The sequence below is a fragment of the Vibrio sp. TAP-3B genome (genome assembly GCF_057784735.1).
The window spans coordinates 1,614,804-1,845,489 of sequence record NZ_CM173495.1; the positions used below are offsets into that span (position 1 = coordinate 1,614,804).

The 230,686-nt window shown below is 45.2% G+C and carries 185 protein-coding genes, 13 tRNA genes and 7 pseudogenes (2 of these 205 only partly in view); 76 read left to right on the forward strand and 129 right to left on the reverse strand.

Annotation, left to right across the window (positions count from 1 at the left end; all coding sequences use genetic code 11):
- Positions 1–436, reverse strand: the 5' portion of a protein-coding gene (locus AC3D28_RS07605; RefSeq protein WP_488534420.1) for a TDT family transporter. 539 nt of this gene lie to the left of the window's left edge; only the first 436 of its 975 coding nucleotides appear in the window; its start codon is at positions 434–436; the stop codon falls past the left edge of the window.
- 109 nt (positions 437–545) lie between these two features.
- Between AC3D28_RS07605 and AC3D28_RS07610 the strand changes: the two genes are divergently transcribed.
- Both AC3D28_RS07610 and AC3D28_RS07615 read left to right on the forward strand, forming a co-directional pair.
- Entirely contained in the window at positions 546–1,433 is an 888-nt protein-coding gene (locus tag AC3D28_RS07610) for a LysR family transcriptional regulator (protein WP_098414970.1), read from the forward strand.
- Between the two features lie 165 nt (positions 1,434–1,598).
- The gene (locus AC3D28_RS07615) at positions 1,599–1,895 is read left to right on the forward strand and encodes a YebG family protein (protein WP_098414969.1); all 297 of its coding nucleotides are present in this window, start codon (positions 1,599–1,601) and stop codon (positions 1,893–1,895) included.
- A 149-nt stretch (positions 1,896–2,044) separates the two neighbouring features.
- Here AC3D28_RS07615 and AC3D28_RS07620 read toward each other — a convergent pair whose 3' ends face one another.
- Positions 2,045–2,515: a zinc ribbon-containing protein gene (locus tag AC3D28_RS07620; RefSeq protein ID WP_488534421.1), complete on the reverse strand. Its 471-nt coding sequence runs from the start codon at positions 2,513–2,515 to the stop codon at positions 2,045–2,047.
- Between the two features lie 154 nt (positions 2,516–2,669).
- Here AC3D28_RS07620 and leuS point away from each other — a divergent pair, with 154 nt between their 5' ends.
- The 12 genes and pseudogenes from leuS (at position 2,670) to lipA (ending at position 15,211) form a co-directional block, all read left to right on the forward strand.
- Positions 2,670–5,243: a leucine--tRNA ligase gene (gene leuS, locus AC3D28_RS07625; RefSeq protein ID WP_488534422.1), complete on the forward strand. Its 2,574-nt coding sequence runs from the start codon at positions 2,670–2,672 to the stop codon at positions 5,241–5,243.
- Between the two features lie 152 nt (positions 5,244–5,395).
- On the forward strand, positions 5,396–5,935 hold the full coding sequence (locus AC3D28_RS07630) for an LPS-assembly lipoprotein LptE (protein ID WP_098414966.1): 540 nt from the start codon (positions 5,396–5,398) through the stop codon (positions 5,933–5,935).
- A gap of 5 nt (positions 5,936–5,940) precedes the next feature.
- A pseudogene (gene holA, locus AC3D28_RS07635) lies at positions 5,941–6,960 on the forward strand (DNA polymerase III subunit delta).
- A gap of 88 nt (positions 6,961–7,048) precedes the next feature.
- On the forward strand, positions 7,049–7,366 hold the full coding sequence (gene rsfS / locus AC3D28_RS07640; RefSeq protein WP_098414964.1) for a ribosome silencing factor: 318 nt from the start codon (positions 7,049–7,051) through the stop codon (positions 7,364–7,366).
- 4 nt (positions 7,367–7,370) lie between these two features.
- A complete protein-coding gene (rlmH, locus tag AC3D28_RS07645) occupies positions 7,371–7,841 on the forward strand; it encodes a 23S rRNA (pseudouridine(1915)-N(3))-methyltransferase RlmH (RefSeq protein WP_098414963.1) in 471 nt (156 codons plus the stop codon).
- A gap of 29 nt (positions 7,842–7,870) precedes the next feature.
- On the forward strand, positions 7,871–9,790 hold the full coding sequence (mrdA, locus tag AC3D28_RS07650) for a penicillin-binding protein 2 (protein ID WP_488534423.1): 1,920 nt from the start codon (positions 7,871–7,873) through the stop codon (positions 9,788–9,790).
- Positions 9,790–10,911, forward strand: a complete 1,122-nt coding sequence (gene rodA, locus AC3D28_RS07655) for a rod shape-determining protein RodA (RefSeq protein ID WP_488534424.1) — start codon at positions 9,790–9,792, stop codon at positions 10,909–10,911. Before mrdA ends, rodA begins: the two co-directional genes overlap by 1 nt.
- A 2-nt stretch (positions 10,912–10,913) precedes the next feature.
- Positions 10,914–11,717, forward strand: coding sequence for a septal ring lytic transglycosylase RlpA family protein (locus tag AC3D28_RS07660; RefSeq protein ID WP_488534425.1), 804 nt, complete (start codon positions 10,914–10,916; stop codon positions 11,715–11,717).
- Positions 11,718–11,808: 91 nt separating this feature from the next.
- Positions 11,809–12,990 carry a serine hydrolase gene (locus tag AC3D28_RS07665; RefSeq protein ID WP_098414959.1) on the forward strand — a complete coding sequence of 394 codons (1,182 nt, stop codon included), beginning with the start codon at positions 11,809–11,811 and terminating at the stop codon, positions 12,988–12,990.
- 139 nt (positions 12,991–13,129) lie between these two features.
- Positions 13,130–13,408, forward strand: coding sequence for a DUF493 family protein YbeD (ybeD, locus tag AC3D28_RS07670; RefSeq protein WP_488534426.1), 279 nt, complete (start codon positions 13,130–13,132; stop codon positions 13,406–13,408).
- Between the two features lie 178 nt (positions 13,409–13,586).
- The gene (gene lipB / locus AC3D28_RS07675; RefSeq protein ID WP_098414957.1) at positions 13,587–14,249 is read left to right on the forward strand and encodes a lipoyl(octanoyl) transferase LipB; all 663 of its coding nucleotides are present in this window, start codon (positions 13,587–13,589) and stop codon (positions 14,247–14,249) included.
- Positions 14,246–15,211 (forward strand): lipoyl synthase, encoded by a 966-nt coding sequence (gene lipA / locus AC3D28_RS07680; protein ID WP_098414956.1) that lies wholly within the window; start codon positions 14,246–14,248, stop codon positions 15,209–15,211. Before lipB ends, lipA begins: the two co-directional genes overlap by 4 nt.
- A 374-nt stretch (positions 15,212–15,585) precedes the next feature.
- Here the strand turns inward: lipA and glyA are convergent, their stop codons facing one another.
- A complete protein-coding gene (glyA, locus tag AC3D28_RS07685; protein WP_488534427.1) occupies positions 15,586–16,836 on the reverse strand; it encodes a serine hydroxymethyltransferase in 1,251 nt (416 codons plus the stop codon).
- A gap of 346 nt (positions 16,837–17,182) precedes the next feature.
- Between glyA and AC3D28_RS07690 the strand changes: the two genes are divergently transcribed.
- Positions 17,183–17,785 (forward strand): YitT family protein, encoded by a 603-nt coding sequence (locus tag AC3D28_RS07690; protein WP_098414954.1) that lies wholly within the window; start codon positions 17,183–17,185, stop codon positions 17,783–17,785.
- A gap of 73 nt (positions 17,786–17,858) precedes the next feature.
- Here the strand turns inward: AC3D28_RS07690 and treC are convergent, their stop codons facing one another.
- From treC to gmhB, 4 genes are all read right to left on the reverse strand, one after another.
- Complete coding sequence (treC, locus tag AC3D28_RS07695; RefSeq protein WP_488534428.1) at positions 17,859–19,544, reverse strand: alpha,alpha-phosphotrehalase; 1,686 nt, start codon at positions 19,542–19,544, stop codon at positions 17,859–17,861.
- Positions 19,545–19,635: 91 nt separating this feature from the next.
- Positions 19,636–21,060, reverse strand: coding sequence for a PTS trehalose transporter subunit IIBC (treB, locus tag AC3D28_RS07700; RefSeq protein ID WP_488534429.1), 1,425 nt, complete (start codon positions 21,058–21,060; stop codon positions 19,636–19,638).
- A 180-nt stretch (positions 21,061–21,240) separates the two neighbouring features.
- Positions 21,241–22,185, reverse strand: coding sequence for a trehalose operon repressor TreR (treR, locus tag AC3D28_RS07705; protein WP_098414951.1), 945 nt, complete (start codon positions 22,183–22,185; stop codon positions 21,241–21,243).
- 104 nt (positions 22,186–22,289) lie between these two features.
- Entirely contained in the window at positions 22,290–22,841 is a 552-nt protein-coding gene (gene gmhB, locus AC3D28_RS07710) for a D-glycero-beta-D-manno-heptose 1,7-bisphosphate 7-phosphatase (RefSeq protein WP_488534430.1), read from the reverse strand.
- A gap of 340 nt (positions 22,842–23,181) precedes the next feature.
- On the opposite strand from gmhB, the gene metN reads away from it, so the two are divergent.
- The 3 genes from metN to AC3D28_RS07725 are packed head-to-tail and all read left to right on the forward strand — an operon-like array spanning position 23,182 to position 25,725.
- A complete protein-coding gene (gene metN / locus AC3D28_RS07715) occupies positions 23,182–24,216 on the forward strand; it encodes a methionine ABC transporter ATP-binding protein MetN (protein WP_488534431.1) in 1,035 nt (344 codons plus the stop codon).
- Complete coding sequence (locus AC3D28_RS07720) at positions 24,206–24,883, forward strand: methionine ABC transporter permease (protein WP_488534432.1); 678 nt, start codon at positions 24,206–24,208, stop codon at positions 24,881–24,883. The genes metN and AC3D28_RS07720 overlap by 11 nt, the downstream gene beginning before the upstream one ends.
- Positions 24,884–24,915: 32 nt before the next feature.
- The gene (locus tag AC3D28_RS07725) at positions 24,916–25,725 is read left to right on the forward strand and encodes a MetQ/NlpA family lipoprotein (RefSeq protein WP_098414947.1); all 810 of its coding nucleotides are present in this window, start codon (positions 24,916–24,918) and stop codon (positions 25,723–25,725) included.
- Between the two features lie 123 nt (positions 25,726–25,848).
- Here AC3D28_RS07725 and AC3D28_RS07730 read toward each other — a convergent pair whose 3' ends face one another.
- Positions 25,849–26,625, reverse strand: coding sequence for a Zn-ribbon-containing protein (locus AC3D28_RS07730; RefSeq protein WP_098414946.1), 777 nt, complete (start codon positions 26,623–26,625; stop codon positions 25,849–25,851).
- A 2-nt stretch (positions 26,626–26,627) separates the two neighbouring features.
- Entirely contained in the window at positions 26,628–27,173 is a 546-nt protein-coding gene (gene syd, locus AC3D28_RS07735; RefSeq protein WP_488534433.1) for a SecY-interacting protein, read from the reverse strand.
- A 108-nt stretch (positions 27,174–27,281) separates the two neighbouring features.
- On the opposite strand from syd, the gene queF reads away from it, so the two are divergent.
- The 5 genes from queF (at position 27,282) to xni (ending at position 34,789) form a co-directional block, all read left to right on the forward strand.
- Positions 27,282–28,127: an NADPH-dependent 7-cyano-7-deazaguanine reductase QueF gene (gene queF, locus AC3D28_RS07740; RefSeq protein WP_488534434.1), complete on the forward strand. Its 846-nt coding sequence runs from the start codon at positions 27,282–27,284 to the stop codon at positions 28,125–28,127.
- Positions 28,128–28,348: 221 nt separating this feature from the next.
- Entirely contained in the window at positions 28,349–30,628 is a 2,280-nt protein-coding gene (locus tag AC3D28_RS07745) for a tetratricopeptide repeat protein (protein WP_488536073.1), read from the forward strand.
- Between the two features lie 98 nt (positions 30,629–30,726).
- Positions 30,727–32,292: a GGDEF domain-containing protein gene (locus tag AC3D28_RS07750; protein ID WP_488534435.1), complete on the forward strand. Its 1,566-nt coding sequence runs from the start codon at positions 30,727–30,729 to the stop codon at positions 32,290–32,292.
- Positions 32,293–32,571: 279 nt separating this feature from the next.
- On the forward strand, positions 32,572–33,948 hold the full coding sequence (gene ppnN / locus AC3D28_RS07755; RefSeq protein WP_488534436.1) for a nucleotide 5'-monophosphate nucleosidase PpnN: 1,377 nt from the start codon (positions 32,572–32,574) through the stop codon (positions 33,946–33,948).
- Between the two features lie 58 nt (positions 33,949–34,006).
- Complete coding sequence (gene xni, locus AC3D28_RS07760) at positions 34,007–34,789, forward strand: flap endonuclease Xni (protein WP_488534437.1); 783 nt, start codon at positions 34,007–34,009, stop codon at positions 34,787–34,789.
- 88 nt (positions 34,790–34,877) lie between these two features.
- Here xni and AC3D28_RS07765 read toward each other — a convergent pair whose 3' ends face one another.
- The 11 genes from AC3D28_RS07765 to galE form a co-directional block, all read right to left on the reverse strand.
- Positions 34,878–35,720 (reverse strand): IS3 family transposase, encoded by an 843-nt coding sequence (locus AC3D28_RS07765; RefSeq protein ID WP_488536032.1) that lies wholly within the window; start codon positions 35,718–35,720, stop codon positions 34,878–34,880.
- Positions 35,717–36,223 (reverse strand): helix-turn-helix domain-containing protein, encoded by a 507-nt coding sequence (locus tag AC3D28_RS07770; RefSeq protein ID WP_098414183.1) that lies wholly within the window; start codon positions 36,221–36,223, stop codon positions 35,717–35,719. The genes AC3D28_RS07765 and AC3D28_RS07770 overlap by 4 nt, the downstream gene beginning before the upstream one ends.
- Positions 36,224–36,306: 83 nt before the next feature.
- Entirely contained in the window at positions 36,307–37,398 is a 1,092-nt protein-coding gene (gene rlmM, locus AC3D28_RS07775; protein WP_098414939.1) for a 23S rRNA (cytidine(2498)-2'-O)-methyltransferase RlmM, read from the reverse strand.
- Complete coding sequence (locus tag AC3D28_RS07780) at positions 37,395–37,793, reverse strand: DUF423 domain-containing protein (RefSeq protein ID WP_488534438.1); 399 nt, start codon at positions 37,791–37,793, stop codon at positions 37,395–37,397. The genes rlmM and AC3D28_RS07780 overlap by 4 nt, the downstream gene beginning before the upstream one ends.
- Positions 37,783–38,406, reverse strand: coding sequence for an alpha/beta family hydrolase (locus AC3D28_RS07785; protein ID WP_488534439.1), 624 nt, complete (start codon positions 38,404–38,406; stop codon positions 37,783–37,785). The genes AC3D28_RS07780 and AC3D28_RS07785 overlap by 11 nt, the downstream gene beginning before the upstream one ends.
- The gene (locus AC3D28_RS07790; RefSeq protein WP_098414936.1) at positions 38,387–39,307 is read right to left on the reverse strand and encodes a transcriptional regulator GcvA; all 921 of its coding nucleotides are present in this window, start codon (positions 39,305–39,307) and stop codon (positions 38,387–38,389) included. The genes AC3D28_RS07785 and AC3D28_RS07790 overlap by 20 nt, the downstream gene beginning before the upstream one ends.
- A gap of 508 nt (positions 39,308–39,815) precedes the next feature.
- Positions 39,816–41,264 carry a tRNA uracil 4-sulfurtransferase ThiI gene (thiI, locus tag AC3D28_RS07795; protein WP_098414935.1) on the reverse strand — a complete coding sequence of 483 codons (1,449 nt, stop codon included), beginning with the start codon at positions 41,262–41,264 and terminating at the stop codon, positions 39,816–39,818.
- A 316-nt stretch (positions 41,265–41,580) separates the two neighbouring features.
- On the reverse strand, positions 41,581–42,645 hold the full coding sequence (gene galM, locus AC3D28_RS07800; RefSeq protein WP_488534440.1) for a galactose-1-epimerase: 1,065 nt from the start codon (positions 42,643–42,645) through the stop codon (positions 41,581–41,583).
- A gap of 9 nt (positions 42,646–42,654) precedes the next feature.
- A complete protein-coding gene (galK, locus tag AC3D28_RS07805) occupies positions 42,655–43,815 on the reverse strand; it encodes a galactokinase (RefSeq protein WP_488534441.1) in 1,161 nt (386 codons plus the stop codon).
- Between the two features lie 187 nt (positions 43,816–44,002).
- On the reverse strand, positions 44,003–45,055 hold the full coding sequence (locus AC3D28_RS07810; RefSeq protein WP_488534442.1) for a UDP-glucose--hexose-1-phosphate uridylyltransferase: 1,053 nt from the start codon (positions 45,053–45,055) through the stop codon (positions 44,003–44,005).
- A gap of 88 nt (positions 45,056–45,143) precedes the next feature.
- Complete coding sequence (galE, locus tag AC3D28_RS07815) at positions 45,144–46,163, reverse strand: UDP-glucose 4-epimerase GalE (protein ID WP_488534443.1); 1,020 nt, start codon at positions 46,161–46,163, stop codon at positions 45,144–45,146.
- 380 nt (positions 46,164–46,543) lie between these two features.
- Between galE and ebgR the strand changes: the two genes are divergently transcribed.
- Positions 46,544–47,530, forward strand: coding sequence for a transcriptional regulator EbgR (ebgR, locus tag AC3D28_RS07820; RefSeq protein WP_488534444.1), 987 nt, complete (start codon positions 46,544–46,546; stop codon positions 47,528–47,530).
- A 280-nt stretch (positions 47,531–47,810) separates the two neighbouring features.
- On the opposite strand, the gene AC3D28_RS07825 is transcribed toward ebgR, so the two are convergent.
- Positions 47,811–48,749: a LysR family transcriptional regulator gene (locus AC3D28_RS07825; protein WP_488534445.1), complete on the reverse strand. Its 939-nt coding sequence runs from the start codon at positions 48,747–48,749 to the stop codon at positions 47,811–47,813.
- Positions 48,750–48,860: 111 nt separating this feature from the next.
- Here AC3D28_RS07825 and chrA point away from each other — a divergent pair, with 111 nt between their 5' ends.
- Positions 48,861–49,997 (forward strand): chromate efflux transporter, encoded by a 1,137-nt coding sequence (gene chrA / locus AC3D28_RS07830; protein ID WP_488534446.1) that lies wholly within the window; start codon positions 48,861–48,863, stop codon positions 49,995–49,997.
- A 214-nt stretch (positions 49,998–50,211) separates the two neighbouring features.
- Here chrA and AC3D28_RS07835 read toward each other — a convergent pair whose 3' ends face one another.
- Positions 50,212–50,856, reverse strand: coding sequence for a helix-turn-helix transcriptional regulator (locus AC3D28_RS07835; protein ID WP_488534447.1), 645 nt, complete (start codon positions 50,854–50,856; stop codon positions 50,212–50,214).
- Between the two features lie 572 nt (positions 50,857–51,428).
- Here AC3D28_RS07835 and AC3D28_RS07840 point away from each other — a divergent pair.
- The 4 genes from AC3D28_RS07840 to AC3D28_RS07855 are packed head-to-tail and all read left to right on the forward strand — an operon-like array spanning position 51,429 to position 54,057.
- Positions 51,429–52,424, forward strand: a complete 996-nt coding sequence (locus tag AC3D28_RS07840; RefSeq protein ID WP_488534448.1) for a dentin sialophosphoprotein — start codon at positions 51,429–51,431, stop codon at positions 52,422–52,424.
- Between the two features lie 20 nt (positions 52,425–52,444).
- Positions 52,445–52,768, forward strand: a complete 324-nt coding sequence (locus AC3D28_RS07845) for a carbon storage regulator (RefSeq protein ID WP_098414925.1) — start codon at positions 52,445–52,447, stop codon at positions 52,766–52,768.
- Positions 52,769–52,773: 5 nt separating this feature from the next.
- A complete protein-coding gene (locus AC3D28_RS07850; protein ID WP_098414924.1) occupies positions 52,774–53,451 on the forward strand; it encodes a C39 family peptidase in 678 nt (225 codons plus the stop codon).
- Between the two features lie 39 nt (positions 53,452–53,490).
- Positions 53,491–54,057: a hypothetical protein gene (locus AC3D28_RS07855; RefSeq protein WP_488534449.1), complete on the forward strand. Its 567-nt coding sequence runs from the start codon at positions 53,491–53,493 to the stop codon at positions 54,055–54,057.
- 225 nt (positions 54,058–54,282) lie between these two features.
- On the opposite strand, the gene AC3D28_RS07860 is transcribed toward AC3D28_RS07855, so the two are convergent.
- Positions 54,283–55,278 carry a transporter gene (locus tag AC3D28_RS07860; RefSeq protein ID WP_488534450.1) on the reverse strand — a complete coding sequence of 332 codons (996 nt, stop codon included), beginning with the start codon at positions 55,276–55,278 and terminating at the stop codon, positions 54,283–54,285.
- Between the two features lie 475 nt (positions 55,279–55,753).
- On the opposite strand from AC3D28_RS07860, the gene AC3D28_RS07865 reads away from it, so the two are divergent.
- Positions 55,754–57,445 (forward strand): AMP-binding protein, encoded by a 1,692-nt coding sequence (locus AC3D28_RS07865; protein WP_488534451.1) that lies wholly within the window; start codon positions 55,754–55,756, stop codon positions 57,443–57,445.
- A 187-nt stretch (positions 57,446–57,632) separates the two neighbouring features.
- On the opposite strand, the gene fusA is transcribed toward AC3D28_RS07865, so the two are convergent.
- Complete coding sequence (gene fusA / locus AC3D28_RS07870) at positions 57,633–59,723, reverse strand: elongation factor G (protein ID WP_488534452.1); 2,091 nt, start codon at positions 59,721–59,723, stop codon at positions 57,633–57,635.
- A gap of 205 nt (positions 59,724–59,928) precedes the next feature.
- Positions 59,929–61,308: a DNA repair protein RadA gene (radA, locus tag AC3D28_RS07875; RefSeq protein WP_488534453.1), complete on the reverse strand. Its 1,380-nt coding sequence runs from the start codon at positions 61,306–61,308 to the stop codon at positions 59,929–59,931.
- A 136-nt stretch (positions 61,309–61,444) separates the two neighbouring features.
- Between radA and AC3D28_RS07880 the strand changes: the two genes are divergently transcribed.
- Positions 61,445–63,793, forward strand: a complete 2,349-nt coding sequence (locus tag AC3D28_RS07880) for a PilZ domain-containing protein (RefSeq protein WP_488534454.1) — start codon at positions 61,445–61,447, stop codon at positions 63,791–63,793.
- A gap of 62 nt (positions 63,794–63,855) precedes the next feature.
- Here the strand turns inward: AC3D28_RS07880 and serB are convergent, their stop codons facing one another.
- Positions 63,856–64,836, reverse strand: a complete 981-nt coding sequence (gene serB, locus AC3D28_RS07885) for a phosphoserine phosphatase (protein ID WP_488534455.1) — start codon at positions 64,834–64,836, stop codon at positions 63,856–63,858.
- A gap of 91 nt (positions 64,837–64,927) precedes the next feature.
- On the opposite strand from serB, the gene AC3D28_RS07890 reads away from it, so the two are divergent.
- Positions 64,928–65,533, forward strand: a complete 606-nt coding sequence (locus AC3D28_RS07890; RefSeq protein WP_098414916.1) for a YtjB family periplasmic protein — start codon at positions 64,928–64,930, stop codon at positions 65,531–65,533.
- A 73-nt stretch (positions 65,534–65,606) separates the two neighbouring features.
- Here the strand turns inward: AC3D28_RS07890 and deoD are convergent, their stop codons facing one another.
- From deoD to ubiT, 12 genes are all read right to left on the reverse strand, one after another.
- A complete protein-coding gene (gene deoD, locus AC3D28_RS07895; protein ID WP_098414915.1) occupies positions 65,607–66,326 on the reverse strand; it encodes a purine-nucleoside phosphorylase in 720 nt (239 codons plus the stop codon).
- A gap of 142 nt (positions 66,327–66,468) precedes the next feature.
- Positions 66,469–67,689 carry a phosphopentomutase gene (locus AC3D28_RS07900; RefSeq protein ID WP_488534456.1) on the reverse strand — a complete coding sequence of 407 codons (1,221 nt, stop codon included), beginning with the start codon at positions 67,687–67,689 and terminating at the stop codon, positions 66,469–66,471.
- 68 nt (positions 67,690–67,757) lie between these two features.
- The gene (deoA, locus tag AC3D28_RS07905; RefSeq protein ID WP_488534457.1) at positions 67,758–69,086 is read right to left on the reverse strand and encodes a thymidine phosphorylase; all 1,329 of its coding nucleotides are present in this window, start codon (positions 69,084–69,086) and stop codon (positions 67,758–67,760) included.
- A 96-nt stretch (positions 69,087–69,182) separates the two neighbouring features.
- Positions 69,183–69,959, reverse strand: a complete 777-nt coding sequence (gene deoC / locus AC3D28_RS07910; RefSeq protein WP_488534458.1) for a deoxyribose-phosphate aldolase — start codon at positions 69,957–69,959, stop codon at positions 69,183–69,185.
- A gap of 579 nt (positions 69,960–70,538) precedes the next feature.
- A complete protein-coding gene (locus AC3D28_RS07915; protein ID WP_488534459.1) occupies positions 70,539–71,822 on the reverse strand; it encodes a NupC/NupG family nucleoside CNT transporter in 1,284 nt (427 codons plus the stop codon).
- Positions 71,823–72,029: 207 nt separating this feature from the next.
- Entirely contained in the window at positions 72,030–72,800 is a 771-nt protein-coding gene (locus tag AC3D28_RS07920) for a TatD family hydrolase (RefSeq protein ID WP_488534460.1), read from the reverse strand.
- A complete protein-coding gene (locus tag AC3D28_RS07925) occupies positions 72,787–72,984 on the reverse strand; it encodes a DUF5363 family protein (protein ID WP_098414910.1) in 198 nt (65 codons plus the stop codon). The genes AC3D28_RS07920 and AC3D28_RS07925 overlap by 14 nt, the downstream gene beginning before the upstream one ends.
- Before the next feature lie 96 nt (positions 72,985–73,080).
- Positions 73,081–74,670, reverse strand: a complete 1,590-nt coding sequence (prfC, locus tag AC3D28_RS07930) for a peptide chain release factor 3 (RefSeq protein WP_488534461.1) — start codon at positions 74,668–74,670, stop codon at positions 73,081–73,083.
- A gap of 120 nt (positions 74,671–74,790) precedes the next feature.
- Positions 74,791–75,246 carry a ribosomal protein S18-alanine N-acetyltransferase gene (gene rimI / locus AC3D28_RS07935; protein ID WP_488534462.1) on the reverse strand — a complete coding sequence of 152 codons (456 nt, stop codon included), beginning with the start codon at positions 75,244–75,246 and terminating at the stop codon, positions 74,791–74,793.
- 55 nt (positions 75,247–75,301) lie between these two features.
- Positions 75,302–75,712: a DNA polymerase III subunit psi gene (locus tag AC3D28_RS07940; RefSeq protein WP_488534463.1), complete on the reverse strand. Its 411-nt coding sequence runs from the start codon at positions 75,710–75,712 to the stop codon at positions 75,302–75,304.
- A gap of 330 nt (positions 75,713–76,042) precedes the next feature.
- On the reverse strand, positions 76,043–76,546 hold the full coding sequence (locus AC3D28_RS07945; protein ID WP_098414906.1) for a GNAT family N-acetyltransferase: 504 nt from the start codon (positions 76,544–76,546) through the stop codon (positions 76,043–76,045).
- Positions 76,530–77,057: a ubiquinone anaerobic biosynthesis accessory factor UbiT gene (gene ubiT, locus AC3D28_RS07950; protein WP_488534464.1), complete on the reverse strand. Its 528-nt coding sequence runs from the start codon at positions 77,055–77,057 to the stop codon at positions 76,530–76,532. Before ubiT ends, AC3D28_RS07945 begins: the two co-directional genes overlap by 17 nt.
- A 363-nt stretch (positions 77,058–77,420) precedes the next feature.
- Here ubiT and AC3D28_RS07955 point away from each other — a divergent pair.
- From AC3D28_RS07955 to AC3D28_RS07965, 3 genes and pseudogenes are all read left to right on the forward strand, one after another.
- Positions 77,421–79,461: pseudogene (locus tag AC3D28_RS07955) on the forward strand (sensor domain-containing protein).
- 133 nt (positions 79,462–79,594) lie between these two features.
- On the forward strand, positions 79,595–80,608 hold the full coding sequence (gene ubiU / locus AC3D28_RS07960) for a ubiquinone anaerobic biosynthesis protein UbiU (RefSeq protein ID WP_488534465.1): 1,014 nt from the start codon (positions 79,595–79,597) through the stop codon (positions 80,606–80,608).
- Positions 80,609–80,628: 20 nt separating this feature from the next.
- Positions 80,629–81,507, forward strand: a complete 879-nt coding sequence (locus tag AC3D28_RS07965) for a U32 family peptidase (protein WP_488536074.1) — start codon at positions 80,629–80,631, stop codon at positions 81,505–81,507.
- Positions 81,508–81,558: 51 nt separating this feature from the next.
- Here AC3D28_RS07965 and AC3D28_RS07970 read toward each other — a convergent pair whose 3' ends face one another.
- The 17 genes and pseudogenes from AC3D28_RS07970 to rlmE all read right to left on the reverse strand — a co-directional run bounded on the left by AC3D28_RS07970 (position 81,559) and on the right by rlmE (position 99,663).
- Entirely contained in the window at positions 81,559–82,905 is a 1,347-nt protein-coding gene (locus AC3D28_RS07970) for an MATE family efflux transporter (protein ID WP_488534466.1), read from the reverse strand.
- A 123-nt stretch (positions 82,906–83,028) separates the two neighbouring features.
- On the reverse strand, positions 83,029–83,451 hold the full coding sequence (locus tag AC3D28_RS07975; RefSeq protein WP_488534467.1) for a MarR family winged helix-turn-helix transcriptional regulator: 423 nt from the start codon (positions 83,449–83,451) through the stop codon (positions 83,029–83,031).
- A gap of 98 nt (positions 83,452–83,549) precedes the next feature.
- Positions 83,550–84,470: a lipoprotein NlpI gene (nlpI, locus tag AC3D28_RS07980; RefSeq protein WP_488534468.1), complete on the reverse strand. Its 921-nt coding sequence runs from the start codon at positions 84,468–84,470 to the stop codon at positions 83,550–83,552.
- 180 nt (positions 84,471–84,650) lie between these two features.
- Positions 84,651–86,786, reverse strand: coding sequence for a polyribonucleotide nucleotidyltransferase (gene pnp, locus AC3D28_RS07985; protein ID WP_098414899.1), 2,136 nt, complete (start codon positions 86,784–86,786; stop codon positions 84,651–84,653).
- 292 nt (positions 86,787–87,078) lie between these two features.
- A complete protein-coding gene (gene rpsO, locus AC3D28_RS07990) occupies positions 87,079–87,348 on the reverse strand; it encodes a 30S ribosomal protein S15 (protein ID WP_098414898.1) in 270 nt (89 codons plus the stop codon).
- Positions 87,349–87,489: 141 nt separating this feature from the next.
- Positions 87,490–88,443, reverse strand: coding sequence for a tRNA pseudouridine(55) synthase TruB (gene truB, locus AC3D28_RS07995; RefSeq protein ID WP_488534469.1), 954 nt, complete (start codon positions 88,441–88,443; stop codon positions 87,490–87,492).
- A complete protein-coding gene (gene rbfA, locus AC3D28_RS08000) occupies positions 88,443–88,859 on the reverse strand; it encodes a 30S ribosome-binding factor RbfA (RefSeq protein ID WP_488534470.1) in 417 nt (138 codons plus the stop codon). The genes truB and rbfA overlap by 1 nt, the downstream gene beginning before the upstream one ends.
- Before the next feature lie 110 nt (positions 88,860–88,969).
- Entirely contained in the window at positions 88,970–91,675 is a 2,706-nt protein-coding gene (infB, locus tag AC3D28_RS08005; protein WP_488534471.1) for a translation initiation factor IF-2, read from the reverse strand.
- 22 nt (positions 91,676–91,697) lie between these two features.
- Positions 91,698–93,185, reverse strand: a complete 1,488-nt coding sequence (nusA, locus tag AC3D28_RS08010) for a transcription termination factor NusA (protein WP_098414894.1) — start codon at positions 93,183–93,185, stop codon at positions 91,698–91,700.
- A 36-nt stretch (positions 93,186–93,221) separates the two neighbouring features.
- On the reverse strand, positions 93,222–93,677 hold the full coding sequence (gene rimP / locus AC3D28_RS08015) for a ribosome maturation factor RimP (protein ID WP_488534472.1): 456 nt from the start codon (positions 93,675–93,677) through the stop codon (positions 93,222–93,224).
- A 222-nt stretch (positions 93,678–93,899) separates the two neighbouring features.
- Positions 93,900–93,976: transfer RNA gene (locus AC3D28_RS08020), tRNA-Met, on the reverse strand.
- A 56-nt stretch (positions 93,977–94,032) separates the two neighbouring features.
- Positions 94,033–94,116: transfer RNA gene (locus AC3D28_RS08025), tRNA-Leu, on the reverse strand.
- A 16-nt stretch (positions 94,117–94,132) separates the two neighbouring features.
- The gene (secG, locus tag AC3D28_RS08030) at positions 94,133–94,471 is read right to left on the reverse strand and encodes a preprotein translocase subunit SecG (protein ID WP_098415877.1); all 339 of its coding nucleotides are present in this window, start codon (positions 94,469–94,471) and stop codon (positions 94,133–94,135) included.
- Positions 94,472–94,693: 222 nt separating this feature from the next.
- Positions 94,694–96,034, reverse strand: coding sequence for a phosphoglucosamine mutase (glmM, locus tag AC3D28_RS08035; RefSeq protein ID WP_488534473.1), 1,341 nt, complete (start codon positions 96,032–96,034; stop codon positions 94,694–94,696).
- Between the two features lie 19 nt (positions 96,035–96,053).
- Positions 96,054–96,884, reverse strand: a complete 831-nt coding sequence (folP, locus tag AC3D28_RS08040) for a dihydropteroate synthase (RefSeq protein ID WP_488534474.1) — start codon at positions 96,882–96,884, stop codon at positions 96,054–96,056.
- 68 nt (positions 96,885–96,952) lie between these two features.
- A pseudogene (ftsH, locus tag AC3D28_RS08045) lies at positions 96,953–98,988 on the reverse strand (ATP-dependent zinc metalloprotease FtsH).
- A 45-nt stretch (positions 98,989–99,033) separates the two neighbouring features.
- The gene (gene rlmE / locus AC3D28_RS08050) at positions 99,034–99,663 is read right to left on the reverse strand and encodes a 23S rRNA (uridine(2552)-2'-O)-methyltransferase RlmE (protein ID WP_098414890.1); all 630 of its coding nucleotides are present in this window, start codon (positions 99,661–99,663) and stop codon (positions 99,034–99,036) included.
- Positions 99,664–99,801: 138 nt separating this feature from the next.
- Here rlmE and yhbY point away from each other — a divergent pair, with 138 nt between their 5' ends.
- Positions 99,802–100,098: a ribosome assembly RNA-binding protein YhbY gene (gene yhbY / locus AC3D28_RS08055; protein ID WP_005380066.1), complete on the forward strand. Its 297-nt coding sequence runs from the start codon at positions 99,802–99,804 to the stop codon at positions 100,096–100,098.
- 82 nt (positions 100,099–100,180) lie between these two features.
- On the opposite strand, the pseudogene greA reads toward yhbY, so the two are convergent.
- Positions 100,181–100,655: pseudogene (gene greA / locus AC3D28_RS08060) on the reverse strand (transcription elongation factor GreA).
- Between the two features lie 536 nt (positions 100,656–101,191).
- On the opposite strand from greA, the gene AC3D28_RS08065 reads away from it, so the two are divergent.
- The gene (locus AC3D28_RS08065; protein ID WP_488534475.1) at positions 101,192–102,202 is read left to right on the forward strand and encodes a porin; all 1,011 of its coding nucleotides are present in this window, start codon (positions 101,192–101,194) and stop codon (positions 102,200–102,202) included.
- 185 nt (positions 102,203–102,387) lie between these two features.
- Positions 102,388–103,809, forward strand: a complete 1,422-nt coding sequence (gene dacB, locus AC3D28_RS08070; RefSeq protein WP_488534476.1) for a serine-type D-Ala-D-Ala carboxypeptidase — start codon at positions 102,388–102,390, stop codon at positions 103,807–103,809.
- Here dacB and AC3D28_RS08075 read toward each other — a convergent pair.
- Both AC3D28_RS08075 and tyrS read right to left on the reverse strand, forming a co-directional pair.
- Positions 103,788–104,633, reverse strand: coding sequence for a magnesium transporter (locus tag AC3D28_RS08075; protein WP_488534477.1), 846 nt, complete (start codon positions 104,631–104,633; stop codon positions 103,788–103,790). The genes dacB and AC3D28_RS08075 overlap by 22 nt on opposite strands.
- Before the next feature lie 424 nt (positions 104,634–105,057).
- On the reverse strand, positions 105,058–106,245 hold the full coding sequence (gene tyrS, locus AC3D28_RS08080) for a tyrosine--tRNA ligase (RefSeq protein ID WP_488534478.1): 1,188 nt from the start codon (positions 106,243–106,245) through the stop codon (positions 105,058–105,060).
- A gap of 130 nt (positions 106,246–106,375) precedes the next feature.
- Here tyrS and shyC point away from each other — a divergent pair, with 130 nt between their 5' ends.
- Entirely contained in the window at positions 106,376–107,665 is a 1,290-nt protein-coding gene (shyC, locus tag AC3D28_RS08085) for a peptidoglycan DD-endopeptidase ShyC (protein ID WP_488534479.1), read from the forward strand.
- Positions 107,666–107,730: 65 nt separating this feature from the next.
- On the opposite strand, the gene AC3D28_RS08090 is transcribed toward shyC, so the two are convergent.
- The 3 genes from AC3D28_RS08090 to erpA all read right to left on the reverse strand — a co-directional run bounded on the left by AC3D28_RS08090 (position 107,731) and on the right by erpA (position 112,408).
- Complete coding sequence (locus tag AC3D28_RS08090) at positions 107,731–110,835, reverse strand: efflux RND transporter permease subunit (protein ID WP_488534480.1); 3,105 nt, start codon at positions 110,833–110,835, stop codon at positions 107,731–107,733.
- Positions 110,836–110,844: 9 nt separating this feature from the next.
- Positions 110,845–111,957, reverse strand: a complete 1,113-nt coding sequence (locus tag AC3D28_RS08095) for an efflux RND transporter periplasmic adaptor subunit (RefSeq protein WP_488534481.1) — start codon at positions 111,955–111,957, stop codon at positions 110,845–110,847.
- A gap of 109 nt (positions 111,958–112,066) precedes the next feature.
- Positions 112,067–112,408: an iron-sulfur cluster insertion protein ErpA gene (gene erpA / locus AC3D28_RS08100; protein ID WP_098414882.1), complete on the reverse strand. Its 342-nt coding sequence runs from the start codon at positions 112,406–112,408 to the stop codon at positions 112,067–112,069.
- A gap of 246 nt (positions 112,409–112,654) precedes the next feature.
- On the opposite strand from erpA, the gene hemL reads away from it, so the two are divergent.
- The 14 genes and pseudogenes from hemL (at position 112,655) to AC3D28_RS08170 (ending at position 135,454) form a co-directional block, all read left to right on the forward strand.
- Positions 112,655–113,950, forward strand: a complete 1,296-nt coding sequence (gene hemL / locus AC3D28_RS08105; protein ID WP_098414881.1) for a glutamate-1-semialdehyde 2,1-aminomutase — start codon at positions 112,655–112,657, stop codon at positions 113,948–113,950.
- Positions 113,951–114,298: 348 nt separating this feature from the next.
- The gene (locus tag AC3D28_RS08110) at positions 114,299–115,384 is read left to right on the forward strand and encodes an AI-2E family transporter (protein ID WP_488534482.1); all 1,086 of its coding nucleotides are present in this window, start codon (positions 114,299–114,301) and stop codon (positions 115,382–115,384) included.
- Positions 115,385–115,460: 76 nt separating this feature from the next.
- On the forward strand, positions 115,461–116,486 hold the full coding sequence (gene rsmC / locus AC3D28_RS08115) for a 16S rRNA (guanine(1207)-N(2))-methyltransferase RsmC (RefSeq protein ID WP_488534483.1): 1,026 nt from the start codon (positions 115,461–115,463) through the stop codon (positions 116,484–116,486).
- A 229-nt stretch (positions 116,487–116,715) separates the two neighbouring features.
- A complete protein-coding gene (locus tag AC3D28_RS08120; RefSeq protein WP_098414878.1) occupies positions 116,716–120,102 on the forward strand; it encodes a response regulator in 3,387 nt (1,128 codons plus the stop codon).
- Positions 120,103–120,915: 813 nt separating this feature from the next.
- Complete coding sequence (locus AC3D28_RS08125; protein ID WP_098414877.1) at positions 120,916–122,598, forward strand: ABC transporter substrate-binding protein; 1,683 nt, start codon at positions 120,916–120,918, stop codon at positions 122,596–122,598.
- Between the two features lie 166 nt (positions 122,599–122,764).
- Positions 122,765–123,751, forward strand: coding sequence for an ABC transporter permease (locus AC3D28_RS08130; protein ID WP_098414876.1), 987 nt, complete (start codon positions 122,765–122,767; stop codon positions 123,749–123,751).
- 2 nt (positions 123,752–123,753) lie between these two features.
- Positions 123,754–124,779, forward strand: coding sequence for an ABC transporter permease (locus AC3D28_RS08135; protein ID WP_488534484.1), 1,026 nt, complete (start codon positions 123,754–123,756; stop codon positions 124,777–124,779).
- A 2-nt stretch (positions 124,780–124,781) separates the two neighbouring features.
- Complete coding sequence (locus AC3D28_RS08140) at positions 124,782–125,765, forward strand: ABC transporter ATP-binding protein (protein WP_098414874.1); 984 nt, start codon at positions 124,782–124,784, stop codon at positions 125,763–125,765.
- Between the two features lie 47 nt (positions 125,766–125,812).
- Entirely contained in the window at positions 125,813–126,808 is a 996-nt protein-coding gene (locus tag AC3D28_RS08145; protein WP_098414873.1) for an ABC transporter ATP-binding protein, read from the forward strand.
- A 58-nt stretch (positions 126,809–126,866) separates the two neighbouring features.
- The gene (locus tag AC3D28_RS08150; RefSeq protein ID WP_488534485.1) at positions 126,867–128,606 is read left to right on the forward strand and encodes a glycoside hydrolase family 9 protein; all 1,740 of its coding nucleotides are present in this window, start codon (positions 126,867–126,869) and stop codon (positions 128,604–128,606) included.
- Between the two features lie 2 nt (positions 128,607–128,608).
- A pseudogene (locus tag AC3D28_RS08155) lies at positions 128,609–129,500 on the forward strand (glucosamine kinase nucleotide-binding domain-containing protein).
- Between the two features lie 8 nt (positions 129,501–129,508).
- Positions 129,509–131,425, forward strand: coding sequence for a beta-N-acetylhexosaminidase (locus tag AC3D28_RS08160; protein WP_488534486.1), 1,917 nt, complete (start codon positions 129,509–129,511; stop codon positions 131,423–131,425).
- Positions 131,426–131,509: 84 nt separating this feature from the next.
- Positions 131,510–133,918, forward strand: a complete 2,409-nt coding sequence (locus AC3D28_RS08165) for a glycoside hydrolase family 94 protein (RefSeq protein ID WP_488534487.1) — start codon at positions 131,510–131,512, stop codon at positions 133,916–133,918.
- Between the two features lie 123 nt (positions 133,919–134,041).
- A complete protein-coding gene (locus tag AC3D28_RS08170) occupies positions 134,042–135,454 on the forward strand; it encodes a phosphoglucomutase/phosphomannomutase family protein (protein WP_488534488.1) in 1,413 nt (470 codons plus the stop codon).
- Positions 135,455–135,585: 131 nt separating this feature from the next.
- On the opposite strand, the gene AC3D28_RS08175 is transcribed toward AC3D28_RS08170, so the two are convergent.
- The 10 genes from AC3D28_RS08175 to hrpB all read right to left on the reverse strand — a co-directional run bounded on the left by AC3D28_RS08175 (position 135,586) and on the right by hrpB (position 151,898).
- A complete protein-coding gene (locus AC3D28_RS08175) occupies positions 135,586–136,617 on the reverse strand; it encodes an ABC transporter ATP-binding protein (protein ID WP_488534489.1) in 1,032 nt (343 codons plus the stop codon).
- On the reverse strand, positions 136,617–138,242 hold the full coding sequence (locus tag AC3D28_RS08180; RefSeq protein WP_488534490.1) for an ABC transporter permease: 1,626 nt from the start codon (positions 138,240–138,242) through the stop codon (positions 136,617–136,619). The genes AC3D28_RS08175 and AC3D28_RS08180 overlap by 1 nt, the downstream gene beginning before the upstream one ends.
- 99 nt (positions 138,243–138,341) lie before the next feature.
- The gene (locus AC3D28_RS08185) at positions 138,342–139,355 is read right to left on the reverse strand and encodes a Fe(3+) ABC transporter substrate-binding protein (RefSeq protein WP_488534491.1); all 1,014 of its coding nucleotides are present in this window, start codon (positions 139,353–139,355) and stop codon (positions 138,342–138,344) included.
- A 139-nt stretch (positions 139,356–139,494) separates the two neighbouring features.
- Entirely contained in the window at positions 139,495–140,724 is a 1,230-nt protein-coding gene (locus AC3D28_RS08190) for an ammonium transporter (RefSeq protein ID WP_488534492.1), read from the reverse strand.
- Positions 140,725–140,751: 27 nt separating this feature from the next.
- Positions 140,752–141,090, reverse strand: a complete 339-nt coding sequence (locus AC3D28_RS08195) for a P-II family nitrogen regulator (RefSeq protein WP_025507068.1) — start codon at positions 141,088–141,090, stop codon at positions 140,752–140,754.
- Positions 141,091–141,279: 189 nt separating this feature from the next.
- The gene (locus AC3D28_RS08200) at positions 141,280–141,648 is read right to left on the reverse strand and encodes a YacL family protein (protein WP_488534493.1); all 369 of its coding nucleotides are present in this window, start codon (positions 141,646–141,648) and stop codon (positions 141,280–141,282) included.
- A gap of 99 nt (positions 141,649–141,747) precedes the next feature.
- On the reverse strand, positions 141,748–144,345 hold the full coding sequence (gene acnB / locus AC3D28_RS08205) for a bifunctional aconitate hydratase 2/2-methylisocitrate dehydratase (RefSeq protein ID WP_488534494.1): 2,598 nt from the start codon (positions 144,343–144,345) through the stop codon (positions 141,748–141,750).
- Between the two features lie 269 nt (positions 144,346–144,614).
- The gene (locus AC3D28_RS08210; RefSeq protein WP_488534495.1) at positions 144,615–146,933 is read right to left on the reverse strand and encodes a patatin-like phospholipase family protein; all 2,319 of its coding nucleotides are present in this window, start codon (positions 146,931–146,933) and stop codon (positions 144,615–144,617) included.
- A gap of 131 nt (positions 146,934–147,064) precedes the next feature.
- The gene (gene mrcB, locus AC3D28_RS08215) at positions 147,065–149,437 is read right to left on the reverse strand and encodes a penicillin-binding protein 1B (RefSeq protein WP_488534496.1); all 2,373 of its coding nucleotides are present in this window, start codon (positions 149,435–149,437) and stop codon (positions 147,065–147,067) included.
- Entirely contained in the window at positions 149,430–151,898 is a 2,469-nt protein-coding gene (hrpB, locus tag AC3D28_RS08220; protein ID WP_488534497.1) for an ATP-dependent helicase HrpB, read from the reverse strand. Before hrpB ends, mrcB begins: the two co-directional genes overlap by 8 nt.
- Before the next feature lie 69 nt (positions 151,899–151,967).
- On the opposite strand from hrpB, the gene sfsA reads away from it, so the two are divergent.
- The 7 genes from sfsA (at position 151,968) to panC (ending at position 158,014) form a co-directional block, all read left to right on the forward strand.
- Positions 151,968–152,684: a DNA/RNA nuclease SfsA gene (sfsA, locus tag AC3D28_RS08225; protein WP_098414859.1), complete on the forward strand. Its 717-nt coding sequence runs from the start codon at positions 151,968–151,970 to the stop codon at positions 152,682–152,684.
- Between the two features lie 136 nt (positions 152,685–152,820).
- Positions 152,821–153,267 (forward strand): RNA polymerase-binding protein DksA, encoded by a 447-nt coding sequence (dksA, locus tag AC3D28_RS08230; protein WP_098414858.1) that lies wholly within the window; start codon positions 152,821–152,823, stop codon positions 153,265–153,267.
- A gap of 187 nt (positions 153,268–153,454) precedes the next feature.
- A complete protein-coding gene (gluQRS, locus tag AC3D28_RS08235) occupies positions 153,455–154,318 on the forward strand; it encodes a tRNA glutamyl-Q(34) synthetase GluQRS (protein WP_488534498.1) in 864 nt (287 codons plus the stop codon).
- A gap of 101 nt (positions 154,319–154,419) precedes the next feature.
- Positions 154,420–155,787: a polynucleotide adenylyltransferase PcnB gene (pcnB, locus tag AC3D28_RS08240; RefSeq protein WP_488534499.1), complete on the forward strand. Its 1,368-nt coding sequence runs from the start codon at positions 154,420–154,422 to the stop codon at positions 155,785–155,787.
- A complete protein-coding gene (folK, locus tag AC3D28_RS08245) occupies positions 155,784–156,269 on the forward strand; it encodes a 2-amino-4-hydroxy-6-hydroxymethyldihydropteridine diphosphokinase (RefSeq protein ID WP_488534500.1) in 486 nt (161 codons plus the stop codon). Before pcnB ends, folK begins: the two co-directional genes overlap by 4 nt.
- Before the next feature lie 24 nt (positions 156,270–156,293).
- Complete coding sequence (panB, locus tag AC3D28_RS08250; protein ID WP_488534501.1) at positions 156,294–157,088, forward strand: 3-methyl-2-oxobutanoate hydroxymethyltransferase; 795 nt, start codon at positions 156,294–156,296, stop codon at positions 157,086–157,088.
- Between the two features lie 11 nt (positions 157,089–157,099).
- Positions 157,100–158,014: a pantoate--beta-alanine ligase gene (panC, locus tag AC3D28_RS08255; protein WP_488534502.1), complete on the forward strand. Its 915-nt coding sequence runs from the start codon at positions 157,100–157,102 to the stop codon at positions 158,012–158,014.
- A 78-nt stretch (positions 158,015–158,092) separates the two neighbouring features.
- On the opposite strand, the gene AC3D28_RS08260 is transcribed toward panC, so the two are convergent.
- The 3 genes from AC3D28_RS08260 to AC3D28_RS08270 form a co-directional block, all read right to left on the reverse strand.
- Complete coding sequence (locus tag AC3D28_RS08260; RefSeq protein WP_098414853.1) at positions 158,093–158,863, reverse strand: ABC transporter permease; 771 nt, start codon at positions 158,861–158,863, stop codon at positions 158,093–158,095.
- Positions 158,864–159,781 carry an ABC transporter ATP-binding protein gene (locus tag AC3D28_RS08265; RefSeq protein WP_098414852.1) on the reverse strand — a complete coding sequence of 306 codons (918 nt, stop codon included), beginning with the start codon at positions 159,779–159,781 and terminating at the stop codon, positions 158,864–158,866.
- Between the two features lie 259 nt (positions 159,782–160,040).
- Positions 160,041–161,711 (reverse strand): SulP family inorganic anion transporter, encoded by a 1,671-nt coding sequence (locus AC3D28_RS08270; protein ID WP_488534503.1) that lies wholly within the window; start codon positions 161,709–161,711, stop codon positions 160,041–160,043.
- Between the two features lie 276 nt (positions 161,712–161,987).
- On the opposite strand from AC3D28_RS08270, the gene can reads away from it, so the two are divergent.
- The gene (can, locus tag AC3D28_RS08275) at positions 161,988–162,656 is read left to right on the forward strand and encodes a carbonate dehydratase (protein WP_098414850.1); all 669 of its coding nucleotides are present in this window, start codon (positions 161,988–161,990) and stop codon (positions 162,654–162,656) included.
- A gap of 76 nt (positions 162,657–162,732) precedes the next feature.
- Here the strand turns inward: can and hpt are convergent, their stop codons facing one another.
- The gene (gene hpt / locus AC3D28_RS08280; protein ID WP_098414849.1) at positions 162,733–163,263 is read right to left on the reverse strand and encodes a hypoxanthine phosphoribosyltransferase; all 531 of its coding nucleotides are present in this window, start codon (positions 163,261–163,263) and stop codon (positions 162,733–162,735) included.
- Between the two features lie 319 nt (positions 163,264–163,582).
- On the opposite strand from hpt, the gene AC3D28_RS08285 reads away from it, so the two are divergent.
- Positions 163,583–164,197, forward strand: a complete 615-nt coding sequence (locus tag AC3D28_RS08285; RefSeq protein ID WP_488534504.1) for a LuxR/HapR/OpaR family quorum-sensing transcriptional regulator — start codon at positions 163,583–163,585, stop codon at positions 164,195–164,197.
- Positions 164,198–164,338: 141 nt separating this feature from the next.
- On the opposite strand, the gene lpdA is transcribed toward AC3D28_RS08285, so the two are convergent.
- The 5 genes from lpdA to ampD form a co-directional block, all read right to left on the reverse strand.
- On the reverse strand, positions 164,339–165,766 hold the full coding sequence (gene lpdA, locus AC3D28_RS08290; protein ID WP_098414847.1) for a dihydrolipoyl dehydrogenase: 1,428 nt from the start codon (positions 165,764–165,766) through the stop codon (positions 164,339–164,341).
- Positions 165,767–166,032: 266 nt separating this feature from the next.
- Positions 166,033–167,922: a pyruvate dehydrogenase complex dihydrolipoyllysine-residue acetyltransferase gene (aceF, locus tag AC3D28_RS08295; RefSeq protein ID WP_488534505.1), complete on the reverse strand. Its 1,890-nt coding sequence runs from the start codon at positions 167,920–167,922 to the stop codon at positions 166,033–166,035.
- A 19-nt stretch (positions 167,923–167,941) separates the two neighbouring features.
- Positions 167,942–170,605 carry a pyruvate dehydrogenase (acetyl-transferring), homodimeric type gene (aceE, locus tag AC3D28_RS08300; protein WP_488534506.1) on the reverse strand — a complete coding sequence of 888 codons (2,664 nt, stop codon included), beginning with the start codon at positions 170,603–170,605 and terminating at the stop codon, positions 167,942–167,944.
- A gap of 47 nt (positions 170,606–170,652) precedes the next feature.
- Positions 170,653–171,420, reverse strand: coding sequence for a pyruvate dehydrogenase complex transcriptional repressor PdhR (gene pdhR, locus AC3D28_RS08305; RefSeq protein ID WP_098414844.1), 768 nt, complete (start codon positions 171,418–171,420; stop codon positions 170,653–170,655).
- A 404-nt stretch (positions 171,421–171,824) separates the two neighbouring features.
- Positions 171,825–172,376 (reverse strand): 1,6-anhydro-N-acetylmuramyl-L-alanine amidase AmpD, encoded by a 552-nt coding sequence (gene ampD, locus AC3D28_RS08310; protein ID WP_488534507.1) that lies wholly within the window; start codon positions 172,374–172,376, stop codon positions 171,825–171,827.
- A 348-nt stretch (positions 172,377–172,724) separates the two neighbouring features.
- Here ampD and nadC point away from each other — a divergent pair, with 348 nt between their 5' ends.
- The 8 genes from nadC (at position 172,725) to yacG (ending at position 179,847) form a co-directional block, all read left to right on the forward strand.
- Positions 172,725–173,612 (forward strand): carboxylating nicotinate-nucleotide diphosphorylase, encoded by an 888-nt coding sequence (gene nadC, locus AC3D28_RS08315; RefSeq protein WP_488534508.1) that lies wholly within the window; start codon positions 172,725–172,727, stop codon positions 173,610–173,612.
- 264 nt (positions 173,613–173,876) lie between these two features.
- Positions 173,877–174,317 (forward strand): pilin, encoded by a 441-nt coding sequence (locus tag AC3D28_RS08320; RefSeq protein WP_488534509.1) that lies wholly within the window; start codon positions 173,877–173,879, stop codon positions 174,315–174,317.
- On the forward strand, positions 174,317–176,002 hold the full coding sequence (gene pilB, locus AC3D28_RS08325) for a type IV-A pilus assembly ATPase PilB (protein ID WP_488534510.1): 1,686 nt from the start codon (positions 174,317–174,319) through the stop codon (positions 176,000–176,002). Before AC3D28_RS08320 ends, pilB begins: the two co-directional genes overlap by 1 nt.
- A gap of 29 nt (positions 176,003–176,031) precedes the next feature.
- Positions 176,032–177,255, forward strand: a complete 1,224-nt coding sequence (locus AC3D28_RS08330) for a type II secretion system F family protein (RefSeq protein ID WP_488534511.1) — start codon at positions 176,032–176,034, stop codon at positions 177,253–177,255.
- Positions 177,256–177,319: 64 nt separating this feature from the next.
- Positions 177,320–178,189 (forward strand): prepilin peptidase, encoded by an 870-nt coding sequence (locus AC3D28_RS08335; protein ID WP_488534512.1) that lies wholly within the window; start codon positions 177,320–177,322, stop codon positions 178,187–178,189.
- Complete coding sequence (coaE, locus tag AC3D28_RS08340) at positions 178,190–178,804, forward strand: dephospho-CoA kinase (RefSeq protein WP_098414838.1); 615 nt, start codon at positions 178,190–178,192, stop codon at positions 178,802–178,804.
- A gap of 27 nt (positions 178,805–178,831) precedes the next feature.
- Positions 178,832–179,572 (forward strand): cell division protein ZapD, encoded by a 741-nt coding sequence (gene zapD, locus AC3D28_RS08345; protein ID WP_098414837.1) that lies wholly within the window; start codon positions 178,832–178,834, stop codon positions 179,570–179,572.
- Positions 179,573–179,652: 80 nt separating this feature from the next.
- Entirely contained in the window at positions 179,653–179,847 is a 195-nt protein-coding gene (gene yacG / locus AC3D28_RS08350; RefSeq protein WP_098414836.1) for a DNA gyrase inhibitor YacG, read from the forward strand.
- Between the two features lie 223 nt (positions 179,848–180,070).
- Here yacG and rplS read toward each other — a convergent pair whose 3' ends face one another.
- From rplS to ffh, 5 genes are all read right to left on the reverse strand, one after another.
- Positions 180,071–180,424 carry a 50S ribosomal protein L19 gene (rplS, locus tag AC3D28_RS08355; protein WP_098414835.1) on the reverse strand — a complete coding sequence of 118 codons (354 nt, stop codon included), beginning with the start codon at positions 180,422–180,424 and terminating at the stop codon, positions 180,071–180,073.
- Between the two features lie 40 nt (positions 180,425–180,464).
- Positions 180,465–181,208, reverse strand: a complete 744-nt coding sequence (trmD, locus tag AC3D28_RS08360) for a tRNA (guanosine(37)-N1)-methyltransferase TrmD (protein WP_098414834.1) — start codon at positions 181,206–181,208, stop codon at positions 180,465–180,467.
- Between the two features lie 28 nt (positions 181,209–181,236).
- Positions 181,237–181,785, reverse strand: coding sequence for a ribosome maturation factor RimM (gene rimM, locus AC3D28_RS08365; RefSeq protein WP_488534513.1), 549 nt, complete (start codon positions 181,783–181,785; stop codon positions 181,237–181,239).
- 29 nt (positions 181,786–181,814) lie between these two features.
- Positions 181,815–182,063 (reverse strand): 30S ribosomal protein S16, encoded by a 249-nt coding sequence (gene rpsP, locus AC3D28_RS08370; protein WP_098414832.1) that lies wholly within the window; start codon positions 182,061–182,063, stop codon positions 181,815–181,817.
- Between the two features lie 209 nt (positions 182,064–182,272).
- On the reverse strand, positions 182,273–183,646 hold the full coding sequence (gene ffh / locus AC3D28_RS08375; protein WP_488534514.1) for a signal recognition particle protein: 1,374 nt from the start codon (positions 183,644–183,646) through the stop codon (positions 182,273–182,275).
- Between the two features lie 213 nt (positions 183,647–183,859).
- On the opposite strand from ffh, the gene AC3D28_RS08380 reads away from it, so the two are divergent.
- From AC3D28_RS08380 to AC3D28_RS08395, 4 genes are all read left to right on the forward strand, one after another.
- Positions 183,860–184,654: a cytochrome C assembly family protein gene (locus AC3D28_RS08380; protein ID WP_098414830.1), complete on the forward strand. Its 795-nt coding sequence runs from the start codon at positions 183,860–183,862 to the stop codon at positions 184,652–184,654.
- A gap of 121 nt (positions 184,655–184,775) precedes the next feature.
- On the forward strand, positions 184,776–186,047 hold the full coding sequence (locus AC3D28_RS08385) for an HlyC/CorC family transporter (protein WP_488534515.1): 1,272 nt from the start codon (positions 184,776–184,778) through the stop codon (positions 186,045–186,047).
- A 66-nt stretch (positions 186,048–186,113) separates the two neighbouring features.
- Positions 186,114–186,620, forward strand: a complete 507-nt coding sequence (locus AC3D28_RS08390; protein WP_098414183.1) for a helix-turn-helix domain-containing protein — start codon at positions 186,114–186,116, stop codon at positions 186,618–186,620.
- The gene (locus tag AC3D28_RS08395) at positions 186,617–187,459 is read left to right on the forward strand and encodes an IS3 family transposase (RefSeq protein WP_488536032.1); all 843 of its coding nucleotides are present in this window, start codon (positions 186,617–186,619) and stop codon (positions 187,457–187,459) included. Before AC3D28_RS08390 ends, AC3D28_RS08395 begins: the two co-directional genes overlap by 4 nt.
- 84 nt (positions 187,460–187,543) lie before the next feature.
- Here the strand turns inward: AC3D28_RS08395 and luxS are convergent, their stop codons facing one another.
- The 26 genes and pseudogenes from luxS to pncC form a co-directional block, all read right to left on the reverse strand.
- Positions 187,544–188,062, reverse strand: a complete 519-nt coding sequence (luxS, locus tag AC3D28_RS08400) for an S-ribosylhomocysteine lyase (RefSeq protein ID WP_098414828.1) — start codon at positions 188,060–188,062, stop codon at positions 187,544–187,546.
- Positions 188,063–188,147: 85 nt separating this feature from the next.
- Positions 188,148–188,774: a transglycosylase SLT domain-containing protein gene (locus AC3D28_RS08405; RefSeq protein WP_257145727.1), complete on the reverse strand. Its 627-nt coding sequence runs from the start codon at positions 188,772–188,774 to the stop codon at positions 188,148–188,150.
- A gap of 3 nt (positions 188,775–188,777) precedes the next feature.
- Positions 188,778–190,346 (reverse strand): glutamate--cysteine ligase, encoded by a 1,569-nt coding sequence (gshA, locus tag AC3D28_RS08410; RefSeq protein WP_488534516.1) that lies wholly within the window; start codon positions 190,344–190,346, stop codon positions 188,778–188,780.
- A gap of 209 nt (positions 190,347–190,555) precedes the next feature.
- On the reverse strand, positions 190,556–193,399 hold the full coding sequence (locus tag AC3D28_RS08415) for a M16 family metallopeptidase (RefSeq protein WP_488534517.1): 2,844 nt from the start codon (positions 193,397–193,399) through the stop codon (positions 190,556–190,558).
- A 9-nt stretch (positions 193,400–193,408) separates the two neighbouring features.
- Complete coding sequence (locus AC3D28_RS08420) at positions 193,409–193,870, reverse strand: YqaA family protein (RefSeq protein ID WP_098414825.1); 462 nt, start codon at positions 193,868–193,870, stop codon at positions 193,409–193,411.
- On the reverse strand, positions 193,864–194,814 hold the full coding sequence (locus AC3D28_RS08425; protein WP_488534518.1) for an NADP-dependent oxidoreductase: 951 nt from the start codon (positions 194,812–194,814) through the stop codon (positions 193,864–193,866). The genes AC3D28_RS08420 and AC3D28_RS08425 overlap by 7 nt, the downstream gene beginning before the upstream one ends.
- Before the next feature lie 142 nt (positions 194,815–194,956).
- Entirely contained in the window at positions 194,957–196,087 is a 1,131-nt protein-coding gene (locus AC3D28_RS08430; protein ID WP_098414823.1) for a sodium ion-translocating decarboxylase subunit beta, read from the reverse strand.
- Positions 196,088–196,096: 9 nt separating this feature from the next.
- Positions 196,097–197,883: pseudogene (gene oadA, locus AC3D28_RS08435) on the reverse strand (sodium-extruding oxaloacetate decarboxylase subunit alpha).
- Positions 197,884–197,915: 32 nt separating this feature from the next.
- The gene (locus AC3D28_RS08440; protein ID WP_098414821.1) at positions 197,916–198,173 is read right to left on the reverse strand and encodes an oxaloacetate decarboxylase subunit gamma; all 258 of its coding nucleotides are present in this window, start codon (positions 198,171–198,173) and stop codon (positions 197,916–197,918) included.
- A 530-nt stretch (positions 198,174–198,703) separates the two neighbouring features.
- A tRNA-Arg gene (locus AC3D28_RS08445) sits at positions 198,704–198,780 on the reverse strand.
- Between the two features lie 53 nt (positions 198,781–198,833).
- A tRNA-Arg gene (locus AC3D28_RS08450) sits at positions 198,834–198,910 on the reverse strand.
- A 53-nt stretch (positions 198,911–198,963) separates the two neighbouring features.
- Positions 198,964–199,040 (reverse strand) — tRNA-Arg (locus tag AC3D28_RS08455).
- 53 nt (positions 199,041–199,093) lie between these two features.
- Positions 199,094–199,170: transfer RNA gene (locus AC3D28_RS08460), tRNA-Arg, on the reverse strand.
- Between the two features lie 53 nt (positions 199,171–199,223).
- Positions 199,224–199,300: transfer RNA gene (locus AC3D28_RS08465), tRNA-Arg, on the reverse strand.
- 53 nt (positions 199,301–199,353) lie between these two features.
- Positions 199,354–199,430: transfer RNA gene (locus AC3D28_RS08470), tRNA-Arg, on the reverse strand.
- A gap of 53 nt (positions 199,431–199,483) precedes the next feature.
- Positions 199,484–199,560, reverse strand: a tRNA-Arg gene (locus tag AC3D28_RS08475).
- Positions 199,561–199,613: 53 nt separating this feature from the next.
- A tRNA-Arg gene (locus AC3D28_RS08480) sits at positions 199,614–199,690 on the reverse strand.
- Positions 199,691–199,759: 69 nt separating this feature from the next.
- Positions 199,760–199,852, reverse strand: a tRNA-Ser gene (locus AC3D28_RS08485).
- Between the two features lie 24 nt (positions 199,853–199,876).
- Positions 199,877–199,953 (reverse strand) — tRNA-Arg (locus AC3D28_RS08490).
- Between the two features lie 29 nt (positions 199,954–199,982).
- Positions 199,983–200,075, reverse strand: a tRNA-Ser gene (locus AC3D28_RS08495).
- A 400-nt stretch (positions 200,076–200,475) separates the two neighbouring features.
- Positions 200,476–200,679, reverse strand: a complete 204-nt coding sequence (gene csrA / locus AC3D28_RS08500; RefSeq protein WP_098414820.1) for a carbon storage regulator CsrA — start codon at positions 200,677–200,679, stop codon at positions 200,476–200,478.
- Positions 200,680–200,771: 92 nt separating this feature from the next.
- Entirely contained in the window at positions 200,772–201,959 is a 1,188-nt protein-coding gene (locus tag AC3D28_RS08505; protein ID WP_488534519.1) for an aspartate kinase, read from the reverse strand.
- A 209-nt stretch (positions 201,960–202,168) separates the two neighbouring features.
- Positions 202,169–204,751 (reverse strand): alanine--tRNA ligase, encoded by a 2,583-nt coding sequence (alaS, locus tag AC3D28_RS08510; RefSeq protein WP_488534520.1) that lies wholly within the window; start codon positions 204,749–204,751, stop codon positions 202,169–202,171.
- Between the two features lie 141 nt (positions 204,752–204,892).
- Positions 204,893–205,360, reverse strand: a complete 468-nt coding sequence (recX, locus tag AC3D28_RS08515) for a recombination regulator RecX (RefSeq protein WP_098414817.1) — start codon at positions 205,358–205,360, stop codon at positions 204,893–204,895.
- Positions 205,361–205,481: 121 nt separating this feature from the next.
- On the reverse strand, positions 205,482–206,525 hold the full coding sequence (recA, locus tag AC3D28_RS08520; protein ID WP_488534521.1) for a recombinase RecA: 1,044 nt from the start codon (positions 206,523–206,525) through the stop codon (positions 205,482–205,484).
- A gap of 199 nt (positions 206,526–206,724) precedes the next feature.
- Positions 206,725–207,207 carry a nicotinamide-nucleotide amidase gene (gene pncC, locus AC3D28_RS08525; RefSeq protein ID WP_488534522.1) on the reverse strand — a complete coding sequence of 161 codons (483 nt, stop codon included), beginning with the start codon at positions 207,205–207,207 and terminating at the stop codon, positions 206,725–206,727.
- Between the two features lie 84 nt (positions 207,208–207,291).
- On the opposite strand from pncC, the gene mutS reads away from it, so the two are divergent.
- Positions 207,292–209,853 (forward strand): DNA mismatch repair protein MutS, encoded by a 2,562-nt coding sequence (gene mutS / locus AC3D28_RS08530; protein ID WP_488534523.1) that lies wholly within the window; start codon positions 207,292–207,294, stop codon positions 209,851–209,853.
- Positions 209,854–209,964: 111 nt separating this feature from the next.
- Here mutS and rpoS read toward each other — a convergent pair whose 3' ends face one another.
- From rpoS to rlmD, 13 genes and pseudogenes are all read right to left on the reverse strand, one after another.
- On the reverse strand, positions 209,965–210,954 hold the full coding sequence (gene rpoS / locus AC3D28_RS08535; protein ID WP_488534524.1) for an RNA polymerase sigma factor RpoS: 990 nt from the start codon (positions 210,952–210,954) through the stop codon (positions 209,965–209,967).
- Positions 210,955–211,034: 80 nt separating this feature from the next.
- Positions 211,035–211,957, reverse strand: a pseudogene (locus AC3D28_RS08540) (peptidoglycan DD-metalloendopeptidase family protein).
- A 13-nt stretch (positions 211,958–211,970) separates the two neighbouring features.
- Complete coding sequence (locus AC3D28_RS08545; RefSeq protein ID WP_098414812.1) at positions 211,971–212,597, reverse strand: protein-L-isoaspartate(D-aspartate) O-methyltransferase; 627 nt, start codon at positions 212,595–212,597, stop codon at positions 211,971–211,973.
- On the reverse strand, positions 212,597–213,373 hold the full coding sequence (surE, locus tag AC3D28_RS08550; RefSeq protein WP_488534525.1) for a 5'/3'-nucleotidase SurE: 777 nt from the start codon (positions 213,371–213,373) through the stop codon (positions 212,597–212,599). The genes AC3D28_RS08545 and surE overlap by 1 nt, the downstream gene beginning before the upstream one ends.
- Entirely contained in the window at positions 213,373–214,416 is a 1,044-nt protein-coding gene (gene truD / locus AC3D28_RS08555; protein ID WP_488534526.1) for a tRNA pseudouridine(13) synthase TruD, read from the reverse strand. Before truD ends, surE begins: the two co-directional genes overlap by 1 nt.
- Positions 214,417–214,461: 45 nt before the next feature.
- The gene (ispF, locus tag AC3D28_RS08560) at positions 214,462–214,938 is read right to left on the reverse strand and encodes a 2-C-methyl-D-erythritol 2,4-cyclodiphosphate synthase (protein WP_098414809.1); all 477 of its coding nucleotides are present in this window, start codon (positions 214,936–214,938) and stop codon (positions 214,462–214,464) included.
- Positions 214,935–215,660, reverse strand: a complete 726-nt coding sequence (gene ispD, locus AC3D28_RS08565) for a 2-C-methyl-D-erythritol 4-phosphate cytidylyltransferase (RefSeq protein ID WP_488534527.1) — start codon at positions 215,658–215,660, stop codon at positions 214,935–214,937. Before ispD ends, ispF begins: the two co-directional genes overlap by 4 nt.
- Position 215,661: 1 nt before the next feature.
- Positions 215,662–215,943: a cell division protein FtsB gene (gene ftsB / locus AC3D28_RS08570; RefSeq protein WP_488534528.1), complete on the reverse strand. Its 282-nt coding sequence runs from the start codon at positions 215,941–215,943 to the stop codon at positions 215,662–215,664.
- Between the two features lie 226 nt (positions 215,944–216,169).
- Positions 216,170–217,471 carry a phosphopyruvate hydratase gene (eno, locus tag AC3D28_RS08575; protein ID WP_098414806.1) on the reverse strand — a complete coding sequence of 434 codons (1,302 nt, stop codon included), beginning with the start codon at positions 217,469–217,471 and terminating at the stop codon, positions 216,170–216,172.
- Positions 217,472–217,549: 78 nt separating this feature from the next.
- Positions 217,550–219,190, reverse strand: coding sequence for a CTP synthase (gene pyrG, locus AC3D28_RS08580; protein WP_098414805.1), 1,641 nt, complete (start codon positions 219,188–219,190; stop codon positions 217,550–217,552).
- 217 nt (positions 219,191–219,407) lie between these two features.
- Entirely contained in the window at positions 219,408–220,199 is a 792-nt protein-coding gene (gene mazG, locus AC3D28_RS08585; protein WP_488534529.1) for a nucleoside triphosphate pyrophosphohydrolase, read from the reverse strand.
- A 323-nt stretch (positions 220,200–220,522) separates the two neighbouring features.
- Positions 220,523–222,742 carry a GTP diphosphokinase gene (relA, locus tag AC3D28_RS08590; protein ID WP_098414803.1) on the reverse strand — a complete coding sequence of 740 codons (2,220 nt, stop codon included), beginning with the start codon at positions 222,740–222,742 and terminating at the stop codon, positions 220,523–220,525.
- 125 nt (positions 222,743–222,867) lie between these two features.
- Complete coding sequence (gene rlmD / locus AC3D28_RS08595; protein WP_488534530.1) at positions 222,868–224,187, reverse strand: 23S rRNA (uracil(1939)-C(5))-methyltransferase RlmD; 1,320 nt, start codon at positions 224,185–224,187, stop codon at positions 222,868–222,870.
- Positions 224,188–224,379: 192 nt separating this feature from the next.
- Here rlmD and barA point away from each other — a divergent pair, with 192 nt between their 5' ends.
- The gene (barA, locus tag AC3D28_RS08600; RefSeq protein ID WP_488534531.1) at positions 224,380–227,178 is read left to right on the forward strand and encodes a two-component sensor histidine kinase BarA; all 2,799 of its coding nucleotides are present in this window, start codon (positions 224,380–224,382) and stop codon (positions 227,176–227,178) included.
- A 71-nt stretch (positions 227,179–227,249) separates the two neighbouring features.
- Here barA and acpS read toward each other — a convergent pair whose 3' ends face one another.
- The 5 genes from acpS to rnc all read right to left on the reverse strand — a co-directional run.
- A complete protein-coding gene (gene acpS, locus AC3D28_RS08605) occupies positions 227,250–227,630 on the reverse strand; it encodes a holo-ACP synthase (RefSeq protein ID WP_098414800.1) in 381 nt (126 codons plus the stop codon).
- A gap of 16 nt (positions 227,631–227,646) precedes the next feature.
- On the reverse strand, positions 227,647–228,375 hold the full coding sequence (pdxJ, locus tag AC3D28_RS08610; protein WP_488534532.1) for a pyridoxine 5'-phosphate synthase: 729 nt from the start codon (positions 228,373–228,375) through the stop codon (positions 227,647–227,649).
- On the reverse strand, positions 228,372–229,103 hold the full coding sequence (gene recO, locus AC3D28_RS08615; protein ID WP_488534533.1) for a DNA repair protein RecO: 732 nt from the start codon (positions 229,101–229,103) through the stop codon (positions 228,372–228,374). Before recO ends, pdxJ begins: the two co-directional genes overlap by 4 nt.
- 113 nt (positions 229,104–229,216) lie before the next feature.
- On the reverse strand, positions 229,217–230,179 hold the full coding sequence (gene era, locus AC3D28_RS08620) for a GTPase Era (protein ID WP_488534534.1): 963 nt from the start codon (positions 230,177–230,179) through the stop codon (positions 229,217–229,219).
- Positions 230,172–230,686, reverse strand: the 3' portion of a protein-coding gene (gene rnc, locus AC3D28_RS08625) for a ribonuclease III (protein ID WP_098414796.1). It continues 163 nt past the right edge of the window; 515 of the gene's 678 nt are visible here — the last part of the coding sequence; its start codon lies off the right edge, out of view; it ends in the stop codon at positions 230,172–230,174. The genes era and rnc overlap by 8 nt, the downstream gene beginning before the upstream one ends.

Consider the following 230,686-nt stretch of genomic DNA (forward strand, 5'->3'; position numbering starts at 1 on the left):
CCACGATAATACCGACGGGAGGCACAAACCAGCTCGGAACCATGTGGTGTAATTCAAAGTCTTTGGCGCGATGGTAAACAAAACTCACCAAAAAGACGACGTGCAGAACCACTGCAATCAGCCAAAGCACATCACCAGCCATTGGGTAAAAATGGCCAAGAGAGTTCGAGACCACCATAGTCCCCATCGCAAATGTCGGCACCACGCTGCCCACAACCGGATGAGCAAGATCTTCTCTTAATAGGTGGCGATGGAGCAAAAACTTGATTGCCAGTACCACCAACAACATGCTTGCAATACTCGCGCTAATCCACTGTCCGTAACCATGCAATTCGGCGAAGTTTTCCCAACTCCAGCCTAAGCTTGCAATACCAAGAGCCAACCCAGCCATCGGAGTTGGCGCTCCCATTACTTTTGCTTTTGTTTTCTGAATCATGATCACCTCAACCAGACTCACTTTCGATAACACATATAATACGCTTGCACTTCGTTCCGATATATCTAATTATTTAAAACAAACGTTCAAAATTACTAAACGGTGAACCATGGCAAGTCACATTTCGCTTAAACAACTCAAAGTGTTCACGACGATCACCCAACATAAGACCCTGACTGCGGCATCAGAGAGCCTATTTCTCTCTAAAGCAGCGGTGAGCATGGCGCTGTCAGAGTTAGAAAAACAAATTGGTCATCACCTCTTTGATCGCGTGAATAACCGTTTAATCCTCAACCAAGAAGGACAAAAACTGCTGCCTTTAGCAGATGAACTGCTCAATCGTGCTAAGGACATAGAAGGCATTTTTAATGGCGATCAAGCGCTTTCTGGTCAACTTCGCATTGGCGCGAGTGACACCATCGGCAATCAAGTCGCACCCTACTTGCTCAGCGAATTTCGCCAACAAACGAATCACCGCTCGCAAAGCCTGTTCATTTCCAACTCAACACAAATTTGCGACATGCTGACCGACTACGAGCTGGATATCGCACTTATTGAAGGAAAAACGCTCCACCCAGAGTTGCAATCGACACAGTTTAGCGACGATGAAATGTGTGTCATCTGCACACCAAATTACCCAGTCGCGTGCGAAGGAGTGGTGAACTTAGCGGAACTTGAAAACAGCGAGTGGATATTGCGAGAGGCAGGTTCAGGATCGCGTGAGTTTTTCATGCGAGTCGTCGCGCCGCGCTTGGAGCATTGGCAAGAAGCATTTCAACTCAACACAACAGAAGCGCTGATCAATTCCGTCTCTGCTGGATTGGGATTAGGCTGTTTATCACGCCTGTCGGCAGAGCCCGCTATTCGTGACGGGCGTGTAAGGGTTCTCGACATGCCTTTAGACATGAAACGCCGATTTTGGTTACTCGTGCACAAAGAGAAATACCAAAACCCGCTCCTCAAAACTTTTATCGAATTTTGCCAAGATTGGCAGTAACCAAAAATTTTCTTGCAAACATCAATAACCAAAGTGAAAGTAAAATAGTTTAAATGCTGGCCAGTTAGTTGTACCTGCCTCTCATTCTTAGGCTTGTCGCTAGACTTAATTGGTCAAAAACTGTATAAAAAGCCAGTATCAATACACCAAGTTAGGGGACCAACCATGGCTGTAATCGTCAAGTACGTGGTAGAACGCAATGGAGAAGAGAAAATGACTTTTACCTCTAAAGCGGAAGCTGACGCATATGACAAAATGCTAGATATGGCAGACGAGCTATTCACTCTGCTAAACAAAAGTGAACTTCTAGAAGACGAAGGTAAGCAAGAGGATCTTGCTATGTACCTTGCGCAAAACAAAGAAGAAGTACTTTACGCATTAGGTGCAAAACGTAAACCTGCACCAAAGAAAGCAAAAAAGCTTGAATCTGTAGAAGAAGGCAAGCAAGAAGACGCAGCATAAGTCTCCCATGAGTTTGGAAACGCTGCCTTATATTCATATATAAGTATTGAACAGCACGAATTCACAACTGCTCTACGCTTTCTATAAGGCCTAATCACATCGCGATTAGGCCTTTTTCATTCATACCGATAAGTTATGATTTGTCTCGTTCATGGTTTTAATGACTGACGAGTAAAGCCTTTATGACCGCATTTGATGCACGGGATAATGATAGTCGGATGATTGTAAGTGGTCTTACTGCCACATTCATCACAAACCAAGGTACCTAAGCCTATCACCTCTCCTGCTTCATAGAGTCCTTGGTGCTCCAAATCATCAAACAACTCAATCCACTCAACTTTGGTGCGATCCGTGATTTCTAGTAATCCCTGCCATATTGAGTCGGCAACCGTTAAGTAAAACGGCCCACTTTTGCTCTCCTCATAACTCTCAGAAAACTCTTTTAAGTCTGCTTTGAGATACGCTTTAATTAACGCCAATTCATCTTTGGTCAAGTCATTCGCAGCATCCATTACTTTGCCCGACGTCTCAATCGCTTTGTTAACTTCTTCCGGACTTTGCTTCAAGGTTTCAATCACATCCTCGAGCATTTCCTCATAACCTGTTTTACGTTTAGGCATAACTGACCTCCGTCTTTCTCCTACCTGCGTCACTTAAGGGCGCATGGGTACAGATTGGCTATTGTTGTGATCCCTAGCTTTAGGTATTCTATGATGATCTATTTAAGTCTGTTCTAACCGAACTCACAAATTCCAAGATAACCGGATATCATCGATGCAAGAACAATACAATCCACAAGACATTGAACAAAAAGTTCAAAAGCACTGGGATGACAACAAAACCTTTGTTGTAAGTGAAGACCCAAATAAAGAAAAATTCTACTGTCTCTCTATGTTCCCGTACCCAAGCGGTCGACTGCACATGGGTCACGTGCGTAACTACACCATCGGTGACGTAGTATCTCGTTTTCAACGCCTACAAGGCAAAAACGTGATGCAACCAATTGGTTGGGATGCGTTCGGTCTCCCTGCAGAAAACGCAGCGGTCAAAAACAAAACAGCACCTGCGCCATGGACTTATGAAAACATTGAGTACATGAAGAATCAACTTAAGCTGCTAGGTTTTGGCTACGACTGGAGCCGTGAGTTCGCAACCTGTACGCCAGAATACTACCGCTGGGAACAAGCATTTTTCACCAAACTGTATGAGAAAGGTCTCGTTTACAAAAAGACATCGTCTGTGAACTGGTGTCCAAACGATCAAACCGTTCTTGCCAACGAGCAGGTTGAAGACGGCTGCTGTTGGCGTTGTGACACGCCTGTAGAGCAGAAAGAAATTCCACAGTGGTTCATCAAGATCACTGAATACGCACAAGAGCTACTAGACGATCTAGACAAGCTAGAAGATTGGCCTGAAATGGTTAAAACCATGCAGCGCAACTGGATTGGTCGTTCTGAAGGGGTTGAACTTAAGTTTGAAGTTAAGGGTCAACAAGACCTAGAAGTTTACACCACGCGTCCAGATACGCTTATGGGTGTCACTTATGTCGGTATCGCAGCAGGTCACCCTCTTGCCGCACAGGCAGCAGAGAACAATCCTGATCTTGCAACGTTTATCGACGAATGTAAGAACAACAAAGTTGCAGAAGCTGAGCTAGCGACAATGGAAAAGAAAGGCATGGCAACTGGCCTGACTGCTATTCATCCATTGAACGGCCGCGAAGTTCCAATATACGTAGCAAACTTCGTACTGATGGACTATGGCACAGGCGCGGTAATGGCAGTACCGGCACATGACCAACGTGACTACGAGTTCGCGACGAAGTACGGTCTAGACATCGTGCCAGTTATCAAACCGGCTGACGGTAGCGAGCTAGACATCTCTGAAGCGGCATACACCGAAAAAGGGGTTCTGTTTGATTCAGGTGAGTTCGACGGTCTAGAATTCCAAGCGGCATTCGATGTAATCGCAGCCAAGCTAGAAGCAGAAGGCAAAGGTAAGAAGACCGTTAACTTCCGTCTACGTGACTGGGGCGTTTCTCGCCAGCGTTACTGGGGCGCGCCAATCCCAATGGTAACCACTGAAGACGGTGAAGTTCATCCTGTGCCCGCTGACCAACTGCCCGTCATTCTTCCAGAAGACGTGGTCATGGACGGCGTCACCAGCCCAATAAAAGCAGACAAAGAGTGGGCGAAGACAACCTTCAACGGCGAAGCAGCGCTACGTGAGACAGACACGTTCGATACGTTCATGGAGTCTTCTTGGTACTACGCACGTTACTGCTCACCACAAGCGGATGACATTCTCGACCCTGAAAAAGCCAACTATTGGCTGCCAGTAGACCAGTACATCGGTGGTATCGAGCACGCTTGTATGCACCTGTTGTACTCTCGCTTCTTCCACAAATTGCTACGTGACGCTGGCTACGTTACATCTGACGAACCGTTCAAGCAGCTACTGTGTCAAGGCATGGTACTGGCCGATGCGTTCTACCACACAAATGAAAAAGGCACCAAAGAGTGGGTTGCGCCTACTGATGTAACCATCGAACGCGATGGTAAAGGCCGTATCACTTCAGCAATAGACGATCAAGGCCGTAACGTTGAGCACTCAGGCATGATCAAAATGTCTAAGTCTAAGAACAACGGTATCGACCCACAAGAGATGGTCGACAAGTATGGTGCTGATACTGTACGCCTATTCATGATGTTCGCATCTCCAGCAGACATGACGCTTGAGTGGCAAGAATCTGGCGTAGAAGGTGCGAACCGCTTCCTGAAACGTGTTTGGAAACTAGTTAAAGAGCACACAGCGAAAGGCGCAGCAGAAGCAGTCGATGCAGCAGCGCTTTCTGGTGATCAAAAAGCACTGCGTCGTGACGTTCACAAAACTATTGCGAAAGTGACGGACGATATCGCTCGTCGTCAAACGTTTAACACGGCTATCGCAGCGATCATGGAACTGATGAACAAGCTAGCCAAAGCGCCTCAAGACTCGGCGCAAGATCGTGCAATTCTTGACGAAGCGCTAAAAGCGATTGTTGTCATGCTTTACCCTATCACTCCACACATTTCATACGAACTGTGGACGGCGTTAGGTGAGTCAGATATCGACAACGCAGCATGGCCAACGTTTGATGAAAAAGCACTGGTTGAAGATGAAAAAACGATCGTTGTGCAAGTAAACGGCAAGCTACGTGCGAAACTGACGGTTGCTGCTGACGCAAGCAAAGATCAAGTTGAAGCACTTGGTCTAAACGACGAAAACGTAATTAAGTTCACCGATGGCCTAACCGTCCGTAAAGTCATCTACGTTCCAGGTAAATTGCTGAACATCGTCGCAAACTAATCACAGCTTGCAATTTGTCTCTGTTTAGCGAACTTATTTGTTAACCAAGAGCCATTAAACAGGGTAGTTCACTACCCTGTTTATTTACCTCAACCCATTCACACGAGTGGTTTAAGGTAAATAACCCCTTCAATTTAGGATGAATACAATCAATGCGCTTTTTCTCTTTGATTAAACTACCAGTGGTATTGGTATTAGCGGGGCTTCTTTCTGCCTGTGGTTTTCACCTTCGCGGCGAGTATTCCGTACCGGAAGAGCTGCACACTATGTCTTTCTCCAGCTACGATGAATACAGCCCGTTAACACGCTATGTTCGTTCTCAACTCGAACTCAACAAAGTTGAACTTGTTCAGCCAACATCTAGCGTACCGAACCTGCACCTAATTAAAACAACTATCGATGAGCGCACGCTATCGCTTTACCAAAATAGCCGTGCAGCAGAAAAAGAACTGACATACGTCGTAAAATACCGCATCACCATTCCTGGCTACGGTTCGAAGAATTTTACTACCACCGTCAACCGTAACTACCTTGACAACCCGCTAACCGCTCTTGCAAAGTCAGTCGAGCGTGACCTCATTGAAGATGAAATGCGCCTGCAAGCTGCCAAGCAGATGATGCGCCAGCTAGGACGTATCCGTGCAGAGTATGAAGCGGGACAAGTGAACGAACCAACTAAGACGAACTCTTAATCACTATGCGAATTTATGCCGATAAGTTGGTGGATCATTTAACCAAGCACGTCAAACAGGTTTATCTGATCTTTGGTAATGAGCCACTCCTGATTCAAGAAAGTCGCCAAGCTATCCAAAAAACAGCATTTCATCATGGGTTTGAGGAAAAACACCGTTTTGTTGTGGATGCGAGTCTAGATTGGAACCAAGTATACGACTGCTGCCAAGCACTGAGCTTATTCTCAAGCCGCCAGTTGATTGAGCTGGAAATACCAGAAAGTGGTGTCACGGCAGCGGTAAGTAAAGAACTACACATGCTGTGTGACATGCTGCATGAAGATATCATGCTCGTAATTGTGGGCAGCAAGCTGACGAAGGCGCAAGAAAACGCCAAATGGTTTAAAGCACTCAGTGCTAAAGGTGATTGGGTCAGCTGTTTAACCCCTGATCTGCAACGCCTACCTATGTTTATTCAAACGCGCTGTCGTGCTCTTGGCTTAAAGCCAGATCAACAATCACTGCAAATGTTGGCACAGTGGCATGAAGGAAACCTATTTGCTTTATCACAAAGCCTAGAAAAACTTACCTTGCTCTACCCTGATGGTGAGCTCACCATTGTTCGTTTAGAAGAAGCGCTGAGCCGTCATAACCATTTCACCACTTTTAACTGGATTGATGCGTTATTAGCGGGGAAAGCGAATCGTGCTCAACGTATTCTGCGCCAACTAGAAGCTGAAAGTATAGAAACGGTAATTCTTATTCGCAGTGTACAGAAAGAGTTAAGCCAACTTTTAAACATGCATTGAGATTTGACGCAAATGGACATGAGTCAGGTATTTGAAAAATATCGAGTCTGGCAAAACAAACGTCCTTTGTATAACGCAGCATTAACTCGCTTATCAGCCAGTCGAATTTACGCTTTACTCTCGCTATTAGCTCAGGCAGAGATCAAGGCGAAAACCCAATATAACGAATCCGTATGGCCAACTATCCATCAGTTGAGTTTAGAAACCTGCTCTCCTGATATTAAGCTGGCAATTTAAAAATCAAAGCGTGATATAGTGCGCGACCTGTTTTGCAGCCAATAGAGCAAAACGCACCAGAGATACGAGACAAACCGAGGAAAACCGAGTGCTTCGCGAAGAACTGAAAGACTTTTTAGCAAACAAAGCCGACGATATGAAAGCGGAAAACATCATCATCTTGAATGTGGAAGACAAATCGAGCATAACAGATTACATGGTCATCTGTACTGGCACTTCTAAGCGCCACGTTGCCTCCATTGCTGACCATGTTGCGACTGAAGTGAAGAAAGCCGGTCTTGAACCATTAGGGATGGAAGGTGAAATGGAAGGTGAATGGGTGGTCCTCGATATGGGCGATGCCATGCTACACGTGATGCAAGAAGAACACCGCTCTCTGTACCAGCTAGATAAACTCTGGGGTTAATCTTTTGAAAATTCAACTCATTGCCGTTGGAACCAAAATGCCAAAGTGGGTCGAAGAAGGCTTTCAGGAGTACCGTCGTCGTTTCCCACACGATATGCCACTGGAATTGATTGAAGTTCCTGCTGGCAAGCGCGGTAAAAACGCTGATATTGCTCGCATCTTGCAAAAAGAAGGGGAAGCGATGCTGGCAGCGGTGCCAAAAGGCAACCGCATAGTGACGTTGGATATCCCAGGTAAAAAATGGGACACCTCACAGCTAGCAGTGCAGTTAGAAGCTTGGAAATTAGATGGTCGTGATGTTTCAATCTTAATTGGTGGCCCTGAAGGGCTAGCGCCTGCCTGTAAAGCCGCCGCAGACCAAAGCTGGTCACTGTCAGCCTTAACGCTACCGCACCCACTTGTGCGCATTGTCATGGCAGAAAGCTTATACCGAGCGTGGAGCATCACTGCTAACCACCCTTACCACCGCGAATAATCGCTGTTTAAATTCAGAGACAAGCGTTCATGATTCGTAGACGCCGCAGTCAAATCCGAGATTTTCAAGCCGAGGCGCGCCTGTTTGCCAGCCGCGCTATTGTTGCTTTTATCGGCATCATCATTCTAATGGGCTTACTGGTCGCCAATATGTACAATATTCAGGTGAACCAGTTCCAAGATTACCAAACTCGCTCCAACGACAACCGCATCAAAGTCGTACCGATTGCGCCAAATCGAGGGCTTATCTACGATCGTAACGGTGTCTTATTAGCCGAAAATCGACCTGTCTTTAACTTAGAGCTCACGCCGGAAAAAATTAAAGATATTGATAAAACCATCACAGAACTGCAAACCATTCTGGATGTTCCCCAAGAAAAAATTGAACGCTTCCATCATGAGCGCAAACGCACCCGTCGGTTTAAGTCAGTTCCACTGCTTACTCAACTCAACGAAAAGCAGGTCGCCGTTTTTTCCGTGAATCAATACCGTTTTCCTGGTGTTGAAATCAGCGCGACACTGAAACGCTACTACCCGTTTAGCGAAGTCCTGACGCACGTGATTGGTTACGTTTCTCGTATTAATGATCGCGACATACAGCGCCTTGTTCGTGAGGAAAAAGACGCAAACTATCAAGCCACTCGTGATATCGGAAAGTTAGGTATCGAAAAATACTACGAGGACTTATTGCACGGCACTGCCGGGTATCAAGAAGTCGAAGTGAACAATCGTGGCCGCGTTATCCGCACTTTAAAATACGTCCCACCTATTCCCGGTAAAGACATTGTCTTAAACCTCGATATCAACCTACAACTTTACGTACACCAACTGCTTGATGGTCGACGAGGCGGTGCTGTAGTGATTAACCCAAGAGACAACGGCGTACTAGCGATGGTATCAAGCCCAAGTTATGACCCTAATGCGTTTGTCCACGGGATCTCAAGTAAAGAGTATCGTGGCTTATTAACCAATAAAGACCGTCCTTTGGTTAATCGGACCACCCTTGGCATTTATCCGCCCGCCTCTACTATTAAACCATTTATGGCAGTAGCAGCTCTACAAGAAGGCGTGGTTACACCCAATACGATCCGTAACGACCCAGGGTATTGGCGCATTCCCAACTCCAACACTCGTCCATTCCGTGACTGGTTACGTTGGGGCCATGGAAACGTTGATATCATCAAATCAATCGAAGAGTCTGTCGACACGTTTTACTATCAAATCGCATACGACATGGGGATTGACCGTATTTCGAACTGGATGATGATGTTCGGCTTTGGTGACTACACTGGCATCGATATTTACGAAGAAAGTAAAGCCAATATGCCAACTCGCGACTGGAAACGATCGCGTCATAACACCCCTTGGTACAAAGGCGATACTATCCCTGTCGGTATCGGGCAAGGCTACTGGACCTCTACCCCCATGCAAATTGCAAAAGCAACGTCGGTATTGGTCAACGACGGTGTCGTCGCCGCGCCTCATCTACTAAAAGCAACGATAGATAATGGCGGTGAATTTGAACAGCAACAAGCTGCGGAATACGTTACCTACCCACCGATCAAGAACGTGCCACAGAAATACTGGAACATGGCAAAAGAAGGCATGCGCCGTGTAAACCATGGTAAACGTGGCACCGCTCGCCGTTCATTCTATAAAATGAGTTATCAAACCGCAGGAAAATCCGGTACAGCGCAGGTCTTCGGTTTGGGTGAAAACGAAGAGTACAACGCGGATGAAATTGCAGAACACTTACGTGACCATGCCTTGTTCACTGGTTTTGCCCCATTTGACAACCCAAAAGCCGTGGTCACGGTCGTACTAGAAAACGCCGGTGGTGGTTCCAGCAACGGCGCGCCAGTCGTTAGGAAGATTTTCGATCGAGTCGTACTTGGCCCGGCAAAAATAAAATCTGATAAAAGCAATACGAAGAAAGAGGTAACACAGTAATGAAAATGGACCCCTCTACAGGTAAAAACCGCGCCCTGTTTGAGCGCTTCCATATCGACTTACCTCTTCTGCTTGGCATATTGGCTCTCATGGCTTTTGGTTTGGTGGTCATGTATAGCGCCAGCGGACAAAGCTTGCTTATGATGGATCGTCAAGCCATGCGCATGGTGTTGTCCATGGTGGTCATGATTGTTCTGGCTCAACTCTCCCCTCGAACTTATGAAAATTTGGCTCCGTTGATGTTTGTGGGCGGAGTCATACTCCTGTTTGGGGTGCTATTTTTTGGTGAAGCATCCAAAGGCGCACAACGTTGGTTGAACTTAGGTTTTGTTCGATTCCAACCATCAGAACTGCTTAAACTCGCGGTGCCACTGATGGTCGCGCGCTATATAGGCAAACAACCTCTCCCCCCGACGTTAAAGACATTGCTCGTTGCCCTTATCATGGTTTGTTTACCAACCATACTCATTGCGAAACAGCCTGACTTGGGCACCTCGATTCTGATCGCCGCTTCCGGTATTTTTGTCATCTTCTTAGCAGGCATCAGCTGGAAAATCATTGCTGGCGCCGCGATTGCGCTAGGTGGCTTTATTCCAGTGTTGTGGTTTTTCTTGATGCGCGAGTATCAGAAAGTCCGCGTACGTACGCTGTTTAATCCAGAATCCGACCCTCTCGGCGCGGGTTACCACATCATTCAAAGTAAAATAGCGATTGGTTCCGGTGGCATCTCCGGCAAAGGTTGGTTACAAGGCACACAGTCACAACTGGAGTTCCTTCCTGAACGACATACTGACTTTATCTTTGCAGTCATTGCTGAAGAATGGGGTATGATTGGCTTTCTTTGCTTATTAGCCATCTATCTTTTTATCATTGGGCGAGGGTTATATCTCGCCAGTCAAGCGCAGACCGCGTTCGGACGAATGATGGCAGGCAGTGTTGTACTCAGCTTCTTCGTGTATATTTTTGTAAACATCGGCATGGTAAGTGGCATCCTACCAGTAGTAGGGGTACCGTTACCGTTAATTAGTTATGGCGGTACTTCAATGGTGACCTTGATGGCGGGTTTTGGCATTTTGATGTCGATCCATACACACCGAAAAGCATTCTCTAAGGCGACCTAGACATGCAAACACGCGCTTTATATTCCTTCGTTTTTTCTGCTCTTATTTTGGCGGGCTGTTCATCCACCAGTCAAAAGAAACAGGAAGGGCGTTACGAACTTGAATCTGATGTCGCACCTGAAACGCCACTTTCAGTCGAACACATTGAGGATGCGCACCCAAAATACGAACCCTATAGCTTGGGTGGTAACAGCGATTATCACTTACGCGGTAAAGACTACACGATCGTTCGCAACGCAAAAGGCTTTACTGAAAAAGGCCGAGCCTCTTGGTACGGTAATAAATTTCAGGGACATTTAACGTCCAACGGCGAAATCTACGACATGTACTCAATGACCGCCGCCCACAAAACACTGCCGTTACCAAGTTACGTTAAGGTCACAAATAACGACAACGGTAAATCCACCGTTGTACGAGTAAATGACCGTGGGCCATTTCACGACGGCCGAATCATCGATTTAAGTTATGCGGCCGCACATAAGCTAGATGTAATAAAAACAGGGACCGCCAATGTTGAAATTGAAGTTATCAGCGTCGCTCAGCCAACAGACACACAGTCTTTAAAGGCAAATCCGAAATACGTTATTCAGGTCGTTTCATCAAAAAATCCAGATCGAGCGCGAACTTTAGGCGCGGAGCTTGGTCAAAAGCTGGATACAGATACTTTTCTTGAGAACGCGAAAGAATCTTATCGCTTGCTGCTAGGGCCATTTACTGACTATTCCCTGACGCAAGCCACACTAGATAAAGTAAAGTTACTCGGCTATTCGTCCGCCTTTATTAAAAAACACAACACTGCCAAATGACCTTGGTTCATGAATTTCTCCTTGAATCCTCTCTTACATCACTGGGGATTCTGATAAGATATCCGCAGTTAACCTAAAAATTTGAATTACCATGAATAAAAATAAGTTTGTGAAATCTATTCTCGTTTCTTCGGTTGCCCTTTCTGCAACCTTTGCTCAATCTGCTCTTGCATCACCTGTCGTTGTTCCCGATGCTCCGCAAATCGCGGCGAAAGGCTACGTATTGATGGACTACCATTCAGGGAAAGTATTGGCAGAAAAAGAGATGAACACAAAATTGTCTCCTGCTAGCCTGACTAAGATGATGACCAGCTACGTAATTGGCCAAGAGCTAGAGCGTGGTAATATTACAGAAGATGATGACGTAACCATCAGCCAAAATGCATGGGCAAAAAACTTCCCAGAATCTTCAAAGATGTTCATTGAAGTTGGCACCACGGTAAAAGTACGTGACTTAAACCGAGGTATCATCATCCAGTCTGGTAACGATGCGTGCGTGGCAATGGCTGAGCACATTGCGGGCTCAGAAGACGCTTTTGTTGACTTAATGAATGCGTGGACAAAGACGCTAGGCATGACTAACTCGCACTTTGCCAACGTTCATGGTTTAGATAACGCAGAGTTGTACTCTACACCATACGACATGGCGCTGCTTGGTCAGGCTTTAATCCGTGACGTGCCAAACGAATACCGCGTTTACGCTGAGAAAAAGTTCACTTATAACGGCATTACTCAATACAACCGTAACGGTCTGCTTTGGGACAAGAGCATGAACGTTGACGGCATCAAAACAGGCCATACAAGCAACGCAGGTTACAGCCTCGTCAGCTCAGCAACTGAAGGCAAAATGCGTCTGATCGCCGTTGTTATGGGCACAAAAAGTGCGAACGCACGTAAATCAGAAAGCAAAAAACTCCTGAGCTACGGCTTCCGCTTCTTCGAAACGGTGGCACCACACAAAGCAGGTGAAACGTTTGTAGAAGAAAAAGTATGGATGGGTAACAAAGATACAGTGGCACTTGGCCTTGACCAAGACACGTACGTTACGCTGCCTCGGGGTGAAGCAAAAAATCTTAAAGCCAGCTTCGTGCTTGAAAAAGAGCTAGAAGCCCCAATTAATAAAGGTGATGTCGTTGGTAAGCTCTACTATCAAACAGATGATGGTAAAGATATTGCCGAATACCCTCTGATGGCACTAGAAACCGTAGAACAAGGTAGCCTATTCAGCCGCATGTGGGATTACATCGTATTGTTATTCAAGAGTTTCTTCTAAATAGAACCCTAGAGTCGCAAACATACTCGCTAAGCCGCCTCCCATGGCGGCTTTTTAAGTCTGTGATCCTCATCTTGAGTTCCCCTTTATTTGACTGTACTATTTCGCACCGCAACGAATACCAACTGGAGTTACCGATATGCTAACCATCAACTCTGATGCAAAATTAAAAGACCTGCTTGAGTTCCCTTGTTCTTTTACTTACAAGGTAATGGGGCATGCAAAGCCTGAACTTCCAGAACTTATCCTTGAAGTCATTCAGCGCCATGCTCCAGGTGACTACAGCCCAAAAGTAAAACCAAGTGCTAAGGGCAACTACCACTCGGTGTCAATCAATATCACGGCAACCTCTATCGAGCAGGTTGAAACCCTATACAAAGAGTTAGGTGACATTGATATTGTGCGCATGGTTCTATAGTTTTTTTGATGGATTAAATTTTTTTTGAAAGCAGCTTTCGGCTGCTTTCTTTTTATTTATCAGCCAGATACTGTGACCGTTTATTTCTTTTAGCTAAAAATCTGTGACTCAACGGTAGAGCATCTGGTGTATCCAGTTTATAATCCAAAAACTTTATATATTAGCGACAGGAATTCCCATGCCACACCAACTTGTTGTAAAACGACTTGGACGCCAAGACTATGAGCCGGTATGGAAGGCAATGCATGAGTTCACCGATCAACGCTCGGATGAAACCCCTGATGAAGTTTGGCTGGTAGAACATAACCCAGTATTCACTCAAGGTCAGGCTGGCAAAGCTGAGCACCTGATTAATACGGGTGATATTCCTGTTGTACAAAGCGACCGCGGTGGTCAAGTCACTTATCATGGCCCGGGTCAACTTGTGGCTTACTTCTTGATCAACTTACGTCGTAAAAAATTGGGCGTACGAGATCTCGTGACACACATCGAGAACCTCGTGATCAACACATTAAAAGCATACAATATCGACGCAGCCGCACGCCCTGACGCTCCAGGCGTTTATGTCAACGGTAAGAAAATATGCTCTCTCGGTTTACGCATTCGTAAAGGGTGCTCGTTCCATGGCTTAGCCCTGAACGTCAATATGGACTTAACACCATTTCTACGTATTAACCCTTGTGGTTATGAAGGCATGGAAATGGTTCAGGTTAACCAGTTTGGCGGCCCAGACGACGTAGAAACCGTAGAAAAACAATTAATAGAAGAACTCGTTACTTTGCTCGATTACGAGCGAGTAGAATTCAGCACAGAAGCACCTTCTCAAGGTAATAAAGCATGAGCAAACCAATCCAGATGGAAAAAGGCGTTAAATATCGTGACGCCGATAAAATGGCATTGATTCCCGTAAAGAATATGCCTTCAGAGCAGAAAGAAGTGTTACGTAAGCCTGATTGGATGAAAATCAAGCTGCCAGCCGATAGCCAACGAATTCAAGACATCAAAGCGGCAATGCGCAAGAACAAACTTCACTCAGTATGTGAAGAAGCCTCTTGTCCTAATCTGGCGGAATGTTTTAACCACGGTACAGCGACCTTTATGATCTTAGGTGCGATCTGTACCCGTCGTTGTCCTTTCTGTGATGTTGCTCATGGTCGCCCACTGACTCCTGAAGCAGAAGAGCCTCAAAAACTGGCGAAAACCATCGCCGACATGAAGCTGAAATACGTCGTCATCACTTCTGTAGACCGTGACGACCTGCGTGATGGTGGTGCACAGCACTTTGCCGACTGTAACCGCGAGATCCGTGCGTTGAACCCCCACATTAAGATTGAAACACTAGTTCCTGACTTCCGTGGTCGTATGGATGTGGCACTTGATCTAATGAAAGACAACCCGCCAGATGTCTTCAACCACAACCTAGAAACGGCACCGCGTCTTTACCGTAAAGCTCGCCCAGGCGCGAACTACAAATGGTCTCTACAATTACTGAAAAAATTCAAAGAGCAGCACCCAGACATTCCGACTAAATCAGGGTTAATGATGGGGCTTGGTGAGACAAAAGAAGAAATTGTTGAAGTACTCAAGGACCTGCGTGAACACGGCGTCACCATGTTGACTCTCGGTCAATACTTAGCGCCAAGCCGTCACCATCTGCCAGTAGAGCGTTACGTTCCGCCATCAGAGTTTGACGAGCTCAAAGAAATCGCACTGGATCTAGGCTTCACTCACGCTGCCTGTGGCCCATTCGTTCGTTCTTCTTACCATGCCGATATGCAAGCGCAAGGTCTTGAGATCAAATAAACGACTTGCTTTTAATAACAAAAAGGTTGGTCTTTCACCAACCTTTTTGTATCTCAACACAAAAGCCTCCCTACCCCTTCTTATTCGGTGCATGTCATTCCGACCAGCCTAAGTGGAATCAGGAATCTTGTTTCACACACTCTGGTACTCTAAGCCTTTCCCCTAAGCAGACAGCACTCTGAAAACAGATTCTGAATCACGTTCGTTCCTCAACGGTTCAAAATAACAGAACAGGTCACCCCTCCCGCTTGTAGGGAGTATACTGAGGACTTACCCAAACGTTAGAAAACAAAAAGGCCCTCAATTGAGGACCTTAGAATTTCGCGATTTTTCGAAATCGACTCAGCCTATGAGGCTAACGTTTACAAAGAAAATTACGCGTAAACGGGTAGACGCTTACAGATCGCTAGTACTTTCTGTTTTGTCGCTGCGATAACTTCCTCATTGCCGATGTTATCCAAAACGTCACACATCCAGTTCGCTAACTCTTTTGCATCTTCTTCAGTGAAGCCACGGCGAGTGATTGCTGGCGTACCCACTCGGATACCAGACGTCACGAACGGGCTACGTGGATCATTTGGTACTGAGTTTTTGTTTACAGTAATGTTTGCCGCACCTAGTGCTGCGTCCGCATCTTTACCAGTGATATTTTTGTCGATTAAGTCTACGAGGAATAAGTGGTTCTCTGTACTGTTAGATACAATTTTGTAACCGCGCTCTTGGAACTGACCAACCATTGCCTTAGCGTTTTTTACGACGCGAGCTTGGTATTGTTTAAACTCTGGCTCCATCGCTTCTTTAAATGCGACAGCTTTACCAGCGATAACGTGCATTAGAGGGCCACCTTGACCACCAGGGAACACCGCTGAGTTGAGCTTCTTGTACATTTCTTCACCTGCATTAGACAGGATCAGACCGCCACGTGGGCCAGCTAGCGTTTTGTGCGTGGTGGTTGTCACAACATGTGCGTGTGGTACTGGTGTTGGGTATTCACCCGCTGCGATAAGGCCAGCTACGTGTGCCATATCTACGAATAGGTACGCGTTCACTTTATCTGCGATTTCACGCATGCGTTTCCAATCCACGATTTGCGAGTAAGCCGAAAAACCACCGATGATCATCTTAGGATTGTGCTCAAGCGCGAGCTGTTCCATCTCGTCGTAGTTGATTTGACCCGCCTCATCGATACCATAAGGGATAACATTGTAGTGTTTACCAGAGAAATTTACCGGAGAGCCGTGAGTTAGATGACCGCCGTGCGCTAGACTCATGCCTAGCACCGTGTCGCCAGGGTTGAGCAGCGCCATGTATACGGCGCTGTTTGCTTGAGAACCTGAGTGAGGCTGTACGTTCGCGTATTCACACCCAAAAAGCTCACATGCACGATCGATAGCAAGCTGTTCTGCTTTATCAACGTATTCACAACCGCCGTAGTAACGCTTGCCTGGGTAGCCTTCAGCGTATTTGTTCGTTAGCTGAGAACCTTGCGCTTCCATTACACGTGGGCTTGTGTAGTTTTCAGAGGCGATGAGTTCAATGTGTTCTTCCTGACGAAGAGTTTCTTCCTGGATAGCTGCGAACAGTTCCGCATCGTAATCTGCGATGTTCATATCACACTTAAGCATCTGTATCTCCTGACTCAGATTAGTACTGAAAGTTACAAAAAAACTGTTGAATGACCCTACGCAAACGTTTTCGTCACTCTAATGGCGCGCATTCTACATAATTCGATCTGGGTCATAAAGAGAAATTTACACTTTTTCTCATGCAGTTTTTTCATGATGACAAACAATAAATATCATGGCGATGCTGCAAACCTCTACCATGATTTATCGACTGTCAATTTTCGGCTTTACACCCTGTAAAATAGCAATTACATAGGTTTACCGTAAATTTTACCCTTTAACTACCGAAAAGATCATCTTTTTACTACTATGCTCGCCTTGTTTATCACCAACGACTGCAAACTTGATGGAAAAACACTCACTAAAAGAAGACTGGATAGCAATTCTCACTGGGACCTTTTTGGTCGCTCAAGGGGTTTTCTTTCTCCAATCCGCAAACCTTCTTACTGGAGGGACAACCGGATTGGCTCTGCTTATCAGCCAATTTACACCTTTTACGTTTGGTACGCTTTATTTTTTGGCTAACAGTCCTTTTTACTTACTCGCATGGCAACGCTTCGGCCGTCATTTCGCCATTAACAGTGCAATTTCTGGCGCTTTAGTCTCTATCTTTGCCGATCATCTTTATTTGCTGATTTCGCTGGAATCAGTAAACGAAGTTTATTGTGCGCTCATCGGTGGCCTGTTAATGGGCTTGGGTATGCTGATCTTATTCAGACATCGTTCTAGCCTTGGTGGCTTCAACGTGCTTTGTTTGTTCATTCAGGATAAATTCGGTGTTTCAGTCGGTAAAAGCCAAATGGCTATTGATGCGTGTATTCTGTTCGCCTCGTTCTTTTTTGTCTCGCTTGAGGTGGTTGCTCTATCAATTTTCGGCGCATTGGCACTGAATGTCGTACTGGCAATGAACCATAAACCCCACCGCTATTCCGTCTCCTATGGCTCTTAAAGACGCAAAAAAAGGCTTTGGAGAACACCCCAAAGCCTTTTGATTAAGATTGAAATCCTAGAAGGTCAATCACCTAGCCTTCTATCAACAAAATTCGCGTTTCGTACGGTCGTAATATTTGATGATGAGAGGCCACCGCGCAGGCTGAATTTTGATAATTAGAAAGCAAGTTCTTGGCTGTGTTCATTTCAAAATATTCCGGCAAAACACACTCGACCTCTTCGCCATAATAGTTGTTGATACACAGCAGCGTTTGGCGCTCATTTTGACGAACATAAGCAAAAATACGTTGGTGCTCTGGTAGCAAGTCTTCATAACTGCCGTCTGTGATCACTGGTACTTGTTTACGTAGCTCAATCAAACGCTTGTAGAAATAGAAGACGGAATTCAAATCCGCAATCGCGTGTTCTGCGTTAATGTCTGGATAATTACTTGCCACTTCAAGCCATGGTGTCCCTTGAGTAAAACCCGCATGTTTTTGGCTATTCCACTGCATTGGCGTACGCGAATTATCACGTGATTTCTGCGCCAGAATCGCCATCATGTCGTGGTGTGACACGCCACCACGATGCACCATGAGATCGTACATATTGATGCTTTCTACATCGTGATACTGATTGATCTGACTATAGCCTGGATTGGTCATACCAATCTCTTCACCTTGATAAATGTACGGCGTACCTTGCATCATGTGCACTGACGCGGCGAGCATCTTGGCCGATTCCACTCGGTATTGTTTATCGTCGCCCAAACGGCTAACAACACGGGGTTGGTCGTGGTTACACCAAAATAGCGCCCCCCAACCTTGTCCATTCAAACCCGTTTGCCAATGGTTGAAAATTTGTTTTAACTGAATGAAGTCAAACGGTGCTTTGGTCCATTTTTCACCATTGGGATAATCGACCTTCAGATGGTGGAAGTTGAACACCATCGACAGCTCTTTACCGTCTAATGAAGAGTATTGCTGGCAGTGCTCTAGCGTGGTTGACGACATCTCACCGACGGTCACGCTACCGTATTTCTGGAATACCGCGGCACTGATTTCTTGTAGAAACTCATGCACACGTGGCCCATCAGTGTAAAAACGGCGGCCATCACCAATATCATCACTCGGGAAATCTTGCTGTTTAGAAATTAGGTTAATGACGTCGAGGCGGAAACCATCCACGCCTTTCTCTGCCCAAAAACGGATCACCTTTTTGACTTCTTCACGCACTACTGGATTTTCCCAGTTCAAATCCGCCTGCTCTTTAGCGAAAAGGTGTAAGTAATATTGCCCAGTGGCTTCATCCAGCTCCCACGCATTACCACCAAACTTCGATTGCCAATTGTTTGGCTCTGCGCCATCTACCGGATCTTTCCAGATGTAGTAATCACGGTATGGGCTGTTTTTATCACCCAATGCCGATTGAAACCACTGATGCTCAGTCGACGTATGGTTGACGACGATGTCCATGATGATACGAATGCCCAGCAGGTGCGCCTCTGCCAGCAAGTTCTCAAAATCTTGCATCGTGCCGAACTCTGGGTTGATCGCGTAGTAATCGGAAATGTCATACCCGTTGTCGATCATTGGCGACTGATACACCGGCGTCAGCCAAATCGCATCGACACCGAGGTGCTTGAGATAATCCAGTTTAGAAATGATCCCTCTAATATCGCCCGTGCCTTTACTTCCACTGTCACAAAAGCTTTTTGGGTAAATTTGGTAGATGGTTGCGGTTTTCCACCAGCTCTCATCATGCTTGGTCATTGCCATTTCTAACACTCACTTACCAGTCATCGGAAACTTAAAAAATTTGAAAATAGAAAAACAAGAAGAGGCAACGACACCGCTACCTCTGATTGAATTACGCGCTTGCAGTCTCAAGCTCTCCTTTGATTTTGGCTCGCTTATAGAGAACCAAAGTCAATGCCGCAGGAACCACCGTCGCCACTAACATCGCCACCGCAAACACACCCCAGAACTGTGGTTGAATCGATAAAATACCTGGTAAGCCACCCACACCAATACCGTTAGCCATTACGCCAGCACTGCCACAAATGGCGGCAGCACACGCACTACCGATCATCGCGCTTAACATGGGGAATTTATACTTTAGGTTAATACCGTACATCGCAGGCTCAGTAACACCTAAGTACGCTGAGATGGCCGCTGGAACAGAGATATCACGTTCGCCATGTTTTTTGCTGATAATAATGATGCCAACCACTGCAGACGCTTGAGCGATGTTTGAAAGTGCAATCAGAGGCCAAATTGGTGTGCCGCCTAACTCTTGCATCAACTGCAGGTCTACTGCGTTGGTAGTGTGATGAATACCGGTAATCACCAGTGGCGCATACAGAAAGCCAAAAATGGTCGAGCCAATCATTGCAAAGTCACCCGTCATGGCGGCTTTCGCTGCGAATGCCACGCCATCGCCTAACAGACGGCCAAATGGACCAATGATAGAGTGCGCAAGAATCACAGAAATGATGATAGAAACAAACGGCACCACCACTAAGTACAGGTAAGAGGGAATGATGCGTTTTAGATTCGTTTCAATAAACGCCAATGCGATCCCCGCCAACATTGCAGGAATCACTTGCGCTTGATAACCGACTTTTTCGATGACGAACAACCCAAAGTCCCACACTTCTGGGGCTTGTTTACCGATCAGGTAGGCGTTCATCAATTGAGGAGAAACCAGCGTCACACCCAGCGTGATACCAAGAATGGGTGTCCCGCCGAGCTTTTTCACGGTAGACCAGCACACACCAACAGGTAGGAAGAAGAAAATCGCTTCACCAATCAACCACAGGAATGAGTGGACCGTTGCCCAGAATTGGCTGATTTCTGTCAAGGTTTGGCCATCAAACATCTTGATGTCGCCAATGACATTACGGAAACCAAGAATGAGACCGCCGGTAATGATTGCCGGCAATAAAGGAACAAAGATTTCAGCAAGGTGTGAGATACCGCGTTCAATAATGTTCATATTTTGGCGAGCGGAATTTTTTGCTTCGTCTTTGCTCGCTTCACTTTTACCGCTTAGCTCGATCAGTACTTTGTAAACCTCATCGACTTCAGTACCAATCACCACTTGGAACTGGCCTGCGTTGGTAAAACAGCCCTTCACCATCGGTAGTGCTTCTAGCTGTTTCGTGTCTGCTTTGTCCGTATCATTGAGAACAAAACGCAAGCGAGTTAAACAATGGCTTACACTGGCAATATTGTCCGGTCCCCCGACCAGCTCAATAAGACGCTCCACGTCTTTACGCGCAATCTTACTCATAACTTTGTCCACCCTGTATTGGATACATTCGATTCATCATTTTATTTTTTATAAATGGGAACATTCCCATTTCTTGATTTTAATATTGCCACCCAAAGACAAAAAACAAAATGGGAACAATCCCATTAATTGAGAGTGATCACAGTATAATTTTAAAGCAGAATTTCTTAGGAAGGATGCTCAGCAGACTGGCTGTTGAGTAAAGTGAACGACTGAGTCGTCGCCACTTAATTGATTAATCAGCATCTCAGCAGCTTTTTCACCAGCATAGGCATAGCCGGGGTCAACGCTGAATATTTTAGGAAAAAGGAAAGAAAGCAGCTCATTTCCACCTACGCCTGTTACCACTACATCTTCTCGATCTAGCTCTTGTAGACGCTTTATCACACCCAGCGCAATGGTATCACTTGCGCAAACAATCGCTTGCGTATCGGTTTGCAGCACTTGATCGACGAGCTGGTACGCACTCTCATGGTTGAGTTTCCCTGTCTGGAAACAAGGGACAATGTGTTTGCGCTCACACCACGCTCTATAGGCATTCAAACGAGCTAAGCCTGTCGTTCGATCTTCTGGGTCAACGCCAATGTAGGCAACACGAGAAAGTGACCGCTGGGTTATGTACGCCAGTGCCTTTTCAATCACGCCTTGGTTATCGTAATTGATAGACGACACTTCATCGGTATCCATCGCGATAACAACAATACGGCTCCCCCACTCCGCCAACGCTCGCTCATCACACCCTGTAAAACCAAATACGATGATACCATCCACATTGCGACGCTTAAGCACCTCCAAATGTTCGTTGGTCTTATCACGGTCAAACTGACTCTCCATAATCACCACATCATAACCTGCCGAGTACAACCGATTAAGCATGGTACTGACAGCGCGGTTTTCGGACGGAGAGTCGAGACGGGAGATAATCACCCCAATGACTTTTTGACTGCCTCCACGCATCGACTGCGCAGATTTCGACGGCACGTAACCAGACTCACGAATGATTTGCTCAACTTTCTTACGCGTTTGTGGTTTCACTTTTGGGTCGTTGGTTAACACTCGGCTTACCGTCGACTTGCCGACACCAGCCAGTTTCGCGATATCAAGAATGGTGAGTTTTTTGCTCATAAATGACTAAATCAGGATAGGTGAATAGTTAGGTGTTTGAACTTTAACAGCAATAGAATAAAAGGGAAGCAAACGCCTCCCTTAAACACACCACTTTTTGGGGATTACTTCTGTAGATATCCAGGTACGTCAGCCACGCTATCAAGCACCACCGTCGCCAGCGCTTCACCTTGTGAAGTGATCGGTTTGCCAGTGCGAACCAAAATCTTAGTGCCGACACCCGCCGCTTCAGCCGCCATCATATCTTCCGCTTTATCACCAATCATGACCGATTTCGCCATATCGATGTTCAAAAAATCGCGAGCAGAAATGAACATGCCTGGCTTTGGCTTGCGGCAATCACAATCTTGCTTGTAATCGCCGATACCTTGTTCAGGATGGTGCGGGCAGTAATAGATACCATCAAATTCCACACCGTGCTCGACAAAATTCCAATCCATCCATTGGGTCAGTGACAAGAAACGATCCTCACTGAATTTACCGCGCGCGATGCCAGATTGGTTGGTCACAAGCACCAGTAGATAGCCTTGTTGTTTCAGCGCTTTCGTCGCTTCAAACACACCTTCAATGTACTCAAAATCATGTTCGTCATGAACGTAGCCGTGATCAACGTTAATCACGCCATCACGATCGATAAAAACAGCAGGTTTTGCCAAAACGTCTTTCTCTATTAATTCGGTTTCGTCAGATTATACATCCCTTATCACCCTCAACACTACCTCATTGGCAGGCAGCGCTGTTAAAACCGTTGATTTGTTGAACAAGAGTCGGTCACTCTACAGCGACCCTTCTCTCCCTTCCACTCACAGCTTACACCGCGTTATTTATGAAATAAAACATCCATACCTTTAGACGTCTAGACGTAAAAATATCTATTGACTTCATTCTACTTAACCCATAGCATCAACTGAGAATTGAGCTAGAGCTCAACATTAAGTTCTGTCAAAGGCCGTTTTTGACAGCGAAGTTCCCCCGTATCTTTGGGCAGGTTGAAACATGATAGAAATTAAAAACGTCAATAAAGTGTTCTACCAAGGCAGTAAGGAAATTCTTGCCCTGAAAGACATTAACCTACACATCGCCAAGGGCACCATCTTCGGTGTGATCGGTTCATCTGGTGCTGGTAAAAGCACCCTGATCCGCTGTGTAAACATGCTTGAAGCGCCGAGCTCTGGCGCGATCATCGTCGATAATGTTGATCTCACAACACTGAGCAAAAAACAGTTGGTCGAAACCCGCCGCAACATTGGTATGATTTTCCAGCACTTTAACCTACTGTCGTCTCGCACTGTTTTCGATAATGTCGCCTTGCCTTTAGAGCTGGCCGGTAAAAGCAAATCGCAAATCCAAACTAAAGTCACGGAGCTGCTCAAGCTGGTTGGTTTGCAAGACAAACATGAAAGCTATCCCGCGAACCTCAGCGGCGGTCAAAAGCAACGTGTAGCGATTGCTCGCGCATTGGCATCCGATCCTAGCGTGCTGCTTTGTGACGAAGCCACCAGCGCGTTAGACCCGGCAACCACTCAGTCCATTCTTGAATTACTAAAAGAGATCAATCGCAAGTTAAACATCACTATTTTGCTTATCACCCATGAGATGGAAGTGGTGAAAAGTATCTGTCACGAAGTGGCGATCATTGGTGGCGGTGAACTGGTTGAAAAAGGTACCGTCGGCAATATTTTCGCACACCCTAAAACCGAACTGGCGCACCAATTTATTCGCTCAACGTTAGATCTTTCTATCCCAGAGGATTACCAAGCTCGGCTACAACCAACCCGTGTTGAAGGCAGCTACCCTCTGGTGCGTTTGGAGTTTACAGGCACCACAGTAGATGCACCTCTGATGTCGCAGATTTCTCGTAAATACAACATTGATGTGAGCATTTTAAGTTCTGACCTTGATTATGCTGGTGGCGTAAAATTCGGCATGATGGTCGCTGAACTGTTTGGTAATGAAAAAGATGATAACGCAGCTCTTGATTTCCTGCGTGAGCACAACGTGAAAGTAGAGGTACTTGGTTATGTCCTTTGATACGATTTCTGAATGGCTGAGTTTAAACAGCAAGCTACTTTTGGGGGCTACATGGGAAACCCTATACATGGTTGCGGTCGCTGGCCTGGTCGGTTTCGCGGTAGGCATCCCTTTGGGTGTCATTCTGCACATTACTAAAAAAGGCGGCTTATTAGAAAACACCCGTCTTAATAGTATGTTAGGCGCCATTGTTAACGTTGGACGCTCGGTGCCTTTTCTAGTGTTAATGGTTGCGATTATTCCAGTGACAAAAATGTTAGTTGGCACTTTTATTGGCACAACGGCAGCAATCGTACCGCTTACCATTGGTGCAATCCCATTCGTCGCGCGTCTGATTGAAGGTGCTCTGTTAGAAGTTCCTACTGGGCTGGTTGAAGCCGCACAATCTATGGGGGCCGCGCCAACACAAATCATCACAAAAGTGCTGCTACCGGAAGCCATGCCGACGATTATTAACTCAGTCACCATCACACTCGTCACGCTAGTAAGCTACTCTGCCATGGCTGGCACCGTGGGCGGCGGCGGCTTAGGTGATGTCGCTATACGTTACGGTTTCCACCGCTACGATGCGACGATCATGGCCGTTACAGTCGTGATGTTGATTGTTCTCGTGCAAATTATTCAGTCTCTCGGTGACGCAGTGGTGCGTCGTGTAGACCACAGATAAACATTGAAAATATAAATTATAAGGAGATAAAAATGAAATTTAGCCTCAAAAGCCTTTTGACTGTTGTAACTGCCGCTTCTGCACTGACTCTGGTGGGTTGTGGCGAAACAGAAACAGACCTAAACAAGGTCAAAGTGGGCGTTATTGCTGGCTCTGAAGCACAAGTTGCTGAAGTGGCAGCGAAAGTGGCCAAAGAAAAGTACAATTTGGATGTGGAGTTGGTGACTTTTACGGACTACGTGACACCAAACGCAGCGTTAGACGATGGTTCTGTTGATGCTAACGCATTCCAACACAAACCATACCTAGACCAACAAGTGAAAGATCGTGGTTACAAACTGGCTATCGCAGGTAACTCTTTCGTTTACCCCATCGCTGGTTACTCAAAACAAGTAAAATCGGTTGAAGACATCCAAGACGGCGCACGCATCGCCGTCCCTAACGATCCGACTAATCTAGGTCGTTCACTGCTACTTCTTGAGCAACAAGGTTTGATTGAGCTACGCGACGGGGTTGGTCTGCAAGCCACCGTTCGTGACATCGTAGGTAACCCTAAGAACGTCGAAATCATTGAGCTAGAAGCGCCTCAACTGCCACGCTCTTTGGATGACGTAACGCTTTCTATCATCAACACCACTTACGCAAGCTCTATTGACCTATCTCCAGAGCGTGATGGGGTGTTCGTCGAAGATAAAGAGTCACCATACGTGAACTTAATCGTGGCGCGTGAAGAAAACGTCAATGCTCAAAACGTACAAAACTTCGTCAAGGCGTACCAAACTGAAGAAGTGTACGAAGCAGCGAAAGAGCTATTCAAAGGCGGCGTAGTGAAAGGTTGGTAATTCACCATCACTAACTTGAACACAAAAGGGCTGATGTTTGCACATCAGCCCTTTTGTTATTTGCTGCTTCAAGCCTACTACCGAGCTTCAAAGCCAGTGGCAACCATACATAGCGTCCAACAGCTACTTGATATGATCCCAAGAGATATTGGATACAATTCGGCAGTCATCACATTTAAAATAGAAGATGTCGTGTAATGGCTCGTCCAGTAACCACTCTCCGCCACATTTTGGACACGGTCGTGCTTTTTCGCTGTCGAGAGACTGACCGCCTACGCGATACTGGTAATAATACGTTGGAACCTGAGTGATGTATTCAATACGGCCACGTAAGTCCCAACCACGTCGAAACAACACGCTGTCCACATCGCAAATCTCATGTAAGGTCGCATGCTCTGCGCGGCAGCCACCCGCCATCTGAATTTCATCACACGCTTGCCACTCGGTCTGCCATTTGATCACGGCTTTATGGTCGCCATTTAACGTGGGAGTATTGCGGTAAAGAGGAATCGGCAACAAGGTGTCGCCGCTGCGCAGTGGTGAACAAGTGTGCACATAGGTCGTGTAAAGCACTTGCCAACTTGGGGCCTCTGACTCTGCGGCCTCTTCTGAGTTTAAATCTCGTCCAAGCATACGCATTTTCGGCGCGAGTAATGAGGCTTGCGATAAGCGATTCATGCATACTTTGACAAAGTCGGAATGGTAACGTGGGTGTAAACTGTCTTGCTCAGGACAAACCACACGGACCAAAAACTCACCATCGCCCATCACGATTGGAAACTCTCGTCCTAACACTTGGCCGTTATAGCGCAGTGCATCCATCAAACCATTTATGGCTTTATCTACCGCACTGACTGTGGTGTTATCAAAACACTCAAACTGCAACTCTATAACGTACATACTTATACTGTGGCCTCTAGCTTAAGTAGAAACTCGCTTAGGTTGTCAGCGAGCACATCACGCTGAGAAGTCCCTAAACGCTCAAGAATCACATTTCCCGTTAGATTACAGATAGAAATCACATCCAACTCAGCGTCTGTTGTCGCAATGAACACCGTGGGCTTAAGCTTAAGACGGCGTTGAGTGACCAAGTGACCCAAGATGTTCTCTTGCAGTCGCGTGAAATCATCATCACTCCACACTTGCAGCAATGTCAGCGTATTACCTTGCCAAGTTGCCTCCATATCTGCGCTGTATTGAAATCCATAAAAGGCTTTAATGTCTTCTTGCAGTGATAACTCAATCGCATTCTCTACATTAGTGAAATCCGCGGTTGCTTCACGCGGTACTGCTTTCCACAATACTGCCCCACCGCGTTTCTCTTCAACACATGGAGAAACAAGATCGGCGAGCTCTTCACTGCGTGGCAACTCATTGTGTTTCGTTTGCCAAGCTTGTTGATAGCGCAAGCTGAAGTCTTGTAACGCCTGAGTAACGGTTTGGGTCATGAAGGTCTCCTCATTCCTTATTTAGCAGATAGCCGTGTTTGCCAGATAGCAATTGACCAGCGGATTCAGTAAAATTCTCGCTATTCTAATCGAAAACGACCACAAAGTATGAGTAAATATTCAGACGCTAAAGAGCTTGCTGACCTAACCCTAGGCAAAAAGACCGAGTACGCAAACCAATACGACGCGAACTTGCTGCAACCCGTACCTCGCAGCCTAAACCGCGATGATCTCGAGTTAGGCAATAGTCTGCCGTTCATGGGCCATGATCTTTGGACGCTGTATGAACTGTCTTGGTTAAACAGCAAAGGCTTGCCACAAGTGGCCGTTGGCGAGGTATGCATCCCAGCAACCAGCGCAAACCTGATTGAGTCGAAATCATTCAAACTCTACTTAAATAGCTACAATCAAACACGATTTTCGAGCTGGAAAGAGGTCGCAGAACGTTTGACGCAAGATCTGTCAGAGTGCGCAGGTGAGCCAGTATTGGTGCACGTCAACCCTGTCACACATTACACCAACCAACCTATCGTCACCATGAAAGGCGAATGTATTGATGATCAGGACATTGAAATGACCAGTTACGATTTTGATGCTGATCTGCTTGAAGGCGCGGCAGGTCACGAACAAGTTGAAGAAGTTCTACATAGCCACCTACTGAAATCAAACTGCTTGATCACCAACCAGCCTGACTGGGGCAGCGTAGAGATCCGTTACCAAGGCGCGAAAATTGATCGTGAAAAGCTGCTGCGTTACTTGGTGTCATTCCGTGAACATAACGAGTTCCACGAACAATGCGTAGAGCGTATTTTTACCGATCTAATGAAGTACTGCCAACCAAGTAAACTGACCGTATTGGCACGATATACCCGCCGTGGTGGCTTGGATATCAACCCATACCGCTCTACGGACCAAGACAAGCCAGCTCATAACCACCGCATGGCTCGTCAATAATCATCTTAATGACAGAAATAAGTTCGGCAATCTAAAGGATTGCCGAACGTTTTTATTGCCAGCCATGTTATTATCAATGCCACTAAATCTACTCCCATGCTATTTCGTCAACGTCCAGAAACTGTAGAAATGAAAAGCTTGAGTACTCAGCAAGCATTTCGCGACGCAGTGATGGGTAATGAATGAGTAGGATGGAAAAAACAGTTCGAGGGAACGAAAGGATGCTTTGGGACCGTTCGCGTCTATTTATGATTGGCTTTCTCTGCTTGCTATGTGCACTGCCACTTCACGCGACTATTTTATCGTCGGCTTTGCTTAATGAAGCCCAGAAACTGGCTGAGATCGAACCGTTGCGAGCCAAACAAGCCGCGGCCAACTACTTATCGCAACGTGAACTCACCGAACACAAAGAAAGTGGCAACCCTTCATCGATGTCTCGTGAAGAGACCGATCGCAACATCCGTACACCTGGCAGCACTATCGAAGCCCATAAAATCATCGCCCAAGCTGACTATGCCATGGGCAATGTTCGCTCCGCTGTTGAACATCTCGATGAAGCACAACGCCTTGCGCAAGAATACCAGCTGCCTTACATGGACTTGGATGTGCAATTGATTCGCAACCAAATGATTTGGATGGTCGATAAAAATTACCCTGCGGCAGAAGCAACCCTAAAGCAAATCGAACAACAATTAGATAAGGCGAGTGCCGTTTTACAACGTACTGACAGCGTGCACTATCGATTAACCATGCAACGAGCCCTCCTTGCTTCCCACCGTGGCGATACTATCAATGCGGAGCGTTTGTATGCTCAAGCAAAAGTCATGCTGGAGGACAGCCGTTCGGCTCTCACTCTGATCGACTATTATACGGCGGTCGGAGCGTTCTACCTCAACAGTAAAAAATACAACCTTGCCCTATCGGAGTTGCTATATGGTTATTGGCAATCAATCGAAAGTGATAGCGGAGCAAGGTTAGCAAAGGTCAACCGTCTGCTGGCAAGGCTGTTCCAAGAACGCCGTGTTTACGATAAAGCGGTCGAACACTTATCTCAAGCTGCCGATTTCTACGACTCCTACCCTAGCTCGCCAATCCTTGCAGATGTGCTAGAACAGATGGGTGATATTTACTTTTATCAAGACAAATTCAACCTCGCCTTAGTACACTACTTTAACGTGCTCGATCACGAGAGTACCAGCAAGAACATTAACCAAATCATTAAAATTCGTCTAAGCTTGGCAGCTACATATTTAGAACTCTACAACTACGCCCTCGCCGAGCAATACTTGGAACACTCAAAAGAGTTGTTGAAATACTCCAACATTCCCAAACTCGAAGCTAGAGCAGCGCTGCTTCAATCAGGCTTGGCGTATCATCAAAACGACAGTAAACAAGTGATTGAAAACGCGAAAAAAGCCCTGTCTTTTGCAGAGAAGTCGCCTGAAAACAATAATTTCATTAAACAACAATCCTATCGTTTACTGGGGCTTGGTTACGAGCAAGCCGGTGAGTATCAACTTTCTCTCCAAGCCTATAAGCAATACACCAACTCAGTGCTGTTGGAACAAAAACAACTCAACCAAATCAGTGAAGATGCCTTCCGTCAACAAAAAGAGTTCGCCGAGCAAACCATTCACTATATCGGACAATCGGAGCGTCTTGAACAAGTCGAAATAGAGCACCGTAAGTTTCAGAAAATCTCATTTGCCCTCTTTATTACGGTGTTAGTGATGTTCTTATTCATCATGCGCCGTAGCGTGACCATGCAGCGTCAAGCCAGTGAAATAGACAAGCTGCGTAATGACCTGTTTACGCATTCACGCTCTCGTTTACGTAATTTACGCATGTTGAACGTCAAACTGTCTCGATCATTAAAAAAATCAAGCGATACATTCGAACAGTGGCAAATGGGCGAGTTGATTCACGAACCGCTCAATGACCGTCTACGTTTTGTGATGATCGATTTACCATTCCTACGTAGTATGTATGTCCAAAACGGCTACAAAGCCGGCCTTGAGCTAGAACAGGCTTTTGGTGAATACCTTGCGTCAAAAGTTGATAAACCGTCTCGCTTGTACCATTTCTCTGATGCCAATCTGCTCTATATCGTACCGAATGCCGATCGTGATGCCTCAGCCGAAGAGATGTTCAATAAATTCCAAACCTGGATCGATGAATTTGCCGACCAGCATAACGTGAATCGAATTATTCGCATGGGCATCAGTGACTATCCATTCCTACCACGCGCCTACACCGCCATCAATGATGAAGAGCTGCTTGACCTACTGCTTCTTGCTACACACATTGCTCGCGAGGTCAGCTTAAAAGACAAACAAAGTCACTGGGTGTTCCTGAAGGCCATCGATAATGCACCTGCAGCCAGCTTTGCAACTGGTAATATAAGAACAGCCTGTCAACACGCGATTAACCAAGGCCTGATCAAGATCCACTCCTCATATAAGAATGAGGACGACATCAAGAAAATATTAAAAAATGCATAATTAAACGCCGGTTAGGCGTAATAACTAATGACGCTATAAGGTTTTTTGTTATTATCAGATAATTATTAGTCGTACATAGGTTTAACCGTAGCCACTTCATGGGAATTCTGGAATCCGATATTCAGTCGCAACTTCACCAGTTGAGGTGTCAACTTGACCAACTCAGGCTGACACATCGTGATACTTCACTCAAATTCAAACGTGAACAACAAATTCTCAAACGCGTTGTGGCATCACTGTCTTCTGCTTACCAAGGTTCAAACGCTCAAGTTTCCGAGTACCTGTTTGAAATTCAACAAGAACTACAACATCAAAAAGATGTCAGCACTCTTATTCCGCGCTTAGCCGTACTGGAACGAATGCTCCAACAACAGTCTAAAACGGCGGAAAAACAGAACAGTCACCTCGACAAACAAATCAAACACAGCGGTGAAACGCTTCAACGCATCACGGGCTTACCTGCGCAATTAAACCGTGAATTGCGAAACCTAATGAGTGTCTCGCAAGCCCAAACAAGTAAGAAAGTCGACCAAGCCACCAAGCTGCTAAGCATTTACGAACGGGCGCTGAAAATCATCACATCTCACTCGCACTTACACTTAAGTGATCTTGAGAATCCCTCCGATAAGTCTCAGCTTGAGTGCCTTGCTAGTGAATTACAACACACGATTACCGAACTCGACTTTGAGGGAGGATCTGGCGATAAATTGCTCGACATTCGCGCCAAATTGCTTTTAGGCGTTACTGCCGAGTCCCTCATAGAACTGACGCTTTCAACGCTCAAACTGGTTGTTGATGCAACGACGTTCGAACGCAAAGCCTCGAGCCAATTTCTCGACCAACTTAATTCTTCACTTGCAAGTAACTTAAAAACCGTCCATCAGAACGTTGACCAGCACCATACCTACTTTGAGCACCGCCAAGAGCTGAATGCTGAAATGAATGCTCTGATTAAATCAAGTCAACAATCTCTCGATCAAGCGCAAGACTTAGCGGCTCTTAAACAAGAGATGGCACCACTGTTTGCGAACATGACCTCTGTCGCCGAGCGCCTAAAGATGGCGGAAGAGCGCGAACAAGCCCTGCAAGAACGTTTGCACTACAGCAAGAGCCAACTCGAAGCGGTGTTTGAAACCACACAAGATTATCATCGTCGCTTGGATGACCAAGCCCAGCGAATGCTGCGAGACCCACTCACTAAAGTGTATAACCGCACAGCATTTAATGACCGTCTTGAGTTAGAGTACCGCCGCTGGATCCGCTCGCAGAAAAACCTTCGAGTGGTTCTGTTTGACGTCGATAACTTTAAGGCCGTCAACGACAGTTATGGCTATACCGCTGGCGACAAGGCGTTAAAAATCATTGCCCGGACAATTAATAAGCGCGTCTCGGAAACGGAAACCGTTGCACGCTTTGGTGGTGAAGAGTTTATGCTACTTTTGCCAGAGCACTCCGAAGAGTACACGCTGGATCTCATCAAACACATTCAGCGTGATGTCAGCCAGCTGCCGTTCAGGTTCCGCGAACAAAACCTCACCATCACACTGACTGCCGTTTCAACGTCTTTTAAAGACGCTGATGCACCTGAACGTGTGTTAGAACGCCTCAGAAAAATGCTCAGTGATGCCAAAAAACGCGGTACAACTCAGCTCAACTGGAACTAAACCTCGGTCAAAAAAACAGCAGTCGAACCTATTTAAACTCAACTTCCCTGTATAATCGCCGATTTTCAACGAGTTATCACACTTACCCTCTTTCAGTCTGCTAAGCTGTAACAATCCAAGTCACTTCAAGATGATGTATCTATTGGTATCGCATCTTGAGGTTGCTTGGGAGTCATTATTTTAAACCAAATCGATCAACCGACTTTATCGAACCATACGTATAAAACTACAAGGTCAGTTGGTACGTTCCCTCAAATGAATACAACACAAGGAGGCATTATGATTACTCATATAAGCCCCAAAGGTAGCATGGACTTGCTCTCTCAACTGGAGGTGGAACGTTTAAAAAACACCGCCTCGAGTGATCTTTATCAGCTTTACCGTAACTGCACTTTGGCGGTATTGAACTCTGGCAGTCATACCGATAACTCAAAAGAGCTGTTAGATAAACACCAATCGTTTGAGGTCAACGTGGTGCGCCGCGAGCGAGGCATTAAACTCGAACTCACCAACCCACCAGAACATGCTTTTGTCGACGGTGAAATCATCAGGGGAATTCAAGAGCATCTGTTTTCTGTATTGCGTGACATTGTATACGTAAACATGCACTTAGCAGATAGTCAGCGCCTAAACCTCGTCAACCCCATACACATCACTAACCTAGTATTTGGTATTTTACGCAACGCCAAAGCGCTGACACCCGGTATCGCACCAAACTTAGTGGTTTGCTGGGGGGGACACTCGATTAATTTAGCTGAGTACCAATACACCCGCGAAGTTGGAAGCGAACTAGGGCTGCGTGAACTCAATATCTGCACCGGTTGTGGGCCGGGCGCAATGGAAGGCCCAATGAAAGGCGCGGCTATCGGCCATGCAAAGCAGCGTTACAACGAGCGACGCTATCTTGGCTTAACCGAGCCGTCCATCATTGCCGCTGAGCCACCTAACCCAATCGTCAATGAGCTGATCATCATGCCTGACATCGAAAAGCGCTTGGAAGCGTTTGTACGCATGGCGCACGGTGTGGTGATATTCCCGGGCGGCCCCGGAACAGCAGAAGAACTGCTGTATCTTCTTGGCATCATGATGCACCCAGACAATGCCGATCAGCCCATGCCTATCGTACTAACCGGACCCAAAGAGAGCGAAGAGTACTTCCGCTCTATCGATGAGTTTATCCGCGACACACTCGGGGAAGAGGGGCAAAAGCATTATCAAATCGTCATTGATGACCCGGCAGAAGTCGCGCGCATCATGAAACGTTCGATGGATAAAGTGCGTGAACACCGTAAAAAGCGAGACGATGCGTACAGTTTCAACTGGTCATTAAAAATCGAACCTAACTTCCAGCTGCCATTCGAGCCGACTCATGAGTCGATGCAACAATTGGATCTGAGCTTGAATCAAGCGCCTCAAGCACTGGCGGCAAACTTGCGTCAAGCCTTCTCCGGTATCGTGGCAGGTAACGTAAAAGCGGAAGGTATTCGAGAAATCGAACGTCGAGGACCTTTTACTATTCATGGTGATCCGGTATTGATGAAAAAACTCGATAAGTTATTAAAAGACTTCGTCGAACAGCATCGAATGAAACTACCAAGTGGTTCAAGTTATGAGCCTTGCTACCACATTGCCCATTCCGAAATTGATGGTCGATAGTCAGGCTAGCATTCGTTACACTAGGGGCATTACGCCCCTTTTTTATTGCTAAGTCATTATGTCTATTCATCTTGTTATTATTGATGCCCTTAACCTGATCCGCCGCGTGCACTCCGCGCAGCCGGACCCGACCGATATAGCAAGAACGATCACAACCACACAAAGAACGCTGACGCGAATTCTGTCAGAAGCCAACCCGACACACATCATCGCGGTTTTTGATCATCATGAGCAAGATAGAGGCTGGCGAGCAGACATCCTTCCGGACTATAAGCAAAACCGGAAACCAATGCCGGAGCCGTTAATGCAAGGCTTAGATGCGATTCAACAAGCGTGGTGGGAGCAAGGTATCGACTCTCTACTTTCTGATGGCGATGAGGCGGATGACTTAGTCGCCACACTAGCAACCAAAGTCGCGAGCCATGGCGAAAAAGTCACGATTGTTTCCACCGACAAAGGCTACTGTCAGTTGCTCTCCCCCACGCTACAGATCCGCGATTACTTTCAGCATCGTTGGCTGGATGCACCATTTATCGACAAAGAATTTGGTGTAAAACCGAATCAACTTGCTGACTACTGGGGATTAACCGGCATTAGCTCGAGCCAAGTGCCAGGTGTACCGGGGATTGGCCCGAAAGCGGCAAAAGAAATCCTAACTCACTTTGCAGACATTGAAACGGCCTACGTCAGCGATGAGCTCGCGCCTAAATACCGTAAAAAACTGGATGAGCACATAGAGTCTGCTCGATTATGTAAACGCGTCGCGGCTTTGAAGTGCGATATTGAGCTGGGTTTTAACTTGCAAGATATTCGTTTTGATGGGGCAACCCCGTCGGAATAGCCTACGTTCTCAACACACGTCACGGTAGGACCCGGCCCATAAAAAAAGCCCCTGAAATGAAGTGACCCCGTAAAGTTGGACATTTCTGTTAAGCGGCTTTCAAGACCTGAGTTCGATATTCTATCGGAGTCAGGCCTTTTAGTTTCACTTTTATACGCTTGGTATTGTAGTACTCGATGTATTCTTTAATTTGTTCTATCAGAGCATCTGCATCTTCAAAGCTTTGGTTGTGATACATCTCTGTTTTGAGTAAAGCAAAAAAGTTTTCAGCAACAGCATTATCCAAGCAGTTACCTTTTCTCGACATGCTTTGCGTTAACCCATTCTCCGCTACCTTTTTCTGATACTGTCGATGGCGATATTGCCAACCTTGATCGCTATGTATAATTGGTTTTGAGTTGGGTTTAAGCGTTGATATAGCTTCCGTCAGCATATCCGTGACAAGCGGCAAGCAGGCATTTTTGGCCACTCTATAAGCAACCACTTCCTGAGTAAACAAGTCGACAACGGGAGACAAGTATACTTTCTGCTCTTTGATTTTGAACTCCGTGACATCTGTTACCCATTTTTCATCGGGTTGAGTCGCACTAAAATCTCTTTCAAGCACGTTAGGAGCTGCTGTTCCAGATTCTCCTCGGTATGAACGATACTTTTTAACCCTGACCGTCGATTTAAGGTTGAGCTGAGCCATAAGTCTTTGAACCGTTTTGTGATTAAGCATAACCCCCTGATTTTTTAGTTCCAAGTGAATACGGCGGTAGCCGTATCGACCCTTATGTTCATGATAAATTGACTTTATCAAACGCAGCTCACGTTCGTAGCTATTTGGGCGCTTACTCGTTTGAGCCTGATAATAGAAGACACTTTTTGCCAACTGTAGAGTGTGCAGTAAGTGCTTCAACGGGTACTTGCCTTTAAGAGTTAGAGCTATGACCGCTTTTTCTTTGTTCGACGGTTTTTTTCCTGCTCCAACTCTTCCAACTTTTTTAGAACGGCATTCTCAGTTCGTAAGTAGACCAACTCCTCTTTTAGCTCCTCAAGTGTCATTTCATTATCAGGTTTAGTGGTACGTTGAGGTTGCTGTTTCATTGAGGGTCTTCCTTTCTGGCGCATTTTGAGCCCTTTGATACCGAGCTCATTAAATCTTTTGAGCCAGACAGAGAGTATCCCCGGGGATGAGAGGTTTAATACTGCGCTAGTGTGCGTGAGAGACCAATCATTCGTCCACATTAAATTCAATGCTTTTCGTTTTTCCTGAGCAGTAGCATGCTTAGTTGGTAAAAATGAATCAGCACCATGGATGACAAAGACTTGAACCCAATACCGTATCTGTCTTGAAGACATTGAATATTGTTTTGCTAAATAGCGAGATGACGCACCATCTAAGCATTGTTTAGCAATGATACATTTTAGCTCGCGGCTATATTTGGACATAAAAAGACCCCCAATAATTGGTGTCCAACTATTGGGGGTCAGTTCAAAATAGGGGCTTTTTTGCATTGCTCAATCCGATCACATTAATGCGGAGAGATGTTGGATAAGCACTGAATATGAATCGTGATTTCTTCACGGTCATGATACAAATGTTTGGCTTGGAGTCTAAATTTCACCTTGTTCTCAATCAGGAACAGTTTTAGGTTCTCAAGATCTTGCAGCACTTCATCATAACGGCCTTTCATCGGCAGCTTAAGATTAAAGAGCGCTTCTTTCGCCCAACCTTTTAATAACCACTGTCCCATAAGGTGCGCAACGCGTGCTGGTTTTTCCACCATGTCACAAACAATCCAAGTTACGTTCTTGCGGTCTGGCTCGAACTTAAAGCCATCCACCATATGGTGCTTGATTTGGCCCGTTTCCATCAGGCTATCTGCCATCATGCCGTTATCAACACAGTGAACGAACATGGAACGCTTCACCAGTTGGTACGTCCAACCACCCGGACATGCACCTAAATCGACGCCCCACATGCCAGGAGCCAAACGCTCGTCCCATTCTTCACGTGGGATAAAGACGTGGAATGCTTCTTCCAGTTTCAGCGTTGAACGACTTGGCGCGTCCGCAGGGAACTTCAGGCGAGGGATCCCCATGAAGAACTGTGAGTTATTGTCTGTGTACGAGTAACCTACATAACAGTGACCAGGCTCAACAAAGCAAATGTGCAGTACTGGCTTTTTCGCGTTGTCTTTACTCAGCATTAAACCTTTACCGCGCAACGCTTGACGCATTGGAACAGTAAACTTACGGCAAAACTTCAATAGCTCTTTTGCTTCATTCGTATCTGGGGTTTCAATTCTCAAATCTCCGCAACGAGGAAACGCCTCGATGTCCGCCAACTGATTCAAAATTGGGCTAATACGATCATCACTTGGCAGCGATTGAAACTCAGCGACAACCGCAAACATTTGACGAGCAAAAATCAGCGACTTAAAGTCCAAACCTCTCGCCAGTTTGTCTGCATCTCCATCTTGATAACATTCGAAGACAACATAACCGGAGTTTTTTTTCACACGCGGGAAGCCATACACTTCCAACTGTGTCGCTCTGTCCTGAATTTCACCAGCACACTCTTTCTCAAAGCCAGAACGGCAATAGAGCATTAGTTGTTTCACTTGGAGACCTCTTTGATATTGAACGCAGCAAAAAAGAACAGACACCAACCGAGCATGAACATCAATCCTCCCATTGGAGTGACCGGCCCAAACCATTTAATGCCCGTCAGCGCCAGCGCGTAGAGACTGCCGCTAAAACAAAGGATGCCGATGATAAAACAAATCGCTGCAATGAAAAAATACTTTTGTGCTTTTTGTCCCAAATTCAATAACAATAAAACGGCGCAAAACACAATCGCCAACGTGTGAATGAATTGATATAACACTCCAGTCTCAAACACACCAAGTAAATAAGGCGCCAGTGTCGCTTTTAACCCATGCGCTGCAAAGGCACCAAGCGCAACAGAGACTAGACCTGACAAGCCAGAAAACGAGAGTAGCCACTTACTTCTCACGGTATACCTCTTTAATAAACGCCGCTAATTGCTGCACTGCAAGCGCAATGTTCCCTGCTTCTGTATAGCCAGACCTTTTACGCGGTTTAAAACCATGATCCCCATCAGGTAAAAAGCTCACTTTTATTTGCTCAGCAAGCACAAAGTCATCAAATTCTTCACGCTTACCAAAAGTGTCTCGCTCACCTTGGAGAATCAGCGTGGGTTTCTCGATACTGGCTAAATGATCGCCTTTGAATTTTTCTGGTTTTCCTGGCGGATGAAATGGAAAACCTAGACACGCTACGCCTGCCACCAGCTCATTTTCAGCCAATAAACTCGACATACGACCGCCCATGGATTTACCACCAATCACAATAGGTTGAGAGGCAAAGTGAGCAATCACTTCGCTATAAGCTTCAAGCAACTTAGGAGCGCGGTCGGGTGGACGCTTTTTCCCGTCTTCTGCACGTTTGACCATGTAAGGGAAGTTAAATCGCACCACGCGAATTCCTTGCTCAACTAACCCTTTCGCAACCGACGTCATGAAATCGTGATCCATCCCCGCCCCTGCGCCATGGGCAAAAATAAACAGAGGTCCGTTTTCAGGTCCCTCAACTATCCATTGGCTCATCTAATACTTCCTCTTGCTCTTTTCTCGCGGTTGCTAACATCCAATCTCTAAACGTCGCGATTCGTCCCATATCAGCTTGCTGCTCATGACATACCACATAGAATGCATTCTTAGAAATCAATACCTCATCAAATGGCGCGATGAGTCGGCCAGCTTCCATTTCTGGTTTGGCTAATACGTTGTTACCGAGGGCGACCCCTTGGCCATGCACCGCGGCCTGTAGCACCATCGTCGAATGACTAAAGATAGGACCATGGTTCACATTAATACCTTCGATATTGTAGTGACGCGCAAACTGCTTCCAGTCTTTACGTGAAGTATCATGTAACAAAGTATGCAGCTTAAGATCACTTAGAGATTCTAATGGCCTGTTGCCCAAAAGTAACGAAGGTGAACAAAGTGGGATCAGAAACTCTTGATACAATTTATCCGCGCGCAAACCCGGCCAATTCCCACGGCCATAGTAGATCGCCACATCCACATCATCAGTCAGTGAACCTTCGTCCATATCCACAGCTTTAATACGCACATCGATGTCCGGTTCTTGTGCATTAAAATCCGCCAAACGAGGCACTAACCACTGGATAGCAAAACTTGGCGGTAAACTAATGGTCAATGCCCCTTTCTCACTGCGTTCCAATACCTTATCGGTCGCCTCTGCAATGGAAGTAAAGATATCTTTAATATCTAAAAAGTAACTTTGCCCTTCTTCGGTAAGTAACAAAGAGCGGTTACGACGACGAAAAAGCTTGAGGGATAGAAACTCTTCTAGCGCTTTTATTTGGTGACTCACTGCGGCTTGAGTTACAAATAACTCCTCTGCAGCGCGAGTAAAACTGAGATGACGAGCGGCCGCTTCGAAGACCCGAAGCGAGTTTAATGGAGGCAATCTGCGAGACATATGGGACCTCAAATAGGATTAGTTTTTTTAATCTGAAACATTATAAAATGTCCGTTGTCGAACAGCCAGATAAATTCTATATTTCACCCCGCAACACGAGCCTGAACGGCTTGATTTCTTTAGAAATCAATTGGCTTCGTTGTTGCGATGTTGTGTTTGCAAACTCGTATTTCGAGTTAGGTAGATTTCTACCATAATGTATTGTCCACACTCCCTGTGGCAAAACATATACTTCCTGTATTTATTTTGACCTGTCTGTCAAATTTGTTACACCGCCTAAATAGGCGGTGTTTTTTTATCTATCGAAAATCTCATCTTCATATCTGGCACTAATATCACTTTTTGTCCACATTTCGGATTAATTATCGTTATATCAACACGGACGATATGCCTTGTCGATGCGACTCAATATGATGCCAAGTAAAAACTTCAATTTCACTCTCCGAAACAAAAAAGGCGCAAATTGAACATTCAATTTGCGCCTTTAAACGTATTTTTTACCACGCTACTATGGGCGATAAACTTTTACATTTTTGAAACCTTGCTCTTGTAGGTAAAGCGCTTGTAGACGACTCATTACCCCACGGTCACAATACAGTAGATATGTCTTAGATTGGTCTAAGTCACCGAACTGCGTTCCCAGCTTGAAGAATGGGATGTGTTTAACCTCAACGCCATCAATTTCTAGAGGGTTGTCGTCTTCCTCTTCAGGGCTGCGGATATCGAGTACAATCGCGTGATCTTCAACAGCTTGAACTTGCTCTACTTCTGGTGCCGCCTGCTGAGACTCTTTGGCGATATCACGAATGTCCATTACGCGTGCATCTCGAATCACTTGCTCAAGGATACCGAAGTCAAACTTCTCTTCTTCCGCTTCTAACTTAGCTTTCACTGCTTTCACTGTTGGCTTCTTAGAAATCACACCACAGTACTCTGGCATCGTTTTAGCGAAGTCTTCAGTGCCAATTTCACGCGCTAAATTGATGATATTTTCTTTGTCCCAGTTGATAAGCGGACGCAAAATCAGGGTGTCGGTTACGTTATCGATATGACGAAGGTTTGTCAGCGTCTGACTCGATACCTGACCAAGTGCCTCACCAGTGACCAGCGCTTCAATCTTGAACTTCTGCGCGATCATGCCTGCGGCACGCATAAACATACGCTTTAGAACCACCCCCATTTGGCCGTCATCGACTTTTTCTAGAATTTCAGCAACCACTGGTTCAAAATCCACCGAAATGAAGCGTACTTTTGCAGAAGAGCCGTACTTATTCCATAGGTAATGAGAAACCTGTTTAACACCAATTTCGTGGGCAGGGCCACCGAGATTAAAGAAACAGTAATGTACTTTTGAACCGCGTTTGATGTGTAGGTAGCTAGAAACACCAGAGTCAAAACCACCCGAGATCAAGCTCAGTAAATCTTCTTGAGTTCCTAGCGGGAAGCCACCGAGCCCTTTATGGCGAGACAGTACTTGGTTTAGTGTGTCGTTCGTGACTTCAACGTTGATGGTTACATCAGGGTTACGCAGCTTAACGCTCGCGCTCTCAATCGCTTGGTTCAAACCACCGCCAACGTAACGCTCTAGTTCGATAGAGGTAAAGTCGTGCTTACCACGACGCTTAGCGCGCACGACGAAGGTTTTGTTCTCAAGGGAGGCACGGTTTAGCTCTAGCACTTGCTCGAAGATATCGTGCAAATCTGTAAATTCCGTCTGCTTAACTTCGAGGGCATGATGGATACCTGGCGTGTGTGTCAGGATCTCTAAAACTTCAGCGTGGTACTTATCACTCTCAGCGGTCACTTCAATGTGGTCACGACGGTTAAAGACCGCGACCGACTCGGTACGGTTTTTAACGATGTTACGAATGTTGCACTCTAAAATCTTTGTGAAGCGCTTACGCACAGATTCACTTTTAACAAAAATTTCTGGATGGGGCTTTACAATAAATTTCATAGTCTAATTCGCAGGTTAGTTTCGCAATCAACAGTGAGTGAACTCACGTACCCTTTACTCAAATAATAGTTACTCAAATTGAAAAACGCTGAAGGCATGCGCTTATTCAAGACGATGTGATGAGCTCACTTTTAGGGCGCGAGATTATACACCTAAGCGGATTGGAAAAACAAAAAAAGCAAGCAATCTTCTTAATACTGATCCGTTAAACTCAAAAGTGAACGAGTGTCTAAGACGCTATGGTACTGAACTCATCACCCGTTCCGCTTCGACGAAAACAAAAAAGGTGGGCATGTAGCCCACCCAAAAATACTATCTAAAATTCAAACTGATACACGGTCTGATGCTGATAGCAATCCCCAGAGCTCAACATTCCATTGTTGCGTCCCCATTCTGGTTTGTTTGGTCCATCAGGAAAATATTGGGTTTCTAGGGCAAGGCCATCGTAAAGCTCATACGTTTTACTTGCGCCCGGTGTGCCGGCTAAAAAGTTTCCTGAATAGAATTGGATGGCGGGTTTGGTGGTTTTAACCTTCATCACCACATCTTCTTTCGGCGCAATCAGAACGGCGGCGACAGACACCCCATCGCTCACTTCCGGCTTAAACACGAAGGTGTGGTCGTAACCCCCCGCAGTTTTTTGATCCTGATCGGTAAGAAATGCTCGACCAACTGGTTTTGGCTCGGTGAAATCAAAACCACTGCCACACACAGGCTTTTGTTCACCGGTAGGAATTAGCCCCGCATCCGTTGGCAAGTAATGCTCTGCGTTAAGTTGCAAGGTATGATCCAAACTTTTCGCCCTGCTCGCCTCGCCAGCCAAGTTAAAGTAAGCGTGGTTGGTTAAGTTAACCGGAGATGCCTGGTCAGTATTCGCTTTGTAGGCAATAAGCAATTCATTCTCATCGGTGAGTGTGTATATGACTGTAACCTCAAGGTTTCCCGGATAACCTTGGTCACCGTCCGGTGAGTGAAGCGTCAACATGACTTGCTGAGCGCTTTGCTCGACAATTTTCCAGCGGCGTTTATCAAAGCCTTCCACACCACCGTGCAGCGAGTTTTCACCGTTATTGATGTCGAGCTGATAAACCTTTCCATCGACCTCGAACCGACCTTTTGCAATACGGTTAGCAAAACGACCGACAATGGCGCCAAAGTACACATCTTGCTGCATGTGCTCTGCCATGTTTGGCGAACGCAATAATACTTCCCGGTGTTCACCATTTACCGGCAGCGTGCAACTCAACCAAGTCGCACCAATATCCATAAATGATGCCGTCATGCCATTCGCGTTAATAAGATGGATGAGCTTTGCGGTTTGGCCATCAAACGACGCCGTTTGCGCCATCGCTTGATCTAACTGTTCAAAATACGCTTTCATCTCTCGCCCTTACAACGCTGCAACCAGACCCGCGCCATCATGAGCTTGGCAAACATAAATCGACTCTTTTAAGCCGGTCAGCGCATGATATTTGGCTTCTACCACCGCCTTCACCTCGTCAACCAACGCTGGTGGGAAGAGCGCCACAATACAGCCACCAAAGCCGCCACCTGTCATACGTACGCCGCCTTGGTCACCAATCACTTCTTTGACCATTTCAACTAACACATCGATCTCTTTGACCGTGATTTCGAAATCATCACGCATGGATACATGCGACTGAGCCATTAGCTCCCCCATGCGCTTCATATCATGCGTCCGTAACGCTTGCGCTGCCTCAACGGTTCGGTCGTTTTCGGTGATCACGTGACGCGCACGCTTTGCTACCATTTCATCCAGCTCAGAGACTTTTTCGTTGAACTGCTCAATGGTGACATCGCGCAGCGCTTTAACACCAAAGATACGCGCCGCTTCTTCACACTGCTGACGGCGGGTGTTGTATTCGCTGTCCACCAAGCCGCGCTTTTTGTTGGAATTGATGATCACCACGGCCATGTCTTCAGGCATCGACACCGCTTCCGTTGCTAGGCTACGACAATCCAATAACATCGCGTGGTTTTCTCGACCTTCCGCCGAGATCATTTGATCCATAATGCCGCAATTACAGCCAACAAATTCATTTTCAGCTTGCTGACCGTTCAACGCGATTTCAGCTTGGCTGATTTCTAAATTGAACAGCACTTTGAAGGTTTGACCGATCACCACTTCAAGTGCCGCCGACGAGCTTAAACCTGCGCCTTGAGGTACGTTGCCGCTCACCGAAATATCCGCACCAGTGAATTGGTAACCGCGTGCCAACAAGCACTTCACCACTCCACGAATGTAATTCGCCCACATTTTGTTTTGTTGGAAGGTGATCTCTTGCGTGATATCGAACTCATCAACCGCATTGCCATAATCAACCGATATCACGCGAACTAAGTTGTCTTCACGCTTGGCTGCCGCCACAACGGTTTGGTAATTAATCGCACACGGTAGGACAAAGCCGTCATTGTAATCGGTGTGCTCACCAATCAAGTTCACACGACCAGGCGCTTGGATGATATGGCTAGGCGCGTAGCCCAACACTTGCTCAAAAGACGCTTTCACGTTTTGGATTAGATCAGACATAGTAAATTCTCAAACTGTTTAATTCTTTAATAGCAGCTCGAACCTCAAGCCACGATTATTACGCCTCTTAAATAGTTGGAGTTGCAGCTAGGCGACAAACGAATTCAACCTTATGCGCATAGATTCTCTATGTGATTAGGCAGAGTTTGTGCAATCAACAACGCTGCAGCTTCAAATATGACAGAGGTTATTGTTCTTTGTAGTGCACGTCGCTTAAATCTCGCAGACGCTGCGCCGCTTGCTCTGCGGTGAGATCGCGTTGGCTTTCTGCCAGCATTTCATAACCCACCATGAACTTACGAACCGTCGCGCTCCGCAATAGTGGCGGATAAAATAAGGCGTGTAGCTGCCAATGGTCGATATCAGTCCCCTCTTCAAAGAATGGCGCATAATGCCAACCCATTGAATAAGGGAATGAAGATTGGAATAGGTTGTCGTAACGACTCGTGAGTTTTTTGAGCGCGACGGCTAAATCGTCACGTTGCGCATCACTCAACTCGCTCATACGACGGATATGTGTTTTTGGCAGCAGCATGGTTTCGAATGGCCACGCGGCCCAATAAGGCACAACCGCAGCCCAGTGCTCGGTTTCAACTACGATACGAGAGCCATCTTTTACTTCAGCCTGAACATAATCCACCAGCAAGTTGCTGCCGTGTTCTTGGTAGTAAGCTTTTAGATTATGCTCTTTGCGTTCAATTTCATTAGGTAAAAAACTGTTTGCCCAGATCTGACCATGTGGATGAGGCTGAGAACAGCCCATGGTTTCGCCTTTGTTTTCGAAGGCTTGAACCCAAACATAGTCCTTCCCGAGCTCTTCGATTTGCTCGTTCCACGCATCAATCACGCCGCGGATTTTGTCGACGGGTAACTCCGGTAATGTTTTGCTGTGATCAGGCGAGAAGCAAATCACTCGGCTCAAACCGCGCACACCTTGTGTTTTGAATAACGGACTGTCTGATTCTGGCGCATTAGGTGAGTCCACCATTAATGCGGCAAAGTCGTTATTAAATACATACGTTCCTTGATAATCAGGGTTGACATCACCAGAAATACGTTCGTTGCTCGGGCATAGGAAACATTTCTCGTCATAGCTTGGCAGCTCGTCCACCGCAGGCTTTTCATCGGCCCCACTCCAAGGACGTTTTGCACGGTGCGGTGAAACTAAAATCCATTGACCCGTGAGTGGGTTATAACGGCGGTGTGGATGGTCCACTGGGTTAAATTCAACTTTCGACATCTTACTTACTCAACTCTTAAAAAATTCTTCAATCTTCAAATACGCGCCGAAAAAACGATAGGCGTAGTGAACAACACGGCAACTTCAATTACGCAGCGGAATAACCTTTAGGGTTCTTTGACTGCCACTTCCAGGTATCCGCGGTCATTTCTGCCACACTGCGTGTTGCCTTCCAGCCTAGATCTCGCTCTGCTTTTTCCGTGCTTGCCCAACATTCGGCAATATCACCAGGACGGCGAGGGCATAATTCGTAAGGCACAGGTTTCCCGCAAGCCGCGCTAAATGCAGCTATCATTTCTAGGACACTTGAACCTTTACCTGTTCCTAGGTTGTAAATATGTAAGCCTGCTTTCTCACCCACCGCGTTCAGCGCAGCAATATGACCATCAGCTAAGTCCATTACATGTATATAATCACGTACACCGGTGCCATCTGGCGTTGGGTAGTCGCTACCAAAGACCGACAGTTTCTCGCGCTGGCCGACCGCCACTTGCGCGATGAATGGCATTAAGTTGTTAGGAATGCCTTGTGGATCTTCGCCCATGGTGCCCGATGGATGAGCGCCGACTGGATTGAAGTAGCGCAACAAAGTGATGCTCCAGTCATTTTCGGCATGGAATAGGTCACTCAAACACCCTTCCACTATATATTTACTGCGACCGTAAGGGTTCGTCGTTGCGCCTGTTGGCGACTCTTCTGTGATTGGGACAATCTCTGGATCACCGTAAACCGTTGCTGATGAGCTAAATACGATGCTCTTCACACCTGCTTTGCGCATGCTGCGTGCTAACACCAATGACCCGTTGACGTTGTTGTCGTAATATTCCAACGGTTTGGCGACTGACTCGCCAACGGCTTTTAAACCCGCAAAGTGGATCACCGCTTGGATATCATGTTTGGCGAATACTGAATCCAAGAAGGCTTCATCACGAATATCGCCTTCATAGAAGGTCGGGCGCTTTCCAGTTAGCGCTTCCATTCGGCTTAGCACTTCCATTTTGGCATTACATAAGTTGTCGACGATGACTGGTTCCATGCCCGCTTCCATCATCTGAACACATGTGTGACTACCGATGTAACCCATACCGCCTGTGATAAGAACTTTCACTTTTGCTTCTCCACTATTACTGCTTCATGCTCGATATCGTGTCTCGGATTCGGTTGAGCCTGTTTAACCAATGCCAAGTCGATACGCCATTTCTTAACTGGTTAAAAGTCTAACAATGAATCCCTACCCAGTTCCGTGATCAATTTCAAAGAGTGTAAACGTTTCCACAAAATCACACAAACACACAATTTACACTAGAGTGTAATTAAATGAAGCAATGGGAGGATTGAGCCAATCGCACTCATTTGCCTAATATCGGCTTCTCACCTGAGGGGCGCACTGTTTTACTAAAAGTTTGTCTATACCTAAGCAGCTGTTTACAATGGCAGAATGACTGAGTTCTCACTCGGACTGTGAGTAATGCCAACAGGAAGTGTTACATGGCCACATTAAAAGATATCGCCACAGAAGCGAGCGTCTCACTTGCAACCGTATCACGGGTATTAAATGACGATCCGACGTTGAGCGTTAAGCAAGAGACCAAACGCCGTATTTTCGAGATTGCAGAAAAGCTAGAGTACCGCACCAGCAGCGCCAAAAAAGCCACCAAAGAAACGAAGCAAAAACATCACTTTTTGGCCTTGTATAACTACAAGCCAGAAGCAGAAGTGAATGACCCGTACTACTTGTCGATTCGTCATGGGATAGAAATCCAGTGCGACAAACTGGGCATTACTTTAACCAATTGCTACAACAGTGAACTTGATGTTGAAACGCAAAAGATCACCGGTGTTCTTTTAGTCGGAAAAGTCAACCAAACGGTGGTCAATACATTACCTAATCGTTTAGCCGATCGCATGTGCTACATCGACTTTTCTGATCCAACCAGCCGTTGCGATTGTGTTGATATCGATCTAGTTAAGATCAGCAAGCAAGCCATTGATTTCTTTGTAAAGCAAGGCTATGAACGTGTCGGTTTTATTGGTGGTCAAGACGAACCAAATACTGCAGACATTCGTGAAGATGCGTTTGTGGAATACGGTAGCCTAAAAGGGGTCGTCTCTGAAGAGGACATTTACCGTGGCGATTTTTCAAGCTTATCCGGTTACGACTTAGCCAAAGAAATGCTGGCTAAAGGTGATTTTCCTAAAGCAATGTTTATCGCTTCTGACTCAATCGCAATCGGCGTGTTGCGGGCGATCCATGAGTTTGGTTTAAACATCCCCGATGATATTGCTCTGATCAGTGTGAATGATATTCCCACTGCGCGTTTTACCTTCCCCCCTCTCTCCAGCGTTCGCATTCATTCTGAAATGATGGGGATTCAAGCCGTTAACTTATTAGTTGAGAAGTATCGTGACGGGCGCACCCTTCCTTTACAGGTGTATGTACCAAGCAAACTCAAGCTACGCGGTACGACTCGATAATCTTCCAACTACGTCAAGGTAAAACGTTTTCACTTTTTTGTATCAGTAAAATTTTTACTCGTATCTTTCTCAGATTATTCATAAGCATTTTTCACAATACATCGGCGGCAGTTCTGTGATTTATGTTACGCAAGCGGCGAAAACAGCTCGTACTCCAACATAAGTACATTGCTCCGAAGGGAAATGAAAACTTAACCATTGGGGAAAACTTCCTTCACCTCCGTCTAAACTGAATCAATTCGAGCATGCTTGAGAAGCCACACCCGCTTTTCAAACAATATCATTCTCTCAACGACGGATACATTTGGGAGGTGATCGTTCTAGCGACTAACTCTCGCAACCAAATGCCTTTGTCTTCGTTATTTCGGCTAGTATGCCACAGCATGGCAATATCAAAATTCGCCACGGATATCGGTGGCTTAACCGTGACAAGCTCGTCAAAGAAGTCTTCTGCTAAAGCCATTTTCTCCGGCACAATGGCAATCAAGTTACGATGTTTGAGTAAATGTCGAATAGTAAGAAAGTTGCGCGAGGCAACGGTCACCTGACGACTCAAGCCATGCTCTGCAAGCTTTTGGTCTACTTGTGTCTTTAAACTCCCATCAGGACTAACCAAGGCTTGTTCTATGTTGGCGAACGCTTGTAGTGATAACTGCGCTTCCCCTTTCAATACTCGTTTATCACACAAGCACACGTGCTTTTCCGTGTACAAATACAAGCTGGCAAAATTGTCATCCAATACGGGCATACTACCAATGACGACATCCAGTTTTTCGTGCTCGGTTAACGTCACATAGTTACTACGATTGACGTTGATAAAACTGATTTGTGCTTCTGGGGCGTGTTTACGTATTTCGTCATAAAGTCGTGGAGCAAAAATAAACTCGGCATAATCCGTCAGCCCAATGCGACACACACCTGAGTAGTTTTCTGACTGAAAAACAGATTGGGTAAACAGATCCTTAGCCATAGAATCGAGCAAGTGATGCACAGTTGGTGCAATGTGGTGAGCGTGCTCGGTAGGAGCCATCTTGTGCCCTTTGCGCTCAAAAAGTGGGTCATCAAATAACAATCTCAAACGAGACAAGCTATGACTCATGGCTGATTGGCTGACATGGCTTTTTTCCGCTGCCAAGCTGACACTTCGATAGCGGTATAAATAGGAGAACGTCACCAATAAGTTCAAATCAATATTACGCCACTGAATGTCCTCTTTCATAGCCACCCCTTATCCCAGTTTATTCATAGGTGAAATGAAAATTATCAATTTGAATCATTTTAGAGCATTAAATAAATTAGCCACAATGCTTTTTAGATAAACAGGCTCAACATGTTTACCATCTTCAACACTTTTTTCTGGCTGGGTTGGTTCAGTTTTGGCGGCCCAGCAGCTCATATTGGCTATTTCCGTCAAACCTTCGTAGAAAAACTCAAATGGATTGATGACAACGAGTACGCTCAAATTGTCGCATTGAGTCAGTTTTTGCCGGGGCCGGGGTCTAGCCAAGTCGGCTTTGCTTTGGGCTACAAACGTGGGGGGTTAGGTGGCGCATGCGCGGCTTTTATCGGCTTCACGCTTCCTTCTGTGCTGATCATGTTGACTCTAGCAATGGTGAGCAGCCAAATTACCGAAACAGATCTATTCCAAAATATCGTTCACGGCTTAAAGCTGCTCGCCGTCGTCGTGGTGGCGGATGCCACCTGGGGAATGTACAAAAATTTTTGCCAAAGCAAACTAACCGCTGGCTTGTGTGTGGCGACGGCCACGGCTCTCTTAGTTGTCCCAAGCATCATGACGCAAATGCTGGTACTGGTCGTGGCAGGTTTCATTGGAGCGCAATACCTAAAGAAAGAATCCGTACCTGAAAAACCGTTTAAACCATCTATCGCACCATTGGCACTATTTGCATTGCTTTTGCTCGGCTTACCTTTAGTGGCTCACACTTTACCTCTGCTCGGCTTGTTCAGTGATTTCTTCCAAGCAGGCAGTTTAGTGTTTGGGGGCGGTCACGTAGTGCTGCCGTTGCTGCAAAACATCGTGGGCGACCAGCTCAGCCAAGACGTGTTTTTAACTGGTTACGCTGCCGCGCAAGCGGTACCGGGCCCAATGTTTACCTTCGCCACCTTTATTGGTTATGAACTTTCGGCCACGCCGATTCTGGGCGCAATTGTGGCAACGCTTGGGGTATTTTTGCCCGGTTTTCTATTATTACTGGGGGTGCTGAAAAACTGGCAAGCGCTGGCTGGTAAACCTGCAATATCAGGTGCCATCAACGGCGTCAACGCATCGGTGGTTGGTTTGCTACTTGCGGCACTTTATCAGCCTGTATTCACTAGCGCAGTGGTTGCGCCAATCGATATAGCGGTGGTGATCGCTGGTTTTTATCTACACAAAAAGCTTAACCTTTCCGTATTATGGATGATTGTATTTTTTGTTGCTGCGGGTCTTATCACTGGCGCAATCTAAGCGCCAAAAATAAATAAACGCTTAACGGGCGCTTAAATACAAGTGCCCGTTTTCTTAGATAAGTTTAGCAATATTGGAGTATCCCCCCGACTAAGAGAGCATCACGAAGAGAAGATATTATCACGCCATATTTGCAACGTATCCTGACATATACGTAGATAGCCACACAGCCTCAATACACTTGATTCAAGAGCGTATACCATGGGTTAACTATTCAGCTTCTTCCTGTTAAACCATTGTTCATGCGAACTAACTTAACTGCATCATGACGAGAGTGTACGTCGAGTTTTTTATACAATTTATATATATGGCTTTTAACTGTGCTTTCAGATAAAAAAAGTCGCGAAGCAATTTGTTGATTTGAAATGCCGTACACAAGTAGCTCTAGAATCTGCTTTTCTCTGCACGTTAATTCATCATGCTGCTGCTCTTCGGATAAATTTGCATGCCTATAATTGAGAACTAACTTTTCTAGGTACATCCTTGGCAACCACAAGCCGCCTTTCAATACGTATTCCGCTCCATCACATATGTGTGTCACCGATGCGCTTCGGAGCAAGATTCCTTTTAACAACTTCCAATGCAGCAAGTCCGTTTGTACTTTTTCACATGGGACGTTATGGAGCATAAAAGACCACCCAAATAAGTCAAAATCCGGCAGCTTTCCTTGCATTTCAAGTTGACGCATAAAGTCGTAATCAATAAACATCAAGTCAATCTTGAGTGAATGGCTTTTGAAAACCAATTCATTAGGTTCCATTGTCTTAACTTCAACATCATGAATAGAAGATAATTGCTTTTCTATTAAATTACTTTGTAAACTCCTCTCAGCTAGCAATAGCAAGTGCTTCTTTTCCATAATCCCACCACATTAACTTACCTGTGTTTCGCTACACCCTGTTTGTGATTACAAGGAATAGCAAAAAGAATTTATTTTCATTTTAAGTAGAAAATATAGCACTTCAGAATGAAGTCGCATTAGTTTCTGATGCCGAAAAAGGCTTAAAAAGTACGACCACACTACAAACTTCATCCATACTTTTCAGTCATTAACCACATAAATACATGATTTATAATACTAAATAAAAGAACCGATAATTTGGCTAAAATTTCTCATAAACTGAGTGTGACTGATCAGCTCTGTTTCATAAAACTTATTACTTCTTTATATTGGCTTCATTTCATACTTGATGGGTACTTAAAATAAACTTAAAAAATAAACTTATGATTATATTTGTTTTTTCTACAACCTCTTAAAGCATTCCACTCAAATATTACCTTTCTACAGATAACATTCTCAATAATGAGAACAGCTTTCACTGATCCTTTCTTATAATTTCATCGCTTCCACCACAAAACTGAAGGAAGCAGTGATGAGAAGTTAAGTGCAGTCATTTTTAATTAAAAATAACAGGACATGGAGTAATCTTTATGACTCTAAACAAAACAGGGCTTGCTATCGCAATGTCAGCAATTTTATGCAGCGGTTCTCTTATCGCGAATGAAATCGATGATGGTGATGACAACATGCAATGGACTGACAGTGCAAATACCTCTATTGGTTTGTCTGACAGCTTAAATGACAATAGTGATAACAGCGCTTCACTAGGTGTAGGTGATAGCTTTAACGACAACAGTGATAACAGCGCTTCACTAGGTGTAGGTGATAGCTTTAACGACAATAGTGATAACTCAAATTCGAGCATGAACACGGCTCAAAGCCACAACGACAACAGTACATCTAATGCTAATGACAACAGTACTAGCGCTTCACTAGGTGTAGGCGATAGCTTTAACGACAACAGTGATAACTCAAATTCGAGCATGAACACGGCTCAAAGCCACAACGACAACAGTTCATCTAATGCTAATGACAACAGTACTAGCGCTGACCTTGATGTGAGCCTAACTAGTGATAGTAGTGATTCAAGTACTAACACTAACAGAAGCCACAACGACAACAGCGACTCTAGTACTACTGTAAGACGTAGTAACAACGACAACAGTGACTCTAGCATCAACAGTAGCTTTAACGATAACAGCGATAATCGTAATCAAAGCGACAACCGTAATCAGAGTGACAACCGTAGCTACGCTGATTCAAGCACAACAAACTCGAACAGCTTTAATGACAACAGCAACTATCAAAGCGACTCGAGCTCAACAAATGTTGATAGCTTTAATCAAGTCCATATGGATACAGACATGGTTGTTGCTAGCTCAAGCCTAATGGGTGGTGTTACAGGTGCATCTGTTATTTATGCAACTAACGCAGATGATACTCGAGTTCGAGTTGAAAACATGAACAGACTTGGTGGTCTTGGTGGTGCTGCTGGTATTACTACTGTTGGTCAAAATGCCGGCTCAAACTCACTTGTACAACAATCTGTTACAACTAATGCAAGTGTGTTTACTGGAGGTGAATAACCGACTAGTGGGAGAAAGCGATGCGTTTGGCAATCTGTACTTTGAGTATGATAGTTGCCTGCACTGCACTCGCTGATGACATTGCATTATCTGGCGGAGAAGTTAGCTTGGATATCATGAATGAATCAAGAGGCGGACAAAATGTTGAACTCGACTTGGTTTATGCAGAATCAGATATCAATGGTATTTCGTCAGATAATGTCGCGTCAAACACTGTGAGTGGTAACAATATACTATCAAGTGGAGCGTTCGCAGACAGTTCGGGTATATCAAACGTAATCCAGAACAGCGGAAGTAACGTTTTAATCCAGAACTCTACCGTCGTTAACCTGACACTCAAGTAAATAATATGAAAATATTACGTAACTTAACTTGGCTGATGCTCGTGTTCTCAGTATCAGCCAATTCATTAGAACTGCTACCTCATCGAGCACATTACTCAGTACCTGTAAAAAGTTATAAAGAGATAGTGTTTGGAGATGTATTTCGTCAGCAATATGACTTTAGTTGTGGCTCTGCTGCACTGGCGTCATTACTAACCTTTCATTATGCAACAAAATCATCTGAACAAGATATTTTTAAAAGCATGTTCGAGAAAGGTGATAAGAAAAAAATCAAAGAAAAAGGTTTTTCTTTGTTGGATATGAAAATTTATTTGGATTCTATAGGTTTAAGTTCAGATGGATTTCAAGTGGGATTGAAAAAAATTCGAGAAGTTGGCGTTCCTGGTATTACTCTTGTTAATTTTGATGGGTATATGCACTTTGTTGTAATCAGAGGGATAAATAACCATTCGGTGATTATCGGTGATCCTTCAAGAGGAACCATGACTATGAAACTTGATGAGTTTGAAAAATATTATCAAGGTATTGTGTTACTGGTCCGTAACGAAGCAGAAATGGGACGTTCTGGCTTTATTACTGATGACAAGTTTACGGTATATCAAAAATCCCCCTTAGAAACAGGGGTATCTAGAGACTCTTTAGGTGTATTTAGTATTACATTACCTATCTCCGGCGAAAATTAGTATTTGTGATGGGAAAACATTACGTGAAAGGCCAACATTATGAACGGTAATAATTTATTGTTAGTGCTTTGTATACTAATAACTAGTTTTAATGTAAGTGCTAAAAAACTCAGTCTTCAAGAACTTTCCCCTTTACCAGATTCATCTCTGGAAGAATATCGAGGCGGTTTTCAAGTGACGGACGACTATATTATCAATATTGGGTTAAGTATTACTACCACTATAAATGGTGATGATATATTGAACACAAACATTGCCAACCTAGTAATTGAAAATGGTAATTTAAAAAATATCAGCGCAAATAATGACAGTCAAAATGGAGATGTTTTAAACCAAGGTATTGTTAACATCATACAATTCGGTGAAGGGAATATTATTGGAGATGATTCTATAGGTTCACCAAAAATGCCGTCACCTCAAAAACCAAGTATAATAAGTTCAGAGTTTATAAATTCAAGTATTATAAATATTATTCAAAATACGAAAGATAACAGTGTTATTGGCCTAAGTACACTCGTTGACATTGATGCTCAAGTAAATGGTGTAATACAGGAGATCAAAGCAAACCAACAACTAGAAGATGCCTTGTTAAATCACCTTCAATGAGCACATTTCGTTTTCTATTGGAAATAAATAAAATAGTTACAAATAAATAGCACAAGCAATTATCAACATCTATAAATTCCTGATGAAATAAAATTCATAATACCAACCGGTGAGTATATTCCAGAGAATAAATACCTATTTTAATGTAATCAGGTCACTTCATAATACTAATACCAGATATTTAGAGATAAATTAGGCTCAAAACTAAAGGACCTAATATCCACGTTACAAATTAAAAGGGACTCGCACCGTTAATTGAAAGTCGGGCGTATCTTCAGTAAGCCCTGCTTGAGCACTGATATTGATAGATGAGCGTTGACTAAAGGCGTAGTTTATCCCAAAAGTCATCGCATCTAATTGAAGTAACTTTGCATCATCTGCCGATCTACCATTCACTTTACTTTTTAAAATTGTTTTATGGCTAAGCCCCAAAGAAAATGAAAGATCAGGATTCACCGCGAACCCCATCCCCCCAGAAAGAGAAATAGTGTCACCAAGTTCAACATCAGCTTTTGTATCGCCAACTGTAACAGTATCCTCTAAGTTATAAATGTAACTTAAACTAGCGAACAAAACTGCAGGGTCAACAGGGTGAATAAGAGATAAATTAGGCTCAAAACTCCAAAAACCCGAACCAGTAGGGACATCACTAAATGAGTTACTTCCGTCTTCAATAGAAACATCATAAGGCGATCGACCTGTATCTGATTTTATTCTCAGGCCACCTACCCAATATGGCGCAGACTCAAAGTTAAACTGATGCCTAAATGCGAACTCTAAATCACCAAGCCCTCCCCCATCCACTGTGGTGTTTACTACTTCACTGTCTGAACCATCTTGAATAGGGCGTGTGGAAACTTGATCATTACGATACACATATGGTACTCGAACCTCTAACTCTGTGGCATTTGTTAAACCATATCTTGCGGTTAAGCCAACGGTTACCGTTGTTCTATCCGAGTCACTCACTTCAATTCGCCCGACAATCAAAGTTGGTAGCACGGTATAACCAACAACAGATACTTTATTCGAAGAGTTCTGCGTATAACTTAAAGATGAATCAAATGACCATTTTCCCTTAGGTGTGAGAACCCCAGGACGCTCAATGACATCACCAACCGTTTGGGCGCGTTGAGGAATATCATCTCCTTCAGCACCATGTACATTTCCTGCAATAAATAAACTACAAAGATAGGTACCCAGTAAAGTCTTCCGTAACATCACATCTTTCCTTTTTCTGATGATCGTACCCAAGTAATCTCAGGCAGTAGCTTGAGGTGAAGCCCCCAACTTTTCAAAGTAACATCTGATAGTTACTTCAACACCACTACATAAATTCAGGTTTCTCGCTTTGAAGACATTAGGAGACATTTATGCTTATCTTCAACACTAAGCCACTAGTCTATAAACAATTAGAATAGATTCTAAGTTTTCGCAATATTATTAATAAAATAAATTGCTTACCTGTGCTCTTCGTATGAATTTGATATGACAGAGCAACTAAAAACCGTCTTCTCTTGTGTGTAACATCAATCACATTGTTGTTTAGATAGAAGCGCTTCGACTTCAATCATAACTAACGCTATCTTTCCCACATATTTCATCAAAATCCATTCCCGAGTCGGGATTTAACATGCTAGAGTTAACAATGCGTTAACAACTATAAGTACAACGAGAAGACATGGAGTCACATAAAATGAATCAGCCGAACCTAAATAGCGCTGCTGATTGCGCTCTCCCACCACCAAATGAAATGATTCTCAAATGGGCTAAAGAACGCCCAAATGAGGTCTATCTAAAACAAATTATTAACCGACAGTTTGTGGAATACACTTATGCAGAAGTTGCCGATCAAGCACTAAAACTGGTCAGTGCTCTACGCAATCTAGGGGTGCAACCTGGTGATAAAGTTGCTCTAGTCTCAAAGAATTGTGCTGAATGGTTCATCTGTGATTTGGCGATGATGCTCGGAGATTATGTCAGCGTGCCGATCTTTCCAACTGCCGTTGCGGAAACCATTGAATACTGTGTTACCCACAGTGAAAGCAAAGCGATTATTGCGGGTAAGTTAGATGACCCAACCGCAACTCAGCAGGTTATTAATGCCATGCCAGAGCTGATTAGTATCGCTTTACCTTACGATACCGCACCACAATGCCAGTACAACTTCAAAGCCCTACTCGAAGATGCAGTGCCAAGTAAAGAGCGTCCACTTCACCACGATGACAAGTTAATGTCTTTGGTATACACCTCGGGAACATCCGGACTGCCTAAAGGTGCCATGCTTACTTATGGTGCATTCAGTTGGTCCGTTCAACAGCTCATTAACCATATTGGTATTCAAGAGAATGATCGCCTGTTTTCTTACCTGCCTTTGGCCCACATTACTGAACGGGTTTACATTTTTGGCTCGTCGATCATGGGCGGCGTAACCACTGCATTTCCTGAATCTCTCAATACTTTTATTGAAGATGTCAAAATGCATCGGCCAACGTTATTTGTATCTGTGCCACGGTTATGGACATTATTCCAACAACGTATTCAAGATAAGCTGCCACAGAAAAAACTCAACTTCTTGCTGAAAATACCGTTCGTAAATTCATTAATTAAGAAAAAGCTAGCAGATGGATTGGGCTTGGATCAGGCTCGCGTATTAGGCTGTGGCTCTGCTCCCGTCTCACCAGCTCTATTGCAATGGTATCACTCGATCGGTCTGAATATCACTGAGGCTTGGGGGATGACAGAGTCCTTCGCGTATAGCACGCTCAACTACCCATTTAGAGCGGACAAAATTGGGAGCGTAGGTAATGCAGGCCCTGGCATTGAGCTAAAAATCGCGGAGGATGATGAGATCATGGTTCGCGGAAAAGGGCTATTTTCTGGTTACTATAAAAATGACATTGCAACCCAAGAATCATTTGACTCAGACGGTTGGTTACATACTGGTGATATCGGCGCCATTGATGCAGAAGGTTATCTAACCATTCAAGGCCGTAAAAAAGATACCTTTAAAACCGCCAAAGGCAAGTTTGTTGCCCCAGTACCTATCGAGAACAAACTGTTTGAGTACAGTCGTGTAGAAATGATGTGCTTAATAGGACTAGGGTTGCCAGCACCAATTCTTTTGGTTGTGCCACATGATTTCCCAAACTTCAATAGAGAACGTTATGCTCGCACGACACGAAAAGTCATCGCGAGAATGAATCAAGAACTGGCTTCTCACGAGCAAATCAAAGGCGTATTGATGATTAAGGACCCTTGGAGTATCGAGAATGGTGTGCTTACTCCAACCTTAAAAATTAAACGTCATGTACTGGAACAAAAGTATCATGACATTGGCCATAATTGGCCGAAGGGTGAATTAGTCGTGTGGGAAGAAGATTTATAATTTTAGTTGCACTTCTCAACTGGCATTGAGGAGTGTCGACTTCCTATGTTCAGGCCAATTCTCCAAAATGTTTTCATATTTCTTCGCCACTGATATATGCGCGATTAGAGCCGTTGAATTCAAGTTATCGATAATAAAAAGCCCCGCTCTAGGCGGGGCTTTAAAGTCATAGAGTTAACGTAAAGAATTACTTCTTAGCGTTACGCTCTTTAACGTCAGCAATTACTTGCTCAGCAACGTTTGCTGGACATGGTGCGTAGTGTGAGAACTCCATAGAGAACTGACCACGACCAGAAGTCATTGTACGTAGAGTACCGATGTAACCAAACATTTCTGATAGAGGTACATCACCCTTGATACGTACACCAGTAGATGCAGCTTGTTGATCTTTGATCATACCACGACGACGGTTAAGGTCACCGATTACGTCACCAACGTGATCTTCTGGCGTGAACACGTCAACTTTCATGATTGGCTCAAGAAGTTGCGCACCAGCTTTAGGCATCGATTGACGGAATGCACCTTTCGCAGCGATTTCGTATGCGATTGCTGAAGAGTCAACTGCGTGGAAACCACCGTCGAATAGTTCGACTTCTACGTCTAGAGTAGGGAAACCAGCGAGAACACCAGTATCCATCATGCTAGCGAAGCCTTTTTCTACTGCAGGCCAGAATTCTTTCGGTACGTTACCACCAACAACAGATGACTTGAACGAGAAGCCTGAGTTTGGCTCACCTGGTTTGATACGGTAGTCGATTTTCGCGAACTGACCTGAACCACCAGACTGCTTCTTGTGCGTGTAGCTGTCTTCGATTGCTTGAGTGATTGTTTCACGGTAAGCAACCTGAGGAGCACCTACTTCTAGCTCAACGCCGTAAGTACGTTTTAGGATATCAACTTTGATATCTAGGTGAAGTTCACCCATACCTTTAAGGATGGTTTCACCTGAATCTTCGTCAGTCTCAACTTGGAAAGATGGATCTTCTGCAACCATTTTACCGATCGCGATACCCATTTTCTCGCTGCCGCCTTTGTCTTTAGGCTTCACTGCGATAGAGATTACTGGATCTGGGAAGATCATTGGCTCAAGAGTACATTCATGTTTAGGATCACATAGCGTGTGACCAGTTTGAACGTTCTTCATACCAACAACAGCGATGATATCACCAGCTTGTGCTGAATCAATCTCGTTACGCTCGTCTGCGTGCATCTCAACCATACGGCCGATACGCTCTGTTTTACGAGTTGCAGCGTTAAGTATTGTATCACCTTTCTTCATCTTACCTGAGTAAACACGGATAAAGGTTAGCGCACCAAAACGGTCGTCCATGATCTTAAATGCAAGCGCACGTAATGGCTCGTCTGCAGATACTGTTGCAACTTCACCAGTCTGCTCACCAGTATCTGGGTCAGTTAGAGGCTGTGGATCAACTTCTGTTGGTGATGGTAGGTAATCAATTACCGCGTCAAGAATAAGCTGCATACCTTTGTTCTTGTACGCAGAACCACAGTAAGTTGGGAAGAATGCTAGGTCACGTGTACCTTTACGGATACAACGCTTGATGTCTTCTAGAGATGGCTCTGCGCCTTCTTCTAGGTAAGCCATCATTAGATCTTCGTCTTGCTCTAGAGCAGTTTCGATCAGCATTTCACGGTATTCTGCTGCTTTGTCTACCATGTCAGCTGGAATATCTTGAATTTCGTAGTTCTCTGGCTGGCCAGACTCATCCCATACGTAAGCTTGTTGGCTTAGTACGTCTACAACACCGACGAAATCTTCTTCGATACCGATAGGCAGCGTCATAACTAGAGGAGTTGCGCCTAGAACGTTTTGTACTTGATCTACAACTTTGTAGAAATCTGCGCCCATACGGTCTAGTTTGTTAACGAAGATCAGACGAGATACTTTTGATTCGTCAGCGTAACGCCAGTTGGTTTCTGACTGAGGCTCAACACCACCAGAACCACAGAACACACCGATACCACCGTCAAGTACTTTTAGAGAACGGTAAACTTCGATTGTGAAGTCAACGTGCCCAGGAGTATCGATGATGTTTAGACGGTGATCTTTCCAGAAACAAGTTGTTGCTGCAGACTGGATCGTGATACCACGCTCAGCTTCCTGCTCCATGAAGTCGGTAGTAGTTGTACCATCGTGGCTGTCGCCGATCTTATGGATTTTACCAGTTAGCTTTAGGATACGCTCTGTAGAGGTAGTTTTACCCGCGTCTACGTGAGCAAAAATACCAATGTTTCTGTATTTTGATAAATCAGTCATTGTCTTACTCTGTTAATAAGGTATAAAGTGCGCGCAGAGTATATCATATTCTGTCAATACTGATACCCTTGCGTGCGGATGGAAGAAAAAAAATTTAACGTGAAATTTCCGTCCTCAAAGCATAGCCAAACATCATGATTAATGTGTTTTATTCGCGAACGTTTGAAGACAAATTCAACATTTTGTGGACTTTTATTTAAGGGCGTTACAGCTCATCAAATGCTTCAATTGCTTCTGATAATTTCTTAACACCGTGGATCTGCATTCCAGGAATACCTCCTTTCGGCATATTTGCTGCAGGAACAATCGCTTTCTTAAAGCCATGTTTAAACGCTTCATTCAAACGCTCTTGCCCACTTGGCACTGGACGGATTTCACCAGCAAGCCCCACTTCCCCAAATACGACCACATCTTTTGGTAATGGGCGGTCACGAAAGCTCGATAATAGTGCCATCACAAGCGCAAGATCTGCGCTCGTTTCCGTTACCTTAACACCACCAACAACGTTAACAAAAACATCTTGGTCTGCCATTTGTAGGCCACCATGCTTATGTAACACGGCAAGTAGTAAAGAAAGACGGTTCTGCTCCAAACCTACCGCTACGCGGCGAGGATTAGCCAGTTGAGAGTAATCCACCAGCGCTTGGATCTCTACTAATAGAGGACGCGTACCTTCCCAAACAACCATAACTGAAGAGCCCGATGTTGCTTCTTCACCACGAGAAAGGAAAATAGCGGATGGATTACTGACCTCTTTTAACCCTTGCCCTGTCATGGCAAATACGCCAAGTTCATTCACCGCACCAAAACGGTTTTTATGACTGCGTAAAGTGCGGAATCGACTGTCCGTACCACCATCAAGCAGTACTGAACAATCAATGATGTGTTCAAGCACTTTGGGGCCCGCAAGAGTACCATCTTTTGTTACGTGACCAACAATAAATACCGCAACATTATTCTGTTTTGCGTAACGAGTCAGCGCCGTCGCCGATTCACGTACCTGTGCAACACTGCCAGGTGAAGATTGAACATCGGAGACGTGCATTACCTGGATTGAGTCAATCACCATAATACGAGGCTGCTCTTTTTCAGCAACTTGACAGACCTTGTCAACATTAGTTTCAGACAGCATTTTCAAATGCTCTTTTGGCAACCCCAAACGAGAAGCACGCATTGCTACCTGCTGTAAAGATTCCTCGCCTGTAACGTACAACGTTGGCATTTTTGCCGACAGACTGCACATCGTTTGTAAAAGCAGTGTTGACTTACCAGCTCCCGGGCTACCACCAATCAAAATCGCCGCCCCAGGCACTACACCACCACCTAATACACGATCAAGCTCTTTATAGCCACTGGTGAAACGCGGGACTTCTTGCAAGTCAATTTCTGATAGGGTTTGCACTGCCACTTCGGTTGCAGAGCCTGCATAACCTGTCAAACGTTCGTTGCGAGCAACCGTTGGCGATGCAGCGATACGTACTTCCGTAATCGTATTCCACGCGCCACACGCATTACATTGCCCTTGCCAACGTGGAAAGTCTGCCCCGCAATCATTACAAACATAAGCTCGTTTTGCTTTCCCCATGATGCCTCGATTTTTTCAACAAATGTGACTAAGCACAGTCAAGTCAGACTTAATCTGAAGTGAACTATTGATATACTTAAGTTTTACTTCGCTTAGTCGATATAATTTAAAATAACGCCATACTCTAACAGAAATAATGCAGCAATCTGAAATTCTCTCGCTCGCAGAACGACTCATTCCCGTTTATGGATCGAACGACGTTGATTTTGTCCTTGGTCAATTAACCGAGGAAGAGCCGCCTTCGACCAAAATCTTAGTCAAAATGGAACTAAACCGTTTAATGGCACCGTGCAAAAAAAGCATCGACTTGCGTGGCCGCGTTCAAGGCGAATGCCGAGAGTATATTTTGGATAGTATTCCGCACTGGTTGGACGATGTAGCTTTCAACGCTTACCACAAAAACATCAAAAAGTTTGGTCGCTATACCGAAGGCATGTGGGAAGCCTTAGTTAATACACGGAACAATTTCCGAGTAATGAATATACGCCCCACTCAAGAAAAAACGCAATCGTTAACGGATCCCAAAAGCCCTTTTTTGGCAGAGCCTGTTCACCTAGGGAATGACTTGAAGCGCCAAGAAAAACGGCTAAAAGTACAATCTCAGGTAAAAATATGCCGTTCGAAAGGTCAACTCCTTCATGGACTGAGTATCGACCTATCCTGCTCTGGGGCAAAATTCAAAGTGCCGAGTGCGTTTAAGTACAACCTTGGCGAAATCATCCAAGTCACCTTTACAGAACTCGCTAATCAATCTCAAGTCGCCGGAATCGAAAAGCCGCTAAGCTACCGTGTACTTGCCGTCGATGACTGTTACGAGAATGACGCGATTCGATACCTTAGGGCTATCCGCTTAACCGAGACCGACGTCATCACCCACGTTATCGATGAAGCTCTTAACAGCACCGCCAAGCGTACGCGCCACGACAATCAAGATAAAATTATTCGAGCTCGAACTCGTGGTTATGAACACATCGCCTTAAAGCACACTAGCAGCTTGCCTTTGTTCTTTGATGGTCGCGAGCTTAAGTTAGCCATGCTGACCCCGAATAATCAAAAACTATGGCAGTATTGGCACGATGAAAGAAACCAACAAGTGTTCGGCTCTTTATTTAATGAACAACGGGTCACCTCGCTCATCAAGCCCGGTGTAAAGGGAACAACGAATATTCTGTATTCATTTACCCACGAACACGAAAACCGAACGTACTTTTATTCAATGCTCCGGCCGGAAGCGACTCGAGAGCAGCGCCAGCTGTTTTGGCATCTAGGGGCTAAGCGAGAAAGCTGGCGTGTTTTTAGGGTCTCTATATTTGAACTCTCAGAAGAGGAAAAAAGAGACCTAACCACTTTCTCTCCTGAATTGGCCGATACCTCTCGGTCACTGACTCATATTGGTTTTTTGCAGGAAGTCGCGGATGAGAAATCAGCTCAAGACTACCTCTTAACGGAAAAACCTCGCATACCTTCAAATACGTTAAATTCATTCCGCCACACAAGAAAAATTACAGGGCACACGAAAGGCATTTATTTTGATGCAAAATCTCGTCGTAAAGAGCTACGGTATCGTTTTAAAACGCCATTAGAGTTGCATACAGGACAATTCAACACGGTCGGATGTACCGTCGATCTTTCGAAACGCGGACTCGGGATCTGGCTTGATGAGCCAATACGGTTACATTCAGGCCAAGAAGTTCAGATCAACTTTCGTGAGTTACAACTCTACGATAAAAACCTGCCTCTCACTTCAGTACCGTATCGAGTAATTCGAGTCAGCCCTGACGGTTATAGTGTTCAGTTGATGATAGATGAGAACAGTCAAACGATGAAAGTGATTGCATTTTTCAACAGTATTATCGAACACAACCAAAACAAACTCATCCCGCAAAAAGAAAGGTTGCCTAGCAATGCTCTACTTGAAAGACTGCACAGCATGTTGCTTTCAAGAACCGTAAGCACGCCTGTTTTTATTAGCAAGAATGCTTCCTCTTCAATCAAAACTCCCGTTATTGGTGTTAACGTGCCTTTACCGAAACACATTGAGTTGTTTGCCCGCCTTGGTCATGACCAATTGTTGTCTCTTGAACCGATTTTCAAAGGCCGGACAAGTACATTAATAGCAGAGCCGATAAAGCGTGTTGAAGGGGCACAAATGGGACATCAAGATCTCTATATCAGCGCACCCAAAGTAGGTAACCAGATTACAGCGATTGAGTCCAAGCTACATCAAGAGTTCAACAGCGTAACAGAGCGCATTCAATTTATAAAGAAAGCACGCATGATGGGAGAGTTCTACGTAATTCGCTTATCGACCGCGCCAATTTTCGACCCGATGACATCCTTATTACAGCAAGACTTAAGTGACTTAACAAAATTTGGAGTACATCAAGCCAGCAAGCTAGAAAAAGAGCTGACCGCATTAGTTGGCTATAGTGAGTTTGAAGACATTACCGACGAAGTGGTTACTCGGCTAGAGTTGACAGAGTAATCTCAACCAGAGTTGAACCTAAAAAATACCGTCAATCTTGGCGGTATTTTTATGATGAAAGATTATGGTTTTGCCTTCCAACTGACTTTGTGTTGTTTCACTAGTGCGCCAGACAAAATACAAAGCACCCCCCCTAAGCCTGCAAAGCGAATCGCAGATTGCGCTTGAGCTTCCACTTTAGGTTTTGCGTGGTACGCGATACCTAAGCCCGCCACCGACATCATCACAAGATCGTTAGCGCCATCACCGACAGCAACCGTGTTGTGCTGCTCAATTTCGTATTCATCCGCCAACTCCACCAGAATATCAGACTTCATCTGCGCGGTAACCACATCGCCAAGTACGTTCCCCGTGAGCTTACCATTAATGATTTCTAGCTGATTAGAGCGAGCAAAATCTAAATCGACTTTATCTTTGATATAGTCCGAGAAGTAAGTAAAACCACCAGAAGCGATCGCTGTTTTCCAACCTAACGCTTTAAGAGTCGCGATTAATGCTTCAAAATCCGGCATAAATGATAACCGGGACCGCACTTGTTCAAGGGTAGCTTCATCGGCACCTTTCAATTTACCAACGCGTTGGCGCAGGCTCTGCTCAAAATCTAACTCCCCTAGCATCGCACGCTCAGTCACTTCCGCCACCTCTTGCCCTACTCCAGCCAGTTTTGCAATTTCATCAATACATTCGATTTGAATCGCGGTTGAGTCCATATCAAACACAATCAAACCAGTGGTTGATAAGTCGGGTACTTCATTGAGGGAGGCATAATCCAAATTCAGGCTTTGTAAAATGGTTTCATGCTGAGGGGTAAGGTCTCCCGCCATTAAAGCCACTTCGTATTGACCCACTTTCCATGTTTCTAAAATCGGGTTATAAAAACCAGTGAAAAAGTCGATGTCTTCAAAGTGACGTGGAGAAAGGTACTCAGCAAAAACAACCCAGTTGGCTTTCGCTTTATCCAGCTGAGAGGCGAATAAAGTCTCGGGTAGTCGTTTTAAAAGTGTCGTATGTTTTCTGATAGGCAAGCTTTTTGACGCGTCCATGTATATAATCCCTTATGACTTTGCTAAAACGTTACCTCAACAAACTAAAAAGGCAAGTCTTTGTTTTGTTTTAAATGGATGAGTAAAGAGCATGAGTGAATCTTTGTTCTCAGTAAGGAATGCCCTAAGAACTCTGGCACTAATCCTACTGTGTGTGATGTTGTTTATCACGATAAAAAACAGTGTTGTGATCAGTAAGGGCAACGAAAAAATCCAAGCACAACAGCTTGAAACACTCACCAAGGTTCTGATTTCACAGGCGTCTCTTTCTGCCAGTGAAATGATTCTGACCAAAGACCAAGAGCGATTGCTAAAACTGACCAATCAATTGGCCCAAGATCGCTTGGTGTTTGATGCAACGATATATGATGCGCAAGGTGTGCGTTTGGCGTCCAGTGAAGGTGCATTATCAGTACGGGAAGTTTTGGGGTTAGACACTCCACTGGCTACCGCTTCAATTGGTCGCCAGCAATTGGTTGAGCCTGTGTTTGCTGATGATGCCATTATTGGTTTCGTACGTGTCACGTTTGAGACAGGGCGTGTTACCGCGATTTCTGATCATCATTATCGTAAGAGTGACCGTTACATGTATATGATGGTACTGATAAGCTTTGTGTGTGGCATGCTATTTATTATGATTTTACACCGACAACCTATTCGCCGTAAGAAAGGTGAAAACCTACTGCTTACCAAATGATTCGGTCTCGAACTGAATACCTAAAAAAACAGCCCGCTTGGTGCGGGCTGTTTTTATGTGTGTTAACCAACCATTATGCTTCGTCACCCAGTATTACCGAATCTAACGCAATCAGCATCATGTCATTAAATGTGGTTTGACGCTCATCCGAAGTCGTTTGTTCACCGGTCTTAATGTGGTCTGATACGGTACAGATCGTTAGTGCTTTTGCGCCATATTCTGCACATACCCCGTAGATACCCGCCGCTTCCATCTCAACACCAACGATGCCGTACTTGTCCATCACGTCGAACATTTCTGGATCTGGCGTGTAGAAAAGCTCCGCTGAGAATAAGTTACCGACTTTCACATCAATGCCACGTGCTTTTGCTGCGTCTTCTGCCGCGCGAACCATTTTGTAGTCTGCGATAGCTGCAAAGTCATGACCTTTAAAACGGATACGGTTAACTTTAGAATCCGTACACGCGCCCATGCCGATCACAACATCACGTACTTTGATGTCTTCGTTTACTGCGCCACAACTACCTACACGGATGATTTTCTTCACGCCGAAGTCTTTAATTAGCTCCGTCGCGTAAATCGAGCACGATGGGATACCCATGCCGTGCCCCATCACAGAGATTTTTCGTCCTTTGTAGGTGCCTGTGTAACCGAACATATTACGCACGTCACACACTTGAACAACGTCTTCAAGGAAGGTTTCTGCGATGTATTTTGCACGTAGCGGGTCACCTGGCATCAGTACTACGTCTGCGAATGCACCCATTTCAGCATTGATATGTGGAGTTGCCATTTTCTTTTCCTTAACCTTTCTCTAGCGCTCCGCGCTTAAGGCGATGTAAGCCAGAGTATTCTCATTTCCGACAAGCAGTACTTGCATACTGCAAACATAAAACTAGGAGCATTCAGCTCCCAGTTTTTGAATTTCCTATGAATTATAGAAAGTTCTTACCGTAACCCATTGGAGAAGTACCGAAGTAGCTCGCCAATGTTTGGCCGATATCTGCGAATGTTTCGCGGCGGCCAAGAGAGCCTGCTGGCACTTTTTGACCGTAAACCAATACTGGGATGTGCTCACGAGTATGGTCGGTTCCTGGCCATGTAGGGTCACAGCCGTGGTCAGCCGTTAGGATAAGCACATCATCTTCCTCCATTAGCTCTAATACTTCGTTAATTCGACCATCAAAGTACTCAAGCGCCGCTGCGTAACCTGCCACATCGCGGCGGTGGCCGTAAGCTGAGTCGAAGTCGACAAAGTTAGTGAATACGATGGTGTTGTCACCCGCTTCTTTAATCGCTTCTTTCGTTGCTTCAAATAGTGCTGGAATGCCTGTTGCTTTGGTTTTCTTAGTGATCCCGCAACCTGCATAAATATCTGAGATCTTACCGATGGAATGAACCTGACCGCCCTTCTCATCAAGCAGCTTTTGTAAGATAGTCGCTGATGGTGGCTCTACAGATAGGTCACGACGGTTACCCGTACGCTCAAATTGACCTTTACCCGGGCCAATGAATGGGCGCGCGATTACACGACCGATGTTGTAATCTTCTAGTTCTTCACGCGCAATTTGGCAAAGCTCTAGTAGACGATCTAGACCGAAGGTCTCTTCGTGACAGGCGATTTGGAATACAGAGTCCGCAGAGGTGTAGAAGATTGGCTGCCCAGTCTTCATATGCTCTTCACCCAAGTCATCAAGAACTTGAGTACCAGATGCGTGGCAGTTACCTAGGAAACCGTCAAGACCCGCGCGCTCAAGGATGCGATCCGTCAGCTCTTTAGGGAAGCTGTTTGCTTTGTCTGTGAAATAACCCCAGTCAAACAGAACAGGAACACCTGCGATTTCCCAGTGACCGGACGGCGTATCTTTACCAGAAGAAAGCTCTGCTGCGTGACCGTACGCACCAATGATTTCTGCATCTGCGTCTAGGCCAGGTGCGAAGCGACCTGTTGACTCTTTATGTGCCATTGCCAAACCTAACTTAGATAGGTTTGGAAGGCGAAGTGCGCCTTGACGTTGGTCGTTATCTGCTAAGCCTTTTTCGCATTGTTCTGCGATGTGGCCTAGTGTGTCTGAACCTACATCACCAAATTTCTCAGCGTCAGCGGTTGCACCAATACCGAATGAGTCTAGTACTAAAATAAATGCTCTTTTCATTGCTCGTTCCTTAGGCCCACTCGGCTTTTTATTATGGTTGAGTAGGCCTTGTGTAATTACTTGTTCTATTAAATATCTTCTGCACGAATTTGGCGGTAAACCTCTGGAGTTGGTGTGTACTCACCACCTACTTTGATTGCACTGCGCAGGGCTTTTGCCGCTTCTTCCCATTGCTCTTCAGTGCGAGCATGGATAACGGCAAGAGGTTTATCGCTATCTGCAACTTCACCCAAGCGGATGAACTCGTCGAAACCTACGCCATAGTCGATTTCATCAGTAGCAACACGGCGACCGCCACCCATAGCAACGACCGCCATACCAATAGCACGCGTATCCATCGCAGAAACAATGCCTGTTTGTGTCGCGTATACTGGCTTAATGATGTCCGCTTTCTCTAGGTAGTTATCGTAGTTTTCGACGAAGTCTGCTGGGCCGCCAAGACCAGCAACCATCTTGCCAAAACATGCTGCTGCTTTACCATTGTCTAGTGCTTCCATCAATTTCGCACGTGCGTCTTCTGTGTTCTTAGCCAGTTTGCCAAGTACCAGCATTTCTGCACAAGAAGCCATGGTGACTTCAAGTAGGCGTGGGTTACGGTATTCACCAGTTAGGAAACGAACCGCTTCACGCACTTCCACCGCATTACCTGCCGAAGAAGCCAATACTTGGTTCATGTCTGTCAGGATTGCGGTTGTCTTAGTACCCGCACCGTTTGCTACTGCAACGATTGATTTCGCTAGCTCTTCAGACGCTTCATAAGTTGGCATGAATGCACCAGAGCCGACTTTTACGTCCATCACTAGCGATTCCAGACCCGCCGCCAATTTTTTGGAAAGAATCGATGCCGTAATAAGCGAGATGTTGTCTACTGTTGCGGTAATGTCGCGAGTCGCATACACACGCTTATCGGCTGGCGCTAGATCACCCGTTTGACCGATGATCGCCACACCAGCGTCTTTGGTTACTTGACCAAAAATGTCGTTAGTTGGTGTGATGTTATAGCCTGGAATAGACTCCAACTTGTCGAGCGTGCCACCAGTGTGACCAAGGCCACGGCCAGAGATCATAGGCACGAAACCACCGCATGCAGCCACCATAGGACCCAGCATCAGCGAAGTGACGTCACCCACACCACCAGTAGAATGCTTGTCGACAATGGGACCACCGAAGTTCATGTGACTCCAGTCGATAACCATGCCAGAGTCGCGCATTGCACACGTCAGCGCGATACGCTCATCCATGGTCATTTCATTAAAGAAAATCGTCATAGCAAACGCCGCGATCTGACCTTCAGATACCGTGTTATTTGCTACGCCTTGAATAAAGAAGTTGATTTCGTCTGCGGTAAGTTCTTCGCCGTCACGTTTTTTACGAATGATTTCTTGTGGTAAATACATTAGTGCCTCCCACGCCTTAGCAAGCGATGGTTTAAGTAGAATAGAAGAGGTGGGTAGCACCCACTTAGGTGCTACCGCTCAGACGTATAGTTGGAATTAGTACGCTGCTGGATCAGCAGTTTCGTCTGTCACTTCTAATGTATTTAGCAGGTTTGTTAGCAGGCTAGACGCACCAAAGCGGTAATGACGAGCATCAACCCAGTTGTCACCGAGAATTTCGTCAGCCATTGCAAGGTATGCTGCCGCATCTTCAGCAGTACGCACACCACCAGCAGGTTTGAAACCAACCGTTTCAGCAACACCCATGTCACGAATCACTTCAAGCATCATGCGTGCGTATTCTGGCGTGGCGTTGACTGGCACTTTACCAGTTGAAGTTTTGATGAAGTCAGCACCTGCTTCAATACAGATTTGAGATGCTTTCTTGATTAGTGCTTCTTCTTTTAGCTCACCAGTTTCAATGATGACTTTCAGAAGAATATCACCACAAGCCTCTTTACATTGCTTAACCAGTTCGAAGCCGACTTTCTCATCACCCGCCATTAGCGCGCGGTATGGGAACACGACGTCAACTTCGTCCGCACCGTAAGCAATCGCCGCTTTTGTTTCAGCAACAGCGATTTCGATGTCGTCGTTACCGTGTGGGAAGTTGGTAACGGTTGCAATGCGAACCTCTGGCGTTCCTTGCTCACGAAGTGTCTTCTTAGCAATAGGAATAAAGCGAGGGTAAATACAGATTGCAGCGGTGTTGCCTACTGCGGTTTTCGCGTCATGACAGAGTGAGATCACTTTTGTGTCAGTGTCGTCATCATTCAGCGTGGTTAGATCCATAAGTTTAAGTGCACGTAGTGCTGCTGCTTTTAAATCGCTCATTTCTATCTCCGATCAATATTCAAAAAATTCACTATTCAGCCTTACATCACGTCTCTAACTATAATCCACCAGTCGAGACAATGTGAGTAAAGGGCTAAACAGTCTATTAATGAACGGACTTGGTTCCCTGAAGACTCGGCATATACAGCGAAAATATCATATACCAATTGCTATCCTTGTCACCGCACAGTACCTGTTTGGCTTATGGCACTACAATCTATGATTGCGGTGTCTTACATATCACATCACACAGCAAAACGCTTACTAGATCTGATATTGATGGGCAATTCATTCGCCCATCGATTATGTAATATTCATTGCGTGATTAAGCATCAGCCTTAACCACTATTCTGTGATTACTACATTATAGAGTTTCACCGCAAAACTGCAGCACTATATGGAGCGCAAACGGTTTGTATCTCAAAATTTCCAAGCCTCTTTTATATCGACTGATTGACCCCCATTTATCGGACTCAATTATCGAAAAAATTTAGCTTTAAAAACAAAAAATGCCCCGCAGCAATTTCTTGCTACAGGGCATGATGTAAACGGCGTCTATATATTAAGAACCGATTCTAATTAAAATGCTGCAAGGCTTAGGCAGAAGCCTGCAATTGTCGCTGCCATTAAGTTAGACAACGTACCTGCAAGAACGGCTTTAATACCCATACGAGCAATGTCACTACGACGGTTAGGTGCAAGGCTACCTAGACCACCAAGTAGGATCGCGATAGAAGAAAGGTTCGCGAAGCCACATAGTGCAAATGAGATGATAGCGGTCGTCTTCTCAGACATTACTTCACCAGTTGCCGCAACGACTTGAGCATTCTCACCTAAGTATGGTACGAAGTTCAGGTAAGCAACGAACTCGTTTACTACGATTTTCTGACCGATAAATGAACCCGCGGTTACCGCTTCAGCCCATGGAACACCGATTAGGAATGCGAGTGGAGAGAATGCGTAACCTAGGATGAGTTCTAGTGTTAGTTCTGGCATACCGAACCAACCACCGATGCCACCTAGCATACCGTTGATCAATGCGATTAGACCAACGAACGCGATTAGCATTGCACCAACGTTTAGCGCAAGTTGCAGACCAGAAGCCGCTCCTCCCGCTGCTGCGTCAATGACGTTAACCGGTTTGTCGTCGCCACCGTCCATCGCTTCTTCGATGTTTTCATGAGGCTGATCAGTCTCAGGATGAAGAATTTTAGCGAACAGTAGACCACCAGGTGCTGCCATGAATGACGCGGCAACTAGGTACTCGAGAGGTACCCCCATTGATGCGTAACCAGCCAATACACCACCAGCAACAGAAGCCAGACCACCACACATTACCGCAAACAGCTCTGATTGAGTCATTTTTGGAACGAACGGACGAACCACCAGAGGTGCTTCAGTTTGACCGACGAAAATGTTAGCGGCAGCTGACATTGATTCTGCACGAGAAGTGCCCAACGCTTTTTGTAGTGCACCACCAAGAATCTTGATAACCCACTGCATCGCGCCGATATAGTACAGAACTGAAATCAGTGCAGAGAAGAAGATCAGTGTAGGAAGAACACGGAATGCGAAGATGAAGCCACCGCCACCGAATACTTCGAACATCTTGTCAGAAACAAGACCACCGAACAGGAATGATGAACCATCGTTACCATAGTTGATAACGTTAGAAACACCAGAAGAGAAACCGTTTAGTAGATCACGGCCCCAAGGTACATAAAGAACAAATGCACCTAATACGAATTGGATAGCGAATGCGCCAGCCACGGTTCTTAGATTGATAGCTTTTCGGTTATTAGAAAATGCAAATGCAATAGCAATAAGCACTACCATACCGACTAGGCTCATAAACAGGCTCATAGTTTATGACTTCCTTATAAGTTATTTATTGGCGTGTTACAAAATGGAGCTATAAAGCAGGAGCAATTATACTCATGCGGAATCAATTAAAATAATGCTAGCCTCACATTTTCCTATAAGATCTATCATTGATTCAATCGTCTTTGTGAGTCACGTCACAACAAGCAAGTAAGCGTTTTTAATTTCAAACAGGATTTTTAGATTTTATTAACATATAGAGAATGCAACGTTACTATTTTCCCACAGCTGGCAAGCAATCGAATGTCTTTCTCCACTATGCAACTCTACGAGCTCATTAAAAACGTGAACGAGTTGTGCCGGGTGATTCGCCTCCCCTTGATGCCCAAGTATAGGCATATCTGGTGCATCGGTTTCGATTACCATGTGTTCGAGTGGTAATTTTTGAATTGCGTCGCGTGTTTTCTTCGCTCTTGGGTAGGTGATGGTTCCTCCTACACCGATAAAAAAACCTAATTTGACCCACTCCATTGCTTGCTGATAACTCCCAGAGAAAGCATGTAGCACACCGCCTCGAGGGAGCTTCGCCGCTTTAACCATTTGGATAAGGCGATTGTGCGCTTTTCGGCTATGTAAAATAACAGGGAGTTCGAAGCGTCTAGCCAACTCAAATTGAACTTCAAGTGCCTTTTCTTGCAACTGTGGGTCAACATCAATGCCAAAGTCTAGTCCACACTCTCCTATTGCCACGCACTGGGAAGCATTTTGTTTTAGATAATGTTCCAATTCAGCAAAGTGTTGTTCAACGTTATCTTCAAGAAAATACGGATGAAACCCAAGAGCGTAATACAAATTGGCGTGTTGCTCTGCCAAGGTTTGAATGCGAGCCCAGTTTTGAGGTCCCACTGAAGGAATCAGAATTCTTGCCACGCCTTGCGTTTGAGCAATCTGAAGCTGATGCGTAAAGTCTCCTTGGAATACATCAAAGTCAAAGTGACAATGGGTATCAAAGAGCTTCATCTTGAGGCTTTTTATCTGTACTGGCAGGCTGAGAATCAGAAGATGGCAGGGCTTCACTGTTCTCTTCATTTTGATGGGCAGGGTCTTTTCGATACGGAACGCAGCTGCGTTTTTGATCGGGGGTTAGCCCCATCTCCTTGCACCAGTCGTCGTAACGCTTCAATCCTCGTTTAAACCAGTTCATATCTCATCCTCATATAAAAACGCCCTTGGCTAAGTTTATAGCCAAGGGCGTTTTAAAATCTAGTTTGCGTTAAAGCTTACCCAAACCGCTTTTTGATTAGTGCTCACGCGTCGCACGGAAATCAATATCAGGGAAACGCTCTTTCGCCAAGTTTAAGTTCACCATTGTTGGCGCAATATACGTTAGGTTATCGCCCCCATCTAACGCTAGGTTAGCTTGATTTTTACGCTGGAAATCATCCAATTTCTTCGCATCATCACATTCTACCCAGCGAGCAGTAGCCACGTTTACACTTTCGTAAACGCCTTCTACATTGTATTCAGACTTCAGACGCGCAACAACGACATCAAACTGAAGCACACCAACCGCACCAACGATCAGATCGTTGTTTTGTAGTGGACGGAATACCTGTACCGCACCTTCTTCAGATAGCTGAACCAGACCTTTCAGTAGCTGCTTCTGCTTCAATGGATCTTTCAGACGAATACGACGGAACAATTCCGGTGCGAAATTGGGAATGCCAGAGAACTTCAGTGACTCACCTTGCGTGAAGGTATCACCAATCTGGATAGTGCCGTGGTTATGTAAACCGATGATGTCACCTGCATAAGCGTGTTCTGCACGTGAACGGTCACCCGCCATAAAGGTGACTGCATCAGAAATACTCACTTGCTTGCCAAGACGAACGTGGTTCATCTTCATGCCTTGCGTGTAGGTCCCCGAGACAATCCGCATGAATGCGATACGGTCACGGTGTTTCGGATCCATATTCGCTTGGATCTTGAAAACAAAACCAGAGAACTTTTCTTCTGTCGCTTCGACTTCACGCTCAACCGCTTGACGCGTTTTCGGCGCTGGCGCCCACTCCGTCAAGCCATCCAGCATGTGATCCACACCAAAGTTACCTAATGCAGTACCGAAGTAAACCGGCGTTAAGTCACCCGTTAAAAACATTTCCAAATCAAATTCAGGACATGCTCCCATGACGAGTTCTATCTCTTCGCGAACGCTTGCCGCCAGATCCGTACCAACCTGCTCACCCAACTCTGGGTTGTCTAGACCTTTAATGATGCGAACTTCTTGGATCTCATGACCGTGACCAGACTCGTATAGGATCGTTTCATCACGGTGAATGTGATAAACCCCTTTAAATTCCTTACCACAGCCGATTGGCCATGTGATAGGCGCACACATCATGCCCAGTTCGTTTTCGACTTCGTCCAGTACTTCCATTGGATCACGAACGTCACGGTCAAGTTTGTTCATAAAGGTCACAATTGGCGTGTCACGCAGACGGGTCACTTCCATCAGCTTACGGGTACGATCCTCGACACCTTTCGCTGCATCGATAACCATCAAACACGAGTCGACTGCCGTCAGAGTACGGTATGTATCTTCCGAGAAGTCTTCGTGTCCAGGAGTATCCAATAAGTTTACCAGGCAATCATTGTAAGGGAACTGCATCACAGACGTGGTTACCGAGATACCCCGTTCCTTTTCCATTTCCATCCAGTCTGATTTTGCGTGCTGTGCATTACCACGGCCTTTAACCGTACCTGCTTTTTGAATCGCGTTTCCGAATAAAAGGACTTTTTCAGTAATGGTGGTTTTACCCGCATCCGGGTGAGAAATAATAGCGAACGTTCTACGTTTAGACACTTCGCTTAGAAAAGGTGTATTTGACATGAGACTGGTCTTCTTTGATGTCTGAATGCTTGCTCGAAATGCAAACACGCTTTTTAGATTCAATATTGCGCGGTATTCTCGCTTATTATTGCCTCAGGGGCAACTTCCCGAGCCATGCGCCTAGTAAAAGAAAAAGTAACTCATAATGATCGCATCTTCTTTTCCACTTCCCGTTTTCGCTGGGTAATAATTATAGCGTCGGTCCACTTCATTAAATCCGGCTTGCTCATAGATATAGATGGCAGCTTGGTTACTTTCTCTCACTTCCAGCCATATGCTCTCAGCTTTCGCCTGTTCGCATTGGTTTAGAAACGCATCCAACAGCTTTTGACCATAGCCTTTGCCTTGGTGTTGAGGCGCTATCGAAATGTTCAGTAATGTTACTTCACCAACAATATTCTGAGCATAGAAATAGCCCAACACCTCGTCCTTAGCAATCATGACATGATGGCACGCACCACGGCTTGATAAGTCACGAATTAAAGACTCGGCCCACGGGTGAGAATGCGCTTGCTGCTCGATTAGCCAAACTTGATCTAAGTGCTCCGCACGCATTGGCATTATTTCAATTGTCATTATTTACCTAAATATTTATGTGTAATACCAATTGCAGTAAAACGGGGAGCAATGGTTATTTGCTCGGATTATTATAAGAACAAATCTGTTGCCAAAGTGCGCGCTTTTGTGGGTTGTTGCCATCTATCTCTTTCAGTAATGGCGACGTTAGTCGTTTGGCATTGAGAAGAGTGGTTGCTTCGCACCCAGCAAACCACACCCACTCCAACTCATGTTTATCAAGGAGCGAAAGGCGTTCTGGTTCAAGATGCATTGCTTGGTCAAGCGTTAACTTCATACTCTTGAGGATTTTTTCAAACAAGATGACTGTCTCATTCTCAGGGCATACCGGAGAAACCAGCAGAAGCTTGCAAGAACTTGGTAAATCGACATTAGGCGCTTGATAACCAATCAGTCTATCAGGGTGAACCAACTCCCACGTGCTGATCCCCATTTCGTGTAAATATTGTTTCTCGTTAATTGACATTTTCCGTCACCTTTTTGAACAAGGCATCCTATCAAATAATCGCAATTATACCTAAAGGACTATCAAGATAGGGATAAATAGCATTATGACGTTAATGGGCTTGCTCACCAACGCCCTCCCTTAAAAACTTGGCAGCCTCTGGGTTTATAACAAGCAAAACTAAAACGTATTGAGATAACTTACTGTTATGAGGAAAACAAAAAGATCAACATGATAGGAGTAAACAAAGAAGTAAAAATAGGAAGGTAAAAACGACAAATTAGGCTAATTTTTGTATAAACCAAATCAAATAACAGCTCAATAGCCCGCTAAAAAGGCGGGCTATATTATTTACAATTCAGAAAATTCAGGGGCGTATTCAATACGACCAGAACGTCCTGCACATTGACCTTCGACCAACTCAGCGATACGAAATGCACCTTTAGGTGCGTCCCAAGCACATTCGAACCCCATTTCTTCACAAGGTTTAAACCCTTGGCGCGCATAATAGCTCGGACTTCCCAACACCACACACACTGGGTAACCAAAATCACGCAGTGATTCGAAACCTTCTTTGATCAATTCAGCGGCAATACCTTGTCGACGGTAATCTTGATGTACTGCCAATGGTGCTAGTCCTTGCCATGACAAATCTTCACCATTTAAAGTCACGGGGCTGAATAAAGCATGACCGATCACCTCTCCCTCATCGGTACATGCCACCAAAGAAAGTGTGAATTTGCTATTTTCACGCAAACGCATAACTAGATCGGCTTCAGCTTGCGTAGGAAAGGTGTGTTTCAATAAGCGGTCAATGGTAAGAATGTCCGCAGGGGCTTCAGTTCGAATAAGCATTCGCTACTCCGGTTGGTTGTGCAGGCGCTTGGATCCCTTTGTGAACAAGGTCAGCCAGTTGGTTTAAAGCTACTTGCATTGCTTTTGGTAACTGCTCTAAGTCGACACTGTCCATTAAGTTCTTCACTTCTAAGCCAAGCTCAGTATCACCTTCAATAGAAAGGCGACGCTGGAAGAACAGTGTATCAGGGTCTTCTTTACGACCAGCAATCAGTACTAGGTCGTTTAGGTTACCACTAAAACTCACATCTTCCTGAACTGGTTTTGCAGCCACTACCAATTTTTCACTTTGATAGCTGATGTACCATGCTAAGTTCAAGTCTTTAATCGCAACTTTTAACCACTTATCTTCAAGAAATTCAAAGTCACCATCTTCTAAGGCTTCTTTGAACACCATTTTAAGCCCTTCTAATAAGGCCTTTTGTTGAATAGGTCGTGGTAATAACTGGACAGGAGAGCGCAAAATGGTAGCTGCGTTCTTTACTAGTTGACTGCGAATCTTGTTTAACACGTGCATTATCCGTCACTTTATCATTAAATAATCCATAATACGCATTACGCAATATGGGTTCCTGTTATGTATCAATAAACGGTTCATTTTAATGATGATGGATTATTGCCCACTAATGCTGCTTTTTTTGAACTTACGTGTATTATTGATGTGAACAGATAGATAAATACTTTTATAACCGTATTTTCAAAGTTATAGTTATCAAAGCACATCCAAGTGATTGTCAACTGCCAAGTTCAATTAACTAGCCATTAAAAGCAAGAACTGCACAGTCTTGATAATAGGCTAAGGCTAGCTTGACGGGGTGTCGCTTTTTAGTACACGGACGAGTAATCTGGCTCATTGGAGATCGGTCATACCCTAATGCCTTCCCTGCAATTACAATATTGGTTTGCCACGCTAACCTCAAATAGCCCTTTCTTCTTTGCTATTCTTGATAAAAATCACAATTATCGGATGGTGAGTGATCGTTACTGCGATATTGCAGGGTTAAGTAATGAAGAAATGGTGGGGTTAAACGATTGCGAAGTGATGGGAGAGCAGTTTTATAAAAAGCTTGCGCCTTATTATCAACGCGCGTTTAAAGGGACCCATGTCGAAGCAGAAATCACGCTCGATGAAACCGTTCTTGAGACCAGCCTTCACTTTAGCCTATCGCCCGTCTTTGAGGGTAATGATATTCGGTTTGTGGTTTTCCATGCCGTTGATACTTCCGAAAAACAAATCTTAGTCCGTTCTTTAGAAGAAGCCGAAAGCAAGTTTGCTAAATTAACTCAACTATTGCCAGACGGCCTGTTACTGATCGAAGATGACGTCATCATATCAGCAAACCCTGCATCGGCACGCTTGCTAGGATTTCACTCTCCGCACGAATTATTAGGCGAAGAATTGAGCCGTCTATTCATCGATGAAAACACCAAGCAAGCGTTTAGCCATCGGTTAAGCACTCTAATTACAGATAAAACCTTTACCTGCTTAACTGGCGCAAGGTGCGGTTTTGAGCGTAAAGTGCAATTACATGCTGACTCGACAGCGATATTGGGGCGTGCATCCAAAATCATTCTGATCCAAGATGCCGATGAAACACCAAAGCATTTATCTTCCGCGTCTAATGAAGACGCGCACCTTGATTCGCTGACTAAACTATATAACCGTTTTGGCTTTAGTAAACGTCTTGAACTGCTTATTAAAAGTCAAACTCCGCTGCTGGTATTTTATTTAGATATCGATAACTTCAAAAACATCAACGACTCCTTAGGCCACCACATCGGTGACAAAGTGATTCAAGAAGTCTCGGCCCGTCTCAAACGATCGTTACCAAACCAAGCCATTATTGGTCACTTGGGGGGGGATGAGTTTGGCATTATCCTGCCAGAGCCAGAAAATACACGCATGGCCGAGATTCTATCAGAACGTATTATCGCTTTAATCAATCAGCCTTTTGATTTGCATCACTTCAGCAAACGCCTCGCGTGTTCGATTGGTAGCGTACGGTATCCCGAAGATGGACAAGACGCGCGAATATTGCTGCAAAATGCCGATACCGCCATGTATGAAGCAAAAGACCGTGGACGCAACCGTCTGATAAAGTTTAACGATCAGATGAACAAAGAAGCGCGTATGCGTTTGTGGCTCGAGATTGAATTGCAAAAGGCCTTACAGCAAAATGGCTTAGAAGTGTGGTATCAACCAAAAGTCAACGCTCGTGATTTTAGCATCAATGGCGCCGAGGCCTTGGTGCGTTGGAAACACCCAGTTGAAGGCTGATATCAGCCCTGGCTCATTCATCCCCGTTGCCGAGCGAGCTGGGCTCATAGAGCATCTCGGGCGAGTGGTGATGCGTGAAGTGTTCAACACCGTTAAACGTTGGAAGCAGCAAGGCATTTTACCCGGTCGCATTGCCATCAACCTATCTCCAGAACAGTTTGGTAACCCTCAATTGATCGACTTTATGGAGAAGCTACTGCGTACAACCGAACTGGATCCAAGCTGCATCACCTTTGAACTAACGGAAAGTGCGGTAATGAGTGACAGCGAACACACGCTGCAAATGCTCAATGCAATAAAAAAGCTCGGCTTTGCCCTATCCATCGATGATTTTGGTACCGGTTATTCGTCTCTGTCTTATTTGGCTCGTTTTCCGATTGATGAGCTGAAAATCGATCGCGCCTTTATCAATGACATCGACACCTTAGCCAAACAAGTAACGGTAATTGAAAATATCATTAACTTAGGCAAATCTCTTGATTTAACAGTTGTTGCTGAAGGGGTTGAAACCCACCTGCAAGCCACATTGCTTTCCAATCTTCAGTGCAATTCGATTCAGGGCTTCCATTTTTACCGACCACAACCAAAACACGAAATTGAAGAATTGTTTGTCCAAAACCGTCGCCACAAAAACTAACTCCAGCCAAGTCCCCTTACTCTCAAGAGGTAAATCTCTACTTTATTGAACTAAACCTAACTTAGGTCAATTTAGCTATTAATAATTCTTCATAAAATGCGGACACCTTTTTATTCTCAATGATTGTGAACATATGGAACTCTTGTGTCCCGCGGGTAACCTGCCTGCGTTAAAAACCGCAATAGATTGCGGTGCAGATGCCGTTTACATTGGCTTCAAAGACGATACCAACGCTCGTCACTTTGCTGGTCTAAACTTTAACGGCAAAAAGTTAGAAAAAGCGGTACAGTACGTTCACGACCGCAACAAGAAAATTCACGTCGCGTTGAACACCTTTGCCCATCCTAATGGCTTTGAACGCTGGACTAACGCGGTAGATAATGCGGCTGCACTCGGTGTTGATGCGTTGATTGTCGCTGACATTGCAGTACTTGAATACGCCGCTCGAAAATACCCTCAGATTGAACTGCACCTTTCTGTACAAGCTTCCGTAACCAACGTTGCAGCGATCAATTTTTACCAACAAAACTTCAACGTGAAACGCGTGGTTCTGCCCCGCGTACTGTCGATCCATCAGGTAAAACAACTCTCACGCAACGTCACCAGCGGTGTTGAACTTGAAGTTTTTGCGTTTGGTAGTTTATGCATCATGTCGGAAGGTCGTTGCTATCTTTCGTCATACATGACTGGTGAGTCACCAAACACTGTGGGCGCATGCTCTCCTGCCAAGTATGTTCGTTGGCAAGAAACCGAACAAGGGCTTGAATCACGCTTGAACAATATCCTTATAGATCGTTACTGCGCAGGTGAAAACGCTGGTTACCCTACACTGTGTAAAGGACGCTTCGAGGCCGAAATTGAAGGTGAGAAAAAACGCTACCACGCATTAGAAGAGCCAACCAGTTTGAACACCCTTTCCATGTTGCCTGAATTATTCGCGGCAAACGTCGCGTCAGTGAAAATTGAAGGCCGTCAGCGCAGCCCAGCTTATGTAGAACAAGTGACCCGAACATGGCGTGCGGCAATTGACCGCTACCAAACCAATCCAGCGGCTTACCAAGTTGAAGCCGCATGGGATGCGACACTCGCAAATGTATCGGAAGGAACGCAAACCACCTTAGGTGCTTACCACCGTAAATGGCAGTAGAGGTTAAGATGGATAACTCAATGAAATACGCACTTGGCCCACTACTCTATTTTTGGCCAAAACAAGATGTAGAAGCCTTCTACCAACAAGCAAAACACAGTTCTGCGGACATTATTTACTTAGGTGAGTCAGTGTGCTCTAAACGCAGAGAGATGAAACCAGCCCACTGGTTGGAAATCGCCAAAGACTTATCAGCATCAGGTAAGCAAGTCGTGATCTCTACGATGGCGCTACTAGAAGCACCGAGTGAAGTAAACATCATGAAGAAGTACATCGATAACGGTGACTTCGCCATAGAAGCCAATGACGTATCGGCGGTTCAATTGGCATCTGAGCATAAAGTACCTTTCGTCGTTGGACCTGCAATCAATACTTATAATGCACACACGCTAAAATTATTTTTGAAGCAAGGTATGATTCGCTGGTGCATGCCTGTCGAGCTCTCTCGCGAATGGTTAAGCGATACTTTAATTCAGTGTGATGAGCTTGGTATTCGCAACAAATTTGAAGTTGAGGTATTTAGCCACGGTTATTTACCTTTAGCTTATTCCGCTCGCTGTTTCACAGCCCGAGCTGAAAACCGAGCTAAAGACGATTGCGAAACTTGCTGTATCAAATACCCTACGGGTATCCAGGTCAGTAGCCAAGAAGGACAGGAAGTCTTTAATCTTAACGGCATTCAGACACAGTCAGGATATTGTTACAATCTGATCAATGACTTACCAAGTATGAAAGGGCTGGTTGATGTGGTCCGCTTAAGTCCTCTCGGTGTGAGCACGCTTTCTGAGTTAGAGCATTTCCGTTCCAACGAAAATAACGAACATCCAGAAAAACTTGAAAGCCGTCAATGCAACGGTTACTGGCATCAATTGGCTGGGCTGGAAGTGAAAATTATTTAACGGAAAACAAAAAGCGAGGCTATAGCCTCGCTTTCCTACCTCTATACCCATTTAACAAATTGGTGCACTTGGTTCAGCCGAGCTTTCATGCAGTAGTTTCTTCACATCACGCCATAACATACTGACCACCACCAAACTCAATGCAATATTGGATAACGGGAAGGCAAGCCAAATACCTGTCACTCCGAATATTTTTGGCATAATGAATAAGAATGGTAGCTGGACTAACATATTACCAAGTGTCACAAACATCGCTTTACTGCCTTTGTTAACCGACTGGTAGTAAGCCGCTGCCACGACTAAGAATCCATCTAAAAACAGAGCAAACATATGTAAGCGAATCCCCATGACAGTACTTTTAATTAGTTGCTGATCGGCATGATTAAACACTGAAACCAGTTCATACGGGAAGATATTCATAAAAATAACAAATACCACGCCACCAAGTACGGAAGTGCCCATCGCAATTTGCAGTAACTTTCTAATATTTTCTTGATTACGTGCTCCGTGGTTAAAACTCACCAACGGCTGCATACCACTGGCAATACCTTCTGCAATCAGGTAATAAACCGTCACAATATAACCCAATATCGCGTAAGCCCCGATTAACACTGTACTTCCATACTGAGCAAATAACGCGTTATGAAGTGCCACCATAACGGAGCCATAAGCGTACATAAAGAAACTTGAGGTACCAATCGCCAATATCTTTGGAACCACAGCAAGTTTTATTGTTAAGTCCTTGATGCTCAAACGCAACTTAGCTTTTGAAGTAAAGAAATAACCCACACCAAGCACGGTAACCACCAATTGAGCGAGTGCAGTAGCAATGGCCGCTCCAGTTAACTCCCACCCCAACCAAGCAATAAATACGTAGTCTAATACAATATTAATGACGGCACCGATGATCATCAACATCGTTGCTAAGTTCGGGCTGTCGTCATTGCGTAACAGGAACGGAACCGCGATAGAGCCTAGCGTAAATACGCACGCGACAATCAGAACATGCAGATATTGCAGCGCGAGTTCAAACACTCGCCCTTCCGCTCCCTGCCAGCGAATAAATTCATCGGAAAAATAGAACAATATGGTAGCAACAACAGGCATCAATACCGCTAACAACACCAATCCGGTCGTTAAAATACGCTTCGCGCTCTCATGATCGTTTTCTCCTTGCTTAATCGAAGTTAGCGCACCTGTACCAACTCCAATCATCATCCCTATACCGAGGATAGAACCGATGATCGGCCACGCAACATTGATCCCTGCTAATCCGTCAGCACCAACATAACGGCCAATAAAAATGCCATCAACTACCTGATACAAACCATTCACGAGCATTGCAGCGACGGTTGGAATCGTATATTTCCAAAACTGTCTATAAATTGAGTTTTGCATGACTGCCACCAATAGTTAGCCTTGCTAATCATTTAATTAGCAAGGCTAACTAAATGATTAAATTAAATGATGATAAAGTGAAACACCAAAGACTGATTCGTAAAGTTGGGCCTCTGATTTATATTAAAATGACTTATTGCTCAACGCTTTATTCAGTAAAGCTTGTAACTGACCAGCTTCTTGCTGATTTAATTGTTGCATCATTTGTTCAGAGATGTCTTTGTAAACCACCTGCTCTAAAGACATTTTTTCTGCAACGTCCTCTGTAAGCAAAACACGCTTTGAACGAGCATCTTCATTACATGCAATACGTTTGACCAAACCTTTTTTTTCCAAACGGACAACCATCGTCGATGCAGATGGTTTAGTGACTTGTAACTCGTCTGCAAGATCCGTGATTCGCACGCCTTCGGGGTGCACTTGAATCACACGTAAATAATCGAACTCATTAAAGCTTAAGTGTGATAATGGATCTTCTTTGGCATACACACGCCAAGCTTTAGCGCAAAAACGCTCTAGATCTATCAAACTTTCTTCTAATGCCATAAAAGTCACTACCACTTAGTTAGCAAGACTAACTATTTTAATCGTGACCGCCCCTAAGTTCAATCATAAAAAAACCGCTCTCATTAAGCGGCTCTATATCATTCGATTTCTTGCTGACCAGCAGCTTTTAACTGAGCAAGTTTATCTTGCTGTAATTGATCGTAGATTTGCGCCAGTTCCAAGAAGGAATATCGGTGTTCTACGTAGTCGTAAACATTGAAAGAAATCGCGAGCTTATACAGAGAGATTGCGCTTGCGATGTCACCTTCAAGTTGATTACGTTTTCCAAGGTAAAAGTAAGTTTCTGTCAATCTTTCAGCAAGACGATAGTTCTCCCTAGTTCCATCCATGATGGCTTTCAATGCGTCTTCATCTGAGACATCACGCAGCATTATAGCCACGAGAACCCATCCCCACTCTTCACTACGATCGCGCAGGTAACGCTGCTGAAGATTGGCTTTTGCTTGTTCAGGATTTAGCTCGGCTTCGATAATGTATAACCATAAAGAACGAAATGGGTCTGTCGGCATTTCTTGGTAATGCTTGGTCATATCTTCCAAAGCAAGGTCAATTCTGCCGCCGTAATATAATGCGACCGCACGATTACGCTCAGCATAAGTATTATCAGGCGCTAACTCTATCGTCGAGTCAAAGGCTTCATAGGCGGCATCAAACTCACCAACTTGGGTGAAATATATTCCCAATAAATTGAAAATATCCGGCTGAGCCGGGTTCAACTGTAAAGACTGGTTAAAGTCCAAACGAGCAAGATCACGCAAACCAACACTATCGTAGTAGCTTCCACGCTCATAATGCATTTTGGCACGCACTTCATCATTGAGATCAGGGCGCTGTAAAAGCTGTGATAAACGCGCAATTTGTACTTCTTGTTGAACGCTAGGTTGCAGTGGTACCGCCATTGGTGGGTAAAGCCACTTTTGTGCTAATTGCTGAGAAGTATTTACACAACCGGTCAGCGCGATAGCAACACATAAACTTGCGGTTTGAAACCATTTCACTAATTGATACTCCTGTTTGGACCGCTCAAGGTTTGTTTCTTTTAATGCTCTATAGGATTTAACCTCGTGCGAGGTTAAGCACAGAGAAGCAAACTAAAAAAAGGGGAGCGAAAATGCTCCCCTTTTATAACATGCTTTCAGGCTCTTGATCTAATAAAAGGCCGAAAGTCTCACTTTGGATTACTCGTCTTTTGCTGCAGGAGCTTCTGCTACAGCTTCTTCAACAGGCTTCTCTACCGCTTCTTTCATGCTTAGACGAACACGGCCTTGACGGTCAATCTCAAGAACTTTAACTTGAACTTCTTGACCTTCAGCGAGGTAGTCCGACACTTTCTCAACGCGTTTTTCAGCAATTTGAGAGATATGAACGAGACCATCTTTACCAGGAAGAACCGTTACGAATGCACCAAAATCAGCAAGACGTGCCACTTTACCTGTGTAGATACGACCGACTTCAACTTCAGCAGTGATCTCTTCGATACGACGAATCGCTTCTTTCGCAGCTGTACCTTCAGTCGCCGCAATCTTGATCGTACCGTCGTCTTCAATTTCGATAGTTGTCCCTGTCTCTTCTGTTAGAGCTCGGATAACTGCACCACCTTTACCGATAACGTCTTTGATCTTCTCAGAGCTGATCTTCATTGTGTGAATGCGTGGAGCAAACTCAGAGATATCGTCACGAGCACCAGAAATCGCTTCATCCATTACAGATAGGATATGCTTACGTGCACCTTGTGCTTGGTTCAGCGCAATTTGCATGATTTCTTTAGTGATACCTTCGATCTTGATGTCCATTTGAAGTGCAGTGATACCAGTGTTAGTACCTGCTACTTTAAAGTCCATATCACCTAGGTGGTCTTCGTCACCGAGGATGTCAGAAAGAACAACAAAATCGTCGCCTTCTTTAACAAGACCCATTGCAATACCTGCAACAGATGCTTTGATTGGCACACCTGCGTCCATAAGCGCAAGAGAAGTACCACATACAGAAGCCATTGAAGATGAACCGTTAGATTCTGTGATTTCCGATACAACACGTATTGTGTATGGGAATTCATCAACCGATGGCATTACTGCCGCAATACCGCGTTTCGCGAGTTTACCGTGGCCGATTTCACGACGCTTAGGTGAACCTACAAAACCAGTTTCACCTACACAGTATGGAGGGAAGTTGTAGTGTAGTAGGAAATGAGATTTCTTCTCGCCGGTTAGCTCATCAATAATTTGAGCATCACGTTGAGTACCTAAAGTTGCTGTCACTAGAGCCTGAGTTTCACCACGAGTGAATAGAGCGCTGCCGTGGGTACGTGGAAGAACGCCAGTGCGTACGTCTAGCGCACGAACCATGTCTTTCTCACGACCGTCGATACGTGGGTTACCAGCAATGATGCGACCACGTACAACGTTTTTCTCAAGAGAACCAAGCATCTTCTTGATTTCCATCTCGTCTTGCTCTTCGTCTTCAGCAAGAATTGCTGCAATAACGTCAGACTTGATAGCACCTACTTGCTCGTAACGAGCCATTTTTTCAGTGATTTGATACGCTTCTGTCAGACGTGTTTCTGCAAGCTCAGTGATTTTCGCTTTAAGTCCAGTGTTGACTGCTGGCGCCTCCCACTCCCAAGCTGGAGCGGCAACTTCAGCTTTGAACTCGTTGATAGCGTTGATAACAACTTGCTGTTGGTCGTGACCGTAAACCACAGCGGCTAGCATTTGTTCTTCAGTTAAATTATCCGCTTCAGATTCAACCATTAGTACTGCTGATTCTGTACCCGCAACAACTAAGTCAAGAAGAGAGGTTTCTAACTCAGTTTGGCTTGGGTTTAGAACAAGTTGACCGTCAATGTGACCAACACGTGCCGAACCAATAGGACCGTTGAACGGAATACCAGAGATAGCAAGCGCTGCAGATGTACCAATCATTGTTGGGATGTCTGGCTGAACATCTGGATTAACCGATACTACCGTTGCAATTACTTGTACTTCATTCTTGAAACCCTCTGGGAATAGAGGGCGAATTGGACGGTCGATTAAACGAGCCGTTAGCGTTTCACCTTCAGAAGGTCGACCTTCGCGTTTAAAGAAGCCACCAGGAATCTTACCCGCAGCGTAAGTACGCTCTTGGTAATTGACCGTTAGTGGGAAAAAGTCTTGACCTGGAGAAGCTTCTTTCTTGCCTACAACTGAAACGAATACGGCTGTATCGTCCATTGTAACCATTACTGCGGCCGTAGCTTGACGTGCGATAACGCCAGTCTCTAGAGTAACTGTGTGATTACCGTACTGGAACGTTTTAACAACTGGTTTTTCGAACATTATTATTCCTTGTTTCTAATCTTCCCTTAATAAATAAGGGAATCTTAGAGTGTGTTAATTGACACTCAAGCATTACGAATCGCGACTAGTAAAAAGAAACTCGAAAATTCCTTTTGAATAGTCGCGACCTTTTGGTCGACGTGGTTGACTGTAATGCAATGAGCTTTTTGTGGAAATCTCTTACGAGATTTAGCCGCCAGTATTATAACGGCATTAGTCGGATTTGGCTAAATTTAGGCAACAAAAAAGGGGCATAAAGCCCCTTTTTAGACAAACTGCTATGCGGTCGCTATTAGCGACGTAGGCCTAGACGTTTGATTAGGTCTTGGTAGCGAGCTAGATTTTTACCTTTAAGGTAGTCTAGAAGCTTACGACGACGAGAAACCATGCGTAGAAGACCACGACGGCTGTGGTGATCGCCTTTATGCGCTTTGAAGTGACCTTGTAGATGGTTGATAGAAGCGGTAAGTAGAGCTACTTGAACTTCTGGTGAACCAGTGTCGCCTTCGCCTTGTGCGTAGTCTGCAACGATTGCTGCTTTAGTTTCTGCATTCAGAGACATCATTCTCTCCTAATAAGAGTAAGTTAGTATTTGTGTCAGCCAATCTCTGATTCAGCCGACACGAGAATCGCGAATTATAGGGAAGTTTCCTATCTCGTGCAATATAAAAATACCGGCAATTAGGTCGATATTTCCTATCGTTTAGTCGGGTGTCACCTCATCACGAAAAACGACCAGTCGCTTAGGCGCAATCTTACCGTCTTCGCTCATCTCACCAACACCAATAAACACACGCTCTTCTCCCATCGTCAGGCGAAGAGGGCCTTCTGTAGGAGCACCAAAAACTTGAACTGGTTGACCATGCTGAACCATATCAGCAAGATCGGGGACCAAATTCACTTCAGGCAAGTCTTCGACTGCAGTATCCATTGGTAAAAGCAACGGATCTAACAATTCTCGAGGCGTTTTTTCTTCACGGTGCGCCTGATCTAGCAACTCATTCAGTTGTTCAAGCGTCACCATGTTCTCGTAAGGGTATTTGGCCACTCCAGTACGTCGAAGCATGGTGACATGCGCGCCACAACCTAGCATTTCACCAAGGTCGTCAATAATGGTGCGGATGTAGGTGCCTTTTGAGCAATGCACTTCCATCTCAACTTCATCACCCTCAAAACGATGGAGGACGATTTCGTACACCGTGATTTTACGAGCTTCCCGTGGTACTTCAATACCTTGACGCGCATACTCATAAAGAGGTTTGCCTTGATATTTCAACGCCGAAAACATAGAGGGCACTTGATCAGACTCACCACGAAACTTCTCAATGCACACTTTAAGCTTTTCTTGATTGACATCGACAGGGCGAGTTTCAACAACTTCGCCGTCAGAGTCTGAGGTATTTGTGCGCTCACCAAGTTTCGCTATCACACGATAACGCTTGTCAGAATCCAAAAGGAATTGAGAAAACTTCGTCGCTTCCCCCAAGCAGATTGGCAACATGCCCGTCGCTAATGGGTCCAATGCTCCTGTATGACCTGCTTTCTCAGCAAAGTAGATTCGCTTTACTTTCTGCAGAGCATCATTGGAAGAGATACCGGTTGGTTTGTCCAACAGGATAACGCCATTAATTGGACGACCTTTACGACGACGAGCCATTAGTTATCTTCTCCACCCTGCTTTTGATCGTCTTCACGACCAGAATCTTCCTTTCTGCGCTTATCTTCACTGACGACCTCAGAAACAAGATTAGACATACGCATACCTTCAACAAGGGTATTGTCGTAGTAGAAACGGATTTCTGGTGTTAGACGTAAACGGATGCGTTTACCTAGCATCATACGAATATGGACTTCATGCTCACGAAGCGCTGCGAGACATGATTCTGGCGTTTGCTCGCCCACACAGAGGAAAGTAACAAATACTTTTGCGTAAGCAAGATCGCGAGAAACTTCTACGTCCGAGATCGTAACCATGCCTAGGCGTGAATCACGAACTTCACGTTGAAGGATCATCGCTAATTCTTTTTGCAGCTGCTGTGCAACGCGCTGCGTGCGGCTAAATTCTTTTGACATACCTTTACTCTTATATAGAAAGAATGGGGGGTTGGTCAAAGCCAGCCCCCCATGGTGTATTCAGCAACCAATTACTATTTATCTAAGGCGATATTAGTAATTTTAGTCCATTAGTCTAGAGTACGTTTAATCTCAATGATTTCAAACACTTCGATTTGGTCACCAACGCGAACGTCATTGTAGTTCTTAACGCCAATACCACACTCGTAGCCACTCTTAACTTCTTGAACGTCATCTTTAAAGCGACGAAGTGACTCTAGTTCACCTTCATAAATAACAACGTTATCACGTAGTACACGGATTGGGCTGTTACGCTTGATCACGCCTTCAGTAACCATACAACCGGCAATTGCACCCAATTTCGGTGACTTAAATACGTCACGTACTTGAGCAAGACCAATGATCTCTTGCTTGAATTCAGGAGCAAGCATACCGCCCATCGCCTGTTTAACTTCGTCAATCAATTGGTAAATGATTGAATAGTAACGCAGGTCAACCGCTGCCGTTTCAACTGCACGGCGAGCTGATGCGTCAGCACGTACGTTAAAGCCAAGAATAATCGCATTAGATGCTTCTGCAAGCACTACATCTGTCTCAGTAATACCGCCAACACCAGAACCAACAATGTTCACTTTAACTTCGTCAGTTGATAGTTTCACCAACGAGTCTGCAATCGCTTCTACAGAGCCTTGAACGTCTGCTTTCAATACCACGTTAAGCTCAGCAACTTCCCCAGCCGCCATGTTAGAGAACATGTTCTCTAGTTTCGACTTCTGTTGACGAGCAAGTTTCACGTCACGGAACTTACCAGCACGGTAGTTTGCAACTTCACGCGCTTTACGTTCATCACGTACAACCGTCACTTCATCACCTGAAGAAGGCACACCTGAAAGACCCAGGATCTCTACCGGTATTGAAGGGCCAGCTTGTGTGATTTCTTGACCTAATTCATCACGCATTGCACGAACACGACCGTATTCTTGTCCACAAAGAACGATATCGCCTTTGTTCAGCGTGCCTGATTGAACAAGGACTGTTGCAACGGGACCACGACCTTTATCTAGGCGAGACTCAACCACAACACCAGTTGCCATGCCTTCTTCCACAGCTTTAAGTTCAAGAACTTCAGACTGAAGAAGGATTGCTTCTAGAAGACCATCGATGTTTGTGCCCTGCTTCGCAGAGATGTGAACGAATATGTTCTCACCGCCCCACTCTTCAGGGATGACGTTGTATTGAGCAAGCTCATTCTTAACGTTATCTGGGTTCGCACCTTCTTTATCAATCTTGTTTACAGCAACAATCAAAGGAACACCTGCTGCTTTTGCGTGCTGGATGGCTTCAACTGTTTGTGGCATTACACCATCATCTGCTGCAACAACAAGAACAACGATATCTGTCGCTTGAGCACCACGAGCACGCATCGCAGTAAACGCCGCGTGTCCAGGAGTATCAAGGAAAGTAATCATGCCGTTACCAGTTTCAACGTGGTATGCACCTATGTGCTGTGTAATACCACCGGCTTCGCCTGATGCAACGTGTGTACGACGGATATAGTCGAGTGTTGACGTTTTACCATGATCAACGTGACCCATAATAGTCACGACTGGAGCACGAGGAACAGCTTCCGCGTTAACGTCACGATCAGACAACACCGCTTCTTCCAGTTCATTCTCTTTACGAAGAACGGCTTTGTGACCCATTTCTTCAGCCACGAGTTGCGCGGTTTCTTGGTCGATAACTTGGTTGATAGTCGCCATTGCGCCCATCTTCATCATTACTTTGATAACTTCAGTCGCTTTAACCGACATCTTGTTAGCAAGTTCTGATAATACAATTGTCTCGCCAATAACAACGTCTTGTTTAGCAACCGTTGCTGACTTATCAAAGCCATGTTGCATTGAGCTCGGTTTAGCAAGTTTGCCTTTACGACCTCTTCCGCCGCGTTGGTTACGACCACCGCGTGTTTTATCATCTCTACCTGAAGGTTTTTTCTTCTTACGACGACCAGCTTCTACTTTGCGATCTGCTTCATCTTCGGCTTCACGTGCGTATTGTGAAGTCGTTACATGGTAATCTGTATTTTCCATATCACCCTTTTTCTCTTCTGCAGCAGACCAACGCTCTTTATTCTTTTCAGCCAATTCGCGAGCTTCTTCAAGCTTGCGCTGACTTTCCTCTTCAGCCTTACGCTTAGCTTCTTCTTCCTGACGACGTTTAAGATCGTCGGCCTCTTTTCGCGCTGCTTCTTGCTTAATTTTCTCTTCAGCATTACGTTGTGCTTTTTTACCAGCATCACGTTGTGCATTCGTATCTACGTCTCGTTTCGCTTTTTCTGCAGCTTCACGTTTCGCTTTTTCTTCAGCGTCACGTTTTGCTGATTCTTCAGCCGCACGTTTTACAGCTTCTTCAGCTTCACGTTTTGCTGCTTCTTCAGCTGCACGTTTTGCTGCTTCTTCTGCTTCACGTTGTGCTGCTTCTTCAGCTTCACGTTTCGCTTCATCCTCAATTGTGCTGCGCTTTACGTATGTACGTTTTTTGCGCACCTCAACTTGAACATCCTTACTCTTTCCGCCACCCGCATTTACACTGAGTGTGCTGCGAGTTTTACGCTGTAGCGTAAGGCGAGTCGGCTCTGAATCACCAGATTTATCACCGTGTTCTTTCTTGAGATGAGAGAGAAGCTTTTGCTTCTCTTCATCTGTAACATTGTCAGAGCTCGCCTTTTTAATGCCAGCGTCAGCAAGTTGTTCAATCAAGCGGTCGACTGGCGTACCAATCTCATCACTCAGTGCTTTAACTGTTAATTGTGTCATGCCCGCTTCCTCCTTGCCGAAATTATGCTTCTTCGCCGAACCAACAGATGTTACGTGCGGCCATAATTAGCTCACCTGCACGTTCTTCGGTCAGGCCTTCGATACCTTCTAAATCGTCAATACCTTGCTCAGCAAGATCTTCCAGTGTTGCTACACCTTTCGCTGCCAATTTAAATGCCATTTCACGCTCTAGACTTTCAAGAGCAAGTAAGTCTTCAGCAGGCTCTAGACCTTCAAAAGACTCTTCTTGTACTAGGGCGATTGTTGTTAGTGCATTTTTCGCACGACCACGTAGCTCTTCGATAAGTTCTTCAGTCAAACCATCAATCTCTAGCAACTCGTTAACCGGTACGTATGCAATCTCTTCTAGTGTTGAGAAACCTTCTTCAACAAGTAGTTGAGCAAAGTCTTCTTCAATATCTAGGTACTTCATGAAGTTTTCAATAGATGCTTGTGATTCTTCAGCGTGTTTTTTCTGAAGATCTGCAACTGTCATAACATTCAGTTCCCAGCCTGTTAATTGCGAAGCAAGGCGAACGTTTTGACCATTACGGCCAATTGCTTGAGCTAGGTTGTCAGCTTCTACCGCGATGTCCATGGAGTGCGCATCTTCATCAACGATGATAGAGGCAACATCTGCAGGGGCCATTGCATTGATAACAAATTGTGCAGGGTTATCGTCCCAAAGCACGATATCAATACGCTCACCACCCAGTTCACTAGAAACTGCTTGTACACGAGCCCCACGCATACCAACACATGCACCAACAGGGTCAATACGCTTGTCGTTAGTTTTTACTGCGATCTTTGCTCGAGAACCAGGATCTCGGGCTGCACCTTTAAGTTCGATGATATCTTCCGCAATTTCAGGCACTTCAACACGGAACAATTCAGCCAGCATTTCAGGCTTTGAACGAGTGATGAATAGTTGAAAACCACGCGCTTCAGGAGCAACTTTGTATAGAAGACCACGTACACGGTCACCTGGACGGAAGTTTTCACGAGGAAGCTGGTCATCACGTAGGATGACGGCTTCCGCATTATTACCAAGATCAAGAACGACAGTGTCACGGTTCACTTTTTTAACAACACCAGTGATAAGGTCACCTTCATTATCAATGAACTGCTCAACGATCTGCGCACGCTCAGCTTCACGAACTTTTTGTACGATAACCTGTTTCGCAGTTTGAGTCGTAATACGGTCAAACGTCACTGAATCGATTTCGTCTTCTAAGTAGTCACCAAGCTCAATTGAGTCATCGTCATATTGTGCTGCTTCTAGCGAGATTTCTTTCGTTGGGTTTTCAACTTCGTCTACCACTAACCAACGACGGTAGGTTACGAACTCACCCGTTTTACGGTCAATAGCAACACGTACGTCGATTTCGATTTCGTATTTTTTCTTTGTAGAAGTTGCTAAAGCAATCTCAAGAGCCTCAAAAATACGCTCACGAGGTACCGCTTTTTCGTTCGATACCGCTTCTGCTACCGCTAAAATTTCTTTACTCATTATATTTAGCCTCTAAGCTTAAACTTTTTTAGGGAACTAAAATTTAGGGATCAGGTTAGCTTTTGAAATGTTACTTAAAGCAAACTCTTCTTGTTGACCTTCAACAGTAATAGTTACTGCTTCACCATCAACACTGTGGATAACACCGTTCCACTTACGACGGTTTGCTACAGCCATTTTCAATACGATGCTGACCTCGTGACCAATAAATTGCTCGTAATGTGCTGCTTTAAAAAGTGGTCTTTCTAAACCTGGAGAAGACACTTCTAGGCTGTAAGCAACAGAAATTGGATCTTCAACATCTAAAACCGCACTTACTTGGTGGCTAACTTCAGCACAGTCGTCCACATTGATGCCATTTTCATGGTCGATATAGATACGTAACGTTGAATGCGCGCCTGCACGAATGAATTCTAATCCAACCAACTCATAACCTGATGCCGCAACCGGCGCTTCAAGCATTTCAGTAAGTTGTTTTTCTAAACCAGTCATTTAAACCACTCCAGAAACAAAAAAAGGGCTCAGAGCCCAATCAAAAAACCAAGCAGTATCTGAGTATTTTCAAAACTCAGATAACAAAAAACCCCGATAGTCGGGGTTTATGCTGCTGGACCCTGATACGTTAAGAATAGTAGAAATACTTTTCTTAACTCGTAGCGTGGTTAGCACTACGCAAACTTGCCAATCTGCAATTTCTTATTTAAAGAAAGAGATTGGTTGCGGGGGCCGGATTTGAACCGACGACCTTCGGGTTATGAGCCCGACGAGCTACCAAACTGCTCCACCCCGCGTCCGACTTGCTGAGCATTATACTCTCAAACAAGTGATTTACAAGTTTGTAAATAAATGGTGCCGAGAGAGGGACTCGAACCCTCACACCTAAGGCACTAGCACCTCATGCTAGCGTGTCTACCAATTTCACCATCTCGGCATCAAAACCTTACAGCTTATTGAGGAATTTCATCACCCGCTGGGGCTGGAACTTCGCTCGCTGCATCCTTAACTTCTTCTACAACTGGTTGACCTAATGTTGGATCTACCCATTGTGACTCGATCTTGTGTGTTGACATACGACCAAGTAGTAAGCTAACGATAAAAAATACGGTTGCTAAAATAGCAGTTGTTCGGGTTAAAAAATTACTTGAGCCACCAGCACCAAACACTGTGTTTGAGGCACCTGCACCGAACGAGGCTCCCATATCTGCGCCTTTACCTTGTTGAATCAACACAAGGCCAATTACACCAAGCGCTGCCAACAGGTAAACCACAAGTAGAACTGAAAACATTTTTTCCACCTATGTTCCAAATTGTTGAGCCAGCGCCGTTCTAAACTGTAATAGCGTTCACGAACAAAGCTAGCGACCTCCTAACGGGAGGCGGGGGCAATATTAGCGAAAGCCAGTTACGCTGACAAGGAAAAATTAATAAAAAATCAGCACCAATCCGTTAAGCGCTCAAAAAAAGGGCAAAGGGTGCCCTTTCTTTCACTAAACACATTGAAGCAATGATTAGCAACTTGCTTTTACCGCTTCGGCGATTTTCAGTGCAGAGCTCTGAACTAACTCGCCATCTTCACCTTCCACCATAACGCGAATCAAAGGCTCTGTGCCAGATTTACGCAGCAATACACGTCCTTTATCGCCCAGCGTAGCTTCTACTTCGGCGACGGCATTAAGTACCGCTTGAGCTTCAAGAGGATTGCTTTCCCCTGCAAAGCGGACATTTTCTAGAACCTGAGGATACAACGTCATGCCTTGCGATAGTTCATGCAAAGACATATCACTGCCAACCACAGAAGCAAGCACTTGCAGTGCTGCAACGATCGCATCACCCGTGGTGACTTTATCTAATAAGATCACATGGCCTGAGTTTTCAGCACCAATTTTCCAGCCTTTTTCTAACAGTTGTTCCATGACATAACGGTCACCAACAGCGGCACGTACAAACGGAATGCCTAGCTGCTTTAAACCATTTTCCATGCCCAAGTTAGTCATCAACGTACCAACTACACCACCCTTTAGCTCGCCACGACGAAGAGCATCACGAGCAATAATGTAAGCAATTTGGTCACCATCGACTTTGTTGCCAAGGTGGTCGACCATAATAATACGGTCACCATCACCATCAAATGCTAAACCAAGGTGCGCTTGCTCTTCAACAACACGCTTTTGAAGTGCACGAACATCTGTTGCGCCCACTTCTTCATTAATGTTGATGCCGTTAGGCTCTACGCCCATTGCAATAACTTCTGCGCCAAGCTCTTTGAAGACATTTGGAGCAATGTGGTACGTTGCACCATGCGCACAATCTACCACGATTTTAAAGTTAGCAAGACTCAATTCAGATGGAAAAGTACTTTTACAAAATTCGATGTAACGGCCTGCAGCGTCATTTAGACGAGTTGCTTTACCAAGCTCTGCAGACTCAACACATTCAATTTCTTTATCTAGTTCTGCTTCGATCGCCAACTCGATATCATCAGGTAATTTCGTGCCTTCAGAAGAGAAGAACTTGATACCATTATCGTAATACGGGTTGTGTGATGCTGAAATAACAATCCCAGCTTCTGCACGGAAAGTCTGAGTTAAATAGGCCACTGCAGGCGTTGGCATTGGTCCGGTAAAAGTGGCTTTAAGGCCAGCAGCAGCCAAGCCAGCTTCTAGTGCAGATTCAAGCATGTAGCCGGAAATACGCGTATCTTTACCGATAATAACTTTTTTTGTGCCTTGTTTTGCTAGTACACGACCAGCCGCCCAGCCAAGTTTAAGTACAAAGTCTGGCGTGATTGGATATTGTCCAACTTTACCACGCACACCATCAGTACCAAAGTAACGTCTTTTATTCGACATAAACTTTCCTTTGTTATTTTTAAATATTGCTTTTCGTCATTTCAACAATTTTCATCGCTTCAATGGTTTCTTCAAAGTCGTGAACTCGGATAATTTGCGCGCCTTTCATTGCTGCGATAGTGGCACAAACAACACTGGCGTTGATGCACTCCGCTGCAGACTTATCTAGTAGTTTGAACAGCATGGATTTTCGAGACATCCCAGCCAAGACTGGCAAGCCAAACTCATGAAATTTATCAAGGTGAGCAAGCATATGATAATTGTGCTCTATTGTTTTTCCAAAACCAAAACCTGGGTCGAGAATAAGTTGCGCTTTATCAATACCGACAGACTCACACGCTGCAATACGCTCTTTTAGGAATGTCGATACACCTTCCATGAGATCATCGTAATGTGGGTTAGTCTGCATGGTTCTTGGCTGACCTTTCATATGCATTAGGCAAATTGGAAGTTTTGCTTTTGCTGCGACTTCGAGAGCACCAGGCTCTTGCAAAGCTCGAATGTCGTTGATTAAATCCGCACCAGCATCAATTGCTTGGCGCATAACTTCAGCTTTACTCGTGTCTACAGAGATCCATACATCATATTTTTCACGAATGGCTTTGATAACAGGTACCACACGTTGTAACTCTTCTTCTAAGGAAACCTCTGGGGCGCCGGGCCTTGTCGACTCGCCGCCAACATCGATTATGCTTACGCCGGCATTCACCATTCTTTCCACTTGGGTAAGCGCCAACTCTAGCGAATTATATTTACCACCATCAGAGAAGGAATCTGGTGTTATATTGAGGATCGCCATGATATGTGGACGAGAAAGGTCTAAAGATTTGTTATTTGCTGTAATTATCATAAATACAAAAACCCCGAGAATACAAAAACCCCGAGATAACTCGGGGTTTATAATTACTAATACTCTTTTTATTCAGAGTCTTTCTTTTCAGGAGCTTCGCTAGAAGTATCTTCTGGAGAGCTAGACTGTTCTGCATCTTTCGCAGTGTCCGTTGCTTCTTCTTTAACTTCTGGTTTTGCTTGAGGCTTATCGCTGTCTTCTAGTTTGCTAGTTGAGTTATCACTCCAACCCGCCGGCTCACGAATCTCAGCTTTGCGCTCCATCAAGTCATCAATTTGACGAGCATCAATGGTTTCATACTTCATTAACGCATCTTTCATTGCGTGCATGATATCCATATTCGCTTCAAGAATTTTTTTCGCACGGTCATAGTTGCGGTCGATGATTTGGCGAACTTCATCATCAATCAACTTCGCTGTGTCGTCAGACATGTGTTTTGTCTGAGTTACACTACGTCCAAGGAACACCTCACCTTCGTCTTCTGCATACAACAGAGGACCCAGTTTTCAGAGAAGCCCCATTGCGTCACCATTTTACGAGCGATATCAGTGGCGCGCTCAATATCGTTAGAAGCACCTGTTGATACTTTATCCGCACCGTAGATAAGTTCTTCCGCTAGACGACCGCCGTACAAGCTAGAAATCATTGACTCTAGATGCTGACGAGACATACTCACGCGATCTTGCTCTGGCAAGTACATTGTCACACCTAGCGCTCGACCACGTGGGATAATAGATACTTTGTACACCGGATCGTGCTCAGGCACTAAACGACCAACTATCGCGTGACCCGCTTCGTGGTAAGCCGTAGACTCTTTCGTCTCTTCAGACATGACCATAGAACGTCGCTCTGCGCCCATCATGATTTTGTCTTTTGCCAGTTCAAATTCAACCATAGAAACGTTGCGTTTGTTACCACGCGCAGCAAATAGAGCCGCTTCGTTAACTAGGTTTGCCAGATCCGCACCAGAGAAGCCAGGAGTACCACGCGCGATAAGCGATGGTTCTACGTCACCCGCTAAAGGAACCTTACGCATGTGAACTTTCAGGATTTGCTCGCGACCTCGAACGTCTGGAAGTCCAACCACAACTTGGCGATCAAAACGACCTGGGCGTAGCAAGGCTGGGTCAAGTACGTCTGGGCGGTTAGTCGCAGCGATAACGATAATACCTTCATTACCCTCAAAACCATCCATCTCAACAAGCATTTGGTTGAGCGTTTGTTCACGTTCATCGTGACCACCACCAACACCAGCACCACGCTGACGACCGACAGCATCGATTTCATCGATGAAGATGATACATGGTGCCGCTTTCTTCGCTTGTTCGAACATATCACGCACACGAGATGCACCTACACCAACGAACATTTCGACAAAGTCAGAACCAGAGATAGTAAAGAATGGCACTTTAGCTTCACCAGCAATGGCTTTCGCTAGAAGCGTTTTACCAGTACCTGGAGGGCCAACCATTAATACGCCCGTTGGAATCTTACCGCCCAGCTTTTGGAAGCGGCTAGGATCACGCAAGTAGTCAACTAGCTCTTTCACATCTTCTTTTGCTTCGTCACACCCTGCAACGTCAGCAAAACTTGTCTTGATTTGCTCTTCGCTCATCATACGCGCTTTGCTCTTACCAAAAGACATGGCGCCTTTACCACCACCGCCTTGCATTTGACGCATGAAGAAAATCCACACACCAATGAGTAAGATCATTGGGAACCAAGAAATGAAAATCGTTCCTAGTAAGCTCTGCTCTTCCGGCGGCGTACCTTGCACTTTCACGTTTTGATTAATTAGGTCATCCAGAATCTTTTGGTCATACACTGGCATGTAAGTGACCATTTTGGCACCACCGCCACGACGAACGAAGCTAATTTCACCGTCTTTAAAAGTTGCTTCTTGAATCTGGCCTTGACCAACTTCCTGTACAAACGTGGTGTAATCCACGGTTCTGCCATTGCTTTCTCCAGGGCCAAAGCTCTGGAATACCGACATCAATACGACGGCGATAACAAGCCACAGAATTAAATTTTTTGCCATGTCACTCAAGGTGTAAGCCTCTCGATAACTAATTGTAATTAAAGGTAGGGTACTACAGTTCATTCACTGTAGCTATAGTGTTAACACGCTCCCGAGAGAGCAAAATGGTTAACCTTTGTAACCGGAGGCTACAACAAAGACTTCTCGAGAGCGAGCTCGCGATGAGTCTGGTTTTCTGATTTTTACGACTTTAAACATGTCTCGGACTTCTTTCACGTATTGATCAAAGCCTTCGCCCTGAAAAACCTTTACGACAAAACTACCATTAGGCGCTAGAACTTGTCGACACATATCTAAAGCCAATTCAACTAAATACATAGCCCGTGGTTGATCGACTGAGTTATTCCCCGCAATGTTAGGCGCCATATCAGACATTACTACGTCGACCATTGAAGGTTGGATTCTTTCCAGTAAAGCGTCCAATACTGCATCATCACGAAAATCGCCTTGTAAAAAGCTGACGCCAGCTATTGGATCCATTGGTAACAAATCACACGCAATAACTTGACCACGCTCCCCTACTATCTTAGCAGCATATTGAGACCATCCACCTGGAGCAGCCCCCAAATCGACAACTGTCATACCTGGCTTTAACAATTTATCTTTTGTTTGAATCTCATCGATCTTGAAATAAGCACGTGAGCGATAACCTTTTTTACGAGCTTCATTCGCGTATTTATCATCAAAGTGTTCTTTCAACCAACGACCAGAACTAGCCGAATGTTTTTGTTTACTCATTTTAATCCCAACAAGGCGCAAATTGGAGCTATTGTTTTAATAGGCGCTACCTATTACTCAATAAATTATAGTCTTCAGCAATAGATGGCGTTAAAATAGCTTTTTTCAACCCTTATTTTATAGAAAATTGGCCGCGTAATGAACCTAAGCACCAAACAAAAGCAGCACCTTAAAGGCCTAGCTCACAGTTTAAAACCTGTTGTGCTAATGGGCGCAAATGGACTTACCGAAGCCGTGCTAGCAGAAATTGAAATCGCTCTAAACCATCATGAACTGATCAAGGTAAAAGTTGCTTCAGAAGATCGTGAGACAAAACAGCTAATCATCGACGCTATCGTACGTGAGACAGGCGCAGAAAAAGTTCAGACCATTGGTAAAGTGCTTGTACTATACCGCCAGTCTGAAGAGCGTAAAATCGAAATTCCTCGTAAGTAATTCACTTATGTTGTTGAAAAAAGGTCGCTATTGGCGACCTTTTTTTGCATTTGATGAGCAGTAAGAGCGCAACCTCTACCACTTAGATGTATTCAACTCGGTCAATTTCGAAATCTTTAGCGCCGCCCGGAGTCTGGATAGCAACCTCGTCACCTTCCATTTTACCGATAAGGCCACGAGCAATTGGAGAACTGACAGAAATACGTCCAGCTTTAATATCCGCTTCATCATCACCGACAATTTGGTACGTCTTTTCTTCGTCGGTATCAATATCAATCAAAGTCACGGTTGAGCCAAAAATGACTTTACCTGTATTTTCAATCTTGGTCACATCAATAACTTGAGCAACAGACAGTTTGTATTCAATGTCACGAATTTGCGCTTCACAGAATCCCCTGCTCTTCTCGAGCAGCATGATATTCTGCGTTTTCTTTTAAATCACCTAATTCACGAGCTTCAGCAATCGCCTCTGAAATTTGAGGACGCAGCTTAAGAAGACGATCGAGTTCTGTACGTAGTTTTTGCTCACCACGTAGTGTCATTGGAACTTTTTCCATTTTATAACCTCAAGCCCAAATAGGTCTTTGGACAAAAAAAAACCACCCTGTCGTCGGACCGAGTAGTGCGTTTAAACATGAATATTATCTAGTGTAAACAAACTCCCAAATGAAATCATCCTAATTCGAACAGCAGCAACACTATGCTTTTACGGCATAATAATACAAGTGACTTTTAGAATGAAATATCATCGCAATTTGTTGAAAAACAAAACAATTCATTACATGAAAAATATCAATAAAGATAAAACTTAATCAATACCAAACAAAGCTAACTTCAAAAAAAGACAATCAAAAACAAAAACTTAAAACCAAAACAACCTAATAAAACAGCGTTCATCATTGAAATTTATATCATTTTACTAACTCATATGGAAACTTTAGCAGTAAAACATGTCCAGCAAGTTGTTTAATGAAAGGTTTAAACAAGCGCGAATGATATCGCTCATTCAGTCAATTATAGACCAACAGCTTGTGAGAGATTATCTCTCCCCCTATATAACAATGATTATGGACAGCTAACTAGGATAAATAAGATGAAAAAGACATTAATCGCCCTTTCTGTATCTGCAGCAGCGATGGCAACTGGCGTAAACGCCGCTGAGCTTTACAACCAAGATGGCACTTCTCTAGAAATGGGCGGCCGTGCTGAAGCACGTCTATCTATGAAAGATGGCGACGCTCAAGACAACTCTCGTATCCGTCTAAACTTCCTTGGCATTCAAGCAATCAACGACAACCTATACGGTGTGGGTTTCTGGGAAGGTGAATTTGAGACAGCTCAAGACGGTACTGTAGACGGCGACGAGAAGAGCGATCTAGAAACTCGTCTTGCTTACGCTGGTCTTGGCGGTGCTTACGGTGAGTTCGCATACGGTAAAACTGAAGGTGCACTAGGCGTTATCACTGACTTCACAGATATCATGGCTTACCACGGTAACTCTGCAGCAGACAAACTGGCTGTAGCAGACCGTACAGACAACATGATGGCTTACAAAGGTCAATTCGAAAACCTAAGTGTTAAAGCAAGCTACCGCTTCTCTGACCGTGTAGAACAAAACGGTGAATACTCTGATAACAAACAAGACGGCTACTCTCTATCAGCTATCTACGCTGTAGCAGACACTGGTCTTGAGCTTGGTGCTGGTTACGCAGACCAATACGATGCAAACGAGTACATGCTAGCGGCATCTTACACAATGTCTGATCTTTACTTCGCTGGTATCTTCACAGATGGCGAAAAAATGACTGACACATTCAACAACACTGTTGATTACACTGGTTACGAACTAGCGGGTGCTTACACGCTAGGTCAAACCGTGTTCACAACAACGTACAACAATGCAGAAACTGACAACGAAACTTCTGCAAACAACGTCGCTGTTGATGCTTCTTACTACTTCAAACCTAACTTCCGCGGTTACGTTTCTTACAACTTCAACCTAATTGACGCTGGCGATAAGTTCGGCTCAACTAGCGGTAAGACAGTTGCGAACAAGATCGATGCTGAAGACGAGCTAGCGCTAGGTCTACGTTACGACTTCTAATTCCGGTCTTTGACTAGAATATCGAATGCCCGCATCACGCGGGCATTTTTTATACTCCATTTTAAGCCCCACGCCTTTCTCTCATGTCTCATTCCTGATGACATATAAAGCATTTCTTTAGTTACCTAGCATATTGAAAGGACTTGCGTATACTCAATCACATAACTCACCTAGAAAGTATCATTATGCGTTTACGTTGGCCCTTGCTCATATTCTCTTCATTACTTTCTGCTTTTTCACAAGCGTACCCTCATCAAGAAGTGTTGCCGGAAGGCTCTCGCATCAGTTTAGTCGCGGAAAAACTCAGTGAGAATGCTGAACTTGACGGTGTTCATCCTACCGAACAATTATTCCCACCAGCCAGTACATTAAAAATCGTCACAGCATTAGCGGTAAAGTTAGAGCTGGGTGATAACTTCCGCTTTCGAACCAAGCTAGAAGCTGCGAGCTCAGACGCAGTGATTTACTTTGTCGGCGATCCAACGCTCCAAACCAACGACTTAAAATCACTTCTTACCCTAGCCAAGAAAAATGGCTTAAAACGTATTGACGGTGACTTATGGCTCGATAACAGTGCCTTTACCGGCTACAACCGGGCAGTAGGTTGGCCATGGGATATTTTAGGGGTTTGTTATAGCGCGCCAGCCTCAACGATCATACTCAACAAAAACTGTGTGCAAGCCTCTATATATACCCAAAAAATCGGAAAAACTCGGGTTCACGTACCAAAGCACCAACCTATTCAAGTGACCACTTCGGTTGAAACCGTCTCTAAAACGATACAAAAAAGCCGCCATTGTGATTTAGGCTTAATCGCTCATCCAGACAACAATTATCAACTAACTGGCTGCCTCGTTGATAGAGACAAGCCACTACCATTAAACTTTGCAATTCAAGATGCAGAAAGTTATACCAGTCAAGTGCTAACTACTCTTCTTGAGCAACTCAATATTGATTTAACAGGTGAAATAAAAATCGGTTCAGCTCCAGAGAAGCAACGTAAACTTATCGCCATGCATCAATCGGCACCTCTTCCAGAATTACTCGAAGAGATGCTTAAAAACTCGGATAACTTGATTGCAGATACGCTCACTAAAACTCTAGGGGCTAAATTTTTTGTTCAGCCAGGCAGCTTCAATAACGGCACTGAAGCAATCAAACAAATCATTTTTGCTAATACGGGCATTGATATTCGAAACGCTCGCTTGGAAGATGGTTCGGGCCTGTCAAGAAACAACCGAATCTCTGCAACAAAAATGGCCGATATACTACGCTACATCTGGCAACATGAGCATGAACTTCAGCTTATTGCCATCATGCCAAAATCAGGTGAGTCAGGCACATTAAAATACCGTCCAAGTATGCGAAAGTTGCCAATTAAAGGACAATTGATCGCCAAAAGCGGGTCTCTCTACGGAACTTACAACATGGCCGGATATGGTTTGGATAAAAAGGGTCAACCTAATACCGTTTTTGTTCAGTTTGTTTCAGACTACTTCCCAGAAAAAAGGGACGATAACAAACCTGTCATCGCCCCTATTACACATTTTGAGCAGCTTTTTTATAGTGACATTGTGAACTTTAGTCAGGCGATACCCAAGAAATAGTTCACCACATTAAAGTATATCCACATCCCTGAAATATCGACGATAGATGCAAGCACTGGACTCACCAATACAGCTGGGTCCAGCTTACAAGCTCGTGCAATAATTGGTAGCAGCCCACCTAATGTTGTAGAAATCGTTACTTGGATGAATAACGCAACCGCTATTGCCAATGCGATATCTGTAAGTTCAAAGCCCCCTGTTGATTGGCCGGCACTAAATAACATAATGCGTCCAATCATCACGATAGCGATCGCTAACGCAATAAATAGAGCAACGCGGCTCTCTTTCCACAAAACTTCTAACCATTGGCGTATCTTTAGCTCCCCTGTTGCAAGAGCACGAATCACCAAAGTTGCAGCTTGTGTTCCTGTATTACCACCAGCAGCAGCGATCACAGGCATGTACACCGCAAGCAAAACGAGTTGGCTAAGGGTGTCCTCATACTGAGCAATAATCAAACCCGACACTATCCCTAAAAGGGCCAGTGCAATGATCCACCCAATACGCTGCTTCACGTGCCCCAAAACACTAGTCGATAAATAACCATCAGGTGTATCAACTTCAGACATATGCAGACCCAATTGGTAAGCATAATGACGTGCGCGTTTGTCATGGCCTGCTTGCTCAAGTTGAGCAATAAGACTATTCACATTACCGACAGAGCAATGCTGCAAAATACCTACAGCCTCATCAATCGGCATTATCGTAAGCAAATGGACTTGTTGCTCTTGTTCATACTGCAAAAATGCATTGCGAGCGGCACCAATTTCTACTTCAGAAAAGTTTGGTGTTGTTTCAATAAAAGTGTTGTTCATTACCGTCATGGCGAATCTCCCGATTGGCATTGGTAACGACCATCGACAAGGCGCGCAAAGTCAATCTTGCATACTTAAAGTCACACAACAATTAAGATGCACAGAGAAAACCAATGCGGATGCACTGTCTATTCAGAATGTATGAAGGAAATAACGAGAAGAAAATTAGAAAAGATGCCTCACCACTTAGGTAAGGCGGAGATCGCCAATACCGAAGCGGGTTATTTCGCTCCCTTGCTCTTACTCACCCAACGACTGGGAGGATGGTCGGTATTGTTCATGTAAATCTCCGATAACGCTGCCATTATTGGCAGCGCGAGTATAGTAACAAAGTTCAACATGTTTGGAAGTTTTACTTTGCCGTTTTCGCTAAATTTTTATACAAAAAAAGCGCCATTAGGCGCTTTCATTTGCAGTGATTACTGATTACTGATTACTGAATAGTAATACGAGCAAATTTACGCTTCCCCACTTGGAACACGTAAGTACCCACTTCTGGAGCAAATTTGCTGTCCGCGATTTTCTCACCATCAATTTTCACAGCACCTTGCTTAACCATGCGCATCGCATCTGACGATGATGGACATAACCCTGCTTCTTTCAACAGATTGCTCACTGGACGACCTGCGTCAAAATCAAACTCTGGCATTTCATCAGGAATTTGGTTCTTCGCAAAACGGTTCACAAACTCTTGCTCAGCAGCATCAGCCTCAGCTTCGCAATGGAAGCGTGCAATGATTTCTTTCGCAAGCAATACTTTGATGTCACGAGGATTTTTACCAGCTTCAATGTCTGCTTTAAACTGCGCGATTTCTTCCAAAGGACGGAAAGACAATAGCTCGTAGTAGCTCCACATCAGGTCATCGGAAATAGACATGATCTTGCCAAACATTTCACTTGGTGCTTCGCTGATACCAATGTAGTTGTTTGCCGACTTAGACATCTTCTTCTCGCCATCAAGGCCAACAAGAAGCGGCATCATCAATACAACTTGTGGTTTTTGACCATTCGACTTCTGAAGCTCACGACCCATCAATAAGTTAAACTTCTGATCGGTACCACCAAGCTCTACATCAGTCTCCATAGCAACTGAGTCCCAGCCTTGTAAAAGTGGGTACATGAATTCATGAATGGCGATTGGTTGGCCACCTGAGTAACGCTTTTTAAAATCATCACGTTCCAGCATGCGCGCCACGGTTTGATTAGCAGCTAGGCGAATCATACCTTCCGCCCCTAGTTCCGATAACCACTCTGAGTTAAATTGAACCTTAGTCTTAGCAGGGTCTAGAATTTTGAAAACCTGCTCTTTATAAGTCTCGGCATTACGCAATACGTCTTCACGACTGAGGGGGGGACGTGTTGTGTTTTTACCTGTTGGGTCACCAACCATTGCAGTGAAATCGCCGATCAGGAACGTCACTTCGTGGCCTAGTTCTTGGAACAAGCGAAGCTTATTGAAAATAACCGTGTGACCTAGGTGAATATCCGGTGCTGTTGGATCCGCCCCTAATTTAATTCGTAAAGGACGGCCTTCTTTTAATTTTGTGATAAGCTCTTCTTCTGGAATCAGCTCTTCAACACCGCGTTTAATCTCGGCTAATGCAGCTTCAATGCTCGCCATTCTTGTTCACTCCCACAGATTTGGCAAAAATATAATAGCTGAACATATTACTTGAATAGCGATGCATTTTGAAACAGGTTAGACTAGGTAGTTGTCACTTTTTACGTTTAATTTAGCAATCAAGTACCTCATGCATTCGATTTTTATCCGACTTCCACTCTTGCACAAAGTATTGATCGGTTTTTTTAGTGCGCTGATTATCTTCGCGCTACTCTTTTTACCCGATCCGCAAGATCTAGCCCCGCAACAGAGCCGATTAAAAGTTGGTCAACACTATCCTGTGCCTGTTTCTCTCGAATTAACAACGCTTAACGGCTCATTGATGCCATCCTCCGTGCTACGTTGGGAAGCGTACAAAGTTAAAAGTGGCGAAAGCGCTGCTATTTTATTTAGCCGCGTGGGTCTTTCTGCACGCTTGCTGCATAAACTGGTTTCTTCCGATAAAGAGGTTGAGAGGCAATTAACCCGCCTTCGACCAGGCGACCAATTGCAATTCGGCTTTGACGAAAACAATGACTTACTTCAGCTGAGAAGAACGCTGAATGCCTTTGAAACTTTCCGTATTACATTGAAAAATGGGAAATACGTGTCAGAAATAGAGAAGAAAGAAGTCGATTTCCAGTACAATTACGCTGAAGCCACCATCAAGTCAAACTTCTGGAACGCTGGGGTTTCTTCAGGTTTAAATGCTAACCAAATTATGGAACTAGCAGGGATCTTCAGCTGGGATATCGACTTTGCTTTGGACATCCGTAAAAACGATAGCTTCCGTGTCCTCTACCAAGAAGAGGTGGTTGAAGGAGAAATCATTGGCCGCGGCAAAATCATTGCAGCGGTGTTTAAAAACCAAGGTGATACTTTCACTGCCATTTTGGATCAGAAGAACGGTAAATATTACGATGATAATGGACGTGCAACGAAAAAAGCCTTCTTACGAGCACCACTGGACTTTCGCCGTGTAACGTCTAATTTTAACCCTCGTCGTTTACACCCAGTCACGGGGCGAGTTCGCCCCCACCGCGGTACCGACTACTCGGCGCCGGTAGGCACTCCTATTTTGGCGGCGGGCAATGGGATTGTGCAGAAGTCGTCTTACAATAAGTTTAATGGTAATTATGTCTTCATCAAGCACAGTAATACCTACATTACCAAGTACTTACATTTAACCAAACGTAAAGTACGCACCGGCCAGCGCGTTAAACAAGGCCAAACCATTGGTACACTCGGTGGAACAGGGCGAGTTACTGGTCCTCACTTGCACTATGAATTCTTGGTAAATGGCGTGCACAAAAACCCGCGCACCGTGAACTTACCACAGTCTAAGTCCCTAACAGGTAAAGCAAGACAAACCTTTATGGCAAACGCCAAAATTAGCATGGACAAGCTTGAACGCTATAGCAAACTGTTAGCAATGAAGTAAGCTGAGGTATTGAAAAGGGCAGCTCAGCTGCCCTTTTTGTTTCTTCAATATCATTACGATGAAGCTTACTTTTCAAAGTGATGCTCTCTCCCGAGCATCAACAAGCATGGTGTCAGAACCAGCGTTAACAAAGTCGCAAACGCCAACCCACCCGCGACAGCCGTCGCAAGTTGAGACCACCATTGAGTGCTTGGCGCGCCAAACTCCACTTTCTGGTTAACTAAGTCGATGTTCATTTCTAGCACCATTGGCAATAAGCCTAGTATGGTGGTCACCGTCGTGAGTAAAACGGGTCTTAAACGCTGCACACCCGTGCGCAAGATCGCCTCAGATTTCTCTAAGCCACGTTTACGCATCTGATTATAAGTATCGATTAATACGATGTTGTTGTTCACTACAATACCTGCAAGCGCGATCACCCCAATCCCTGACATGATGATGCCAAAAGGTTTTTGGAAAATAAGCAAGCCTGCAAATACCCCAACCGTCGAAAAAAGCACTGCGCTCAAAATTAAAAAAGCTTGATAAAAACTATTAAATTGCGTGATTAAAATCAGTGCCATCACACCAAGCGCGACAAGGAACGCGTTTTGCAAAAACGCTGATGAGTTTTCTTGTTCTTCGTTCTGCCCGCGGATTTTGTATTCAACCCCATCAGGCAAATCGAGCTTATCAATTTCTGTAACTATTTTGGGCAGTTCTAACGCAAGATTATAGCCTTCCACCATATCCGCTTTAATGTTAATCACCCGATGGCCATCAACGCGACGAATGGTATCTTGCTTGTGATCTGGCTTGATTTGAGCAAAGTTCGTGATAGGAACCAAACCAGCGGCGGTCTTCACTCTAAGTTGGTCAAACCGACCGATGTCTCGCTTTTCTTGCGGATACCGGACCAAAATATCAACCTCTTCATCCGCATCGTCTGGTAAGTAGTCACCTATTTTCAAACCGTTTGTCACAAACTGCACAGTATTGCCGACTAATGTTGCATCAGCGGCAAAACGGGAGGCGTCGTCTCTCTGAATATCAATTTGCCAATCGATCCCCGCTTTGTTAGTCGTATCACTCAAATTGGTTAATGCTGGGTTGCCATCCGCCCAATGCCTAACTTGCTTAGCCGCCTTGTCTAGCGCACTGACACTGAGGCTACGTGACGACACTTCTATCACCAAGTCATGCTCAACAGGAGGGCCCGCGTCAGGGAATTTATATTCAAACTCAACACCATAAAATCGGTCTGTGGTTTCTTTAAGATCTTCAATGATGGTTTTTACTTTACGGCGGTACTGCCAGTCCACCGGCGTGATCTGAATCTGACCAATTTCATCCTCATTATCACTGGCCCCCGTTCGCGTGTAGACACTCTCAAACTCATCATGTCCAAGCATGATCTTTTCGATTTCCCGCATAACAATGTCTTTTTCATGGATAGATAAATCACCATAGGATCGAACTTTGACAGTGAAAAATGCCGGGTCTACTTCTGGAAAGAACTCCGCGCCTAAACCTGCCTTGTTGTAAGTAAAGCCGACACCGCCAGCTAATAAAATGGCGCTGAGTAACACTTTCCAAGGATGACGAATCGCAATCGATAAGGTGTGGTAATACAGCTTGGTGATCCCCGTAGCTTTATCAAAATTACCGTTATGCAGTTCGACCATCTGCCGCTGGGCTTTCTGACTTACCGCCTGAGGTTTACCTATTATTCCACCAATCACAGGAACAAACAGCAGTGCCATCATGAGTGATGCAGCCAAGGTAGCAATCAGAGTCAGCGGCAAATACTTCATGAATTCACCCGTGATGTCAGGCCAAAAGAGCAGCGGAGCAAATGCGGCTAATGTCGTCGCCGTTGATGCCGTAATCGGCCATGCCATCCGTTTTGCAGCGTCTCGATACGCTTCTTTGCGCGGCGTGCCTTCCTGCATGCGCCGATCTGCAAATTCAGTAACAACAATGGCACCATCGACCAGCATTCCTACTGCCATAATTAATGCAAACAGCACCACAATATTGACCGTAAGGCCAAATATCGATAACACCAACAAGCCCGTTAAAAATGACCCTGGAATAGAGATACCAACCAATAGTGCCGTTCTTACCCCTAAAATCGCAATAATCACGATCACGACTAAAATAATCGCGGAGAGAATGTTATTTTGTAGGTCGGTGAGCATCAACTTGACATCATCAGACTGATCCCACGTATACTTCACTTGTAGATTGCTTGGCCATTCGTCACGCTTCTGTCCTTGAGCAAGTACTTCTTTTACCAGCTCGACCGTTTCGATGATGTTTTCCCCTGCTCGTTTTTTCACATCCAAAACAATGGCCGACTCACCATCTAAACGAGCAAAACTTTCTGGGTCTCGAAATGCTCGACGTACCGTTGCCACATCCCCAAAGGTGATCACTTCTTTGCCATTGACTTTTATAGGCAGCTCAAGCACATCTTTGAGTGAATCAAATACGGAAGGGACCTTTACGGAGAAGCGACCATAGCCTGTATCAACAAAGCCTGCCGCGACAACTCGGTTATTCAAGGCAATTAAGTTATAGATGTCCGCTTGATCTAAGCCATAACTTTCCATCAAAAGTGGGTCGACAATAATCTCAACAATATCTTCTCGATCCCCCGCAATGTCGACTTCTAATACCTGACGAAAACTTTCTAGACGATCACGTAATGTTCTCGCTATTTGTACGATCGTACGTTCCGGCACCGTGCCATATAGTACGATGGTCAAAACCGGTTGTTCTGAGGCAAACGTGACTTCATTGACCGTCGGCTCATCACTGTCTTCCGGTAATTTAGGCTTAGCTAGGTCGACGGCATCGCGCACGTCGGCCATGGCTTTATCGAGATCCACACCAACACTGAATTCCAATGTCACTGAAGCATGGCCTTCAGAAGCAACCGACGTCATTTCTTTTACGCCTTCGATCGAACGTAATTCTTGCTCGAGCGGACGAACTAATAAGCGCTCAGCATCGATAGGAGAAATGCCTTGATGCCCAACGGAAACATAAATGATAGGAATAGTGATATCTGGGCTAGACTCCTTGGGAATTGTGATATATGTAACTATCCCAGCAATTAAAATCATCACTAATAACGTCAACATAGTTCGAGCGCGCGATATGGCGGCATCAATTAGGGTATACATACCGCCTCCTTACTGCTCGCTGGTCGAGTCAACAACGTCATCCACTTTATTCGCCAGCACCGGATCGCCATCACGAACAAACCCCTGCCCCAACACGATAATATCAGCTCGCTCTCCTAACCCTGAGAGCCAAACGCCATCATCTTCTGCTTTAACAAGCTGAATGGGGATGAATTTAACATGCTCATCACGCAGAGTTTTCACCCCTAAATTGCCTTCTTCATCTAAAGCCAACATCGCGGCGGTAATTTTTATCGCCAATACTTCACTTAATGGCAACTGGACTTCGGCACTCATGCCCGCAGGCATTTGTGCATCCCGATTGTCGACTTCGATTTCGATTGGAAATGTATTGGTCGAAGTAGAAGCAACACGACCAATATATCGTAACGTCCCTTGATGACGTTGTTGATTAAGGGTTCTAACCTCAGCTTGTTGATCTTTTTTGAGGTATTGAATATGCCGCTCACTAACATCAGCCTCAATGACCAACGTCTCTAAATCGATCACCGTAGCAATAGGATCCCCAATGCCCACAAAGTCCCCTATTTCCACAAAGTGGTGATCAACAACTCCATCGAACGGTGCTTTAACTTCGGTATTTTTCAGTGCCGTTTGAACATGACTCACACTGGCTTTTGCATCGACTAATGCCGCTTGCGCTATGGCAAAAGCCACTTCCCCTTGCAGTCCGCGACTTTTTAAAGATTGAGCGGCGTTAAACTCTTTCTCTTTGACCAACAACAACGCCTGAGCTCGCTGGAGTTGGATGTTTAAGTCGCGCTTATCTATAATGGCGATGGTTTGATCTTGCTTTACAGCTTGCCCTTTCTCTACATTGAGAGTGAGTATTTTCCCCGCAATTTCGGCGCCTAAACGAGCTTGACGGTTAGGAGCCGTTCGCCCATACAGTTCAATGGTTTTCATCGTGGATTCGGCAGTAAAGGTATTAAACATCACCTTTGCAATCGGTGTATGGTTGGATAGAGAGGAAGGTAATGCGGGGTTGTCTTGTGTCTTAAGGTTTCCTACTGCAAGCCATACGATAAGTAGTGTGACAAGAGTAAGAGATACTAGCCATGGACGCTCGACTATACGTCGCCCGAAAGAATATCCAGACATAGAAAGTCCTTTTTATTTTTATCTCTGCAACATGTTGCGAGAGTCACTTTACGTGACATCCTTTCTACGTAAAGTTCAGGCAGCCATTGGCTGCCTATCATGAGGTGAATTACACGCTAAACGATGCACCACAACCACACGTGGTTGTTGCATTCGGGTTATTAACGAAGAAGCGCGCTCCTTCTAAACCTTCGGTGTAATCCACAATGCCACCAACAAGGTATTGCAGGCTCATAGGGTCAACCACCAGTGTAACATCGCTGTTTACAATTGTTGTATCGCCGTCGTTTACATTTTCATCAAAAGTAAAGCCGTATTGGAAGCCGCTGCAGCCGCCACCTGTAATGTATACGCGCAATTTCAATGCTGGGTTTTCTTCTTCAGCAATTAATGCTTTGACGCGTGATGCTGCTGCGTCAGAAAAAGATAATGGTACGTTAACTTCGCTCACGAAGACCTCTCTCACTCGTGTAATGCGTCAAGCCTGAAGCAAGACGTCAGGTTGGTGCTAATTAGGAACGATTATCCAATACCTGACCAACTCGTTCAAGTATTCACCGTCGATTCTTTATATTGGATGCGGATATGTAAGATTACATTGCGAAACGACACATAAATTAAGCAAAACGTTTCTAACTTGATTATAGCTAGGTACAATGCGGCCCACTTGGTCCGAGCAATCAAAAGAGGATATCCCATGACCAAATCATCAGAGCTGTATCAAAAAGCTCAGCAAACCATTCCTGGCGGTGTCAATTCACCAGTTCGCGCATTTAACGGCGTTGGCGGCTCTCCGCTATTTATCGAACGAGCAGACGGTCCACTGATTTTTGATGCCGATGGTAAAGCGTACATTGATTACGTCGGCTCTTGGGGTCCTATGATTCTTGGCCATAACCACGCGGTTATCCGCGAAGCCGTGATTGACGCAGCGCAGCGCGGCCTGAGTTTTGGCGCGCCGACTGAGCTAGAAATCGCCATGGCGGAGTTGGTGTCTGAACTCGTGCCATCCATGGAACAAATCCGGATGGTCAGTTCTGGTACGGAAGCTACGATGAGTGCGATTCGTCTTGCGCGTGGCTTCACTGGCCGTGACAAGATCATGAAATTTGAAGGTTGCTATCATGGTCACGCGGATAGCTTGCTAGTAAAAGCTGGCTCTGGTGCGTTGACACTAGGTCAACCAAGCTCTCCTGGTGTTCCGGCAGACTTTGCTAAGCACACGCTAACCGCAACATTTAACGATCTCGATTCTGTACGTGAATTATTCGCCGCAAATCAAGGTGAGATCGCTTGTATTATTGTTGAACCAGTAGCAGGCAACATGAACTGCATCCCACCAGTGGAAGGCTTCCACGAAGGTCTACGTGAAATCTGCGACCAAGAAGGCGCGCTACTGATTTTTGATGAAGTAATGACTGGCTTCCGTGTGGCGCTTGGCGGCGCTCAAGCCTATTACAACATCAAGCCAGACCTCACGACACTCGGTAAAGTTATCGGTGGCGGCATGCCAGTAGGTGCTTTCGGTGGCCGCAAAGAAGTGATGCAATACGTAGCACCAACTGGCCCAGTTTACCAAGCGGGAACTCTGTCTGGTAACCCAGTAGCCATGGCTGCAGGTTTTGCGTGTTTAAGCCTTCTGAAAGAGGAAGGTAACGAGAAGCGGCTTGCATCTAAAACGAAACAATTGGCAGATGGCTTTAAGTCTCTGGCAGACAAACATGGCATCCCTTTGGTGGTTAACCAAGCTGGCGGTATGTTCGGCTTCTTCTTTATCGACCAAGAAAGCGTCACTTGCTACGAAGACGTGGCGAAATGCGATCTTGAACGCTTTAAACGCTTCTTCCACCTAATGCTAAAACACGGTGTTTACTTAGCACCCTCAGCATTCGAAGCAAGCTTTACTTCTTTAGCACATGGTTCTAAAGAAATTGATGCGACGTTAGAAGCGGCAGACCGCTGTTTTGCTACTCTTGCAGAAGAAGCCAAATAAGCATCATGCTCTGTAAATAGACAGAATTAAAAAAAGGACCTGAGTGGTCCTTTTTTTATTGCCAATTTAAAACCACTAAAATAGCAAATACGCCAATAACGATACCAAACCAATGTATTCGCTTGGTTTTCTTTTCCGTGTGGCATTTTTTATCACTGTTACAACAACCCATTTTTCATCTCTTGATTGATAACCAACTGATTTGTAGTCATTATGACCATCATATAATGTTCTACCTTAATTCAGCAATGCCATATAATTGAAAGAATTCAAGGTGCACAGTAATAGGTTCAAAGCCCCGTTAAAGGCATAAAACCGTAAACGTCATCCGTAAGTTGGACTAATCTCATGCCGAATAATGTAAAAATCACGTCGAGTCACCGCGTATTAATGGTCGCTCTACTCGCCGCTGCTTTTGCTTGCTACTTATTGGTGGAGCCTTACATCAATTCGATTGTAATGGCTTTTATCATTTCTTTGCTCATGTTTCCGATACACGAATGGTTTGAGCGAAACATCCCAAAACACCCAAATATAGCGGCGTTACTCTCATGCGTTGTACTGACGTTTATTATTGTCATTCCGCTGCTATTTGTTTTCGCGGCTATCGTTCAACAAGGCTCCGTGTTTTCACAAAACACGTACAACTGGGTAACGAATGGTGGCATTCAAGATATCTTCCAGCATCCATTCGTTATCAAAGGCTTGTCATTAGTTAATGAGTACTTACCTTTTGATAAGATTGAGCCAAACGCCATTGCAGAAAAAATCGGACAATTTGCGACATCATTCGGTTCAAACCTTGTGGCCATCAGCGCCAAAATATTGGGCGATGCTACTAGCTTCTTGATGAGCTTCTTCTTGATGCTGTTTGTCCTTTTCTTCTTGTTGCGCGATCACGAAAAAATCATTTCCGCGATCCGTCATATTTTACCGCTCTCTCGTAGCCAAGAGGATCGCATCCTGACAGAGGTTGAACAAGTATCGAAATCCGCAGTAATGGGCTCATTCCTAACGGCGATTGCGCAAGGTTTTGCCGGCGGTATTGGCATGTGGCTTGCCGGTTTTCCGGGCCTATTTTGGGGCACAATGATGGGGTTTGCATCATTTATTCCTGTTGTAGGAACCGCCTTAATCTGGATACCAGCGGCGGCTTACCTATTTCTAACTGGTGATATGACTTGGGCGATATTCCTAACCGTATGGAGCATTGTTATTGTTGGATCGATTGATAACTTACTCCGCCCTCTACTGATGCAAGGCAGCGCGGGAATGAACACCCTCATGATTTTCTTCTCGTTGCTGGGTGGTTTGCATTTATTTGGTTTGATCGGCCTAATCTACGGTCCGTTGGTTTTTGCCGTCACCATGGTACTGTTCAATATTTATGAAGAAGAATTTAAAGACTTCCTCAACCAACAAGACAAAAGCTAGCCACACCTTAACTGCTTCAAGCTTGGGCCAGAGTATGCGAAAATCTGGCCCTACTTATTTCTGACGAACCTAATTTATGTCTGCTTATATTGCTCCTAGCCAAATAGCTCAGCGCCAACTCGATTATTTCAACGGTAAACACGTGTTAGTTGCTGGCGAAGTAGAAGATCTTTTTCCTCTGGAACTGGCCACTCATTGTAAGTCTGTAGAAGTATTTACCTCTAACTACAGCTACTACCGTCAAATTCAAACTTCTGACAAGATCAAAAGTCACTTTGGCTCAGAGTTCAATATCGACACCCAAGCAGACATGCTGCTGTTGTACTGGCCAAAAGCGAAAGCAGAAGCGGAATACCTACTTGCGATGCTAATGGCGAAGCTCGGCATGAATACAGAAATTGTGGTTGTTGGTGAAAACCGCTCCGGTGTAAAGAGCATTGAGAAAATGTTTACCCCTTATGGTCCGGTAAATAAATACGATTCCGCGCGCCGCTGCTCTTTTTACTGGGGAGCTTGCTTAAACGAACCAAAACCATTCAATCAAGCGGACTGGTTTGCATCATACGCCATCAAGTTAGGTACTCAGTCACTCACAGTAAAGAGCTTACCAGGCGTGTTTAGTCACGGGGAGTTTGACCTAGGTAGCCGTCTGTTACTGGAAACTTTGCCGCCTCTTACCGGTAAAGTGCTCGACTTTGGCTGTGGTGCTGGTGTGCTTGGCGCATTCATGGCAAAAACCAACCCCGAGATTACAATTGAGATGTGTGACATCAATGCCTACGCAATCACATCAAGCCAGGCGACACTACAAGCGAATGGGTTATCTGGTCGTGTATTTGCCTCTGATATCTACTCCGACACTGCAAGCGACTATCGATTTATCATCAGTAACCCCCCCTTCCACAGCGGGTTGGACACCAATTATAACGCAGCAGAAACGTTACTAGGTCAAGCGCCACAACACCTGGTCAACAACGGCGAAATGCTCATCGTGGCGAATAACTTCTTGAAATATCCTTCAATTATTGAGCGTGCCTTTAATAATTGCGAGACACTAAATAAGACCAACAAATTCTCTATCTACTACGCTAAAAAGTGTTAATTCTCCCCTCGCGCAGGGAGCCCTCTGCGCGCTTCTTAGGTAAAAATTCAACATTTTCAAGAAAAACTGCGTGACTCTGCACGCTTTGCAACTAACTTTCTTGTCAAAGAAAAAAAACTCGTTAATTTTGTTAATTCTATTGAATTTAACTTCTTATCCGTTTTTAACGAGAACCTCGGTAGCCAAAGAGTTTTCTCAAACTGCCCCCTTATGAGTTGTAATCTTATCCATGTTTAAATTCTACAAAAAACAGAAGTTTAAGCGCCTTCAAAGTACACTGATGACTGCGTTTCTGGTACTCAGTATCACACCTCTTACCATTACTGCGATTTTTTTCCTGCAGTCACACAGTAAAGATCTGCAAGAGCAGAGTACATCACACCTGCTGTCTGTTCGAGATACAAAACAACAACAGATCATTGATTATTTAGAAGCACAAGAAACCGAAGTGATGGGGTTTGTACGCTCTGAACTCGCTTATGCCAGTGGTGGTCGATTCTATGGCCTCGTCAATGCTTTTAGTCGTTTAGGTAATGATATAGCAGAAGCTCGTAACAATGCTCAGCAGCGCTACATTGAAGGCAGCGGCGACCAAATAAAAACATCAACGTTGCCTGAGTCTTCTAATTATGTAGGAAGTGAACGCTACCGCCTACTACACAAACGTTATCACTGGGCTTATCTGGAGCTACTAAAGCGCTCCGATTTTAACGATATTCTTCTGGTCGATATTAACGGCAATGTCACTTATTCAATTACTAAAGCAGACCATTATGGTACGAATCTTTTATCTGGCTCTTACAAAAACTCCGCCCTTGGAAAAACATTCAAGCGCTTAGCGGACGATGTGAACAAGCGTCGCAAAGTCAATGAAGACTATACGCCTGTGATTGTCTCTGACTTCGAGCTTGAGCGTGGTAAACCAGTCGCATGGCTAGGAGCACCTATTGTTCAACAAGGCTACCTACACAGCTATGCCATGTTTCGTTTACCCAACAATGGCATCACCAAGCTTGTTGCAGATACAAACCGCGAATCATCAATTCATACCCTGCTTGTCGGCCATGACCACCAACCACGCACGATTAATACCAAGCAAGATGACATTCAAAACAGCTTAGAAGTCGTCGATAAAGCCCTCGCGGGAAAATTTGGTGTGGGAACCTATACCAATGGATTAGGCGAGGAAATCATCGCTGCTTATGCGCCAATTAAAACCCGAGGTGTCATTTGGGCATTGGTCGTCCAACTGCCAGAAAATGAAGCTTTTGCTCGCATTCATCAACTTGAGAAACTGTTTGTGATAGCCATGTTGATTGCGATTATTTTGGTTGTGATCGCCTCGCATTACTTATCTAATTTCATCACTTTGCCATTACTAAAACTGACTTGGGCAGCGGAAAAAGTTTCGGCTGGCGACCTTGATGACACCACGTTTAACACCGTTCGCAAAGACGAAATTGGTCGCCTTGCCATTAGTTTTTCGCGCATGCAACGTTCCATTCGAGAAAAAATTCAAACCATCAAAAAACAAAATGAAGAGTTAGAAAGCAACATACAACTCATTCAAAAGCAAAACGATGAATTACAATTGGCCGACAAGTTAAAAGATGAGTTCTTAGCGACTACATCTCACGAACTCCGCACACCACTCCACGGCATGGTTGGAATAGCAGAAACACTGGCATCTGGTGCAAATGGTGCCATACCAGCCAGTCAAAAATATCAACTGGATATCATTATAAAAAGCGGCCAGCGCCTAGCTAACCTTGTGGATGACTTATTGGATTACCACAAAATGCGCTACGGCAGCATGGATATCCAGAAATCAGCAGTGAGTTTAGCGAGCGCGACGCGATTAGTGTTGGAGCTCTCTAGTCACTTACTTGGCAATAAAACGATTCGTATTATCAACCAAGTTCCAGCTGACTTAAAAGCCGTCTCCGCCGACCCACAGCGCCTAGAACAAGTTCTGTATAACCTGATTGGAAACGCAATCAAATACACATCAGAAGGTAAAATCGTGATTTCGGCAACCATGGTGGATGATCACGTACGTGTACAAGTCGTGGATACGGGGCAAGGAATTCCCACAGAGCACCTAGAGCATATTTTTGAACCATTAATTCAAGCCGGACAAGATGCGAATCATTATCGGCAAGGCGCGGGCTTAGGCCTCTCGATTAGCCGTCAATTGATAGAATTGATGGGAGGTTCGCTATACGTGAGTAGCCAACCCATGGTTGGCACCACATTCAGTTTTACTCTACCTTTGGCGAACGAAGAAGAAATTCAGACAACGCAAACCTTGTCTGCTTGCGGTCATTTCCAAATTCCTGAAATTAATCTGGAAAACGCCGAAGACTTATCTCTACCAGAAAACCCAGACGGCCCACTCCTGTACATTGCTGACGACGAGCCCGTGAACTTAAGAGTATTGGAAAGCTTCTTACGCTTAGAAGGCTACCGAGTTCGCACCGTTTCAGACGGCCCTGAGACCCTTAATCTGATCAAGCAAGAAAAACCAGAACTCTTACTCCTTGATATCATGATGCCGGGAATGAGTGGCTATCAAGTCTGTAGTGAGCTTCGTCAAAGCTATGATCACGCCGAGCTACCTATCATCATGCTCACCGCACTAAGTCAAACCGAAGACCGCGTCAAAGGTTTTGAAGCCGGAGCTAATGACTACTTATCAAAACCGTTTAATAAACAAGAGCTGGCAGCACGAATTCAAGCGCACTTAACCGCAAGCAAAGCGGAAATGCGCCATGTGGAAAACAAGTTGCTCGAGTCAGAACTTCGCCAGCGCGCAATCATAGAAGCAAGCCTGCTTGAAACTCAAGGTCGACTGCTAGAACAACTCGAATCCGCACCTGAAGCGATTATTTGCTTACGTGAAGATCAACGTATTCGATTTGCCAATCAAGCCGCTTGCAAACTGTTCAAGCGTAGTTTGGATCAACTCAAACGCTCTTCAGCAGACGAACTGATCGCGCCCAAATACCTCACCGTTAAACAGCCCCATTATTGCGGTAGGATTGATATTTATATTGAAGATATTCGCCAAAACATTGAAGCGGATATTCTTAAACTGCCACAAGGTTCTGGCTTGGATGTGATGTATATCTTTAATGTCGGTGGTGGCACGAATGTAGCTCGAATTCATAACTTAGAAACTGCCGTTGAAGTTCTTTCAAGCTACGCATTTGATGGCGACAAAGATCAGCTGCAAAAGCTGAAAGAGCTTGGTGGTGAATTCACCCGCCTTGCAGACAAAGCCTTGGGGAATAAGAAGGATAAACAAGAGCTGATGCGTGAAGTGCTTGTGGATGTAATGACACATGCGCTCGAATATTGGGAGTCCGCCACTGGTGAAAGTAAGTTCGCTTTCGCTGAACAAAGTCGCTTATGGCGTGTTTACCTTGACCGCAGTACGCTACAAACACGAACTTTAGACAAATACATGCGTATTGAAACTTTACCTAAGACACCACGTTGGAGAACCGTCTTAAGCTCTATTGAATTCATTCTAGATCACTGTAAAGAACAAAGCCCTGAGCGTGCTTATATAGAAGCTCAACGAGATAAATTACAACGGCTACTCACCAGCTAAAAGCAAGCCCTGCAGCCATGTAGGGCTTTTTTCTTGTTTGTCATAAACACCTCATGTTCATTCCCTTTGCCTGCAGAGCTTGCGCATCTCACTGTCACGTTAGTCCATCCAATAAAGGACACCGATTCTCGCAGTGATGCTCTCCGCTAAATAAAGCCTAACAGGTCGCCCTACCAATCGTATGCGCTTTAGGGTGCGCTCGTTCCATCAGCCTTAATCACGGAGCCGAACAAGAAAATTCACCCAAAACACTTCATTTACAAGATAAAAAAAGAACAATAGCTAATAATAATTCGTCCAAAAAAAAGACAGTTTTTTAGATAAGAGGCCAGTTTTTACCAACAATTGACAAAGATTGCGAACTCAATCACAACAGAACGGCAGATTAAATTTTACCTAATTAATTAACACTATTTATGGGTGTGAGCGAGATCTCCGAACCCAAGAAAACATCACAACAACCTTAAAATAAAAGCTCTTGAAGTAAGCAACCACTAACACGCTCTATTAACAAGGGGATTAAGTGCGACACACATCAACGTTTGATTTTTAACCTCGCCTGAACTAAAAGCAAACAAAATGACGTTTATAACGTAGTGGAGAGGGTTTTTAACGTTTTTAACGAGAAACGAGTTTGATTATTTTGTGGATAAGATGTTTTCTTACTCCTGACTAAGGCCTACAGGCCACTCTTGGTGAGACTCACGTTATAACGAGTAACGCATAAGCAAGAGGTAGGTCTTGGGGAGTGTTTATCAATTGATAACACTCAACTCCATTCAGTGAAATGAAAGCAAATCGTAAGGAACAGCTATGCTTGCCAATATTAAAAAAACAGCACTAGCAACAGCAATTATTGCAACGGCTACTACTGGTTTTACGTCAGTAGCTACTGCAGCTGAACGCAGTGAACTGACTATCCACCCTAAAGAGTTTACAACTTTTGTTCGTAACTTTAACCCTTTCTTAGGTGCCACGAACCTACACACAACTACCGACTTCATTTATGAGCCGCTCGTGGTTTTTAACGAAATGCACGGTAACACTCCAGTATTTCGTCTAGCAGAAAACTTCAAAATGGCTGATGACCTAATGAGTGTCACGTTCGATATTCGTAAGGGCGTGAAGTGGTCAGATGGTGAAGCGTTTAACGCTGATGACGTTATTTACTCTTTCAACCTAGTAAAAGAGAGACCTGAGCTTGACCAATCTGGTATTAACTCATGGGTAACTGGTGTTGAAAAAATTAACGATTACAAAGTTAAATTCCGTCTAAGCGAAGCAAACTCAAACGTTCCGTACGAAATTGCGAAAGTACCTGTTGTACCTCAGCACGTATGGAGTGACGTGAAAGATCCTGCAACGTTTACAAATGAAAACCCAGTAGGTAGTGGTCCATTTACCGAGATCGACACATTTACACCACAACTGTACATTCAGTGTGAAAACCCTAATTACTGGGATGCAGACAACCTAAATGTTGACTGTCTACGTGTTCCACAAATCGCGAACAACGATCAGTTCCTAGGCAAAATCGTTAATGGTGAAATGGACTGGACATCTTCATTCGTTCCAGACATTGATCGTACTTACGCTGCAGCAAGTCCTAGTCACCACTACTGGTACCCACCAGCAGGTACTCAAGCCTTCGTAGTGAACTTCAAAAACCCAGATCCTGCGAAGAACGAAGCTCTAAACGACGTTGACTTCCGTCGCGCATTCTCTATGGCGCTTGACCGTCAAACTATCATCGACATCGCATTCTACGGTGGCGGTACAGTGAATGACTTTGCTTCAGGTCTAGGTTACGCATTCGAAGCTTGGTCTGATGAAGAGACTCACAACAAATACAAAAACTACAATACATACAACGCGGAAGGCGCAAAGAAACTTCTGGCGAAAGCTGGCTTTAAAGATGTGGACAAAGATGGTTTCGTTGACACTCCATCAGGAAAGTCTTTCGAGCTTCTGATTCAATCGCCAAACGGTTGGACAGACTTCAACAACACTGTACAACTAGCGGTTGAGCAATTAGCGGAAGTTGGTATTAAAGCACGAGCTCGTACTCCTGACTTCTCGGTATATAACCAAGCAATGCTAGAGGGTACTTACGACGTTGCATACACCAACTATTTCCACGGCGCAGATCCACACTTGTACTGGGATAGCGGTTACAACTCGAAGCTACAATCTGGTGAAGGTATGCCTCGTTTTGCAATGCACTTCTACGAGAACGACAAGTTAGATGGTCTTCTTAACAGCTTCTACAAGACCGCTGATAAGCAAGAGCAGCTAGAAATCGCTCACGGCATCCAGAAGATCATTGCTCAGGACCAGGTAACTATTCCTGTGTTGTCTGGCGCTTACATGTACCAATACAACACAACTCGATTCACTGGTTGGTGGAACGAAGAAAATCCTAAGGGCCGTCCAAACATTTGGGCTGGCATTCCAGAGCGTCTACTTCACGTACTAGACCTAGAGCCAGTTAAATAAGTAGAAGTTCATTTCAAGCGGCACATATCCCTTGTGCCGCCTACAAAATCCCTTGTAACGAAACCAATACATGGCGCTCGTCGTCAGGGGATTTTTCGCTCTAAATTTCGCTAGGAGCGACCTGAAACCAGTAACAGGGAAAATCTGGGTGAGTAAGGTGTGAGTTATGGGTTATTTTTTAAGACGTTTGTCGTTCTATCTTGTCGCGCTCTTAGTTGCAGCGACGTTAAACTTTATTATTCCGCGAGCAATGCCTGGTGACCCAGTTACCATGATGTTTGCTAATGCGTCCGTACAGGTGACGCCAGAACGAATCGCAGCAATGAAAGAACTGCTAGGTTTCGTTGATGGACCAATTTACATCCAGTACTTGTCGTACATAAAAAACATCCTCAGCTGGGAGTTAGGTACTTCTATCCAGTTCTACCCGCTTTCAGTTAATACTCTATTGGGCAGTGCGTTTGGCTGGTCACTATTCCTAGCAGGTACTGCGGTTGTGCTTTCTTTCTCAATCGCGTCAGTACTGGGCATTTTTGCCGCATGGAAACGTGGCAGTAAATATGATGCTTTCGTGACGCCTGGCACGTTAATCATTCAAGCGGTTCCGCAAATGGTTATTGCTATGCTAGCACTTTTTACTTTTTCAATCGGCTTGAAATGGTTCCCATCAGGTTACGCTTACACCCCAGGCACAATTCCAGATTGGACAAACTGGGAGTTCATTAGGAACGTAGGCTACCACGCGGTGCTGCCTCTTTTCTGTGCAACCATTGTTCAAATCGGTGGCTTCCTAGTCAATATGCGTAACAATATGATCAACCTCCTCGCAGAAGACTATATCACGATGGCAAAGGGGAAAGGGCTAAGTGAAAACCGAGTAGTATTCAACTACGCCGCACGTAACGCATTGCTACCAAGCGTCACCGCACTATCTATGTCTTTAGGTATGGCCATCGGTGGTCAGTTAATCATTGAGATGATTTTCAACTACCCAGGTTTAGGTACCGTTCTGTTGAACGCTATCCACGCTCGTGACTACCAAGTACTACAAGGTCAGTTAATTATCATGACAATGTTCATGCTGTGCTTCAACTTGATGGCTGACATGCTGTACATGATTCTAGACCCTCGCCTACGTACGGGAGGCAAATAATCATGAAAGAACTATTCAAACTTATTTTAGGTAACGCGTTCGCTCGAATCGGCCTAGCCATTGTTACCATCTTTATTTTCGTTGCTATTGCAGCTCCTTTAATCACCAAACATGCTCCCGACAAACGAACGGGTAATCCACATGAATACCCTAGTTTTGTTGTAAATCAAGCACAAAACAACCCAGATGGGTGGGTAGCGAATAATCTTGCGGATGATCGTCGTAGTCTTCTTATGTCTAAAAAAGCAGACCACATATTAGGCACTAGTCGTATGGGCCGCGATATCTGGTCACAAGTTGCTTATGGCGCTCGCGTATCGCTCGGTGTTGGCTTTGGCGCAGGTATCATCGTTTGTTTTCTTGCAACGGTTATCGGTATCTCTGCAGGTTACTTCGGTGGTCGTGTCGATGACATCTTAAGTGCCGCAATGAACATTATGCTGGTGATTCCACAATACCCCTTACTGTTCGTTCTGGCTGCGTTTATTGGGGAAGCAGGTCCGCTCACCATTGCATTAATCATCGCAGGTACCTCTTGGGCATGGGGCGCACGGGTTGTCCGCTCTCAAACCATGGCACTGCGCGAGAAAGAGTTCGTAAAGGCCGCAGAGGTACTAGGCGAATCTTCATTCCGCATTATCTTTGTCGAGATTTTGCCGAACTTAATTCCAATCGTCGGAGCAAGTTTCATCGGCTCTGTCATGTTGGCAATCAATACTGAAGCCGTTATCTCATTCTTGGGATTAGGCGATGCCAACACCATCAGTTGGGGCATCATGCTTTACAACGTACAAACCTCATCGGCCATGCTTATTGGCGCATGGTGGGAAGTATTAGCACCTTGTATTGCCTTAACGCTATTGGTGACAGGTCTTGCTCTTCTGAACTTTGCAGTTGACGAGATTGCCAACCCTCAACTTCGCTCTCACAAAGGGATGAAGCGCTGGAAGAAGCTGGCACAAAAAGAAAAGAAAGAGCGTACGCCTGACATGGCACCGCAAAATGCACTATGGAGCGGAGATAAATAATCATGACTGCACCACTAATTTCTATCCGTAACCTATGCGTAGATTACATCACAGATGCGGGTGACGTCCGCGCCTGTAATAACGTTAGCTTTGACATTGCGCCTGGAGAGGTCTTTGGTTTGGCTGGTGAGTCAGGCTGCGGCAAGTCAACCGTTGCGTTCTCGCTCATGCGTCTTCACAAGCCGCCAGCATTTATTACTGGTGGTGAGGTTATCTTCAATGGCGAAGATATCATCAATTACAGTGACGCTCGTATGCAATCATTCCGCTGGAGTGAAATGTCGATGGTATTTCAAAGTGCCATGAACGCACTGAATCCAGTTCTTAATATAGAAGAACAGTTTTGCGACGTCATCATGCGCCACACCAATATGACTCGCGATCAAGCCAAAAGGCGTGCAGAAGGGTTGTTGGAAATTGTTGACATTCACCCTAGCCGCTTGAACGACTACCCTCACCAGTTTTCTGGTGGTATGCGTCAACGTTTGGTGATTGCTATCGCTCTAGCATTGAATCCAAAGATGATCATCATGGATGAGCCAACTACCGCATTAGATGTGGTAGTGCAACGCGAAATTCTACAAAAAATTTATGCACTGAAAGAAGAGTTCGGTTTCTCGATCCTTTTCATTACTCATGACTTATCACTTATGGTCGAGTTCTCAGATCGTATCGGCATCATGTACTCGGGTGAACTGATTGAGGTCGCACCTTCGAAACAAATTTTGGAAAGTCCTTACCACCCTTATACCAAAGGTTTGGGTAGCTCTTTTCCTCCTTTAACAGGTCCAAAAACCAAGTTAACTGGTATCCCAGGCAACCCTTTGAACTTATTAGAAATCCCTCAAGGTTGCCGCTTCCAAGCTCGCTGTGACCGTGTTCACGAAGCTTGTACCAAAATACCAACTCAGCTGCGTCAAATTGAACCTGGTCGTTTTTCAAATTGCCATTTGTACGGCGAAACTATTGCTCAAACTAAGGTTTAACGACAAAAAGTAACCCTAGTAAGAACAAAATTACATTGGAGAGAATTATGAGCAAACAACTCGGCGAACTGCTGATTGAGGGTAAAAATGTCGTTAAAGACTTTCCTTTAAATAGCAATTCGATCAAGCAGTCCAAAATGCGCGCGATCAACGACGTATCATTCAAGATGCACAAAAGCCGCGGTTTAGCGGTAGTCGGTGAGTCGGGCTCAGGAAAGTCTACGACTGCAAAAATGATTGCCAAAATGTATGCACCTACCGACGGCGTGATCGAGTATAAAGGGCGTGATATCCAAGCTATCACCTCTCGGCAGGATTTAATTACGTACCGCGAAGGCGTACAAATGGTATGGCAAGATCCGTTCGGTTCACTAAACCCAACGCACAATATCTTTCACCACATTGCACGCCCACTGCTTATCCACAAAAAGGTAGCCCAGGGCAGCAAGAAAGAATTGGAAGAGCGTGTATACGACCTGCTGGAGCAAGTGGGCCTTATTCCACCAAAAGAAACCGCTCAAAAATTCCCTCACCAGCTTTCCGGTGGTCAACGTCAACGTGTGAACTTAGCACGTAACATCGCAGTCGGCGCAGAAGTTGTTTTAGCGGATGAGCCAACTTCAATGCTTGATGTTTCCATTCGTGCTGGTGTCCTCAACCTGATGGAAGAGATGAAGTTTGAGAAACAGATGTCTCTACTTTACATCACTCACGATATCGCGACAGCACGTTACATCGCCGAAGATCTCGCGGTTATGTATGTAGGGCATATGGTGGAATGGGGTGATACAGAAGAAATCATCCACGCTCCGCAACATCCATACACTCAATTGCTCGTTTCAGCGGTGCCCGATCCATCCAAATCGATCCACGAGAAACTGAAAGGCAATAAAGGAGAAATTCCTCTCTGGACGCCTGATTCCGTCGGTTGTCCTTTTGCTGGCCGCTGCGTGCACGCAACAGACAAGTGTCGAGAGCACTTACCGGGCATTACTCAACTATCAGAGAACCACTTTGTTCGCTGTTACTTGTTTGAAGATTAATCATAACTAGGGTCAGGTTTAGCCTGACCCCCTATTTATAGCTTCCCGGAGACATTGAATGCTGCTACTGACTAACCACATTGGTTATGAACGTCTGGGTCCTAAGACAGCAATTATCCAGACTAACCAGCCACATTTAACTTCTACTACGGCTTTATTGGTCTGCGCTGATAGCCAACAAGTTGTTGCGACACTAGCAGTCGAGGAGCAAGGTAGGGTGGCAAACTGGCATCAAGGCTATTTCTATCTGATCGATTTTTCGTCTTTTACCACTCCAGGCAGTTACTACCTTCGCTTTGACCACGTCTGCTCCTCTCATTTTGAGATCCGTCAACATATTCTACTGGATCGTACCTTGTCAGACGTGATCCACTATTTTAAATCTCAACGTTGTGGCGGCATTTTTGATCAACAAGACCGTCAAGCGCCATTATTAAACTCTAACCAAACCGTGGATGCTCATGGCGGCTGGTATGACGCATCTGGAGATGTCAGCAAATATCTCAGCCATTTATCCTATGCCAATTACTTAAATCCTCAACAAATCCCCATGGTGGTTTGGAATATGTTGAAGGGCCTTTCTTTACTCGAAAATAGTGAAGAAATCGCTGCATTTACGCGAACACGTCTTATCGAAGAAGCCCTTTTCGGCGCTGACTTCCTAGTTCGCATGCAAAACGAGCAAGGTTTCTTTTATATGACCGTTTTTGATAAATGGAGTAAAGATACCACTCAACGTGAAATTTGCGCCTACGAAACTCAACTCGGCCACAAATTCGATGATTATCAAGCCGGCTTTAGGCAAGGTGGCGGCGTCGCTATCGCAGCACTTGCGGCTGCATCACGACTTGATGTGAAAGGTGAATATGATCAACAAAGCTACCGCAATGCTGCAGAGAACGGCTATTGGCATTTAAAAGAACATAATACGCAATATTTAAATGACGGCGAAGAAAATATCATTGATGAATACTGTGCACTACTTGCCAGTGTAGAACTGTTTAAAACCACCAAGGAAACTCGCTACTTAGAAGAGAGTCGTTTATGGGCAACTCGTCTAACGGTTCGTCAAACTAGCGATAAACACATTCAACATTTTTGGTCAGCGAACAATGATGGGAGTCGACCTTACTTCCATGCAGCAGAAGCTGGATTACCAGTGATCGCCTTATGTGAATACCTCGCCATTGAAGATGATTCTTCCTTCGTCGAATCAGTAACACAAGTCGTCACTCAAGCGTGTTCATTCGAAGTGGCGATCACCAATAAAGTCACAAACCCATTTGGTTATCCTCGTCAGTATGTCAAAGGGGTAAATGAAGCAAAACGTGATGCCTTCTTTGTCGCACATAACAACGAGTCCGGTTACTGGTGGCAAGGGGAAAACGCACGTCTAGGTTCATTGGCAACCATGGCTTACATTGCTCAGCCATATCTAACGTCTGATGCGTTAAAACAACAGCTGTCTCAACTGGCTCAAAACGCTATCAACTGGATTGTCGGTTTAAACCCTTATGATATGTGCATGCTCGATGGCCATGGCCGCAACAATTCCGACTACCTTCCTCAATACGGTTTCTACAACGCCAAAGGTGGGGTGTGTAATGGTATTACTGGTGGATTCGAAGATGAAGAAGACATCGCCTTTAATCCACCAGCACAAAAAGATGACATGCTACAGAACTGGCGCTGGGGAGAGCAATGGATCCCGCATGGTGCTTGGTACTTACTGGCCGTCATGAGTCAGGCTCAGCACGTGTCAACTTTAGCGACCTCTGAAGAATTCAAGGAGCAGTAATCATGGGGATGTATTTTGTCGGTATTGATGGTGGGGGGACTTCTTGTCGTGCTCGTATCAAAGACGCGCAAGGCCATTTTATTGGTGAAGCCAAAAGCGGTAGCGCCAATATCATGCTCGGCGCAGAAGTGGCCATGACTTCTATTCGTGATTGTATTGCTTCAGCTGCCAAACAAGGCGGATTGACTGAACAAGACTTTGCCTCAATGCATGTTGGGCTTGCGCTTGCTGGAGCAGAACACAAAGCATCTTGGCATGCATTCATGTCACTTCCTCATCGTTTTGCCAGCATGACATTAAATACTGATGCATACGGTGCATGCATTGGCGCACACAATGGTCAAGATGGTGCAATTATGATAGCCGGAACCGGTTCTTGCGGTATTTACTTAAAAGGATTGAAACAGCACGTTGTCGGCGGTCGAGAGTTTCCAATCTCAGACCAAGGTGGCGGTGCGATCATGGGTCTGCGCCTCATTCAGCAAGTCTTATTGGCGGAAGATGGCATTCGCGAAAAAACACCATTAACAGAGCAGGTGATGACGCACTTTGAAAACGACATCGACAACGTGGTGGCATGGTCCAAACAAGCACTACCTTGCGATTATGGTCAGTTTTCCCCTGCGATTTTCCAAAACGCAGAACAAGGCGATGCATTAGCGATTGCAATGTTAAAGCAAACTGCCAGCAGATATAGAAATGTTTCTTGTGGCATTAAATAAGCGTGGAGCCACGCGTATTTGTTTAATGGGCAGCATTGCAGAGCGCATCGTACGTTGGCTATCGCCTCCCGTTCAGCAATGGATTGTAGAACCACAGTTTGACGCGATTGAAGGAGCTATTATGTTCGCAGGAAAACCTGAGCATAACCTTTACTCGGTAGCTATTAAGTAGGAGTGATTATGGAATATCGTGTTGATCTTGTCGTCTTATCAGAACAAAAGCACAACTGCCGTTTTGGACTGACGTTTCACAACTTAAGCGATCAGGACCTTCATGACTGGAGCCTGACTTTTGCTTTCGACCGTTACATTCTTCCAGACAGTGTATCGAACGGCCAACTGTCTCAGGCCGGTAGCTTGTGTACGCTAAAGCCAGAAGGTATGGTTTTGGCTGAAAACCATCATTTTTACTGTGAGTTTAGCATCGGATCTTACCCATTCCGTTACTACTCAGATGGTTTTAATGAAGCATTGGTCGACTTTATCGCCAACGGTAACCCGAAACGAGCGCAAGTTGATGTCACACCGATTGTCTTAGCCTCACCATACCGTGAGCGTAGTGAAATACCGGCTAGTCTCGCTCATGCACAACCGCTACTCCCCAAACCAAATCATATCGAAACCAGTGACCACAGCTTCCGTTTTAGCGATAAAACAGGGGTTGTTGTTTACTCCGAGTTAGCGAACTCAGCCAAAGAATGGTTATTGGATGAATTACAACGTATTCATCAGTTTAAACCGACTTCTACCAACAATAATCAAATCTTTTTCAAGGGTAACCCAACCTTAGACGAAGGGGCATACAAACTAAAAGTTTCAGAGTCGATCAAGATTGAAGCGGGATCATCATCTGGCTTTATTCATGCTTGTGCGACCTTGCTACAACTGGTTAAGCGTGGTGAACAACCCAACTCAATGGAAGTCGTTTGCTGTTCAATTAAAGACAGACCTCGCTTTCGTTACCGCGGCATGATGCTAGACTGCGCGCGTCATTTTCACTCAGTTGAGCAAGTGAAGCGCCTCATCAACCAGTTGGCTCACTACAAATTTAACACTTTCCACTGGCACTTAACCGATGATGAAGGTTGGCGTATTGAAATCAAATCATTGCCTCAACTTACCGACATTGGTGCGTGGCGTGGCCCAGATGAAACGATACAACCTCAATATACCCATCTATCTGAACGTTATGGTGGTTTTTACACTCAAGAAGAGGTCAAAGAGGTTGTCGCTTTTGCCACTCAGCGCGGGATTACGGTAATACCCGAGATTGATATTCCGGGTCATTGCCGCGCAGCCATCAAATCTCTGCCTCATTTATTGGTAGAAGCCGAAGACACGACAGAATATCGCAGTATCCAGCACTACAACGACAACGTGATTAACCCCGCTCTAGCGGGTAGTTATGAGTTTATCGACAAAGTATTGGAAGAAATCGCGCCCCTCTTCCCTGCTCCTTATGTCCATATTGGCGCAGACGAAGTACCCAACGGGGTTTGGTCGAAAAGCCCAGCTTGCCAAGCCCTAATGGAGCAACAAGGTTACAGCGACTACAAAGAGCTACAGGGACACTTCTTGCGTCACGCAGAAAACAAATTACGCAAGTTAGGTAAACGTATGCTGGGCTGGGAAGAAGCTCAACATGGCGACAAAGTGAGCAAGGATACCGTGATCTATTCATGGCTAAGCGAAGAAGCGGCTTTGAATTGCGCGCGCCAAGGCTTCGATGTGGTGCTGCAACCAGCACAAACCACCTACTTAGACATGACGCAAGACTACGCGCCTGAAGAACCTGGTGTGGATTGGGCTAACCCGTTACCACTAGAAAAAGCTTACAACTACGAACCACTCGCTGAAGTATTAGCCGACGATCCTATCCGAAAACGCATTTGGGGTATTCAGGCCGCGCTGTGGTGCGAAATTATCACCGACCAATCTCGCATGGACTACATGATCTTTCCACGCTTAACCGCCATGGCAGAGGCCTGCTGGACAGACAAACAACAGCGTGATTGGACGGACTATTTATCACGTTTGAAAGGACACCTTCCACTGCTGGATTTGCAGGGAGTGAATTACCGTAAACCGTGGAAATAACACAAAGTCGATACAGATATAACGCGCTTTCAAGAATTTATAAATTTTGGCTGCCCAAGCAGCTTTGTAAAAAGGAAACACATAATGAAATACGGCTATTTCGATAACGAGAATCGTGAATACGTCATTACTCGTCCAGATGTACCTGCTCCTTGGACTAACTACCTAGGTACGGAGAAATTTTGTACCGTGATCTCGCATAACGCAGGTGGCTACTCGTTCTACAACTCTCCAGAATACAACCGTGTTACTAAATTCCGTCCCAACGCGACCTTTGATCGCCCAGGGCATTACGTGTATTTACGTGATGATGAGACGGGCGATTACTGGTCTATCTCATGGCAACCAGTCGCGAAAAGTCTAGATGAAGCTAACTATGAAGTTCGTCATGGTTTGTCGTACTCAACATTCAAATGTGAATACCGCGGTATCACGGCAACCAAAACGTTATTCGTACCAAAGGGCGAAGACGCGGAAATTTGGGATGTGGTCATTAAAAACACCTCAGACAAACCACGTACTATCAGTGCATTCTCATTTGTTGAGTTTTCCTTCAGCCACATTCAATCAGACAATCAAAACCACCAGATGTCTTTGTACTCTGCGGGAACGTCATACAATGAAGGCGTAATCGAGTACGATTTGTACTACAACACTAACGACATTGAAGGCTTCTACTACTTAGCTTCAACGTTCGACCCTGATTCATACGACGGTCAACGTGATAGTTTCTTAGGACTATATCGTGACGAAGCAAACCCACTCGCTGTAGAACAAGGTAAGTGCTTTAACACCGCACAAACCTGTTACAACCACTGTGGTTCGCTGCATAAGCAATTCACTATTCAGCCCGGTGAAGAAGTTCGCTTCGCTTACATCCTAGGGATCGGTAAAAACAATGGCGAGCGCCTGCGTGCTAAATACCAAGATCTTGCAGAAGTGGATAACGCATTCGCGGGGATCAAAGCACACTGGGATGAGCGCTGTGCTAAGTTCCAAGTGACATCACCAAACGAAGGTCTAGACACCATGATCAACACATGGACTCTATACCAAGCGGAAACCTGTGTGGTTTGGTCTCGCTTTGCGTCTTTCATTGAAGTCGGCGGTCGTACGGGCCTTGGTTATCGTGATACTGCGCAAGATGCGATTTCAGTCCCACATGCCAACCCTGCAATGACACGCAAACGTATCGTGGATCTTTTACGTGGTCAGGTGAAAGCGGGTTACGGTTTACACCTCTTCGACCCTGATTGGTTCGACCCAGAAAAGGCTGATGTTAAACCATCTAAGTCACCAACTGTGGTTCCGACTCCGTCTGACGAAGATAAAATCCACGGCATCGAAGATACGTGCTCTGATGACCACCTATGGCTAGTTCCAACCATCTGTAAGTACGTGATGGAAACAGGCGAACACAACTTCTTCGACGAAGTCATTCCTTACGCCGATGGCGGCGAGGCGAGCGTATATGACCACATGAAAGCAGCGCTAGATTTCTCTGCGGAATACGTCGGTCAAACGGGTATCTGTAAAGGGCTGCGCGCGGACTGGAACGACTGCCTGAACCTCGGTGGTGGTGAGTCTTCGATGGTGTCATTTTTGCATTTCTGGGCACTACAAGAGTTCATTGACCTAGCGAAATATTTAGGTAAAGAAGCCGATGTTGAGAAATACACCGAAATGGCTGCGAACGTTCGTGAGGCGTGTGAAGCACACCTTTGGGATGATGAAGGCGGTTGGTACATCCGTGGCCTAACGAAGAATGGTGACAAGATCGGTACGGCACAACAGAAAGAAGGCCGAGTACATCTTGAGTCAAACACTCTCGCGGTTCTATCCGGTGCGGTTTCTCAGGAACGTGGTGAAAAAGCAATGGATGCAGTCGACAAAAACCTGTTTTCTGAATATGGCCTGCACCTAAACTCGCCCTCATTTGCCACCCCAAACGATGACATTGGCTTTGTAACTCGCGTCTACCAAGGCGTGAAAGAGAACGGTGCGATCTTCTCACACCCAAACCCATGGGCATGGGTCGCAGAAGCGAAGCTCGGTCGTGGTGATCGCGCAATGAAGTTCTATGACGCACTCAACCCATACCGCCAAAACGACATCATCGAGAAACGTATTGCAGAACCGTATTCCTACGTTCAATTCGTTATGGGTCGTGACCACCAAGATCATGGTCGCGCAAACCACCCATGGCTAACGGGCACATCTGGCTGGGCATACTTCGCGGTAACTAACTTCATTTTAGGTGTGCGTACGGGCTTCGATGGTCTAACTATCGATCCATGCATCCCAACCAACTGGTCAGGGTTTGAAGTGACTCGCCAATGGTTAAGTGCCACTTACAACATCAAAGTGGTTAACCCTGAGTCCGTCAGTAAAGGGGTGAAGTCAATCACGGTTAACGGTGAAACCATCCATGGTTCTTCTGTACCGATTCAAACAGAAGGATCGGTAAACGAAGTTATCGTGACTTTAGGTTAATCGTCTTTGGGGGAGAGCTCCCCTGTGATTTATTCGATGCACTTATTGCTGACCTAATAAGTGCATCAGTTCGCTAGTAAAAATAAGGTGTGATGACATATCGCCCTTATTGAGGTTCGAATTATGATCAAATTTGGTACCGGCGGCTGGCGTGCATTTATTGGTGAAGAATTCACCAAAGATAATGTACGTTTAGTTGCTCAAGCAGTCGCTAATATTATTAATACAGAGTCAGTAGCCGACCTCGGCTTTGTGATTGGCTATGACCGTCGCTTCCTTTCAGACAAAGCAGGAAGTTGGTTTGCTGAAGTTCTGGCTGCAAACGGCATTGTTGTCAGCTTTATTGATAAGTTTGTTCCTACACCTATCGTGATGTTCAAAGCAAAAGAAATGGGCTGTGCTTACTCTGCTTGCATCACGGCATCACATAACCCAGCCGATTATAACGGGATCAAAGTCTTTATTGAGGGAGGCCGCGATGCCGATGAAATCATCACACAAAAAATTGAATCGCAAATTGCCATACTGACGCTACAAGATGTAAAGAGCGTCGACTTTGGCCAAGCAGTTGAAGACAAACTGATCCAAATCATTAACCCAATGAACGAGTTCGTGGACTCGATCATTAACTTTATTGATATTGAGGCGATAAAAAAAGCCAATCTACGCGTCCTAGTAGACCCAATGTTTGGTGTAGCGAAAAACGCGCTCCAAACGGTACTGATCAATGGCCGTTGTGATGTTGACGTGATCAATGATGGTAAAAACCCCGACTTTGGCGGCTTGATGCCATCACCAAGCGCTGCAACACTTTATCGCCTCATGCACCTCGTTAAGGAGCAAGGCTACGATATCGGTATTGGTACCGATGGTGATGCAGACCGCTTAGGGATCATTGATGAAAAAGGTAACTTTATTCATCCCAATGAAGTCCTGCTTCTTCTGTACTACTACCTATTAGAATACAAAGGCTGGAAAGGCTCTGTCGTTCGTAACATCGCCACCACTCACCTGCTTGATAAAGTGGCCGAAGATCACGGAGAGAAATGCTTTGAAGTTCCTGTAGGCTTTAAACACATTAGCTCTCAAATGGAAGCCGATGACTCACTGATCGGTGGAGAAAGCTCTGGCGGCTTAACTATCCGTGGTCATATCAAAGGTAAAGATGGCGTCTTCGCTTCAAGTCTATTGGTCGAAATGATTTCTGTTTCGGGTAAAAAACTGTCTGAGTTGCTCGATGAAATCTACGATAGATATGGTTATGCCTACATGGCAGAGGGCGATTGCAAATTCAAACCGATGCAAAAGGAAAGGCTGTTTAATAAGATTTATGTCGACAAGCACTTGCCTGAATTCGAATTTGAGATTGATAAAGTTAGCTACGACGACGGCGCAAAAGTGTACTTTAAGAATGGCGGCTGGATCATCGCTCGTTTTTCAGGCACTGAACCTTTACTACGTATTTTTGCAGAAATGCAAGATAAGGACACTGCAGAACGTGTTCTTCAACAGTTTAAGGACTTCTTGTCTCTGTAACTGCCCTTGTGCCCGCTTCGTGCACATTGGCTGCAACTTGGTTTCCAACGTTGTCGCTAAGGGAGAGGAACACTTGCCCGGCATGACTGCCGGGCTTTTTTATTTTAATCTGAAAATACCGTGTGAGCAGATTATGCGAACGCCAGAACGCCTTGGGTTTCAATTTTTACAGCGACAGACTCACCAATATTCAATGCCTGCGATGCCGTTGCTAATAAGCGATCACCATTCGCGTCAATGACATAACGACAATGATCGCCCATAAAATGCTGCTCAAGCACAATGACCGAACTCTCTTCATCTGATTGAATTTGCACATGCTGTGGTCTCAATAGCAAAGAGCACGCTGATTGAACAGGAATCTCTTGCTGTGCCGTAGCCTCAACAACACCAAGATGAGTCTCATATTTACAATCTGATATACGCGTTGCCGCAAGGTAACTACCGCCGCCTAAAAAGTCGGCCACAAACTTACTCGATGGCTGATAGTACAGCTCTGACGCTGTCCCATACTGCTCTATGACACCGTTATTCATCACTGCCATTTTATCAGCAAAAGCAAACGCTTCTTCACGGCTGTGCGTAACAAAAATGGCCGTTACCCCTTGCGCTTTAAAAATCTTACGGATCTCAGCAATCAACTCATGGCGCACTTGTGTGTCGATATTAGAAAACGGTTCATCAAGCAATAGTAAATCGGGGCTATAGGCTAACGAGCGAGCAATCGCGACACGTTGTTGTTGTCCACCAGATAATTGATGCGGATAACGCTCACCAAAGCCTTGTAAATGCACTAATTCGAGCATTTCTTGAACTTTAGCCTGTTTATCTTTTGTCGAATAATGCTTTAAACCAAAAGCGATATTTTGGTTGACGGTGAGGTGAGGAAATAACGCGTAATCTTGAAAAATCATGCCAATATTACGCTCTTCTGGCGGCAACCAATTTTCACTATCATCGATCGTAAGACAATTTAAGCTCATTTGTCCTGAAGTTAACGGCAACAAACCCGCAACCGCTTTCAACAACGTTGTTTTCCCGCAACCACTAGCGCCTAATAGACATACAATTTGACCTTGCTCTACATCAAGCGACAATGACTCTAACACGGTTTGATCATCATATTGGCAAGTCAGGTTTTTAATCGATAGTGCGCAGCTCATCAGTGATTTTGCTCCAGTGAACGGTTAACAACAACAAGCGGGATCAACCCAACAAGAACCAACAATACCGCAGGCAAGGCGGCTAATTCTAAATGCTCATCCGAGGCAAAGTTATATACATAAGTTGCCAGGGTTTCAAAGTTAAATGGACGCAATAACAACGCGGCATTGAGTTCTTTCATCGACTCAATAAACACCAATAATGCCGCTATCAGGGCCCCTCGTTTTACCAATGGAAAGTGGACTCGCCACAGCATCACATTCGGCGTACACCCCATCGTGCGCGACGCCATATCCAAAGACGGTGATATCTTGTTTAAATTACTTTCGATACTACCGATCGCGACCGCAGAAAAACGAACCACCATGGCGAAAATAAGAGCAAACATCGAACCAGAGAAAATCAGCCCAGGTCGTCCCCACTCCATTGCTTTAGCAAAGTCGTTGACTCGATGATCCATAAACAATACTGCAACCATCACACCAATCGCAAGCACGGTACCAGGCACAGCATAACCCATAGACGAAAGACGCATAAACGCCAAGCTTCCTCGTTTGCCATTGACTCGATGAGTAAAATTAACAATAAGCGCCACAGCAACACCAATAATAGCCGCAATGACAGACACCACTAAACTGTTCCAAGCGTATGCACGAAACTCAGGCGTCCAACTCTGGGAAAAATAAGTAATGGCGTAATCGATCAGCTGCAGTAACGGCAAAATAAACGCAACGGCAACCAACCCCCAACACCAAATCAGAGCCGCCCACTTTTTCCACCCCGTCAGCTCATAACGAAAATCTGCATGACTATTAAACTGGCTTTGAAAAAGTTTCTGTTTGCGACGGCTGTAACGCTCTGCACTCAATAAAAGCACCACAATCACTAGCATCATCGCAGAAATTTTTGCCGCTGCATTGAGATTCGAATAACCAAGCCACGTATCGTAAACCGCTGTCGTTAACGTGTTCAGGGCAAAGTAACTTACCGTGCCGAAATCACCGATCGTTTCCATTGCAACCAGTGACAACCCCACCGCAATAGAAGGACGAACTAGCGGCATCGAAATTCGCCAAAAGCTCTCCCATGGCGAGCACTTAAGCAAACGCGCACTTTGCAACAAAGAGACATTTTGTTCCATAAACGCAGCACGGCACAGCAAATATACGTAAGGGTATAACACCAACGACAGAACGAACGTCGCACCTGGCAGCGTACGAATATCTGGGAACCAATACTCTCCTGGTCCCCACCCCGTGATATCACGTAAAAAGATCTGGATAGGCCCAGCAAAATCAAACCAGTCGGTAAAAATGTATCCGATGATGTAACCCGGCATCGCGAGTGGCAATACCAGAGCCCATTGTAACCACTTTTCGGTCGGGATCTTGCACATCGCCATCACCCAAGCGCTTGGGATACCAAGAATTAAAGAAAGCACCATCACGCCGAGAGTCAGCGCAACCGTGTTAAATATATAGGTCGGCATGACCGTTGCCATCAAGTGTGCAAACAAGTCATCCGTTTCACCAATAGCGGTGTAGAAAATCGCTAAGATCGGCAAAACCAGTAATAGGGTGATTACCCCGCTACTGGTTTTCCATAAAGAGTGTTTATCTTTCATTGCCTAATTACTGCAAGGCTATATGAAATACAAATGCAGTTGCAAATACATCTCATACCCTTTAATTAAATGGGAGTACAGTTATACCCCCATAAGGAATTAAAGGTCAAATTTGACTTCGTCTAGTAGCTTAATTGCCACTTCATGATGCGCAGCGATCTCATCGAGAGAAATCGTATCCGCTTTGAAATCTCCCCAAGACTCGACAAGCTCAGAACGCTTAACGCCTTCTTTCACCGGGTACTCGTAGTTCACTTCGGCATACATTTGCTGCGCTTTATTGCCTGTTAGGAATTCCATTAGCTGTACAGCATTTTCTTTGTTTGGCGAGTACTTCGCCATCGCCATACCAGAAATATTCACGTGAGTACCTGTTGTCTCTTGGTTAGGGAAGTTAATGTAAACCGCGTCAGCCCACGCTTTTTGCTCTTTGTCATTAACCATTTTACCGAGATAGTAACTGTTACCTAGAGAAACATCACATAAGCCTTCTTTAATCGCTTTCACTTGCGCGCGATCGTTACCTTGTGGCTTACGAGCTAGATTGGCTTTAACACCTTCTAGCCACTCTTTTGTTTCCGCTTCACCATTATGAGCGATCATGGCAGAAACTAGAGAAACGTTGTACGGGTGTTTACCGCTGCGAGTACAGATTTTTCCTTTGAATTCAGGTTTCGCTAGGTCAGCATAGTTGAAGTCTGCACCCAGTTTGCCTACACGGTCACGTGAAGAGTACACGCTACGAGAACGCAGGGTCAGAGCAAACCACTCGTTGCCTTTATCTTGATATTGAGCTGGGACGTTTTCTTCAATGATTTTGCTATCTACTTCCTGAACCAAACCTTTATTCGTTAGTTCAGCTAGACGGCTGACATCCGTCGTCAGAATAATGTCAGCAGGGCTGTACTCACCTTCTTGAGCCAGCTTTTCTGCTAAGCCTTTTTTAGCAAATTTTACGTTTACTTTAATGCCAGTTTCTTTAGTGAACTCATTGAACATTGGTTCAACTAAGAAAGGTTGTCGGTAAGAGTAGACGTTCACTTCTTCAGCAGCCATTGCTACTGGTGACAAGGTTGCGCAAGCTAATGCTGAAAGAGTTAGCAGTTTTTTCATTGTTCAATCCCATCTCATGCTAATGATAATGTTTATCAGTTGTGTTATTATATGCATGTTCAATAAGAAGACAACAATAAATAATAAAAAAACCCGCTCATCGAAGCAGGTTTTTTAGGACTTTGTCACTATTTATTTATTATTTTACCGTGACAAATTCTGGGTAAGCATCCACACCACAGTCGTGCATATCCATTCCCTCCATCTCTTCGTCTTCGGTTACGCGGATACCAACCGTCGCTTTCAAAATCGCCCAAACCGCTAAGCTCGCACCGAATACCCAAGCAAAGATAACGACCGCACCAAGCAACTGCGCACCAAACGTAGCATCACCATTACTTAGTGGCACCACCATTAGACCAAAGAAACCACAGACACCGTGCACTGAAATCGCCCCCACTGGATCATCAATTTTAAGTTTATCTAGACCGATGATACTAAATACAACCACTGCACCAGATACCGCACCAATGGCAACTGCATACATCGGTGATGGTGATAGCGGATCCGCTGTAATTGCAACCAACCCCGCTAATGCACCGTTCAGAACCATCGTTAAGTCCGCCTTGCCCCACATCGTCTTACATACGAATAACGCTGCAATCGAACCTGCCGCCGCCGCTGCGTTGGTATTTAGGAAAATTTGCCCCACCGCTGTCGCGTTTTCAAAGTCCGAAACCATCAATTGAGAGCCCCCATTGAAGCCGAACCAACCAAACCAAAGAATGAACGTACCCAGCGTTGCTAACGGCATGTTAGAGCCAGGAATCGGGTAGATTTCCCCATTTTTGCCGTACTTGCCTTTACGTGCGCCAAGCAGTAGCACCCCCGCTAACGCAGCTGAAGCGCCTGCCATATGCACAATACCTGAGCCAGCAAAATCACTAAACCCTGCTTCTGCTAAAAAACCGCCACCCCATGTCCAATAACCTTCCATTGGATAAATAAACGCAGTCAAAATGACCGAGAAGACCAAAAACGACCAAAGTTTCATACGTTCAGCAACAGCGCCTGAAACCACTGACATTGCGGTTGCGACGAATACCACTTGGAAGAAGAAGTCCGATTCAAGTGAGTGATCCGCGCCTTCTCCCTGCGTCCCAATCAACGCACCAAATGAAGGTAACCAACCTCCTTCACCATTATCGACATACATGATGTTGTAACCAACGAGTAAAAACATCGTACATGCGATGGCGTACAAACAGATGTTCTTCGTAAGAATTTCTGTTGTGTTTTTTGAGCGCACCAGCCCCGCTTCAAGCATGGCAAAACCGGCGGCCATCCACATCACTAACGCCCCGGAAATCAGAAAGAAAAAGGTGTCGAGTGCGTAACGTAGCTCGGTTACAGTTGTTGTTAATTCCATAATAGTTTCTCCAAATCCCTTGAATACTTACAGTGCTTCTGCGTCCATTTCACCCGTTCGGATACGCACCGCTTGGTTTAAGTCGTATACGAAAATTTTACCGTCACCAATTTTTCCTGTTTGCGCCGCTTTTGTGATGGCTTCTACCACCCGCTCGACGTTATCGGCGTGAGTTGCGATTTCTATTTTTACTTTTGGTAGGAAATCAACTTGGTACTCCGCTCCGCGATATAACTCTGTGTGTCCTTTTTGACGACCAAAACCTTTGACTTCTGATACCGTCATTCCTTCGATACCTACATCAGCCAATGCTTCACGAACATCGTCTAACTTAAACGGCTTAATAATGGCATTGATTATTTTCATTTAATTCTCTCCGAAGCTTTCATCCTGAAACACTTCTACTTAATCCAAGCAACGTGCCAAGTTTTTAAGTTATTGAATAATAAAAACTAACGTCAATTTACATATCTACAAACAAAAAGGGCGCACCATGTCGGTGCGCCCTTTTCACAAATTTAAAGCAACAGCAGGAAAGTTACCCAAAACTGTGCACTAAATATTCAAAAAGTCTTTCCATCGCTCGATAAGAATCATGAAGTCCTCTATTCCACAGCTTGCTGTACTTTCTGCATTGTAGAAATCGAATTCACTTTCCATCTCGACATCATGGTCATAGGCCAATGCATTTTCTTGCACCAGGACTTCATCGCCCTGAATCATCAAGCTAATTTCTGTTCCAGTTAAACTATGCTCTTGAGAAGGCGCTGACAATGACTGCTCAATTAGCTTTTCAACCCGCGCAATTTTCACCGGATCTTTGCCAATTTCTTCTTGTAGCCAGCGCCCAACAATCTCATGCCCCATGCTGCATTTTACGTAGTACTCGCCCATCAACGTGTTACGGATGAATTCAAATTCCATCGAGATTGCCTTTTCGTATCAATTTGGTGCGGAGTATAGCGAATTGCGCCCATAAAAAAAGCACCTCGTTGGAGGTGCTTTTTACTTGTGCATTTAAACTTATGCAGGCTCTTGGAAGATCACTTCATCCGCTTTCTTGGTGTATTGATCCATTTTATGGAAGTTCAAGTAGCGGTAAGTATCGGTGGCCGTAGCATCGATTTGTTTCGCGTATTCTAGGTATTCTTGTTTGGTTGGAATCTTACCAAGAATTGCCCCTACGGCTGCTAGTTCCGCAGACGATAGGTAAACATTCGCACCAGTACCTAGACGGTTCGGGAAGTTACGTGTAGACGTCGACATGACCGTTGACTTATCAGCAACGCGTGCTTGGTTACCCATACATAACGAACATCCAGGCGTTTCAATACGCACCCCTGCTCGGCCAAAGATGCCGTAATAGCCTTCTTCTATCAGCTGATCTTTATCCATCTTCGTTGGCGGCGCTACCCACAGACGAGTTGCAAGCTGTCCGTTGAACTTATCTAGCAGCTTACCTGCCGCTCTGAAGTGGCCAATGTTAGTCATACAAGAACCAATGAAGACTTCATCAATCGCAGTACCTTGCACTTCAGACAACAAACGGGCGTCATCTGGGTCATTTGGTGCACACAGTACTGGCTCGTTGATTTCAGCCATATCGATCTCAATAACGTGTGCGTATTCAGCGTCTTTATCTGCCACCATTAGCTCAGGTTTCGCCAACCACTCTTCCATTGCGGTGATACGACGCTCAATAGTACGGCGGTTACCGTAGCCTTCCGAGATCATCCACTTCAGCATGACAATGTTTGAGTTTAGGTACTCTTCGATCGACTCTTGAGACAATTTAACCGTACAACCTGCCGCAGAACGCTCGGCGGAAGCATCAGAGAGCTCAAACGCTTGCTCAACCGTCAAGGTTTCCAAGCCTTCAATCTCAAGGATACGGCCAGAGAACTCGTTGATCTTACCTGCTTTTTCTACAGTCAGCAGACCTTGTTGAATCGCATAGTAAGGGATGGCATGCACAAGGTCTCGTAGCGTAATCCCCTCTTGCATCTTACCTTTAAAGCGAACCAAAATTGATTCAGGCATGTCTAGAGGCATCACCCCCGTAGCGGCGGCAAAAGCGACCAAACCCGACCCCGCAGGGAATGAAATACCGAGTGGGAAGCGAGTATGCGAGTCACCGCCCGTCCCTACCGTATCAGGCAGTAACATGCGGTTTAACCATGAGTGAATGATACCGTCACCAGGGCGAAGTGATACACCGCCACGGTTCATAATAAAGTCAGGAAGCGTATGATGCGTGTTAACATCAACCGGTTTTGGGTACGCCGATGTGTGACAGAACGACTGCATGACAAGGTCAGCTGAGAAACCGAGACACGCCAAATCTTTCAGTTCATCGCGCGTCATTGGACCCGTTGTATCCTGAGAGCCAACCGTGGTCATTTTAGGCTCACAGTAGGTGCCTGGACGAATACCATCAACGCCACAAGCTTTACCAACCATTTTCTGTGCCAGAGTATAACCTTTGCCAGAGTCTGCAATTTCACCAGGCTTACGAAATACATCAAAAGGCTCAAGACCCAGCGATTGGCGTGCTTTGTCAGTCAAACCGCGACCGATAATAAGTGGAATACGGCCTCCAGCACGAACTTCATCCAGCAGCACTTCGGTTTTTAGCGAAAACTCAGCCAGTACTTCACCAGACTCATGGTCACACACTTTGCCTTGGTATGGGTATACGTCGATAACATCCCCCATATTGAGCTTAGTCACGTCCACTTCAATCGGCAGGGCACCGGCATCTTCCATTGTGTTAAAGAAGATTGGGGCGATCTTACCGCCAAGTACGTAACCGCCAGCACGCTTATTTGGTACATTCGGGATATCATCCCCCATAAACCAAAGCACGGAGTTGGTTGCAGATTTACGAGAAGAACCAGTACCGACAACGTCGCCAACATAAACCAGTTGATGACCTTTTTCTTTTAGCGTTTCAATTTGCTTGATCGGACCAATATTGCCCGGTTGATCAGGGTTGATTCCTTCACGTTCATTTTTCAGCATCGCTAGAGCGTGGACTGGAATATCTGGGCGAGACCAAGCATCTGGCGCAGGTGAAAGGTCATCCGTGTTCGTTTCACCTGTTACTTTAAATACGGTTAACGTCACTTTTTCTTCAAGCTTGGGTTTAGATAGGAACCACTCTGCATCTGCCCATGATTGAAGCACTTTCTGTGCGGGCGCATTACCCGCTTTCGCTTTCTCTTCTACGTCGTAAAAAGCATCAAACATCAGTAGCGTATGAGACAGAGCTTTCACTGCAATTTCGGCCAGTGCTTCATCATCAAGTAATTCAACTAACGGTGCGATATTATAACCACCTTGCATGGTACCCAGCAGCTCAGCAGCCTTTGCACGGCTCACAAGTGGTGAAGTGACTTCATCTTTTGCTACTGCAGTTAGAAAGCCTGCTTTTACGTAAGCCGCTTCATCTACACCTGGTGGGATTCGGTTTTCAAGTAGGTCAAGAATGAACTTTTCTTCACCTTGCGGGGGATTTTTCAGAAGTTCTACAAGTCCAGCAACTTGCTCTGCGTCTAGCGGTTTAGGAACAACTCCTTCGGCAGCACGCTCTTCGACGTGTTTACGGTAGGCTTCAAGCACGACTTTTTCCTCTCATTGCGGTTCCTCCTTTATTATTACTATTGTTAAAGTAAAGGAGTGAACATCCTTGGAAACTTGGCTCCCCATTGCCCTTGTTTTCATTCAATTATGATTGAGAAACAGCGCCGTAGAGGCCAAACTGTGGGCAAGAGAATAGCAAATTTAACCTTAAATTAAAATATTATCATTTTGACCAACATAGCAACTTACGACTAAAGTCCTGCTTATTTTGCCCCAAAATACCAAGGTTTTTGCTTTCTTCTGCCCGGTTAATTAAACGAGGTACCGACGATCAAATACACGGCATCCATATTCTGCTCAGTACGCCCATACGCCAACATAATGGGCCCGATTGGTGAATCGACCCCAAAGAAAACGGCTCCCGCATTGTACAACGGCGCTTCATTTACCTTTAGGTCATTATCCGACCACACACCACCATGTTCGAGTGACGCACCTAAATACACAGGTGCTTCAAATAACCCAAAATCATTGTCGAACCATTTATAGCGATAGACTAAACTGCTATAAAATAGGTTTTGCCCAATCAAACTGTTTCTCGGAATACCAGATAAGTTCAGAAAGCCGCCCAACTCTCTTGGGTCTAAGGGAAGCGATGAGTTTTTACTTTCCACAAAACTGTACTCTGCCTGTCCGACTAAAGTATGACGCTGATGACTCACCGCGCCTTTAAATCGCGCCGAGATCTCATACACAGTATCTTCTTCGTTTCCTCTCGCATCTATCACACTATCACCCGTCGGGCTTTTGTCATGAGAGACAAGGTACTCCAAATCAACCAATAGACCACGAGTTGGGAAAGCAAAGTCATCAAGTGTATCTAATCGATAACTGGCAAAAAGACCGCGTCGATCAAAATCCAACGTCCCCGCTGAAGCTAATGTCGAGAGTTCAATGTCGCCCGTTGAGTAACGCCCTCCCAATCGAAGCTCCTGCCATAATGTCGGCTGAAGCCCCACCGCAAGCTCGACAGTAAAGTCACTGTAAGAGACGGGAAAGAAGTCATTGACTGAATTCAAATCTGTATTTTGAAGATCGTTGAGTGGCAGGTTTCGACCTTCGTTGCTATAAGCGACTCGACCGGAAACAAAAAGCTCTTGGCTAGACAGCACCGGGGAATAGAGTTCGGCCCCAATTAATTTATCCGTCCCCATTTCTACATTCAGCGTAAGCTCAGCGCCATGAGAGTTCAAGTTCGTAAAGTTGGTAGACAAGCCGATGCCGTATTGGCTGTCGTTATCAAAGTCATCTTCAAGAAAAAATCGAAAGTTGAGATAGTTTGGCCCCCAAGACTTTTCATTGACTTTAAACACCAGCAACGTTGCACCATCGACCTCCTCAAAGTGGTAGGTAATCAATTCAAATCGATCAAGCGCATAGAGATTTTCCACCGCTTTTTCAATTTCTGCAGTCGGAATACGGCGCCCGGTTTCCAATTGAAGACGGTTAGTAAGCAGTAGATCACTGTAGTGGGTATTGTTGACAATCATGATGTCATCAACCACGCGGTTATCGCCATACACAAGCGTTTTACGCACCGCTTGTTTATGGTCGATGTACTTTTGATATTCAGCGCTCGATAAACTCAACCCATTCAGTTTCGACTTAAGCTGCTTGGTAATATCGTAACCGGACTGAAAAGCCCAAGGCATTTTATCAAACTCCACGGTTTCCATGCTGCCGACATTAGGTCGAATGTAAACATCTTGCGGCTCAAGTGCTTCTACCTGCTGCTGAGTACTACGACGTACAAGGTAGTTGGAAAGCTGATCGGCGACGGTAAACAGGCCGGTAAATTCGTCTTCGGTTTTGTAGTCAGTGCTGATATCAACTGCGATAACCACATCCGCCCCCATCGCACGAGCCACATCTACGGGCATGTTATTGACCACACCACCATCAACAAGCATATGACCGTTGAGTTTATAAGGAGGAAGAGCGCCAGGAACCGACATGCTCGCCATCATGGCATCCACTAAATAGCCGTTACCGAGAACCACTTCTTCTAAAGCGAGAATATCGGTAGCAACAGAGCGATAAGGAATAGCTAGTTCATCAAATGAATCAAAACGGCCTAAGTTACCCGTGGTTTCTCGTAACACACGTAGCATATTTTGACCTTGCACCACGCCCGTAGGCGCACGAATTTCGCTAAACCTTACGCCTAGGTCGGTGGTGATTTGATAACGGTCTTCATATTCTTTGTCACGAACACGACGCTGACTACGATCGACACGATCTCGATAGCCACTGTTCCAGTCAACGGTGTAGATAAAACTTTCAATCTCATCAGCACTCATGCCTGTGGCGTACAACCCACCAACGTAAGCGCCCATGCTTGTACCTGTGACGATGTCCACTGGAATCTGCATCTCTTCCAGTGCTTTTAAAACCCCGATGTGCGCGGCCCCTTTTGCTCCACCACCAGCAAGAACGACCGCCACTTTAGGACGCGACCCAGAATCATGACTTGTCGCCAGAACACAGGAAGGATTCATGCTCAAAAAGAAACTCATCCAGAGCGCGAAATAGCGAGTTAATGAGCTTGATAACGACTTTTTGAACATTCACTTCTTCCTTTACTGAATACCTAAATATATGAACTCTAATGATGTTAGTAATATTGCACTACTAGCCGCCCCTAATATGTACTAATAATTGACCAGTGAGACAAGTTAATGTTAACAATTTGGCGACACTACCAATCAAATAAACTATTCAACCAATTCGATTTTTTCTCACACTGCTGTTTGATCTGCCCCGTTTTATCCCAAATTGGCAGCTTATAATCACTACGACAATTCATTTGCAAGCTACCACCGGACATCGGTTTAAAGCCCAAAGTCGTGATTTCTCTTGGCCACGGGAGCACTAAGCGCTCAGGAATGCGTTGCTTTAAATATTCCGCATACACTCGTAATGCACCGCTCGAACCGGTGAGGTTGACGGGTTTATTATCATCACGACCAAGCCAAATAGTGGTCACTTCACGGCCATCGATGCCAACAAACCAACTGTCTCGGTTATCGTTACTGGTACCGGTTTTCCCAGCCAGCGCCGCCCAAGCAAATTGGTGTTGTAAGAATCGGCCTGTGCCCTGCGCCACTCCCTGCTTCATCGCGTAGGTGGTTAACCAAGCTGCCTGCTCATCCACAGATCTTGATGAACGAGGCAAGGATTGATACAGCACATTTCCTTGCATATCTATCACCGATCGAAGTGCGGTTAATTTCGCCCGCTTACCTGAGTTCGTCAGCGTTTGATACATCTGGGCGACTTCAAAAGGCGTTAATGAAAAAGCGCCCAAAAACATAGAAGGAACAGGGCGTATTTCATCTTTATCGACCCCCAAACGCGCCAACGTTTCAGACACTTCAGGGATACCTAACTCCATCCCCAAGCGCACCGTCGGTACGTTTAGCGACTTCGCTAATGCAAGGTACAGTGGCACATCACCACGGAATTTGCGATCATAATTACGCGGTGTCCAAACCGTACCTTCATTACTTTTTAAGCTTAATGGCGTGTCGTGTAAGGTCGTCCCTAAGTGGTATTTATCCGGTTGCTCTAAAGCAGTCAGATAAATGGCTGGTTTCACCAAAGAGCCGATTGGGCGACTGGCATTGAGTGCACGGTTGAACCCTTCGTAGCCGACTCGTTTACCGCCGACCATCGCGCGGATCTCACCACTGTGACGATCAACCGCTACCGCCGCCGCTTCCAACTCTTTGCCACCTCGTTTTGCGAGCTGTGGGATCTGTTTCGCCACCGCCTCTTCCATCTTGCTTTGCGACACAGGATCGAGAGACGTAAACACACGTAGTCCCGTTTCTGCCTTGAATTGCTGACCAACTTTCTCTTTCAACTCAATGCTCAGCTGTTCGAAGTAAGCTGGCTGACGGCTGGCAATGCGCGGCTTGCTTTGAGTATCAAGCGGGCGACTGGCCGCTTGTTCATATTGTTGAGATGTCAGTATGTTTTGCTGCATCAACAAACGTAACACCAGATCACGACGCTCTTTGGTGCGGTCAGGGTAACGAATTGGGTTGTAGTAAGACGGCCCTTTGACCATACCGACCAACATCGCCAGTTGGTCAATACGCAGCTCTTGGATCGGTTGCCCAAAGTAGTAGCGTGATGCCAACCCAAACCCATGAATCGCTTCACCGCCGTTTTGGCCTAAGTACACCTCATTCAAGTACGCCTCTAGGATACGATCTTTGCTATAGCGATAATCCAAAATTAACGCAATATAAGCCTCTCGTATTTTGCGCCATAAGGTTTTATCACGGGTTAAAAACAGGTTTTTTGCCAACTGCTGAGTTAAGGTGCTGCCACCTTGAACCGTGCGACCCGCCTTAATATTCGCCACCAATGCCCGTGCGATGGCCAATGGAGAAACGCCATCATGTTGATAGAAATCTCGATCTTCAGTCGCAAGCAGCGCATCGACTAGAATTTCTGGGAACTGATCTCGGCGAAGGAATAAGCGCTGTTCATCTTGGCCTTTCTCTAACATCCCCAACATTTTCGGTTCGAGACGCAAATAACCGAGCTCACCACGAGACTCTAGAGACTGAATCCGGTGCAGCCCTGAGTCTGAAAAATGCAGCATCACATGGCGATCAGGCTCAGGTCCGTCCGTAAACTCAAACGGACGACGAATCAACTCAATACGAGTTGTAGAAGAAGAATATTCACCTGGATAACGAGGTTGGCTCACCTTGCGGTAATGTAATACATCAAGCTCATTGCGGAGCTCTTGAATGGTAATGTTATCACCAGGGCTTAGGTTCAAAATACGGGCGTATACTACCGTTGGCAACTCAAACAGTTGGCCGTCGAAGCGCTCTTTCACCACACTGTGTAAATAGATACCGACAAACAGTAATACAGCAGCAAGCGCAACACCGGCTTTCCAGCTCAATGACCACAAAATTTTGAGCCAAGAGCGTTTCTCGTTGGTGGGCTTCTTACTCGGCGTACGTCGAGTTCGTTTTGTCGGCCCTTTCTTGGTTGTACTCTTCTTCGCTGGCGCTTTTTTCGCGCTAGGCTTTTTACTGTTAGTCATTATTCAATTGTCTTTTTGTTTTCGTGGTTGCTGTATGATTGGCAGGATCATCAGGCCATACGTGCTTCGGATAACGTCCTTTCATCTCTTTTTGCACTTCTTTGTAGCTCCCCCGCCAAAAGGCGGCGAGATCCGACGTCATCTGAAGTGGGCGCTGTGCAGGAGAAAGTAACTCCAAGATTAAGCGCTTTCGTCCAAGTGCCAATGTAGGTGATGAACTTTCACCAAACACCTCTTGCATGCGCACCGACAGCACCGGGTCATGTCCATACTGATAACGGATACGCTTCTTCGTTCCCGTCGATAATTGGTAATGCTCGGGCAACCATTGATCGAGGTTCTGGTTGAGCGGCCATCCTAAACGAGCATTTAGCGCTTCAACTATATTAATGTTATGTAACTCTTTTACCGATGAGGCCGAAACCATATACGGCTCCAACCACTCCTCCAACGAATCGAGCAACTCAGAGTTTTCAAAGCTCGGCCATGGTTGTTCAGGGAGCCATTCCACTGCACAGCGAATTCGTTCTAAAAGACGTTCTGATGCGGGTGTCCAGTTTAGACTTTGCAAGCCCTGACGACGAACATAAGTGAGTAAAGCTTGTGTCATTTTTTCTTGACTCGGGCTCGGCAATCCCTCTCGCTCAATCACTAACTGACCGAGCTTTGTTTGGTGTTCAGCGACTAAACGCCCTCTTTTTTCGTCCCAATCCACCACTTCTTCAGATGAAAATAGCGAGTCAAAAGTTGCTCGCAACATATTGACGTTCAATTCACACGCCAAATGTATTTGGCTCGAATTAGAGCGTGAACGCATTAAATCAACCGCCACCAAATACTCACAGTTGCCCAACATTTCTTCCGGACGACATTCCGCACCGTGACCATTCGCCAACGTAAATCGACCGAATTGATTCGCTCGTTGTTGTGCGATGCGATCGGGAAACGCCAAACTTAACACCAGCGGTAATGCTTGTTCATCCACGCCTTTCAGGTCAAATACCGTATCCAATTTGTACGCAAGAGATTGAGCACGCTTGAACAGCTGCGACTTTTTAGGGTGAACACCGACCATCCAGCGATGCAGGCTATGAGCAATACTCGTCACGTTACGCTCAGGCTCTTCAATAAGGGCGACCGCGGCCAAAGCCGTATTTAACATCTTGTCACTGTAGGATTGCGATTGGATTAACATCGCCGCGGCTCTGGGTTCCACACCAAGTTGCTGCGCTTGTTTACCCTCGGAGGTCAATTGACCTTGAACCGTCAACAGACCGAGTGATGTCAATAATTGTTTCGCTTGCTTTAAAGCAGCACAAGAAGGCATATCAAGCCATTTTAGTTCGCGGATATCGTGAGCGCCCCAAAAGGCGAGTTCCATAACTAAACTGGCCAAATCGGAATGAAGCATTTCCGGCTGAGAGACTTGAGGCTGCTGCTTAAACTGGCTTTCAGAATAAAGGCGTACACAGACTCCCTCTTCTGTCCGTCCGGCTCGTCCTGCGCGCTGAATCGCGGAAGATTGCGCAATGCGAACTTGCTCTAAGCGCGTCAATCCATTTTTCAAATCAAAACGCGCGATACGTTCTAATCCGGAATCAACAACAAGACGGATCCCTTCGATCGTTAATGAAGTTTCGGCGATGTTCGTCGCCAATACCACCTTTCGCTTTCCCTGTTCTGCAGGCGCAATCGCTTTTTGCTGATCAGCGAAATTCAGTTGACCATAAAGTGGACACACCTCAATATCATCCGCCAACAGCGATAGCCGTTCTTCGACTTGGTTAATCGCTGCCACTCCGGGCAGAAAAGCCAATAAAGAGCCTGACTCTTCATTCATCAGGTTTTGAATCGTTTTCGCCATCCTCGCCGGTAGATGGTCATTTATCCCTAAAGGCATATAACGCGTTTCTACCGCAAAACTGCGCCCCTTTGATTCAATGTAACTTGCTTCCGGTAATAACGATTGTAAGGCACCTTGATCTAACGTTGCCGACATTACCACCAACTTGAGATCGTCACGCAACGCTTCTTGCACCTCTAAACTAAAAGCTAAAGCCGTATCGGCATGAATGCTGCGTTCGTGGAACTCGTCAAAGATCAGTAAATCAACCCCATCCAGCTCAGGATCATTTTGAATCATGCGTGTCATGACCCCTTCCGTGACAATCTCCAGCTGCGTTGCTGAGCCTACCTTTGTCTCGCCGCGAACACGATAACCAACGCGCTGACCAACCTTTTCTCCTAACTGCTTGGCAAGGTAACGGGCAATATTACGCGCGGCTAATCGCCTTGGTTCAAGCATGATAATTTTTCCAGAGACGGACTGGGTTAGAAGTAATTGCAACGGAAAATAAGTCGACTTACCCGCACCAGGTGCCGCTTTTAAGATCACTTGATGTTGATGTTTAACCGCCGTCAACAGCTGAGGCATCACGGCTTCAATCGGCAATTGTGACAAAGGAAATACCTTGTGGTGTAATGTTGGCAACATTGTACATAAAAAATTCTCGTCTAAATAAATAAACACATGCATTTCGAACCCGCTTTAGAGTCCGCTACTCTACTCAAACGCTATAAACGATTCCTTGCCGACATCAAACTCGACACTGGTGAAATCCGCACGATCCATTGCGCGAACACAGGCGCAATGACAGGTTGTGCCACGCCGGGCAACAAAGTTTGGTATTCCACTTCCGATAATCCAAAACGTAAATACCCAAATAGCTGGGAGCTCAGTGAAACGCCAGAGGGGCACAGGATTTGTATTAATACTGCTCGAGCGAATCAATTGGCGGTTGAAGCTATCGAAAACAAGGTCATTTCAGAGCTTTGTGGTTATGACACACTTCAAACAGAAGTGAAATACGGAAATGAAAATAGCCGAATTGATATCTTGCTCTGCGCAAGCGACAAACCGAAGTGCTATATAGAAGTGAAAAGTGTCACACTTCTTGATGAGGCAGGATCAACTGGACAAGGATACTTCCCTGATGCAGTCACGACTCGAGGACAAAAGCATCTGAGAGAGCTCACAGAAATGGCACAAAATGGAAGTAGAGCCATACTTTTATTCACTGTTTTACATTCAGGTATTGAAAAAGTATCCGCGGCACGCCATATAGACGCGAAATATTCACTATTACTCAAACAAGCACAAGACGCTGGAGTGGAAGTTCTCTGCTACAAAGCTGAACTGAGCAATACTGGAATGCAGCTGATTTCCACTATTGATTTTATCAATTAAGAGAAAAAATGATGTTGTCTTCACATTGACGATAACTTTGCGATTCAGTATTTGCTTGCACCGCCTCTTTTTGCTATAGATACCCGCCTTAAATTGACTGCGGAGCAGTTGACTAGGTGTAAGTAGGAGATGCTGTATGCCAGAATCAAAGAAAAAAACGATAGGCATCCTAGCCATTGCAGGCGTGGAGCCATATCAGGAAAAACCTGGTGAAGAATACATGTCACCAGAGCAGGTTGAACACTTTACGAAAATCTTATCTGCTTGGCGTGACCAACTAAGAGCTGAAGTGAATCGTACTGTTCACCACATGCAAGACGAAGCAGCAAACTTCCCAGATCCAGTTGACCGCGCCTCTCAAGAGGAAGAGTTCAGCGTAGAACTGCGTAACCGTGACCGTGAACGCCGTTTGATCAAGAAGATTGAAAAGACTTTGGACAAAATCAAAGAAGACGATTTCGGCTTCTGTGAATCTTGTGGTGTAGAGATTGGCGTTCGCCGTCTTGAAGCACGTCCAACCGCTGATCTTTGTATTGACTGTAAAACACTTGCAGAAATCAAAGAGAAGCAGATGCAAGGTTAATCAACCAAGCATTTTTTGATTATTGAAGGGAGCTCTGGCTCCCTTTTTGTTTTGGCAACATCTCACTGAACACTTTATCGTGGATACCATCTACGTTCGAGCTATCTCATTTGCATAAGCAAGTACTTATTTAGATTGATATAATTTATTTTTGATTAGGTAAGCCTATTTTTTTAGAGGCACACGCATGACACGCTATGTTGGCCGATTCGCCCCATCTCCTTCTGGGCCACTACATTTTGGTTCCTTAGTTGCCGCTCTTGGTAGTTACTTCCAAGCGAAAGCAAATCATGGCAAATGGTTGGTCCGCATTGAAGATCTCGATCCACCGAGAGAAATGCCAGGGGCGGCGCAAATCATCCTTGATGCTCTCCAAGCGTACCAACTGCATTGGGACGACGAAGTGGTTTATCAGAGTCAACGTCATGACTTCTACCAAGCACAAGTTGATGCTTGGTTAACAAATAGGGATGCCTACTATTGTCAATGTACTCGCAAGCAAATAAGAGAGCATGGCGGCTTTTATTCTGGTATTTGTCGAGATAAAAACTTGAAAGACGGCGCAATTCGCCTAAAAATGACCAAGCCCATTGAACACTTTTTCGACCAAAAGCGTGGAACGATTACGATTCCTGAGCAATTAGCTAATGAAGATTTCATTATTAAACGTCGAGATGGGTTATTTGCGTATAATCTTGCGGTAGTATTAGACGACATCAACCAAGGTATTACCGAAGTCGTTCGAGGGGCAGATTTAATTGAACCCACTGGACGCCAAATCAGCTTATACCAAATCCTTGGACAGCCAGAGGTTCGCTACTTGCATTTACCACTGGCGATGGACAATAACGGCAATAAACTATCGAAACAAAATCACGCGACGGCCATTGATATAGACAACCCGAGGCCAACTCTGTTGCGCGCTATGACATTTTTAGGGTTTGATATCCCTGAAGATATAAAAGCCGCCAACATCGAAGAAATTCTTCGTTGGGGCTGCAAAAACTGGCGCTTGGAACAGCTTCCAGCAGAGAACGAGATCACACTGTGATTCTCAAATGGCACTGTGTAGGCTATCATTAGCCGCAAAATCAGCCTTAGGGCACAGATACTCAACCAAAGCAAGATTGGATTAAACCCAGTTATTGCCAGATGCACATGAATACAAACGACTATACTCCAAGCGAACCTGCCACTATTCCAGAGCTCGCTCTCAATGTAATAACTCGTGAAGAGCACAACATTTCGCGTAAACAGATCAGTGATAATGCACTGAAGGTACTGTACCGCCTAAATGGTGCTGGTTTCGACGCTTTTCTTGTGGGTGGCGGGGTTCGAGACTTGTTGCTTGGACAGAAACCAAAAGACTTTGACATTGCGACTAACGCAACACCGGAACAAATCAAACAGCTATTTAGAAACTGCCGTTTGATTGGTCGCCGCTTTCGCTTGGCCCATATTATGTTTGGCCGGGACATCATTGAAGTTGCGACTTTCCGTGGTCACCACCAAGAACAAAAGAACAAGAGCACTTCTCAGCAATCGAAAGAAGGTATGCTGCTGCGCGACAACGTGTACGGCACGGTTGATGAAGATGCTGAGCGCCGTGACTTCACGATCAACTCGATGTACTACAACATCGCGGACTATTCTATTCACGACTACGCTCGTGGTATCGAAGATCTCGAAGACCGCCTCATTCGTTTGATTGGCGAGCCAGAGACTCGTTACCGTGAAGATCCCGTGCGCATGCTGCGTGCCATTCGTTTCGCTGTGAAACTCGACTTCGATATTGAAGAAGATACTGCCGCGCCCATTGAAGACATGGCTCCGTTGCTGCGTGAGATCCCCTCCGCTCGTCTCTTTGAAGAGTCGTTAAAACTGTTGCAATCAGGTCATGGTTTAGAAACCTACCACCTGCTGCGCGAATACAACCTATTCCAACAGCTTTTCCCGACGATTGCCGAACACTTCACCGAAGATTACTCATCACGCACTGAGCAAATGTTGGATCTGGTGCTGGACTCCACCGACATGCGCATCGAAGATGGCAAACGCATCAATCCTGCCTTCATGTTTGCAGCGATGTTGTGGTATCCACTGTGCGCCAAAGCCGACAAACTCATGGAAGAGCTGAATCTAGACCATTACGACGCCGTTATGGAAGCGAGCAACATTATTCTCGACGAGCAAGTCCGTACGATTGCCATTCCACGACGTCATACCGCGACCATTCGCGAGATTTGGCAACTACAATTACGTCTTCCTCGACGCAATGGCAAGCGTGCATCTCGTCTTATGGAGCTGAATAAATTCAGAGCAGGCTATGATTTTCTTGAAATGCGCGGTGAAATTGAAGGCGATGAAACTCAGCAGCTTGCTAAGTGGTGGGAAACTTTCCAAAATGCCGGCCGAGAAATGCGTCAAGCGATGACAGCCGATTTAGACAGTCAAGCCCCTAAATCAGGGCAACGCCGTCGTAAAAACTACCGCAAGAAAAAAAGTAAGCCTAAATCGTGATCACTGCGTATATTGCGGTAGGCAGTAACTTGGCTGATCCTGTCAGCCAAGCGAAACATGCAATTGAATCACTAAAAGCACTGCCTAAATCAGAATTTATTCAAGCTTCTTCGCTTTACAGCAGCGCACCGATGGGACCACAGGATCAACCAGATTACATCAATGCGGTTGTGGCGATTAACACCAGTTTGACGCCGATTGAGTTACTCGATTGCACTCAAGCTATTGAGCAAGAACAGGGGCGTGTCCGTAAAGACGAACGTTGGGGACCCAGAACGTTGGACCTCGACATTGTGCTTTATGGTAATGAGGTGATTCATTCCGCAAGGCTTACTGTTCCTCATTATGGAATGAAAGAGCGTGAATTCGTACTCTACCCTCTTGCGGAAATTGCACCAAGTTTACAACTCCCTGATGGGACCGAGGTCTCTTCTCTACTCAAACAAGTAGATAGAAATGGCCTCAGTATTTGGCTGCCATAGCCAACTCCTAGTAAGGATAAAACCATGAAAAAAATCACCATCAACGACCTCATCAAGTGGAAACAAGAAGGTCGTAAATTTGCTACTTCGACCGCTTACGATGCGAGCTTTGCCCAACTTTTTGAAAGCCAAGAAATGCCAGTCCTTCTTGTCGGCGATTCATTAGGTATGGTTTTGCAAGGCCACAACGATACGCTTCCCGTCACGGTAGAAGATATCGCTTACCACACTCGCTGCGTACGCGCTGGCAGTCCAAATTGTTTACTGATGGCAGACATGCCATTCATGAGCTATGCCACGCCAGAACAAGCTTGCGAAAATGCGGCGACACTGATGCGTGCTGGTGCCAATATGGTCAAAATTGAAGGTGGGGACTGGTTAGTTGATACCGTGAAAATGTTGACTCAACGTGCCGTTCCTGTTTGTGCTCACCTTGGCTTAACCCCTCAATCCGTTAACATTTTCGGTGGTTATAAAGTACAAGGCCGCGATCAAGAAAATGCGGATCGCATGATCAAAGACGCCCTCGCACTGCAAGAAGCCGGGGCTCAAATTGTACTATTAGAATGTGTCCCTGCAGAATTGGCACAACGCATTACCCAAGTGCTCGACGTGCCAGTTATCGGTATTGGTGCAGGCAACGTTACTGACGGTCAAATTCTTGTGATGCATGACATGTTTGGCATTTCGGCTAACTACATGCCTAAATTCTCCAAAAACTTTCTTGCGGAAACCGGTGATATGCGCAAAGCCGTTGCAAAATATAAAGAAGATGTTGCAAAGGGTGTATTCCCAGACGACGCTCATACCATTGCCTAGAGGATAAATGCATGCAAACTTTTGCGGAAATCTCAGCAATTCGTGAACAAATCAAAACCTATAAACGTGAAGGGCGTAAAGTCGCGTTTGTCCCAACCATGGGCAACCTTCATGAAGGTCACTTAACATTAGTTCGTCAAGCACGCGAATACGCTGATATCGTTGTTGTAAGCATCTTTGTTAACCCGATGCAGTTTGACCGTGCAGACGATTTAACTAACTACCCACGTACACTTGAAGAAGATTTAAGCAAGCTCACGGCGGAAGGGGTGGATGTGGTATTCACGCCGACACCAGAAGTTATCTATCCCGACGGGCTTGATAAACAGACTTCGGTTGATGTTCCCGGCCTTTCGAGCATTTTAGAAGGCGCTTCTCGCCCAGGACACTTCCGTGGTGTGACTACCATCGTGAATAAGCTATTTAACATCGTACAACCGGATGTGGCCTGTTTCGGTGAAAAAGACTTTCAACAACTTGCTGTTATCCGCAAGATGGTCATTGATCTCGCAATGGATATTGAAATCATCGGTGTTCCAACCGTGCGTGAAATGGATGGACTGGCAATGAGTTCACGTAATAGTCTGCTAACGCTGGATGAACGTCAGCGTGCGCCTGTATTGGCTCGCACTATGCGTTGGATTAGCAGCACTATTCGTGGCGGCCGTGACGACTATGCCTCGATTATTGAAGATGCGAGCGACCAACTTCGCGCCGCTGGCTTACACCCTGATGAAATATTCATCCGAGATGCTCGTACGTTACAATCCATCACTGCCGACACAACACAAGCGGTGATCTTGATGTCTGCATTCTTGGGTAAAGCGCGTCTTATCGATAACCAAACGGTCGATATGGTTGTCGAAGCGAAAGAAGTAAAGGATGAAGTGGTATCTAACGATGCCAACTCAGAAGATGCCGAGTAAGCATTGCTTTGAACTTCACGAACATAAAAAAGGTCGACTCACTGTCGACCTTTTTTGTATTTCATGACGATGTTTAACTTACGAGCGTAAGCCAATCCCCTTCGTAACTAAGTAATGCGCAACCGCGTATAACGCGATGACGAATATCGCCAAGACACTAAATGAAGTGACGATTCCAACATCAGACACCCCTAAGAAACCGTAGCGGAACGCATTCACCATATAAACGATCGGGTTAATTTTAGACACTCCTTGCCAAAACTCAGGCAACAGACTAATCGAATAAAATACCCCGCCTAAATAGGTCAGCGGCGTCAAAATAAACGTTGGAATAATAGAGATATCATCAAATGTTTTCGCGTATACCGCATTGATCAACCCGCCAAGCGCAAACACGACCGACGTCATGAATACCGTTGCGACAATAATGCCCCAGTGCTCCACTTGCAGGTCAACAAACAGTAAAGAAACACAAGTGACAATCGCGCCGACCAGTAAGCCTCTTGTCACTCCACCCATCACGTAGCCCCAAATGATCACGTAATTAGGCACCGGAGCGACCAATAACTCTTCGATGTTTTTCTGCAGTTTCGCGCTAAAAAACGATGAGGCGACATTGGAATAGGAGTTGGTGATCACTGACATCATGATCAAACCAGGGACGATATATTCCATATAACTAAAGCCGCTCATTTCACCGATACGTGAACCGATCAAGTTTCCGAAAATGATGAAGTACAACGTCATTGTAATCGCAGGTGGCACTAAGGTTTGTACCCAAATTCGCGTAAAACGTGTGATCTCTTTACTCAGCAAACTGCGAAATGCCGTCCAATATAATCCGTACATTTACTTGCTCCCCCCTCTGACAATGCTGACAAATAACTCTTCAAGTCGGTTGGCTTTGTTACGCATTGACAGTACTTTAATGCCATGCTCGGTTAACTGGCTGAACACGGCATTCAAACCTTGGCTTTTATCCAGTTCAATCTCTAATGAGCCGTTAACGATATGCTGTTGACTCACGCCGTCAAGCACTGGAACTTCGCTATCGGATTCAATATCCAAAATAAAAGTTTCCACACTTAACTTGCCTAACAGTGCCTTCATCGTGGTATTTTCGATCAGCTCACCACGATGAATAATGCCAATATTGCGACACAACATCTCCGCTTCTTCTAGATAGTGCGTGGTCAAAATAATGGTAATACCCAACTCTTGATTGATCTCTTTTAAGAAGTCCCACATAGAGCGGCGCAATTCAATATCGACCCCGGCGGTTGGTTCATCAAGGATCAACAGTTGCGGTTCATGCATCAATGCTCGAGCGATCATCAAACGGCGCTTCATACCGCCAGACAAGTTACGGGCGCGTTCTTTACGCTTTTCCCACAACTCTAACTTCTTCAAATATTTCTCTGCGCGCGCTTTCGCTAACACTTTAGACACGCCATAGTAACCGGCTTGCTGTATCACGATTTGCTCAACGGTTTCGAATTGGTTGAAGTTGAACTCTTGTGGTACCAGACCTAAGTTCTGTTTTGCCAGTTCCAGATCAGTATCAATGTCGTAACCGAAAACTTTTGTCGTTCCGGACGTTTTATTCACCAAAGAAGAGATGATGCCGATAGTGGTTGATTTTCCTGCACCATTTGGACCCAGAAGCGCGTAGAAATCCCCTTTTTTAACTTGAAGAGTAATACCTTTTAACGCCTCAAAGCCGCCTGCATACGTCTTGCGTAGCTGTTCAATTTCTAATGCGTACATAGCGTAGTAGTTGCCATTGGTTTGTGATGACTAATACCGATGAAACATTTATCTGCGATTTAATACTAGAAACGTCATGGGTATTGTACTGAAGATACATCAGTTTATCGTTGAATAACGATGATTACAATTAAACCCTTCCATAATAATGGAAGTATCACCCCTACCCACTTTAGGGTTATGAAAATGACCTTCTCATATTACAAAATAAAAACGCAGCAGGAAGCTCCCCCCGCTGCGTTGTCAATTAACCCAATGACTACGCCGTAATGCGGTGATATTGATCGGCCTCTACATGTGCGACTGTGGCATTTAAAGCTTCATAACGGAACTGATACAAATTGGCATCAGGCACAAGGTCAATAACGTGAAATTTCTCTAATTGCTCTCGCGTTTGCTGGTTTGGACATAATAGATATACGGCACAATGCGCATCCAAAGCATCTTTAATCGCATTTTCCAGAGCCAAACCCACGGTGACATCAATCATTGGCACATCGGTAAGATCGAGGATCATCACATCGTAGTCAGAAATACTGGAGTGCTGACGAGAAATCGCTTTGGATACACTGAAGATCATGGGTCCAGACAGATAGAAGAACAGTACTTTACCGTTAGCGCGCTCCAATAACTCCCGCTCACTGTCTGTCAACGGCACATCGTCTTCATCCGCATCACTGATCGCTTTCACTTGACGAGCCTGTTCTCGGCTCAAGCGTTCAATGATAATAATATTAGAAATGAACACTCCTAACCCAACCGCCACGATCAGATCCACAAACACCGTTAACAGCATCACGCCGTACATCACCGCCATCCCCGAAAAGCTCACTTTATGGGCACGCTGAATAAAGCTCCAATCCAGAATATTAAAGCCAACATACACCGCAATCCCTGCCAGTACCGCCATTGGGATGGGCTCAGTTAACCCACCAGCAACAAGCACCACCAATGCCAGCATAAGCGCACGGATCACACCAGATAAGGGCGAACGGGCACCAACTTGAATATTGGTGACAGTGCCCATGGTTGCACCTGCGCCAGGCAAAGCACCAAACAAACCAGAGATCATGTTCGCTAACCCCTGACCTCGAAGTTCCTTATCTGAGTCATGTTCTTTACGCGTCAACGAATCCCCAATCACGGCAGTTAACAATGTGTCGATACAACCTAGCGTACCTAAGACTAACGCATCAATAACCATTTCGACGAACATCTCAGGGTTAATGTGTGGCGCGATAAGAGAAGGCAACCCTGCAGGAATTTCACCGATGCGGCGGATAGCTTCAGTATCAAAAAAAATCATCGACAACACAGTCACGGTAACTAAAGCCACCAGCTGCGCTGGGACATATTTCCGATATTGCTTCGGGAAGAAAAAAAGGATGCCTAAAGTCAGCAAGCCCAAAAACAATTCACTGAACTTGAGGTGAGAAATGGTCTCTGGTAAGGAAGAGAGCGTTCCGAGCACACCACCAGCAGGAGCGGCATGTCCCATCAATGGCGATAACTGTAGAATAATCAGGATAACGCCTATTCCCGACATAAAGCCAGAAATCACGCTATAAGGCATCAGTGTCACGTATTTACCAAGTTTTAAAGTCCCCAGTAAGATCTGAAACGCCCCTGCCATCATCACCACGGTAAACGTCATGGCCATCCCCGTTTCCGGATACTTGGTCATCATACTGGTCAAAACTGCGGTCATGATTACCGTCATCGGTCCGGTTGGCTCTGATATCAGCGTATTCGAGCCACCGAACAACGAGGCAAATAAGCCCACCATAATGGCGCCCCAAAGACCGGCTTCTGCCCCTGCACCAGAGGCAACACCGAACGCTAACGCCAAAGGAAGAGAGATTATCGCCGTGGTTACCCCGCCAAATACATCTCCTTTGAAATTGATATCTTCAAAACGACTACCGAACACTGCTTAGTTCCCTGCTGTAAATAAAAAAAGAAAATAGTATTACTCTAACGAGACATATCAAAAATAAAACCATAAATACGTTACGGCTATATTTTGTCAAAAAATAACTCGGCTCAATTGTACGGATTTATTCGCTGGAACAAGTCAGATGAGTCCAGTCTGATAAAGAATTAACGAGATCGAAATTGTAACATTGTGTATAGTTACAACTCTGATCGCTTGCTATATTCACATGGCCGTCAGTGCTTTTATATTTTAAAGGAAGTAGTTTGCAAGATGCCGGAAATTAAACAGTTATTTGAAAACAATTCAAAATGGTCAGAAGAGATCAAATCTGGTCGACCTGAATATTTCGCTAAACTCGCAGAGGGTCAAAAACCCGATTTTCTTTGGATTGGCTGTTCTGATAGTCGCGTACCTGCAGAACGATTAACCGGGCTATACTCCGGTGAACTATTCGTTCACCGTAATGTTGCAAACCAAGTCATCCACACCGACCTAAATTGCCTCTCGGTAGTTCAATATGCGGTCGACGTTCTTAAAGTCAAACACATTATTGTGTGTGGCCACTATGGTTGTGGTGGTGTCAATGCGGCCATAGATAATCCTCAATTAGGCCTTATTAACAACTGGTTGCTCCATATTAGGGATATCTATTTCAAGCACCGCTCTTATCTAGAGCAGATGCCAGAACACGATCGTGCGGATAAATTAGGCGAACTTAATGTTGCAGAACAAGTGTATAACCTAGGCAACTCGACCATCATGCAAAACGCTTGGCAGCGCGGCCAAGATGTAGAAGTACATGGCGTGGTCTATGGTATTGAAGATGGACGTTTGGAATACTTGGGCATTCGTTCAAACTCGCAAGCAACCGTTGAAGCTTCTTACCAGAAAGCCCTTTCGATGATTTTAAATCCGGACAACGAACTGCTGTGTCGTTAAGCAACCAAACTCAATAAAAAAACGCCCAGGCTTTTGGGCGTTTTTTATATTTGATAATTGTTTTCACGACCCTTGATTACTCTTGAGGGATAACTTTACCGATGTACGGTAGGTGACGGTATTTCTGGGCGTAATCGATACCCACACCAACAACAAATTCATCTGGAATTTCGAAACCGATCCAGTCGACAGGGACATTCACTTCACGACGAGACGGTTTGTCCAACAGCGTACAGATTGCAATAGATTTCGGCTCTCGCAAAGATAAGATTTCACGGATTTTATTCAACGTGTTACCAGTATCAATAATGTCCTCAACGAGCAGAACGTCTTTGCCTTTGATATCGTCATCTAAATCTTTCAAGATACGCACATCACGCGAGCTTGTCATCGTGTTGCCATAGCTAGACGCCGTCATAAAATCAACTTGGTGAGTCAGTTCGATAGCACGTGCTAAATCGGCCATAAATACAAAGGAACCACGCAATAGACCTACCAAAACAAGATCTTCACTACCTTGATAACGCTCTGTAATTTGTTTGCCTAATTCACGAATTCGCTCCTGAACTTCTTGCTCAGAAATCATGACTTCTATTGTATGTTTCATACTGTGCTCAATCTAATTTGTGGGTTGAGGTAAGTCGCACGCAAACGATCACCTAATCTTACGGCGTGTAGTGTATCACCCCGCTGATTGGGTTGAAAGTCGCATCCCATCACCAAAAACTCTTGAAAGAAAGGCTTAGTTTTATAAAATTAACAGCTCAAGTTATCAATTATATTGATACCCCTGTATATAAATCCCCCTCTAGATATTGACCTTGCTCATATGCACCATTACACTCATCAATGCTTTAAACAATTATTAAAATAATCAATTAGGGGATAACCCCCAACATCAACTCAAATGGCAAGGAAAAATGGATATGGACTCAATTGCAAAGAGACCGAGAACTAGGCTTTCCCCTATCAAGCGTAAGCAACAATTGATGGAAATCGCACTCGAAGTATTTGCTCGCCGTGGCATTGGCCGTGGTGGTCACGCTGATATCGCAGAAATCGCTCAAGTTTCTGTTGCTACCGTGTTTAACTACTTCCCAACTCGGGAAGATCTCGTTGATGAAGTACTCAACCATGTAGTACGCCAATTTTCGAACTTCCTTTCGGATAACATTGACTTAGACATACACGCTCGTGACAATATTGCGAATATCGCCAACGCAATGATCGAATTGATAAGCCAAGATTGCCATTGGTTGAAAGTGTGGTTCGAATGGAGTGCTTCAACTCGTGACGAGGTATGGCCGCTGTTTGTTTCAACCAATAAGACCAATCAACTGCTGGTACAAAACATGTTCATGAAAGCGATTGAACGTGGTGAAGTCCGTGAACAGCATGACCCAGAACATTTGGCAAACTTGTTCCACGGCATTTGTTACTCGCTGTTTGTTCAAGCGAACCGCTCTAAAGGTGAAGCAGAGCTTCAGCAACTGGTTCATTCATACTTAGATATGCTTTGTATTTACAACCATGAACACTAGAGCCTAACTTGAGATAAAGACAAGCCCACCACATGGTGGGCTTGTCTTTATCTGTCACTTACTGCGCTTTTGTATGGCTATTGAGCAAGCATAAAAAAACCGCTGCAATGCAGCGGTTTATGTTATTCAATCAGAAAAAGCTTACTTCTTCTTTACTGCTTTTTTGTTTGGAAGATCAGTGATAGAACCTTCGAATACTTCAGCAGCTAGACCGACAGACTCGTGTAGCGTTGGGTGGGCATGGATAGTTAGCGCGATATCTTCTGCATCACAACCCATTTCGATCGCGAGGCCGATTTCACCCAGCAGTTCGCCACCGTTAGTACCAACGACAGCACCACCAATTACGCGGTGTGTCTCTTTGTCGAAGATAAGCTTAGTCATACCATCTTCGCAGTCAGATGCGATTGCACGTCCGGAAGCGGCCCATGGGAATGTTGCCACTTCGTATTTGATGCCTTCTTCTTTCGCTTCTTTCTCAGTCTTACCAACCCAAGCGACTTCTGGCTCAGTGTACGCGATTGAAGGAATAACTTTAGGGTCAAAGTAGTGTTTCTTACCTGCAATAACTTCAGCTGCCACGTGACCTTCATGCACACCTTTGTGCGCAAGCATTGGTTGACCAACGATGTCACCGATCGCGAAGATGTGAGGTACATTAGTGCGCATTTGCTTATCAACGTTGATGAAGCCGCGCTCGTCGATTTCTAGACCCGCTTGTTCACCATCGAGTTGTTTGCCGTTTGGTACACGGCCGATAGCGACAAGAACCGCATCGTAACGTTCTGCTTCAGCAGGGGCTTTTTTGCCTTCCATTGAAACGTAGATACCGTCTTCTTTGGCTTCAACTGCGGTTACTTTCGTTTCTAGCATGAGCTTGAACTTGTCTTTGATACGCTTAGTGAAGACTTTCACGATATCTTTGTCTGCCGCAGGGATTACCTGATCAAACATTTCAACAACTTCAACGTTAGAACCTAGAGAATGGTAAACCGTCCCCATTTCTAGACCGATGATACCACCACCCATGATAAGCAGTTTTTCTGGCACTTCTTTCAGTTCAAGAGCGTCAGTTGAGTCCCAAATACGTGGGTCTTCATGCGGGATAAATGGCAGTTTGATTGGACGAGAACCCGCCGCAACGATTGCGTTGTCGAAGTTAACAACTGTCGACTCACCTTCGCCTTCTACAAGGATAGAGTTAGGGCCAGTGAACTTACCGTAACCGTTAACAACCGTAACATTACGCATCTTAGCCATGCCGCTTAGACCGCCAGTCAGTTGGTTAACAACCTTATCTTTCCAGATACGGATCTTGCTGATGTCTGTTTGAGGCTCACCGAATACAACGCCGTGGTCAGCCATCGCTTTCGCTTCTTCTATTACTTTAGAAACGTGAAGCAGTGCTTTAGATGGGATACAACCCACGTTCAAACATACACCGCCAAGCGTGCTGTAACGTTCAACTAATACAGTTTCAAGACCTAAATCCGCACAACGAAATGCAGCGGAGTAACCAGCAGGACCAGAACCAAGTACAACAACTTGGGCTTTAATTTCTTTGCTCATTTTGACCTCTTGTAGTCATTATCCCTAACAGGCTGAGTGGGTATCGATTTTTATGTTTAAGAGAGACTGGTTTTAAACAGTTATTTTCAGACCACTAACAGTTTACAGAGATGTTAATGGTGTGAAAAGTAAATCAATTTAGCCTGTGAGCTAGACAACAATTCGATTGTAAAAACCCAGAGCTAAGCAAGGGTGAACATCAAATTATCGGTAATTATGATTAGCAGAGGCGGCTAAATTGCCGCCTCTCATTCATCTAGTTTCTATTAAAGAACTAGACGACGAATGTCAGATAGACATGAGTTTAGGTAAGTGATGAATCGCGCACCTTCAGCACCATCGATCACACGGTGGTCGTATGATAAAGACAGTGGAAGTTGTAGACGCGGTTCGAACTCTTTACCGTTCCATACCGGCTTCATCTCAGACTTAGACACACCTAGGATACCAACTTCTGGCGCGTTTACGATTGGTGTAAACGCTGTACCGCCGATACCGCCAAGGCTAGAGATGGTGAAACAGCCACCTTGCATGTCAGACGATGTTAGCTTGCCAGAACGTGCTTTCTTAGAAACCACCATTAGCTCTTCAGATAGCTCGTAAATGCCTTTTTTGTTCACATCTTTAAAAACAGGAACAACCAGACCGTTTGGTGTATCGACTGCGATGCCCACGTTGACGTACTTCTTAAGAATGATGCTTTCACCATCTTCAGATAGAGACGAGTTGAACGCTGGGAACGCTTCTAGTGCTTTAGCCACGGCTTTCATGATAAACACAAGTGGCGTGATCTTCATGCCTGTGTCTTTCTTCGCTTCGATCGCGTTCTGCTCTTTACGGAATGCTTCTAGCGCCGTGATGTCTGCGTTATCCCACTGTGTAACGTGTGGGATCATCACCCAGTTACGATGTAGGTTAGCACCAGAGATCTTCTTGATCTTAGACAGCTTCTGAACTTCTGTTTCACCGAACTTGCTGAAGTCCACTTTTGGCCATGGTAAAAGACCAAGAGCAGCGCCGTCACCTTTGCCAGATGCTGCTGCAACTGCGCCAGACTCAAGACGCTTAAGTGCATCTTTCACGTAAGATTGAACGTCTTCCTTCAGGATACGGCTCTTACGACCAGACCCTTTAACCTTAGACAGGTTAACGCCAAATTCACGCGCTAGACGACGAACAACTGGAGACGCATGCGCGTACTCGTCGTTCTCTTTGAAATCACCAGTTGTTGCTGGTACAGCTGGCGCTTCTGCTTTAGGAGCCGGAGCTGCAGGTGCTGCCGCTTGAGCTGGAGCCGTTGTCGGAGCTGGAGCTGCGCCTGCAACCTCGAATACCATGATTAGTGAGCCAGTAGACACTTTGTCGCCAGCTGCAATCTTGATTTCTTTAACGGTACCAGCGAATGGTGCAGGCACTTCCATAGAAGCTTTGTCACCTTCAACAGTGATCAGAGATTGCTCTTCTTCCACTGTGTCGCCAACGGCAACCATGATCTCAGTCACTTCGACTTCGTCGCCACCGATATCTGGAACGTTCACTTCTTTCGCTGCAGACGCTGCTGGAGCCGCCGCTGGTGCTTCTTCTGCTGCTGGAACACCTGAACCTGCAGTTTCGCCAGATTCTGTAGAGAAAATCATGATTAGAGAGCCAGTCGAAACTTTATCGCCTGCTGCTACTTTTATCTCTTTTAGCGTACCTGCGAATGGCGCTGGCACTTCCATAGAAGCTTTATCGCCTTCAACCGTTAGAAGAGATTGCTCTTCTTCGATGCTGTCGCCAACGGCAACCATGATTTCAGTCACTTCGACTTCATCACCACCGATGTCTGGTACGTGAACTTCTTTTAGTTCTGCCGCTGCTGCTGGAGCTGGAGCCGCTGCTGGAGCTGCTTCTGCCGCAGGAGCAGGTGCAGCGTCAGCTGCACCCTCGGCTTCGAAAATCATGATTAGAGAACCAGTAGAAACCGTGTCGCCTTCTGCAACTTTGATTTCTTTAACGATACCCGCTTGAGAAGCAGGCACTTCCATAGAAGCTTTATCGCCTTCAACTGTGATCAGAGACTGCTCTTCTTCAACCTTGTCGCCAACGCTTACAAGAATCTCAGTAACTTCAACCTCATCCGCACCGATGTCTGGTACATTAATTTCGATTGCCATTTCTTATCTACCTTCTTAATTAAGCGTATAGCGGGTTTGTTTTCTCTGTGTCGATGTCGAATTTCTTAATTGCTTCTGCAACTACAGATTTCTCAACTTCGCCACGTTTCGCTAGTTCAGTTAACGCTGCTACTACGACGTAACCTGCGTTCACTTCGAAGTGACGACGTAGGTTTTCACGGCTGTCTGAACGACCGAAGCCATCCGTACCAAGAACTTTGAAAGACTCAGCAGGAATGAATCCACGAACCTGCTCTGCGTAGTTCTTCATGTAGTCAGTTGCTGCGATAGCTGGCTCACTGCCCATTACTGTTTGGATGTAAGGTACTTTCGCTTCTGCTTCTGGGTGAAGCATGTTGAAACGCTCAGCATTCTGACCATCACGAGTCAATTCGTTAAATGAAGTTACAGAGTAAACATCAGAAGCAACGCCGTAATCATCACTTAGAATTTGAGCCGCTTGACGAACTTCATTCATGATAGTACCAGAGCTCATTAGCTGAACTTTAGCCTTGTCACCAACGTAGGTTTCTAGCTTGTAGATACCTTTACGGATGCCTTCTTCAGCGCCTTCTGGCATTGCTGGCATTGCGTAGTTTTCGTTCATTAGTGTTAGATAGTAGAACACGTTTTCTTGTTCTGGACCGTACATGCGACGGATACCGTCTTGCATGATGACTGCAACTTCGTACGCGAATGTTGGGTCGTAAGAAACACAGTTAGGAACTGTACCCGCCAAAATGTGCGAGTGGCCGTCTTCGTGCTGTAGACCTTCACCGTTCAACGTTGTACGACCAGCAGTTGCACCTAGTAGGAAACCACGTGCTTGTTGGTCACCCGCCATCCACGCCATGTCACCAACGCGTTGGAAGCCGAACATTGAGTAGTAGATGTAGAACGGAATCATTGGTAGATCGTTGGTCGAGTATGACGTTGCCGCCGCAACCCATGAAGACATAGCGCCTAGTTCGTTGATACCTTCTTGTAGAACCTGACCTGAAGTCGCTTCTTTGTAGTAAGAAACCACGCCACGGTCTTCCGGTGTGTAAGTCTGGCCATGTGGGTTGTAAATACCGATTTGGCGGAACAGGCCTTCCATACCGAATGTACGTGCTTCATCAGCAATGATAGGAACGATGTTCTTACCAATGTTCTTGTTCTTAAGTAGAACGTTTAGTGCACGTACGAATGCCATAGTTGAAGAGATATCACGCTTCTGTTCTTCTAGTAGCGGCTTGAATTCTTCTAGCTCAGGAACGATGAATTCTTGAGTGAATTTTGGTAGACGCTGCGGCGTGTAACCGTGTAGCGCTTTACGACGAGCGTGTAGGTATTCGTACTCTTTTGAACCTTCTTCAAGTTTCAGGTACGGCAGCTCTTGCACTACTTCGTCAGTCAGAAGCTCTTGTAGGCCTAGGCGATCACGTAGGTGTAATACGTGAGTCATGTCCATCTTCTTAACTTGGTGCGCGATGTTTTTACCTTCAGCCGCTTCACCCATGCCGTAACCTTTAACCGTCTTCGCTAAGATGACGGTTGGACGGCCTTTAGTTTCTGCTGCATTTTTGTATGCCGCGTAAAGCTTAGATGACTCGTGACCACCACGCTTAAGTGCGAAGATTTCATCGTCAGTCATGTCTGCAACAAGTGCCGCTGTCTCTGGGTATTTACCAAAGAAGTGCTCACGTACGTACGCGCCATCTTTTGATTTGAAGGTTTGGTAGTCGCCATCGATGGTTTCGTTCATCAGCTGCAGAAGCTTACCAGACGTATCTTTAGCAAGTAGTGCATCCCAGTTGTTACCCCAGATTACCTTCACTACGTTCCAGCCAGCACCTTTGAATAGACCTTCAAGTTCTTGAATGATCTTACCGTTACCCATTACAGGGCCGTCTAGACGCTGAAGGTTACAGTTGATGAGGAAACATAGGTTGTCTAGCTTCTCACGCGCAGCGAAAGAGATTGCACCACGTGATTCTGGCTCATCCATCTCGCCATCGCCTAGAAACGCGTATACACGCTGTTCAGACGTGTCTTTCATGCCACGGCCGTCTAGGTATTTAAGGAAACGAGCTTGGTAGATAGAGGCGATAGGACCTAGGCCCATCGATACCGTTGGGAACTGCCAGAATTCAGGCATCAGTTTAGGGTGCGGGTATGAAGGAATACCTTTGCCGTCCACTTCTTGACGGAAGTTGTCTAGCTGCTCTTCAGTTAGACGACCTTCAACGAATGCACGCGAGTAAACACCCGGTGAAATGTGACCTTGGTAATAAACTAGGTCACCACCATCCTTCTCGTTTGGTGCACGGAAGAAGTGGTTGAAACATGTTTCGTAGAATGCAGCAGAAGACTGGAAAGACGCCATGTGGCCGCCCAACTCTAGGTCTTTCTTAGAAGCGCGTAGGACGATCATGATGGCGTTCCAACGGATAATGGAACGAATACGGCGCTCAAGTGTTGTGTCACCAGGGTAAGCTGGCTCTTGGTCTGCAGGAATCGTATTGATGTAGTTAGTTGTGATACCTGTTGGCATATCAACACCGTCTAGACGTGCTTTGTCTAGAACTTGCTCTAATAAGAATTGAGCACGCTCTAGACCTTCTTCACGTACAACTGACTCAAGCGCTTGTAGCCATTCTTGAGTTTCCAGTGCATCTACGTCATGCTTCATATCAGACATGGCGATCTATCCTTCTGTTGGTTGGATCTACTTATTTAAGTAACGCTCTACGAGTCGTTACCCTGCTGAATTCGACGTAGAGAACGCTCTCGTCGAGACTCTTCTCGAGTCAAATCCAACAATGTTTCTTCGATATAAGCCAAGTGCGAGTGGGACATTTCTCGCGCCTTTTCAGGCTGACCAGAAACAATCGCATCCACGATATTGGCTCGGTGTTTACTCACTTTCTCAACCGCTTCAGGGCGGCGACGTAGTAATTTGAAATTTTGTAGAATATTTTGCTCAAGCAAGGGGGCTAAGCTACGAATTATATGCAGCAGAACGACGTTGTGAGCCGCTTCTGTTAAAGCAATCAAAAACTGCATCACTTCTGCTGACTCTGCTTCAATATCGTTGTTTGCTTGCTGTTTACTGATCCGCTCAAGACAACCTTGAATGCGTGCAAAATCTTCTTCGGTACCCCGTAAAGCTGCAAAGTAAGCTGAAATCCCTTCCATTGCATGACGAGACTCAAGCACATCAAGCTGGGTTTCAGAATGGCTAGACAATAAATTTAGCAAGGGATCTGAAAAGCTTTTCCAGATATTTTCACTTACGTATGTCCCGCCGCCTTGACGACGAGTTAACAGACGTTTCGCTTCCAAGCGTTGAATAGCTTCCCGGATTGAAGGACGAGACACATCGAACTGTCTTGCCAGTTCGCGCTCGGGGGGCAATTGTTGCCCCGGAGACAATGTTCCTTCCACAATCAGCCTTTCTAACTCTTGTTCTATAACATCAGAGAGCTTTGGCTGACGAATCCTTTGATAAGCCATAAATTATTGTTCTTCTACTCTTACAGGTAATTGGTAATACCAATTTTAAGTTGGTGCAGAAATTAACATAATAAAAACGTCACTGTCCAGCCAAAATTTGACCCAAATCATAGAACGAGCCTAACTCCAACACTCCATTAACAATCGACCATTAAAACAGCAATAGAATTGGTATGACCAATTACATAAAGCATACAAATGGGAAGTCGACGTGCTAGCGATTTTGGCAAAGAAATACAGAAAATGACAAAATTATCAGCCTATTTATTCATCAAAAGCCATGCAAATGCATGAAAATGTCGTTAACTTTTAACAATCATTAATATTTCTGGTATCAAAAAAAGGCATACCAGATCGTATGCCTTATTTATTTCGCTTTTTTGAGTTTACACTTTCGCTACAAACTAACCTTGTATTAGCTGTCTATATTTCACCCAATCAAAGCTTAGACCAGGATCGCTCTTTCTCAAAGGTGCGATGTATTGATGCCCTGTGATTCTTGGTTGAGTCACTTGTGGGTAGTGCTGCATGATGGTGAGAGTCAATTCTGCAAGTGCTTGATATTGAAGTTCTGTATAGGCCGTAAATTCTGTTCCTTCGAGCTCGATACCAATGGAATAATCATTACAATACGCTCTCCCTGCAAAACTGGATTGGCCTGCATGCCACGCTCTATCAAGAAAAGAAACAAATTGAACGACTTCGCCATTTCTCTTAATCAGGCAGTGCGCTGAAACGCCCATTTTGTGAATTACGTCAAAAAATGGGTGGGTATTAGGATCTAGGTTGCCGGTAAAAAAGTCTTCTATATAACTCCCACCAAAATGGCCTGGTGGCAAACTGATGTTGTGTACAACCAGCAGAGAGATGTCGTTTATATCAGAGCGGGCATCAAAAAATGGTGACGGAACATGCTTTGCCTGTGTCAGCCAGCCATTCTCGATAATTGGGCGCATATCAACCTCTCTAGTTGTAGGGTCTGTTAACCTTTCACGGTTAAATTTTGTTCGAGATAAAAGCGATTTAATCGCGGCGAGAGGTTTGTAGCCTAGCATTCTAAGCAAAATCCTCTCAACAAAGAGTAAAACGCTGTTAGCCGAACCCTTCGGGCAGCGTTTGTGGCTGCTTTCTACGGCTTTATCAGGTAGAGCAACTACATTTCAAAGCCTCTGCCTTGTATAAAGCCCCCACAAACTGCTGCAAAAATCAGCTTGAAAGGTCAACAGACCCTAAATTAACTGCTGAAATTATTGACACCGGAGAGTATCATTCGTTGCCATCTCCCTTTCAAGACAAGATTTGCGATGAAGAACACACACAATAGTCAACAACGCCTAGAATACCTTAAACAACAACTCCCTTTAGAGATCACTCGCTCTGTCGCTGATACCTTAAAAGAAGATCTAGGTGGCAGTATCGACGCCGATAAAGACATCACCGCATCTTTGATCCCAGCTAACGCAATCAATACTGCGGCGATCATCACGCGTGAATATGGGGTATTTTGTGGTCAAGCTTGGGCAGATGAAGTCTTCAAGCAACTCGGGGGGAACGTCACCATCGAGTGGCACGTTAAAGACGGTGACAAAGTCGAACCAAACCAAGCACTTTGCACTCTAACCGGCCCTGCTCGTGACTTGTTAACCGGTGAGCGTAACGCGATGAACTTCATCCAAACACTGTCGGGCTGTGCAACCACGACTGCAGAGTACGCGGCAAAAATCGCCCACACTGAATGTCGCTTGCTCGATACACGTAAAACTATTCCGGGCCTGCGCAGCGCACTAAAATATGCCGTCGCTTGCGGTGGCGGTTTTAACCACCGTATCGGTGTGTTCGACGCCTACCTGATTAAAGAAAACCACATCATTGCTTGCGGTGGTATCACACCTGCCATCCAAAAAGCGAAAGAACTCAACCCAGGCAAACCAGTAGAAGTGGAAACGGAAAGCTTAGATGAGCTAAAACAAGCCATCAATGCAGGCGCAGACATCATCATGCTCGATAACTTCACCAAAGAGATGATGCGTGAAGCCGTCAAAATTAACGCCGGTCGTGCAGCACTGGAAAACTCAGGCAACATCACCTTAGAGACTATCGCCGAATACGCCGAAACAGGCGTAGATTACATCTCGGTTGGTGCATTGACCAAGCACCTAAAAGCGATGGATCTTTCGATGCGCTTCAAATAATCAACACAATATAATGTAAACTTAAAACATATAATTCAGTAACTTATCAGCAACCAATCATTAATAAAGGGCCACTTGGCCCTTTATTTTTATCCACGATATAAATACATCACTCGCAAAACCCTGCCCACTTGGTGCAACTTAACGCTAAAGAGTTGTATCTCACTCGAGAGCCCACCTCGTCCCCATTTTCATCCCTGTTCACTCTTCATAATCTCTCCTTAATGCACTCGCATTATTCATGAAAAAGAAAGGGTTACAGATATGAAAAACGTGAAACAAAAAAAACAGCAGGGTTTTACCCTGATTGAATTGATGATCGTGGTGGCGATTATTGGGGTACTTTCGGCAGTAGCTATTCCTGCGTACCAAAATTACGTTCAAAAAACAGAAGTAGCGTCAGCATCGGCTACCCTTCGTGGGCTTTTAACTAATATCGACATGTATCAGCAAGAAAATGGCGGTTCTTTCCCTGACAACGCTAATAAGGTTGGCGGAACATCAGCCATGAACTCTCTAGGAACAATTGATTTAATTCCTGTGGGGACAAGTGGAGGCACCGCAACATTTACATTTACCGAAGGAAGTTTAAGTTCTGTTTCAGCTAAAGTTCGTTACTCTAAGGATAACTCTACGGGCTGGACTTGCGCTACCAAAGACGTTCCTACTGATTCAAGAACAAATAGTTGTACAGCAACTTATTAATGCAAACCAACCTCTCAACGGTTCTTCGTCAAAAAGGGTTACTAACCTTTACCCAAGAAGAATCGTTACTTGAGCAAGTGAACGCCTCCGGCATTTCGATGCCGGAGGCGTTGCTCGTTTCTGGTTTTTTCACCTCAAGCGAACTTGTTGAGCACTTGAGTGAGACCTTTGGCCTAACCCGAGCTGAGCTCGCTCAGCACCAATACTCATCGCTATGTCAACAGCTCGGTCTACGTGAATTAATCACCAGCCACCATGCGCTGCCGCTGCAGCGCAGCGCTTCCACCCTATTACTAGCCATTGCCGATCCGACCAACCAACAAGCCGAAGATGACTTCCGCTTTGCTACCGGTTTACAAATCGAACTGGTATTGGCCGATTGTCGTGAACTCAGCGCCGCGATTCGACGCTTGTATGGGCGCTCGCTCAGCCAAGACAAGTCGGGATTAAAGGAGATCAACCAAGAAGAGCTGGCCAACTTGGTCGATGTCGGCGCCGATGAAATTGAAAACATCGAGGACTTAAGCCAAGACGAATCGCCGGTGAGCCGCTACATCAACCAAATTTTGCTCGATGCGGTGCGTAAAGGCGCGTCTGACATTCACTTTGAGCCATATGAAAAAATGTTCCGCGTTCGTCTGCGCTGCGATGGTATTTTGATCGAAACGCAACAGCCGCCAAGCCATTTGAGCCGGCGTTTATCGGCTCGAGTTAAAATTTTATCCAAGCTGGATATTGCCGAGCGACGTTTACCGCAAGATGGACGCATCAAATTAAAGCTAAATCAAGACACCGCCATTGATATGCGTGTATCAACGTTGCCCACTCTGTTTGGTGAAAAGATCGTATTACGTCTGCTCGACAGCAGCTCGGCATCATTGGATATCGACAAACTGGGTTATAGCGAGCAGCAAAAGCAGTTGTATCTTGATGCACTGCGCCGTCCACAAGGCATGATCCTCATGACGGGACCAACCGGGAGCGGCAAAACCGTCTCCTTGTACACTGGGCTGAACATCCTCAACAAGCCTGAAATCAATATCTCTACAGCTGAAGATCCGGTAGAAATAAATCTGTCTGGTATCAATCAAGTTCAAGTTCAGTCTAAGATCGGCTTTGGTTTCGCGGAGGCTTTGCGATCTTTTCTACGCCAAGACCCTGATGTGGTTATGGTCGGTGAAATTCGTGACCTCGATACTGCTGAAATCGCAATAAAAGCCGCACAAACCGGTCACTTGGTCCTTTCTACCTTGCATACCAACTCGGCGGCTGAAACCGTTATCCGCTTATCCAATATGGGCATCGAAAGTTTTAACCTTTCTTCTTCTCTCAGCTTGATTATTGCCCAACGTCTAGCGCGTAAACTTTGTTCTCAGTGTAAACAACCTCAAGAGCTTACCGTTCAGCTGCAACACCTGGGTATTCAATCGACTGATAACCTTTTTAAAGCCAACCCTAGTGGCTGCAACGAATGCACCCATGGCTACTCTGGCCGTACAGGTATTTACGAAGTCATGCGCTTTGATGAATCACTATCCGGAGCGCTCATCAAAGGCGCCTCTGTTCATGAACTCGAAAAGCTCGCCATCGCCAACGGCATGCACACACTGCAAATGTCTGGCATAGAAAAACTGAAACAAGGAATCACGTGCTTTAACGAGCTACAGCGTGTGCTTTATTTTTAATTTAATCCTCTAATCAGCAGTCAATCCCTATGAAGACCACAACGCCACAACTCAAAAACTTCCGCTGGAAAGGCATTAATAGCGCAGGAAAAAAGACCTCTGGACAAACCTTAGCGATGACCGAAATAGAAGTTCGAGAACGCTTAGATGCACAGCATATCAAGATCAAAAAACTTAAAAAAAGCAGCATCTCTTTTTTGACCAAACTCAGTCACCGAGTCAAAGGTAAAGACATCACGATTTTTACTCGTCAAATCTTCACAATGTTAGTGACGGGCGTACCATTAGTTCAAGCCTTAAAACTGGTGTCTGACAACCACAAAAAAGCAGAGATGAAGTCAATATTAATGAATGTTACGCGTGCTGTAGAGGCAGGCACTCCGATCTCCAAAGCGATGCGTACCGCAAGCTCACATTTCGACCCACTTTATACTGATTTAATTGCCACAGGTGAACAATCCGGTAACTTAGCGGAAGTTTTCGAGCGTCTTGCTACTTATCGCGAAAAGGATGAACAACTGCGAGCAAAAGTGATCAAAGCATTGATTTATCCTGCGATGGTTATTTTGGTCGCACTTGGGGTTTCCTATCTAATGTTGACCAAAGTGATCCCAGAATTTGAAAAAATGTTTGTCGGTTTTGGTGCAGAGTTACCTTGGTTTACCAGACAAGTGTTAGACCTTTCAGCTTGGACACAAAACTGGAGCCCCTTTATTGGGTTTGGGGCGGTAAGTTTGTTTCTTTCAGCTCGAATACTGGCCAAGCGATCCGACTCTTTCCGCTTGATGCTGAACCGCTCAGTGTTAAAATTTCCCGTGCTTGGTCCGGTACTCTCAAAAGCGGCCATTGCTAAATTTAGCCGAACACTCGCCACCAGCTTCACCGCTGGTATTCCGATTCTTACCAGCTTAAAAACCACGTCCAAAACGTCAGGTAATATGCATTACCAACTGGCGATTGAAGAAGTTTATCGTGATACCGCCGCAGGAATGCCAATGTATGTCGCAATGCGTAACTGTAATGTCTTCCCTGAACTGGTATTACAAATGGTCATGATCGGTGAAGAATCTGGTCGACTAGACGATATGCTCAATAAAGTTGCAACGATCTACGAGTTTGAAGTCGATAACACCGTCGATAACTTAAGTAAAATTCTAGAGCCACTTATTATCGTTTTTCTTGGTGTCGTCGTGGGCGGATTAGTGACAGCAATGTACTTGCCAATCTTTAACTTAATGAGTGTATTGGGCTAGAATGCACCGTTAATCCCTTCAAAACAGTATATTGCTGATTTGATTTTTCACTCAAGAGACAAATATGGAAGTATTCCAGTACTACCCTTGGCTATTCGTTGTGCTTGCCACCATTTTCGGTTTGATCGTGGGTAGTTTTCTCAATGTCGTCATTTATCGACTACCTAAAATCATGGAATTAGAATGGCGACGCGAATGTGCCGAGTCATTTCCTGAATACAAAATAGAACCGCCTAAAGAAGTGCTAACCTTGAGCATCCCACGCTCCTCTTGTCAGAAGTGCGCCACGCCAATTCGTATTCGAGATAACATCCCAGTTCTCAGTTGGCTACTTTTGAAAGGAAAGTGTCATAATTGTCATGCTCCTATTAGCCCTAGATACCCACTTATAGAATTGCTGACCGCCGCTGGTGCCGGATTTGTTGCGTATCACTTTGGACTCAGCGACTTCACCATCGCATTGATCTTTTTTACTTTTGTATTGATCGCGGCAACTTTTATCGATCTTGATACCATGCTGCTACCGGACCAATTAACATTACCATTAACTTGGGCTGGCATTGTCTTAGCATTAGTCGAAATCAGTCCTGTTACTCTGCAAGACTCTATTATAGGAGCCATTGCCGGCTACTTATGTCTCTGGTCTGTTTATTGGGGATTTAAGCTGCTTACGGGTAAAGAAGGGATGGGATATGGTGACTTTAAACTGCTGGCGGCACTGGGAGCTTGGCTGGGTTGGCAGTCACTGCCGCTGATCATTCTACTTTCTTCTGTGGTTGGCATCGTATTTGGCTTGGTTCAACTTCGCTTGCAAAAGCAAGGCATTGAAAAAGCATTTCCCTTCGGCCCTTACTTAGCCATTGCAGGGTGGATAAGCTTAATCTGGGGCGATCACATTTTACATTGGTACTTTACTTCAATTCTAGGAGTGTAAATGGCTTTGGTAATTGGTTTAACAGGTGGTATCGCTAGCGGTAAAACCACCGTGGCGAACCTGTTCAAGCAGCAATTTAAAATCGACATCGTCGATGCCGATATAGTCGCAAGAGAAGTGGTTGAGCCGGGCACACCAGGCTTAAACGCAATTATTGAACACTTTGGTCACGATATCATTCGTGAAGACCAATCACTGGATCGCACTAAACTACGAGAAAAAATTTTCTCGAACCCAAATGAAAAAGCATGGCTTAACGCACTATTGCACCCCATCATTCGTGAAAAGATGATTGAAGATTTGCAACAAGTCACATCAGACTATGCGCTGTTAGTTGTACCGTTACTCGTCGAAAACAGGCTGGATAACTTATGTGACCGAGTTCTTGTGGTCGATGTAGAACCAAGTACACAGATATCTCGCACCATAAAACGCGACAACGTGAGTGAAGATCAGGTTCGTGCCATCCTTGCGTCCCAGGCATCGCAAGAACAAAGGCTCGCTATTGCCGACGATGTGGTTAAGAATAACCCAAACGACCCAGATCTTTTGCTTCAAATCACAAATTTGCATGAAAAGTACCTAGCCATGTGTAAGAAAGATCTGCGAAAATAGGAATGAAACTCACCAAGGCTTATGTCGATGACCACGCACAAATTTGAACATCCGTTAAATGAGAAAACTCGCATCTATCTAAGAGTAGAGTCTCTGCTGCGTCAGGCTCACTTAGCCTCTGGTTTTGCTGAAACTCACCACTATCAGCTTTTTTTCCGTGCTCTTTTCGATATGGTAGAGATCTTTGAACAGATTCAGTTAAAAAGTGAATTAGCGAAAGATCTTGAGAAACAACGACTGTCATATCGACATTGGTTGAATGTTGATGGGGTGGATCAAGACGCTTTGAATGCACTACTTCAGGAAATTGACGTCGTTCATAGTCAGCTCATGAGCGCCGAGCGTTTTGGCCAAGCACTGAAAGAAGATCGTTTCTTAAGTTCTATCCGCCAACGTTTTAATTTGCCTGGCGGCTCATGCTGCTTTGATTTACCCGCCTTGCATTACTGGTTGCATTTACCGATTGAACGTAAAAAACACGATGCTCAGCAATGGCAAGCAAGTTTAAAACCACTCTCTGATGCACTTGCCTTATGGTTAAAGCTCACTCGAGAAACGGGGCATTTCAAGTCTCAAATCGCCCGTGCTGGTTTCTTCCAAAGTGACGCCGATGGTGCGAATATTCTAAGGCTTCATATTCCTATGAAGTACGGTGTTTATCCTATGATCTCAGGCCATAAAAACCGTTTTGCTATCAAATTTATTTCATTTGAGGCTGGCCAAGCTTGCACGAAAGATATCGAATTTGAGCTCGCTGTTTGTAGCTAAACTATCATTCTCAGTGGCGATTTACCCACAGGTTTATGCCTATATACCCTTTACACCAAATAATAATGGGACGACAAACTATGTCTAAAATTATCATTGTTCAATGCCCACAGTGTGGTGCTGACGTAGAATGGGGAGAACAAAGCCCTCATCGCCCTTTCTGCAGCAAGATGTGCCAAATGATTGATTTTGGTGAATGGGCAGACGAAGAGAATACGATTCCAGGCGCACCCGATATGTCGGATAGTGATGGCTGGTCGGAAGATCAATACTGATAAATTTAAAATAAAGCATGTCTAAAAGGGGTTGATGTTTTGCATCAACCCCTTTTTCTATTCTTGTTTCTTTTGATGCTTGAGTGACGCTATTTTTAACTCGGTCAAAACAAAAACGCGTAAAGCACCAATAACACTACACGAATGGAAAAGAGCAAATTAAAAACATAAAAAAAACGGAGCCCGAAGGACTCCGTTTAATATGAGAACGCTAATTATAGCATTACTTCTTAGCAAGTTTCTCTTTGATACGAGCAGACTTACCAGAACGCTCACGTAGGTAGTACAACTTGGCACGACGTACTGCACCACGGCGTTTAACTTCAATGCTATCAACAACTGGAGAGTGCGTTTGGAACGTACGCTCAACACCTTCACCGTTAGAGATCTTACGTACAGTGAAAGCTGAGTGAAGACCACGGTTACGGATGCCGATTACAACGCCTTCGAAAGCCTGTAGACGCTCACGCTCACCTTCTTTTACCTTAACTTGAACAACAACAGTGTCACCTGGTGCAAATTTAGGTAGGTCTTGTTTCATTTGCTCTTGCTCAAGAGCTTTGATGATGTTACTCATTTTTAAATTCCTAGAATAAACTGATACTAAATAAATTAGGTTACTTTGCGTTACGCTCTTTAATGAACTCAGCAAGTAATAGTTCCTGTTCGTCAGTCAGAGCTAGGTTTTCCAGGAGCTCTGGTCTTCTTAGCCAAGTACGGCCTAGCGACTGTTTTAGTCGCCATTGACGAATGTCCTTATGGTTGCCTGACATCAGTACCGCTGGTACTTCTTTGTCATCCAACACTTCAGGACGCGTATAGTGGGGGCAATCTAGCAAGCCATTTGCAAAAGAGTCTTCTTCTGCTGACGCGAAATCTCCTAACACTCCCGGAATAAACCGTGAGACAGAATCAATCAACGTCATGGCTGGTATCTCACCACCCGTCATCACAAAATCCCCAATCGACCATTCTTCATCGACTTCAGATTGAATAATGCGCTCATCTACCCCTTCGTACCGACCACAAATCAGAAGTAAATTCTCATTCGTTGCCAGTTCTTCGACTCCTTTTTGGTCGAGCTTGCGACCTTGAGGAGAAAGGTAAATGACTTTCGTCTTACCGGGTGAGGCTTGTTTAGCAGTCTCAATAGCATCGCGCAAAGGCTGAACCATCATTAACATGCCTGGGCCACCACCGTAAGGTCGGTCATCAACAGTGCGATGCTTATCGTGAGTAAAATCTCTAGGATTCCATGTCTCAATCGACAAAAGACCTTTTTTAACCGCTTGACCTGTTACTCCAAAATCAGTAACAGAACGGAACATTTCAGGAAAAAGGCTAATAACGCCAACCCACATGTTTATCTCGCTCTGTAGTTTTTGGAGATCAGAATCCAGGATCCCAGTCAACTTCGATCCGTTGAGCTTCGCGATCAATATTAATGATCACTTGCTCTTCAAGGAACGGAATTAATCGTTCCTTCTGCCCGAAAGCATCTTTAAGATTTGCTTTAACAACCAGAACATCATTTGAGCCAGTTTCTAGTATGTCAGTAACGACACCTAGATCGTAACCTTGTGTGGTTACGACTTGCATCCCAAATAATTCACGCCAGTAGAACTCATCTTCTGACAGTTCAGGGAGTACTGCAGGGTCAATCGCAATTTCAAAGTTTGTCAGTAAGTGCGCGTCTTCGCGAACATCCAGACCTTCCAGCTTAGCTACCATCCCTTTGTTATGGCGCTTCCAACTTTCTACTTTGTGCTCTACCCACTTGCCCTTTTGGTTAATATACCAAGGGTTGTAATCGAAAATGCTTTCAGCATTGTCTGTGTAGGAAAAAACCTTAAGCCAACCACGAATGCCGTAAGTAGCACCTAACTTGCCTACAACAATCTTTTCGTTGCTCATTGTTTCTTTACCTTTCATCGACATAAACTAGCTTCTACTTATAACAGTAAAGATTAAGCCGCTTTTTGAGCGTCTTTAACTAGCTTAGCAACGCGGTCAGATAAAGACGCGCCTTCACCAACCCAGTGGTTAACACGGTCTAGGTCTAGACGCAGACCTTCTTCTTGACCTGTAGCAGTTGGGTTGAAGAAACCAACTTTTTCGATGAAACGGCCAGTTGCAGCGTTGCGGCTGTCCGCTACTACGATTTGATAAAATGGACGCTTTTTAGCGCCGTGACGTGCCAAACGAATGGTTACCATGTCGTCCTCTTTGCTTTCTCAAAAATAAAATTAACCCCAATAACCATTCAAGTAATTAAACAGTTTGGGGTCTCGTGCCAAATTAAAGCTCCGGAATTTTACTCTTCTCCCGGAGCAATGCAAGGGGTTTAGTTACTTTTTCACCAACAGAAATAAATTCTAAAGTTTGTGACGTGCCTAACACCCTGAAACTAAGCGTGTTCGATTAGTTATCGACCAAATGGGTTAAAGCCACCGCCGCCACCCATCATGCCTTGCATGTTGCGCATCATGCCTTTCATGCCACCTTTTTGCATCTTTTTCATCATTTTTTGCATTTGAGTGAATTGTTTTAGCATGCGGTTTACGTCTTGTACCTGAACACCAGAGCCAGCAGCAATACGTTTTTTACGCGAACCTTTGATGATTTCTGGACGCTGTCGTTCTTTCATTGTCATGGAGCTAATAATGGCTTCCATTTGCTTGAACATCTTATCATCAACTTTGTCTTTCACATTATCTGGGAGCTGGGACATCCCTGGAAGCTTGTCCATCATGCCCATCATGCCGCCCATATTTTGCATCTGACCAAGTTGTTCACGGAAGTCCTCAAGATCGAAGCCTTTCTTCTCTTTAAACTTCTTCGCCAGTTTTTCTGCTTTATCGTGGTCAACGTTGCGTTGTAGGTCTTCAATTAGTGACAGTACGTCACCCATACCTAGAATACGCGAAGCCACGCGATCAGGATGGAAAGGTTCTAGCGCGTCAGTTTTTTCACCGACCCCCAGAAACTTGATTGGTTTACCCGTAATATGGCGAACAGAAAGCGCCGCACCACCGCGAGCATCACCATCTACCTTGGTGAGAACCACACCAGTTAGAGGCAGCGCATCACCAAAAGCTTTTGCCGTGTTAGCGGCATCTTGCCCTGTCATGGCATCAACAACGAACAACGTTTCTACTGGAGTGATTGCGGAGTGAAGTTCTTTGATTTCCCCCATCATCTCTTCATCAATCGCCAAACGACCCGCGGTATCGACGATCAGTACGTCGTAGAATTTTTTCTTCGCATGGTCAACCGCCGCATTAGCAATATCAATTGGCTTTTGATCTGGTGAAGATGGGAAGAAGTCGACACCGATATCCGACGATAGGGTTTCTAGCTGCTTGATTGCAGCAGGACGGTAAACGTCAGCCGATACAACTAAAACTTTCTTCTTGTCACGTTCTTTAAGGAGCTTCGATAGTTTACCCACCGACGTGGTTTTACCTGCACCTTGTAAGCCCGCCATCAAAATCACAGCTGGCGGTTGAGCGGCCAGATTGAGCGCTTCATTAGACTCGCCCATGACCGCTTCAAGTTCAGATTGAACGATCTTAATGAATTCCTGACCTGGGGTCAGAGATTTTGACACTTCTACGCCAACCGCCTTTTCTTTAACGCGGTTAATAAATTCACGAACGGCAGGCAATGCAACGTCAGCCTCAAGTAAGGCCATTCGCACTTCACGTAGGGTCTCTTTAATGTTGTCTTCTGTCAGACGACCTTTGCCACTGATATTTTTCAGCGTTTTGGATAATCGATCCGTTAAATTCTCAAACATCTTTGTCTCTTCGCTAAAATGGCGATTAATTAGTATAAGTATACCTTAGCCAACGTCACAGTCATACCCGTCCAGCTTCTCTATTCCTATATGGGAAGTTAACTTATTAATTTCAATATCTCATCTCTCACGATTGATATCGGATATAACGTAGCCCCAAAGAGTAATGCAAGGTATAATTTGTTCTATTGTGCACAATAACCTTTAGGATTCATGGATAGCTTAATTGCCATCGCGGCCGCCATGCTTTACATTCTGGCGATAGCGACCATCATACCCGGACTCTCACAGCAGTCAGGAATCAAAGCAAAAACGGTGTTTGCCAGTGCGGCCTGTGCGCTTGTTTTTCATGCGTGGACCTTGAGTGATCTCATATTTGGTGGTGCCGGTCAAAACCTCAGTATTCTCAATGTAGCTTCACTGATCAGTTTTATCATTTCTTTAGTGATGAGCATCGCCATGTTGAAAAATCGACTGTGGTTTCTATTGCCAGTGGTTTATAGCTTTGCTGCCATCAATTTATCTGCCGCCACGTTTTTATCCAGCACTTTTATTAAACACTTAGAAAACGATCCTAAGCTACTTATTCATATTTCTTTTGCGCTGTTCTCTTATGCCACATTGACCATCGGCGCCCTCTATGCGCTGCAGCTTGCTTGGTTAGATCACAAGCTCAAAGCAAAGAAATCGATGGCGATTAACCCCAATTTACCACCACTATTGATGGTCGAGCGCCAACTCTTCAAAATCATTTTGATTGGTAACGTACTACTGACAGCAACACTCATTACTGGGTTTGTTTTCGTACAAGACATGTTTGCCCAAGGTAAGGCGCATAAAGGTATTCTTTCTTTTATCGCGTGGGTGGTGTATTCAATACTGTTATGGGGGCACTACCAAAAAGGTTGGCGTGGCCGAAAAGTGACATGGTTCGCTGTCGCTGGCGCGACATTGTTAACCTTGGCTTATTTTGGCAGCCGCTTCGTAAAAGAAATCATCTTAAATTAGGCGCCTTAGGGCCCTGTCCTTTATATTTGCGGCTAGATAAAATACAGTACGCGTTAACCCCTGACTTAACGGACTTACTCTACCGTTAAATAACCTAATACATACAAGGAACAGCAACGTTTTGGACGACATATCTACGGGTATCTTATTTGCGCTACTCGCGTGTCTTATCGTCATATCAGGTTACTTTTCCGGTTCAGAAACAGGGATGATGTCTCTGAATCGTTATCGCTTAAAACACTTGGCCAAAAATGGGCACAAAGGTGCTAAGCGCGTCGAAAAACTACTCAACCGCCCAGACCGCTTGATTGGTCTTATTCTTATCGGCAACAACCTCGTTAATATTCTCGCATCCGCTATCGCGACCATTATTGGTATGCGTTTATATGGCGATCTTGGCGTTGCGCTCGCTACAGGTGCGCTTACTATGGTTGTGCTGGTTTTTGCCGAAGTGACACCAAAAACCATTGCTGCACTGTATCCTGAACGCGTTTCGTATGCGAGTAGCATTCTTTTGACGATTTTAATGAAGTTACTTTCACCCTTGGTGATGTTGATTAACTTTATTACCAACGGTTTTATCCGTTTACTTGGTGTGAAGGCCGATCATTCTGTAGAAGATCACCTCAGCTCTGATGAACTTCGCACGGTTGTAAACGAGGCTGGCGGTCTCATCCCTCGCCGTCACCAAGATATGTTGGTTTCGATTTTAGATCTTGAGCACGTCACTGTGAACGACATTATGGTGCCGCGTAATGAGATCACAGGAATAGACATTAATGACGACTGGAAATCCATTGTTCGTCAATTAACTCACTCGCCACACGGACGCATCGTTTTTTACCGTGACCAAATTGATGAAGTGGTTGGCATGCTGCGTTTACGTGAAGCGTACCGCTTAATGCTAGAAAAAAACGAGTTCAATAAAGAAACGCTACTGCGCGCCGCAGATGAAGTGTATTACATCCCGGAAGGGACACCGCTGAACGTCCAAATGTTGAAGTTCCAACGCAACAAACAACGTATTGGCCTTATCGTCGATGAGTATGGCGATATTATTGGTTTGGTAACATTGGAAGACATTCTTGAAGAAATCATTGGCGAATTTACGACATCGATTTCGCCTAGCCTGTCAGATGAAATCAGCCCACAAGGCGATGGCAGTTTCCTTATTGAAGGCAGCACCAATATCCGCGATATCAACAAAGGCTTGAAGTGGGACTTACCCACCGATGGTCCGAGAACGTTGAATGGTCTTATTTTGGAACACCTTGAAGATATTCCGGAAAGCCACCTAAGTGTTCGAGTCGCAGAACACCCTATGGAAATCGTTAAAATCAACGAGAACCGCATCAAATTAGTTAGGGTCTACCCTAAGAAGAAAAACCAGTAAAATAAAAAGAGCCTGACATCTGAACTGACCCCCAATAGTTGGACACCAATTATTGGGGGTCTTTTTATGTCCAAATATAGCCGCGAGCTAAAATGTATCATTGCTAAACAATGCTTAGATGGTGCGTCATCTCGCTATTTAGCAAAACAATATTCAATGTCTTCAAGACAGATACGGTATTGGGTTCAAGTCTTTGTCATCCATGGTGCTGATTCATTTTTACCAACTAAGCATGCTACTGCTCAGGAAAAACGAAAAGCATTGAATTTAATGTGGACGAATGATTGGTCTCTCACGCACACTAGCGCAGTATTAAACCTCTCATCCCCGGGGATACTCTCTGTCTGGCTCAAAAGATTTAATGAGCTCGGTATCAAAGGGCTCAAAATGCGCCAGAAAGGAAGACCCTCAATGAAACAGCAACCTCAACGTACCACTAAACCTGATAATGAAATGACACTTGAGGAGCTAAAAGAGGAGTTGGTCTACTTACGAACTGAGAATGCCGTTCTAAAAAAGTTGGAAGAGTTGGAGCAGGAAAAAAACCGTCGAACAAAGAAAAAGCGGTCATAGCTCTAACTCTTAAAGGCAAGTACCCGTTGAAGCACTTACTGCACACTCTACAGTTGGCAAAAAGTGTCTTCTATTATCAGGCTCAAACGAGTAAGCGCCCAAATAGCTACGAACGTGAGCTGCGTTTGATAAAGTCAATTTATCATGAACATAAGGGTCGATACGGCTACCGCCGTATTCACTTGGAACTAAAAAATCAGGGGGTTATGCTTAATCACAAAACGGTTCAAAGACTTATGGCTCAGCTCAACCTTAAATCGACGGTCAGGGTTAAAAAGTATCGTTCATACCGAGGAGAATCTGGAACAGCAGCTCCTAACGTGCTTGAAAGAGATTTTAGTGCGACTCAACCCGATGAAAAATGGGTAACAGATGTCACGGAGTTCAAAATCAAAGAGCAGAAAGTATACTTGTCTCCCGTTGTCGACTTGTTTACTCAGGAAGTGGTTGCTTATAGAGTGGCCAAAAATGCCTGCTTGCCGCTTGTCACGGATATGCTGACGGAAGCTATATCAACGCTTAAACCCAACTCAAAACCAATTATACATAGCGATCAAGGTTGGCAATATCGCCATCGACAGTATCAGAAAAAGGTAGCGGAGAATGGGTTAACGCAAAGCATGTCGAGAAAAGGTAACTGCTTGGATAATGCTGTTGCTGAAAACTTTTTTGCTTTACTCAAAACAGAGATGTATCACAACCAAAGCTTTGAAGATGCAGATGCTCTGATAGAACAAATTAAAGAATACATCGAGTACTACAATACCAAGCGTATAAAAGTGAAACTAAAAGGCCTGACTCCGATAGAATATCGAACTCAGGTCTTGAAAGCCGCTTAACAGAAATGTCCAACTTTACGGGGTCACTTCAATCATCAGGCTCTTTTTATTTTTTTATTTAGCGCTTAATAACATTCAATATTCTTAATTGATGCTCAGCTCTTTTAACATCGATTCTGGCAGTGCCAGAGCATCGTTTTTATTAACAGATACGCCAGCATCAAGAATGTTCTTCGCTATTTGCTGCGCTTCCTCTAGTGAATGCATCGCCGCGGTACCACATTGGTACTCGTTCAGTTCTGGGATCTTGCTCTGGCTCTCGACTTTAAGCACGTCTTTCATCGCTGCAATCCAAGCATCCGCTACTTGCTGCTCTGATGGAGTGCCAATCAGACTCATGTAAAAGCCCGTGCGGCAACCCATCGGCGAAATATCGATGATCTCCACAGAATCGCTGTTAAGATGATTACGCATAAAGCCAGCATAAAGGTGCTCTAGGGTGTGAATACCTTTTTCAGAAAGAATGTCTTTGTTTGGCGCAGTAAAGCGTAAGTCGAAAACAGTAATCGTATCCCCTTTTGGGGTCTGCATGGTTTTCGCCACTCGTACTGCTGGTGCATTCATGCGAGTGTGGTCCACGGTAAAACTATCGAGTAAAGGCATTACATCTCTCCTGATTGTAATTCCAATCCCTGTCGGTATTGGATTTATGTCGTTCATCCCTAGATCCAGTCTGACGGACCTAGAGTTAAAAGAACCAGCTGCTGTTGTCTTCCAATTCCTGACGACATTGTTTCAGCTGCCAGCCATAAGTTTTTGCAGTTTGTTCAACACGCCGAGCGACGTTAATTAAGCTTGGCTTTCGTTTATAAGTACCACGCTTATATCCTCCTCTACCTTCATGATAGGCAAGATACTGGTTATATGGGTCCCACAATGAAATGCCAAGCTGGCGGCGCGTTTCATGGGTATACCAACCGACAAACATCATAGAGTCATCAAAGTTAGTACGCGAACCGCCTTGCCCTGTTGCATCTTGGAAATCTCCCCAAGCTGGGTCTTGGGCTTGTGCATAACCATAAGCACTGCTGACACGCCCCCAAGGAATGAACCCAAGTAGGTAATCTTTGGGTGGTTTGGCATCATGTCGAAAGCTGCTCTCTTGTTTGATAATCGCCATGGCAACATGAATGGGAGTCCCCCACTTTTCTTCCATATCTTTGGCGTCATCATACCAATCCGATTTCTCTCGAAATATCTCACATAGGTTATCTTGTTGCTTTGGCGGCGCCGTCGCACACCCGGTAAGCAAAAGAGTTCCTAGCACCGATACAACCAACCTCTTAATGTTCAATCCCACCCCGTTTTTACCCATACATTATTGCTTCAGATAAGCGAAGTAATCTTCCAGGAAGTCGTCAAAAGACAACGTATCGTTTTGTTCAGCTTGCTTCTGTTTTTCTACTGATAAAGCGACTTCTGTTTCCATCATATCTTGTGAATAATACTGGTAAGCATGAGCCAGGTTTTCCTCACGGTATTTCATGCCAAGCGCACACCCTACCTTACCGAGGCCGCCCAGTTCTTTCGTTAGATCTAATAATTGACCCGAAATCGTCAGCTCAGGGTTATCAATCCATGTTTCTAGTTTATTGCAAACATCTTGGTAATCAGTGCCACCAGCAGCGGCATCCATTTCTACCGCGATTTGACGCAACTCGCCAAACACTCGATGCCCCCAACTTTGCAAAGATAAGCGCTCACCTTGGCAGCCAATTTGAAGCATCAAGCCTTTTTCTCGACCAGAAATAATCACTTTATTCCAGTTATCACGCCAACACTCTAACTCACAGTTATCCATCGGGTCAGAGTCTGACAAGGCTGTCCAAGTAAGGAAAAGGTCAAGGAAACGCACTTGCTCTTCATTTAAGCCAACGACGCTGAATGGGTTGACATCAAGTGAACGCACTTCGATGTATTCGACACCAGCACGTCTGAGAGCATCCGAGGGCTTTTCACCGCTTTTCGATACGCGTTTTGGACGAATGGGCGCGTATAACTCGTTCTCAATTTGTAAAATATTAGAATTAAGCTGGCGGTATTCCCCGTCCACTTTTACGCCTATTTTCGCAAACTCTTCGGATGGATGACGAATAGCATCACTTAAACCTTCAAGGTACTGGTCGATATTATTGAAGCCAATTTTCAGCATGCTTTGCGCACTACTCGTGTAGCCTAGATCGCTCAAACGCAAAGACGTCGATTTCGGCAAATACAAAGTGCCACCAATTTTCTCGAATGGCAGATCGGTTTCACGACCTTGAATAAAAGAGCCGCATAACGCTGGCGATGCGCCGAAGAAATATGGAATCATCCAACCAAAACGGTAGTAGTTACGGATCAACGCAAAGTAGGCATTAGACTTCGTATCTTGGCGGGCTTGTCCATCCTGCTCGCCGTAAAGCGCATCCCAAAATGTTTCAGGGAACGAGAAGTTAAAATGCACACCTGAGATGATTTGCATCAGGCTGCCATAGCGGCGCTTTAGACCTTCTCGGTACAGGGTTTTCATTTTTGCTGCATTCGAAGAGCCATACTGAGCTAACTGAATGTCCTCTTCCGAGCCGACATAACATGGCATAGAAAGCGGCCACATCTTTTCTTCACCCATTTTTGTTTGCGTGAAGTGATGGATATCTTTCAGTTGTGCCATCAATTCTGGAATTTCATGTGACACTGGAGTAATGAATTCTAACAATGATTCAGAAAAATCCGTCGTAATCCATTGGTTGGTGAACGCTGAACCTAACCCCTTTGGATGAGGTGTTGTCGCTAGATGTCCATCCTGACAATAGCGCAAAGTTTCTCGCTCAACACCGCGTCCAAACTGCTTAAATACTTCGGGGTTTGATGCAACTTTTTTTAGTCGCGCAGCAAAATCAGTCAAAATGAGGTTCGCTTATATTGGGAGCAGGACACTTGCTATACGATGCAAGTGAAAGCTAAGTTATTGATAGTCTTTTCACCTAGATAAATGCCCCATTAAAAGTCGCTTATCTAGATGAATAGCGGAGAGCACTCTCTCCGCTATTATGTTCAAATAACCTCAAAATACCGGATTCAGCATCTCGAAGTGATTTGGTATACATGTGTACTCTATCGAATGATTTCAAGCTCTTCTACGTCTTTCCCCAACTTTTCTAATTGAGGACGTAGTGATTTAGCATCACCAACAACAATAATTTGATAGTCGTTTGGATCAAACCATTTCTGAGCGAGTGCATTCAGGCTCTGCTTATCGACTTTTTCTACGATAGCGTTTCTCTGCTGCAAATAATCCTGATCGAGGTTGAACTTCAGAATATCACTGATAAGTTGCGCTTTTTGTGTTGGCGTCTCATACTTCAGGGCATCTTTTTGACCGACGGCTTGGCGCATAAATTTCAGCTCCGCATCAGTCATGCCTGATAAAGCGTATTCGTTTAACTCATTTTTCATTTCGATGATAGAGGCAACGGTCGAGTCAGCACGTACTTGGGCTGTAAACACAACCGAACCAGTTTCTGGATTTCCTGAGAAATAACCGTATGCACCGTAAGTGTAGCCCTTGTCTTCACGTAGATTTTGGTTAATACGGCTGTTGAAGTTACCCGCTAAGTTGAAGTTAGCAAGCTGCCCCAGATAGAACTCCCCCGTAGCATCGTAAGGCACACCCTGACGCACCATCATAACCACACTTTGAGGAGCGTCAGGTTTATCAACAAGGTGGATTTTCTGCTCACCCAACGCAGCGATACTTTGCGGCGCATACAACGGGGCGGCTTCGTCTTGCCAATTTTTCCAGAACGTGAGCTTCTGTTCCATGTCTTGTTTGTTGGTATCACCAACCACGACGATCTGAGCACTTTGTGGGGTGTAATGCTGCGCGTAAAATTCACGGACATCGTCCAGTGTTAAAGCACTCACGCTCGCCTGTGTGCCGTCTTTGGGGCGAGCAAAGACAGAGTCACCATAAAGTACTTGGCGGCTTGCTTGTGACGCCATCCAGCTTGGATTTTGATGTTCGTAAACCAAACCTTCTAATGCCTGCATTTTTACGCGCTCAAAGTCTTGTTGTTTGAAAGCTGGTGATAACAACATCTCCTCAACGATCTTCAATGTCGGATCGAGATTCTTTTTGAGAGAAGACACACTGATGTTGGTCGTATAGCCAGTCGCATCTACAGAGATCACACTACCCAGTGTATCTAACTCAGCTTGAATGTCTTCGACACTGCGTTTGGTGGTCCCTTCTTGTAACATCGCCGCTGTCAGCTGTGCCAAACCTTCTTTACCCTTTTCAACAAAACGCGTTCCCGCAGGCAAACTAAATTGCAGCATCACCGTTGGGGTTTCATCACTTATCGCGCCCAATAATTCGGACCCATTATCGAAATGAATCTCATATAAGTCGGGCATGGTTGCTTTGACAGGCTCACCAACTGGCGGCTGTACCGAACGATCGAAATTGTCCGTCGCACGGCGATAAGCTAGCTGCTCATCGGTGATCTTTTTGTATTCTGGCAGCGTTCGTTCTGGCGTCACAAAGGTGGCTGGTTTGACCGCCAAGTCTGTTTTTCCTTTTGGTACTACGCTTAGCGTCACTTTGTTCTTACCTTGGATAAAATCCGTATACGCTTTTTCTACCGATGCAGGCGTAACCGCGCGGATCTGCTCAAGCTGTTGTTCAAGACGATCAGGATCGCCAAAGAATGTCTCATTGGACGCCAACTGCGTCACTTTGCCTTTCACGCTTTCTAGAGCAAAGATAGCATTCGCTTCCGCTTTGCCTTTCAGCTGTTCTAGGCGGTCATCCGTTACGCCTTGCTTAGCAAACTGGTTGAGTGACTGTAAAAGCTCGTCATACAATTTTGAAAGGTCGCCTTTGTCTCCAGAATCCCCCATTGCGTACACGTAAAAGTTGCACGCAAGTTCTGCACAATCATGGAATGAACCGGCATCAACCGCTTTTTGAGTCTTGACTAAGTCTTGGTAGAGCACGCTGTTTGTACCGCCACCCAGCACTTCCGATAGCGTATCGAGAGACGCTTGGCTTGCTTCGCCATTGTAGGTTGTTGGCCAAGCGATCATGACCATCGGTTGTTGAATACGATCTTCGAGCGTGATGTATTTGTCTTCTTGCAGTTTTGCAGGCTGTTTCGGCGCATTTTCCACCTCTGGACCACGCGGAATCGAACCAAAGTATTTGTTCACCCACTCTAACGTTTGTTCAACGTCCAGATCACCACCGATCGTTAAGGTTGCATTGTTTGGTCCATACCAACGCAAGAAAAACGCTTTGAGATCATTCACATCAACACGGTCAAGATCTTCAACATAACCAATGGTTTGCCACGAATACGGATGCCCCTCTGGATACAGTGCTTCTGACATGCGCTCCCAAATCAGTCCATACGGACGATTGTCGTAACGTTGGGCACGCTCGTTTTTGACTGTTGAGCGCTGAATTTCAAACTTACGTTGTGATACAGCATCAAGCAAAAAGCCCATACGATCTGACTCTAACCACAACATTTTTTCTAGTTGGTTAGCCGGTACGGTTTCAAAGTAGTTAGTGCGGTCACGGTTAGTGGTGCCGTTTAAAGTTCCCCCCGCTTCCGTGATGATTTTGAAATGCTCTTGATCACCAACGTTCTCTGACCCTTGGAACATCATATGTTCAAAGAAGTGCGCGAATCCTGATTTTCCGATCTCTTCACGAGCCGAACCAACATGGTATGTTATATCGACATGTACTAATGGATCAGAGTCTTCTGGCGCTAAAATAACGGTTAAGCCATTATCAAGCTTGTATTTCTGGTATGGGATTTTAACTTTGCCTTCTTCCGCTTTCGACGACTCGACGAAAGTTACCCCTTCAGGCAATGATGATACAGGGGTATTGGATGCACAACCTGTGATCACCAACAGCGAACACGCGCCAGCCCAAAACATCTTCATGTACTTTCCTTAAAATAATCCGAGATAGATGGCCGCAAGTAGACTGTACCTAACGGCCTTTCCAAAAAATATTAAAATCACACACGGTAGAAACTTCATTCGTAACCACCCAGCCGCTAAACACAGCGGGTCTCCTATAATAGGAAGCCAGCTAAAGAACAATCCCCAGTAGCCATATTTAGATAACCACTTCAAGGCGGTATGTGCGTGTTTTTCATCTTGAGTTTTGTTGGGAATCCATAACCCAAGCCAATAATTCGTTAGACCGCCAAGTGTATTACCTACCGTGGCCACAATAATGATGGACGAAATAGCGTATTGATTCAAAGAGAGTGTGGCAATCAGGCCTGCTTCTGAGCCACCAGGCAGTAAGGTCGCACTGAGAAAACCAGTTATGAATAGCACCCATAATGCCGAATCAGAAAACCAAAGCGCTAAATCTTCAAACCCCGTATTAAATGCCTCTAGCATGTCATATCAAGTAGCACCTTACCTCTGGTCCTCCCCGATTCAACTTGTTCGTGAGCGGCGCTTACTTCATGCATTGGATAGACTCGCTGAACTTCAGTTTTTAACAAACCGACGCTGACCATGTATATCAAGGTATCCAGCAGGGCTGGATCTGGCTCCACTAACATGCCGCTCGCCTCAAAGCCCAGTAGTTTGGCTTTTTCACAGATCTCCTCAGCGGTGATGGTTGGCACAGTAATGACTCTCGCATTGTCTTTTAGGCACTTAAGTGCATCTAGCGCTGCGTCTCCCCCCACTAAATCAATCAGAACATCTACGCCTTCAACACGTTCTGACACTGGGGCAAATTGATAGTTCACTGCGTGTGCGCCAAGCGTGGCGAGATAGTCTAAATTTCGCTCACTACAGGTCGTGAAGACTTCGGCTTTAGCCGCTACCGCAATTTGTATCGCTAAGTGTCCTACGCCTCCAGCGCCAGCAAGAATAAGAACACGGTCATTTTCTGTCACATTAGCGATACTTAATGCTTGAGCGGCAGTTTGTCCAGCCAGAGGTAGTACTGCAGCTGCCTCTAAAGTAACTGTGCTAGGGACATGACTTAACTCAGATTCTGGAACACAGATATACTGGCCGTAACCGCCACCACGTAGTGGAAAACCGATAAAGCCCGCCACTTCATCACCGACAGGAAAACGTGAGGCGTCGTAACCACACGCAACCACTTGCCCTGAGATATCATAGCCAGGAACCCAAGGTAAATGACCTTTGTTCTGCTCTGCCGCCCAGCCTAACCCTGCCCGAGTTTTAACATCAATAGGATTAACACCTGAGAAAGCAACTTTCACTAAAACTTCACCTGATTTGGGTGATGGTGTTGGGGTATGTTGAATCGCAAGTACATTTGCGTCACCAAATTCGGTGATAACGATCTGTTTGTGTTCCATAAACCATTCCCTGAGAGAAAACAAAAAGGGATGCGAAAGCATCCCTTTGACTATAAACCATTTTGTTAAGCGAAGTTAATTGTGGGCTTGTAAATTGGTTGATGATTCCATTTTCATTGATGACTCACTATCGCTCTACTGGCTAACCTACGAGAGCAAGTAAAATACCTGCAGCGACCGCTGAACCAAGTACACCCGCAACATTTGGCCCCATGGCGTGCATCAACAAGAAGTTTTGCGGATTGGCTTGCAAACCTACCTTATTCACCACACGTGCAGCCATCGGAACCGCAGATACGCCTGCTGCACCAATCAATGGGTTAATGTCTTCTTTAGACACCTTGTTGAGCAGCTTGGCCATCAATACGCCCGTCCCAGTACCAATACTGAATGCCACCGCGCCCAGCCCTAGGATACCTAAGGTTTCGAGGTTCAGGAATTGATCCGCTTGCAGCTTCGAGCCAACCCCTAAGCCCAAGAAGATCGTCACGATGTTGATCAGCTCATTTTGTGCGGTTTTCGATAGACGATCGACCACCCCCGCTTCACGCATTAAGTTGCCCAAACAGAACATACCGACAAGAGGCGTTGCTGAAGGTAGGAAAAGAATCGTCATGAGTAATACTGCCATCGGGAACAATACTTTTTCCCATTTACCCACGTGACGCAGCTGCGCCATTTGAATCTCACGTTCTTCCTTAGTGGTTAACGCCTTCATGATTGGCGGCTGAATGATTGGCACTAACGCCATGTAGCTGTACGCGGCTACAGCAATCGCACCCAGCAGATCTGGTGAGAGCTTACTAGCCAAGAAAATTGCCGTAGGACCATCTGCACCACCAATGATTGCAATCGATGAAGCATCCGCCATCGAGAACTCCATACCCGGTACATAATTGAGCAAAATCGCACCAAATAGTGTGGCGAAGATACCAAATTGAGCGGCAGCCCCTAACCACAAGGTTTTCGGGTTCGCGATCAAAGCACCAAAATCTGTCATCGCCCCCACGCCCATGAAAATCAATAACGGGAACACGCCCGACTCGATCCCAATATAGTAGACGTAGTACAGCAATCCCCCCGGCTCGGTAAAACCTGCGTTTGGAATGTTGGCCAAGATGGCACCAAAACCGATAGGCAGCAGAAGTAATGGCTCGAAGCCCTTTCGGATCGCCAAAAACAACAGCGTACAGCCAACCAGCATCATGCAGATTTGGCCAAACTCAAAGTTAGCGATCCCTGTTTCTGACCATAAGGTCATCAATCCGTCCATGGTACTCCCTTATCCTAGACTCAGAAGAGGCGCACCTACTGTCACAGCATCACCTTCTTTGACATTCAATTCCTGCACAACACCACCACGTGCCGCGCGAACTTCTGTTTCCATCTTCATCGCTTCAAGGATCAGCAGCACATCACCTTCAGCCACTTCAGCGCCAGGCTGAACATTCACTTTGAAGATGTTACCCGCAAGAGGAGCAGGCACCGCTTCTGCTAAAGCATTGGAAGTTGCGCTAGGTGCAACCGATTTTTCCGGCGTAGCAGAAGGAGCGACAGAGGTTAGTTCACCTTGAGGACCAACTTCAACTTCATAAACTTGACCATCAACACGTACGCTGTAAGTTTCTACGCCTCCTGCGGTTACTTGAGCCACAGGTGTTGATGCAGGTTTCGCCTCTTCAACACCAGGAGCAGGCTCAAAGGCGTCTGGGTTGTCACGATTCTTAAGGAACTTGAGGCCAACTTGAGGGAAAAGCGCATAGGTTAATACATCATCTACGCGCTCACTCGCCAATTTAATCCCTTCCGATTTCGCTTTTTCCATCAGATCGACCGTCAGCGCTTCCATTTCAGGCTCTAGCAAATCGGCTGGACGACACGTGATAGGATCTTTACCATCGAGAATTTTAGCTTGCAGATCAGTATTCAATGGCGCTGGCGCCGCGCCGTATTCCCCTCTCAGCACACCTGCCGTTTCTTTCGTAATGCTCTTGTAGCGCTCCCCTGTCAGGACATTGATTACTGCTTGAGTGCCCACAATCTGTGAAGTTGGAGTTACCAGAGGAATAAAGCCTAGGTCTTCACGCACGCGTGGGATTTCTTGCAAAACTTCATCAATGCGATCCGCCGCACCTTGCTCTTTAAGCTGACCTTCCATGTTGGTTAACATGCCCCCCGGCACTTGTGCAATCAGAATGCGAGAGTCAACGCCTTTAAGTTGCCCTTCCCATTTCGCATACTTTTTACGTACCTCACGGAAATAAGTCGCTATTGGCTCTAGTTGATCAAGTTTCAGGTTGGTATCTCGCGCCGTGCCTTGCAGCATTGCTACCACTGTTTCAGTTGGTGTGTGTCCATAAGTACAACTCATTGAAGAAATGGCCGTATCCAGCACGTCGATACCCGCTTCAACCGCCTTCACAGCGGTTGCGGTTGAAAGACCCGTCGTTGCATGACAGTGCAGCGCTAATGGGACATCACAAGAAGCTTTAATACGCGTAATGAGCTCTTCTGCTTCATATGGCTTAAGTAGGCCTGACATATCTTTGATGCATAACGAGTGACAGCCTAGGTCTTCAAGGCGTTTTGCCAAGTCGACCCAAGTATCGGTATTGTGCACTGGACTCGTTGTATAAGACAGCGTGCCCTGCGCATGAGCGCCAACATCAACGGCAGCTTTAACGGCGGTTTGGAAGTTTCGAACATCATTCATCGCATCAAAGATACGGAATACGTCCATACCGTTAGCATGCGCGCGTTCAACAAACTTCTCTACTACGTCGTCGGCATAATGGCGGTATCCTAAAAGATTTTGACCACGTAGTAACATTTGCATCGGGGTATTTGGCATCGCTTTTTTGAGTTCTCGCAGGCGTTCCCATGGGTCTTCCCCTAGGAATCGAATACAAGAATCGAACGTTGCTCCCCCCAAGTCTCTAAAGACCAGTAACCAATCTTATCCAATTCAGCTGCAATAGGCAGCATATCCTCAATACGCATACGCGTAGCAAATAATGATTGATGGGCGTCACGAAGGACCACATCCGTAATAGCTAGTGGTTTAGACATGCTCTTAAACTCCTTTTTAATCCTTTTTTCGGCTACTTCGCGACTAAGGTGCGATGCTTATGAATCGCAGCCGAGATCGCCGCCACTACTTGTGGACTAACAGCTGAAGAGGTTGATTGAATATTGGTATTTGTTTTTTGTGCTGCGACTGGATCTGGTACTTCTTCTGGTACCAGTTTCGACATTAGCCGAACGAGATAAACAAGAATGGTGAGGAAAATAAATACGACCACCATCCCTGTTAGCATCAGGGTGGCCGCATCTACTAGCAGGCTTCCTATATTAGTCATGTTGCTTCCTTTCTTTGTCATCCTGACAACGTGCAGGACTTTAATAGCGTCAAATCCCGACCCATGGATTATCTCGATTGGTTAAACTTTGTCAATTTTGTTTAAGAAAGGTTTGTAATAATCCTGATAAATGATTATTTATTCACTACTCAGATCACAGTTCATGAGAAAACAATCACGTTAATTCCGCCGTTCTGCTGATGAATAAAGTCAAAGAGAGCATAAATAAAAACGGCGATAGAGATTTAAAAACCAGCGCATAAAAACCTGTTAAAAAACAAAAACAGACAGATATAACAACGCACATTTTTAAAACAAAATAAGGTGTTTATATGATGGTATTTAAAGTGAAGTAGAAGGAAGCTAGCCGAATTGGGGATCGTCCAGTGTTTAATAGAAAGAGTCCATTGCGTAGATACGCACATAGACATTTTTTGAAAAAAAGAGGAGATACAATATCTAGTCGGTCAGAGCTATATTGTGGTTTCAGATACTAAAAAGCCTCGCATTAGCGAGGCTTTTATAATACGTGGCGCGTCCTGGAGGATTCGAACCTCCGACCGCCTGGTTCGTAGCCAGGTACTCTATCCAGCTGAGCTAAGGACGCACAATTTTCGATATCGATTTAACATCAACATCAGGGCATTACTCTTTAATAAGTGGCGCGTCCTGGAGGATTCGAACCTCCGACCGCCTGGTTCGTAGCCAGGTACTCTATCCAGCTGAGCTAAGGACGCGCAGTTTTCGATATCAATCTAACATCAACATCAGGGCATTACCCTTTAATAAGTGGCGCGTCCTGGAGGATTCGAACCTCCGACCGCCTGGTTCGTAGCCAGGTACTCTATCCAGCTGAGCTAAGGACGCACAATTTTCGATATCAATCTAACATCAACATCAGGGCATTACCCTTTAATAAGTGGCGCGTCCTGGAGGATTCGAACCTCCGACCGCCTGGTTCGTAGCCAGGTACTCTATCCAGCTGAGCTAAGGACGCGCAGTTTTCGATATCAATCTAACATCAACATCAGGGCATTACCCTTTAATAAGTGGCGCGTCCTGGAGGATTCGAACCTCCGACCGCCTGGTTCGTAGCCAGGTACTCTATCCAGCTGAGCTAAGGACGCGCAGTTTTCGATATCAATCTAACATCAACATCAAGGCATTACCCTTTAATAAGTGGCGCGTCCTGGAGGATTCGAACCTCCGACCGCCTGGTTCGTAGCCAGGTACTCTATCCAGCTGAGCTAAGGACGCACAATTTTCGATATCAATTTAACATCAACATCAAGGCATTACCCTTTAATAAGTGGCGCGTCCTGGAGGATTCGAACCTCCGACCGCCTGGTTCGTAGCCAGGTACTCTATCCAGCTGAGCTAAGGACGCGCAATTTTCGATATCAATTTAACATCAACATCAGGGCATTACCCTTTAATAAGTGGCGCGTCCTGGAGGATTCGAACCTCCGACCGCCTGGTTCGTAGCCAGGTACTCTATCCAGCTGAGCTAAGGACGCGCAGTTTTTGTGAAGCATCTCACACTGTCTTTCTTTAAGAACAAAAAAATTGACGGCTACGTCAATAAATGGCGGTGAGGGAGGGATTCGAACCCTCGATACGGCTACAAACCGTATACTCCCTTAGCAGGGGAGCGCCTTCAGCCTCTCGGCCACCTCACCGTTTTATTTGTTCTATCTAAAGAATGGCGCGTCCTGGAGGATTCGAACCTCCGACCGCCTGGTTCGTAGCCAGGTACTCTATCCAGCTGAGCTAAGGACGCACTGTACACTTTAGAAGTCTCGCAAGAAATGGCGGTGAGGGAGGGATTCGAACCCTCGATACGGCTACAAACCGTATACTCCCTTAGCAGGGGAGCGCCTTCAGCCTCTCGGCCACCTCACCGTCTTGCGGAGGCACATATTACGTTTTACCGAAAATATGTCAAACACTTTCTTTGAAAAAAACCACCCAAACAACTTAACCGTTGCGGATTTAATCAAAGTGACGATTTAACGAACTTTACCACTCTATTATGATGAAAAAAAGAGAGTCTTCTCCGAATAAAAACAATTATTATCAAGGCGCTTAAAGTATTTACTTTAACGAGCATTATTTGGCTTATAAGCGCAGCTATAATTTGAGCATCAAGTGATGGTAAGTCAAAAACCGTAAGACTGAACGAACAAAGGCAACGTTCAAAACCCCACTCCTATTTAACTCTTGCGGAGAGTCCAGAAACTAAAAAGGCCAGCCCATCGGCTAGCCTTTTTCATTCAAACTAAGCTCTGTAAACAGGAGCGACTTAGTAGTTATCTGAATCTGAAGCAGTGTTACCATTGCCTTTTTCAGCTTGAATGCGCATATAAATTTCTTCACGGTGAACTGAAACTTCTTTCGGAGCGTTAACGCCAATACGTACTTGGTTACCTTTCACACCTAGTACAGTTACAGTTACTTCATCACCAATCATCAGTGTTTCGCCTACGCGGCGAGTCAAAATTAGCATTCTTTGCTCCTTGAGTAATCTCTAAATTTTCTTGCTACAAAGCTATTATCCAACAAAAGTTATATTTTCGTAAACTCCCTTGTCATAGAAAATTAGCCTAAAAAGACATGTTTTTGTTGAATGTTTAATGCTTCACTAGACGTAATGTAAGCATCATGTAGAATATTTGCTGCTGTATTCACACATTCAGGTGGTAAAACTAGCATCATAGTGAGTGCGTCCGTTGCGCTGAAATTGATCTCAATATCTCGCTTTGCCAACAAATCGCGTGCGTGCTCTACCATTCCATTGGCCTCAAGCCCTACAGCGGTTAGAAGACTTACTGCTTCACTATTACGGATTTTATCGCTGAACACCAGATCGAACTTGTCGCATGCATCTTGTTTTATCATGATACCTGCTCGTTCTGTTTCCTCGATCACATACCAAATATTAATACCCAGCATCTGACATTGTTTTGTAGCACTAGATAAATGTTCTTTATCGACTTCAATAATAGCAAGGTCACGTTGAATAGCTATACCAGAGACAGCTTGACTGCCCGACTCTCCCTTTACCAAACTGCCTTCATTAACATCAAATGTCGAAAGCACGCGTAGTGGTACGTTATTCCTCCATGCAAACTGCACGGAAGGTAAATGCAATACCTTAGCTCCTCGTCTTGCCATTGCTTCCATTGAAAGAAAGTCAATAATTGCCAGTTTTTGAGCATTTTTTACTACACGCGGGTCACAAGTATAAATACCATCAACGTCGGTAAAGATTTGGCATTCATCAGCACGTAATGCGCCTGCAAGTGCAACGGCACTAGTATCTGATCCCCCCCGACCTAATGTGGTGATATCCCCATTCTCAGTCACACCTTGAAAACCCGCAACAATAACGATTTGTTCTTGCTCAAGCAATGCTATTATTTTTGAGGTATCAATCTGTTTAATCGTAGCGTCATTGTGTTGATTGTCCGTCACAATTCTCGCTTGTGCTCCGTTAAGTGAGCGTGCTGCATGACCCATTTTGTTTAGAGTCATTGCTAATAGTGCCATCGACACTTGCTCACCAGCAGAGAGCAAAACATCAAGTTCTCGAGCTGTAGGTACGCTATCGATCTGTTTAGCGAGCTCCATTAATTTGTTTGTTTCGCCTGACATTGCAGACACAACAACAACAACTTGATTGCCATCATTTCTCGCCTTAATGATGTGTTCAGCAACTTGGTGGATTCTTTCAATAGAACCCACGGAGGTTCCGCCAAACTTTTGCACGATAAGGGGCTTTTTCACCAGCCTTCACCTTCCCAAGACCAAAGTCTCTTTTTAACCGCTTAAAAATTCAAACACTTACTTTCAGGAATTATATCAGCAGCCATTACAATAGAACCAAATAGCTCAACTGACTCGGTTAACTCTTAGTCAATTAAACCATTTGATTACCAAAAAAATTTACGCTCAATCAAAAAATTTGATTGAGCGTAAATTTATTAGTTAAGTGCTTATAAGCGTTCTTCTAGCCAAGGCTGAACAGTTTTGATAGCCTCCGGTAATGCGGCTACATCAGTACCACCAGCTTGCGCCATATCAGGACGACCACCGCCTTTACCACCAACTTGCTCAGCAATCATTTTAACCAACTCACCCGCTTTTACTTTGCCTGTGAGATCTTTTGTTACGCCAGCAATCAGACCGATTTTATCGCCCGTTACATTTGCTAGAAGCACAATACCAGAACCCATTTGGTTTTTAATATCATCAACCATCGTCCGTAGGTTTTTACTGTCTGCGCCCTCAAGAGCCGCTACCAGCACTTTTGTACCGTTAACTTCTACAGCTTTGCTCATGATGTTAGCACTTTCAGCCGCTGCCATCTTGTCCTTTAGCTTTTGAATTTCTTTCTCTAACGCCTTTATTTTTTGAGCAGATTCAGTCAGTTTTTCTTCGTACTGCGCATTTTTTGCTTCAATTACGTCTAACGCTGCCTCGCCTGTAACCGCTTCAATACGACGAATTCCTGCCGCGATACCGCTTTCCGAAGTGATCTTGAATAAACCAATGTCACCTGTGTTTGATGCGTGAATACCGCCACACAGTTCAGTCGAGAAGTCCCCCATTGACAGCACGCGAACTTCGTCATCGTACTTCTCACCGAACAGTGCCATCGCACCTTTCTTCTTCGCGGACTCAACGTCCATTAAATTCGTTTCGATAACATGGTTACGACGAATTTGTGCGTTAACTAAACGCTCAACTTCTTTCAACTCTGTTGGCGTTACTGCTTCTAGGTGTGAAAAGTCGAAACGTAGGCTTTCAGGCTTAACGAGAGAGCCTTTTTGCGTTACATGTTCACCTAGCACTTGGCGAAGTGCTGCGTGTAACAAGTGCGTGGCTGAGTGATTTAGAGCGGTGGCAGCACGACGTTCTTCGTCAACCATCGTCGCCACTTCGTCACCTTTCATCAGAACACCTTCAGTCATAACACCATAGTGAGTAATTGCGTTACCTAACTTTTGTGTATCTTCAACAAGGAATACACCGGACTCTGTACGGATTTCCCCCGTATCACCACACTGACCACCAGCTTCAGCGTAGAATGGTGTTTCGCCTAAAACGATGATCGCCTTATCACCCGCCGATAGAGAGTCAACTTCGTTGCCTTCCACGAATATGGCTTCTATTGAACTTGAGCCTTTTGTGCTTAAGTAACCACAAAATTCTGTTTCTGCGTCCACTTTAATGGTTGCGTTGTAGTCTGTACCGAACTGACCAGCTTCACGTGCTCGCTGCCGCTGTGCTTCCATCGCTTTCTCAAATCCCTCTTCATCGATAACGAATTCTCGCTCGCGTGCAACGTCGTTGGTCAGATCGGCAGGGAAGCCGTAAGTGTCATAAAGTTTAAATACGGTTTCACCGTCTAACACTTTGCCATCTAGGTTATCTAGTGCTTCGTTTAGAATCGCCATGCCACGCTCCAGAGTACGGCCGAAGTTTTCTTCTTCGATACGTAGTACTTTTTCAACGACGGCTTGCTGGCGTTTCAGTTCTTCGCCAGCGGTGCCCATGACCTCTGCCAGTGCGCCTACCAGTTTGTAGAAAAACGCACCTTGTGCACCTAACTTGTTACCGTGACGAACAGCACGACGGATGATGCGACGTAGTACGTAACCACGACCTTCGTTTGAAGGCATCACGCCATCAATAATCAGAAATGAACACGAACGGATGTGGTCAGCAATGACGCGCAGCGATTGATTAGACAAATCTTCGTGGCCAATCACTTCAGCAGCCGCTTTAATCAGCGTTTGGAATACGTCGATTTCGTAGTTTGAGTGGACACCTTGCATGATTGCAGAGATACGTTCGATACCCATGCCAGTATCTACTGATGGCTTTGGTAGCGGCTCCATTGTGCCGTCTGCATGACGGTTGAATTGCATGAATACGTTGTTCCAGATCTCGATGAAACGGTCACCGTCTTCTTCTGGTGTGCCAGGACGCCCACCCCAAATATGCTCACCGTGATCGTAGAAAATTTCTGTACATGGACCACAAGGACCAGTGTCGCCCATTTGCCAAAAGTTATCTGACTCATAAGGCTTACCACCTTGCTTATCGCCGATACGAACAATACGATCTGCAGGAATGCCTACTTTCTTATTCCAAATATCGAACGCTTCGTCGTCTGTTTCGTACACCGTGACCAATAGACGCTCTCCAGGCAGTTTGAGCACTTCTGTTAGGAATTCCCAAGCAAATGAAATGGCATCTTCTTTAAAGTAGTCGCCAAAGCTGAAATTGCCTAGCATTTCAAAAAATGTGTGATGACGAGCCGTGAAACCCACGTTTTCCAGGTCGTTGTGTTTACCGCCAGCACGTACACAACGTTGAGCCGTAGTTGCTCGAGTATAGGCGCGTTTTTCTAAGCCTAAGAAGCAATCTTTAAATTGGTTCATACCTGCATTTGTGAATAGCAGGGTTGGGTCGTTATGTGGAACTAACGATGAACTTTCTACGATTTGGTGTCCTTTGCTTTCAAAGAACTTGAGGAACGCGTTACGAACCTCATCAGTGCTCATGTACATGCAGCTCTTCCTGAAAATAGTCGAGTTAGAATTTTGCCGTATTGTAGATCATGCAATCAGCTGAGACTAGTTTTCTTGAGGAAAAGAGGGAGTAGGAGAAAAATTTGAAGCAAAATAAAAATCAGTGCTCACTATTCACAACTAATCTTGGTTGTCAGAGCTCAACGCGTAACTAATTTGGTCGAAACTGTAACCTCGATACTGTAGAAAGCGTACCTGTTTGGCATGCTCTTTCTGGTCTTTAGCTTTGATACCTTTGAATTTCTTCTCCGCTGCCTGCTTGGCAAGTTCAAACCAGTCTTGGGGCTCTTCGGCCATCGCTTGTTCAATAACGAAGTCTGCTACTCGCTTCTGATTGAGTTCCTGTCGAATTCGACGCTCACCGTGCCCTTTGTAGACATGTTGACGAATTTGGCTTTTGGCATAACGCAAATCATCGAGGTAGTTGTGATCTACGCAAAAATTAATCGCGATCTCGATATCTGATTCTTCGTAACCTTTCATCGCTAACTTTTGACAAAGTTCATACTGACCATGATCTCGACGACTCAGTAATTGAATCGCAGCTTCTTTACTCGATAACGTTGGCGCCTGACGCTTTTGGTACATAGTGATCCTAAAAGTGTTTTTGCTTTAAATATTAATCCTTACTAGGACTTCGCTTCTGGTAAGGCCAGATACAACAAAGCCCCGCATGGCAGGGCTTTTTATTATTTCTGATATTAGCAGATTAAAATTCTTCTGCTTGCTCCGGTTTTTCACTTACATCTGGATCTTCATCAAGTGCTGGAGCTAACAACATTTCACGTAGTTTGGTATTGAGAGTCTTAGCTACTTCAGAGTGCTCGCGCAGGTAGTTACACGCATTTGCCTTACCCTGACCAATCTTATCACCGTTATGGCTGTACCATGCACCCGCTTTTTCAACCAGCTTATGCTTCACGCCTAAATCAACCAACTCACCTTCACGGTTAAAGCCTTGACCGTACATAATTTGTGTATGCGCTTCTTTAAACGGTGCTGCAATTTTGTTCTTAACCACTTTAATACGTGTTTCGTTACCCACAACCTCATCGCCATCTTTAATTGCACCAGTACGACGAATATCTAAACGAACCGAGGCGTAAAACTTCAGTGCATTACCACCCGTTGTCGTTTCTGGGTTACCAAACATCACACCAATCTTCATACGGATTTGGTTGATGAAGATGCACATACAATTAGACTGCTTTAGGTTACCGGTGAGTTTACGCATTGCTTGAGAAAGCATACGAGCTTGAAGACCCATGTGGCTATCGCCCATTTCGCCTTCAATTTCTGCTTTAGGTGTTAGTGCAGCAACGGAGTCGATAACCATCACGTCAATCGCACCAGAACGTGCTAGTGCATCACAGATTTCTAACGCTTGTTCACCCGTATCTGGCTGAGAAACCAAAAGCGCATCAATGTTTACACCAAGTTTCTTCGCGTATACAGGATCCAGCGCGTGCTCTGCATCGATGAAGGCACAAGTCTTACCTTCACGCTGCGCTGCTGCAATCAGCTCAAGAGTCAGTGTTGTTTTACCTGAAGACTCTGGACCGTAAACTTCTACGATTCGACCCATTGGTAGACCACCAGCACCCAAAGCGATATCGAGAGAAAGAGAACCCGTTGAAATAGTTTCTACGTCCATTGCACGGTTATCACCAAGGCGCATGATCGAACCTTTACCGAATTGCTTTTCAATTTGACCTAGCGCAGCGGCGAGCGCTTTCTGTTTGTTCTCGTCCATTACTTTCTCCGATTTATTCATCTTCTTTGGGCGACGAATAGTAATTCATTTTTCTTAAGCAGATCATCTGCTCAGCAATAAAATTCATTATACTGTTGATTCATACAGTGTCTATACCTGTGTGAAAAAAATTTAGCCTGCTCGCATAAACAACATTCGCTAGCCCTTATTTTGTCTGGACTGGCAGAGTTCCAAAGTTCTAAATTAAATGTCGATATAATTGGCTCAGTGCATGCGTTACCGCTTTTCCGCGTACTTCGGCACGATCACCGGTAAAGTGCATGGTTTCGACCAGCAGCCAATTTTTATGATCGGCAAAAGCAAAACATACGGTTCCAACGGGCTTTTCTTCACTGCCACCACCTGGTCCTGCAACCCCACTGATCGATACTCCTAGCGTTGCATTGGAGTTTTCTAATGCACCTCGCACCATTTCGACCACGACCGGTTCGCTCACCGCTCCATGCGTTGCCAGTGTACTCGCTTGCACACCAAGCATTTCTATTTTAGCTTCATTACTATAGGTCACAAATGCACGGTCTAGCCACGCTGAACTCCCAGCAATGTCAGTTATGGCCGCCGCTACGCCGCCACCAGTACAAGATTCCGCAGTGGTCACGACATGGCCTCTCTGCGCAAGCAAAGCTCCTAAATCTGCACTCAATTTTGTTGTTTTTTCCATACTCAAAATACCCTTTGTCTCTTTTTAGTTGATAGGGATTCACGTATCCTAAGTCGCTACGGAACTAAACAAAAGAACTTACCTGTGAAAGCTGAACAAAAACATACTCCGATGATGCAGCAATATCTCAAGCTGAAAGCTGAGAATCCTGATATTTTGCTGTTTTACCGCATGGGCGACTTCTATGAACTCTTCTATGATGATGCCAAACGTGCATCTCAACTGCTTGAGATCTCATTAACAAAGCGAGGTTCATCAGCCGGAGAGCCTATCCCGATGGCAGGGGTGCCATTTCATGCTGTCGAAGGTTATTTAGCTAAACTTGTTCAGCTTGGTGAGTCTGTCGCAATCTGTGAACAAATTGGCGATCCGGCAACCAGTAAAGGCCCAGTAGAACGCAAGGTTGTGCGTATCGTAACACCTGGTACGGTGACCGATGAAGCGCTACTTTCTGAACGCGTTGATAACTTGATCGCAGCCATTTATCACCATAACGGCAAGTTTGGATACGCAACATTAGATATTACGTCAGGTCGTTTCCAATTGGTTGAACCAGAAACAGAAGAGTCGATGACCGCAGAGCTACAACGTACTGCTCCTCGTGAGTTATTGTTTCCTGAAGACTTTGAACCAGTAAACTTAATGTCAAGCCGTAATGGTAACCGTCGCCGCCCAGTATGGGAGTTTGAGCTTGATACTGCGAAGCAGCAGCTGAATCAACAATTCGGTACGCGTGATCTTGTTGGCTTTGGCGTAGAACACGCGTCTCTTGGGTTATGTGCCGCAGGTTGCTTGATCCAATACGTAAAAGACACGCAACGTACGGCGTTGCCTCATATTCGATCTTTAACCTTTGATCACCAAGATCAGTCCGTAATTCTCGATGCGGCTACCCGTCGTAATCTCGAAATTACCCAAAACCTGTCTGGCGGCACAGATAATACGCTTGCCGCCGTACTGGACCATTGTGCCACGCCGATGGGCAGCCGTATGCTCAAACGCTGGTTGCATCAGCCGATGCGCTGCATCGATACATTAAACAATCGTCTCGATGCCATTGGCGAAATTAAAGACCAAGGTTTATTTGCCGATCTTCAACCACCATTAAAACAAATTGGTGACATCGAACGTATTTTGGCACGCCTCGCATTACGTTCTGCTCGGCCTCGTGATATGGCACGACTCCGCAATGCGATACAACAGTTGCCAGAACTTGAAACAGTGACATCTTCTTTGGCACATCCATACCTAGCCAAGTTGGCGCAATACGCAGCACCAACCGATGAAGTGTGTGATTTGCTCGAACGCGCAATTAAAGACAATCCACCAGTCGTTATACGCGACGGCGGGGTAATTGCCGAAGGTTACAACTCGGAATTGGACGAATGGCGAAAACTGGCGGATGGTGCGACTGAGTATCTTGAACAGCTAGAACGCGATGAACGCGAACGTCACGGCATCGATACGTTAAAAGTCGGTTACAACAACGTACATGGTTTCTTCATCCAAGTGAGTCGAGGTCAAAGCCATTTAGTGCCCCCACACTATGTACGTCGTCAAACCCTGAAAAACGCTGAACGTTACATCATTCCAGAACTCAAAGAGCATGAAGATAAAGTGCTTAACTCAAAGTCCAAAGCACTTGCTTTAGAAAAACAACTGTGGGAAGAGCTCTTTGATCTATTAATGCCACACCTTGAAAAGCTACAAAATTTAGCATCAGCCCTATCTCAGTTAGATGTTCTACAAAACTTAGCCGAACGTGCCGACTCACTGGATTACTGTCGCCCTACACTGGTAAAAGAGGCTGGCATCCATATTCAATCAGGTCGTCACCCTGTGGTAGAACAAGTCACAACCGACCCATTCATAGCGAACCCCATCGAGTTAACTCCAAGCCGAAAAATGTTGATCATCACTGGGCCAAACATGGGGGGTAAATCAACTTACATGCGTCAAACTGCCTTGATTGCATTGATGGCAAATATCGGCTCTTATGTGCCTGCCGAATCGGCACTAATCGGCTCTCTGGACCGCATATTTACTCGTATTGGCGCGTCCGATGATCTTGCTTCTGGTCGCTCAACCTTTATGGTCGAGATGACGGAAACGGCTAATATTCTTCACAATGCCACCAAGAATAGTTTAGTACTGATGGATGAAATCGGACGCGGTACTAGTACATACGATGGCCTTTCTTTGGCATGGGCAAGTGCAGAATGGCTCGCAACGCAAATTGGAGCGATGACGCTATTTGCTACCCACTACTTTGAGTTGACAGAATTACCAAACCAATTACCAAACTTAGCGAACGTTCACTTAGATGCGGTAGAACATGGTGATAGCATCGCCTTCATGCACGCGGTTCAAGAAGGTGCGGCAAGCAAGTCATACGGCTTGGCGGTTGCTGGTCTGGCTGGTGTTCCTAAAACTGTTATTAAAAATGCGCGCAACAAGCTATCCCAGCTTGAACAGTTAGGCCAAAGCGGTGACGCTCCTCAATCGAGTGCTGTGGATGTGGCCAATCAGTTATGCCTAATTCCTGAGCCGAGTGATATTGAACAAGCGTTGTCAGGCATCGAACCAGATAACCTCACACCGCGCGAAGCTCTTGAAGCACTATATCACTTGAAAAAGATGCTGTAATACTAACGTATCACTCGTTCTCGATTCATTTCTGTTTAAAAAAATCGAACCGCTAAAACGCAAAAAGGCTATGGGTAACCATAGCCTTTTGTATCATAGCTAAACTCAGTTTTAGTCATCTTCCACGCTAAACAAGTTCTCCATATTCAAACCTTGCTTGATCAAAACTTCGCGCAGACGACGCAGCCCCTCGACTTGGATCTGACGGACACGTTCTCGTGTTAGACCAATTTCACGACCTACCTCTTCTAGCGTAGAAGGTTCATAGCCAAGAAGACCAAAACGTCGTGCTAATACTTCTTTTTGTTTTGGGTTCAATTCTTCGAGCCAGTGAATCAGTGATGATTTGATGTCGTCATCTTGAGTTGATACCTCAGGGTCAGAATTATTCGCATCCGGAATGATATCGAGTAAAGCTTTTTCACCATCACCACCTATCGGTGTATCGACAGAACTAATACGTTCGTTTAAACGCAGCATTTTACTCACGTCTTCAACTGGAATATCCAATTGAGCAGCAATCTCTTCCGCTGTTGGTTCATGATCGAGCTTTTGTGAAAGCTCACGTGCAGTTCGCAAATAAATATTCAGCTCTTTCACCACATGGATAGGTAACCGAATAGTGCGAGTTTGGTTCATCAATGCGCGTTCAATGGTTTGGCGGATCCACCAAGTAGCATATGTGGAGAAACGGAATCCACGTTCAGGATCGAATTTCTCGACGGCACGAATCAAGCCAAGATTACCTTCTTCAATAAGATCGAGTAATGCCAAACCGCGGTTGCTGTATCGACGAGATATCTTCACGACCAAACGCAAATTACTTTCTATCATGCGTTTACGGGCTGCTTCATCGCCACGAAGTGCTCGGCGAGCGTAAAGTACTTCCTCTTCAGCAGTAAGTAGAGGTGAGAAGCCAATTTCGCCTAGATACAATTGAGTTGCGTCTAAGCTTTTACTACTGGCGTCAAGTTCTTCACGAGCAGCAGCTTTTTTGCCTTCGGTGGATGGTGATTTGGTGAGTTTTTTGCCAACTGTCTTCACTGACGCATTGCCAAATTCAAACTCTTTAACTTTGGTTACTGTGTTGCTGATACTCATAAACGCCTCCCCTGGCGAGTTAGCAAGACATGACAACTCAATATGTCGCTAAATGGTTTCGCAAGTTGTTTTTCAAAGTCTTAAGGCAAATAGCGTTTTGGATTCACTGATTTACCTTGGTAGCGAATTTCAAAGTGTAGCTTGACTGCTTTTGCGCCGGAACTGCCCATGGTCGCAATTTTCTGTCCGCTTTTTACTCTTTGTCCTTCTGATACCAGCAGCTTGTTGTTGTGTGCGTATGCGCTTAAATAATTGTCGTTATGCTTGACTATAATTAAGTTACCATAACCTCGTAGCGCATTACCTGAATAAACAACTGTGCCGGCCGCGGTTGAAACGATAGGCTGACCACGCTGTCCTGCGATGTCGATGCCTTTATTTCCTTGTTCTCCCGCTGAGAAATTCTTTATTACTCTCCCTTTGGTAGGCCATAACCACTTCGATACTTTATTACTTTTTGTCGTGGTAATTGGCGATTTTTGTTTCACTTTTTGGTTATCTTTTGACCCAACATACTCCTTTACTTTCGATTGTTCAACCTTCTTTGGGGGCTGTTTTTGTACGACTTTAGGCTTAGGTTTTGTCGGTTTTTGACTAGAGTTTTTACTTGAAATTTGTGGCTTTGAAGCTGTTGATATTTTAGCCACTGGGGGGGCGGTGTTGTAACGATAGGAACTACAACAGGTTTCACTTTATGTCCATATTTTGGGGCCACATATTTCGGAGCCCAAAGTTTTAACCTCTGACCTGGATAGATAGTATAAGGCTGAGTCAATCCATTGTAACGAGCAAGATCGTTTACATCTTTATCTGTGACATAGGCTATAAAGTAAAGCGTATCGCCTCTTTTTACTTGGTAGTAACTCCCTCTATAACTCCCTCTATCTAGGTTAGTATAGTCTTTTTTCAAACTTGAGACAGGTGCAGGTGTATGCGCTGCGCAACCAATCAGTCCCGCTGCGAGCACAAAGCTAATACCAATACGACGTAGTAACTGAATCACCTATCCATAATCCTTAAGCTAAATTCCCCGCAACTAGAGGGACAAACCGAACCATTTCCACCACTGTGGATTGATACTCGTCGCCTTTGCGTTCAATTTTTAGTAACTGTTGTTCAGCATTACCAACAGGAATCACCATTTTACCGCCATCTTTTAACTGTGCTAACAGCGCTTGAGGAATGACTTCAGCCGCCGCTGTGACAATGATTGCGTCAAACGGTCCCTTAGCCTCCCAGCCAAGCCAACCATCGCCATGTTTAGTTGAAACATTATAGATATCCAGCAGCTTTAAGCGACGCTTCGCTTCCCATTGCAATAACTTGATTCGTTCCACGGAGTAAACGTGTTCAACAATTTGTGCTAGAACTGCCGTTTGATAACCAGAGCCCGTCCCGATTTCCAATACATTACTTGCCGGTTCTAACGCTAATAACTCCGTCATGCGAGCTACGATATAAGGTTGAGAAATAGTTTGTCCCTGACCTATCGGCAACGCATTGTTATCGTAAGCTTGGTGCACCATCGCTTGGGAGACAAAACTTTCTCTTGGTAAACAGTGAATAGCATCCAGAACTCTTTGATTTTTGATGCCACTGGAGACAAGAAACGCTATCAACCTGTCAGCATGTGGATTACTCATTACTTCTCTTCCTTCAACCAACTATCTATTGAACGCAGCGATTCATGAGCAGTAAGATCGACTTGCAGGGGAGTAATGGAAACTCGACCATGTTCAATCGCATAAAAGTCGGTACCTTCCCCCGCATCCTGCTCTTTTCCGGGAGGCCCTAACCAATAAATATTATGCCCTCGCGGATCTTTCTGTTTGATCATGTTTTCAGCGTGATGGCGCGCACCTAGACGAGTAACTTCAATCTCACCTAACTTTTCTATTGGTAAATCCGGTACGTTCACATTCAACAACCGATTCGTTGGGATCGGCATCGCTAAATGTTGTTGAACGAGCCTGCGCGCGATATTGGCGGCCGATTCAAAATGACGCTTTCCAACCAGCGAAAAGGCAACAGACTGAACCCCAAGAAAGTGGCCTTCCATTGCTGCAGCGACAGTGCCGGAATACAGCACGTCATCACCTAGGTTTGCACCGTGGTTAATGCCCGATAAAACAAGATCTGGTAGATCGTCTTTCATCAGCTCGTTCAGCGCAAAGTGCACACAATCTGTGGGTGTACCTTGCACTGAGTAAGTATTTGGCGCAATTTCTGTCACGCGTAATGGTTGCTCTAGTGTCAACGAGTTTGAAGCTCCTGAACGATTTCGGTCTGGTGCTACAATAGTCACTTCTGCAATGTCTCTGAGCTCATCAGCCAGAGCATGAATCCCTTGAGCATGGACGCCATCATCGTTGCTAATCAGAACTCTTAAGGGTTTTCTGTTTCGTGAATCCTTGTCCATTAGTATTCTCTTTCTACTTTAACCTCATTAACTAACTCACGAACAATCGATGTCGCAAAAGACCCTGCATCCAGTGAGAAAGTCAGCGTGATGTTGTTGTCCTCAACCGTCCAAGCTAAGTCTTTTGGTTTGAGCGAGATGTCACGGCGCTCATGACGCATACGGTTACCACGAATCAATAACATTAGATCTGGCTCTTCATCTAAAAATGGCTGCTCTAATGCCAACGCTTCCGATTGGGTTGGTAACGCATTATCACCCGCTAGTGCTGCTGTAATGGCTACTTCACCCTGTTCGAGTTTTGACTGCATCTCAGATAAATTACTCGCATCAATAGGCAACGTGCCTGTCGACGTTTGCGCGATATCACCATCCAAAAACTTGTCAAATACGTGCAACTCTAAACGTGCCGAAACGATACGGTTAAAAATCCATGAGCGAGCCGCAGACAAATACATGCTACGTTTATTCTGGTTACGAGTTCTGACGTTTTCTCTTCCCCAGCGACGCGCTTCCTCAAGATTGTTACCATCGTTACCAAACCGCTGGCTACCAAAGTAGTTTGGTACACCTAATTGTTTCACTTTCTCAAGACGTTGCTCAACATCTTCGATATCGGTCACTTCAGACAAAGTGATAACGAACTCATTTCCTATTAAGTCACCAGGGCGCAGCTTTTTGTGGTGGCGAGTGGTTGTTAAGATCTCAATACTCGGATATTTCGCTAAAAATGCAGAGAAATCTGGCGTTTCACCTTTCGGTAAATGCACGCTCAGCCATTGCTCAGTGACTGCGTGACGGTCTTTGAGACCAGCCCAACTGACGTCTTTGGATTTCACTCCGCAAGCTTTAGCAAGCTCATTAGCTACAAAGCTGGTGTTCTCTCCAGTTTTACGAATGCGCACCATTAAGTGCTCGCCTTCCCCGCTAAAGGCAAAACCTAAATCTTCGCGAACCTGAAAGTGTTTAGGCTGCGCTTTAATTTTGGCAGAAGCAACTGGCTTACCAGTAAGATAAGCCAGTGAAGATAAAATATCTGACATGATGTTTTTCCACTGTTACACAGCATTAAGGAGCAAGTTATTTGATTATTGCTTAAAGAGAAGCACCACCGCTTCTGTTGCAATACCTTCTTTGCGTCCAGTAAAACCAAGACGCTCTGTTGTCGTTGCTTTGACGTTGATGTTGCCGATATCGGTTTCTAGATCTTGCGCAATCGCCGCGCACATGGCATTAATGTGGGGCGCCATCTTAGGTGCTTGCGCCATGATGGTGACATCCGCATTACCAAGGCGGTAACCTTGCGCTTTAACTCGACGGTAAACGTCTTTTAATAATTCACGGCTATTCGCGCCTTTCCATTTATCATCAGTATCGGGAAAGTGACGACCAATATCCCCAGCTGCAATAGCTCCTAAAAGTGCATCAGTTAGCGCATGCAATGCAACGTCGCCATCCGAATGCGCAACCAAACCTTGTTCGTAAGGGATAGCAACACCACCGATTATAACCGGGCCTTCGCCACCAAATTTATGTACGTCAAAACCGTGACCAATTCGAATCATTTTTTATCCTTTGTTTTTTCGCCGCGCTCACGGCTTAGATAAAACTCGGCTAGCGCAAGGTCTTCTGCTTGAGTGATTTTTATATTGTTCGCATGCCCCTGAACTAAGGCTGGAGTTTCTCCTAACCACTCTAAAGCCGATGCTTCATCGGTGATGGCAATCCCCTGCTCTAACGCCTCAGTCAATGCTTGAGTTAATTGCTGCGTTTTGAACATTTGTGGCGTCAGTGCATGCCACAATGCTTCTCGTACTACCGTGTGGTCGATATCTTGCGCCGAGTTCGCACGCTTCATCGTATCTCTTACTGGCGAAGCGAGAATACCACCTACAGGATGTATTAGGCAGACCTCCATCAAACGATCAATATCAGTTAAAGCGATGCAAGGCCTTGCTGCATCGTGAACCAGCACCCATTTGCTCTTAAGGCATGTACTTACATAGTTTAGCCCCGAAAGCACGGAATCGGCTCTTTCTTTACCGCCAGAAACTCGGATCACATCAGGGTGACTTGCAATCGCTAACTCTGGAAAATAGGGGTCACCTTCAGTAATTGACACCACAATTTTTGCAATTCTAGGATGTGCGAGTAATTTTTCTACGGTATGTTCCAACACCGCTTTTCCATCAATTAACAAGTATTGCTTGGGACGATCGGCCTTCATACGGCTGCCGACACCTGCGGCAGGCACAATCACGACATGAGATGAGTTCATATCCAACATTTTAATGGTTTTCCTCACCTATAATGCGGTAAAAAGTCTCGCCATCTTTAATTAGCCCAAGTTCGTGGCGCGCACGTTCTTCAATTGCATCAAGACCTTGTCTTAAGTCATCAATCTCAGCGAACATTTCTTTATTGCGCGCTTGTAGCTTGCTGTTCACTTGCTGCTGAACTTCAATTTCATTTTTTACTGTGTAGTAGTCAGACACTCCGTTCTTACCAAACCATAGAGTGTATTGAAGCAAGCCAAACAGTAGCGTAAGGGCTATAACAAAAATTCGCATATCGCTGCTAACATTCTGTACCGGAAGGAGTTAGATAAGGTGACATATATAGCATAAATGCGTGATTGCCTCTAGGGGAGAAGGGGAGACTCACGCACTCCTCACAGGAAATAAGCATGAAAATAAAGAAAGGCACCAAGCTATAGGTCTCCCATAAACAAAAACGCCCCGCTAATGCGAGGCGTTTTATCAAGCTATAAATCTAAGCAGTTAATTCAATTAAGAATTAAGCTTGACCTTTCACTTCTTTAAGACCGTTGAAAGGAGCGCGCTCACCTAGAGCTTCCTCGATACGGATAAGTTGGTTGTACTTAGCAACACGGTCAGAACGGCTCATAGAACCCGTTTTGATTTGGCCTGCTGCAGTACCTACCGCTAGGTCAGCGATCGTTGCATCTTCAGTTTCGCCACTGCGGTGTGAGATTACTGCTGTGTAACCTGCATCTTTAGCCATCTTGATTGCTGCTAGAGTCTCAGTTAGAGAACCGATTTGGTTGAACTTGATAAGGATAGAGTTAGCTACGCCTTTTTCAATACCTTCAGCAAGGATCTTAGTGTTTGTAACGAATAGGTCGTCACCAACTAGTTGAAGCTTATCGCCTAGAAGTTCAGTTTGGTGTTTGAAACCATCCCAATCTGACTCATCAAGACCATCTTCGATAGATACGATCGGGTATTGGTTAGCAAGATCTTGTAGGTAGAAGTTGAACTCTTCAGAAGTGAAGACTTTACCTTCGCCTTTCATGTTGTAGTTGCCAGCTTCTTTGTCGTAGAACTCAGATGCCGCACAGTCCATCGCTAGAGTTACGTCTTTACCTAATACGTAACCAGCCGCTTCTACTGCTTCTTGGATTGCAGCTAGGGCCGCAGCGTTAGACTCAAGGTTAGGAGCGAAACCACCTTCATCACCAACTGCCGTGCTTAGGCCTTTTGCTTTAAGAACTTTAGCTAGGTTGTGGAATACTTCAGCACCGATACGTAGACCTTCTTTAAGCGTCTTAGCACCAACTGGTTGGATCATGAACTCTTGGATGTCAACGTTGTTGTCTGCGTGCTCACCACCGTTGATGATATTCATCATTGGTAGAGGCATAGAGAACTGGCCTGGAGTGCCGTTAAGTTCAGCAACGTGCTCGTATAGAGGCATGCCTTTCGCAGCTGCAGCCGCTTTAGCGTTTGCTAGAGAAACCGCTAGGATAGCGTTAGCACCGAATTTAGATTTGTTTTCAGTACCGTCGAGTTCAATCATTACTGCGTCGATGGCAGCTTGGTCTTTCGCGTCTTTACCAACTAGAGCTTCAGCGATTGGGCCATTTACAGCTTCAACAGCTTTAAGAACACCTTTACCTAGGAAACGTGTTTTGTCACCGTCACGCAGCTCAAGAGCTTCGCGAGAACCTGTAGATGCGCCAGATGGTGCTGCCGCCATACCTACGAAACCGCCTTCTAGGTGTACTTCAGCTTCTACGGTAGGGTTACCACGTGAGTCGATGATTTCACGACCTAGAACTTTAACGATCTTAGACATTAATGTTTCCTCTCGTTTCAAATATAAATGTCAATTTTAAAGGGCAGCAGCACAACCTTCGCCGCCACCCGTATCCTTTTACTTCTCGAATTCGCCGCGTGCGTTTTGGCCCGCAGCCTTAACGAAACCGGCAAACAATGGGTGACCATCACGAGGCGTCGATGTGAATTCGGGATGGAACTGAGCCGCTACAAACCATGGGTGGTCTGGGTTCTCAATCATTTCCACTAATTTCTTGTCCGCAGACAGGCCTGACACTTTCAGACCTGCTTTCTCGATTTTCGGACGCAGAACGTTATTCACTTCGTAACGATGACGGTGACGTTCGTGGATCGTCGCACTACCATATAGTTCACGAGCTTTCGTCCCCTTTTCTAGGTGACACAGCTGTGACCCAAGACGCATCGTCCCTCCAAGGTCGGACTTTTCAGTGCGCTCTTCTACGCTACCCGTCTCGTCTACCCACTCTGTGATCAAACCTACCACAGGGTACTTGGTTTCTTTGTTAAATTCGGTTGAATGTGCACCTTCCATACCCGCGACGTTGCGCGCGTATTCAATCAGGGCTACTTGCATACCCAAACAAATTCCTAGATAAGGCACTTTGTTTTCACGTGCGTATTGTGCTGCACGGATTTTACCTTCGATACCGCGATCGCCAAAGCCACCTGGCACTAGAATTGCGTCTAAGCCATCTAGAAGCTCAACGCCTTTTGTTTCAATATCTTGTGAATCTACATACTTAATTGTGACGCTCAGACGGTTTTTCAAGCCAGCGTGTTTAAGCGCTTCATTTACAGACTTATATGCATCTGGTAACTCAGTGTACTTACCCACCATCCCAATGGTGACTTCACCTATTGGGTTCGCTTCTTCGTAGATGACCTGTTCCCACTCAGCAAGGTTGGCTTCTGGTGCCGTAATACCAAAGCGTGTACAAACGAGATCATCAAGCCCCTGAGACTTAATTAATTGCGGGATCTTGTAGATTGAATCCACGTCCTTCATTGAGATAACCGCTTTTTCTGAAACGTTACAGAATAGTGCGATTTTTTTACGTTCGTTAGCAGGGATAACACGATCGCTTCGGCAAACTAGGATATCTGGTTGAATACCAATAGATAGCAATTCTTTTACCGAGTGTTGCGTCGGTTTTGTTTTCACTTCGCCCGCAGCGGCTAGGTAAGGAACGAGAGTAAGGTGCATGAACATAGCGCGCTCACGGCCAAGCTCTACGGCTAGCTGGCGAATCGCTTCCATGAACGGCAGTGATTCGATATCACCAACGGTGCCACCGACTTCGACGATGGCCACATCATGGCCTTCAGAGCCAGCAATGACACGGTCTTTGATCGCGTTAGTAATATGAGGAATAACCTGAATCGTTGCACCTAGGTAGTCACCGCGACGTTCTTTACGAAGAACATCGGCATAAACACGACCTGCTGTGAAGTTGTTACGCTTGGTCATTTTGGTGCGAATGAAACGTTCATAGTGACCAAGGTCAAGGTCTGTCTCTGCACCATCTTCCGTTACAAACACTTCACCGTGCTGAGTCGGGCTCATTGTGCCTGGATCAACGTTGATGTAAGGGTCAAGCTTCATCATCGTCACTTTAAGACCACGAGCTTCAAGAATAGCTGCAAGAGATGCTGCCGCAATACCTTTACCTAGAGAGGATACAACCCCGCCAGTAACAAAAATGTAATTTGTCGTCATGTTTAACCTGAAATTGGTTGAATGAGGGAAATGGAGTGCTTCTGGACGGGAGATAAATATACCAGAAGCTCCTTACCGCCACAACGTGAAATCTATCACACTGTAATTTTTTATTTTTTGCTTCAAATCAAAGTGAACAAAGAGAAACCAAAGTGCGCTTAAGTGTTCTAGTCAAACTTATCTAATAATAACCGCACCTAGGTGTTTTATTTCTTCCCTACTCTTCCTGCTTTACTTCGTCCCAAAAATGGTCAAGTTCAGATAACGAACAATCTGGAAGCGTTCTATTAGACTGCGCAACCTTGGCTTCAACCTGCTTGAAACGCCTAACAAATTTTAGGTTTGCTTTCCCCAATGCGACTTCTGGATCTTTATCAAGGTGGCGGGCTAAATTTACTGTCGCAAATAATAAATCGCCCAACTCTAACTCAACCTTTTCTTCATCAGGTTGAACTTGAAGCGCTTCTTCCATGACTTCTTCTATTTCCTCTTGAACCTTTGCCACCACAGGCCCAAGAGAATCCCAATCAAAGCCCACTTTCGCACATTTTTTCTGTATTTTTGTAGCACGAGAAAGTGCCGGCAAAGAGTTTGGTATTGAGTCTAGGATACTTTCTTCCGCTTTGCCTACCTGCGCTTTTTCTTTTGCTTTTTCGGCTTCCCAGTTGGCGTTAATTTCCTCGTCCGATTCAAACTCAACACCTGAAAAAACATGCGGATGGCGACGAGTCAACTTTTCGTTCACGGTTTCAACCACATCAGTGAATTCAAACAGTTCCTGCTCTTTCGCCATCTGGCTGTAAAAAATCACCTGAAACAACAAATCCCCCAACTCTTCTTGTAAGTTCGGCCAATCACGGTTTTGAATCGCATCCACCACTTCGTAAGTTTCTTCGATGGTGTGCGGAACGATGGTGTCAAAGGTTTGGTTTAAGTCCCAAGGGCAACCGCTTTCTGGGTCACGCAACTTCGCCATAATTTGTTCTAATTGTTCAATTGGATGACTCATTTTCTGTTCCTTTAAACCTTTCTATCTAAAGAAAAAGGTGAGTAGTCAAAACCACTCACCTTCTACATTATATTTTCTCAGCAGCTTTCACTAAGGAATTGTTACTTTGACAAGCCAACAAGTTGCGCGACTCCTGAGCAAGCATTCCGGAAACAAGTGAAACCAGCGCAGTTAGAAAGCCTAATGCGATGTATGCGTAACTCTCTAAATAGTTGAAGCTGTAGCTAGGCGACAAACAAACGAGACTCCTGAGCATGGTTTACCATGTGATGGAGCGAGTGCGTGCAGTCAACAACGCTACAACGATAACTATGACGAGAGTTTTAGCCGAGGCGTTTCACAGTCACCACATCCTTAATCTGCTCAACACGCTTCGATACCCGAGACAGCACCTCAATATTGGTCATCTCTAGGTCAAAGTCCATGACGGCAAGCTGACGACGATAATCGACACGATTTTTCATACTGGTGACTTTTATTTTTTCGTTGGCAAATAGTGTGGTGATGTCTTTCAGTAGACCGCTACGCTCCATCGCTTCGACCCGTACGGTGAGGATGTATGAACCGACGAAGCCACTCCCCCAGACGGTATCGATAATACGCTCTGGCGCGTGGTGACGAAGTTCTTCTAACTGCTCACAATCACTGCGGTGAACGGAGATACCGCGACCTTGGGTGATGTAACCACAGATGTTGTCACCTGGAATGGGCTGACAACAGCGCGCGAGGTGGGTCATCAGGTTATCGACCCCTTCAACGACGACGGCATCTTTCTTCGGGCGGCTTTGTGCTGGCGCTCTGTGTCCGGCTTCTTGCAGTTTCTCTAGCGCTTGTTGGTCTTCTTCTTCTGCGGTCGGTTTATTAACCAAAGCATTGATATGGTTAATGATCTGGTTGATGCGCAAATCACCACTTCCCACTCCGACATAGAGCTCATCGGGTGTTTTAATGTTAAAACGCTTAAGTGCGTAATGCTCAGCATCTTTTAGCTTTGCGCCAATTTTCGCCAGTTCTTGCTCAAGAATCTCACGGCCAGCCTCAAGGTTTTTTTCACGGCTTTGCTTGCGGAACCAAGCATTAATTTTCGCGCGTGCACGCCCTGAATGAACGAAGCCCAAGGATGGATTTAACCAGTCACGTGAAGGGTTGGGTTCTTTTGAGGTTATGATCTCAACTTGATCGCCCATGTGAAGCTTATGAGTGAACGGGACAATTCGCCCACCCACTTTGGCGCCAATACAACGATGCCCCACTTCGGAGTGAATATGGTACGCAAAATCGAGTGGCGTTGCGCCCATTGGTAAGTCAACCACGTCACCGCGCGGCGTAAACGCGTAAACGCGGTCATCAAACACTTGACTGCGTAGCTCATCCAGCATTTCGCCGGAGTCGGACATTTCTTCTTGCCAATCAAGCAGTTTACGCAGCCAGGTGATTTTTTCATCGTAACCACTACGGCTGCTTGCCCCCTCTTTATATTTCCAGTGCGCGGCTACACCGAGCTCGGACTCTTCATGCATTTGCTTAGTACGAATCTGGATCTCAATGGTTTTACCTTCAGGCCCTAGAATGACGGTGTGGATCGATTGGTATCCGTTGGGCTTGGGGTTGGCGACATAATCGTCGAACTCACTCGGTAAATGCTTGTATTTGGTATGAACCACCCCTAACGCGGCGTAACAGTCTTGCAGTTTATCAGCGATGATACGGACCGCTCGTACATCAAACAGCTCGTCGAACGCCAAGCTTTTCTTCTGCATTTTGCGCCAAATGCTGTAGATGTGTTTAGGACGGCCGCTGACTTCTGCATTGATGCCTGAGGTTTCCATCTCGTGAGTCAGATCTTCAATAAAGTCTTTGATGTACTGTTCACGAACAATACGGCGCTCTGACAGCTGTTTGGCAATTTTTTTGTAGGTCTCTGGTTGCTGATAACGGAAAGCGTAATCTTCAATTTCCCACTTCAGCTGACCAATACCAAGACGGTTGGCCAGAGGCGCGTAAATGTTGGCACACTCTTTTGCGGCAGCACGTCGAACCTCGTCCGGTGCCTTTTTAACTTCAATCAGGTTGCAAATTCGTTCCGCTAGCTTGATAACCACGCAGCGGAAATCATCAACCATCGCAAGCAACATGCGTCGCACATTGTCGACTTGAGACGATGCTGCGCTGCCTTCCATGTTGACGTTAAGCTGGCCAATCGCCGCCATTTCTTCAACGCCATCGATTAATTTCATGGTTTCTTTGCTGTATTTTTCTTCCAGAATTTCTCTGTTAAAAGCACGACTTGAAACCAAAGGAAACAGCTGCGCAGCCACTAAAGTCGCTTTATCCATGGACAAGGTGACCAGTATTTCGATCATTTCTCGCCCACGCCACAACAACAACTCCGCTTGATCGTGATCAGCCAACATCGTTTGGCAATCTCGATACACTTCGATTAAGCGTGAAGCTGTGTTCTTCTCTTGCCCTAGGCTAGCCACCCAACGTTCGAGTTCAAACTGTTCATTTTGGTTTAAATGCGCGCTTCTTACCGCAACCATCTCATCATCCTAATTATTATATTCGTGTGGTTTGACTAACACCGTCCAGGTTAGTTCTTTTGCCTGCGTTTTAAACACTGGCTTTATGACCACCCACCACAAATAAGGGGCCAACGTCCTAGGAATTAGGACTTTTCAAACAGTGCCATCGATTCTAGATGGCTGGTATGAGGGAACATGTCCAACATGCCTAGTTTGGTTAATTTGTAGCCTTGCGCTATCAGGCTATGGCTGTCCCTAGCAAGGGTAGCAGGATTACAAGAAACATAAACTACACGCCGCGCGCCAAGCTCCGAAACTTGATCGATGATCCCACTCGCACCCGCACGTGCTGGGTCTAACAGAACTTTATCAAACTGCTCCATCGCCCACGTTTGACCTTCAAAACCTTGCTCAAGATTAGCGTGATAAAACTGCGCGTTATTGATGTGGTTCAAGGATGCATTGTTTACGGCTTTTTCGACCATCTCTGCTACCCCTTCAACACCGACAACATGCTTAACTAATTTTGCCATTGGTAAACTGAAGTTACCTAACCCGCAAAATAAATCTAACACCCGATCGTTTTGTTTCGGGTCTAACCACTCAACCGCTTGTTTGACCATTTGTTGGTTCACCGCTTGATTAACTTGAATGAAGTTATTCGGTGAAAACGGGATCTTTACCCCCGTTTCTTGATAAAAAGGCGCCTCACCTTCAACGAGGTCGAGTTGATCTGTTGCTGGCATCAAGTACAGCGACGCGTGATGACGTTCGGCTAACTCGATTAAGGCACCAGTTTCATCTTTCGTTAGTTTGCCTAAATGGCGTAGCGTGATACAGGGACCATTATCACCAAGCACTAACTCTATATGACCAAGTTGTTCTGGTTTGTTGAATGCTTTCAGCACCAAGTAAAGCTCAGGCAATAGCACATTTAACTCAGGCGCCAATACCGGACAATCGGTCACTTGCGCGATTTGTTTACTTTGCTTTTGACGAAAGCCAAAGTGCAACTGTCGTGTTTTCTTGTCGACAAATAAACTCACTCGTGCACGTCGACGATAAGCATACGAGTCACCTAATATCGGCGTATCTAATTCAATCTCACGGCCAGCGAATTTTCGCATTAGCTGACGCAACGTTTGTTGTTTGTGCGTCAATTGTTGATCATAATCTAGGTGCTGCAAGTCACATCCCCCACACTTGTGATAATGCGGACAGAAAGGTTCGACGCGTACGTCACTAGGCTTAAGGATTTTGATCAGTTGACCACGAGCAAATTTACTTTTTTCTTCCACTAATTGCGTGACGACTTCTTCACCCGGCAAGGCGCCATCAATAAATAGCGGCTTATTCTTCAGATAAGCAATACCTGACCCGTGGTGATCTAAACGTTCCACTTGTACCGCTTGATGACGAGTATTGAGTTGGGTTTTCTTTTTAGGTTGGAAGATACGTGCCATGCTCTGTGCCTGATTTATGTCTAATTGCCCTACGGCTTCACTATTCTTGATTGCAGCCGTTGTGTGATTCGAGTGACTTGATTATGCTTACCGTTTATTCGGTGACGTCACTTCTTTGCTCAAGGCTTTATCGTGCACTTGAGAAATAATGCGTTATTTTCCCATATCCCGACTCCGATGTAATTAGATAACATGACCAGATATGGCTTACGAGCACGTGTAATTACGCTGACTCTCGCTCCCACTCTCATCATTGGCTTATTACTGAGCGGTTTTTTCTCGTTTAACCGCTACCAAGACCTTGAGAAACAAGTTATCACCACAGGTAATAGCATCATTGAACCGCTTGCGATTGCCAGTGAAACTCATCTGCTTTCAGAAAGCCGTGAAACCGTGCGTCGCTTGATCAGTTACGCACATCGTAAAAACTCCAAACTGGTACGCAGTATTGCAGTGTTTGACGAATATCATGAACTCTTTGTTACTTCTAATTTCCATCCTAATTTTGAAACCTTGATGTTTCCTAAAGGGAAACCGATCCCACAATTGGGCAATTCGGAAATCTATGACAACTCACTGATATTACGCGTACCTATCTTATCCGAAGGCCACTATTTATCTGAGCTATCAAGTAAGAGTCAAGGCACAAAAGCGATTGGTTATATCGCAGTTGAGTTAGATCTCTCGTCCTTGAGACTGCAACAATACCAAGAGATCTTCTCGGCATTTTTAGTTCTGATACTCGGTCTTGGCCTTGCGAGTGTGTTTGCTTCACGTTTAATGCACGATGTAACCCAGCCGATCACCCATATGAAGAATGTGGTTGACCGCATTCGTCGTGGTCACTTGGACGTGCGTATCGAAGGCAAGATGCATGGTGAATTAGACCAATTGAAAAACGGCATTAACGCGATGGCTGTTTCGCTATCGGAGTACCACGTAGAGATGCAGCACAGTATAGACCAAGCAACTTCGGACTTGCGTGAAACACTTGAACAACTTGAAATCCAGAACGTGGAGCTGGACATTGCCAAGAAGCGAGCCCAAGAAGCCGCCCGTGTGAAATCCGAGTTCTTGGCGAACATGTCCCACGAGCTGCGCACTCCGCTCAACGGCGTGATTGGTTTTACCCGCCAAATGCTCAAAACTCAGCTCTCGAATAGCCAAACTGATTATCTTCAGACGATTGAGAAGTCGGCGAATAACCTGCTTAACATCATCAATGACATTCTCGATTTCTCGAAATTGGAGGCCGGTAAACTCGCTCTAGAAAACATTCCGTTTGATTTCCGTGAAAGTTTGGAAGAAGTCATCAACCTGCAAGCCACCAGTGCTCATGAGAAAGGGCTGGAAATCACCCTGAAAGTGGATCCAAAGATCCCGCCGGGTCTTGTGGGCGATCCGCTGCGTATCCAACAAGTGCTGACGAATTTAATCGGTAACTCGATTAAATTTACTGAGCGAGGCAACATTGATATGAGTGTTGAAATGCGTTCTCAGTCTGGTGATTCCGTTGAGCTACAATTTATGGTTCGCGATACCGGCATCGGCATTTCAGAACGTCAGCAAGCACAGTTATTCCAAGCATTTAGCCAAGCGGATGCCAGCATTTCTCGTCGCTATGGCGGCACAGGCCTAGGCCTGGTAATTACCCAAAAATTGGTCAGCCAAATGGGAGGGGAGATCAGCCTAACCAGCCGTCTGCACCAAGGTTCAACTTTCTGGTTTACCCTGCGACTCAACTCAACAGAAATGCCGATGAGTGATCTGATTGAAGCCGACTTACTCATGGGTAAACAGCTGCTACTGATTGAACCGAATATGCAAGCAGCGACAGTCACTCAAAAAATTCTCAGTCAAGAAGGTATTTTAGTCACCTACCGCTCTTCGCTACCTGAAAATGATGAGCAATACGATTACATCTTGCTGAATTTAGCGGCCAACCAAACTTATGATGAACAAGTTGTGACCCCTTGGATAGAGCAAGCTAAGCGTATGGCTCCAAGTATCATTATGGGCATACCGAGCACTGAGCTGGCACTCGCCGATCAAATCATGACCGCTCATCAGGTTCAGTGTCTGACCAAACCATTGTCTCGACGTAAGTTACTTCAAAGCTTAATCAGTGAGCATGTCGAATCACCTCCAAAATTGCTTGCTCCAATCAGCCCCACAGAAAGTGAGCGTTTACCTCTTTCTGTGTTAGCGGTCGATGATAACCCAGCAAACTTGAAGCTTATCTCGGCCCTGCTTCGTGAACGAGTAGACACCGTAACGGCATGTAGCAATGGCCAGCAAGCCGTTAATCTCGCCACAGAGAAGAAGTACGATTTAATCTTCATGGATATTCAAATGCCCCAGATGGATGGTGTGACCGCTTGTAAGCACATTAAGCTACTGGAACTGAATAAAGATACGCCAGTTATCGCGGTAACCGCCCACGCCATGGCAGGAGAAAGAGATCGCCTCCTCTCTGCTGGAATGGATGACTATCTCACCAAACCAATTGAAGAACATGTGCTGCAACAGGTTTTGGTTCACTGGAACCCAAATGCTTGTACAGAAAGCGTGGATAAAGTAGCTCCGTCTTATGTCGATGAGCAAGAAAACCAGTCTTCTCACGCCCCTTCTCAGGTTCAACAAGATATGATCATCGATTGGCCAGCCGCTTTAAAGCAAAGTGCCAATAAAGAAGACTTAGCCAAAGACATGTTAAAAATGTTGATCGATTTTATTCCCGAGGTAGAGGAAATCGTCGATCAAACACTAGAACAAGAAGACATCTCTCGTGACGACCTGATCCATGTCATTCATAAACTACATGGCAGCAGCTCCTATTGCGGCGTGCCAAGGCTCAAGTCACTCTGCGCGACTCTTGAACAGGCCCTACGCTCAGGAGTCAGTATTGAAGAGGTCGAGCCGGAAATGTTCGAACTACAAGATGAAATGATTAAAGTCACGACCACTGCAAAGTTATACCTCGAGCAATAATTCGATTTCGATACAAAAAAAGCCAGTGCATTTGCTCTGGCTTTTTCGTATTTGATTTGAGTGTATTATCACTAGGATTCTAAAATCACGGTTGCTACTGCATAGTGGCGTTCATCGGAAATGGATAGATGAATATGATTCACCCCCAGCGAATCCGCCATCTGCTTTGCGACTCCAGACAACGAGAGTACAGGTTTACCAAAGTCATCATTGGAGATTGTAAAATCGTGGAACGTAATACCTTTAGCTATCCCCGTCCCTAACGCTTTGGAGGCTGCCTCTTTCACCGCAAAACGCTTGGCTAGATAGCGTCCTTTTTGCTTTTGTTGGGCAAATTTGTTGAGCTCCCCTTCTGACAGAATACGTAAAGCAAATGATTCACCACTGCGATTCAGTGCCTTTTCGATACGCTCAATTTCCGCAATGTCGGTACCTAAGCCTATAATCGCCATTACATTCGCCCAGTTATTAACGCGCCGCGATCATTAGCGCTTTCATGTCAGCAACGGCCTTTTCCAAACCATCAAACACAGCACGACCAATGATTGAATGACCAATGTTCAACTCGTAAATCTCTGGCAGCGCAGCGATTGGCGCCACGTTGTGGTAAGTCAGGCCATGCCCAGCATTCACAATAATTCCAAGGTCATGGGCATAGCTTGCACCAGCTGAAATTTTCTTTAACTCTGCTTGCTGTTCATCTTCGGTGCTTGCATCCGCGTATTGGCCTGTGTGAAGTTCAATAAATGGCGCGCCACATCTTTTCGCCGCTTCAATCTGCTGACGGTCAGCATCAATAAACAACGACACTTTGATGCCCGCGTCTGTTAGCTGTTGGGTTGCGGCTTTGATTTTTTCTAGTTGACCAACGACATCGAGTCCGCCTTCTGTGGTCAATTCTTCACGTTTCTCCGGCACTAAACAAACGAACTCAGGCTTAATCTGTAGTGCAATTTCAACCATTTCATCCGTGACGGCCATCTCTAAATTCATGCGCGTTTGAATGGTTTCACGCAGAATACGTACATCACGATCCAAAATATGACGACGGTCTTCTCGCAAGTGAATCGTGATACCGTCCGCACCTGCTCGCTCGGCAATGTCTGCAGCATGGACAGGGTCTGGGTATTTTGTACCACGTGCATTACGTAGAGTGGCAATATGATCGATATTGACGCCTAAATAAATTGAGCTCATTTTCCGTTACTCCGTGCTCTGGGGGTCTGAATGAACAATTCACGACTTTTTAAAGGTTTACCGCCAAGATACGGCTTTAAGGCTATACGTGTAAAGCGTTTTGCGGCTTTTAGCTGCTCTTTAGTGACAAACCGACGCTCACTGATAGCAATCAGTTCATTGCCTACAAATGTCAGGTTATCGCGCCTCACAGAGGCAATGAACCCTTTTTGTTCCCGGTAGCGATAAGTCATTGCTGGATCGACAGGTTCTCCGGTCCCTGCACAATGCAAAAAATCGACGCCATACCCCATCGAAGACAATAAGGCTAATTCAAACCGACGCAGCGCAGGCTCTGGATTCTCGTTGTGGGCCAATTCCGTCAATACATGCAAATAATCATGAAACATCGCAGGCATTGGTACCTCAGCCATTAAAACACGACCGATCAACTCATTAACGTACATCGCAGAGTAAAGGTTTATTCCTATGAGTGGTAACCCCAGGCTAATGGGCTCTGCTTGTCGTAAGGTTTTCATCGAACCTTTACCTGACCATTTGAGCAGCAAAGGCGTAAAGGGCTGCAATGCGCCTTTTAAATTTGAACGCTTACTGCGTGCGCCTTTAGCCATCAACGTAATACGTCCATATTCCTCACTGAATACATCAAGAATTAAACTCGATTCGCTATAAGAACGCCGATGCAATACAAAACAACGCTGTAACCCTTCTGCAGATAAATTGCTCATCTAAGTCAATGTGCCTAAAAAGTGTTAAATAAAAAATAAGGAGCCAGCGGCTCCTTATTTTAATCGATATTAATTTTTTATCGATATTGAAACGAAGTCTCTTCGCCGCAAGTTTATAGATCGTCGATGTAACCCAGTGAGCGCAGTGCACGTTCGTCATCAGCCCAACCAGATTTCACTTTGACCCACGTTTCTAGATAAACCTTCCGCCCAAACAGCTCTTCCATGTCTAAGCGGGCTTCGCGACCAATGGTTTTAATCTTCTCACCACCTTTACCAATCACCATTTTCTTCTGACCATTACGTTCAACAAGAATTAAGGCATTGATATGGAAACCGTCCGTTTCCGGGTTATAGTCAAAACGCTCAATTTCAACGGTCACGGAATATGGCAACTCCTCACCGGTGAAACGCATTAGCTTTTCACGAACAATTTCCGATGCCATAAAGCGCTGTGAACGATCCGTCACATACTCTTCAGGAAAATGGTGCGTGGCTTTCGGCAAGTGAGCGCGTACATGTTTACGCAGAACATCGATGTTCTTACCTTGTGTTGCCGAGATTGGCACCACATCAACGAAGTCCATCCTCTTTGACAGCTCCATCATGTGTAGCATCACGTCATTACGATCTTTTACGTTATCAACCTTATTCACGCAAAGTACCACTGGGAAATTCGACTTTTGAAGTTTGGTCAAGACCATCTCATCGTCGTTGGTCCACTGCGTCCCATCTACCAAGAAGAGCACTAAGTTGACATCGCTCAACGAGGAGTTCGCCGCACGATTCATCAACCGGTTGATCGCTCGTTTTTCTTCAATATGAAGACCCGGCGTATCCACGTAGATCGCTTGGTAATCACCATCCGTGTCCACACCCATGATGCGGTGACGTGTCGTTTGTGGCTTACGTGAAGTAATCGAGATTTTCTGACCTAAGATTTTGTTCAGAAGCGTTGATTTACCCACGTTAGGACGACCAACAATGGCGATGAAGCCACAATGTTGGTTCTCTGGAGTACTTTGCTCACCGTGTGATGCAAAAAATGTATCAATATCGAATTCGTTATCAGCCATTAGTTAATTGCTCAAGTGCTGTTTCTGCCGCCGCCTGCTCTGCCTTGCGACGACTGGTGCCTTTACCGATTACAGGTTTATCCACACCTGCAATTTCACACTCAACCGTGAACTCTTGGTTGTGCGCTTCACCTTTAATATTAGTCACTGTGTAAACAGGCAACGGTTTTCTTGTGCCTTGCAGGAACTCTTGTAGGCGAGTTTTAGGGTCTTTTTGTGATACGCCAGGTTGAATGGCTTCAAGACGCGAATTGTACCAACTCAGTACAATATCACGTACTTTTTCAAGATCACTATCAAGGTAAATCGCACCAATAATGGCTTCTACCGCATCGGCTAGAATAGAGTCTCGGCGGAAACCGCCACTCTTCAATTCACCTGGACCTAATTTTAAATAATCTCCTAGATCGAATTCACGACCCAGTTCCGCCAATGTATGTCCGCGAACCAAAGTAGCACGCATACGGCTCATATCGCCTTCGTTCACTTTTGGAAAACGATGGTATA

Coding starts and splice junctions, on each gene's coding strand:
- chrA (WP_488534446.1), top strand. CDS start 48,861: ATGTTTACCATCTTCAACACTTTTTTCTGGCTGGGTTGGTTCAGTTTT.
- luxS (WP_098414828.1), bottom strand. CDS start 188,062: ATGCCTTTACTCGATAGTTTTACCGTGGACCACACTCGCATGAATGCA.
- AC3D28_RS07880 (WP_488534454.1), top strand. CDS start 61,445: ATGCAGCAATCTGAAATTCTCTCGCTCGCAGAACGACTCATTCCCGTT.
- AC3D28_RS07720 (WP_488534432.1), top strand. CDS start 24,206: ATGTCCTTTGATACGATTTCTGAATGGCTGAGTTTAAACAGCAAGCTA.
- nadC (WP_488534508.1), top strand. CDS start 172,725: ATGAAGAACACACACAATAGTCAACAACGCCTAGAATACCTTAAACAA.
- dksA (WP_098414858.1), top strand. CDS start 152,821: ATGCCAGAATCAAAGAAAAAAACGATAGGCATCCTAGCCATTGCAGGC.
- AC3D28_RS07855 (WP_488534449.1), top strand. CDS start 53,491: ATGAACGGTAATAATTTATTGTTAGTGCTTTGTATACTAATAACTAGT.
- AC3D28_RS07745 (WP_488536073.1), top strand. CDS start 28,349: ATGCTTTGGGACCGTTCGCGTCTATTTATGATTGGCTTTCTCTGCTTG.
- AC3D28_RS08440 (WP_098414821.1), bottom strand. CDS start 198,173: ATGACTAATATAGGAAGCCTGCTAGTAGATGCGGCCACCCTGATGCTA.
- AC3D28_RS07630 (WP_098414966.1), top strand. CDS start 5,396: ATGCGCTTTTTCTCTTTGATTAAACTACCAGTGGTATTGGTATTAGCG.
- mrdA (WP_488534423.1), top strand. CDS start 7,871: ATGATTCGTAGACGCCGCAGTCAAATCCGAGATTTTCAAGCCGAGGCG.
- AC3D28_RS07900 (WP_488534456.1), bottom strand. CDS start 67,689: ATGAAAAGAGCATTTATTTTAGTACTAGACTCATTCGGTATTGGTGCA.
- ppnN (WP_488534436.1), top strand. CDS start 32,572: ATGATTACTCATATAAGCCCCAAAGGTAGCATGGACTTGCTCTCTCAA.
- dacB (WP_488534476.1), top strand. CDS start 102,388: ATGCGTTTACGTTGGCCCTTGCTCATATTCTCTTCATTACTTTCTGCT.
- AC3D28_RS08195 (WP_025507068.1), bottom strand. CDS start 141,090: ATGAAAATAATCAATGCCATTATTAAGCCGTTTAAGTTAGACGATGTT.
- lipB (WP_098414957.1), top strand. CDS start 13,587: ATGCCACACCAACTTGTTGTAAAACGACTTGGACGCCAAGACTATGAG.
- AC3D28_RS07925 (WP_098414910.1), bottom strand. CDS start 72,984: ATGAACTGGTTTAAACGAGGATTGAAGCGTTACGACGACTGGTGCAAG.
- syd (WP_488534433.1), bottom strand. CDS start 27,173: ATGACCCAAACCGTTACTCAGGCGTTACAAGACTTCAGCTTGCGCTAT.
- deoD (WP_098414915.1), bottom strand. CDS start 66,326: ATGGCAACTCCACATATCAATGCTGAAATGGGTGCATTCGCAGACGTA.
- AC3D28_RS07890 (WP_098414916.1), top strand. CDS start 64,928: ATGAGTGAATCTTTGTTCTCAGTAAGGAATGCCCTAAGAACTCTGGCA.
- aceF (WP_488534505.1), bottom strand. CDS start 167,922: ATGGCAATCGAAATTAATGTACCAGACATCGGTGCGGATGAGGTTGAA.
- AC3D28_RS07750 (WP_488534435.1), top strand. CDS start 30,727: ATGGGAATTCTGGAATCCGATATTCAGTCGCAACTTCACCAGTTGAGG.
- AC3D28_RS07860 (WP_488534450.1), bottom strand. CDS start 55,278: ATGTTACGGAAGACTTTACTGGGTACCTATCTTTGTAGTTTATTTATT.
- AC3D28_RS08285 (WP_488534504.1), top strand. CDS start 163,583: ATGGACTCAATTGCAAAGAGACCGAGAACTAGGCTTTCCCCTATCAAG.
- AC3D28_RS07825 (WP_488534445.1), bottom strand. CDS start 48,749: ATGAAAGAGGACATTCAGTGGCGTAATATTGATTTGAACTTATTGGTG.
- rlmD (WP_488534530.1), bottom strand. CDS start 224,187: ATGGCACGTATCTTCCAACCTAAAAAGAAAACCCAACTCAATACTCGT.
- pyrG (WP_098414805.1), bottom strand. CDS start 219,190: ATGACGACAAATTACATTTTTGTTACTGGCGGGGTTGTATCCTCTCTA.
- hpt (WP_098414849.1), bottom strand. CDS start 163,263: ATGAAACATACAATAGAAGTCATGATTTCTGAGCAAGAAGTTCAGGAG.
- panB (WP_488534501.1), top strand. CDS start 156,294: ATGAAAAAAATCACCATCAACGACCTCATCAAGTGGAAACAAGAAGGT.
- glyA (WP_488534427.1), bottom strand. CDS start 16,836: ATGCTTAAGTGTGATATGAACATCGCAGATTACGATGCGGAACTGTTC.
- AC3D28_RS08190 (WP_488534492.1), bottom strand. CDS start 140,724: ATGGAATTAACAACAACTGTAACCGAGCTACGTTACGCACTCGACACC.
- coaE (WP_098414838.1), top strand. CDS start 178,190: ATGGCTTTGGTAATTGGTTTAACAGGTGGTATCGCTAGCGGTAAAACC.
- thiI (WP_098414935.1), bottom strand. CDS start 41,264: ATGAAATTTATTGTAAAGCCCCATCCAGAAATTTTTGTTAAAAGTGAA.
- AC3D28_RS08095 (WP_488534481.1), bottom strand. CDS start 111,957: ATGTCTGGATATTCTTTCGGGCGACGTATAGTCGAGCGTCCATGGCTA.
- AC3D28_RS07835 (WP_488534447.1), bottom strand. CDS start 50,856: ATGGAAAAGAAGCACTTGCTATTGCTAGCTGAGAGGAGTTTACAAAGT.
- lpdA (WP_098414847.1), bottom strand. CDS start 165,766: ATGAGCAAAGAAATTAAAGCCCAAGTTGTTGTACTTGGTTCTGGTCCT.
- treB (WP_488534429.1), bottom strand. CDS start 21,060: ATGAGTAAGATTGCGCGTAAAGACGTGGAGCGTCTTATTGAGCTGGTC.
- pncC (WP_488534522.1), bottom strand. CDS start 207,207: ATGGAAAAAACAACAAAATTGAGTGCAGATTTAGGAGCTTTGCTTGCG.
- AC3D28_RS08175 (WP_488534489.1), bottom strand. CDS start 136,617: ATGAGCTGCGCACTATCGATTAAAAACCTGACTTGCCAATATGATGAT.
- AC3D28_RS08380 (WP_098414830.1), top strand. CDS start 183,860: ATGGATAGCTTAATTGCCATCGCGGCCGCCATGCTTTACATTCTGGCG.
- yacG (WP_098414836.1), top strand. CDS start 179,653: ATGTCTAAAATTATCATTGTTCAATGCCCACAGTGTGGTGCTGACGTA.
- xni (WP_488534437.1), top strand. CDS start 34,007: ATGTCTATTCATCTTGTTATTATTGATGCCCTTAACCTGATCCGCCGC.
- mrcB (WP_488534496.1), bottom strand. CDS start 149,437: ATGACTAACAGTAAAAAGCCTAGCGCGAAAAAAGCGCCAGCGAAGAAG.
- AC3D28_RS07615 (WP_098414969.1), top strand. CDS start 1,599: ATGGCTGTAATCGTCAAGTACGTGGTAGAACGCAATGGAGAAGAGAAA.
- AC3D28_RS08390 (WP_098414183.1), top strand. CDS start 186,114: ATGTCCAAATATAGCCGCGAGCTAAAATGTATCATTGCTAAACAATGC.
- hemL (WP_098414881.1), top strand. CDS start 112,655: ATGACCAAATCATCAGAGCTGTATCAAAAAGCTCAGCAAACCATTCCT.
- infB (WP_488534471.1), bottom strand. CDS start 91,675: ATGACACAATTAACAGTTAAAGCACTGAGTGATGAGATTGGTACGCCA.
- folP (WP_488534474.1), bottom strand. CDS start 96,884: ATGATAATTACAGCAAATAACAAATCTTTAGACCTTTCTCGTCCACAT.
- AC3D28_RS07850 (WP_098414924.1), top strand. CDS start 52,774: ATGAAAATATTACGTAACTTAACTTGGCTGATGCTCGTGTTCTCAGTA.
- AC3D28_RS08140 (WP_098414874.1), top strand. CDS start 124,782: ATGACTGCACCACTAATTTCTATCCGTAACCTATGCGTAGATTACATC.
- AC3D28_RS08065 (WP_488534475.1), top strand. CDS start 101,192: ATGAAAAAGACATTAATCGCCCTTTCTGTATCTGCAGCAGCGATGGCA.
- AC3D28_RS08130 (WP_098414876.1), top strand. CDS start 122,765: ATGGGTTATTTTTTAAGACGTTTGTCGTTCTATCTTGTCGCGCTCTTA.
- shyC (WP_488534479.1), top strand. CDS start 106,376: ATGCATTCGATTTTTATCCGACTTCCACTCTTGCACAAAGTATTGATC.
- rbfA (WP_488534470.1), bottom strand. CDS start 88,859: ATGTCAAAAGAATTTAGCCGCACGCAGCGCGTTGCACAGCAGCTGCAA.
- AC3D28_RS08185 (WP_488534491.1), bottom strand. CDS start 139,355: ATGAAAAAACTGCTAACTCTTTCAGCATTAGCTTGCGCAACCTTGTCA.
- rlmE (WP_098414890.1), bottom strand. CDS start 99,663: ATGAGTAAACAAAAACATTCGGCTAGTTCTGGTCGTTGGTTGAAAGAA.
- leuS (WP_488534422.1), top strand. CDS start 2,670: ATGCAAGAACAATACAATCCACAAGACATTGAACAAAAAGTTCAAAAG.
- AC3D28_RS07865 (WP_488534451.1), top strand. CDS start 55,754: ATGAATCAGCCGAACCTAAATAGCGCTGCTGATTGCGCTCTCCCACCA.
- rimM (WP_488534513.1), bottom strand. CDS start 181,785: ATGTCGATGAAAGGTAAAGAAACAATGAGCAACGAAAAGATTGTTGTA.
- treC (WP_488534428.1), bottom strand. CDS start 19,544: ATGGCAATGACCAAGCATGATGAGAGCTGGTGGAAAACCGCAACCATC.
- serB (WP_488534455.1), bottom strand. CDS start 64,836: ATGGACGCGTCAAAAAGCTTGCCTATCAGAAAACATACGACACTTTTA.
- AC3D28_RS07840 (WP_488534448.1), top strand. CDS start 51,429: ATGACTCTAAACAAAACAGGGCTTGCTATCGCAATGTCAGCAATTTTA.
- AC3D28_RS08430 (WP_098414823.1), bottom strand. CDS start 196,087: ATGGACGGATTGATGACCTTATGGTCAGAAACAGGGATCGCTAACTTT.
- AC3D28_RS07725 (WP_098414947.1), top strand. CDS start 24,916: ATGAAATTTAGCCTCAAAAGCCTTTTGACTGTTGTAACTGCCGCTTCT.
- AC3D28_RS08160 (WP_488534486.1), top strand. CDS start 129,509: ATGGAATATCGTGTTGATCTTGTCGTCTTATCAGAACAAAAGCACAAC.
- truD (WP_488534526.1), bottom strand. CDS start 214,416: ATGTCAGATATTTTATCTTCACTGGCTTATCTTACTGGTAAGCCAGTT.
- aceE (WP_488534506.1), bottom strand. CDS start 170,605: ATGTCTGATATGAAGCATGACGTAGATGCACTGGAAACTCAAGAATGG.
- AC3D28_RS07915 (WP_488534459.1), bottom strand. CDS start 71,822: ATGAGCCTGTTTATGAGCCTAGTCGGTATGGTAGTGCTTATTGCTATT.
- deoC (WP_488534458.1), bottom strand. CDS start 69,959: ATGAGCGATTTAAAAGCAGCAGCACTACGTGCACTTAAACTTATGGAT.
- AC3D28_RS07690 (WP_098414954.1), top strand. CDS start 17,183: ATGGAAAAACACTCACTAAAAGAAGACTGGATAGCAATTCTCACTGGG.
- trmD (WP_098414834.1), bottom strand. CDS start 181,208: ATGTGGGTTGGCGTTATTAGCCTTTTTCCTGAAATGTTCCGTTCTGTT.
- era (WP_488534534.1), bottom strand. CDS start 230,179: ATGGCTGATAACGAATTCGATATTGATACATTTTTTGCATCACACGGT.
- fusA (WP_488534452.1), bottom strand. CDS start 59,723: ATGACTGATTTATCAAAATACAGAAACATTGGTATTTTTGCTCACGTA.
- can (WP_098414850.1), top strand. CDS start 161,988: ATGCCGGAAATTAAACAGTTATTTGAAAACAATTCAAAATGGTCAGAA.
- ubiU (WP_488534465.1), top strand. CDS start 79,595: ATGGAACTCTTGTGTCCCGCGGGTAACCTGCCTGCGTTAAAAACCGCA.
- pdxJ (WP_488534532.1), bottom strand. CDS start 228,375: ATGAGCTCAATTTATTTAGGCGTCAATATCGATCATATTGCCACTCTA.
- pnp (WP_098414899.1), bottom strand. CDS start 86,786: ATGTTCGAAAAACCAGTTGTTAAAACGTTCCAGTACGGTAATCACACA.
- nusA (WP_098414894.1), bottom strand. CDS start 93,185: ATGAGTAAAGAAATTTTAGCGGTAGCAGAAGCGGTATCGAACGAAAAA.
- mazG (WP_488534529.1), bottom strand. CDS start 220,199: ATGAGTCATCCAATTGAACAATTAGAACAAATTATGGCGAAGTTGCGT.
- recX (WP_098414817.1), bottom strand. CDS start 205,360: ATGTACCAAAAGCGTCAGGCGCCAACGTTATCGAGTAAAGAAGCTGCG.
- pdhR (WP_098414844.1), bottom strand. CDS start 171,420: ATGGCTTATCAAAGGATTCGTCAGCCAAAGCTCTCTGATGTTATAGAA.
- AC3D28_RS07965 (WP_488536074.1), top strand. CDS start 80,629: ATGAAATACGCACTTGGCCCACTACTCTATTTTTGGCCAAAACAAGAT.
- alaS (WP_488534520.1), bottom strand. CDS start 204,751: ATGTACATGAGCACTGATGAGGTTCGTAACGCGTTCCTCAAGTTCTTT.
- yhbY (WP_005380066.1), top strand. CDS start 99,802: ATGAACCTAAGCACCAAACAAAAGCAGCACCTTAAAGGCCTAGCTCAC.
- relA (WP_098414803.1), bottom strand. CDS start 222,742: ATGGTTGCGGTAAGAAGCGCGCATTTAAACCAAAATGAACAGTTTGAA.
- panC (WP_488534502.1), top strand. CDS start 157,100: ATGCAAACTTTTGCGGAAATCTCAGCAATTCGTGAACAAATCAAAACC.
- AC3D28_RS07945 (WP_098414906.1), bottom strand. CDS start 76,546: ATGCTTATTCGAACTGAAGCCCCTGCGGACATTCTTACCATTGACCGC.
- AC3D28_RS07665 (WP_098414959.1), top strand. CDS start 11,809: ATGAATAAAAATAAGTTTGTGAAATCTATTCTCGTTTCTTCGGTTGCC.
- AC3D28_RS08150 (WP_488534485.1), top strand. CDS start 126,867: ATGCTGCTACTGACTAACCACATTGGTTATGAACGTCTGGGTCCTAAG.
- AC3D28_RS07940 (WP_488534463.1), bottom strand. CDS start 75,712: ATGTCAATTAACGAGAAACAATATTTACACGAAATGGGGATCAGCACG.
- AC3D28_RS07730 (WP_098414946.1), bottom strand. CDS start 26,625: ATGTACGTTATAGAGTTGCAGTTTGAGTGTTTTGATAACACCACAGTC.
- surE (WP_488534525.1), bottom strand. CDS start 213,373: ATGGACAAGGATTCACGAAACAGAAAACCCTTAAGAGTTCTGATTAGC.
- prfC (WP_488534461.1), bottom strand. CDS start 74,670: ATGTCAAATACACCTTTTCTAAGCGAAGTGTCTAAACGTAGAACGTTC.
- csrA (WP_098414820.1), bottom strand. CDS start 200,679: ATGCTAATTTTGACTCGCCGCGTAGGCGAAACACTGATGATTGGTGAT.
- ispF (WP_098414809.1), bottom strand. CDS start 214,938: ATGATTCGAATTGGTCACGGTTTTGACGTACATAAATTTGGTGGCGAA.
- rpsO (WP_098414898.1), bottom strand. CDS start 87,348: ATGTCTCTGAATGCAGAAACTAAAGCAGCAATCGTTGCAGACTACGCA.
- rimP (WP_488534472.1), bottom strand. CDS start 93,677: ATGACTGGTTTAGAAAAACAACTTACTGAAATGCTTGAAGCGCCGGTT.
- AC3D28_RS08545 (WP_098414812.1), bottom strand. CDS start 212,597: ATGAGTAATCCACATGCTGACAGGTTGATAGCGTTTCTTGTCTCCAGT.
- radA (WP_488534453.1), bottom strand. CDS start 61,308: ATGGGGAAAGCAAAACGAGCTTATGTTTGTAATGATTGCGGGGCAGAC.
- AC3D28_RS07790 (WP_098414936.1), bottom strand. CDS start 39,307: ATGTCTCGCAGATTGCCTCCATTAAACTCGCTTCGGGTCTTCGAAGCG.
- zapD (WP_098414837.1), top strand. CDS start 178,832: ATGACCACGCACAAATTTGAACATCCGTTAAATGAGAAAACTCGCATC.
- AC3D28_RS08170 (WP_488534488.1), top strand. CDS start 134,042: ATGATCAAATTTGGTACCGGCGGCTGGCGTGCATTTATTGGTGAAGAA.
- ftsB (WP_488534528.1), bottom strand. CDS start 215,943: ATGCGAATTTTTGTTATAGCCCTTACGCTACTGTTTGGCTTGCTTCAA.
- AC3D28_RS08090 (WP_488534480.1), bottom strand. CDS start 110,835: ATGTATACCCTAATTGATGCCGCCATATCGCGCGCTCGAACTATGTTG.
- ffh (WP_488534514.1), bottom strand. CDS start 183,646: ATGTTTGAGAATTTAACGGATCGATTATCCAAAACGCTGAAAAATATC.
- AC3D28_RS08420 (WP_098414825.1), bottom strand. CDS start 193,870: ATGCTAGAGGCATTTAATACGGGGTTTGAAGATTTAGCGCTTTGGTTT.
- tyrS (WP_488534478.1), bottom strand. CDS start 106,245: ATGGCGAGCATTGAAGCTGCATTAGCCGAGATTAAACGCGGTGTTGAA.
- ampD (WP_488534507.1), bottom strand. CDS start 172,376: ATGCGCCCAATTATCGAGAATGGCTGGCTGACACAGGCAAAGCATGTT.
- barA (WP_488534531.1), top strand. CDS start 224,380: ATGACCAGATATGGCTTACGAGCACGTGTAATTACGCTGACTCTCGCT.
- AC3D28_RS08415 (WP_488534517.1), bottom strand. CDS start 193,399: ATGAAGATGTTTTGGGCTGGCGCGTGTTCGCTGTTGGTGATCACAGGT.
- AC3D28_RS07810 (WP_488534442.1), bottom strand. CDS start 45,055: ATGTCGAAAGTTGAATTTAACCCAGTGGACCATCCACACCGCCGTTAT.
- AC3D28_RS08110 (WP_488534482.1), top strand. CDS start 114,299: ATGCCGAATAATGTAAAAATCACGTCGAGTCACCGCGTATTAATGGTC.
- AC3D28_RS08120 (WP_098414878.1), top strand. CDS start 116,716: ATGTTTAAATTCTACAAAAAACAGAAGTTTAAGCGCCTTCAAAGTACA.
- AC3D28_RS08335 (WP_488534512.1), top strand. CDS start 177,320: ATGGAAGTATTCCAGTACTACCCTTGGCTATTCGTTGTGCTTGCCACC.
- ybeD (WP_488534426.1), top strand. CDS start 13,130: ATGCTAACCATCAACTCTGATGCAAAATTAAAAGACCTGCTTGAGTTC.
- lipA (WP_098414956.1), top strand. CDS start 14,246: ATGAGCAAACCAATCCAGATGGAAAAAGGCGTTAAATATCGTGACGCC.
- secG (WP_098415877.1), bottom strand. CDS start 94,471: ATGTTTTCAGTTCTACTTGTGGTTTACCTGTTGGCAGCGCTTGGTGTA.
- sfsA (WP_098414859.1), top strand. CDS start 151,968: ATGCATTTCGAACCCGCTTTAGAGTCCGCTACTCTACTCAAACGCTAT.
- AC3D28_RS08320 (WP_488534509.1), top strand. CDS start 173,877: ATGAAAAACGTGAAACAAAAAAAACAGCAGGGTTTTACCCTGATTGAA.
- AC3D28_RS08125 (WP_098414877.1), top strand. CDS start 120,916: ATGCTTGCCAATATTAAAAAAACAGCACTAGCAACAGCAATTATTGCA.
- galM (WP_488534440.1), bottom strand. CDS start 42,645: ATGAAAGCGTATTTTGAACAGTTAGATCAAGCGATGGCGCAAACGGCG.
- recO (WP_488534533.1), bottom strand. CDS start 229,103: ATGAGCAATTTATCTGCAGAAGGGTTACAGCGTTGTTTTGTATTGCAT.
- gluQRS (WP_488534498.1), top strand. CDS start 153,455: ATGACACGCTATGTTGGCCGATTCGCCCCATCTCCTTCTGGGCCACTA.
- rpoS (WP_488534524.1), bottom strand. CDS start 210,954: ATGAGTATCAGCAACACAGTAACCAAAGTTAAAGAGTTTGAATTTGGC.
- rimI (WP_488534462.1), bottom strand. CDS start 75,246: ATGACAATTGAAATAATGCCAATGCGTGCGGAGCACTTAGATCAAGTT.
- acpS (WP_098414800.1), bottom strand. CDS start 227,630: ATGGCGATTATAGGCTTAGGTACCGACATTGCGGAAATTGAGCGTATC.
- ispD (WP_488534527.1), bottom strand. CDS start 215,660: ATGTTGGATATGAACTCATCTCATGTCGTGATTGTGCCTGCCGCAGGT.
- AC3D28_RS08265 (WP_098414852.1), bottom strand. CDS start 159,781: ATGTACGCATTAGAAATTGAACAGCTACGCAAGACGTATGCAGGCGGC.
- galK (WP_488534441.1), bottom strand. CDS start 43,815: ATGTCTGATCTAATCCAAAACGTGAAAGCGTCTTTTGAGCAAGTGTTG.
- AC3D28_RS07660 (WP_488534425.1), top strand. CDS start 10,914: ATGCAAACACGCGCTTTATATTCCTTCGTTTTTTCTGCTCTTATTTTG.
- rpsP (WP_098414832.1), bottom strand. CDS start 182,063: ATGGTAACCATTCGTTTGGCACGTCACGGCGCTAAAAAGCGTCCATTT.
- AC3D28_RS07610 (WP_098414970.1), top strand. CDS start 546: ATGGCAAGTCACATTTCGCTTAAACAACTCAAAGTGTTCACGACGATC.
- AC3D28_RS07770 (WP_098414183.1), bottom strand. CDS start 36,223: ATGTCCAAATATAGCCGCGAGCTAAAATGTATCATTGCTAAACAATGC.
- AC3D28_RS08330 (WP_488534511.1), top strand. CDS start 176,032: ATGAAGACCACAACGCCACAACTCAAAAACTTCCGCTGGAAAGGCATT.
- eno (WP_098414806.1), bottom strand. CDS start 217,471: ATGTCTAAGATCGTTAAAGTTCTAGGTCGTGAAATCATCGACTCACGT.
- AC3D28_RS07975 (WP_488534467.1), bottom strand. CDS start 83,451: ATGGCATTAGAAGAAAGTTTGATAGATCTAGAGCGTTTTTGCGCTAAA.
- AC3D28_RS07785 (WP_488534439.1), bottom strand. CDS start 38,406: ATGAGCCAATGGATAGTTGAGGGACCTGAAAACGGACCTCTGTTTATT.
- AC3D28_RS07970 (WP_488534466.1), bottom strand. CDS start 82,905: ATGCAAAACTCAATTTATAGACAGTTTTGGAAATATACGATTCCAACC.
- AC3D28_RS08260 (WP_098414853.1), bottom strand. CDS start 158,863: ATGTACGGATTATATTGGACGGCATTTCGCAGTTTGCTGAGTAAAGAG.
- AC3D28_RS08165 (WP_488534487.1), top strand. CDS start 131,510: ATGAAATACGGCTATTTCGATAACGAGAATCGTGAATACGTCATTACT.
- recA (WP_488534521.1), bottom strand. CDS start 206,525: ATGGACGAGAACAAACAGAAAGCGCTCGCCGCTGCGCTAGGTCAAATT.
- AC3D28_RS08405 (WP_257145727.1), bottom strand. CDS start 188,774: ATGGGTAAAAACGGGGTGGGATTGAACATTAAGAGGTTGGTTGTATCG.
- ebgR (WP_488534444.1), top strand. CDS start 46,544: ATGGCCACATTAAAAGATATCGCCACAGAAGCGAGCGTCTCACTTGCA.
- queF (WP_488534434.1), top strand. CDS start 27,282: ATGAGTAAATATTCAGACGCTAAAGAGCTTGCTGACCTAACCCTAGGC.
- rsmC (WP_488534483.1), top strand. CDS start 115,461: ATGTCTGCTTATATTGCTCCTAGCCAAATAGCTCAGCGCCAACTCGAT.
- AC3D28_RS07845 (WP_098414925.1), top strand. CDS start 52,445: ATGCGTTTGGCAATCTGTACTTTGAGTATGATAGTTGCCTGCACTGCA.
- AC3D28_RS08180 (WP_488534490.1), bottom strand. CDS start 138,242: ATGAAAGATAAACACTCTTTATGGAAAACCAGTAGCGGGGTAATCACC.
- deoA (WP_488534457.1), bottom strand. CDS start 69,086: ATGTATTTACCACAAGAAATCATTCGTAAAAAACGTGACGGCGAAGAA.
- rplS (WP_098414835.1), bottom strand. CDS start 180,424: ATGAGTAACATCATCAAAGCTCTTGAGCAAGAGCAAATGAAACAAGAC.
- treR (WP_098414951.1), bottom strand. CDS start 22,185: ATGAGCAAAAAACTCACCATTCTTGATATCGCGAAACTGGCTGGTGTC.
- AC3D28_RS08210 (WP_488534495.1), bottom strand. CDS start 146,933: ATGTTCAAAAAGTCGTTATCAAGCTCATTAACTCGCTATTTCGCGCTC.
- metN (WP_488534431.1), top strand. CDS start 23,182: ATGATAGAAATTAAAAACGTCAATAAAGTGTTCTACCAAGGCAGTAAG.
- AC3D28_RS08200 (WP_488534493.1), bottom strand. CDS start 141,648: ATGGAATTTGAATTCATCCGTAACACGTTGATGGGCGAGTACTACGTA.
- AC3D28_RS08075 (WP_488534477.1), bottom strand. CDS start 104,633: ATGACGGTAATGAACAACACTTTTATTGAAACAACACCAAACTTTTCT.
- AC3D28_RS07920 (WP_488534460.1), bottom strand. CDS start 72,800: ATGAAGCTCTTTGATACCCATTGTCACTTTGACTTTGATGTATTCCAA.
- pcnB (WP_488534499.1), top strand. CDS start 154,420: ATGCACATGAATACAAACGACTATACTCCAAGCGAACCTGCCACTATT.
- truB (WP_488534469.1), bottom strand. CDS start 88,443: ATGGCTCGTCGTCGTAAAGGTCGTCCAATTAATGGCGTTATCCTGTTG.
- AC3D28_RS08145 (WP_098414873.1), top strand. CDS start 125,813: ATGAGCAAACAACTCGGCGAACTGCTGATTGAGGGTAAAAATGTCGTT.
- rodA (WP_488534424.1), top strand. CDS start 9,790: ATGAAAATGGACCCCTCTACAGGTAAAAACCGCGCCCTGTTTGAGCGC.
- pilB (WP_488534510.1), top strand. CDS start 174,317: ATGCAAACCAACCTCTCAACGGTTCTTCGTCAAAAAGGGTTACTAACC.
- AC3D28_RS08135 (WP_488534484.1), top strand. CDS start 123,754: ATGAAAGAACTATTCAAACTTATTTTAGGTAACGCGTTCGCTCGAATC.
- AC3D28_RS07620 (WP_488534421.1), bottom strand. CDS start 2,515: ATGCCTAAACGTAAAACAGGTTATGAGGAAATGCTCGAGGATGTGATT.
- glmM (WP_488534473.1), bottom strand. CDS start 96,034: ATGTCGAATAAAAGACGTTACTTTGGTACTGATGGTGTGCGTGGTAAA.
- AC3D28_RS08425 (WP_488534518.1), bottom strand. CDS start 194,814: ATGGAACACAAACAGATCGTTATCACCGAATTTGGTGACGCAAATGTA.